This window comes from Rhodococcus sp. SGAir0479 (genome assembly GCF_005484805.1).
GTDB lineage: Bacteria > Actinomycetota > Actinomycetes > Mycobacteriales > Mycobacteriaceae > Prescottella.
Genome location: NZ_CP039432.1, coordinates 4,066,565 through 4,297,250, shown reverse-complemented (window position 1 = coordinate 4,297,250; position 230,686 = coordinate 4,066,565). Strand labels below are relative to the sequence as shown.

Annotated in this window: 202 protein-coding genes, 3 tRNA genes, 3 rRNA genes and 2 pseudogenes (2 of these 210 cut by a window edge); 96 read left to right on the top strand and 114 right to left on the bottom strand. The window is 69.6% G+C overall.

All coding sequences use genetic code 11. The annotated features are described in order from the left end of the window. Nucleotides 1-1,098, bottom strand: the 5' portion of a protein-coding gene (locus tag E7742_RS19805) for an alpha-hydroxy-acid oxidizing protein (protein WP_137801318.1). Its footprint begins 66 nt before the window's first position; 1,098 of the gene's 1,164 nt are visible here — the first part of the coding sequence; it begins with the start codon at nucleotides 1,096-1,098; the stop codon falls past the left edge of the window. A gap of 55 nt (nucleotides 1,099-1,153) precedes the next feature. On the opposite strand from E7742_RS19805, the gene E7742_RS19800 reads away from it, so the two are divergent. Next, nucleotides 1,154-2,149 (top strand): NAD(P)H-quinone oxidoreductase, encoded by a 996-nt coding sequence (locus E7742_RS19800; protein ID WP_137800503.1) that lies wholly within the window; start codon nucleotides 1,154-1,156, stop codon nucleotides 2,147-2,149. A gap of 12 nt (nucleotides 2,150-2,161) precedes the next feature. On the opposite strand, the gene E7742_RS19795 is transcribed toward E7742_RS19800, so the two are convergent. After that, complete coding sequence (locus E7742_RS19795; protein ID WP_137800502.1) at nucleotides 2,162-3,364, bottom strand: cysteine desulfurase-like protein; 1,203 nt, start codon at nucleotides 3,362-3,364, stop codon at nucleotides 2,162-2,164. A 136-nt stretch (nucleotides 3,365-3,500) separates the two neighbouring features. On the opposite strand from E7742_RS19795, the gene E7742_RS19790 reads away from it, so the two are divergent. The 4 genes from E7742_RS19790 to glfT1 are packed head-to-tail and all read left to right on the top strand — an operon-like array spanning nucleotide 3,501 to nucleotide 6,751. After that, nucleotides 3,501-4,073 carry a bacterial proteasome activator family protein gene (locus tag E7742_RS19790; protein ID WP_137800501.1) on the top strand — a complete coding sequence of 191 codons (573 nt, stop codon included), beginning with the start codon at nucleotides 3,501-3,503 and terminating at the stop codon, nucleotides 4,071-4,073. Nucleotides 4,074-4,127: 54 nt separating this feature from the next. Then, entirely contained in the window at nucleotides 4,128-5,009 is an 882-nt protein-coding gene (wzm, locus tag E7742_RS19785; protein WP_137800500.1) for a galactan export ABC transporter permease subunit Wzm/RfbD, read from the top strand. Nucleotides 5,010-5,027: 18 nt separating this feature from the next. After that, nucleotides 5,028-5,867 carry a galactan export ABC transporter ATP-binding subunit Wzt/RfbE gene (gene wzt, locus E7742_RS19780; RefSeq protein ID WP_137800499.1) on the top strand — a complete coding sequence of 280 codons (840 nt, stop codon included), beginning with the start codon at nucleotides 5,028-5,030 and terminating at the stop codon, nucleotides 5,865-5,867. Continuing rightward, a complete protein-coding gene (gene glfT1 / locus E7742_RS19775) occupies nucleotides 5,864-6,751 on the top strand; it encodes a galactofuranosyltransferase GlfT1 (RefSeq protein WP_137800498.1) in 888 nt (295 codons plus the stop codon). The genes wzt and glfT1 overlap by 4 nt, the downstream gene beginning before the upstream one ends. Here glfT1 and E7742_RS19770 read toward each other — a convergent pair whose 3' ends face one another. Further along, nucleotides 6,752-7,279, bottom strand: coding sequence for a hypothetical protein (locus E7742_RS19770; RefSeq protein WP_137800497.1), 528 nt, complete (start codon nucleotides 7,277-7,279; stop codon nucleotides 6,752-6,754). A 228-nt stretch (nucleotides 7,280-7,507) separates the two neighbouring features. Here E7742_RS19770 and E7742_RS19765 point away from each other — a divergent pair, with 228 nt between their 5' ends. Further along, entirely contained in the window at nucleotides 7,508-8,368 is an 861-nt protein-coding gene (locus E7742_RS19765) for a class I SAM-dependent methyltransferase (protein ID WP_137800496.1), read from the top strand. A gap of 12 nt (nucleotides 8,369-8,380) precedes the next feature. On the opposite strand, the gene E7742_RS19760 is transcribed toward E7742_RS19765, so the two are convergent. Next, nucleotides 8,381-10,231: a glycosyltransferase gene (locus E7742_RS19760; RefSeq protein WP_137800495.1), complete on the bottom strand. Its 1,851-nt coding sequence runs from the start codon at nucleotides 10,229-10,231 to the stop codon at nucleotides 8,381-8,383. A 103-nt stretch (nucleotides 10,232-10,334) separates the two neighbouring features. Further along, a complete protein-coding gene (locus tag E7742_RS19755; RefSeq protein WP_137800494.1) occupies nucleotides 10,335-11,087 on the bottom strand; it encodes a glycosyltransferase in 753 nt (250 codons plus the stop codon). A gap of 112 nt (nucleotides 11,088-11,199) precedes the next feature. Here E7742_RS19755 and E7742_RS19750 point away from each other — a divergent pair, with 112 nt between their 5' ends. Together E7742_RS19750 and E7742_RS19745 are read left to right on the top strand one after the other, a co-directional pair. Beyond that, nucleotides 11,200-13,428: a hypothetical protein gene (locus E7742_RS19750; RefSeq protein WP_254699078.1), complete on the top strand. Its 2,229-nt coding sequence runs from the start codon at nucleotides 11,200-11,202 to the stop codon at nucleotides 13,426-13,428. Between the two features lie 84 nt (nucleotides 13,429-13,512). Further along, nucleotides 13,513-14,553, top strand: a complete 1,041-nt coding sequence (locus E7742_RS19745; protein ID WP_137800493.1) for an MBL fold metallo-hydrolase — start codon at nucleotides 13,513-13,515, stop codon at nucleotides 14,551-14,553. Nucleotides 14,554-14,580: 27 nt separating this feature from the next. Here E7742_RS19745 and E7742_RS19740 read toward each other — a convergent pair whose 3' ends face one another. Then, nucleotides 14,581-15,549, bottom strand: coding sequence for a Gfo/Idh/MocA family protein (locus E7742_RS19740; protein ID WP_137800492.1), 969 nt, complete (start codon nucleotides 15,547-15,549; stop codon nucleotides 14,581-14,583). Further along, nucleotides 15,546-16,652, bottom strand: coding sequence for a DegT/DnrJ/EryC1/StrS family aminotransferase (locus E7742_RS19735; RefSeq protein WP_137800491.1), 1,107 nt, complete (start codon nucleotides 16,650-16,652; stop codon nucleotides 15,546-15,548). Before E7742_RS19735 ends, E7742_RS19740 begins: the two co-directional genes overlap by 4 nt. Nucleotides 16,653-16,781: 129 nt before the next feature. Between E7742_RS19735 and E7742_RS19730 the strand changes: the two genes are divergently transcribed. Further along, nucleotides 16,782-17,504, top strand: a complete 723-nt coding sequence (locus E7742_RS19730; protein ID WP_137800490.1) for a DapH/DapD/GlmU-related protein — start codon at nucleotides 16,782-16,784, stop codon at nucleotides 17,502-17,504. Nucleotides 17,505-17,641: 137 nt separating this feature from the next. Beyond that, complete coding sequence (locus tag E7742_RS19725) at nucleotides 17,642-18,559, top strand: lysylphosphatidylglycerol synthase transmembrane domain-containing protein (protein WP_254699077.1); 918 nt, start codon at nucleotides 17,642-17,644, stop codon at nucleotides 18,557-18,559. A gap of 25 nt (nucleotides 18,560-18,584) precedes the next feature. On the opposite strand, the gene E7742_RS19720 is transcribed toward E7742_RS19725, so the two are convergent. The 3 genes from E7742_RS19720 to E7742_RS19710 all read right to left on the bottom strand — a co-directional run bounded on the left by E7742_RS19720 (nucleotide 18,585) and on the right by E7742_RS19710 (nucleotide 21,719). Beyond that, nucleotides 18,585-19,124 carry a pentapeptide repeat-containing protein gene (locus tag E7742_RS19720; RefSeq protein ID WP_254699076.1) on the bottom strand — a complete coding sequence of 180 codons (540 nt, stop codon included), beginning with the start codon at nucleotides 19,122-19,124 and terminating at the stop codon, nucleotides 18,585-18,587. A gap of 168 nt (nucleotides 19,125-19,292) precedes the next feature. Next, the gene (gene rfbB / locus E7742_RS19715; protein WP_137800487.1) at nucleotides 19,293-20,288 is read right to left on the bottom strand and encodes a dTDP-glucose 4,6-dehydratase; all 996 of its coding nucleotides are present in this window, start codon (nucleotides 20,286-20,288) and stop codon (nucleotides 19,293-19,295) included. Between the two features lie 51 nt (nucleotides 20,289-20,339). Further along, nucleotides 20,340-21,719, bottom strand: coding sequence for an MFS transporter (locus tag E7742_RS19710; RefSeq protein WP_137800486.1), 1,380 nt, complete (start codon nucleotides 21,717-21,719; stop codon nucleotides 20,340-20,342). 174 nt (nucleotides 21,720-21,893) lie between these two features. On the opposite strand from E7742_RS19710, the gene rfbA reads away from it, so the two are divergent. From rfbA to E7742_RS19695, 3 genes are read left to right on the top strand one after another with little or no spacing between them, the layout of a single operon-like run. After that, on the top strand, nucleotides 21,894-22,769 hold the full coding sequence (gene rfbA, locus E7742_RS19705; RefSeq protein ID WP_137800485.1) for a glucose-1-phosphate thymidylyltransferase RfbA: 876 nt from the start codon (nucleotides 21,894-21,896) through the stop codon (nucleotides 22,767-22,769). Nucleotides 22,770-22,771: 2 nt separating this feature from the next. Next, nucleotides 22,772-23,377: a dTDP-4-dehydrorhamnose 3,5-epimerase family protein gene (locus tag E7742_RS19700; RefSeq protein WP_137800484.1), complete on the top strand. Its 606-nt coding sequence runs from the start codon at nucleotides 22,772-22,774 to the stop codon at nucleotides 23,375-23,377. A gap of 4 nt (nucleotides 23,378-23,381) precedes the next feature. Beyond that, a complete protein-coding gene (locus tag E7742_RS19695) occupies nucleotides 23,382-24,530 on the top strand; it encodes a S1C family serine protease (RefSeq protein WP_137800483.1) in 1,149 nt (382 codons plus the stop codon). Between the two features lie 6 nt (nucleotides 24,531-24,536). Here the strand turns inward: E7742_RS19695 and E7742_RS19690 are convergent, their stop codons facing one another. Together E7742_RS19690 and E7742_RS19685 are read right to left on the bottom strand one after the other, a co-directional pair. Then, entirely contained in the window at nucleotides 24,537-25,388 is an 852-nt protein-coding gene (locus tag E7742_RS19690) for an LLM class F420-dependent oxidoreductase (protein ID WP_137800482.1), read from the bottom strand. Between the two features lie 87 nt (nucleotides 25,389-25,475). After that, nucleotides 25,476-25,943 carry a GtrA family protein gene (locus E7742_RS19685; protein WP_137800481.1) on the bottom strand — a complete coding sequence of 156 codons (468 nt, stop codon included), beginning with the start codon at nucleotides 25,941-25,943 and terminating at the stop codon, nucleotides 25,476-25,478. Between the two features lie 219 nt (nucleotides 25,944-26,162). On the opposite strand from E7742_RS19685, the gene E7742_RS19680 reads away from it, so the two are divergent. Beyond that, nucleotides 26,163-27,587 carry an FAD-binding oxidoreductase gene (locus tag E7742_RS19680; RefSeq protein ID WP_137800480.1) on the top strand — a complete coding sequence of 475 codons (1,425 nt, stop codon included), beginning with the start codon at nucleotides 26,163-26,165 and terminating at the stop codon, nucleotides 27,585-27,587. After that, entirely contained in the window at nucleotides 27,584-28,345 is a 762-nt protein-coding gene (locus tag E7742_RS19675; RefSeq protein ID WP_137800479.1) for a decaprenylphospho-beta-D-erythro-pentofuranosid-2-ulose 2-reductase, read from the top strand. The genes E7742_RS19680 and E7742_RS19675 overlap by 4 nt, the downstream gene beginning before the upstream one ends. 62 nt (nucleotides 28,346-28,407) lie before the next feature. Here the strand turns inward: E7742_RS19675 and E7742_RS19670 are convergent, their stop codons facing one another. From E7742_RS19670 to E7742_RS19635, 8 genes are all read right to left on the bottom strand, one after another. Next, nucleotides 28,408-30,015, bottom strand: a complete 1,608-nt coding sequence (locus tag E7742_RS19670; RefSeq protein WP_137800478.1) for an ABC transporter substrate-binding protein — start codon at nucleotides 30,013-30,015, stop codon at nucleotides 28,408-28,410. An 89-nt stretch (nucleotides 30,016-30,104) separates the two neighbouring features. After that, nucleotides 30,105-31,169 (bottom strand): DUF1214 domain-containing protein, encoded by a 1,065-nt coding sequence (locus tag E7742_RS19665; protein WP_137800477.1) that lies wholly within the window; start codon nucleotides 31,167-31,169, stop codon nucleotides 30,105-30,107. 26 nt (nucleotides 31,170-31,195) lie between these two features. Then, nucleotides 31,196-32,338, bottom strand: a complete 1,143-nt coding sequence (locus E7742_RS19660) for a sulfotransferase family protein (RefSeq protein WP_137800476.1) — start codon at nucleotides 32,336-32,338, stop codon at nucleotides 31,196-31,198. Nucleotides 32,339-32,362: 24 nt separating this feature from the next. Further along, nucleotides 32,363-33,175, bottom strand: coding sequence for an SDR family oxidoreductase (locus tag E7742_RS19655; RefSeq protein ID WP_137800475.1), 813 nt, complete (start codon nucleotides 33,173-33,175; stop codon nucleotides 32,363-32,365). Further along, the gene (locus E7742_RS19650) at nucleotides 33,172-33,531 is read right to left on the bottom strand and encodes a nuclear transport factor 2 family protein (protein WP_137800474.1); all 360 of its coding nucleotides are present in this window, start codon (nucleotides 33,529-33,531) and stop codon (nucleotides 33,172-33,174) included. The genes E7742_RS19655 and E7742_RS19650 overlap by 4 nt, the downstream gene beginning before the upstream one ends. Nucleotides 33,532-33,582: 51 nt before the next feature. Further along, entirely contained in the window at nucleotides 33,583-35,484 is a 1,902-nt protein-coding gene (gene cysN, locus E7742_RS19645) for a sulfate adenylyltransferase subunit CysN (RefSeq protein ID WP_137800473.1), read from the bottom strand. Further along, nucleotides 35,484-36,389: a sulfate adenylyltransferase subunit CysD gene (cysD, locus tag E7742_RS19640; protein WP_137800472.1), complete on the bottom strand. Its 906-nt coding sequence runs from the start codon at nucleotides 36,387-36,389 to the stop codon at nucleotides 35,484-35,486. The genes cysN and cysD overlap by 1 nt, the downstream gene beginning before the upstream one ends. Then, nucleotides 36,386-37,177, bottom strand: a complete 792-nt coding sequence (locus E7742_RS19635) for a 3'(2'),5'-bisphosphate nucleotidase CysQ (protein ID WP_137800471.1) — start codon at nucleotides 37,175-37,177, stop codon at nucleotides 36,386-36,388. The genes cysD and E7742_RS19635 overlap by 4 nt, the downstream gene beginning before the upstream one ends. Before the next feature lie 96 nt (nucleotides 37,178-37,273). Between E7742_RS19635 and E7742_RS19630 the strand changes: the two genes are divergently transcribed. Further along, on the top strand, nucleotides 37,274-37,954 hold the full coding sequence (locus tag E7742_RS19630; RefSeq protein ID WP_137800470.1) for a TetR/AcrR family transcriptional regulator: 681 nt from the start codon (nucleotides 37,274-37,276) through the stop codon (nucleotides 37,952-37,954). A gap of 56 nt (nucleotides 37,955-38,010) precedes the next feature. Here E7742_RS19630 and E7742_RS19625 read toward each other — a convergent pair whose 3' ends face one another. Continuing rightward, nucleotides 38,011-38,886, bottom strand: a complete 876-nt coding sequence (locus E7742_RS19625) for an alpha/beta fold hydrolase (protein ID WP_137800469.1) — start codon at nucleotides 38,884-38,886, stop codon at nucleotides 38,011-38,013. Nucleotides 38,887-39,018: 132 nt separating this feature from the next. Here E7742_RS19625 and E7742_RS19620 point away from each other — a divergent pair, with 132 nt between their 5' ends. Beyond that, nucleotides 39,019-40,866 carry a galactan 5-O-arabinofuranosyltransferase gene (locus tag E7742_RS19620; protein WP_137800468.1) on the top strand — a complete coding sequence of 616 codons (1,848 nt, stop codon included), beginning with the start codon at nucleotides 39,019-39,021 and terminating at the stop codon, nucleotides 40,864-40,866. 1 nt (nucleotide 40,867) lies between these two features. Here the strand turns inward: E7742_RS19620 and E7742_RS19615 are convergent, their stop codons facing one another. After that, nucleotides 40,868-42,286 carry an FUSC family protein gene (locus E7742_RS19615; RefSeq protein WP_137800467.1) on the bottom strand — a complete coding sequence of 473 codons (1,419 nt, stop codon included), beginning with the start codon at nucleotides 42,284-42,286 and terminating at the stop codon, nucleotides 40,868-40,870. A gap of 76 nt (nucleotides 42,287-42,362) precedes the next feature. On the opposite strand from E7742_RS19615, the gene E7742_RS19610 reads away from it, so the two are divergent. Then, nucleotides 42,363-42,878, top strand: coding sequence for a MarR family winged helix-turn-helix transcriptional regulator (locus E7742_RS19610; protein ID WP_137800466.1), 516 nt, complete (start codon nucleotides 42,363-42,365; stop codon nucleotides 42,876-42,878). Nucleotides 42,879-43,025: 147 nt separating this feature from the next. Here the strand turns inward: E7742_RS19610 and rrf are convergent. The 7 genes from rrf to map all read right to left on the bottom strand — a co-directional run bounded on the left by rrf (nucleotide 43,026) and on the right by map (nucleotide 53,098). After that, a 5S ribosomal RNA gene (gene rrf, locus E7742_RS19605) occupies nucleotides 43,026-43,142 on the bottom strand. A gap of 126 nt (nucleotides 43,143-43,268) precedes the next feature. Then, nucleotides 43,269-46,400 (bottom strand): 23S ribosomal RNA (locus E7742_RS19600). A gap of 329 nt (nucleotides 46,401-46,729) precedes the next feature. Further along, a 16S ribosomal RNA gene (locus tag E7742_RS19595) occupies nucleotides 46,730-48,248 on the bottom strand. The 16S, 23S and 5S rRNA genes sit together here, the layout of an rRNA operon. A gap of 565 nt (nucleotides 48,249-48,813) precedes the next feature. Then, on the bottom strand, nucleotides 48,814-49,308 hold the full coding sequence (locus E7742_RS19590) for a hypothetical protein (RefSeq protein WP_137800465.1): 495 nt from the start codon (nucleotides 49,306-49,308) through the stop codon (nucleotides 48,814-48,816). Nucleotides 49,309-49,313: 5 nt separating this feature from the next. Then, on the bottom strand, nucleotides 49,314-49,496 hold the full coding sequence (locus tag E7742_RS19585; RefSeq protein WP_137800464.1) for a hypothetical protein: 183 nt from the start codon (nucleotides 49,494-49,496) through the stop codon (nucleotides 49,314-49,316). 14 nt (nucleotides 49,497-49,510) lie between these two features. Beyond that, entirely contained in the window at nucleotides 49,511-52,318 is a 2,808-nt protein-coding gene (locus tag E7742_RS19580) for an FAD-binding and (Fe-S)-binding domain-containing protein (protein WP_137800463.1), read from the bottom strand. Nucleotides 52,319-52,327: 9 nt separating this feature from the next. After that, the gene (gene map, locus E7742_RS19575) at nucleotides 52,328-53,098 is read right to left on the bottom strand and encodes a type I methionyl aminopeptidase (RefSeq protein WP_137800462.1); all 771 of its coding nucleotides are present in this window, start codon (nucleotides 53,096-53,098) and stop codon (nucleotides 52,328-52,330) included. A gap of 50 nt (nucleotides 53,099-53,148) precedes the next feature. Here map and E7742_RS19570 point away from each other — a divergent pair, with 50 nt between their 5' ends. Next, the gene (locus E7742_RS19570; RefSeq protein WP_137800461.1) at nucleotides 53,149-53,430 is read left to right on the top strand and encodes a helix-turn-helix domain-containing protein; all 282 of its coding nucleotides are present in this window, start codon (nucleotides 53,149-53,151) and stop codon (nucleotides 53,428-53,430) included. Here E7742_RS19570 and E7742_RS19565 read toward each other — a convergent pair. Both E7742_RS19565 and E7742_RS19560 read right to left on the bottom strand, forming a co-directional pair. After that, a complete protein-coding gene (locus E7742_RS19565) occupies nucleotides 53,396-53,731 on the bottom strand; it encodes an ArsR/SmtB family transcription factor (protein ID WP_137800460.1) in 336 nt (111 codons plus the stop codon). The two genes, E7742_RS19570 and E7742_RS19565, sit on opposite strands and share 35 nt — an antisense overlap. Further along, a complete protein-coding gene (locus tag E7742_RS19560; RefSeq protein WP_137800459.1) occupies nucleotides 53,718-54,170 on the bottom strand; it encodes an SRPBCC domain-containing protein in 453 nt (150 codons plus the stop codon). The genes E7742_RS19565 and E7742_RS19560 overlap by 14 nt, the downstream gene beginning before the upstream one ends. Nucleotides 54,171-54,439: 269 nt before the next feature. Between E7742_RS19560 and E7742_RS19555 the strand changes: the two genes are divergently transcribed. The 4 genes and pseudogenes from E7742_RS19555 to E7742_RS19540 all read left to right on the top strand — a co-directional run bounded on the left by E7742_RS19555 (nucleotide 54,440) and on the right by E7742_RS19540 (nucleotide 63,952). Continuing rightward, nucleotides 54,440-56,239 carry a DUF6541 family protein gene (locus E7742_RS19555; protein ID WP_137800458.1) on the top strand — a complete coding sequence of 600 codons (1,800 nt, stop codon included), beginning with the start codon at nucleotides 54,440-54,442 and terminating at the stop codon, nucleotides 56,237-56,239. A gap of 28 nt (nucleotides 56,240-56,267) precedes the next feature. Continuing rightward, complete coding sequence (locus E7742_RS19550) at nucleotides 56,268-59,582, top strand: arabinosyltransferase domain-containing protein (RefSeq protein WP_441346866.1); 3,315 nt, start codon at nucleotides 56,268-56,270, stop codon at nucleotides 59,580-59,582. 74 nt (nucleotides 59,583-59,656) lie between these two features. Then, a complete protein-coding gene (locus E7742_RS19545; RefSeq protein WP_137800457.1) occupies nucleotides 59,657-62,977 on the top strand; it encodes an arabinosyltransferase domain-containing protein in 3,321 nt (1,106 codons plus the stop codon). 155 nt (nucleotides 62,978-63,132) lie between these two features. Continuing rightward, nucleotides 63,133-63,952, top strand: a pseudogene (locus tag E7742_RS19540) (hypothetical protein). 39 nt (nucleotides 63,953-63,991) lie between these two features. Here E7742_RS19540 and E7742_RS19535 read toward each other — a convergent pair. From E7742_RS19535 to E7742_RS19465, 15 genes are all read right to left on the bottom strand, one after another. Continuing rightward, nucleotides 63,992-65,536, bottom strand: coding sequence for an acyl-CoA carboxylase subunit beta (locus E7742_RS19535; RefSeq protein ID WP_137800456.1), 1,545 nt, complete (start codon nucleotides 65,534-65,536; stop codon nucleotides 63,992-63,994). Next, entirely contained in the window at nucleotides 65,537-70,453 is a 4,917-nt protein-coding gene (gene pks13, locus E7742_RS19530; RefSeq protein WP_137800455.1) for a polyketide synthase Pks13, read from the bottom strand. A gap of 31 nt (nucleotides 70,454-70,484) precedes the next feature. Then, nucleotides 70,485-72,380, bottom strand: coding sequence for a long-chain-fatty-acid--AMP ligase FadD32 (gene fadD32, locus E7742_RS19525; protein ID WP_137800454.1), 1,896 nt, complete (start codon nucleotides 72,378-72,380; stop codon nucleotides 70,485-70,487). A 239-nt stretch (nucleotides 72,381-72,619) separates the two neighbouring features. Beyond that, nucleotides 72,620-73,627, bottom strand: a complete 1,008-nt coding sequence (locus tag E7742_RS19520) for an LLM class F420-dependent oxidoreductase (protein ID WP_137800453.1) — start codon at nucleotides 73,625-73,627, stop codon at nucleotides 72,620-72,622. Between the two features lie 178 nt (nucleotides 73,628-73,805). Beyond that, nucleotides 73,806-74,789, bottom strand: a complete 984-nt coding sequence (locus tag E7742_RS19515) for a cutinase family protein (protein ID WP_137800452.1) — start codon at nucleotides 74,787-74,789, stop codon at nucleotides 73,806-73,808. Nucleotides 74,790-74,795: 6 nt separating this feature from the next. After that, a complete protein-coding gene (locus E7742_RS19510; protein WP_137800451.1) occupies nucleotides 74,796-75,350 on the bottom strand; it encodes a DUF732 domain-containing protein in 555 nt (184 codons plus the stop codon). Nucleotides 75,351-75,490: 140 nt separating this feature from the next. After that, nucleotides 75,491-77,377 (bottom strand): alpha/beta hydrolase-fold protein, encoded by a 1,887-nt coding sequence (locus tag E7742_RS19505; protein ID WP_137800450.1) that lies wholly within the window; start codon nucleotides 77,375-77,377, stop codon nucleotides 75,491-75,493. A 215-nt stretch (nucleotides 77,378-77,592) separates the two neighbouring features. Next, complete coding sequence (locus E7742_RS19500) at nucleotides 77,593-78,594, bottom strand: alpha/beta hydrolase (protein ID WP_137800449.1); 1,002 nt, start codon at nucleotides 78,592-78,594, stop codon at nucleotides 77,593-77,595. A gap of 376 nt (nucleotides 78,595-78,970) precedes the next feature. Then, nucleotides 78,971-80,845, bottom strand: coding sequence for a flagellar motor control protein ZomB (zomB, locus tag E7742_RS19495; RefSeq protein WP_302660123.1), 1,875 nt, complete (start codon nucleotides 80,843-80,845; stop codon nucleotides 78,971-78,973). Between the two features lie 28 nt (nucleotides 80,846-80,873). Beyond that, on the bottom strand, nucleotides 80,874-81,779 hold the full coding sequence (locus E7742_RS19490) for a decaprenyl-phosphate phosphoribosyltransferase (RefSeq protein WP_137800447.1): 906 nt from the start codon (nucleotides 81,777-81,779) through the stop codon (nucleotides 80,874-80,876). Beyond that, a complete protein-coding gene (locus E7742_RS19485; RefSeq protein ID WP_137800446.1) occupies nucleotides 81,776-82,291 on the bottom strand; it encodes a phosphatase PAP2 family protein in 516 nt (171 codons plus the stop codon). Before E7742_RS19485 ends, E7742_RS19490 begins: the two co-directional genes overlap by 4 nt. Beyond that, a complete protein-coding gene (locus E7742_RS19480; RefSeq protein WP_137800445.1) occupies nucleotides 82,275-84,122 on the bottom strand; it encodes a glycosyltransferase in 1,848 nt (615 codons plus the stop codon). The genes E7742_RS19485 and E7742_RS19480 overlap by 17 nt, the downstream gene beginning before the upstream one ends. Continuing rightward, a complete protein-coding gene (glf, locus tag E7742_RS19475; protein WP_137800444.1) occupies nucleotides 84,119-85,351 on the bottom strand; it encodes a UDP-galactopyranose mutase in 1,233 nt (410 codons plus the stop codon). The genes E7742_RS19480 and glf overlap by 4 nt, the downstream gene beginning before the upstream one ends. An 87-nt stretch (nucleotides 85,352-85,438) precedes the next feature. Further along, entirely contained in the window at nucleotides 85,439-86,200 is a 762-nt protein-coding gene (locus E7742_RS19470) for a MerR family transcriptional regulator (RefSeq protein WP_137800443.1), read from the bottom strand. A gap of 128 nt (nucleotides 86,201-86,328) precedes the next feature. Next, nucleotides 86,329-88,056, bottom strand: coding sequence for a SpoIID/LytB domain-containing protein (locus E7742_RS19465; protein ID WP_137800442.1), 1,728 nt, complete (start codon nucleotides 88,054-88,056; stop codon nucleotides 86,329-86,331). Nucleotides 88,057-88,444: 388 nt separating this feature from the next. Here E7742_RS19465 and E7742_RS19460 point away from each other — a divergent pair, with 388 nt between their 5' ends. Beyond that, on the top strand, nucleotides 88,445-90,460 hold the full coding sequence (locus E7742_RS19460; protein ID WP_137800441.1) for an N-acetylmuramoyl-L-alanine amidase: 2,016 nt from the start codon (nucleotides 88,445-88,447) through the stop codon (nucleotides 90,458-90,460). 81 nt (nucleotides 90,461-90,541) lie between these two features. Here E7742_RS19460 and E7742_RS19455 read toward each other — a convergent pair whose 3' ends face one another. The 4 genes from E7742_RS19455 to E7742_RS19440 form a co-directional block, all read right to left on the bottom strand. Beyond that, complete coding sequence (locus E7742_RS19455; protein WP_137800440.1) at nucleotides 90,542-91,369, bottom strand: HAD family hydrolase; 828 nt, start codon at nucleotides 91,367-91,369, stop codon at nucleotides 90,542-90,544. 85 nt (nucleotides 91,370-91,454) lie between these two features. Further along, nucleotides 91,455-92,210 (bottom strand): lysophospholipid acyltransferase family protein, encoded by a 756-nt coding sequence (locus E7742_RS19450; RefSeq protein WP_137800439.1) that lies wholly within the window; start codon nucleotides 92,208-92,210, stop codon nucleotides 91,455-91,457. Between the two features lie 73 nt (nucleotides 92,211-92,283). Further along, nucleotides 92,284-94,095 carry an Ig-like domain-containing protein gene (locus E7742_RS19445; RefSeq protein WP_137800438.1) on the bottom strand — a complete coding sequence of 604 codons (1,812 nt, stop codon included), beginning with the start codon at nucleotides 94,093-94,095 and terminating at the stop codon, nucleotides 92,284-92,286. Nucleotides 94,096-94,130: 35 nt separating this feature from the next. Next, on the bottom strand, nucleotides 94,131-95,387 hold the full coding sequence (locus tag E7742_RS19440; protein ID WP_137800437.1) for an Ig-like domain-containing protein: 1,257 nt from the start codon (nucleotides 95,385-95,387) through the stop codon (nucleotides 94,131-94,133). 263 nt (nucleotides 95,388-95,650) lie between these two features. Between E7742_RS19440 and E7742_RS19435 the strand changes: the two genes are divergently transcribed. Further along, entirely contained in the window at nucleotides 95,651-96,139 is a 489-nt protein-coding gene (locus tag E7742_RS19435; protein WP_137800436.1) for a PaaI family thioesterase, read from the top strand. Nucleotides 96,140-96,219: 80 nt separating this feature from the next. On the opposite strand, the gene serS is transcribed toward E7742_RS19435, so the two are convergent. Further along, the gene (gene serS, locus E7742_RS19430) at nucleotides 96,220-97,479 is read right to left on the bottom strand and encodes a serine--tRNA ligase (RefSeq protein WP_137800435.1); all 1,260 of its coding nucleotides are present in this window, start codon (nucleotides 97,477-97,479) and stop codon (nucleotides 96,220-96,222) included. A 30-nt stretch (nucleotides 97,480-97,509) separates the two neighbouring features. Then, on the bottom strand, nucleotides 97,510-97,920 hold the full coding sequence (locus tag E7742_RS19425) for an ankyrin repeat domain-containing protein (protein ID WP_137800434.1): 411 nt from the start codon (nucleotides 97,918-97,920) through the stop codon (nucleotides 97,510-97,512). A gap of 51 nt (nucleotides 97,921-97,971) precedes the next feature. Here E7742_RS19425 and E7742_RS19420 point away from each other — a divergent pair, with 51 nt between their 5' ends. The 5 genes from E7742_RS19420 (at nucleotide 97,972) to E7742_RS19400 (ending at nucleotide 101,898) form a co-directional block, all read left to right on the top strand. Next, nucleotides 97,972-99,072, top strand: a complete 1,101-nt coding sequence (locus tag E7742_RS19420; protein WP_175420538.1) for a septum formation family protein — start codon at nucleotides 97,972-97,974, stop codon at nucleotides 99,070-99,072. A gap of 1 nt (nucleotide 99,073) precedes the next feature. Continuing rightward, nucleotides 99,074-99,424 (top strand): metallopeptidase family protein, encoded by a 351-nt coding sequence (locus E7742_RS19415; RefSeq protein WP_175420537.1) that lies wholly within the window; start codon nucleotides 99,074-99,076, stop codon nucleotides 99,422-99,424. 113 nt (nucleotides 99,425-99,537) lie between these two features. Beyond that, the gene (locus E7742_RS19410) at nucleotides 99,538-99,846 is read left to right on the top strand and encodes a PE domain-containing protein (RefSeq protein WP_137800432.1); all 309 of its coding nucleotides are present in this window, start codon (nucleotides 99,538-99,540) and stop codon (nucleotides 99,844-99,846) included. A gap of 46 nt (nucleotides 99,847-99,892) precedes the next feature. Next, nucleotides 99,893-101,107: a PPE domain-containing protein gene (locus E7742_RS19405; protein WP_137800431.1), complete on the top strand. Its 1,215-nt coding sequence runs from the start codon at nucleotides 99,893-99,895 to the stop codon at nucleotides 101,105-101,107. Further along, nucleotides 101,104-101,898, top strand: coding sequence for an ESX secretion-associated protein EspG (locus E7742_RS19400; RefSeq protein WP_137800430.1), 795 nt, complete (start codon nucleotides 101,104-101,106; stop codon nucleotides 101,896-101,898). The genes E7742_RS19405 and E7742_RS19400 overlap by 4 nt, the downstream gene beginning before the upstream one ends. Nucleotides 101,899-101,902: 4 nt before the next feature. Here E7742_RS19400 and E7742_RS19395 read toward each other — a convergent pair whose 3' ends face one another. The 3 genes from E7742_RS19395 to E7742_RS19385 are packed head-to-tail and all read right to left on the bottom strand — an operon-like array spanning nucleotide 101,903 to nucleotide 104,277. After that, complete coding sequence (locus E7742_RS19395; RefSeq protein ID WP_137800429.1) at nucleotides 101,903-102,592, bottom strand: histidine phosphatase family protein; 690 nt, start codon at nucleotides 102,590-102,592, stop codon at nucleotides 101,903-101,905. Beyond that, entirely contained in the window at nucleotides 102,589-103,503 is a 915-nt protein-coding gene (gene pheA, locus E7742_RS19390; protein WP_137800428.1) for a prephenate dehydratase, read from the bottom strand. Before pheA ends, E7742_RS19395 begins: the two co-directional genes overlap by 4 nt. A 54-nt stretch (nucleotides 103,504-103,557) precedes the next feature. Beyond that, entirely contained in the window at nucleotides 103,558-104,277 is a 720-nt protein-coding gene (locus E7742_RS19385; RefSeq protein WP_175420536.1) for a hypothetical protein, read from the bottom strand. Between the two features lie 151 nt (nucleotides 104,278-104,428). Here E7742_RS19385 and E7742_RS19380 point away from each other — a divergent pair, with 151 nt between their 5' ends. From E7742_RS19380 to E7742_RS19355, 6 genes are all read left to right on the top strand, one after another. Continuing rightward, on the top strand, nucleotides 104,429-105,193 hold the full coding sequence (locus E7742_RS19380; RefSeq protein WP_137800427.1) for a DUF2470 domain-containing protein: 765 nt from the start codon (nucleotides 104,429-104,431) through the stop codon (nucleotides 105,191-105,193). Nucleotides 105,194-105,350: 157 nt separating this feature from the next. Beyond that, nucleotides 105,351-106,529 carry a serine hydrolase domain-containing protein gene (locus E7742_RS19375; RefSeq protein ID WP_254699075.1) on the top strand — a complete coding sequence of 393 codons (1,179 nt, stop codon included), beginning with the start codon at nucleotides 105,351-105,353 and terminating at the stop codon, nucleotides 106,527-106,529. 25 nt (nucleotides 106,530-106,554) lie between these two features. Further along, nucleotides 106,555-107,373, top strand: coding sequence for a CPBP family intramembrane glutamic endopeptidase (locus tag E7742_RS19370; RefSeq protein WP_137800425.1), 819 nt, complete (start codon nucleotides 106,555-106,557; stop codon nucleotides 107,371-107,373). Nucleotides 107,374-107,605: 232 nt separating this feature from the next. After that, nucleotides 107,606-108,859, top strand: coding sequence for an LCP family protein (locus E7742_RS19365; RefSeq protein ID WP_137801314.1), 1,254 nt, complete (start codon nucleotides 107,606-107,608; stop codon nucleotides 108,857-108,859). Between the two features lie 63 nt (nucleotides 108,860-108,922). Continuing rightward, nucleotides 108,923-109,462 carry a ferritin gene (locus E7742_RS19360; RefSeq protein WP_137800424.1) on the top strand — a complete coding sequence of 180 codons (540 nt, stop codon included), beginning with the start codon at nucleotides 108,923-108,925 and terminating at the stop codon, nucleotides 109,460-109,462. A 148-nt stretch (nucleotides 109,463-109,610) separates the two neighbouring features. Next, a complete protein-coding gene (locus E7742_RS19355; protein WP_137800423.1) occupies nucleotides 109,611-110,159 on the top strand; it encodes a ferritin in 549 nt (182 codons plus the stop codon). Between the two features lie 91 nt (nucleotides 110,160-110,250). Here E7742_RS19355 and E7742_RS19350 read toward each other — a convergent pair whose 3' ends face one another. The 4 genes from E7742_RS19350 to E7742_RS19335 are packed head-to-tail and all read right to left on the bottom strand — an operon-like array spanning nucleotide 110,251 to nucleotide 113,246. After that, entirely contained in the window at nucleotides 110,251-111,165 is a 915-nt protein-coding gene (locus E7742_RS19350; RefSeq protein WP_137800422.1) for a DUF5926 family protein, read from the bottom strand. Nucleotides 111,166-111,198: 33 nt separating this feature from the next. Beyond that, entirely contained in the window at nucleotides 111,199-111,963 is a 765-nt protein-coding gene (locus tag E7742_RS19345) for a glycerophosphodiester phosphodiesterase (protein WP_137800421.1), read from the bottom strand. Continuing rightward, entirely contained in the window at nucleotides 111,960-112,898 is a 939-nt protein-coding gene (locus E7742_RS19340) for a DUF4328 domain-containing protein (RefSeq protein WP_137800420.1), read from the bottom strand. The genes E7742_RS19345 and E7742_RS19340 overlap by 4 nt, the downstream gene beginning before the upstream one ends. Beyond that, on the bottom strand, nucleotides 112,899-113,246 hold the full coding sequence (locus E7742_RS19335) for a rhodanese-like domain-containing protein (RefSeq protein ID WP_441346865.1): 348 nt from the start codon (nucleotides 113,244-113,246) through the stop codon (nucleotides 112,899-112,901). Between the two features lie 368 nt (nucleotides 113,247-113,614). On the opposite strand from E7742_RS19335, the gene E7742_RS19330 reads away from it, so the two are divergent. Then, the gene (locus E7742_RS19330; protein ID WP_137800419.1) at nucleotides 113,615-114,544 is read left to right on the top strand and encodes an LLM class F420-dependent oxidoreductase; all 930 of its coding nucleotides are present in this window, start codon (nucleotides 113,615-113,617) and stop codon (nucleotides 114,542-114,544) included. A 1,478-nt stretch (nucleotides 114,545-116,022) separates the two neighbouring features. Then, entirely contained in the window at nucleotides 116,023-117,528 is a 1,506-nt protein-coding gene (locus tag E7742_RS19320) for an MFS transporter (RefSeq protein ID WP_137800418.1), read from the top strand. A 71-nt stretch (nucleotides 117,529-117,599) separates the two neighbouring features. Here E7742_RS19320 and msrA read toward each other — a convergent pair whose 3' ends face one another. Next, nucleotides 117,600-118,274 carry a peptide-methionine (S)-S-oxide reductase MsrA gene (msrA, locus tag E7742_RS19315; protein ID WP_137800417.1) on the bottom strand — a complete coding sequence of 225 codons (675 nt, stop codon included), beginning with the start codon at nucleotides 118,272-118,274 and terminating at the stop codon, nucleotides 117,600-117,602. Between the two features lie 9 nt (nucleotides 118,275-118,283). After that, the gene (locus E7742_RS19310) at nucleotides 118,284-119,468 is read right to left on the bottom strand and encodes an acyltransferase family protein (RefSeq protein ID WP_137801312.1); all 1,185 of its coding nucleotides are present in this window, start codon (nucleotides 119,466-119,468) and stop codon (nucleotides 118,284-118,286) included. A 279-nt stretch (nucleotides 119,469-119,747) separates the two neighbouring features. On the opposite strand from E7742_RS19310, the gene E7742_RS19305 reads away from it, so the two are divergent. The 7 genes from E7742_RS19305 to E7742_RS19275 all read left to right on the top strand — a co-directional run bounded on the left by E7742_RS19305 (nucleotide 119,748) and on the right by E7742_RS19275 (nucleotide 125,884). Further along, the gene (locus E7742_RS19305; protein ID WP_137800416.1) at nucleotides 119,748-120,377 is read left to right on the top strand and encodes a superoxide dismutase; all 630 of its coding nucleotides are present in this window, start codon (nucleotides 119,748-119,750) and stop codon (nucleotides 120,375-120,377) included. A 127-nt stretch (nucleotides 120,378-120,504) separates the two neighbouring features. Further along, the gene (locus E7742_RS19300) at nucleotides 120,505-121,365 is read left to right on the top strand and encodes an SMP-30/gluconolactonase/LRE family protein (RefSeq protein ID WP_137800415.1); all 861 of its coding nucleotides are present in this window, start codon (nucleotides 120,505-120,507) and stop codon (nucleotides 121,363-121,365) included. A 175-nt stretch (nucleotides 121,366-121,540) separates the two neighbouring features. Further along, complete coding sequence (locus E7742_RS19295; RefSeq protein ID WP_137800414.1) at nucleotides 121,541-122,065, top strand: peptidase; 525 nt, start codon at nucleotides 121,541-121,543, stop codon at nucleotides 122,063-122,065. A 273-nt stretch (nucleotides 122,066-122,338) separates the two neighbouring features. After that, a complete protein-coding gene (locus tag E7742_RS19290) occupies nucleotides 122,339-123,043 on the top strand; it encodes a TMEM165/GDT1 family protein (protein WP_137800413.1) in 705 nt (234 codons plus the stop codon). Between the two features lie 10 nt (nucleotides 123,044-123,053). Further along, complete coding sequence (locus tag E7742_RS19285; protein WP_137800412.1) at nucleotides 123,054-123,539, top strand: FABP family protein; 486 nt, start codon at nucleotides 123,054-123,056, stop codon at nucleotides 123,537-123,539. Nucleotides 123,540-123,644: 105 nt separating this feature from the next. Next, nucleotides 123,645-124,415 (top strand): TetR/AcrR family transcriptional regulator, encoded by a 771-nt coding sequence (locus E7742_RS19280; protein ID WP_137800411.1) that lies wholly within the window; start codon nucleotides 123,645-123,647, stop codon nucleotides 124,413-124,415. Nucleotides 124,416-124,465: 50 nt separating this feature from the next. Next, complete coding sequence (locus tag E7742_RS19275; RefSeq protein WP_137800410.1) at nucleotides 124,466-125,884, top strand: amidase; 1,419 nt, start codon at nucleotides 124,466-124,468, stop codon at nucleotides 125,882-125,884. A gap of 10 nt (nucleotides 125,885-125,894) precedes the next feature. Here E7742_RS19275 and E7742_RS19270 read toward each other — a convergent pair whose 3' ends face one another. Both E7742_RS19270 and E7742_RS19265 read right to left on the bottom strand, forming a co-directional pair. Then, nucleotides 125,895-126,623 carry an ankyrin repeat domain-containing protein gene (locus E7742_RS19270; protein ID WP_137800409.1) on the bottom strand — a complete coding sequence of 243 codons (729 nt, stop codon included), beginning with the start codon at nucleotides 126,621-126,623 and terminating at the stop codon, nucleotides 125,895-125,897. Continuing rightward, nucleotides 126,620-127,210 (bottom strand): GlcG/HbpS family heme-binding protein, encoded by a 591-nt coding sequence (locus tag E7742_RS19265; RefSeq protein WP_137800408.1) that lies wholly within the window; start codon nucleotides 127,208-127,210, stop codon nucleotides 126,620-126,622. Before E7742_RS19265 ends, E7742_RS19270 begins: the two co-directional genes overlap by 4 nt. 140 nt (nucleotides 127,211-127,350) lie before the next feature. Here E7742_RS19265 and E7742_RS19260 point away from each other — a divergent pair, with 140 nt between their 5' ends. Genes E7742_RS19260 through E7742_RS19250 form a run of 3 tightly spaced genes read left to right on the top strand, consistent with a single transcriptional unit; the run spans nucleotide 127,351 to nucleotide 129,362 of the window. Continuing rightward, nucleotides 127,351-128,499, top strand: a complete 1,149-nt coding sequence (locus E7742_RS19260; protein WP_137800407.1) for a sensor histidine kinase — start codon at nucleotides 127,351-127,353, stop codon at nucleotides 128,497-128,499. Beyond that, complete coding sequence (locus E7742_RS19255) at nucleotides 128,496-129,116, top strand: response regulator (RefSeq protein ID WP_137800406.1); 621 nt, start codon at nucleotides 128,496-128,498, stop codon at nucleotides 129,114-129,116. The genes E7742_RS19260 and E7742_RS19255 overlap by 4 nt, the downstream gene beginning before the upstream one ends. Continuing rightward, nucleotides 129,117-129,362, top strand: coding sequence for a hypothetical protein (locus E7742_RS19250; protein WP_137800405.1), 246 nt, complete (start codon nucleotides 129,117-129,119; stop codon nucleotides 129,360-129,362). 23 nt (nucleotides 129,363-129,385) lie between these two features. Here the strand turns inward: E7742_RS19250 and E7742_RS19245 are convergent, their stop codons facing one another. Continuing rightward, entirely contained in the window at nucleotides 129,386-130,033 is a 648-nt protein-coding gene (locus E7742_RS19245) for a PadR family transcriptional regulator (RefSeq protein ID WP_137800404.1), read from the bottom strand. 210 nt (nucleotides 130,034-130,243) lie between these two features. Here E7742_RS19245 and E7742_RS19240 point away from each other — a divergent pair, with 210 nt between their 5' ends. Both E7742_RS19240 and E7742_RS19235 read left to right on the top strand, forming a co-directional pair. Next, nucleotides 130,244-130,738 carry a DUF3558 domain-containing protein gene (locus E7742_RS19240; RefSeq protein WP_254699073.1) on the top strand — a complete coding sequence of 165 codons (495 nt, stop codon included), beginning with the start codon at nucleotides 130,244-130,246 and terminating at the stop codon, nucleotides 130,736-130,738. A gap of 37 nt (nucleotides 130,739-130,775) precedes the next feature. Further along, nucleotides 130,776-131,120, top strand: coding sequence for a hypothetical protein (locus tag E7742_RS19235; RefSeq protein WP_254699072.1), 345 nt, complete (start codon nucleotides 130,776-130,778; stop codon nucleotides 131,118-131,120). On the opposite strand, the gene E7742_RS19230 is transcribed toward E7742_RS19235, so the two are convergent. From E7742_RS19230 to E7742_RS19190, 9 genes are all read right to left on the bottom strand, one after another. Further along, complete coding sequence (locus E7742_RS19230; RefSeq protein ID WP_137800401.1) at nucleotides 131,095-131,700, bottom strand: TIGR03086 family metal-binding protein; 606 nt, start codon at nucleotides 131,698-131,700, stop codon at nucleotides 131,095-131,097. The genes E7742_RS19235 and E7742_RS19230 overlap by 26 nt on opposite strands. Nucleotides 131,701-131,773: 73 nt before the next feature. Then, entirely contained in the window at nucleotides 131,774-132,406 is a 633-nt protein-coding gene (locus E7742_RS19225) for a DUF6308 family protein (protein WP_175420535.1), read from the bottom strand. A 1-nt stretch (nucleotide 132,407) separates the two neighbouring features. Then, the gene (locus tag E7742_RS19220) at nucleotides 132,408-132,992 is read right to left on the bottom strand and encodes a hypothetical protein (protein ID WP_137800399.1); all 585 of its coding nucleotides are present in this window, start codon (nucleotides 132,990-132,992) and stop codon (nucleotides 132,408-132,410) included. 81 nt (nucleotides 132,993-133,073) lie between these two features. Beyond that, on the bottom strand, nucleotides 133,074-134,519 hold the full coding sequence (locus E7742_RS19215) for a flavin-containing monooxygenase (protein WP_254699352.1): 1,446 nt from the start codon (nucleotides 134,517-134,519) through the stop codon (nucleotides 133,074-133,076). Nucleotides 134,520-134,681: 162 nt separating this feature from the next. Beyond that, complete coding sequence (locus E7742_RS19210) at nucleotides 134,682-135,059, bottom strand: RidA family protein (RefSeq protein ID WP_137800397.1); 378 nt, start codon at nucleotides 135,057-135,059, stop codon at nucleotides 134,682-134,684. A gap of 72 nt (nucleotides 135,060-135,131) precedes the next feature. After that, nucleotides 135,132-135,830 carry a hypothetical protein gene (locus E7742_RS19205; protein ID WP_137800396.1) on the bottom strand — a complete coding sequence of 233 codons (699 nt, stop codon included), beginning with the start codon at nucleotides 135,828-135,830 and terminating at the stop codon, nucleotides 135,132-135,134. A gap of 21 nt (nucleotides 135,831-135,851) precedes the next feature. After that, nucleotides 135,852-136,874, bottom strand: a complete 1,023-nt coding sequence (locus tag E7742_RS19200; RefSeq protein WP_175420534.1) for a hypothetical protein — start codon at nucleotides 136,872-136,874, stop codon at nucleotides 135,852-135,854. A 98-nt stretch (nucleotides 136,875-136,972) separates the two neighbouring features. Beyond that, nucleotides 136,973-137,578, bottom strand: coding sequence for a hypothetical protein (locus E7742_RS19195; protein WP_137800395.1), 606 nt, complete (start codon nucleotides 137,576-137,578; stop codon nucleotides 136,973-136,975). Between the two features lie 149 nt (nucleotides 137,579-137,727). Continuing rightward, nucleotides 137,728-138,564, bottom strand: coding sequence for a hypothetical protein (locus E7742_RS19190; protein ID WP_137800394.1), 837 nt, complete (start codon nucleotides 138,562-138,564; stop codon nucleotides 137,728-137,730). Between the two features lie 422 nt (nucleotides 138,565-138,986). Between E7742_RS19190 and E7742_RS19185 the strand changes: the two genes are divergently transcribed. Next, on the top strand, nucleotides 138,987-139,754 hold the full coding sequence (locus tag E7742_RS19185; protein ID WP_137800393.1) for an SDR family NAD(P)-dependent oxidoreductase: 768 nt from the start codon (nucleotides 138,987-138,989) through the stop codon (nucleotides 139,752-139,754). Between the two features lie 58 nt (nucleotides 139,755-139,812). Here E7742_RS19185 and E7742_RS19180 read toward each other — a convergent pair whose 3' ends face one another. Then, nucleotides 139,813-140,322: a pyridoxamine 5'-phosphate oxidase family protein gene (locus E7742_RS19180; protein WP_137800392.1), complete on the bottom strand. Its 510-nt coding sequence runs from the start codon at nucleotides 140,320-140,322 to the stop codon at nucleotides 139,813-139,815. 122 nt (nucleotides 140,323-140,444) lie between these two features. Beyond that, on the bottom strand, nucleotides 140,445-142,040 hold the full coding sequence (locus E7742_RS19175) for a TM0106 family RecB-like putative nuclease (protein ID WP_137800391.1): 1,596 nt from the start codon (nucleotides 142,038-142,040) through the stop codon (nucleotides 140,445-140,447). A gap of 120 nt (nucleotides 142,041-142,160) precedes the next feature. On the opposite strand from E7742_RS19175, the gene E7742_RS19170 reads away from it, so the two are divergent. The 7 genes from E7742_RS19170 (at nucleotide 142,161) to E7742_RS23295 (ending at nucleotide 146,334) form a co-directional block, all read left to right on the top strand. Beyond that, nucleotides 142,161-142,790 carry a DUF6474 family protein gene (locus tag E7742_RS19170; RefSeq protein ID WP_137800390.1) on the top strand — a complete coding sequence of 210 codons (630 nt, stop codon included), beginning with the start codon at nucleotides 142,161-142,163 and terminating at the stop codon, nucleotides 142,788-142,790. A gap of 13 nt (nucleotides 142,791-142,803) precedes the next feature. Further along, complete coding sequence (locus E7742_RS19165; RefSeq protein WP_137800389.1) at nucleotides 142,804-143,331, top strand: hypothetical protein; 528 nt, start codon at nucleotides 142,804-142,806, stop codon at nucleotides 143,329-143,331. Between the two features lie 44 nt (nucleotides 143,332-143,375). Further along, a complete protein-coding gene (locus tag E7742_RS19160) occupies nucleotides 143,376-144,032 on the top strand; it encodes a YcnI family copper-binding membrane protein (protein ID WP_137800388.1) in 657 nt (218 codons plus the stop codon). After that, nucleotides 144,029-144,580 (top strand): copper resistance CopC family protein, encoded by a 552-nt coding sequence (locus E7742_RS19155; protein WP_137800387.1) that lies wholly within the window; start codon nucleotides 144,029-144,031, stop codon nucleotides 144,578-144,580. The genes E7742_RS19160 and E7742_RS19155 overlap by 4 nt, the downstream gene beginning before the upstream one ends. Nucleotides 144,581-144,584: 4 nt before the next feature. Continuing rightward, on the top strand, nucleotides 144,585-145,541 hold the full coding sequence (locus tag E7742_RS19150) for a CopD family protein (protein WP_137800386.1): 957 nt from the start codon (nucleotides 144,585-144,587) through the stop codon (nucleotides 145,539-145,541). A 104-nt stretch (nucleotides 145,542-145,645) separates the two neighbouring features. After that, nucleotides 145,646-146,110: an SPW repeat protein gene (locus tag E7742_RS19145; protein WP_137800385.1), complete on the top strand. Its 465-nt coding sequence runs from the start codon at nucleotides 145,646-145,648 to the stop codon at nucleotides 146,108-146,110. A gap of 65 nt (nucleotides 146,111-146,175) precedes the next feature. Continuing rightward, a complete protein-coding gene (locus E7742_RS23295; RefSeq protein ID WP_175420533.1) occupies nucleotides 146,176-146,334 on the top strand; it encodes a hypothetical protein in 159 nt (52 codons plus the stop codon). Here the strand turns inward: E7742_RS23295 and E7742_RS19140 are convergent. From E7742_RS19140 to E7742_RS19115, 6 genes are all read right to left on the bottom strand, one after another. Beyond that, entirely contained in the window at nucleotides 146,331-147,974 is a 1,644-nt protein-coding gene (locus E7742_RS19140; RefSeq protein ID WP_137800384.1) for a DHA2 family efflux MFS transporter permease subunit, read from the bottom strand. The genes E7742_RS23295 and E7742_RS19140 overlap by 4 nt on opposite strands. 143 nt (nucleotides 147,975-148,117) lie before the next feature. After that, nucleotides 148,118-149,680, bottom strand: coding sequence for a carboxylesterase/lipase family protein (locus E7742_RS19135; RefSeq protein WP_137800383.1), 1,563 nt, complete (start codon nucleotides 149,678-149,680; stop codon nucleotides 148,118-148,120). Between the two features lie 51 nt (nucleotides 149,681-149,731). Beyond that, nucleotides 149,732-150,406 carry a GAP family protein gene (locus E7742_RS19130; RefSeq protein WP_137800382.1) on the bottom strand — a complete coding sequence of 225 codons (675 nt, stop codon included), beginning with the start codon at nucleotides 150,404-150,406 and terminating at the stop codon, nucleotides 149,732-149,734. A 156-nt stretch (nucleotides 150,407-150,562) separates the two neighbouring features. Beyond that, complete coding sequence (locus E7742_RS19125; protein ID WP_137800381.1) at nucleotides 150,563-152,275, bottom strand: hypothetical protein; 1,713 nt, start codon at nucleotides 152,273-152,275, stop codon at nucleotides 150,563-150,565. Next, complete coding sequence (locus E7742_RS19120) at nucleotides 152,272-152,931, bottom strand: response regulator (protein WP_254699071.1); 660 nt, start codon at nucleotides 152,929-152,931, stop codon at nucleotides 152,272-152,274. Before E7742_RS19120 ends, E7742_RS19125 begins: the two co-directional genes overlap by 4 nt. Before the next feature lie 78 nt (nucleotides 152,932-153,009). Next, complete coding sequence (locus E7742_RS19115; RefSeq protein ID WP_302660122.1) at nucleotides 153,010-154,605, bottom strand: succinic semialdehyde dehydrogenase; 1,596 nt, start codon at nucleotides 154,603-154,605, stop codon at nucleotides 153,010-153,012. A 164-nt stretch (nucleotides 154,606-154,769) separates the two neighbouring features. On the opposite strand from E7742_RS19115, the gene E7742_RS19110 reads away from it, so the two are divergent. The 7 genes from E7742_RS19110 to rraA all read left to right on the top strand — a co-directional run bounded on the left by E7742_RS19110 (nucleotide 154,770) and on the right by rraA (nucleotide 161,846). Continuing rightward, nucleotides 154,770-155,642 (top strand): aldo/keto reductase, encoded by an 873-nt coding sequence (locus tag E7742_RS19110; protein ID WP_137800379.1) that lies wholly within the window; start codon nucleotides 154,770-154,772, stop codon nucleotides 155,640-155,642. A gap of 89 nt (nucleotides 155,643-155,731) precedes the next feature. After that, on the top strand, nucleotides 155,732-156,394 hold the full coding sequence (locus E7742_RS19105) for a TetR/AcrR family transcriptional regulator (protein WP_137800378.1): 663 nt from the start codon (nucleotides 155,732-155,734) through the stop codon (nucleotides 156,392-156,394). Continuing rightward, nucleotides 156,391-157,290, top strand: a complete 900-nt coding sequence (locus E7742_RS19100; protein ID WP_137800377.1) for an ABC transporter ATP-binding protein — start codon at nucleotides 156,391-156,393, stop codon at nucleotides 157,288-157,290. The genes E7742_RS19105 and E7742_RS19100 overlap by 4 nt, the downstream gene beginning before the upstream one ends. Next, nucleotides 157,287-158,912, top strand: a complete 1,626-nt coding sequence (locus E7742_RS19095) for an ABC transporter permease (RefSeq protein WP_137800376.1) — start codon at nucleotides 157,287-157,289, stop codon at nucleotides 158,910-158,912. Before E7742_RS19100 ends, E7742_RS19095 begins: the two co-directional genes overlap by 4 nt. A 99-nt stretch (nucleotides 158,913-159,011) precedes the next feature. Continuing rightward, the gene (locus E7742_RS19090) at nucleotides 159,012-160,853 is read left to right on the top strand and encodes an AMP-dependent synthetase/ligase (protein WP_137800375.1); all 1,842 of its coding nucleotides are present in this window, start codon (nucleotides 159,012-159,014) and stop codon (nucleotides 160,851-160,853) included. Nucleotides 160,854-160,932: 79 nt separating this feature from the next. Beyond that, the gene (locus E7742_RS19085) at nucleotides 160,933-161,313 is read left to right on the top strand and encodes a DUF5313 family protein (RefSeq protein WP_137800374.1); all 381 of its coding nucleotides are present in this window, start codon (nucleotides 160,933-160,935) and stop codon (nucleotides 161,311-161,313) included. Nucleotides 161,314-161,375: 62 nt separating this feature from the next. After that, complete coding sequence (gene rraA / locus E7742_RS19080) at nucleotides 161,376-161,846, top strand: ribonuclease E activity regulator RraA (protein WP_137800373.1); 471 nt, start codon at nucleotides 161,376-161,378, stop codon at nucleotides 161,844-161,846. Between the two features lie 61 nt (nucleotides 161,847-161,907). On the opposite strand, the gene E7742_RS19075 is transcribed toward rraA, so the two are convergent. Next, nucleotides 161,908-163,206 (bottom strand): alpha/beta hydrolase family protein, encoded by a 1,299-nt coding sequence (locus E7742_RS19075; RefSeq protein ID WP_137800372.1) that lies wholly within the window; start codon nucleotides 163,204-163,206, stop codon nucleotides 161,908-161,910. A gap of 89 nt (nucleotides 163,207-163,295) precedes the next feature. Further along, on the bottom strand, nucleotides 163,296-164,033 hold the full coding sequence (locus E7742_RS19070) for an IclR family transcriptional regulator (RefSeq protein ID WP_137800371.1): 738 nt from the start codon (nucleotides 164,031-164,033) through the stop codon (nucleotides 163,296-163,298). 128 nt (nucleotides 164,034-164,161) lie between these two features. Here E7742_RS19070 and E7742_RS19065 point away from each other — a divergent pair, with 128 nt between their 5' ends. Continuing rightward, entirely contained in the window at nucleotides 164,162-165,595 is a 1,434-nt protein-coding gene (locus tag E7742_RS19065; RefSeq protein WP_175420532.1) for an acyl-CoA synthetase, read from the top strand. 27 nt (nucleotides 165,596-165,622) lie between these two features. Here the strand turns inward: E7742_RS19065 and E7742_RS19060 are convergent, their stop codons facing one another. Next, nucleotides 165,623-165,847: an RNA-binding S4 domain-containing protein gene (locus tag E7742_RS19060; protein ID WP_137800369.1), complete on the bottom strand. Its 225-nt coding sequence runs from the start codon at nucleotides 165,845-165,847 to the stop codon at nucleotides 165,623-165,625. An 87-nt stretch (nucleotides 165,848-165,934) separates the two neighbouring features. Here E7742_RS19060 and lysX point away from each other — a divergent pair, with 87 nt between their 5' ends. Then, nucleotides 165,935-169,285 carry a bifunctional lysylphosphatidylglycerol synthetase/lysine--tRNA ligase LysX gene (gene lysX / locus E7742_RS19055; RefSeq protein WP_137800368.1) on the top strand — a complete coding sequence of 1,117 codons (3,351 nt, stop codon included), beginning with the start codon at nucleotides 165,935-165,937 and terminating at the stop codon, nucleotides 169,283-169,285. Between the two features lie 7 nt (nucleotides 169,286-169,292). Beyond that, nucleotides 169,293-169,985 carry a DUF998 domain-containing protein gene (locus E7742_RS19050; RefSeq protein WP_137800367.1) on the top strand — a complete coding sequence of 231 codons (693 nt, stop codon included), beginning with the start codon at nucleotides 169,293-169,295 and terminating at the stop codon, nucleotides 169,983-169,985. A gap of 9 nt (nucleotides 169,986-169,994) precedes the next feature. On the opposite strand, the gene sigJ is transcribed toward E7742_RS19050, so the two are convergent. From sigJ to E7742_RS19030, 4 genes are all read right to left on the bottom strand, one after another. Further along, a complete protein-coding gene (gene sigJ, locus E7742_RS19045) occupies nucleotides 169,995-170,888 on the bottom strand; it encodes an RNA polymerase sigma factor SigJ (RefSeq protein ID WP_254699070.1) in 894 nt (297 codons plus the stop codon). Then, nucleotides 170,885-172,129, bottom strand: coding sequence for an NAD(P)/FAD-dependent oxidoreductase (locus E7742_RS19040; RefSeq protein ID WP_254699069.1), 1,245 nt, complete (start codon nucleotides 172,127-172,129; stop codon nucleotides 170,885-170,887). Before E7742_RS19040 ends, sigJ begins: the two co-directional genes overlap by 4 nt. A 105-nt stretch (nucleotides 172,130-172,234) precedes the next feature. Further along, nucleotides 172,235-172,528, bottom strand: coding sequence for a putative quinol monooxygenase (locus E7742_RS19035; protein WP_137800366.1), 294 nt, complete (start codon nucleotides 172,526-172,528; stop codon nucleotides 172,235-172,237). 56 nt (nucleotides 172,529-172,584) lie between these two features. After that, nucleotides 172,585-173,097, bottom strand: coding sequence for a hypothetical protein (locus tag E7742_RS19030; RefSeq protein WP_254699068.1), 513 nt, complete (start codon nucleotides 173,095-173,097; stop codon nucleotides 172,585-172,587). A gap of 66 nt (nucleotides 173,098-173,163) precedes the next feature. Here E7742_RS19030 and E7742_RS19025 point away from each other — a divergent pair, with 66 nt between their 5' ends. Genes E7742_RS19025 through E7742_RS19015 form a run of 3 tightly spaced genes read left to right on the top strand, consistent with a single transcriptional unit; the run spans nucleotide 173,164 to nucleotide 176,273 of the window. Continuing rightward, nucleotides 173,164-173,811 carry a TetR/AcrR family transcriptional regulator gene (locus tag E7742_RS19025; RefSeq protein WP_175420531.1) on the top strand — a complete coding sequence of 216 codons (648 nt, stop codon included), beginning with the start codon at nucleotides 173,164-173,166 and terminating at the stop codon, nucleotides 173,809-173,811. 3 nt (nucleotides 173,812-173,814) lie between these two features. Continuing rightward, complete coding sequence (locus tag E7742_RS19020) at nucleotides 173,815-175,476, top strand: FAD-binding dehydrogenase (RefSeq protein ID WP_137800365.1); 1,662 nt, start codon at nucleotides 173,815-173,817, stop codon at nucleotides 175,474-175,476. Then, the gene (locus E7742_RS19015; RefSeq protein ID WP_137800364.1) at nucleotides 175,473-176,273 is read left to right on the top strand and encodes an SDR family oxidoreductase; all 801 of its coding nucleotides are present in this window, start codon (nucleotides 175,473-175,475) and stop codon (nucleotides 176,271-176,273) included. The genes E7742_RS19020 and E7742_RS19015 overlap by 4 nt, the downstream gene beginning before the upstream one ends. A 58-nt stretch (nucleotides 176,274-176,331) precedes the next feature. Here E7742_RS19015 and E7742_RS19010 read toward each other — a convergent pair whose 3' ends face one another. After that, nucleotides 176,332-177,225, bottom strand: coding sequence for a hypothetical protein (locus E7742_RS19010; protein ID WP_137800363.1), 894 nt, complete (start codon nucleotides 177,223-177,225; stop codon nucleotides 176,332-176,334). Nucleotides 177,226-177,563: 338 nt separating this feature from the next. Between E7742_RS19010 and E7742_RS19005 the strand changes: the two genes are divergently transcribed. Further along, nucleotides 177,564-178,145, top strand: coding sequence for a DUF732 domain-containing protein (locus tag E7742_RS19005; RefSeq protein WP_137800362.1), 582 nt, complete (start codon nucleotides 177,564-177,566; stop codon nucleotides 178,143-178,145). Between the two features lie 95 nt (nucleotides 178,146-178,240). Then, on the top strand, nucleotides 178,241-178,750 hold the full coding sequence (locus E7742_RS19000) for a DoxX family protein (RefSeq protein WP_302660121.1): 510 nt from the start codon (nucleotides 178,241-178,243) through the stop codon (nucleotides 178,748-178,750). Nucleotides 178,751-178,777: 27 nt separating this feature from the next. Here E7742_RS19000 and E7742_RS18995 read toward each other — a convergent pair whose 3' ends face one another. The 3 genes from E7742_RS18995 to gltB all read right to left on the bottom strand — a co-directional run bounded on the left by E7742_RS18995 (nucleotide 178,778) and on the right by gltB (nucleotide 186,091). Beyond that, nucleotides 178,778-179,692 carry a cutinase family protein gene (locus tag E7742_RS18995; protein ID WP_137800361.1) on the bottom strand — a complete coding sequence of 305 codons (915 nt, stop codon included), beginning with the start codon at nucleotides 179,690-179,692 and terminating at the stop codon, nucleotides 178,778-178,780. Nucleotides 179,693-180,060: 368 nt separating this feature from the next. Beyond that, nucleotides 180,061-181,512: a glutamate synthase subunit beta gene (locus E7742_RS18990; protein WP_137800360.1), complete on the bottom strand. Its 1,452-nt coding sequence runs from the start codon at nucleotides 181,510-181,512 to the stop codon at nucleotides 180,061-180,063. Beyond that, complete coding sequence (gltB, locus tag E7742_RS18985; protein ID WP_137800359.1) at nucleotides 181,505-186,091, bottom strand: glutamate synthase large subunit; 4,587 nt, start codon at nucleotides 186,089-186,091, stop codon at nucleotides 181,505-181,507. Before gltB ends, E7742_RS18990 begins: the two co-directional genes overlap by 8 nt. 437 nt (nucleotides 186,092-186,528) lie before the next feature. Here gltB and E7742_RS18980 point away from each other — a divergent pair, with 437 nt between their 5' ends. After that, complete coding sequence (locus tag E7742_RS18980) at nucleotides 186,529-187,548, top strand: FAD-dependent monooxygenase (protein WP_137800358.1); 1,020 nt, start codon at nucleotides 186,529-186,531, stop codon at nucleotides 187,546-187,548. Between the two features lie 158 nt (nucleotides 187,549-187,706). On the opposite strand, the gene E7742_RS18975 is transcribed toward E7742_RS18980, so the two are convergent. Continuing rightward, nucleotides 187,707-189,146, bottom strand: a complete 1,440-nt coding sequence (locus tag E7742_RS18975; protein ID WP_137800357.1) for an MFS transporter — start codon at nucleotides 189,144-189,146, stop codon at nucleotides 187,707-187,709. 180 nt (nucleotides 189,147-189,326) lie between these two features. On the opposite strand from E7742_RS18975, the gene E7742_RS18970 reads away from it, so the two are divergent. Next, on the top strand, nucleotides 189,327-189,782 hold the full coding sequence (locus tag E7742_RS18970) for a MarR family winged helix-turn-helix transcriptional regulator (RefSeq protein ID WP_175420530.1): 456 nt from the start codon (nucleotides 189,327-189,329) through the stop codon (nucleotides 189,780-189,782). 38 nt (nucleotides 189,783-189,820) lie between these two features. Here the strand turns inward: E7742_RS18970 and E7742_RS18965 are convergent, their stop codons facing one another. After that, nucleotides 189,821-190,234 (bottom strand): winged helix-turn-helix transcriptional regulator, encoded by a 414-nt coding sequence (locus tag E7742_RS18965; RefSeq protein WP_137800355.1) that lies wholly within the window; start codon nucleotides 190,232-190,234, stop codon nucleotides 189,821-189,823. Nucleotides 190,235-190,283: 49 nt separating this feature from the next. On the opposite strand from E7742_RS18965, the gene E7742_RS18960 reads away from it, so the two are divergent. Next, nucleotides 190,284-190,694, top strand: coding sequence for a RidA family protein (locus E7742_RS18960; protein ID WP_137800354.1), 411 nt, complete (start codon nucleotides 190,284-190,286; stop codon nucleotides 190,692-190,694). Nucleotides 190,695-190,785: 91 nt separating this feature from the next. Here the strand turns inward: E7742_RS18960 and E7742_RS18955 are convergent. Continuing rightward, a tRNA-Leu gene (locus tag E7742_RS18955) sits at nucleotides 190,786-190,868 on the bottom strand. A gap of 196 nt (nucleotides 190,869-191,064) precedes the next feature. Between E7742_RS18955 and E7742_RS18950 the strand changes: the two genes are divergently transcribed. The 7 genes from E7742_RS18950 to pknB all read left to right on the top strand — a co-directional run bounded on the left by E7742_RS18950 (nucleotide 191,065) and on the right by pknB (nucleotide 200,674). Then, a complete protein-coding gene (locus E7742_RS18950) occupies nucleotides 191,065-192,396 on the top strand; it encodes a DUF3662 and FHA domain-containing protein (protein ID WP_137800353.1) in 1,332 nt (443 codons plus the stop codon). A 161-nt stretch (nucleotides 192,397-192,557) separates the two neighbouring features. Further along, on the top strand, nucleotides 192,558-193,025 hold the full coding sequence (locus E7742_RS18945; RefSeq protein ID WP_137800352.1) for an FHA domain-containing protein FhaB/FipA: 468 nt from the start codon (nucleotides 192,558-192,560) through the stop codon (nucleotides 193,023-193,025). Next, nucleotides 193,022-194,455 carry a PP2C family protein-serine/threonine phosphatase gene (locus tag E7742_RS18940; RefSeq protein WP_137800351.1) on the top strand — a complete coding sequence of 478 codons (1,434 nt, stop codon included), beginning with the start codon at nucleotides 193,022-193,024 and terminating at the stop codon, nucleotides 194,453-194,455. The genes E7742_RS18945 and E7742_RS18940 overlap by 4 nt, the downstream gene beginning before the upstream one ends. Next, the gene (locus E7742_RS18935; RefSeq protein ID WP_137800350.1) at nucleotides 194,455-195,897 is read left to right on the top strand and encodes an FtsW/RodA/SpoVE family cell cycle protein; all 1,443 of its coding nucleotides are present in this window, start codon (nucleotides 194,455-194,457) and stop codon (nucleotides 195,895-195,897) included. The genes E7742_RS18940 and E7742_RS18935 overlap by 1 nt, the downstream gene beginning before the upstream one ends. Further along, nucleotides 195,894-197,381: a peptidoglycan D,D-transpeptidase FtsI family protein gene (locus tag E7742_RS18930; protein WP_137800349.1), complete on the top strand. Its 1,488-nt coding sequence runs from the start codon at nucleotides 195,894-195,896 to the stop codon at nucleotides 197,379-197,381. Before E7742_RS18935 ends, E7742_RS18930 begins: the two co-directional genes overlap by 4 nt. 3 nt (nucleotides 197,382-197,384) lie before the next feature. Then, a complete protein-coding gene (locus tag E7742_RS18925; RefSeq protein ID WP_137800348.1) occupies nucleotides 197,385-198,743 on the top strand; it encodes a serine/threonine-protein kinase in 1,359 nt (452 codons plus the stop codon). Next, the gene (gene pknB, locus E7742_RS18920; RefSeq protein WP_137800347.1) at nucleotides 198,740-200,674 is read left to right on the top strand and encodes a Stk1 family PASTA domain-containing Ser/Thr kinase; all 1,935 of its coding nucleotides are present in this window, start codon (nucleotides 198,740-198,742) and stop codon (nucleotides 200,672-200,674) included. Before E7742_RS18925 ends, pknB begins: the two co-directional genes overlap by 4 nt. Nucleotides 200,675-200,763: 89 nt before the next feature. On the opposite strand, the gene E7742_RS18915 is transcribed toward pknB, so the two are convergent. Next, on the bottom strand, nucleotides 200,764-201,429 hold the full coding sequence (locus E7742_RS18915; RefSeq protein WP_137800346.1) for an aminodeoxychorismate/anthranilate synthase component II: 666 nt from the start codon (nucleotides 201,427-201,429) through the stop codon (nucleotides 200,764-200,766). Nucleotides 201,430-201,473: 44 nt separating this feature from the next. Next, a complete protein-coding gene (locus tag E7742_RS18910; protein WP_137800345.1) occupies nucleotides 201,474-202,238 on the bottom strand; it encodes a DUF881 domain-containing protein in 765 nt (254 codons plus the stop codon). 163 nt (nucleotides 202,239-202,401) lie between these two features. Here E7742_RS18910 and crgA point away from each other — a divergent pair, with 163 nt between their 5' ends. Both crgA and E7742_RS18900 read left to right on the top strand, forming a co-directional pair. Next, on the top strand, nucleotides 202,402-202,665 hold the full coding sequence (gene crgA / locus E7742_RS18905; protein ID WP_137800344.1) for a cell division protein CrgA: 264 nt from the start codon (nucleotides 202,402-202,404) through the stop codon (nucleotides 202,663-202,665). 107 nt (nucleotides 202,666-202,772) lie between these two features. Beyond that, nucleotides 202,773-203,243, top strand: a complete 471-nt coding sequence (locus E7742_RS18900) for a PH domain-containing protein (protein ID WP_137800343.1) — start codon at nucleotides 202,773-202,775, stop codon at nucleotides 203,241-203,243. 10 nt (nucleotides 203,244-203,253) lie between these two features. On the opposite strand, the gene E7742_RS18895 is transcribed toward E7742_RS18900, so the two are convergent. After that, nucleotides 203,254-204,219, bottom strand: coding sequence for a rhomboid family intramembrane serine protease (locus E7742_RS18895; RefSeq protein WP_137800342.1), 966 nt, complete (start codon nucleotides 204,217-204,219; stop codon nucleotides 203,254-203,256). A 10-nt stretch (nucleotides 204,220-204,229) separates the two neighbouring features. After that, nucleotides 204,230-204,751, bottom strand: coding sequence for a peptidylprolyl isomerase (locus tag E7742_RS18890; protein WP_137800341.1), 522 nt, complete (start codon nucleotides 204,749-204,751; stop codon nucleotides 204,230-204,232). 58 nt (nucleotides 204,752-204,809) lie between these two features. Here E7742_RS18890 and E7742_RS18885 point away from each other — a divergent pair, with 58 nt between their 5' ends. Beyond that, nucleotides 204,810-204,992 (top strand): hypothetical protein, encoded by a 183-nt coding sequence (locus E7742_RS18885; protein ID WP_137800340.1) that lies wholly within the window; start codon nucleotides 204,810-204,812, stop codon nucleotides 204,990-204,992. A gap of 66 nt (nucleotides 204,993-205,058) precedes the next feature. Here the strand turns inward: E7742_RS18885 and E7742_RS18880 are convergent, their stop codons facing one another. Next, nucleotides 205,059-206,321 (bottom strand): TetR/AcrR family transcriptional regulator, encoded by a 1,263-nt coding sequence (locus E7742_RS18880; RefSeq protein WP_254699067.1) that lies wholly within the window; start codon nucleotides 206,319-206,321, stop codon nucleotides 205,059-205,061. A 771-nt stretch (nucleotides 206,322-207,092) separates the two neighbouring features. Here E7742_RS18880 and E7742_RS18875 point away from each other — a divergent pair. Continuing rightward, entirely contained in the window at nucleotides 207,093-207,467 is a 375-nt protein-coding gene (locus E7742_RS18875; protein ID WP_137800339.1) for a nuclear transport factor 2 family protein, read from the top strand. 107 nt (nucleotides 207,468-207,574) lie between these two features. Here E7742_RS18875 and E7742_RS18870 read toward each other — a convergent pair. The 13 genes from E7742_RS18870 to dnaA form a co-directional block, all read right to left on the bottom strand. Beyond that, nucleotides 207,575-207,647, bottom strand: a tRNA-Ala gene (locus E7742_RS18870). Nucleotides 207,648-207,811: 164 nt separating this feature from the next. Further along, a tRNA-Ile gene (locus tag E7742_RS18865) sits at nucleotides 207,812-207,885 on the bottom strand. 75 nt (nucleotides 207,886-207,960) lie between these two features. Further along, nucleotides 207,961-209,007: a DUF3566 domain-containing protein gene (locus E7742_RS23550; RefSeq protein WP_254699066.1), complete on the bottom strand. Its 1,047-nt coding sequence runs from the start codon at nucleotides 209,005-209,007 to the stop codon at nucleotides 207,961-207,963. Beyond that, the gene (gyrA, locus tag E7742_RS18855) at nucleotides 209,008-211,518 is read right to left on the bottom strand and encodes a DNA gyrase subunit A (RefSeq protein ID WP_137800338.1); all 2,511 of its coding nucleotides are present in this window, start codon (nucleotides 211,516-211,518) and stop codon (nucleotides 209,008-209,010) included. A gap of 99 nt (nucleotides 211,519-211,617) precedes the next feature. Then, the gene (gene gyrB, locus E7742_RS18850) at nucleotides 211,618-213,651 is read right to left on the bottom strand and encodes a DNA topoisomerase (ATP-hydrolyzing) subunit B (RefSeq protein ID WP_137800337.1); all 2,034 of its coding nucleotides are present in this window, start codon (nucleotides 213,649-213,651) and stop codon (nucleotides 211,618-211,620) included. Between the two features lie 232 nt (nucleotides 213,652-213,883). Next, on the bottom strand, nucleotides 213,884-214,807 hold the full coding sequence (locus E7742_RS18845; RefSeq protein ID WP_137800336.1) for an alpha/beta fold hydrolase: 924 nt from the start codon (nucleotides 214,805-214,807) through the stop codon (nucleotides 213,884-213,886). Between the two features lie 40 nt (nucleotides 214,808-214,847). Further along, complete coding sequence (locus E7742_RS18840) at nucleotides 214,848-215,969, bottom strand: PDR/VanB family oxidoreductase (protein WP_137800335.1); 1,122 nt, start codon at nucleotides 215,967-215,969, stop codon at nucleotides 214,848-214,850. Beyond that, nucleotides 215,966-216,883: a metal-dependent hydrolase gene (locus E7742_RS18835; protein ID WP_137800334.1), complete on the bottom strand. Its 918-nt coding sequence runs from the start codon at nucleotides 216,881-216,883 to the stop codon at nucleotides 215,966-215,968. The genes E7742_RS18840 and E7742_RS18835 overlap by 4 nt, the downstream gene beginning before the upstream one ends. A 113-nt stretch (nucleotides 216,884-216,996) precedes the next feature. Beyond that, nucleotides 216,997-217,563 (bottom strand): DUF721 family protein, encoded by a 567-nt coding sequence (locus E7742_RS18830; protein WP_137800333.1) that lies wholly within the window; start codon nucleotides 217,561-217,563, stop codon nucleotides 216,997-216,999. Continuing rightward, nucleotides 217,560-218,786 carry a DNA replication/repair protein RecF gene (recF, locus tag E7742_RS18825; protein ID WP_137800332.1) on the bottom strand — a complete coding sequence of 409 codons (1,227 nt, stop codon included), beginning with the start codon at nucleotides 218,784-218,786 and terminating at the stop codon, nucleotides 217,560-217,562. The genes E7742_RS18830 and recF overlap by 4 nt, the downstream gene beginning before the upstream one ends. After that, entirely contained in the window at nucleotides 218,786-219,736 is a 951-nt protein-coding gene (gnd, locus tag E7742_RS18820) for a phosphogluconate dehydrogenase (NAD(+)-dependent, decarboxylating) (protein WP_137800331.1), read from the bottom strand. Before gnd ends, recF begins: the two co-directional genes overlap by 1 nt. A gap of 60 nt (nucleotides 219,737-219,796) precedes the next feature. Continuing rightward, entirely contained in the window at nucleotides 219,797-220,981 is a 1,185-nt protein-coding gene (dnaN, locus tag E7742_RS18815; protein ID WP_137800330.1) for a DNA polymerase III subunit beta, read from the bottom strand. Nucleotides 220,982-221,531: 550 nt separating this feature from the next. After that, the gene (dnaA, locus tag E7742_RS18810) at nucleotides 221,532-223,139 is read right to left on the bottom strand and encodes a chromosomal replication initiator protein DnaA (protein WP_137800329.1); all 1,608 of its coding nucleotides are present in this window, start codon (nucleotides 223,137-223,139) and stop codon (nucleotides 221,532-221,534) included. 638 nt (nucleotides 223,140-223,777) lie between these two features. On the opposite strand from dnaA, the gene rpmH reads away from it, so the two are divergent. The 6 genes from rpmH to rsmG (E7742_RS18780) all read left to right on the top strand — a co-directional run bounded on the left by rpmH (nucleotide 223,778) and on the right by rsmG (E7742_RS18780) (nucleotide 227,202). Beyond that, nucleotides 223,778-223,921, top strand: coding sequence for a 50S ribosomal protein L34 (gene rpmH, locus E7742_RS18805; RefSeq protein WP_006550910.1), 144 nt, complete (start codon nucleotides 223,778-223,780; stop codon nucleotides 223,919-223,921). A gap of 26 nt (nucleotides 223,922-223,947) precedes the next feature. After that, nucleotides 223,948-224,325 (top strand): ribonuclease P protein component, encoded by a 378-nt coding sequence (rnpA, locus tag E7742_RS18800; protein ID WP_137800328.1) that lies wholly within the window; start codon nucleotides 223,948-223,950, stop codon nucleotides 224,323-224,325. Continuing rightward, complete coding sequence (gene yidD / locus E7742_RS18795) at nucleotides 224,322-224,660, top strand: membrane protein insertion efficiency factor YidD (RefSeq protein ID WP_137800327.1); 339 nt, start codon at nucleotides 224,322-224,324, stop codon at nucleotides 224,658-224,660. The genes rnpA and yidD overlap by 4 nt, the downstream gene beginning before the upstream one ends. A 75-nt stretch (nucleotides 224,661-224,735) precedes the next feature. Further along, nucleotides 224,736-225,824 (top strand): membrane protein insertase YidC, encoded by a 1,089-nt coding sequence (gene yidC, locus E7742_RS18790; protein ID WP_137800326.1) that lies wholly within the window; start codon nucleotides 224,736-224,738, stop codon nucleotides 225,822-225,824. Nucleotides 225,825-225,845: 21 nt separating this feature from the next. Further along, nucleotides 225,846-226,415, top strand: a complete 570-nt coding sequence (locus E7742_RS18785) for a Jag family protein (protein WP_137800325.1) — start codon at nucleotides 225,846-225,848, stop codon at nucleotides 226,413-226,415. A 100-nt stretch (nucleotides 226,416-226,515) separates the two neighbouring features. Continuing rightward, nucleotides 226,516-227,202: a 16S rRNA (guanine(527)-N(7))-methyltransferase RsmG gene (gene rsmG / locus E7742_RS18780; protein WP_137800324.1), complete on the top strand. Its 687-nt coding sequence runs from the start codon at nucleotides 226,516-226,518 to the stop codon at nucleotides 227,200-227,202. A gap of 45 nt (nucleotides 227,203-227,247) precedes the next feature. Here the strand turns inward: rsmG (E7742_RS18780) and E7742_RS23895 are convergent. Continuing rightward, a pseudogene (locus tag E7742_RS23895) lies at nucleotides 227,248-228,210 on the bottom strand (esterase/lipase family protein). 520 nt (nucleotides 228,211-228,730) lie between these two features. Here E7742_RS23895 and rsmG (E7742_RS18770) point away from each other — a divergent pair. The 3 genes from rsmG (E7742_RS18770) to E7742_RS18760 form a co-directional block, all read left to right on the top strand. Beyond that, nucleotides 228,731-229,411 (top strand): 16S rRNA (guanine(527)-N(7))-methyltransferase RsmG, encoded by a 681-nt coding sequence (rsmG, locus tag E7742_RS18770; protein ID WP_137800323.1) that lies wholly within the window; start codon nucleotides 228,731-228,733, stop codon nucleotides 229,409-229,411. 70 nt (nucleotides 229,412-229,481) lie between these two features. After that, nucleotides 229,482-230,489, top strand: coding sequence for a ParA family protein (locus E7742_RS18765; RefSeq protein ID WP_137800322.1), 1,008 nt, complete (start codon nucleotides 229,482-229,484; stop codon nucleotides 230,487-230,489). Nucleotide 230,490: 1 nt separating this feature from the next. Beyond that, nucleotides 230,491-230,686 carry the 5' end (the start) of a ParB/RepB/Spo0J family partition protein gene (locus tag E7742_RS18760; protein ID WP_137800321.1) on the top strand. It continues 914 nt past the right edge of the window, so only the first 196 of its 1,110 coding nucleotides appear in the window; it begins with the start codon at nucleotides 230,491-230,493; its stop codon lies off the right edge, out of view.

The window sequence follows — 230,686 nt, the reverse complement described above, 5'->3', positions numbered from 1 at the left end:
CATGGTCACGTCGAGATCCGCCAACAGGATTCGCAGCGCGTGCCGGACACCCTCGGCGCCCGCCAGCCCCAGTCCGTACACCCACGGCCGCCCGTACAGCACCGCGTCGGCGCCCAGCGCGAGGGCGATCAGAACGTCTGCCCCACAACGGATTCCCGAATCCAGCAGCACCGTGGCCCGGTCCCCCACCGCGGCCGCGACCGGACCGAGCGCATCGAGCGCCGCGATCGCGCCGTCCACCTGCCGGCCGCCGTGGTTGCTGACGATCACCCCGGCGGCGCCGCCGTCGACCACAGCCTGGGCATCGTCCTCGTGGACAATGCCTTTCACCAGAACGGGGAGACCGGTCCACTCGTTTATCCGGGCGATGTCCGACGCCCGCAACACGTGGTTGCCGAACATCGACACCCAGGTGAGCACCGCGATCTGCATGGCCTCGGCACTCTCCTCCGGCGGCGCCGCCAACCGCGAGCGGAACACCGGATCGGACAGGTAGTTCGCGATGCCCTGCGCCTTGAGGAACGGCAGGTGCCCCAGTTCGAGATCCTTTGGCCGCCAGCCCATCCCCGGAGTGTCCACGGTGACGACGATGGCCTTGGCGCCGGCCTTCGCGGCCCGCTGCACCAGCGACTGCGCCAGTTCGTCGTCCGCCGGCCAGTACAGCTGGTACCACCAGTTCTCGCCCGACACCGCGCCCACGTCCTCGATGGTCGACGACGCCGCCGTCGACAGCACCGACCCGACGCCCAGCTCGGCGGCCACCTCCCCGACGATCGCCTCGCCGTGCTCGCGTACCAGACCGAGCACCCCGATCGGCGCGGTCAGCACCGGGGCCGCGAGCCGGGTCCCGAGGATGTCGACGCTCAGGTCCCGCGCGTCCGGGGCGCTGGTGCCGCGCAGCATCCGCGGTACCAGCGCGTGCCGGGTGAACGCGGCCAGGTTGGCGGCCGCGGTCCGCTCGGTGGACGCGCTGCCCGCGATGTAGGCGTACGCCTCCGCGCTCAGCTCCGCCCGGGCGCGCTGCTCGAGGCCGGCCGCGGTCATCGGCAGCTCGGGACGCGCCCCCGAGAGCCCGGTCAGGTAGATCTCGTTCTGCATGTTGCCGAAGAAGGTCACGCGGTGACGCTAGCGCGATCGGACTAGCGTCGGGGACATGTACGCGATCACGATTCCTGAGCCCGGTGGACCCGACGTGCTGTCCTGGACCGAGGTTCCCGATCCCACGCCCGGCCGCGGCGAGGTGATCGTCGAGGTGGCCGCCAGTGCCGTCAACCGCGCCGACCTGATGCAGCGGCAGGGCTTCTACCCGCCGCCGCCCGGCGCCAGCGACATCCCGGGCCTCGAATGTTCGGGGGTGATCACCGAGGTGGGCCCGGACGTCCACGGCTGGAAGGTCGGCGACCGGGTGGCGGCGCTGCTGGCCGGCGGCGGCTACGCCGAGAAGGTCGCCGTCCCGGCAGGGCAGCTGCTGCCGGTGCCGGAGGGACTGGACCTGCGGGCGGCCGCCTCGCTGCCGGAGGTGGCGTGCACGGTGTGGTCCAACCTGGTGATGGAGTGCGGTCTGCACGCCGGCCAGGTGTTGCTGGTGCACGGGGGCGGCAGCGGCATCGGCACCCACGCCATCCAGGTCGGCAAGGCTCTCGGGGCGCGGGTCGCGGTCACCGCCGGCTCCGCGGACAAGCTCGCGCGGTGCGCCGAGCTGGGCGCCGAGATCCTGATCAACTACCGCGAGGAGGACTTCGTCGAGTCCCTGCGCGAGGCCACCCGCGGGCACGGCGCCGACATCGTCCTCGACAACATGGGCGCCGCCTACCTCGACCGCAACCTCGACGCGCTGGCCGCCGACGGCCAGCTGGTGATCATCGGCATGCAGGGCGGACGCAAGGGCGAACTCGACATCGGCAAGCTGCTCGGCAAGCGCGGCCGGGTGCTCGCGACCGGGCTGCGGGGCCGCCCGCTGACCGGGCCGTCGAGCAAGGCCGAGGTGGTGGCCGCGGTGCGGGACAAGCTGTGGCCGCTGGTCGCCGACGGCATCGTCCAGCCGATCGTCCACGCGGAGCTGCCGATCACCGAGGCGCCCCGCGCCCACGAGATGCTCGACTCCCACGACACCGTCGGAAAGGTGGTGCTGAGCGTCCGCGAGGACTGAGCGCCGACCGGGTCAGCCCAGTGTCGACAGGTGCTTGACCAGCTGGGAGATCTCGTAGCGGGTGGTGTACGGCGCGAGTCCGATGGTGATCGCGCCGCCCTCGTCGTCGACGCCCAGCGCGTCGAGCAGGCGGCCCCCCACGCGGGGGCCGCTGACCGTCGCGATCCGGTTGTCCGCCAGGTGCGCGGCCACCTTGTCGGCGGGCACACCGGAGACCGTGAAGCTCAGCGTGGGCACCCGGATCGGTGACCGGCCGATGACCGTCACCTGCGGCAGCGCGTCCAGCGACCGCAGCAGGTAGTCGAACAGCTGGTCGTGGTAGCCCTGCAGCGAGCTGATGGACGTCTCGAGTCGCTGCCGGCGGGTACCGGTCGCGGTCTCCTCCAGCCCGGCCAGGTAGTCGATGGAGCTGGTGAGGCCGGCGAGCAGCGCGAATTGGTGGCCCCCGACCTCGAGCCGCTGGGGTCCGCGGGCGTGCCGGTCCAGCGACACCGCCGGGATCCGGTCCAACAGCGACGGGTCCCGGAAGACCAGCGCGCCGACCTGCGGACCGCCCCACGACGGCGCGCTGACCGCGATGACGTCGGCACCGAGGTCCTCGATGTCGATGTGCGCGTACGGGGCCGCCCCCAGCGCGTCGACCACCAGCAGCCCGCCCACCTCGTGGACGCGGTCCGCGGCGACCCGCACCGCGGGCGCCGCCCCGACGATCGGGGACGCGGCGGTGAGCGCCATCAGCCGCGTGGTGGGCTGCACCAGTTCGGCGAACTGCCAGCTGGGCAGCTCACACGTCTCGATGTCCACCTCGGCCCAGCGCACGTGGGCGCCGTACCGGCTCGCGACCCGCAGCCACGGCGCGACGTTCGCTTCGTCCTCGAGCCGGGACAGCACCAGCCCCGTGCCGAGGCCCAGCCGCGAGCTGAGCGACTCGGCGAGCCACGCGAGCAGCACCGCCCGGTCGGCACCCAGCACCACGCCCGCCGGGTCGCCGCCCACCAGATCGGCGACCGCCTCGCGGGCGGCGTCGACGATCGCGGCGCTGCGCCGGGACGACACGTGCCGGCCCGTCGACGAGGACGCCGACGCGCGGAAGGCGGTGGAGACGGCGCGCGAGACGGCGTCGGGGATCTGCATACCGGCTTGTGGATCGAGGTGGACCCAACCATCGCCCAGCGACGGGATCAGTCCCCGTACCCGGGCAACGTCGTAAGCCATGACGGACACTCTAGGTCCCTCTGTCAACACCCCGTGATTCAGATCCGACTTTACGGAACGTGCATTAGCACACGACATTTTCGCTTCCCCCGGCCCGCCCTCGCCAATCCGGTCGCCGAGCGTACAAGATGGAACCATGACGCAACCGGACAGCGAACGCGTGCTCGTGATCGGACCCGACGGCCACCCGGTCCCGCTCTCCCAGGGCGACCGGTCCGACGGGGCGCAGGCCGCCGGAGAGGGCGAGCCCAAGGACTCGCTCACCGACATGGTGGAACAGCCGGCGAAGGTCATGCGCATCGGCACGATGATCAAGCAGTTGCTCGAGGAGGTGCGGGCCGCGCCGCTCGACGACGCCAGCCGCACGCGGCTCAAGGAGATCCACAAGTCGTCGGTTCACGAGCTCGAGCAGGGCCTGGCGCCCGAACTGCGGGAGGAACTCGAGCGCCTGACGCTGCCGTTCACGGACGACTCGGTGCCCACCGACGCCGAGCTGCGGATCGCGCAGGCCCAGCTGGTCGGCTGGCTCGAGGGCCTGTTCCACGGCATCCAGACGGCACTGTTCGCCCAGCAGATGGCCGCCCGCGCGCAGCTCGAGCAGATGCGCCAGGGCGCCCTCCCGCCGGGCATGAGCATGGGTCCGCAGCACCGCCCCGGAGGTGCCGGCGACGACGGTCCGCCCTCACCGGGAACCGGTCAGTATCTGTAGCGCCGCGCCCCGGTCCGGCGGACGCGTCCGCCGCGACCGGTAGGCTCGGACCCCGTGTCAGCAGCAGCCTTGGATCACGAGCCGGCGTCCGACGCCGACACCGACACCGTTGTGTCCGATTCGCAGACGTTCCGTCGCGCGGTCAAGGACCTGCGGGACGGCTTCGCGCAGCGGGAGCTGTGGCTGAACCTGGGCTGGCAGGACATCAAGCAGCGGTACCGCCGGTCGGTGATCGGTCCGTTCTGGATCACGATCGCCACCGGTGTGCAGGCCACCGCGATGGGCATCCTGTACTCGGCGCTGCTGGGGATGTCGATCAAGGAGTTCCTGCCGTACGTCACCGTCGGCCTCATCGTGTGGGCGATGATCAGCGCGTCGATCCTCGAGGGCTCCGAGGTGTTCATCGCCAACGAGGGCCTGATCAAGCAGTTGCCGTCGGCGCTGAGCGTGCACGTCTACCGCCTGGTGTGGCGGCAGATGCTGTTCTTCGCCCACAACCTCCTGATCTACGTGATCATGCTGGTCGCGTTCGGGGTGTGGCGAAACCTGACCTGGCCCGATCTCGCCGCGATCCCGGCCCTCGCCCTGCTGGTGCTCAACGCGCTGTGGGTGTCGATCGTGTTCGGCATCTTCGCCACCCGCTACCGGGACATCGCGCCGATCCTGGGCAGCCTGACGCTCCTGCTGTTCGTGCTCACCCCGATCTTCTGGTCCACCGACGCGCTCAAGGCGCAGGGTGGGCAGGTCGCCGAGCGTGCCCGGATCGCCGAGCTCAACCCGCTCTTCCACTTTCTCGAAATCGTCCGCGCGCCGATGCTCGGCAAGGACCAGCAGGCGTACCACTGGTACATCGTGCTGGGCTTCACCGTCGTCGGTTGGGCCGTCGCGCTGTACGCGCTGCGCAAGTACCGGGCCCGCGTGGCCTACTGGGTGTAGGCCCGAGGAGCAACTGACATGACCAGCAACGTGAGCATCGAGACGCGCGGAGCGTGCGTCGACTTCCCGATCTTCGACGCCAAGTCGCGCTCGCTCAAGAAGGCGTTCCTCGGCAAGGCCGGTGGCTCCATCGGCCGCAACGACTCCGACGTCGTGGTGGTCGAGGCGCTCAAGGACATCACGCTCTCCCTCAAGGAGGGCGACCGCGTCGGACTGGTCGGCCACAACGGCGCCGGTAAGTCGACGCTGCTGCGGCTGCTGTCGGGCATCTACGAACCCACCCGCGGCAGCGCCCGCGTCCGCGGCCGCGTGGCGCCGGTCTTCGACCTCGGCGTCGGCATGGACCCGGAGATCTCGGGCTACGAGAACATCATCATCCGCGGGCTGTTCCTCGGGCAGACACGCAAGCAGATGCTCGCCAAGATGGACGAGATCGCCGAGTTCACCGAGCTGGGCGAGTACCTCGCCATGCCGCTGCGCACCTACTCCACCGGTATGCGGGTCCGCGTCGCGATGGGCGTGGTGACCAGCATCGACCCCGAGATCCTGCTGCTCGACGAGGGCATCGGCGCCGTCGACGCCGAGTTCATGAAGAAGGCGCGCACCCGCCTGCAGAAGCTGGTCGAACGCTCCGGCATCCTGGTGTTCGCCAGCCACTCCAACGAGTTCCTCGCGCAGCTGTGCGACAGCGCGATGTGGATCGACCACGGCCAGGTGCGCATGCACGGCGAGATCGAGGACGTCGTCCGCGCATACGAGGGCGACGACGCGGCCGACCACGTCCGCCAGGTGATCGCCGACATGGACAAAGAGGCGCAGGGCAGTACGAAGGCGCCGCAGTCGGAGAAGGCTTCGTGACCGAACGCATCATCGGCGTCGTCGTCACGCACAAGCGCCGCGAACTGCTCGCCCGGTCGCTGAAGGTCCTCGCCGGGCAGAGCCGGCCGCTCGACCACCTCGTCGTGGTCGACAACGCCGACGAGCCCGAGGTCCGCGAACTGGTCGAGAGCGCCGACGTCCCCACCACGTACCTGGGGTCCAAGCACAACCTCGGTGGCGCCGGCGGCTTCGCGCTGGGCATCCTGTACGCGCTGTCGCTGGGCGCGGACTGGGTGTGGTTGGCCGACGACGACGGCCGCCCCGAGGGTCCGGAGGTGCTCGCGACGCTGCTCGCGTGCGCGCAGCGGCACGGTCTGGCGGAGGTCTCCCCCGTCGTGTGCGACATCGATCAGCCGGACCGGCTCGCGTTCCCGCTGCGCCGCGGCGTCGAATGGCGCCGGTGGCGGTCCGAACTGGGCGACGACGATTTGCTGCCCGGCATCGCGTCGCTGTTCAACGGCGCGCTGTTCTCGGCCGCCGCGATCGACGCCGTCGGCGTCCCGGATCTGCGTCTGTTCGTCCGCGGCGACGAGGTGGAGGTGCACCGCCGGCTGGTCCGGTCGGGGTTGCCGTTCGGCACCTGCCTGCAGACCGCGTACGTGCACCCGGACGGCGCCGACGAGTTCAAGCCCATCCTCGGCGGGCGGATGCACACGCAGTACCCGGACAACGAGACCAAGCGCTTCTTCACCTACCGCAACCGCGGCTACCTGATGGCGCAGCCGGGCATGCGGAAACTGCTGCCGCAGGAGTACGCCCGCTTCGGCTGGTACTTCCTCGTCGACCGGCGCGACCCGAAGGGCTTCGCCGAGTGGCTGCGGCTGCAGCGGCTGGGCCGGCGGGAGCGGTTCATCCGGCCCTGATCAGGGGTGGCTGCGGTCGTATCCCCAGCCGCGGCACACCTGATCGGCAACTTCCCGCGACGGGCGTGGGGGTGCCGCGTTCGGGTCGATCGGCACCATGTCGACGATCGTGGTGGACGTGTAGCGGCCGTCCGGCAGGTAGCAGGCCACCATGCTGTCGGTGGCCTCCGCCTGGGCCTGGATCTCGTCGACGGCGGCGCCGCACGGTCGCGGCACCTTCGGCCCCCGCGCGGCGGCCGCCGCAGCCGCGGCCTCGGCCGCCCGGATCTGCTCCCACGCCTCCGGCGGCAGCGGCTTCTCCAGCTGATCCTTCGGGATCCCGGTGGTGGGATCGAGGGGTGCGACGGCCGGCCGCGGCTCCTTCACCCGGTCGTAGACCGGCGGCCACAGTTCGGCGCCGGGGACCTCCAGCCCCGCGGCGACCCGCTCCTCGGTCTCCCGGTCGAGCTGCTCGACCACGTCACACGGGACAGCGGTCGCGGCGCCCCGTGCATCGGCCACGAGGTGCACGGCGTCGACACCGGCCACGGGAACGGACTCACGCGGCCCGCTTCCACTTCCCGAAAGGACCACGGCGGCAGCGGCAATGCCTGTGGTGACGGCGACGACGCGAAGGCGGCGTCCGGCGGGGGTCGGCGTTCGGGCCATGGTTGATCAAACCACGGCCGGCGCCACGGTACGAGCATCCTGCGCCCCGCCGGTAACCCTGGCAGCATGGGGGCGGACTCGACGTTCGCACGCGAGAGGGGTTGCCGCATGTTCGATCGGTTCCGGAATTCTGCCCGGCTCAAGATGCAGCGGGCGGTGGCGGAGGTGGTCCGCGAGTCGGATCGCCAGGCGCGGATCGAGCACGAGAACAGACACGACCAGCTGCTCGCGGAGATGTCGGCCAACACCGGTGAGATGAAGCGGCTCCTCGACGAGCTCGCCCACGCCCGCGGACAGGTGGCCGCCGTGAGCGAACGCATCGACCAGCTCGAGCAGCGCACCCGCCGCGACATCACCCACGCGCTCGACATCCGCGCCACCGACGAGAGCGCGGGCTTCGTGCTCGAGCACATGCCCACGGCCCCGGTGTTCCGCCACCCCCACGACACCCTCCGGTACGGGCTGGAACTGGTGAAGGTCGACGGGCTGGCGCTCGAGTTCGGCGTCGCGAGCGGCACCACCCTGCGCATCGTCACCGAGGCATTGCAGTCCACCGGGCACGACGTGTGGGGCTTCGACGTGTGGACCGGGCTGCCCGAGGCTTGGCGCTCCGGCTTCCCGGCCGGCGAGTTCGCGCAGGACGACGTGCCGACGGTGCCCGGAGCGCAACTGGTCTCGGGGCTGTTCGAGGACACCCTCCCCGGCTTCCTCGACGAGCACCCCGGCCCGGTCGCGTTCGCGCACCTCGACGCCGACCTGTACTCGTCCACGCGCACGGTTCTCGACCTCATCGGGGACCGTCTGGTGCCGGGTTCGGTGCTGGTGTTCGACGAGTACTTCAACTACCCCGGCTGGCAGCAGCACGAGCACCGGGCGTGGACGGAGTTCGTCGACCGCACCGGCGTCCGCTTCGACTACGTCGCATACACCGCCGACCACGAGCAGGTCGTGGTCCGGCTGTGTGAATGATCCTGCGTCGGATCACTTCTCGTACAACCGCGCCCAGTTCTCCCGACTGGTCAGCTGCGGGAACTCGCGGCGGAACGCCTCGGCGACGGCCGGGGCCTCGGCGCGGAACCGCTTCATGACCCCGAGCAGACGGCCGGTCATCTCCGCGGCCAGGTCGCGGTCGAACTTGCGCTCCCGGACACCGGACTGCGACGCGTCGGTGACGAACACGTGCGCGAAGCGGCCCACGTGCCACCACTGGGCGTCCTCGAACGACACCGACACCGGGCCCGGCTCGAGCCGTTCCCGCGCCTGCGTCACCACCCGCTTGGCGAGGACCGCGTCCTCGAATGCGGGCTTCGGCGGCGGATCCGCACGTCGGATCGGGACGACGGGCAGCGCCGACGCCCGCTGAGTGACGGTCTCCGGGAAGCGCTTTCGTTCGGAGTTGACCGTCGCCAGCGCCTCCTGTCCGCCGTCCGCCAGACCGGCCGGACCGTCGAGGAAGCCCTCGATCGCCCGGAGCTGGGTGTGCGCCAGCCCGTACTGCAGACTCACGATGGAACGGGTGATGTCGCGCGAGAGGTTCTTCACCAGCGCCGACGGCGCGAATCCGGGATCGAGCGCCGCCGTCACGAGGCCGTTGCGGGTACTGAAGTAGTGGGCGAACCCGTCCACGTCCTTCCAGTAGAAGTCCGCGTGCCACACCGCCGCACCCGGCAGCGTGACGGTGGGGATGCCGGCACGGCCGCACCGCAGGCCGTACTCGACGTCGTCCCACTGGAAGAACACCGGCAGCGGCAGCGCCACCCGGCGCACCGCCTCGGCCGGGATCAGGCACGACCACCAGCCGTTGTACTGCGTGTCGACCCGGCGCTCGGGCACCGACTTCAGCACGTTGTGGCTGTGGGCGCTGAACTTGTCGGTCGCCAGGCCGCGCCGCAGGTTGGTCAGATCCACCCGCTCGGCGTTGGCCAGCAGGTAGTTGGGGCTGTACAGGAACAGCATCTCGGCACCGACCAGCGCGGGCGCACTGGTGCAGTTCGCGAACGCGCCGAGCCGGAGCACGGCCTCCGGCTCGCACAGGATGTCGTCGTCCATGAGGATCACGTCGGTGTCGTCCCCCGACGCCGACGCCTCGAACAGTCCACGCGTGAAGCCGCCCGCCCCACCGAGATTCGGCTGGCGCACATAGTGCAGCCGGTCGCCGAACGCCGGCACGACGCTGCGGAACAACGCGCGCTCCTCCACCGGATCGGTGCCCTGGTCCACGACGTACACCGCGGAGAGCCGCTCCACCACGCGGGTGTCCGACGCGAGCGCGGCCACGGTGTTCGCGCAGTCGTCGGCGCGGTTGAACGTGCAGATCGCGATCGCCAGCGGGCGCGGCGCGGCGGTCGCCTCCACGCTCCACTCGATCCGGTCGAACGTCACCTCCGCGTCGAGCGCCTCGAACTCGAGCCACAGCGCCCCGCCGTCGAGGAACTGGTCGAGGGTGCTGCCGAGGGTGATCGTGCCCTCGCCCTCCGCGGTGGTCGCGGCGACGATGCGCCGGTGGCCTCCGATGTCGGAGGCGACCAGCAGCACCCGGCACGACGTGGTCGCCAGCACGCGCACGCTGACGGTCACCTCGGTGACCGCGGTCCAGCGCTGCCAGTAGCTGGCCGGGAACCGGCCGAAGAAGGTGTTGGTGTGCGCCTTGGCACCCGCATGCAGGCTGAGCGCGAACCGGTCGCGGGTGGAGCCGCCCTTCTCGACGACCGCGTAGAGCTCCTCGTTGGCTACGGGCGACGTCCCCGCGAACAGGGTGCGCTGCGCGACGAGCCGACCGGGCGCTTCCTCGAGGGAGACGGGTCGGGCACCGGACGACTTCTCTGGATCCACACCCGCAGGCTATCGCGAAGCGGCCCGCCGTCTCGCCCCGGCGGCGGATCCGACCGACCGGAACCGTCCCGTTCGCGTGCCTCCTCCGGCTTTCCACTCGCCGTCACCGCGCGGCGAGGGCCGCGGTCCGCAGGGCGGTGCGGCGGCGCCGCAGTGCCAACAGTCCCCGCGCCATCTGCACCACGTCCGCGGGCGCGATGCGGCTGGCGTGTCCGCGGTGCTCGGCGGCGAGGCGGACCGGCACCTCCACCGGACGGATCCCTGCCGACTCGACGGCGTAGTCCAACTCGGTGGTGAACAGGAAGCCCGGTTCGGTGAGATGGGGGGCGAGCGCCCGCAACAGCGCGCCGTCGACCAGGAACGTGCCCTGCGGGTCGCCCGTCCGGGTGCCCAGGATCAGCCGCCGCAGCGTCGCGAAGCCCCGGGTCAGCACCGTGCGGGCCGGGCCCCGGTCGGCCACCGAGTCCGGGTGCGCCTTGGACCCGATCACGACCGGCAGCCGGTGCCCGGCCTCCCGGTCGGCGCGCTCGGCGCCGTCGAGGTCGTCGAAGCCGAACGGCAGATCGTCCGCGGTCAGCAGGACGCGGGACCCGCGCGAGGCGAGAGCCCCGACACGGAGCGCGTTACCCATGCCCTTCGCGCTGCGCAGCGCGGCGAACGCGACCGTGGTGTCCGGGTCCCAGCCGGCGGCGAGGGCGTCGCAGACGGCTGCGGTGTCGTCGGTGGATCCGTTCTCGACGACGATGATCTCGACGGGCCGGCCGGTGAACCGCGCGGCGACCCGGCGCACCGTCGTCTCGAGGACCGCGCCGGAATTGTGGGCCGGGATCACGACGGACAGGTCGAACACTCGCATTCGCCGACCTCCGCGGTTCTCGCGTACCAGCCACGTGCACTGGCCGGAATACTACGCTCCGGAGACAGGAAAACGACCGCCGCGCAATCCCGTACGACGAGGACCGCCCGCCGTGACTTCTGAACCGACGCTGCGCCACCGCGTAACGCCGCCGCTCCTGCTGGCGGCGGTCGTCGCGGTGCTCACGGCGGTTCCGTTGCTGTCGAATCGCTGGTTCTACTACTGGGACGACAGCGCGGCGGCGTTCGCGCCGACCTGGCACACCATCGGGGAGCGGATCCTGTCCGGCTCGTGGCCGACGCTGCTGCCGGAGATGTGGGCCGGCGGCAACGTCACCGCCGAGGCGTTGTACGGCACCTACAACCCGGTACTGCTCGCCGAATCGGTTCTGGTCGCGCTCGTTCCGAGTCTCGCGATCGGCATGACGCTCGTCAAGATGCAGTTCCTCGCGCTGCTCGCGGTGGGAGTGTACGTGCTGGCCCGCCAGTACGGCGCGAACCGGGCGATGGCGTTCGTCGCCGGGCTGGCAATGCCGTTCGCGGGCTACACCCTCTACTTCGACGCGTCCACGTGGGCGTCCGGATTGATCGCGTTCGCGTGGATCCCGCACGTGTGGTGGTCGGCGCGGGCCAGCGCGGCGGGCCGGACCAATCCGCTGGTACCGATCGTGTTCGGCGTCCTGGCGATGACGTCCGGCAACCCGTACGGCGCGGTCGGGGTGGGGGTCGTGTTCGTGGCAGTGATCGCCGAGTGCGTTGCGGCACGCCGATATCCGGCTGTCCGCTCGCTCCTGGTGAGCGGGGTGGCGATCGCACTGCTCTCGCTCATCGTCTACCTGCCGCTCGTGTTCACCACCGACGTCTCGGTCCGCACCCAGACCGGCGTCAGCAACGACGGCACCCTCCGGCCGGGGCTCGGGAATCTGATCAATCTGTCCGCGTTGTCCAATCAGCCGTTCGGGCCGCTGTTCGGGTCGGCCGTCGCGACGGTGCCGTTGACGTACCTGGTGTGGTTCCTGGTGCCGCTCGCGCCGTGGATCCGGTGGGGGGCGCTGCGCCGGCTGGGCCGCAGCGCGGTCTCGCCGGCTGTGTTCGGCGGGATCTATCTGGTGCTGCTGCTGGGGCCGTCGAATCTGTGGTTGTTCCGGTGGCCCGCGCGGCTGCTCGAGTACGGCCAGCTGCCGGTGCTGGTGGTCACGGCGGTCGCGCTGTCGGCGGGGCCGGCGCGCGACCGCCGGAGGCTGCGGCTGGGCCTGACCGCGGGCCTGGTGCTGCTGCAGTTCTATCTCTCGTGGGCCGAGGTTCCCGAGGACGTCGGCATCCATCTCGCCGCGCTCGCGCTCACGGTGGTCCTCACCGGGGCCGCATTGCTCGTCGCGTTCCGGCGTCCCCGCCTGTTCGCCGGGACCCTCGCCGCGGGCATCGTGGTGGCCCAGGCCGCCCAGACTCACCTGTGGTTCACCGGCAACGACAACGTCACGCCGTGGCGGTTCCCGCGCCAGGTCGCGTTCCTCGAGGAGCACTTCGACGGCCGCTATCCGGGCACCACGTTCGTCGTCGCCCACCCCGAGAACATCGACCCGGACGACCCCACCGGACAGTGGGGCGACATCCTGTTCGGCAGCCTCTACCAGCCGGCGGGGGTGCGGGCGGTGAACAACTACGCGGGCATCAGCTTCGGCACCTTCGTCGCGGCGCTGTGCCTCAACTACTACGGCGGCGTCGAATGCCCCGACGGGGTGGATCTGCTGCGCGCCGAGGCGCCGGGCACCGGGGTGTCGTGGCTGGACGCGATGCGCATCGACACCGTCGTCGTGCAGAACAGCGGACCCTATGGCGGCACCCGCGCGCTGGACGCCCTGCCGGCCGACACCTGGGACGTCCGCGTCGAGCGCGGGGTCACCGTGGGCACCCGCACCGCCCCGCAGCCGTGGCCGGACGGCCGGCTGTCCGCGACCACGCCGGGGCTCGAGGTCACCGGCGACGTCGCCTCCACCGACACCCGCGAGACGGTCACGTACACCGGTTCCGGCACGGCGACCTTCGCGCTGCTGGCGTGGCCGGGCTGGGCGGCGTCCGTGGACGGGCGAGCGGTGGACGTCACCGAGACTCCGGGCGGGCTGCTGCAGGTGGAGCTGCCCGACAGCGGCGACTCGTCCGCCACCCTGACTCTCGAATTCGCGCCGCCGGGAAGCACACTCGGCTGGACGCTCGCGGGCGTCGGGATGCTCGTCGCCCTCGGGCAAGGGGCGGCGGTGGTGGTGCGCCGACGACGGGAACGGCACGTCGTCGGCGAGCCCGAGCCGCACCGTCCCGGCGACGCGGTGGAAGAAACCGCCTGAGCCCGTCCCACTGACCGGGTGCCGGCCGACGAGGACGATCGCGGCGTGCGATGGTCGCGGCACCGACCACGAAGGACCGCCCGAATGACCCGACCCTCGGCCGCACCGCAGACCGCCCCGGCGCACTGGACCGACACCGGCGCCCACGAGGTCGCGTCCGGCGTCTTCCGGATCCCCCTGCCGCTGCCGGAGGGGCCACCCGCGATCAACGTGTACGCGGTGGCCGACGGGCCGGACGTCGTGCTGATCGACTCCGGTTGGGCCACCGACGAATCCGTACGCCTGCTCGAGCGCAGCCTCGAACGGATCGGGTACTCGGCGGACCGGATCAGCCAGTTCCTCATCACGCACTGGCACACCGACCACTACTCGTTGGCCGCGACGGTCCGCCGCCGGCACGGCACCCCGATCAGCCTCGGCGCCGGCGAGCGCGAGACCGTCGAACGGCACTTCGGCACAGCGGAAGACGCCGACTCCCCGTTCGGCGCGAGCGCCCTGCTGCATCGCGCGGGCGCGAGCGAGCTGATCCGCGACGCGCAGGCGGCGCTGCAGGGCGTCTCGGCCGTCGGTGTCGAATTACCGGATCGCTGGCTCGAGGGAACTCGGCGCATCGAGCTGCGCAGCCGCACGCTCGTCGCCGTCCCCACCCCGGGCCACACCAATGGGCACTACTCGTTCTGGGATCCGGAGGCGGCGCTGCTCTTCGCGGGAGACCATGTGCTGCCGCGGATCACCCCGTGGATCGGCCTCGAGGCCGGAGCGAGCCGGTTTCCGTTGGCGGACTACCTGTCGTCACTCCTGCTGGTCCAGACGATGCCGGAGGCGCAGCTGCTTCCCGCGCACGGCCCCACGACGCCGAGCGCCGCCGCACGTGCCCGCGAACTGATCGAGCATCACCGCACCCGGCTCGAACTCACCCTCGACGCGGTTGCGGCGCAACGGGTCACGGCTCTCGAGGTGGCACACCGGTTGCACTGGACGCGCCACCGGCGGCGCCTCGCCGACCTTCCCGGACCGCTGCAGTCGTTGGCGGTGATCGAGACCGCGGCGCACCTCGACGTGCTGGTCCAACGGGGCGCGGTGGACGTCACCGACATCGACGGTGTGGCGCACTACCTCCGCTGACCGGACGTCGGCCGGCGTCCACCCACCTCAACCGACGGCCGACAGCGCCGACACCGTGGCCTCGTGCACCGCCCGGTGCGGCGGCAGGATCGAACGCCGCTCGGCCGCAACGTCTCCGGTACCGCCGAGCAGGTCGACGAAGTGCGCGAGCTGCGCGGCCAGCGGCTCCTCGCCGAACCGGACGGTGGGGATCTCGATGATCGTCTGCTGGTGGTAGCCGGCCCCGTCCGCGGTGATCTCCTCGTCGACATGCCGGTAGATGGTGATGTCGCGGCGCAGCAGGTCGATCTCGATCAGCCGTTCGGGCTCGAGCAGCGACAGCTGCCGGATCTTGCGTTGACTGAGCCGGCTCGCGGACATGCTGGCGACGGCGCCGGTCTCGAACCGCAGGACCGCGTCGGCGCAGTCCTCGGCACGGTTCTCGATCGACGCGGGATGGAAGTACCCGAACTCGGCACGGGTCTGGACCGGCTCGCAACCGGCGAACCCGATCGCGAGGTCCAGGTCGTGGATGAGCAGATCGGTGGCCACACCGGTCGGGATGCGGGACACGAATGGCGAGTGCCGCATTCCCGTCACCTGACACACCGGTCCGGCGAACTCCCGCACCGACCGCACCGCGGGGTTGAACCGTTCGAGCAGCCCACACATCAGCGGCACGTCGGCGGCCTCCGCGCGCTGGACCAGGTCCAGTGTCTCCTTGTACGTCGCCGCGAGCGGCTTCTCGACGAGCAGCGGCTTCCCGAGGTCGAGGACCCGGACCGCGAGGTCGTAGTGGGCGGGGGTGGCCGCGGCGATCACGACGGCGTCCGCGTCGGCGAGGTCGGTGAAGTCCGGCGCCCAGGGCACCCCGCAGCGGTCCGCGATCGTCCGCCCCTGCGCCGCATCGGGTTCCACGATTCCGACGAGCTCCACCGCGCGCGACTCGGTGAGCACCCGCGCGTGCAACGAGCCCATTCGGCCGGCGCCCACCAGGGTGATGCGCGGGACGCTCACCGCCGCGCCTCCATCGCGCCGCGGACCGCGTCGACGACCGTGTCCACGTCCGCCTCGGAGAGACGCGCGTGGACGGGGATGCTCAGGCAGCGCGCCGCCACCGACGACGCAACGGGAGTGTCCTCGACCACCACCCGCGGATGCTCGCGATAGCACGGATAGTCGTAGACGGGCCGGGGGTAGTAGATGCCGGTGCCGACGCCGCGTTCGACCAGCCGGGCGGCCAGGGTCTCGCGGTCGATCGGTGCCGCCTCGTCCAGCAGCAACGTGAACTGGTGCCACACGTGCTCGCGGCCGGGTTGCTCGCTGGGCACCGTCACCCCGGCGACGTCCTCGAGGCCGGCACGCAGCGCCTTCGCGTTCCGGCGCCGCGCCGCCACCTGTTCCGGGTACGACGCCATCTGCGGCAGCGCGAGGCTGGCCTGCAGGTCGGTCATCCGATAGTTCTGTCCCGCCATCTCGTACACGTACCGCTCGCGCATGCCCTGATTGCGCAGGATGCGAAGCCGGTCGGCGACCTCGTCGTCGTCGGTGGTGATCATCCCGCCCTCGGCGGTGGTGAGGTTCTTGGTGGCGTAGAACGAGAAGCAGCCGATCCCGAAGCTGCCGGCGCCGCGGCCGTCGAACGTCGCGCCGTGTGCCTGCGCGGCGTCCTCGACCACCGCGAGTCCGTGCCGGGCGGCCAGCGGCACGAGCGCCCCCATGTCGGCCGTCTCGCCGTACAGGTGCACCGGCAGCAGCACCCGGGTCCGGTCGGTGACGCGAGCGGAGGCGACGACCGGATCGAGGTTGAAGTCGGTCTCGCAGATGTCGGCGAAACGGGCGGTCGCACCGGCGTCGAGGATCGCGTTGAGCGTGGCGACGAACGTGAACGGGCTGGTCAGGACCTCGGCGCCGGGCTCGAGTCCCTGCACCTGCAACGCGGCCACCAGCGCCGTCGTGCCGCTGTTGACCGCCACCGCGTGCCGGACCCCCACCAGCGCCGCGAACTCCTCCTCGAGGCGCTCGACCTTGGGCCCCTGCGCGACCTTGCCGGAGCGCAGGGTGTCGAGGACCTCGCGTTCGACGTCCGGGCCGAACTCGACGCTCGATATCGCAATCACCGATCGCACCTCCGATAGATTCGGTCGCGACGCAGATTCAGTTCGCGACACTCCGCGAACGGCCGGTGGTCATCGTCCGAGCGTAGCGAAGTGCCAGCCTCCGCCACCCCCGAAAGGACCCACCGCACGATGTTCGGGAAGAAGTGCCACATCCATCGGACCGCCGTGCTCGGCGACGGTGTCGTCCTCGGTGACCACGTGATCGTCGGCCCCCACGCGGTACTGACCGGTCCGCTCACCGTCGGCGACCGCTGCTGGATCGGTGCGGGCGTCGTGCTGGGCGCACCCCCGGAGATCCTCGGTGCCGAGCACCCCACGCGGTGGTCGGACCCGGCGCCGCACCGCGGCATCGTCATCGGTCCCGGCACCACGATTCGGGAACTTTCGACGGTGCACCACGGCAGCCAGCGCGAGACGACCGTGGGCGCCGGGTGTTTCGTCATGAACCGCGTCGCGATCGAGCACGACGTCCGGGTGGGCGACCGGTGCGTGGTCTCCGCGGGTTCGACGTTCGCCGGCCACGTGACCGTGGGCGACGACGTCACCGTGGGCATGCACACGGTCGTGCACCAGCACCTCGTCATCGGGTCGGGCGCGGTGACCGGGATGGGCACCGTCGTCGTCAAGGACGTCCCGCCGTACGCGAAGGTGTTCGGCAACCCGGTCGCGCTGCGCGGCGTCAACCGGATCGGGATGGGCCGCTCGGGAATCGCGGACGCCGACATCGACGCCGTCGACCGGCTGTTCGCACCGGGAGCGCCCGAGACGACCGTTCCGTCGGCGCTGGCACCGGCCTTCGAGCGATGGCGCGCGCTCGCCCGGAAGCCTCTCGACTTCCCGGGCCCGGCCTGACCCGTTGCTATGGTCGAGGAGTCCCACGAATCCTCGAGAAGTGGACTCGGATGGCGTCCGACACCGATCCCTCCGCCGACCGTCCCGCATCGCCGGGTCCGGCACGGACCTTGCTGTTCAACGGTTTTCGCCTTTTCGTGACGATTGCGATCCTCGTCGGGATCGGATTCGCGGTGCGCTCGCAGTGGTCCGAGGTGCGCGGCACCGTCCATCACCTGCCGTGGTGGTCGCTGATCGCGTCGACGATCTTCATCCTCCTCGGGATGGGCGCCGCGGTCCGGGCGTGGCAGCACACCCTCGGGGCGCTGGGACGTCCCGTCCCCGCGTTCGACGCCGCCCGCTGCTACCTGGTCGGTCAGCTCGGCAAGTACCTGCCGGGCAGCGTGTGGGCGTTCGTGCTGCAGGCCGAGCTGGCGCGGCGGGCCGGGGTCTCACGCGCGGTGGCGTTCGTCGCGGTGCTGGTGACGGTCGGGCTCAGCACCGCGGCCGCGCTGGTGGTGGGGCTGGCCGGGCTGCCGGCACTGTTCCGGATCGGGACGACCGCGGCCGTCGCGGTGCTCGTGCTGGCACCGATCGCGCTGGTGTGCGCCTACCCGCCGGTGCTGACCCGCCTGGTGAACGTCGCGCTCGGGCTGCTGCGGCGCGAACGCCTGCACCGGCCGCTCACGTTGCACAAGATCGGCCTCGCGTTCGGGTGGTCCGCGGCCAGCTGGACGGCCTACGGCGTACACCTGTGGCTGCTCGCCTCCAGCCTGGGCGGATTCGGCACCGACCGGCTGGTCGCGTCCGTCGGCGCGATCGCACTGGCGATGTGCGCGGGCGTCCTGGTGTTCGTGGTGCCGTCGGGTCTCGGGGTGCGGGAGGCGGTGATCGTCGCGGCGCTCACGCCGGTGACCGATGCGGGCACCGCGCTCGCGCTCGCGCTCACCTCCCGCCTGCTGTTCACCCTCTGCGAGGTGCTCGCGGGCGGCGCCGCGGCCCTCGCCGGCTCCCCGGCGCTGCGCAATGCCCTGGTGCACGAGCAGTCCCGGGTCCCGCTCCCCAGCGAGGCGTGACGCCCCCGGACCGGACGCGTCCAGGTCAGCTCAGCGTGCCGATCCCCAACGAGCCCGCCGCGAGCGACCCGATGCCGGTCTTGAGCGACCCCCAGGTGAAGGATCCGGTGTTCGCGGACCCGAGGTTGCCGGAGCCGGTGTTGGCCGAGCCGACGTTGCCCGAGCCGGTGTTCGCGGAGCCGACGTTGCCGGAGCCGGTATTGGCAGAGCCGACGTTGTTCGAGCCCGTGTTGGCCCACCCCAGGTTGAACGAACCGGTGTTGTCGGGACCGATGTTGTTCCAGTCGATGCTGCTCGCGGCGAGCAGACCGAGACTGCCGAGCCCGGCCGCGGCGGCCGAGCCGAGCGCGCCGGCCTGCAGTTCCGCCGGTCCGACGTAGCCCACGCCCACCGCGTCCTGGCACGGGAGCGGCAACTCGAGGTTCGGGGCCACCGACGCGGTTGCCCCGGCCAACATTCCCTCCAGCCGGACCGGCGAGCACGGGGGCGCCCCCGCGACGGGATCGGCGGCGGCCTGGCCGGCGATCCCCACGGCCAGCGCGCCCAGTGCGGATGCGACGGCCAATGTGCGGCAGGCAATCCGACGGCGATGCGAGTTGTGCAGTGCTCCGGCCCCCATACGAGCGCCCCCTCCGGTTCGACGACCGAGTGACAGACCCCGACACGAATGCTGGTCACGCTACCGCCGTCGGCCGGATCGCGTGGCCGATCGCGCGGTTCACCCGGGCTGCCGTTACTGCCCGGTGCGCGCGTATCCCGCCTCCGTCGCGGCCTTCGCCGGTCGCCACCACTCGGGGTGGTCGCGGTACCACTGCACGGTCGCCTCGAGCCCGCTGCGGAAGTCCCGGTACTGCGGCTGCCAGCCCAGTTCGGTGCGCAACCGCGTCGAATCGATCGCGTACCGCAGATCGTGGCCGGGACGGTCGGGGACGAAATCGAAGTCGTCGGCGTCGCGTCCGAAGATCTCGAGCAGCATCGCGATCACCGTCCGGTTGTCGACCTCGCCGTCCGCGCCGATGAGGTACGTCTCCCCCGGCCGCCCCTTCTCCAGGACCGTCCACACGGCGCGGTTGTGGTCGTCGACGTGGATCCAGTCCCGCACGTTGCGGCCCTGCCCGTACAGCTTGGGGCGGACGCCGCCCAGCAGGTTGGTGATCTGCCGGGGAATGAACTTCTCGACGTGCTGGTAGGGGCCGTAGTTGTTGGAGCAGTTCGACAGCGTCGCCCGGATCCCGAACGAGCGCGTCCACGCCCGCACCAGCATGTCGCTCGACGCCTTGGTCGACGAGTACGGGCTGGACGGGTTGTAGGCGGTGGACTCGGTGAACCGCGCGGGGTCGCCCAGTTCGAGGTCGCCGTACACCTCGTCGGTGGAGATGTGGTGATAGCGGACGTCGTGCTCGCGCACCGCCTGCAGCAGGGTGTACGTGCCCACCACGTTGGTGCGCACGAACGGCCACGGGTCGGCCAGCGAGTTGTCGTTGTGCGACTCGGCCGCGAAGTGCACCACCGCGTCGGCGTCGGCGACCAGGCGGTCCACCACCGCGGCGTCGGCGACGTCGCCGTGCACGAAGTCGATCCGGTCGGCGACCGCGTCCAGCGAGGCCTTGTTGCCGGCGTACGTCAACGCGTCTAGGACCGTGACCCGCACGTCCGGGCGTTCCGCGACGGTCTGATGGACGAAGTTGGCGCCGATGAACCCGGCGCCGCCGGTGACGAGCAGCCTCATACCGGGGAGACTACCGACGGGCGCGGCCTCGCCCGCCGGTAGCGCCGTCGATCACGCGCGGGCCGGCTCCGGATCGGCTTCCTCGCCGGGGATCGACGTGCCGCGCAGCGACACACCCGCGGTCTCGCGGAGGAACGCCACCGAGACCAGCCCGATGATGCAGGCGCCCATCATGTAGATCGCGGGGAACAGGCTCCACCCCGTCGAGCGGATGACCGCGTCGTTGACCAGCGGGGCGGTGCCACCGAAGACGGCGGTGGACACGTTGTAGCCGATCGCGAATCCGGCGTAGCGGACTTGCGTGGGGAACATCGCCGGGAACGTCGCGGAGATGGTCGCCAGCTGCGGCAGGTACAGCAGGCCCAGGACGGCGAACGCGAGCAGCGCCCACACGAAACCCTGCGCCATCAGCCAGTACATGGGGATGGCCAGCACCAGCAGGCCGATCAGCGACGCCCACCACATGGGCTTGCGTCCGAGGGTGTCGGACCAGCGGCCGAAGAACGGGATGCACGCCATCATGACCAGCTCGCCGATCAGGATGATGATCGTGGTCGACTGCGTGCTCAGGCCGAGCGTCGATTCGAGGTACGTCGGCTGGTACGTGAGCAGCGTGTAGTTGACCACGTTGAGGGCGACGACCATGCCGGTGAGGATCAGGATGGGGCGCCAGTAGTTCTTGAGCAGGTCGACCAGTCCGCCGAGGATCGAATCCTGGCTGTCGCCCTGCGCGTCCACCTCGTCGAAGACCGGCGACTCGTCGAGCTTGCTGCGCAGGTACCAGCCCACGAGGCCGAGCGGCAACGCGATGAGGAACGGGATCCGCCAGCCCCAGGACGCCATGTTCTCGTCGGAGATGAGCAGCTCGCACAGCATCACCACGGCGGTGCCGGCCGCGAACCCGCCGAGGGTGCCGAACTCGAGGAAGCTGCCGTAGCGGCCACGCTTGTCGTCGGGGGCGTACTCGGCCATGAAGGTGGCCGCGCCCCCGTACTCGCCGCCTGTGGAGAAGCCCTGCACCACGCGCAGCGCGATGAGCAGGATCGGGGCCGCGATGCCGATCGAGGCGTACGACGGGATCGCCGCGATGAGCGCCGTCGCACCCGACATCAACAGGATCGTCGTCGCGAGGACGGCCTTGCGGCCGAGGCGGTCGCCGAGCGGCCCCCAGATCATTCCGCCCAGCGGGCGCAGCACGAACGAGATCGCGAATCCCAGCATCGTGCCGAGCGAACCCAGGTGCCCCGGGAAGAAGTTCTGCGTCAGGTAGGTGGCCGTGGTGGCGTAGACGCCGTAGTCGAACCACTCGGTGGCGTTGCCCATCGCCGAACCGGTGATGGCCTTGCGCAACGTTCCACGGTCCACGTCGTCACCCTCGGCGGCAGGACTGCCCACCGTCAAGCGATCGGGACCGTACGTCGATTCCTGCATTCGTATGGTCCCTTCGGACGGGGAGCTGCTGCAGTGGTCAGGTCTTTGGTCGTCGGACCATTCGACGCTAACGGGACATGCGGGGCTTTGCACGGGACGAAGCCGACGCGGCGAGTCCGATCGCGTCGCGTACTCCCACCGAAAGCCGTGGTGCCACGTGAAACACTGCAGTACATGCGCGGAATCATTCTGGCTGGTGGCACGGGCAGCCGACTGCACCCGATCACGCTCGGTGTGAGCAAGCAGTTGGTGCCCGTCTACGACAAGCCGATGATCTACTACCCGCTGTCGACGCTGATGCTCGCCGGGATCCGCGACATCCTCATCATCACCACGCCGGGCGACGCCGGACAGTTCCGGAACCTGCTGGGCGACGGGTCCCGCTTCGGGATCTCGCTCAGCTACCAGGTGCAGGATCGACCGAACGGGCTCGCGCAGGCGTTCGTGCTGGGAGCCGACCACATCCGCGACGACTCGGTGGCTCTCGTCCTGGGCGACAACATCTTCTACGGTCCCGGCCTGGGCACCACCCTCACCCGCTTCCACGACGTCAAGGGCGGCGCGGTGTTCGGCTACTGGGTCTCCGAACCCGGGGCGTACGGCGTCATCGAGTTCGACGACTGCGGGACCGCGATCTCGCTCGAGGAGAAGCCCGCCGTGCCGCGCTCGAACTACGCCGTCCCGGGGCTGTACTTCTACGACAACGACGTCGTCTCGATCGCCCGGGACCTGACGCCGTCGGCGCGGGGCGAGTACGAGATCACCGACGTCAACCGCACGTATCTCGAGGCCGGACGGCTGCAGGTGGAGGTGCTGCCGCGCGGCACGGCCTGGCTCGACACCGGCACCTTCGACTCGCTGCTCGACGCGTCCAACTACGTGCGCACCATCGAGCAGCGGCAGGGACTCAAGATCGGCGTCCCGGAGGAGGTGGCGTGGCGGCGCGGCTTCATCTCCGACGACGAACTGCGGGCGCGGGCCGAGCCGCTGGTCAAGTCCGGCTACGGGACGTACCTGCTGGGGTTGCTCGAGCGCGGCAGAGAATGGTGACCATGGAGTACCGGGAGTTGAAGGTTCCGGGGGCGTGGGAGATCACGCCCCGACAGTTCGGCGATCACCGTGGGGTGTTCCTCGAATGGTTCAAGGAACCGGGCCCCACCGGCTTCTCCTCGGCGACGGGCCGCACCCTCGACCTGCAGCAGGCCAACTGCTCGGTGTCGGCGGCCGGCGTGCTGCGCGGCATCCACTTCGCCGACGTCCCGCCGGGCCAGGCCAAGTACGTCACCTGCGTCAAGGGCGCGGTGCTCGACGTCGTGGTCGACGTCCGCGCCGGCTCCCCCACGTTCGGGCAGTGGGATGCGGTGCTGCTCGACGACGCCGACCGGCGTGCGGTGTTCGTCTCGGAGGGCCTCGGCCACGGCTTCCTCGCCCTCGAGGACGACTCGACGGTGATCTATCTCTGCTCGTCGGGGTACGCCCCCGAACGGGAACACGAGGTGAGCCCGCTCGACCCGGGCATCGGCATCGACTGGCCGGTCGTCGGCCGAGACGGGCGGCCGCTGCAGTGGACGCTGTCCGACAAGGACCTGGCGGCCCCCGCGCTCCGGCAGGCGCTCGACGCGGGACTGCTACCGCGATACCGGGAGGGAACCGACTGATCCGATGACCGAGAGGGGGATCCGCCGCCTGGGCGCTGCACTGGCAGTGTCGGTCGCGGCGGCCCTCGCCCTCGTCGGCATTCCGCTCGAGCACGGCACCCTGCTCCAATCGGGCGCCCTCACGGAACCCGGGACCGTCGCGACCGCGCCGCCGTCGACCTCGGTCGTCGCACCGGCGCCGCGGCCCGCGCTGTCCCCGGAGGAACTGGCGGGCCGGGTCGTCCCCACGATCGTGACCCTCACCGCGCGGTCCGGACTCGGGACCACCGCGGGCACCGGGATCGTGCTGGGCGCGCGGGGGCCCGACCGGTCGTCGACGCTGGTGCTCACCAACCACCACGTGATCGACGGCGGCACCGACATCGCCGCGACCAGCATGCGCGACGGTTCGGCGTACGCCGTCGACGTGGTCGGCTACGACAGCTCCCGCGACCTCGCGGTACTCCGCCTGCCCGGGGCGGCGACGCTGCCGGCCGCCGTTCTCGCGGACGTCGGGACGGTGCGGGTCGGGGACCCCGTGACCGCGATCGGCAACGCCGACGGCGGGGGCGTGCCGGTGTCGGCGCCGGGCGCGGTCACCCGACTCGGCGTGACGGTGATGACCCGCAGCACCACCGACGGGTCCCGCAACGAACTGTCGAATCTCGTCGAGGTGGACGCGAACGTCCGGCCGGGCGATTCCGGCGGGCCACTCGTGAACGCCTTCGGCGAGGTCGTGGGCGTCAACAGCGCCGGCAACGCGGTCGACGCCGGCGCGGAGTCACCGCCGGCCCCCACGTCGTACGCCATCCCGATCCACGCCGCCGTGGAGTTCGTCGAGCAGGTCCTGGCGGGCCGCTCGTCCGACACGGTCCACATCGGCCCGACGCCGCTACTGGGGCTCGCGGTGCGCGACCTCCGCGACGAACAGACCGCCCGCCCGGCCGGCGCGCAGGTCACGCTGGTGAGCCTGCGCAGCCCCGCGGAGGGCGCGGGGCTGGCGCGCGGCGACGTCATCACCCAGTTCGACGGCACCCCGGTCCGCTCGGCCGCGGACCTGGAGACCCGGATGGTCGCGCTGCACCCCGGGGACCGGGTGACCCTGCGCTGGACCGACGCGGCCGGGCTGCCGCGCACCGGGTCGGTGGTGCTGCAGGCGGGACCACCCCGCTGACCGCGGTCAGCCGCCGATGTCGAGCTTGCCGGCGAGCCGCTGCAGATAGGCGACCACCTGGGCCTCGTCGGCGTCGGGCATCCCGAACAGCGCCTCGCTCACCCCGAGGTCCCGCCACCGGGCGAGCTTGTCGGCGTCCGGCTTGCCGGCGAGCACGACGACCTCGGGCCGGCCGGCGCGTCCGGCGTCCGCCCAGGTCTTGCGCAGCAGCGTGACGTTGTCCTCGATGTCCTGCTCGATGGGAGTGGTGATCCAGCCGTCCGCCGAGCGGGCAATCCACGCGAACGTCTTCTCCGACGCACCGGCCCCGACGAGGACCGGTGGCCGCGGCTGCTGCACGGGCTTCGGCCACGCCCAGCTCGGTCCGAACGTCACGAACTGCCCGTCGTACGACGCCTCCTCCTGCGTCCACAGCGCCTGCATCGCCTCGAGGTATTCGCGCAGCGCGGTCCGGCGCCGCTTGGGGTCGATGCCGTGATCGGCGAGCTCCTCCGCGTTCCAGCCGTAGCCGACGCCGAACGTCACGCGCCCGCCGGACAGGTGGTCGAGCGAGGCGATGGTCTTGGCGAGGGTGATGGGGTCGTGTTCGAGCGGCAACGCGACGGAGGTGCCGAGCCGGATCCGCGAGGTGACCGACGCGGCGGTGCCCAGCGCGACCCACGGGTCGAGGGTGCGCATGTATCGGTCGTCGGGCAACTCCGCCGTGCCGGTGCCGGGATGGTCGGACGCCCGGTTGACCGGGATGTGGGTGTGTTCGGGCACGTAGAACGCGTCGAACCCGCACTGCTCGACGGCCTGGGCGGCCGCCGCCGGAGTGATGCCGCGATCACTGGTGAACAGGCTGATGCCGTAGCGCACGATCTGACTCCTCCGCATTGGTGGGTGCCAGAAATGTAACCGGTTCCACCGCCATGTGGAAGGGTTTGCGGACAGCTGTCCAGACAGCTATCGGATCTTGAAGATGACCGCGCGCTGGACCACGAAATTGATGACGGTCGCCGTGCCCTGCGCGACGACGAAGGCCAGCGGCACGCGCCACCACTCGTCGGGGAAGACGTGGTACATCACCTGGTTGAGGCCGACCTGCACCGCGAACGTGAGCGCGTACAACACCACCACCGCGACGAACCGGGACCGGCTCGGCTCGGCCTTGAACGTCCAGCGCCGGTTGATGAGGTACGCGGTGGTGGTGCCGGCGACGAAGCTGATCGACTTCGCGACCGGCACCGGCAGACCCGCCGCGAGCAGCAGCACGTACAGCCCGAAATCCACGACGGCCGACAGCCCGCCCGTGAGCACGAAGCGCACGATCTGCGTCTTCAGATCCAGCGCCTGGTCGGCGGTGGAGTCGGTGACGGGGATCTCGACCGGCAGCGGGGCGTGCGGATCGTGGGCGTGAGGGCTTCCGGACACGCAACGAGAGTAGGCGACGGCCCGCCCCGCGACCGTCGTGACGTCCCGCACCCGGACGCGTCGCCCTGTTCTGCGTCCCCGCACTCCCGCGTTCTGCGCACGTGTCGCGCTTCCGGATCGGAAAACATGCAAAAAGTTAGCAAAACGCGAGTAAAGAAGTTGTGGGTCGGCGCACTCTTTCCGAGGGTCGTCCACTACCGCCAGGTAACCTCGTACCCGATGTCCGAGACAGCAGAAGAGACGGTTCACGAGCCGCTCCCCACGCAGACCCGCACCCTCACCGGATGGGGACGCACCGCGCCCACCACCGCGCAGGTGTTGTCCACGCCCGACGTCGAGCTGATCGCCAAGGCGGTCGCGCAGGTGGCGGAGCAGAACGAGTCCAAGCCGTCGCACCTGCGACGCGGTGTCATCGCGCGCGGCATGGGCCGCTCGTACGGTGACCCGGCGCAGAACGCGGGCGGACTCGTCGTCGACATGAACGCGCTGAAGCGGATCCACAACATTGACGCCAACACCCGTCTGGTGACGGTGGACGCCGGCGTCAACCTGGATCAGCTGATGCGTGCCGCGCTGCCGTTCGGCCTGTGGGTCCCGGTGTTGCCGGGCACCCGGCAGGTCACGGTCGGCGGCGCGATCGCGTCCGACATCCACGGCAAGAACCACCACAGCGCCGGCAGCTTCGGCAACCACGTGCGCTCGATGGACCTGCTCACCGCGGACGGTCAGATCCGCACCCTCACCCCGGGCGGCCGGAACGCGAAGCTGTTCTGGGCCACGGTCGGCGGCATGGGCCTGACCGGCATCATCCTCAAGGCCACGATCGAGATGACGCCGACGGAGACCGCGTACTTCATCGCGGACGGCGACGTCACCCACACGCTCGACGAGACCATCGCGCTGCACAGCGACGGCAGCGAGAACAATTACGACTACTCGAGCGCGTGGTTCGACGCCATCTCGCCCGAGCCCAAGCTCGGCCGGGCCGCGGTGTCCCGCGGCAGTCTCGCCAAGCTCGATCAGCTGCCTGCGAAGCTGCAGAAGAACCCGCTCAAGTTCGACGCGCCGACGCTGCTGACGTTCCCGGACATCTTCCCCAACGGGCTGGCGAACAAGTTCAACTTCTCGGCGATCGGCGAGGTCTGGTTCCGCAAGGCCGGCAACTACCGCGGCAAGGTGCAGAATCTGACGCAGTTCTACCACCCGCTCGACATGTTCGGTGAATGGAACCGCGCGTACGGCTCCAACGGATTCCTGCAGTACCAGTTCGTGGTGCCGCCGGAGGCCGTGGGCGAGTTCAAGCAGATCATCCGCGACATCCAGTCGTCGGGCCACTACTCGTTCCTCAACGTGTTCAAGCTGTTCGGCGAGGGCAACAAGGCGCCGCTGAGCTTCCCGATGGCCGGCTGGAACATCTGCGTCGACTTCCGGATCAAGCCGGGACTCAACGAGTTCGTCACCGAGCTCGACAAGCGGGTGCTCGAGTTCGGTGGCCGGCTGTACACCGCGAAGGACTCGCGGACCTCGGCCGAGACGTTCCACGCCATGTACCCCCGGATCGCCGAGTGGATCAAGGTCCGCCGATCCGTCGACCCCACAGGCGTTTTCGCCTCCGACATGTCCAGAAGGTTGGAACTGCAGTGATCAATGCCGTCGGCAACCCCCAGACCCTGCTCCTGCTCGGTGGCACGTCCGAGATCGGCCTGGCGATCTGCGAGGAGTACCTGAAGAAGGCCCCGCTGCGCGTGATTCTCGCTGCGCTGCCGAACGATCCGGGCCGCGACGCCGCGGTCGCCCAGATGAAGGCCGCGGGCGCCACCGAGGTCGACGTCATCGACTTCGACGCGCTCGACACCGAGAGCCACCCCAAGGTCGTCGACGAGGCGTGGTCCAAGGGCGACGTGGACGTCGCGATCGTGGCGTTCGCGCTCGACGGGGACGCCGAGGAGCTGTGGCAGAACCAGCGCAAGGCCGTGCTGGTCGCGAACGTCAACTACACCGCGTCGGTCTCGGTCGGCGTGCTGGTCGGCGAGAAGATGAAGGCACAGGGCTTCGGCCGCATCGTCGCGATGTCGTCGGTGGCCGGTGAGCGCGTCAAGCGGGCCAACTTCGTCTACGGCTCCACCAAGGCCGGCCTCGACGGCTTCTACCTGGGTCTGGGCGAGGCGCTGGCCCCGTTCGGCCCCAAGGTCACCGTCGTCCGTCCCGGCATGGTGCGCACCAAGTTCAGCGCGCACGTGAAGGAGGCGCCGCTGACGGTGAACAAGGAGGACGTGGCCGCGCTCGCGGTGTCGGCGTCCGACAAGGGCAAGGAAATCGTCTGGGCGCCGGGACCGTTCCGGTTCGTGATGATCGTGCTGCGGCACATCCCCCGCGCGATCTTCCGCAAGCTGCCCGTCTAGGAGCTTCCGACGCGAAGCGGCCCACCACGACGTGTCGTGGTGGGCCGCTTCGCGTTCCGGGGTCAGGCCGCGGATTTCCAGGCGGTACCCAACAGCATGATGTCGGTGACCGTGCGTTCGACGCCGTGCACCGTGGGCTCCCACGCGGTCAGGACCGCCGCCGGCCCCCAGAGAACGTAGGGCACGGTCCGGTTCGCGTACCGCTGGACGTCCCCGATCGCGTTTCGCTTGTCGTCGTCGGTGGGTGCCGTCTGCACCGCGCGCAGCAGACGATCCATCTCGGGGTCGGCGAATCCGGTCGCGTTGTTGCGCGAATCGCTGCCCATGCTGCCGTAGAGATTGACGAACGGCGCCTCCTCGCCGATCGGCGCACCGCCGCGGGTGAGGTCGAAGTCGTGGTCCCGGTACACCTTCCGAACCAGGTCGGTGGTGTCGGTCGCATAGTCGACGGTGACGTCGAAGCCGACGGACTGGAGCGCCGCCTGCACCGTCAGCGCGGTCGCCTGCTGGCCGGGGTCGTGGGTCGACAGGTACGAGATGTGCCCGTCGAATCCGTCCGCCTTCGCCTCGTCGAGCAGCTGCCGCGCCCGGTCCGGGTCGAACCGGATTCCCTCGGTCCCGCTGTACCACCGCGAGCCCTCGGGTACGAGTTCCGAACTGGCCGTTCCCAGCCCGGCGTTGGCGCGCTGGTCGATCGCCTCCGGGTCGACGCCGTACGCGATGGCCTGCCGCACCCGGACGTCGGCGCCCGGCCGCCCGGGCCGGCTGTTGATCACACCGATCCCGTTCTGGCCCGTGGGGCTCAGGAAGCCCGCGTATCCGTCCCCCAGCACCCGGCCGATGACCTGCTCGTCGCGCAGGATGTAGGTCATCTCGAACTGGCCGCTGCGCATGGACTCGTACTGCGCCTGGGCTCCGGCCGTGGGCAGGAAGCGCAGCGTGTCCAACGGGGGCCGCCCACCGATGTAGTCGTCCCGCGCGGTGAGCAGCAACTCCTCGCGGGGCGCGAACTTCGTCACCGTGAACGGTCCGGCGCCCACCGGAGAGAACGCCCCGTCCTTCTCCGAACCCACACCCACGATCATGCCCGCGCCCGTGCTCAGCAGCACCGGGAAGTCGCCCCAGGGGCGCTTCAACCCGAAGACGACGGTCCGATCGTCGGGTGTGTCGATCGCGTCCACGATGTTCGTCCACGTTTGGGACGCATCGGCTTTCGCGGCCACGAATCGCTCGATGCTCCACTTCACCGCGCGGGCGTCGAGCACACTGCCGTCGCTGAACCGGGTGCCGGGCCGCAGCGTGACGGTGTAGGTGTCGAGGTCGTCGCTGCTGTCGAGCGATTCCGCCAGCTGCGGCACGAAGGTGCGGCTGTCGAAGTCGTGGCGGACGAGGGTGTCGTAGATCGCCGCCATCTCGGTGCCGCCCGTCGACCCGGTCGCCTGCGTCCGCGCGGGATCGAGCACCGTCGGGAGCGAATAGGATCCGAACGTGAGCGAGCCGCCCGCAACGGGTTCGGCGGTGGCGCTCGGGGCGCCGACGTAGCCGGCCTGCCGCTGCGCGCCGTCCGCGGTGGCGTCCGCGTCGCCGCCCGCGCATCCCGCGAGCAGGACGGTGACCGCGGTGAGTGCACCCCACAACAGTCGAGAGGGCCGGAAGGTCGGGTTGCGCACGGTGTCCTCCGTTGTCGGATCGGTCGACTCATGAGTACGGTCCGCCCGCGACGAGCGGCGCGGACGGACCGTACGGAAAGCGTTGCGACTCAGATCTTCACGACCTTGGCGGTCGGGATGGGGTGCGAGTCCGCCTTGATCCAGCGCATCGCCCACGTGCCCTCGGTGTGGCCGTCGGTGCTGATCCAGTTCCCGTACCCGGGATCCTTGGCCGCGACCACGATCGTGAGCGTTCCGTCGTCGTTGAGTTTCGCGGTGTGGTTGTTGATGTAGATGTTCGCCCGGTGGTAGTCGAGCGACTCCACCCAGAAGTTCTGCAGCACGAAGTTGTAGTACTCGCAGTTGGGAATCTCGGTCTCGATCACCCACGCCTCGTCCTCGGCGAGCTTCCAATAGCCGTGGAAGTAGAAGATCGTCGGGTCGCCCCCGGCCTTCTGGAACTGCTCCTGGCCGCGGTCGAAAATCTCGTTGGCTTGCGGCATGAATTCCCGCGACCATTCGAGGAACGTCGCCGCCGAACCCTTCAGCATGCCGATCGCACGGTCGAAACGTTGCCCGAGTTCTTCCTCGGTCAGCGGAACGAACTCGCCGTCGGGATTCAAGCACTCGATCGACAGTTCGCCGGGCACTTCGTTGCGACGGTCCGCGTAGGTCTGCCGCACAGAAATCAGGTTGCTATCCGGAGCCATCGGCAGCCAAGCGGTGCCGTCGGCCGGCTTCTCCGTGCTCGCGATGAACTCGAAGCGGCCGTGCTGGTCGATCTCGAGGTCATGGATGTGGAGGTCCCCGGTCTGCAGCATGGTGCCGTCGATGTGGTACCGGTTGACGCGAGAGCCGAATGTGATCAGCGGGATGGTCCCGCGTGTGCCGCTGATCCGGTAGGTGTACTTACCGGAGATGTTGGCCCGCATGTAGATGTTGTCCGGGTTGTCCGCCCCGATCTTCGTCATCATGTTCGGGTTGGGCGCCGAGGTGAACTGAGGCCAGCGCGGATCGGTGTACTCGACGCAGTTGATGGTCGAGTAGCGCAGCAGACGTGAGAGGTAGCGCACCCCCTCGGCCTGCGTCAGCGGATCCTGCGGAACGATGGGGTCCGACAGGATCTGCCCGACGTCGAGCAGGTCGTTGCAGAACTTCTCCCAAGTGGCGTTCATCGTGAATTCCTATCCGTGGCAATGGTTCAGGGAAGGGCGAACTCGGCGTCGACCTCGGCGGCGGTGACGCCGAAATCCTCGAGCGAATACTTGTGCGACGGCCGCCGGTGGTCGGCGAGGCTCGCCTCGTGGGCGGCGGTGACGGCCCGGCGCGCCTCGTCGGAGAACGGCATGGCGAACTGCGCGTAGATCTTCTCGACCGTGCCGATCGGATCGGCCACGAAGTCGCGGTAATCGACGTCTATGAACTGCTCCGGGTTGTAGCGCTCCCGAGCCGCGTGGAAGTTCGCGTTGCCCCGCGCCCACAACTCCAGCTGGGTCCGTCCGATGGCCTCGCGGTCGAAGGCCCGCGACATGTCGTGCCCACCCTGCTCGACGAGACTGAATGTGGACGCCATGGACGTCCTCGGGTCGCGGAAGGTGCGAACGATCAACGCATCCGGGTAGACCTTCATGATCTCGTCGATCGCGAAGACGTGGCTGGGACTCTTGAGCACCCAGCGGCGGTCACGATCGTTCATGCCGATCAGCTGCAGATTCTTCTTGTGCCGCGCGTAGGTGCCGGTCCAGTCCTGCTGTGCCAGCCACTTCGTGTACGACGGCACGTACGCCACGGTCTCGAACGAGGTGGACAGGAGCGTCTGCTGGAGCAGCCGCCAGCACTCCTCCACCTCCTCGGCGCCCATGAAGTGGACCTTCATGAAGTCTGCCTCGTTCGCCTGCCGGGCGCGGTACAGAGCATCGGAGCGCTGGAAATCCGCGTTTGCCGGCCAGGTCTCGCGGGCCGGCCGCGGCTGCGGGGCCTCGGCCAGCCACATCTCGACGCCCTGATGCATCGGGTCGGCGCTGAGCAGCCGGTGCAGCGCGGTGGTGCCGGTGCGGGTCAACCCGCACATGAAGATCGGGCGCTCGATCGGAACGTCGACGTGCTCGGGGTACCTGGCGAAGCCGGTCTCACTGGCCAGCCGGCCGGCGAGGGCGCCGACGATCATCTTGCGCGCGATGACCTTCCCGCGCGGCGTCAGATCGGCTTCGCGTTCGAACGAATCCAGCAGGACCCGCAGACCCTCGAGGTACTCGTCGCTGCCGAAATCGTCGTGCCCGGCAACCTGCCGAGCTTCTGCGTGCAGGTCCTCGATGGAGCCGATTCCGTCGTAATCCTGGGTCATTCTTGCATCCTTGGGAAGAGTCGGTCAGTGATGGGCGTGGCCGCAGTTGACATCAAGGCACTGCCCGGTGATCGCGCGGGCCAGGTCCGAGGCGAGGAACACCACCGCGTTCGCGATGTCGTCGGGTTCGGGCAGCCGACGCAGGTCCGTGCCCGCGGCGATCTCCGCGTACACCACGGAGGGTTCGACGCCACGCTGCTGAGCTTGCTTCTCGACCATCCGCTTCACCCGGTCAGCCCAGATGTAACCCGGGGCGACGGAGTTCACTCGCACGCCCATCGGTCCCAACTCGACCGAGAGACTGCGGGCCAGGGCGAGCAACCCGGACTTCTGTACCCGGTATGCACCGAAGTTCGGCAACTGGTTCCGAAGTACCATCGAGTTGATCATCACGACCGAACCTTGGGCTCGCTCCAGTGCGGGTGACAGCTTGCGGGTCAGGTTCAGCGCCGACAGCAGGTTGATGTCCAAACCCTGCCGCACAGTATCGAATTCGGCGTCGAGCAGTCGCTCGTGTGGCGGCTGGACGAACGCGTTGTGCACCACGGTATCGACGGTGCCGAATTCGGCGAGGGCGGACTCGACGAGGTTTGTCACCGATGCGTCGTCGGTGAGGTCGGTCGGAACCGAGATGGCCGTGCCCCCCAAGTCCCGGATCTCGCCGGCGACTTCGGTCAGCCGGGCCTCGGTCCGTGCCGCCAGGACGACCTTGGCGCCGGCGAGTGCCCCGCGAACAGCGACGGATCTACCCAGACCCGTGCCGACACCCGATACAACGACGACCTTGCCGTCGAGGAGTGCCGGCATCGCGGTCGTACTTCCACCGGTGATCGTCATACCCGTGCCTCCGGGTCGATCACGACACTGAGCGCGACAATCTTTCCGCTGTCGTCGAACTCGAACAGGTCGCTGGCAAGGAACGCGGACATGCCTTCTCGCTGAACCCGAACCTGCATCGCGGCGTACCGGCCGGAAACGACAATCGGCGAGTACCTGCTCACCGTGAAGTCCACCGCCGCATTCTTCTCGTCGAACGCGCGGATCTCGTCGAGTCCCCGGAAGGTCTGTACGCCGAGCGGTTCGTGCTGGACCGCGCCCTCCGCGAACAGGCCGACGAGCTTGTCGACGTCGTGGTTGCTCAGGTGCTCGACGTACGACTCGAGCACTGCGCATATCTCACTTCGGCTGGGCACAAACTTCTCCTTCGACTTTGTTGGCTGCGATTCGGTGCGGCACGATCGGTGTCAGTCGATGACGCCGCGCCGACGGAGCAGCTCGACGATCCGGTCGGCAGCCTCCTCGGGCGAGACGTCCGTGGTGTCGATACGGATCTCCGGAGACGCGGGTTCCTCGTACGGGGAGTCGACGCCGGTGAAGTTGGCGAGCTCGCCGCGTCGGGCCTTCTTGTAGAGACCCTTGGGATCGCGCTCCTCGGTGACCTCGAGCGGAGCGTCGACGAACACCTCGCAGAACAGGTCCGGCCCGAGCAGCTCACGGGCCGCGTCGCGCTCGGCCCGGAACGGCGAGATGAACGACGCGAGCACGATCAGCCCCGCATCGGCCATCAACCGGGCGACCTCGGTGACCCGGCGGATGTTCTCGACCCGGTCGACCTCGGTGAAGCCGAGGTCGCGGCCCAGTCCGTGCCGGACGTTGTCGCCGTCGAGCAGGTAGGTGTGGCAGCCGAGTCCGTACAGTCGCCGTTCGAGTTCGTTCGCGATGGTCGACTTGCCGGCGCCCGAGAGTCCGGTGAACCAGAGGACCTGCGGTCGATGACCCTTGAGCGACGAGCGCGCCTCCGCGTTCACGTCGACGGCCTGCCAGTGGATATTGTCCGATCGCCGCAGCGAGTGCCGGATCATTCCGGCGCCGACGGTGGTGTTGGTCAGCCGGTCGATCAGGATGAAGCCGCCGGTGTCGCGGTTGTCCACATAGGGGTCGAACGGCACGGGCCGGTCGAAGCTGATGTTGCACACGCCGATCTCGTTGAGCGCCAGCGTGTTGGTGGCGGTCTGCTCGAGCGTGTTGACGTTGACCTTGTACTTGGGCCGGGTGATCCGGGCCTGCACGGTGACGGTGCCGATCTGGCACACGTACGGGCGCTCGGGGAGCATGTCGTGCTCGCCCATCCACACCAGTTGCGCCTCGAACTGGTCGGCCACGCACGGGAGCGCGTCGGCGCCGGCGAGGACGTCGCCGCGGCTGACGTCGATCTCGTCGGCCAGGGTGACGGTGACCGACCGTCCGGCCACCGCCTCGTCGAGGTCGCCGTCCATCGTCACGATCCGCTCGACGGTCGATTCGCGGCCGCTGGGCAGTGCCCGGACGCGGTCACCCGGACGCAGGACGCCACTGACGATCCGGCCCGAGAACCCACGGAAGTCGAGGTCCGGCCGGTTCACCCACTGCACGGGCATCCGGAAGGGCGCGGCCTGGTCGGCGTCGTCGATCTCGACGGTCTCGAGGTGATCGATCAGCGTCGGACCGGAGTACCACGGGGTGTTGGGGCTGGGCGCAGTGAGGTTGTCGCCCATGTACGCCGACATCGGGATCGGCACGACGTGCGTGAGGCCGATCTCGGCCGCGAACGTCGCGTACTCGGCAGCGATGCGCTCGAAGACCTCCTGCGAGTAGTCGACGAGGTCGAGCTTGTTCACCGCCAGCACCACGTGCCGGATGCCCAGCAGCGACACCAGGTACGAGTGCCGGCGGGTCTGCGTGAGAACCCCCTTGCGGGCGTCGATCAGGATCACGGCCAGGTCGGCCGTCGAGGCGCCGGTGACCATGTTGCGCGTGTACTGCTCGTGACCGGGGGTGTCGGCGACGACGAACTTGCGGCGCTCGGTGGTGAAGTATCGGTAGGCGACGTCGATGGTGATGCCCTGCTCGCGCTCGGCGGCGAGTCCGTCGACCAGCAGCGCGAAGTCCAGGCCCTCGCCCTGGGTGCCGACCTTCTTCGAGTCGCTCTCGAGCGCGCTGAGCTGGTCCTCGAACACCAGCTTCGACTCGTACAGCAGCCGCCCGATGAGGGTGGACTTGCCGTCGTCGACGCTGCCGCACGTGATGAAACGCAGCATGGACTTGGTCGCGTGCCGGGCGAGGTACTGCTCGATGTCGTCGGCGATCAGGTTGGACGCGTGGGTCATCAGAAGTAGCCCTCCTGCTTCTTCTTCTCCATCGAGGCGCTGCTGTCGTGGTCGATCACGCGGCCCTGGCGTTCGGACGTCGTGGTGAGCAGCATTTCCTGGATGACCTCGGTGAGGGTCGAGGCGGTCGATTCGACGGCGCCGGTAAGGGGATAGCAGCCGAGCGTCCGGAAGCGCACACTGCGCATCTCGGGAATCTCACCGGGACGCAACGGCATTCGGTCGTCATCGACCATGATGAGGGTGCCGTCCCGCTCGACGACGGGCCGCTTCGCGGCGAAGTAAAGCGGCACGATCGGGATGTCCTCCTGTCGGATGTACTCCCAGACGTCGAGCTCGGTCCAGTTCGACAGCGGGAACACCCGCAGCGTCTCGCCGGGCGACTTGCGGACGTTGTACATGTGCCACAGCTCGGGGCGCTGCCGCTTGGGATCCCACCGGTGCTCGGCCGAGCGCACCGAGAAGACGCGCTCCTTCGCGCGGGACTTCTCCTCGTCGCGGCGGGCACCGCCGAACGCGGCGTCGAACTTGTGGAGGTCGAGAGCCTGCTTGAGCCCCTCGGTCTTCCACATGTCGGTGTGCGTCGACGAACCGTGCGTGAACGGGTTGATCCCCTTCTCGACGCACTCCGGGTTCTGGTGCACCAGAAGATCGAAATCACCTGCGGCAGCGGACTCGTCGCGCAGCTTGTACATTTCCTTGAACTTCCACGTCGTGTCGACGTGCAGAAGCGGGAACGGCAGTCGGGACGGGTAGAACGCCTTGCGGGCCAGGTGCAGCATCACCGCGCTGTCCTTGCCAACCGAATACAGCATCACGGGGTTCTCACTTCCCGCGACGGCCTCCCGCATGATGTGGATGCTCTCGGCCTCGAGTCTCTCGAGGTGAGTCAGCGCACGTGTCATCGTGCAAGTACCTCCAGTGCTTTGCCCGCCAGCTCGGGGCGGCAGATCAACAGATCGGGCAACCAGGGATTGGCCTGGTTGTAGACGAGTTCGGACCCGTCGATACGTGAAACATGAAGTCCGGCAGCGCGAGCCACGGCGACGGGCGCCGCCGAGTCCCACTCGTACTGACCGCCGGAATGGGCGTAGACGTCGACGTCACCGCGCACCACGGCCATCGCCTTCGCGCCGGCCGAGCCCATCTCGACCAACTCGGCGTCGAGCGCCGCCGCCAGCGCCATGACCGGTTCCGGACGCCGGGTGCGGCTGACGACGACGCGCGGCACGGTGGGCAGCGGCGGCAGGTCGACCGGACCGTCGAGCGTCGAGTACGTGGTCTCCGCCGCCGGAACGGCGACGGCACCGACGGTGAGCACGCCGCGTTCGACGAGAGCGACGTGGACCGCCCAGTCACTGCGGTCCGGTTCCCCGAACTCCCGGGTCCCGTCGAGCGGATCGACGATCCACACCCGGTCGGCATCGAGCCGCGCGTGGTCGTCGGCGCCCTCCTCGGAGAGCACCGCGTCGTGGGGGAACCGCTCGCGCAGGGCCGCGGTGATGAACTCGTGACTCCGCCGGTCCCCCGCCGCCCGGATCTCCGCCGCGTCGACGCCGGGACGGGACAGGTCCTCCCGGAGCCCGAGCAGCAGTCGTCCTGCCGCCGTGGCGATCTCGGCGGCCGCGAAGTGATCCGAGTCGGATCGCGGGCCGGCGCCCAGGGTGGTGTGGGTCACGGCACGATTGTTCATGCGAGTGACTGTAACCACAGAATGAACAATGTTCAATCCCAAAACGAACATTGTTCATTCTTGGTGGGAGGGGACGCGCCCGGCTACGGTGTTGCGGTGGGTGCATCGAGCGGAGGGTCGATCTACGGCGACGCGGAGGCCCGGCGGCGCCGGACGCTCGACGCTGCCGCGGCGTTGTTGGACGAGGGCGGCTACTCCGCGCTGACCATCCGTTCCGTCGCGAAGCGGGCCGGCACGAGCACCGGCCTCATCTACCAGTACTTCTCCGACAAGCAGGACATCTTCATGGCCCTCCTCGACGAGAACATCGTCGAGTCGACCCGCGCCGTCGCGGCACTTCCCCGGGACCGGGGACTCATCGCCCTGATCGCCGCGATCATCGACGAGTCCGCGCGCCGCTGGGGACGTGTGGGCCGCATGTCCCAGATATGGCGCGACGCCGAAGGGGCCGCCGACACGGAGCGACAGTCGCTGCGCGAGGTGCACCACTCCGGGGCGCAGTACGACGCGGCCGTCCTGGCGGCCGTCACCGAGGCCGCCGCGCACGAGGGACGGGTGCTGCGGGACGACGCCGCCGTACTCCCGTTCCTGCTGTCCGGAATGCAGGGTGTGGCCGCCAGCATCGTGCAGGACTGGGCGTCGCATCTCGACCGTGACGAGTTCGCGCAGTTCTCGGCGGCCGCACTGGCGCGCGCCATCACCGCACCCGAATCCAGCGAACCAGGCTCCGCCGCAATCGATTCCGCGGCAACCCGTGCCGCGGCGTCGCGGGACTGACGAAACTTACTGCAGCGCCCGCAGACTCGCCGACCGGCCCGCGATCGGGAACGGGTTCAGCGCGCCGCCTCCCACGCCGCCGACACGGTGCGGATCCCCGTGACGAGCGCGAGCGGCTGGTCGATCATCGTGTGATGGCCGGCGTCGGGGATCTCGGTGACGACGGCCGCCGGCCCGAATCGTTCCCGCATCTGCTCCATCAGTGTGTCCGGGACGATCCCGTGCTGCGCCCGGAAGTACGCGAGGGGACAACGCGGTCGCGCCACCGCCAACGTGTCACCGCCGGATCGGGCGAAGACCGCCGGATCGAACTTCCACGACCACCCGCCGTCGACCGCGGTCAGGGACGTCTCGGCGACGTGTTCGCGTACGCCCGGCACGGCCGTCTCCTGGGGCGGCACGAATCGGAACCGGGCCAGCGCCTCCTCCCGCGTCGGGTACACCTTCTTGGGTCCGAACGCGGCCTGGCGCCGGGCCGCCTCCTCCTCGGGTGTGCGCTGACGGATCGGCGAGTCGATGATCTGCACGCCCGCCAGCCGGTCGCCGTACAGGTGCGCCGCGACGAACGAGACGATGCCGCCCATGCTGTGTCCGACGACCACCGGCGCACCCGCGATGCCCGACGCCGCCGCCACCTCGACGATCTCGAGTGCCCACCGGTCGAGCGTGTAGTGCTCCCGGGTCCCGCTGTCGCCGTGGCCGCTGAGGTCGAGCGCGACGACGCGGCGATCCGTCGCCAACTGCGGACCGATGTGGTCCCACCACCGCGAGTGGGCTGCGCCGCCGTGGACGAGCACGAGTCCCGGCCGGCGGGACGGACCCCATGCCCGGAACCGGATGGTGGCGCCGTCCACCTCGACCTCACCCGTGTCCGCGGGCACCGCCAGCGCGTCCCGGAACCACTGCGGCGTCTGTCCGTGCTCGTCACTCATTCCTCGAACCTACTGAAGCCCGGTCCGGGGTCGGCGCCCAAGTAAGCTCGGGCCGTGTCGCAATCAGGTGCAGCTCCTCTCGCAGCGTCGCGAGTCGCTCCTGCCCGACTGGCCGGCGGTACCGCTGTCGAGATGATCCTCGGGGCCGTCGTGGCCGCGATCGTCGCGGCGGTGGGGCTGTTCGCCTTCGGCCGGGTGTCGTGGCCGGCGTTCCCGTCGTCGAACGTCACGCAGGCCGTCACCACGGTGGGCCAGGTCGTCACGATCGCAGTACTTGCGTTGTGTGTCGTACTCTTCCGCGCCCGACGGTGGATGCGGGCGGCGACCGTGCTGTCGTGGGCGGGAATCTCGGGATTCGTGACGGTGACGCTCGGGATGCCGCTGAGCGCGACCAAGCTGTATCTGCACGGCATCTCGGTCGACCAGGAGTTCCGTACCGAATACCTCACGCGGCTCACCGATTCCGCGGCCCTGCACGACATGACGTATGCCGATCTGCCGCCCTACTACCCGGCGGGCTGGTTCTGGATCGGCGGACGGATCGCCAACCTCCTCGGCATGGACGGGTGGGAGGCCTTCAAGCCGTACGCCATCGCGTCGGTGGCGGTCGCGGCCGTTCTCGCTCTGGTGTTGTGGACCAGGCTGATTCGCACGGACCGAGCCGTCGTCGTGGCGCTCGTGACCGCCGCGCTGGTCGTCGCGTACGGCTCCGCCGAACCGTACGGCGCCGTCATCGCGGTCCTCGTCCCCCCGGTGCTGGTGCTGGCCTGGGGTGGTCTGCACCGGCCGGAACGGACCGGACGCGGCGGCTGGGGCGCCGTCGCCGGTACCGGCGTGTTCCTGGGTGTGGCCGCCGCCTTCTACACGCTGTACCTGGGTCTGACGGCGTTCGCCGTCACGCTCATGGCCGTCGTGGCGGCAGGCCTCGCGGTCCGTGCGCGGGGAACGTGGCGGGCCGCGGTCGATCCGCTCCTGCGGCTGGTGGTCGTCGCCGCGATCGCCGGCGCCGTCGCGCTCACCGTGTGGCTGCCCTATCTGCTCGAGGCGCTGCGCGGATCGCCCGCCGTGAGCGGGACCGCCACCCACTACCTTCCGGACGCCGGTGCGCACCTGCCGCTGCCGATGTTCCAGTTCTCCATCGCCGGGGCGCTGTGCCTGCTGGGCACCGTCTGGTTGGTCAGCCGGGCGACGTCGTCGCGGCGCGCGCAGGCGCTCGGGATCGGTGTGGTCGCGATCTACCTGTGGTCGCTGATGTCGATGGCGTTCACCGTCCTCGGCGGGACCCTGCTCTCGTTCCGCCTGGAACCGGTGCTCATCCTGCTGCTCGGTACCGCGGGCGTGTTCGGGTTCTTCGACTTCGCCCGCTGGATCGTGCTCGCGACCAGCGAGAATCCGCGGGTCAAGGCCTCGATCGTCGTGGTCGGGCTGGCCGGGCTGATCGGGTTCGCCCAGAACATCCCGCAGGTCCTCTCGAACGACATCACCGTCGCCTACACCGATACCGACGGGGACGGCAATCGCGCGGACAAGCGCGCGCCGGGCGCTGCCGCGTACTACGGCGACGTCGACCGGATCATTTTCGAGCGGCGCCCGGGCGAACGCCACGACACGGTCGTGCTCACCTCGGACACGAGCTTCCTCAGTTACTACCCGTACTACGGATTCCAGGCGCTGACGTCGCACTACGCGAACCCGCTGGCGCAGTTCCGAGAGCGCTCCGCCGCGATCGAGAGCTGGACCGAGTTCGAGTCCCCGGACCAGCTGGTGGCCGCGCTCGACGCCCTGCCCTGGCGCGCCCCCGACGTGTTCGTCTTCCGCAAGAGCGCCGACGGCTACACGCTCCGCCTCGCCGAGGACGTCTACCCGAACGACCCGAACGTCCGCCGCTACAGCATCACGTTCCCGGCCGAACTGTTCGACGACCCCCGATTCACTCTCGACGAGGTGGGACCGTTCGTGGTCGTCACGCGCAACGGTTGAGTCAGACGAGGTGGTGGCGGTCGGCCCGACTGACCGTCACCGCCGCCACTGCCACGCCGACGACGACGCCGATCAGGGTGTCGAGGATGCGGGTCATGCCGGCCTCGGGGGAGATCGGCGCGGTGAAGCCCGTCAACAGCAGCGCCATGGGGGTGACCGCGAGCGTCGTGATCCCGTAGTTCACCAGGACCATGAGCTCGGCGGCGATCTGGAGCAGCACGACGGCGATCACCGCCTGCCAGTATCCCAGGGACGCCGCGACCAGCACCGCGGCGAGGGCCGCACCGCCGACGTTGCCGAGCAGTCGCTGGATGCCCCGCTGGACGGTGTGGGTGAAGTTGAGACCCTGCAGCGCCGCCATTGCGCCCATCGACGCCCACAGCGGGTGCTCGAGTCCGCACGCCACCGCCACCCAGCCCGCACCGGCGGACGCGAGCGCGACGCGAACCGCGGTGTGACGCAGCGCCGACGACGACAGATTGGCGCGCGCCGTCCGTACCAGCCGCGTCGGCGCCGGCAGTTCGGTGCGTCGCGTGGGACGGTCCCCGACCCCGCCGAGCACGCTGGCCCGCTTGAGCTTTCGCAGTTCCTTCTCGTGGCCGGCGATGTCGCGCAACGGAACGGGATCACCGTCGACGGTCCACACGTCGATCGCCTCGTCCGCCGCGTCCAACAGCTCCGCCAGGTCCTTGCCGTGCCCGTGACGTGCACGCGACCGTCCGCTGGCCGCAAGCACTTCCCGCGCACGAGCGAGAGCCGCGCGTGCCGCCGGGACACCCTCGGTGCCCGCGCGTTCGAGTCCCCCCACGGCGACGAGTGCACGCGCCGCCGCCAGGCGCGCCGGCCCCAACGGAAGCACGAGGGCGGGCAGCATCGCGGCGACCCAGCCGACGACGACGCCCGCCGCAGCCGCCACTGTCACCGAGACGACATCACCCGACGCCGACGAGTAACCGGCCGCACCGGTCGCCGCGAAGATCAGAATCACGGGGCCGGGGCCGGTCAGTTGGAAGGCGTTCATGTAGGCCGCCGCCACACCGGCCGCGAGAGACAACACGCCGATGAGGGCCGCCGTGGGCAGCGCCGCCGCGCCCAGCACGCCGCCGAACGCGACGAAGACGAGGAGGGCGGCCCCGACGAGTGTCAGCTTGCCCGCGAGCCGCGGATAGGGCTCGTATCGACCGAAGGCCGACGCCAGCGCACCCAGCGCCGCGAAGCCGGCCAGCTCCCGGTAGCCGAGCAGCCCGCCGGCGACCAGGACCACTGCCGTCGCCAGCCCCACCCGAAGCGCCGGCGCGATGGTGGCATCCGCCCGCCCCAGATCGAACGCCCGACGCCACGTCCGCGGCGCCACGGTGTGCGCGAGCGCGGTGCGCGCGTGCTCGAGGCGGGTGGGATCGGACGTGTCGAGTGCAGTCACTCGCCCCAGTGTACGCCTAGTAGTTCACCGGTAAAATACCTATGAACAGAAATCTGCCGACGGCTAGGATGGGCAGGTGGATTCGACCGGCAGCCGTGATCGCGACTTCATCGACAAGGTTCGTGGGGAATGGGCGCAGTCGTATCCGGAGGTGGACACCGCGCCGATCGAGATCATCGGCCGGATCACTCGTATCAGTTCGCAGGCGCTGCACCAGCTCGAGCGTGCTCTCGCTCCGAGCGGTGTGTCCCGCGCCGAGTTCGAAGTGCTGTGCGCGCTCGCGCGAAGCGACCGTCCCCTGCGGGCCAGCGAGGTCACCGCCGTGACGATGGTCAGCGGCGCCGCGACGACCAAGCACGCGGATCGCCTGGTGAAGCTCGGCCTTGTCGAACGTCAGCGGTTCGAACGGGACGGCCGCGTGGTGCTTCTGCAGGTCACGGACGCCGGCCGCGAGCTGGTCGATCGCGAGCTCCCGCAACGGGTCGAGCGCGACAGCCGGCTGCTGGACGGCCTGGACCAGGACGAACGCGCAGAACTCGCCCGGCTGCTCCGGCGGATCACTCGCAACAGCGACGACGCGGACCGCAGCTGATCGCCGGCCGGGTCCAACCCGGCGGAACGAACCCTGCGCGGCCCGAAGCGGGCGGCGTGGGCCCCGGCAGCCCCGGCACGGGCGACAAAAAACATGCGGAAACGCCGAAGGCCCCCACCAGAATGGTGGGGGCCTTCGGGAAAGGATGTTCGGCGGTGTCCTACTCTCCCACACCCTGTCGAGTGCAGTACCATCGGCGCTGGAGGGCTTAGCTTCCGGGTTCGGAATGGGACCGGGCGTTTCCCCTCCGCTATGGCCGCCGTAACTCTATGAAACTGTCACACATTCAACTCCCCGCCCGAACCATCCACCGGCTGCTGCCGGGCATGGTGGGGGTGAATGGTATCTGTGTGTTGTTTCAGATACCGCACAGTGGACGCGTAGCTTCTTTGTGGTAAGTCCTCGGCCTATTAGTACCAGTCACCTCCACACATTACTGTGCTTCCAGTTCTGGCCTATCAACCCGGTGGTCTGCCGGGGGCCTTACCCCCTCGAGGGGGTGAGAAACCTCATCTTGGAACAGGCTTCCCGCTTAGATGCTTTCAGCGGTTATCCCTTCCGAACGTAGCTAACCAGCAGTGCTCCTGGTGGAACAACTGGCACACCAGAGGTTCGTCCGTCCCGGTCCTCTCGTACTAGGGACAGCCTTCCTCAAGTTTCTGACGCGCGCGGCGGATAGAGACCGAACTGTCTCACGACGTTCTAAACCCAGCTCGCGTGCCGCTTTAATGGGCGAACAGCCCAACCCTTGGGACCTACTCCAGCCCCAGGATGCGACGAGCCGACATCGAGGTGCCAAACCATCCCGTCGATATGGACTCTTGGGGAAGATCAGCCTGTTATCCCCGGGGTACCTTTTATCCGTTGAGCGACACCGCTTCCACTTGCCGGTGCCGGATCACTAGTCCCGACTTTCGTCCCTGCTCGACCTGTCAGTCTCACAGTCAAGCTCCCTTGTGCACTTGCACTCGACACCTGATTGCCAACCAGGCTGAGGGAACCTTTGGGCGCCTCCGTTACATTTTGGGAGGCAACCGCCCCAGTTAAACTACCCACCAGGCACTGTCCCTGAACCAGATCATGGTCCGAGGTTAGATGTCCAATACGATCAGAGTGGTATTTCAACAACGACTCCACACACACTGGCGTGCATGCTTCACAGTCTCCCACCTATCCTACACAAACCGAACCGAACACCAATACCAAGCTATAGTGAAGGTCCCGGGGTCTTTTCGTCCTGCCGCGCGTAACGAGCATCTTTACTCGTAATGCAATTTCGCCGAGTCTGTGGTTGAGACAGCAGAGAAGTCGTTACGCCATTCGTGCAGGTCGGAACTTACCCGACAAGGAATTTCGCTACCTTAGGATGGTTATAGTTACCACCGCCGTTTACTGGGGCTTAAATTCTCAGCTTCGCCATTACTGGCTAACCGGTCCTCTTAACCTTCCAGCACCGGGCAGGCGTCAGTCCGTATACATCGTCTTACGACTTCGCACGGACCTGTGTTTTTAGTAAACAGTCGCTTCTCTCTGGTCTCTGCGGCCCCACCCAGCTCACACTGCAAGAGTGATCACCAGACGAGGCCCCCCTTCTCCCGAAGTTACGGGGGCATTTTGCCGAGTTCCTTAACCACAGTTCTCTCGATCGCCTTAGTATTCTCTACCTGACCACCTGTGTCGGTTTGGGGTACGGGCCGTGTGAAAGCTCGCTAGAGGCTTTTCTCGGCAGCATAGGATCACTGAATTCGCCTCAATCGGCTACGCATCACGTCTCAGGCGTCATGAGTGGCGGATTTGCCTACCACTCGCCCTACACGCTTACACCAGTATTACCACTGACTGGCTCAGCTACCTTCCTGCGTCACCCCATCGCTTGGCTACTACCAGATCAGGTCCCGTGCATCCACATCCAGGTTCCCCGAAGGGAAGTAAGGACGCTTCAGGACGGTTAGTATCACTGATTCACCAGGGGCGCGTTCACACGGGTACGGGAATATCAACCCGTTGTCCATCGACTACGCCTGTCGGCCTCGCCTTAGGTCCCGACTCACCCTGGGCGGATTAACCTGGCCCAGGAACCCTTGGTCATTCGGCGGACGAGTTTCTCACTCGTCTTTCGCTACTCATGCCTGCATTCTCACTCGTGCAGCCTCCACACCTGGATCACTCCGGCGCTTCCATGGCTGCACGACGCTCCCCTACCCATCCACACCACTGCACACAGGCCCGTAGACCCGCATGGGTGTTATGTGAATGCCGCGGCTTCGGCGGTGTACTTGAGCCCCGCTACATTGTCGGCGCAGGATCACTTGACCAGTGAGCTATTACGCACTCTTTCAAGGGTGGCTGCTTCTAAGCCAACCTCCTGGTTGTCTTCGCGACCCCACATCCTTTTCCACTTAGTACACGCTTAGGGGCCTTAGCCGGCGATCTGGGCTGTTTCCCTCTCGACTACGAAGCTTATCCCCCGCAGTCTCACTGCCGTGCTCTCACACTCTGGCATTCGGAGTTTGGCTGACGTCAGTAACCTTGTGGGGCCCATCGGCCATCCAGTAGCTCTACCTCCAGAGTGAAACACACGACGCTGCACCTAAATGCATTTCGGGGAGAACCAGCTATCACGGAGTTTGATTGGCCTTTCACCCCTACCCACAGCTCATCCCCTCAGTTTTCAACCTAAGTGGGTTCGGGCCTCCACGACGTCTTACCGTCGCTTCACCCTGGCCATGGGTAGATCACTCCGCTTCGGGTCTAGAACATGCCACTCAAACGCCCTATTCGGACTCGCTTTCGCTACGGCTACCCCACACGGGTTAACCTCGCGACATGCCGCTAACTCGCAGGCTCATTCTTCAAAAGGCACGCCATCACCCCCAACACCGAAGTGTTCGAAGGCTCTGACGGATTGTAAGCGCACGGTTTCAGGTACTATTTCACTCCCCTCCCGGGGTACTTTTCATCTTTCCCTCACGGTACTAGTCCGCTATCGGTCACCAGGGAGTATTCAGGCTTATCGGGTGGTCCCGACAGATTCACAGCAGATTTCACGGGCCCGCTGCTACTCGGGTGTCCGTCACGACAGTCACCATGTTTTCGTCTACGGGACTCTCACCCTCTACGACAGGCCGTTCCAGACCACTTCGACTAACACGATGATTTCTTACTGTCGGCCAATCCGGCAGAATTGACAAGACGGATCCCACAACCCCACGAATGCAACGCCCGCCGGCTATCACACACCCATGGTTTAGCCTCTTCCGCTTTCGCTCGCCACTACTCACGGAATCACATGTTGTTTTCTCTTCCTGTGGGTACTGAGATGTTTCACTTCCCCACGTTCCCTCCACACGCCCTATATATTCAGGCGCGGGTAACCACACATCACTGTGGCTGGGTTTCCCCATTCGGACATCCTCGGATCTCAGCTCGGTTGACAGCTCCCCGAGGCTTATCGCAGCCTCCTACGTCCTTCATCGGCTCCTGGTGCCAAGACATCCACCGTACGCTCTTAAACACTTACAACAAAGATGCTCGCGTCCACTGTGCAGTTCTCAAACAACACACCCCACTCGAATTTCACGTCAGCACCATGCCCACCACCGAAGCGATGCGGTCTGCCTGACATCCGAACAGGATCGTTTCTTGCCTGGAGAAAATCACTTGCGTGTTCTCTCAGGACCCAACAGTATGCCGATATATCACCCACCAGCCGGCACTCGGGCCGACCACAACGCGGATGAGGTAGTCAGTGTTCCACCCATGAGCACCACCGGATTACATGTGAATCCGAAGTGGCTCTGCCCTCACACCGGCCCCGACTGTTCGAGGCGGTATGGGGAGATGCTCCTTAGAAAGGAGGTGATCCAGCCGCACCTTCCGGTACGGCTACCTTGTTACGACTTCGTCCCAATCGCCGATCCCACCTTCGACGGCTCCCTCCACAAGGGTTAGGCCACCGGCTTCGGGTGTTACCGACTTTCATGACGTGACGGGCGGTGTGTACAAGGCCCGGGAACGTATTCACCGCAGCGTTGCTGATCTGCGATTACTAGCGACTCCGACTTCACGGGGTCGAGTTGCAGACCCCGATCCGAACTGAGACCGGCTTTAAGGGATTCGCTCCACCTCACGGTATCGCAGCCCTCTGTACCGGCCATTGTAGCATGTGTGAAGCCCTGGACATAAGGGGCATGATGACTTGACGTCGTCCCCACCTTCCTCCGAGTTGACCCCGGCAGTCTCCTGCGAGTCCCCGCCATTACGCGCTGGCAACACAGGACAAGGGTTGCGCTCGTTGCGGGACTTAACCCAACATCTCACGACACGAGCTGACGACAGCCATGCACCACCTGTATACCGACCACAAGGGGGCACCTATCTCTAGGTGTTTCCGGTATATGTCAAACCCAGGTAAGGTTCTTCGCGTTGCATCGAATTAATCCACATGCTCCGCCGCTTGTGCGGGCCCCCGTCAATTCCTTTGAGTTTTAGCCTTGCGGCCGTACTCCCCAGGCGGGGCGCTTAATGCGTTAGCTACGGCACGGATCCCGTGGAAGGAAACCCACACCTAGCGCCCACCGTTTACGGCGTGGACTACCAGGGTATCTAATCCTGTTCGCTACCCACGCTTTCGCTCCTCAGCGTCAGTTACTGCCCAGAGACCCGCCTTCGCCACCGGTATTCCTCCTGATATCTGCGCATTTCACCGCTACACCAGGAATTCCAGTCTCCCCTGCAGTACTCAAGTCTGCCCGTATCGCCCGCAAGCTTGGGGTTGAGCCCCAAGTTTTCACGGACGACGCGACAAACCGCCTACGAGCTCTTTACGCCCAGTAATTCCGGACAACGCTCGCACCCTACGTATTACCGCGGCTGCTGGCACGTAGTTGGCCGGTGCTTCTTCTGCAGGTACCGTCACTTTCGCTTCGTCCCTGCTGAAAGAGGTTTACAACCCGAAGGCCGTCATCCCTCACGCGGCGTCGCTGCATCAGGCTTTCGCCCATTGTGCAATATTCCCCACTGCTGCCTCCCGTAGGAGTCTGGGCCGTGTCTCAGTCCCAGTGTGGCCGGTCGCCCTCTCAGGCCGGCTACCCGTCGTCGCCTTGGTAGGCCATTACCCCACCAACAAGCTGATAGGCCGCGGGCCCATCCTGCACCAGTAAACCTTTCCAACCCCCGCCATGCGACAGGAGCTCATATCCGGTATTAGACCCAGTTTCCCAGGCTTATCCCAGAGTGCAGGGCAGATCACCCACGTGTTACTCACCCGTTCGCCGCTCGTGTACCCCCGAAGGGGCCTTACCGCTCGACTTGCATGTGTTAAGCACGCCGCCAGCGTTCGTCCTGAGCCAGGATCAAACTCTCCGTTGAAGACTCTAGATTTCGCAGCCGAAGCCACTAATCAGTCATAGACATCGAGTCAAATCACTAGCAAAAAAACTCAAACTAGCTTTGCACTGACCATCTCAGACGGAAGAATGAGACGATCAGCAAATACCCACACCACGCTGCGCAAAAGCACTACACGATGGTGTGGAGTACCAAATAAATAATTGGCACTGACATTCATCGACACACTGTTGAGTTCTCAAAGAACACGCGCACACCATCACTCGAAACTTTGCAGTTCCTCGTTCCGGGGCAACCGTTCCAGCTTATCCCACCCGGGATCCGAGTGCAAACTCGGCTCCCATCCGGGCCACCCGGACGCGGCTCCACCACCCTACACCGGGCAGGGAAGCAACTTCCAGGAGTATCAGGCGCTCCCCGTACAACCTCGTTTTCCCTCGCTGACCTGTGAAGATCGCGTCCGGGTCGGTGTCCGTGTCGCTCTGACCTGGAATAAGTTACGCGAAGCATTCACCGAACACCAAATCGCCTGGTCAAACCCACTGAATCGGCCATTTCCCGGAGGATTGCGGTCCGCGGAAGCCCGTCAGGGCATCTCGATGGTTTCCGCACGTGCAATTTCGCCGAGTGCGGCGCGGATGTACCGGTCCGGGGCGACGTCTGCGGTGGTGAGGAGATCGGCCATCACCAGCACGGCACTGCGGAGGTAAGCGGACGGCCCGATCCGTAGCGCGTCGTCCACCATCTCCGTCAGGCCGAGAGATCCGGTGAGGACGGCGGCGAGCGCGGCGACGTCGAGGTCGGGCAGCCACGCGATCGTCGATCCGACGACCCGCGTCAGCGCGCTCTGAATGTCCTCGCCGGAGAAGCCGTCGGGATGGAGGTCCTCCAGCAGGGCGCGCACCACGCCGGCGTGGACGATCGTCACCTGCTCGAAGGGCAGCGCGACGAGCTCCTCCACGGCTTCTGCCAACGCAGCGCGCGTGGCGGCGCGGGCTGCGGTGATCGCGTCGTCGGTGGCGACGGCGATCTGCCGCGCCGTGGTGGGCCACTCCCCCGGCCACTTGCTTCCCGTGCGCATATCCGTCACACCGCCGCGCTCAGCGCGACGGACAACGGCAGGGCCGTCAGACACAGGACCGCCGCGACCAGCAGGCCGATCACGAGGCGCTTGTCCCACTTCCCGCGCGCCCCGCTCGCTGCCAGGACGAACAGGACGAATCCGATGCACACGGAAACGATCGTGACGAGGACCGGCGTGGAGAGCATGCCTGGATTGTGCCTCAGCCGCGTTCGGCCTGATCGGCCAGGAGTTGGGCCAGATGAACGCCCTCTCTCCGGGTGAGATCGGCGAGCTGTGTCCGGCACGAATACCCGTCCGCCAGCACCACCGTCTCGCTGTCGGCGGCAGTAACCGCCGGCAGCAGACGGTGCTCGGCGACCGCGACGGACACGTCGTAGTGCCCCTTCTCCACACCGAAGTTCCCGGCCAACCCGCAGCACCCGCCGAGTCGCTGCACCCGGGCGCCCGCACGCCGCAGCAACGCGTCGTCGACGCCCCACCCCATCACCGCGTGGTGATGACAATGCGGTTGGGCCACGACCTCGGTGCCGGTGAGGTCCGGCGGCTCCCACCCGTCCCGCTCCGCCAGCAGTTCCGCGAGCGTGCGGGTGGACTCGGCCACCGCCCGGGCCGCGTCGCCGCCCACCAGCTCGAGCCCGTCCGCGCGCAGCACGGCCGTGCACGACGGTTCCATTCCGACGATCGGCGTCCCCTCCCGGGCGAGTGCCGTCACCGTGCGACCGAGGATGCGGCGTGCGGCGTCGAGCTGACCGGTGGTGATCCACGTCAGCCCGCAACACTGCCGCCGACGGGTGAGGCGGGGACGGAAGCCGGCGTCCTCGAGCACCCGGACCGTCGCGATCCCCACCTCCGGAGTGAAGTGGTCGGTGAAGGTGTCGACGAACAGCACGACCGGGTCGCCGGTGGTGCGGCGCTCGGCGGCCGTCGAGGCGAACCAACGCCGGAACGACACGGGCGCGAACTGCGGGACGTGCCGTCGGCGGTCGGTGCCGCCGAGGGTCAGCGCCGCCGACGCGACGCCCGGGAGCCGGGTCACGGCGTTCACCAGGCGCGGTGCCCGTCCGGCGGCCGCAGCCCAGCGCGGCAGCCACCCCAACGAATAGTGCGAGACCGGGCGCAGCCGCCTGCGGTAACTCTGGTGCAGAACCTCCGACTTGTAGGAGGCCATGTCGATGCCCGTCGGGCAGTCCGATGCGCAGCCCTTGCACGACAGGCACAGCTCGAGCGCGTCGTGCACCTCCCGTGACCGCCAGCCCTCACGCACGAGTCCGCCGTTCACCATCTCCTGCAGGACGCGCGCGCGGCCACGGGTCGAGTCCTTCTCCTCCCGCGTCGCCAGATAAGAGGGACACATGACGCCGCCGGCCCCCGTGGTGTCGGCTCGGCACTTGCCGACACCCGTGCAGCGGTGCACCGCCTGCGCGAAGTCGCCGTCGTCGGCGCGGTAGGCCAACGCGAGGTCGCGGCGCAGCGGCGCGGCGTGCGGGACGCGCAGGTCCGCGTCCAGCGGTCGGGGATCGACCAGGACGCCGGGGTTGAGGACGTGGTCGGGGTCGAAGACGTGCTTGACGGCCCCGAACAGCCGCAACGCGTCGGGCGAGTACATCAGCGGCAGCAGCTCCCCTCGGGCGCGGCCGTCACCGTGCTCCCCGGACAGCGATCCGCCGTAGCGCGCCACCAGCTCCGCCGCCGCCGTGAGGAAGCGCCGGAAGACTGCACGACCGCCGGGACGATCGAGCGGGACGTCGAGCCGGATGTGGAGGCAGCCGTCGGCGAAGTGCCCGTACGGCAGGCCGGTGATGCCGAATTCGGTGAGCAGCGCGTCGAAGTCGCGCAGGTAGGGGCCCATCCGGTCGGGCGGCACGGCCGCGTCCTCCCACCCGGCGTAGGCGGGCCTGCCGGTGGGGCTGCGTCCGGCCAGACCGGCGCCGTCCTCCCGGATCCGCCACAGCGCCGCGGCGCGCGCCGGATCCTCGACGACGAGCGCGTCGATCGCCCCCGCACCGGCGGCCAGCGCTTCGGCCCGCGTGAGCACGTCGTCGCGCGTCTCGCCCGCGATCTCGACGAAGAGCCACGCGGCGCCGCGCGGTAGCGGCGGCACCACCTGCGGGCCCCGCCGTGCACGGACGACGTCGACCAGTCGGGAGTCGATGCCCTCGCACGCGGTGGGACGGAAGCCGAGGACGGTCTTCGCGTCGTCCCCGGCGGCGGCGATGTCGTCGTAGCCCAACGCGACCAGCACCCGGTGGGCCGGATCCCGGACGAGGTTCACCGTGGCGCGGGTGACGATGCCGAGCGTGCCCTCGCTGCCGACGAGCAACTTCCGCACGTCGAAGCCGTTCTCGGGCAACAGGTGTTCGAGGGCGTACCCGGACGCCTGCCGACCGAAGCGGCCGAATTCGGTTCGGATGGTTGCCAATCCGGATCCGGTGACGGCGCGGAGCCGGTCGAGGAGCGGGGCGCCGGTGACGTCGGGCAGCGACAGCGCCTCCCCCGTCCCGGTGAGCAGTTCGAGTCCGGCGACGTTGTCGGACGTGCGCCCGTACCCCAGGGTCCGGGCCCCGCACGCGTTGTTGCCGATCATTCCGCCGACGGTGCAGCGGTTGTGCGTGGACGGGTCGGGACCGAAGCGCAGACCGTGCGGGGCCACCGCGTTCTGCAGGGTCGCCTGCACCGTCCCCGGCTCCACGACCGCCGTCCGCGCGTCGGGATCGACCGCGAGCACCCGGCCCAGACGGCGACTGAAGTCGAGGACCACACCCGAGCCGACCGCGTTGCCGGCCACCGACGTCCCCGCACCCCGGGCCGTGATCGGCACACCCTCGGCCCGGCAGACGTCGAGCACGGTCGCGACCTCGTCGACCGCGCGCGGAAACACCACGGTCGTGGGCGGCACCCGGTACAGCGACGCGTCCGACGAGTACAGCGCCCGGGTGGTGCCGTCGTCCCGGACGTCGCGCACTCCCGCGCGCCGCAGCGCGTCGGCGATCGGCGTCCGGTCCGGCATACGAGCAGCCTAGTGTCGGGCGGTCAGCACCACCGGGCCGTCGTCGGTGACCGCCACCGTGTGCTCGCTGTGCGCGGCGCGGGCACCGGTGAGCGTCCGCAGCGTCCAGCCGTCGGCGTCCTGGCGGTAGTCGTCGGTGCCGTCGGCGATGAGCATCGGTTCGATCGCGAGGACCAGGCCGGCGCGCAACCGCATGCCCCTGCCGGCGCGGGCCTCGTTGGGCACATCCGGGCTCTCGTGCATCACCCGGCCGATGCCGTGACCGCCGTGGTCGGCGAGCAGCCCGTAGCCGCGGCTGCGGACGTACCCGCCGATGGCCGCGCCGATGTCGCCGAGCCGGTTCCCGACCCGGGCGGCGTCGATGCCGCGGCGCAGGGCCTCGTCGGCGGCCGCGACCAGCGCCTCGTCCGCCGGGTCCGCGGCGCCGACGACGAAGCTGATCGCCGAGTCGCCGCACCAGCCGTTCAGGCGCGCACCGCCGTCGATGCTCACCAGGTCGCCGTCCCGCAGCCGGTAGTCCGTCGGGATGCCGTGCACGACGGCGTCGTTCACGGACGCGCAGACGACTCCCGGGAACGGGGTCGGCGCCCAGTTCGGCCGGTAGTTCAGGAACAGCGGCTCGGCGCCGGCGGCGGCGACGGTGCGGGCGGCGACGGCGTCGAGCTCGCGCAGGCTCACCCCCACCCGGGCGTGATCCCGCGCGGCCGCGAGGGCGGCGGCGACCACCCGTCCCGCCGCCCGCATCCCCCGGATCTCCGCTTCGGACTTGAGTTCCACCACTGCACCGCACCTCCGGCTCGAATAACTATACCGGTATTACTATAAGCAGCATGGTGCGTGTGCCGTTGACAGCGGAGGAACTCGAACGTGGCCGACGGCTCGGTGAGCTGCTGCGATCGGCGCGAGGCGAGACGAGCATGGTGCAGGTAGCGCACGCCGCGGACATCTCCGTCGAGACGCTGCGCAAGATCGAGACGGGGCGCATCGCGACGCCGGCGTTCTTCACCATCACCGCCGTCGCGCGCGTCCTCGACATCTCCCTCGACGAGATCGCCGCCGCCCTCGACCCCGAGCCGGTCAGTCCGGATCGGGAGACTCGGCGCGCCTCTTGATCCGGTCGAGGCGCCGGTCCCACCCGGCGGCGATCCGCTCGAGCTGACCCGCCGTCTCGCTCAGCCGTGCGCCGACGGCGACGAAGCGCACCTCTCGCCCGTCCCGTTCGGCGTTCACCAGTCCCACCTCCTGCAACACCGCGAGGTGCCGGGCGATCGCCTGCCGCGACACCGGCAGCTCCCGTGCCAGCGCGGACGCCGAGGCGGGCCCCCGTCCCAGCCGGAGCAGGACGGCCCAGCGGGTGTCGTCGGCGAGGGCCGCGAAGACCGCGGGCGGGTCGAGGGCTTCACCCGACCGCATCGACCGCCTCCTCCGCGTGCCGCTTGGCGAGCGCCATCTCCACCCGCCAGCCCCCGACATGGTCGTCGTAGCGACTGCGGCGCGCCTGCGCGCTCTCGGACAACGACGCGAACCCGCTCTCGACGACCGTCAGCACGACGCTCGTCGGCGAGGTCTCCGCGATGCGGAACTCCACCAGGGTCGAGGACCCGTCCGGCGAATCCACGTCGGTGAACCACCGGAACGCCGCGTAGCGCGGCTCGTGCAGCTCGACGGTCGCGAAGGCGAACTCCCCGTGCACCGGGTCGCGCACGACGTCCAGTTCGCCGCGGCGTTCGACGCGGTGCGGCACGATCTCCTCGTCGTTGATGTACCACCCCGGCTCGCTCACGAGCTTCCACACCCGCGCTGCCGGGGCGTCGATCGCGATCTCCCGCTCGATTCGATCCAACTCGTCCATCGGTCCCATCCCTTCGTACGACTGCCGATCAGGTGCAACTCAACGCTTGCAGATGTCCCGCCGACATGCAATGCCTCGGTTGCATGTCGGCGGGATGGCCGAGATGCCGGACTGCGCCCGTTTCGGCCGTCCGGAATGCCCGCTCCAGGTACCGGTCCGGCCTCTTCTCACAGGTAGCCCCCAGCTAGCTGCGGTATTCTCGCGTCCGGCCAACCGACGGCTGCGCGGCGCCACGCCCCACCGTCCTGCGACACGGAAGGGGGCGATACGTGAGCGAAACGCTGAACCTGGTCGACGAGCGCGCCGCTGCCACAGCGACCACGGACACCACCACGGCGCCGGCCAGGACCCGCCGATTCCACGTCACCCCGGCCGACGTCGCCGCGACCTCATCGTTCGTCGTGCTGGCGCTGTTCGTCCTCGCCCGGCAGTGGAAGCACCTGGGCGACGGGTACCTGGTCAGCAGCGGCCAGGACCAGACCATGTGGGAGTGGTTCTTCGCCGTCACCGCGCACTCGCTCGCGAACCTCGAGAACCCGCTGTCGAGCACGCTGCAGAACTATCCGCTCGGTGTGAACCTCATGGCCAACACCGCGATGTTCGGCGTGAGCATCCCGCTCGCACCCGTCACGCTGCTGTTCGGCCCCACCGTCACGTTCACCCTCGCGCTCACGCTGGGGCTGTCGGGCACCGCGACCGCCTGGTACTGGGTGCTGTCGCGACACGTCGTCACGTCCAAGTTCGCGGCCGCGGTCGGCGGCGTCTTCTGCGGTTTCGCGCCGGCGATGATCTCGCACACCAACGGCCACCCCAACTTCGTGGCGCTGTTCCTGCTGCCCTTCATCGCGCTGCTGGTGATCCGGCTCGGCAGCGGGGAGCGGCCGGTGCGCAACGGCATCCTCCTCGGACTGGTCGTCGCCTACCAGGTCTTCCTCGGCGAAGAGCCGCTGCTGATCTACGCGATCGCGTTCGCCGTCTTCGGTGTCGCCTACGGCATCTCGCGGCCCGGTGCCGCGCTCGCCGCGATCCGGCGCAGCCTCAAGGGGCTGTGCGTCGCCGGCGGCGTCACGCTCGTGATCGTCGCGTTCCCGCTGTGGTGGCAGTTCCTGGGCCCGCAGAGCTACCACTCGATCGAGCACGGCCCGGTCGGCAACGATGCCAACGCCTTCACCCGCTTCCCCACCCAGTCGCTGGCCGGTTACCCGGGGTCCGCCGAGGGGCTGGCGATGAACGCCACCGAGGAGAACGCGTTCTTCGGGTGGCCCCTGCTGCTGCTGGTCGTGATGACCGCGGCCTGGCTGTGGCGGGTGCGCATCGCGCGGGCCGCGGCCGCGACATGTGCAGTGCTGGCTGTTCTTTCCATGGGCGTCGAACTGTCCGTCGCGCACACCGACACCGGCATCACGCTGCCGTGGGCGTGGTTCGCGAAGCTGCCGCTGCTCGAATCCGTCCTCGAGTCGCGGTTCGCGATGGGCTGCATCCCGGCGATCGCGATCCTGGTGGCACTCGGCACCGACCGGGCGCTCGCGTCCGGACGCACCGGGCAACGGTCGACGACCCTGCTGTGGCTGGGCTGGCTGGCGGTCGCGCTGCTGCCGCTCGCGCCGGCTCCCGCGGCCGTCGCGCACCGCGCGCCCGAGCCGGCGTTCTTCGCCGACGGCACCTGGCGCTCGTACGTCTCCGACGGCTCGGTCGTCACCGTCCCGTTGCCGCGCCCCGAGGACGCCAAGGCACTGCAGTGGCAGGTCCGGCAGAAGTTCGGCTATCCCGTCGCGGGTGGGTACTTCGTCGGCCCGGCCGGCCCCGAGGACGAGGGCAAGTACGGCGCCGACGACCGCCCCACCGCGATGCTGCTCGGCAAGGCACAGAACACCGGCGAACTCCCCACCATCGACGACGCCACCCGGTCGACCGCGCTCGACGACCTCCGGTTCTGGAACGCCGACGTCGTGGTGCTGCCGCCGGGCAAGAACGACCAGGTGCTGCGGACCACCGTCAACCAACTCCTGGGCGTCGACGGCGTCCGCGTGGACGGGGTCTGGGTCTGGGACGTGCGGAATCTGACCTGACCGCGGCGCTCACCTAGAGTCGATCACCGTGCCCGACGTCCTGACTGTCCCAGCCCCGGCCGCCGAGAGCGCCTCCACCCGAGACGTGCGGATCGCCCGCCTCGTCGCCGTCGTCAGCGGACTGCTCGGCATGGTGCTCGCGCTCGCGACGCCGTTCCTGCCGGTGAAGCAGGACGCCGCATCGGTCAGCTGGCCGCAGAACGGCAGCCTCACGAGCGTCGAGGCGCCGCTGGTGTCGTACACGCCGCTGCAGTTGCACGTGAACATCCCGTGCAGCGCCGTCGGACAGCTGACGGCCACGGGCGGCGCGCTGGTCGCGACCGCTCCCCCGCAGGCCGGCCGCGCGGAGGCCGACGGACTGGTCGTCAAGGTGGAGGCCGCGTCGGGCACCGAACCGGCACGACTGCGCGCCGTCCTGCGCGACACCGCGCTGCTGTCGATCCCGGTGGACGACCTGCAGGGCTGCACCGAGATCGTCGTCACGTCGGATCCGCAGGGCACCACCGCGGCGGTCGCCGGGCTGCCCGAGCAGCAGGCCACGACCGTGACCAGCGACGTCCGCCCGCAGATGGTCGGCGTCTTCACCGACCTGCAGGGCACCCCGCCGCCCGGCCTCGAGGTCCGCGCCGACGTCGACTCCCGGTTCTCGTCGACCCCCACTCTGATCAAGCTCGTCGCGATGATCGTCGCCGTCCTGGCCACGCTCGTCTCGCTCGCCGCGCTGCACCGCCTCGACGGCGTCGACCGGCGCCGCGCCCGCCGGTTCCTGCCGGCACGCTGGTGGCGGTTCACCGGCATCGACGGCGTCGTGATCGGCGGCCTGCTGGTGTGGCACGTCATCGGCGCCAACACGTCCGACGACGGCTACCTGCTGAACATGGCCCGCGTGTCGGAGAACGCCGGGTACATGGCCAACTACTTCCGCTGGTTCGGTGTCCCCGAGGCGCCGTTCGGCTGGTACTACGACGTGCTGGTGCTGTTCGCCAAGGTGAGCTCCGCGAGCGTGTGGATGCGCCTGCCCACGCTCATCGCCGGCGTCCTCTGCTGGATGATCATCAGCCGCGAGGTGATCCCGCGGCTGGGCACGATGGTCCGCCGCAACACCGTCGCGATGTGGACCGCCGGACTGGTGTTCCTGGCGTTCTGGCTGCCGTTCGACAACGGCCTGCGGCCCGAGCCGATCATCGCGCTCGGCGCGCTGCTCACGTGGTGCTCGATCGAACGAGCCATCGCCACCGGGCGGGTGCTGCCCGCGGCGATCGCCGTGCTGATCGCCGCCTTCTCGCTGGCCGCCGGCCCGTCGGGCATGATCGCGATCGCGGCACTGATCGCCGGCGCCCGCTCGATCGTGCAGGCGATCGTCCGCCGCGCCCGCGCCGTCGGCGTCGCCGGTCAGCTCGCGCCCATCCTCGCGTCCGGCACCGTCGTCCTGGTGGCGGTGTTCGCCGACCAGACCCTCGCCTCGGTGCTCGAGGCCACCCGCGTGCGCACCGCCGTCGGCCCCAACGTGCCGTGGTTCGACGAGCGGGTGCGCTGGGACGCCCTGCTCAACATCTCCCCCGACGGCTCGCTGGCGCGGCGCTTCGGCGTCTTCGTCATGCTGCTGTGCCTGGTGGTGTGCGTGATGATGGTGCTGCGCCGCGGTGGCCGCATCCCGGGCACCTCGCTGGGCCCGTCCCGCCGCATCCTCGGCATCGTGTTCGCGTCGCTGCTGCTGATGAGCTTCACGCCGACCAAGTGGACGCACCACTTCGGGGTGTACGCCGGTCTGGCCGGCTCGGTGGCCGCGCTCGCCGCCGTCGCGGTGGCCGGGGCGAGTCTGCGCTCGAAACGCAACCGGACCCTGTTCGCCGCCGGAGTGCTGTTCATCCTGGCGTTGTCGTTCACCGGCTCCAACGGCTGGTGGTACGTGTCGAGCTACGGCGTCCCGTGGTGGGACAAGCCGCCGTCGATCGCCGGCAAGGGCTTCTCGACCGTGCTGCTCGGGCTCACCGTGCTCGCGCTCCTGCTGGCCGCGTGGTTCCACATCCGCGCGCCGTACGAGAAGGAGCGACCGGCGGGCAACGGCGGCCGGCTGGCCCGGATCCGCCGCTGGTCGCCCGCGCCGCTGACGCTCGCGGCGGCCGCCGTCGTGCTGTTCGAGATGCTGTCGCTGCTCAAGGGCGCGGTGGCACAGTACCCGGCCTACTCGATCGCGCAGTCCAACCTGCGCTCGCTCACCGGGAACACGTGCGCGCTCGCGGACTTCGTCCTCGTCGAGGACGATCCGAACGCGGCGCTGCTGAAGCTCGTGAACCCGCCCGCCGATACGGCCGGGGCCGCCGCGTTCGGTGCCACCACCGCCACCGGTTTCACCCCCGACGGAGTGGCCGGCGACCTCACCGCCGACAAGGAGAACGTGACCACCGGCGGCGCCAACAGCGTCGACAACGGCACCGACTCGGACTCCCAGTCCCAGTCGCAGACGCAGAGCGGCACCCGCGCCGGAACCAGCGGCGGCACCGAGGCCACCGCCGGCGTCAACGGCAGCAGCGTGTCGCTGCCGTTCGGACTGGACGCGGCGACCACCCCGGTCCTGGGCAGCTACCGGAGCGGCGCGCAGCAGGCGGCCGAACTCACCACCGGCTGGTACGGGCTGCCCGAGCGCAGCGACGACGCCCCGATCCTGACGATCGCCGCTGCCGGCCGCATCCACTCGGTGGACGCCGACGGCATCGTCACCGACGGCCAGCTGCTCGAGGTCGAGTACGGCACCCGCACCGCCGACGGCAACGTCGACGTCCGGGGCCGCATCGCCCCGATCGACATCGGGCCGGCCCCGTCGTGGCGGAACCTGCGGGTGCCGCTCGACCAGCTGCCCGCCGACGCGAACGCCGTGCGCCTGGTCGCGTCCGACACCGGCCTCGCGCCCGACCAGTGGCTCGCGGTGACTCCGCCGCGCGTGCCGCACATGCAGACGCTGCAGACCGTCGTCGGCAGCAGCGCACCCGTGCTGCTGGACTGGTCGGTGGGTCTGGCCTTCCCGTGCCAGCGCCCGTTCGACCACCACGACGGCGTCGCCGAGGTGCCCGAGTACCGGGTGCTCCCCGACCGCGTGGGTGCGGTCGCGACCAACGCGTGGCAGGACGCCATCGGCGGCGGACCGCTCGGCTGGACCTCGCTGTTGCTGAACGCTCAGACGATCCCGACCTATCTGGCCGACGACTGGCGCCGGGACTGGGGCTCGCTCGAGCGGTTCACCCCGATCGTGCCGTCGGCGCAGCCGGCGACGGTGGACGTCGAGCAGACCAACCGCTCCGGTCTGTGGTCGCCGGGTCCCATCCGGGAGACGCCGCCCGCCTGACCGGTCTGTGAACAAGCTGAGAGCCACCGGACCATTTACGGATAACGGAACGGTCTCGCCTACGATCGACAACCGTGCCCGACGTAGTGACAGCCCCCGCGCCCGGTCCCGAAGCCAGCGCTCAGCCCCCGGCTTCGACCGCCCGTGACGCGGAATTCCGCACCGCGCGGCTGATCGCCGTCGTGACCGGTCTCCTCGGTCTGCTGCTGGCGGTCGCGACCCCGTTCCTGCCGGTCAAGCAGACCGCGGCGACGGTGTCGTGGCCCGAGAACGGGGTGGCCGCCAACGTCGAGGCGCCGCTGATGTCGCAGGTGCCGGTGTCGTTGTCGGCCACCATCCCGTGCCGGGCGGTCGCGGAGCTGCCGGCCGCCGGCGGCATGCTGCTGGCCACCGCGCCGCCGCAGGGCGAGGGCGCCGCGCTCAACGCGATGTTCGTGCGGGTCTCGCAGGAGTCCGTCGACGTCCTCGACCGCAACGTCATCGTCGCGTCGGCGCCGCGCGGCGACGTCGAATCCGGGCAGTGCTCGGAGATCGTCATCCGCTCCGACGTCGAACGGACCACCGCCGAGTTCGTCGGCCTGAAGAACGACGACGGCAAGCCGGTCACGGGTGAGCTGGTGAACGACTACCGGCCGCAGGTGGTCGGGGTGTTCTCCGACCTCGACGGCAAGTCCGTGCCGGGCCTGAACTTCACGATGGACGTCGACTCGCGGTTCTCGTCGAGCCCGACCCTCGTCAAGCTCGTCGCCATGATCGCGGCCGTACTCGCCACGATCGTGTCGCTGGTGGCGCTGCACCGACTCGACGGCGTCGACGGCCGCCGCGCCCGCCGCTTCCTGCCGGCGCGCTGGTGGAAGATCACCGGCGTCGACGCCGTCGTGGTCGGCACCCTCGTCGGTTGGCACTTCTTCGGCGCCAACACCTCCGACGACGGCTACCTGCTCACCATGGCCCGCGCGTCCGAGCACTCGGGGTACATGGCCAACTACTTCCGCTGGTTCGGCGTCCCCGAGGCACCGTTCGGCTGGTACTACGACGTGCTGGCCGCGTTCGCCAAGATCTCCACCGCGAGCCCGTGGATGCGCCTGCCCGCGCTGATCGCCGCGATCGTGTGCTGGATGGTGATCAGCCGCGAGGTGGTGCCGCGGCTGGGCCGCGCGGTGCGCCACAACTCGGTGGCGCTGTGGACCGGCGGACTGGTGTTCCTGGCATTCTGGCTGCCCTACAACAACGGACTGCGCCCCGAACCCATCGTCGCCGTCGGCGCGCTGCTGACCTGGTGCTCCATCGAGCGGGCCATCGCCACCGGACGCCTGCTGCCCGCCGCGATCGCCGCCCTCGTCGGCGCGTTCACGCTCGCCGCCGCGCCGACCGGCCTGATGTGCATCGCCGCGCTCCTCGCCGGACTGCGCCCGATCACCCGGCTGATCGTCCGACGCCGCAAGCAGATCGGCACGCTGTCGCAGCTACTGCCGCTCGCCGCGGCCGGCACCCTCGTGCTGGCGGTCGTGTTCGCCGACCAGACGTTCGCCGCCGTCATGGAAGCCACCCGCGTCCGCACCATCATCGGCCCCAACCTCGAGTGGTACCAGGACTTCCTGCGCTACTACTACCTGTTCGTCCCGACCACCGACGGCTCGCTGGCCCGCCGCTTCGCGTTCCTGACGATGCTGCTGTGCCTGTTCACGGTGCTGTTCGTGTTCCTCAAGCGCAAGCGGATCCCCGGCGTCGCCGCCGGGCCGTCGTGGCGCCTGATGGGCATCGTCTTCGGAACGATCTTCTTCATGATGTTCAACCCCACGAAGTGGACACACCACTTCGGGGCGTACGCGGGTATCGCCGGCTCGCTGGCCGCGCTGACGGCCGTCGTCGTGTCGGCCAGCGCGCTGCGCTCGCGCCGCAACCGGACGATCTTCCTGGCCGGGCTGCTGTTCGTGTTGGCGCTGTCGTTCTCCGGCATCAACGGCTACTGGTACGTGTCGAGCTACGGTGTGCCGTGGTTCGACAAGACCGTCTCGCTCGGCGGCCGCGAATCGAACACCCTGTTCCTGGTGCTGTTCGGGTTGTCGCTCGCCCTGGTCGCGTGGCAGTACCTGCGGGAGGGCTACGCACCGCCGCCCGCGAAGCCCGGCACCGCCAAAGGCCGCCGGATCCGCAAGTTCGCCGCCGCCCCGCTGACCGTCGTCGCCGGACTCATGGTGCTGTTCGAGGTGCTGTCACTGCTCAAGGGCGCGGTGTCGCAGTATCCGGCGTACTCGATCGGCCGCTCCAACATCGACGCGCTCGCCGGCAAGACGTGCGGCCTCGCCGAGGACGTCCTCGTCGAGCAGGACCCCAACGCCGGGGCGCTCACCCCGGTGCCGGACCCGAAGAACCCGCTCGCCGACCCCGCCGACCCGCTCGCGGGCAGCAAGGCCGTCGGCTTCACCCCCAACGGCGTCCCCGGCGACCTGACCGCCGACTACGTCGAGGTCAAGGCCGGCATGGGCAACACCGACAACCAGAGCGTCGGGCCCACGTTCCAGACCGGTTCCGGCTCCGGCACCAGCGGCGGCCAGGGCGACCGCGGGATCAACGGCAGCACCGTCAAACTGCCGTTCGGTCTCGACCCCGCCCGCACCCCCGTGCTCGGCAGCTACCAGGACGGCGTCCAGGAGCAGGCGTCCGTCGTCTCCAGCTGGTACGCGCTGCCCGAACGGAGCGACGACGCGCCGCTCGTCGTGCTCTCCGCGGCCGGCCGCATCTGGTCCGTCGACAACACCGGCAAGCCCACCTACGGGCAGCCGCTCGAACTCGAATACGGCAAGCGTCAGCCCGACGGCACCGTCGCGCTGCAGGGCAGCTACGTGCCCCGCGACGTCGGCCCCGCCCCGTCGTGGCGGAACCTGCGCGTCCCGCTCGCCGACCTGCCCGCCGACACCGACGTGGTCCGGGTCAAGGCGTCCGACCCCAACCTCACCGGCGACCAGTGGCTCGCGTTCACCCCGCCGCGGGTGCCGAAACTGGCGTCGCTCGACAGCGTCGTCGGCCGCGACCAACCCGTCCTGCTGGACTGGGCCGTGGGCCTGCAGTTCCCGTGCCAGCGCCCGTTCGACCACCTCGACGGTGTCGCCGAGATGCCGAACTACCGCATCCTCCCCGACCGACCGCTCGCCGTCAGCTCCACCGACACGTGGCAGTCGCTCGAGAACGGCGGCCCCCTCGGCTGGACCGAGATGCTCGCCGGCGCCACCACCGTCCCGACGTACCTGAAGGACGACTGGGCCCGCGACTGGGGCTCCCTCGAGCGCTACGACCGGTACTACCCCGACGCCCGGCCCGCCGACATCAGCACCGAGCAGATCAACCGCCTCGGCTTCTGGTCCCCCGGCACCATGCGCGTCTACGCGCCGTAGCTGGTTCCCCCTCTTCGGCCGAATGTCACATGCGTCCAGTTGGACTGAACGCATGTGACATTCGGCCACGGAGAGGGCTGTGGATAACCCCCATGTCTGTCCACAGGACCGGCTGAGCAGCCCGGATCGGTCAACGCAGGCACGATCATGACCGAATGAGACGGGGAGCGTGGGCCGACGACGAGGCCGCACTGTACGGACTGAGTACCAACGGGATCGTCCGCACCGCGACGCTGCTGAACGCGGGCGTCACCCGAGGAGCGATCTCCGGACGCTGCCGGGGTGGCGGGCCGTGGCAACGCGTACCGCGGCGACATCCTCGTCCTCATCTCCTCGTCCCACCACCGCAGGGACTTTTCCTTCGTCACGGTCGAACGGACGTGGCGTCTGCCCGGACCGGTCACGAAGGGCAGCCTGCGGGTCGCGCCCATCGCGCGCAGTCTGCTCGACGCCGCCCGCCGCACCTCCGCGCTCGACGCGTGTCGTGCGCTGCTGGTCGGCGCCGTCCAACGCGGCGACGTGGGCGTGGATCAGCTGGTCGACGAAGTCGAGAGCGGCAGTTGTCGGGGCAGCGCTCTTCCGCGTCGGGTCATCCGCGAGCTCACCGATGACGCGCACTCGGTCGCAGAAATCGACGCGCAGAAGCTGTACGCGACGACGCAGCTACCGGCGATGCGCCACAACAAGGACATCGTCGGCGCGGACGGCAGCTGGATCGCTCGGCCCGACGGATGGATCGACGACGTCGCGGTGGCCTGGGAGATCGACTCGCTCGCGCACCATCTCACCGCACAGGCGCACGAAGCCACGCTCTTGCGGCGAGCGCGCATGCAGCGGCACGGAATCATCGTCGTCACGCACCTGCCGAAGCAGATCCGGCACGACCCGCGGACCGTGCTCACCGACCTGCACTCGGCATACGCACAGGGGCTCGAACGCGAGCGGCCGAATGTCACATGCGTTCAGTTGGACTGAACCCATGTGACATTCGGCCACACCGGGAAGGACGGCAGATCAGAACGGCAGCAAGTGATGCTTGCGCGGGTTCTTGAACACCTTCTTGCCGCGCAGCAGCGTCAGTGCCTTGCGGATCTCGAGGCGGGTGGTCGACGGCTCGATGACGGCGTCGATGTAGCCGCGCTCGGCGGCAATGTACGGCGTCGCGATGTGCTCGTTGTAGTAGTTGATGAGCTGCGCGCGCAGGGCGGGCGCGCCCTCACCGGCGGCCTCGAGCTGACGGCGACCGATGATGTTGACGGCACCCTCGGCGCCCATCACGGCGATGCGGGCGGTGGGCCACGCGAAGTTGACGTCGGCGCCCAGCTGCTTGGAGCCCATCACGGCGTAGCCGCCGCCGTACGACTTGCGCACCACGACGGTGACCTTGGGGACGTCGGCCTCGACGTACGAGAACAGGAAGCGGCCGCCGCGCTTGATGACGCCCACCTTCTCCTGATCGACACCGACCAGGAAGCCGGGGGTGTCGACGACGAACACCAGCGGAATGTCGTAGGCGTTGCAGACCCGCACGAAGTGCGCGGCCTTGTCCGACGCGTCGGCGTCCAGCGCGCCCGACAGGTGCATCGGCTGGTTCGCGACGACACCGACCGGATGGCCGTCGACGCGCGCGTACCCGGTGATGACGTTCTGGGCCGACTCGCCGCGGACCTCGAGGAACTCGCCGTCGTCGAAGATCTTGATGAGGATGTCGTGCATGTCGTAGCCGGCGTTGTCGGCGTCGGGCATGAACGTATCGAGCGAGCGGTCGTCGTCGGTGATCTCCGGCTCGAGGCCCGGGTTGATGATCGGGGGCTTCTCGGTGCAGCTCGACGGCATGTAGCTCAGGTACTGGCGCGCGTACTCGAAAGCCGCCTTCTCGTCGGCCGCGACGTGGTGCACGTTGCCGTACCGCGCCTGGTTGCGGGCGCCGCCCAGCTCGTCGAGGCTGACGTCCTCGCCGGTGACGGACTTGATGACGTCCGGGCCGGTGACGAACATGTACGACTCTTCGGTCGCGATCACGACGTCGGTGTTGATCGGGGCGTACACGGCGCCGCCGGCGCACTTGCCGAGGATGATCGAGATCTGCGGGCACATGCCCGACAGCGGCTCCTGGCGACGGCCCATCTCGGCGTACCACGCCAGGGAGGTCACCGCGTCCTGGATGCGCGCGCCCGCGGACTCGTTGATGCCCACCACGGGGCAGCCGATCTTGATCGCGAAGTCCATGACGGCCGCGACCTTGCGGCCGAAGATCTCACCGGCGGCACCGCCGAAGACGGTCTGGTCGTGCGCGAACACCGCGACCGGACGGCCGTCGACGAGGCCGTGGCCCGTGACGACGCCGTCGCCGTACGGGTTGGACGCGTCACCGGGCTGCCGGGCCAGCTGACCCATCTCGACGAACGTGCCCGGGTCGAGGAGCATGTCGATGCGCTCGCGCGGCGTCGGCAGGCCCTTGTCCTTGCGCTTCTGGATCGCTTTGGGGTTACCCGGGGCCTTCGACAGCTCGAGCTTTTCGTGCAGTTCCGCAAGCTTTTCTGCGGTGGTGGTGCTCACTCAGTTGCTCCGCTTCTCGATCTCGGCCAGCTTGTTCGACAGATCCGCGCCGACCTTGGCGATGTAGGGCTCGTCGACGATCTGGATGTGGTCGCCACCGATGTAGACGACCTCCAGGTTCTTGGCGACATCACCCCAGCCGCCGTCGGGCTGACGCGTCCCGAACGAGGGCTCGAGGTTGATCGCGTCCTCGTGGTAGCTGTCCGCCATGTACAGCACGACGTCCCCGTCGTACGGCTGCGGGTCCGCCGTCTGGATGGCCCGGTTGTCGAGCCACGACGTGCGCTGGTGCTCGATGATGCCGCCGGGGATCTTCGCGCCGCTCAGCTTGAGCAGGTCCATGAGGATCCCGATCTGCTCCTCGTCGCTGCCCGCCTCGGCGAGCCGGTCGAACGGCAGGGGTGCGTCCACACCGTACGTCTTCTTCGCGAAGCTCGCGTAGCGCTGCCAGCGCGCCCGGATCTCCTCCGGGGTGTCCTCGACCTTCTCACCGGCCATGACGGTGTCGATGAGACCGACGACACGGACGTCGGCGCCCTGCTCGCGCAGCTGCCGAGCCACCGCGTAGGCGAGCACACCGCCGAGCGACCAGCCGGCCAGCACGTACGGGCCGTCGCCCTGGATCTCCCGCAGCAGCGGCACGTAGGCCGCGGCACGCTCGTCGATGGGCCCCTCGACGCGTTCGAGACCGAACATCGGGGTGTGCGCGGGCAGGCGCTTGAGCAGCGGCTCGTAGGCCACCGTCGAACCACCCGCCGGATGGAACACGAACACCGGGACGGCGTCCGAGCCCTCGGCCCGCGGCCGCAGCGTGCGGACCAGGCCGTCGATCTTCAAACCGTCCTCGAGATGCTGACGCACCGTCTCCGCGAGCTGCTCGATGGTCTCCGCGTCCAGCACGTCGTCGACCGTGATCTCGCCGCCGGACCGCTCGGTGAGCCGTGCTGCCAACTTCTCGGCGTCCTCGTCGCCGAGGATCGGCAGCGTGGCGAAGATGCTCTTGGCCGACTTGCCGGTCACCACCGCCCACGACGCGAACGTCAGACGCTCGGCCGCATCACGCGGCGGCACGTCGATCTCGCCGGACTCGGACGGGGCTTGCTCGGCGGGCTCGACGACCGGTGCCGCGGCCTCGGACACCGTCTCCCCGGCGTCCTTCTCGGCCTGCTGCTGCGCGGCCAGCGCCGCGACCTCCTCGCGGTTGTCGACCGCGTAGCGCAGGTACTTCGCGACGTCGTGCAGGCTCGCGTCCTTCACGGCCGCGAGCTGCAGCTGCGGGATGTCGAACTCGTACTCGACGCGGTTCTTGATCCGGACCGCCATCAGCGAGTCCAGGCCCAGCTCGATCAGCGGGATCTCGCCCGGCAGATCCTCGGGCGCGTAGCCCATGGACTCGGCGACGATGATCGTGAGCCGGTCCTCGAGCGTCTGCGAGCTCTCCGGATCCCAGCGCTCCCCGAAGCTCTCGGCCGGCTCGGCGGCCACCTCGTCGGACACGGTCGGCTGCGCGGCGACCACGGCGGCCGGTTCGGGCAGCGCCTCACCGGACGACACGACCGCGTCGTACACGAGCGCGAACCCGGTCTCGGACTTGGCGTGCACCTGCACCGACGCACCACCGAGATGCGGCACCAGCGTAGTGGTGAGCGTCCCGGCCGAGGGCACGTCGCCGTGCGCGACCGCACCGGTCAGCGCGACGTCCGCGAACAGCTGCGACGCGGCCGCGGTGACGAGCGCACCGAGATCGGTGACGGCGGACGCCTGCACCTCCCATGCGTGCCGGCCGTCGGGCAGCGCGACGTGCGCACCCGGGATGCGGGTGTTGCCCGACGTGGAGACCCGCGCCTCGATCCAGTGCCGCTTGCGCAGGAACGCGGTGCGCGGCAGATCGGCGAAGTCGCCGGCCGGCAGCAGCGACGGCAGGTCGACCGCGTGCCCGTGGACGTACAGGTGCGCGAGCGCGGTGAGCACGCCGAGCGGCTCGTCCTCCTTACGCTTGAGCGTCTGGATCAGCTGGGTGTCGGCCACCCCGGCGGCCCACGCGGTCGCGGCGACCGACATCAGCGTCACCGGGTTGGGCGCGAGCTCGACGAACGTGGTGTGTCCGGCGTCGACCGCGGCCTTGACGGCATTGGTGAAGTACACGCTGTGCCGCAGACCCTTGGTCCAGTACTCCACCGGGTGGATCGGGGCGTGGCCCGCCGGGTAGAAGGCGTCCTGGTCGACGGACGAGTACTGCCCCACCTTCAGCGTGTGCGGCTCGATGCCGGCCAGTTCGGCCGCGAGCTCGCCGAGCAGCGGGTCGACCTGCGAGGTGTGGCTGGCGCCCTTGGTCTGCAGGACGCGGGCCAGCTTCTCCTCGGCCTCGGCGCGCGCGACGATCGCGTTCACCTCGGGCTCGGGGCCACCGATGACGGTGTGGGTGGGCGCCGCGTACACGCACACCTCGAGGTGCGGGAAGTCCGGCAGCACGTTCTCGATCTCGGCGGCGCTGTACTCGACGAGCGCCATGAGGCGGATGTCGTCGCCCTCGAGCAGCCCCTCGGCCTCGCCCATGAGGCGCGAGCGCGAGCAGATGACCCGGACGGCGTCCTCGAGCGACAGCCCGCCCGAGACGTACGCGGCGGCGGCCTCGCCCATCGAGTGTCCGACGAGGGCGGACGGCTCGGCGCCGTGGTGGCGCAGCGTCTTCGCGAGCGCCACCTGGATGGTGAAGATGCCGACCTGCGACGTCTCGACGTCGTAGTCGACCGAGTCGTCGAGGAACTTCTCCTTCATGGAGTAGCCGGCCTCGTCCTCGATCAGCGCGTCGACCTCGTCGACGGCGGCGCGGAACACCGAGTTCTCGATGTACAGCTGCTTGGCCATCTTGCGGTGCTGCGAGCCGTAGCCCGAGAACACCCACACCGGGCCCTTGGTGGCGGGCGCGTCGGCGGTGAGCACACCGGGGGCGGGCTTGCCGGCGGCCACGGCACGCAGCCCGGTGACGGCCTCGGCGCGGTTCTTCGCGATCACCACGGCGCGGGAGCGGCCGTGGTTGCGCTTGGCGAGCGTGCGCGCGACGTCGGTGAGCGGCGTGCGGCTGCCCTCCTCGGTCTCGAGCCAGTTGGCCAGGTCCTCGGCGGCGCGGCGGCGGCGGGACGGCATCGACGCCGACACCGCCAGCAGCACCGCGGTCTCGGCGATCTCGACGGCGTCCGACGCCTCGTCGAGCCCGACCGACTCGGCGGCCTCGGCGAGCATCCGCTCGGCCTCGGCCTCGACCGTGGTGTTCTCGTGGTCGAGGCTGATCTGCTCGGTCTCGGTCTCCACCGCGTCGGCGGGACCGGTGTACTCACGGACCACGACGTGCGCGTTGGTGCCACCGAAACCGAAGCCCGACACGCCCGCGACGGCCCGCCCGGTGTACCGCGGCCACGCCGTCGCCTCGGGCACCACCTGCAGGTGCGCCTTGTCGAACTGGATGTACGGGTTGGGGCCGGCGTAGTTGAGCGACGCCGGGATGACGTCCTCCTGCATCGCCAGCACGACCTTGATCAGGCCCGCGGCGCCGGCGGCGGCCTCGAGGTGCCCGAAGTTGGTCTTGGCCGAGCCCAGCAGGGCCGGCTTGTCGGCGTCGCGGCCGCGGCCGACGACGCGGCCGAGGGCGTCCGCCTCGATGGGGTCGCCGAGGATGGTGCCGGTGCCGTGGGCCTCGACGTAGTCGACACCGGACGGGGCGATGCCCGCGTCGCGGTAGGCGTGCCGGAGGCAGTCGGCCTGCGCGTCCGGGTTGGGCGCGAGCAGACCGTTGGAGCGGCCGTCCTGATTGACGGCGGAACCGGCGATGACCGCCAGGATCGGGTCGCCGTCCCGCTCGGCGTCCTCGAGACGCTTGAGGACGACGACGCCGCCGCCCTCGGCGCGGACGATGCCGTTCGCGTCGGACGAGAACGCCTTGATCTTGCCGTCCTCGGTGAGGACACCGCCCTCGTCGAAGCCCAGGGTCGCGGGCGGGGCCAGCAGCATGTTGACGCCGCCGGCCAGGGCCACCTCGGACTCGCCCGAGCGCAGGCTGCGCACCGCCTGGTGCACCGCGACGAGCGACGACGAGCACGCCGTGTCGAGCGCGATCGACGGCCCGCGGAAGTCGTAGAAATACGACACCCGGTTGGCGACGATCGCCGTCGAGGTGCCGGTCAGCGCATACGGGTGCGCCGACGCCGGATCGCTCACCGCCAGCAGCTGGTAGTCGTTGGCCGACGTGCCCAGGAAGACCCCGACCTCGCGGCCCTTGAGCTGGTTCGCCGGGATGTGCGCGTGCTCGAGCGCCTCCCACGTGAGTTCGAGCGCGAGCCGCTGCTGCGGATCGACGTTCTGGACCTCGAGCGGCGACATCGCGAAGAACTCGGCGTCGAAGCCGTGCACGTCGTCGAGGTAGCCGCCCTTGGTGGCGGCCTTCTCGACGGCCGCCGCGACGTACGGGTCGGCGAGGAACTCGGTCCAGCGGCCCTCGGGCAGGTCGCGCACCGCGTCCTTGCCCTCGATCAGCAGCTTCCACATCTCCTGCGGCGTCTGTCCGCTGCCCGGGAAGCGGGTGGCCATGCCCACGATGGCGATGTCGTGCGACTGACCGAGCGGGGTGCCGCCGCGGTAGTAGGCGTCGTCGTCGCCGTACTCGGGTTCGGGCTCGCCCTCGATGATGCGAGTCGCCAACGAGGCGATGGTCGGATGCTGGTACGCGACCGTGGCCGAGAGCGTGACACCCACGAGATCCTCGATCTCGCCCGACAGCGCGACCGCGTCCCTCGACGACAGGCCGAACTCCTCCATCGGTCGATCGTCGGAGATCGCGGCGACCGGTTGCCCGGTGGCCTCCGCGATCCAGTTGCGCAGCCATTCGCGCAGCTGCGCGACCGTCATCTCGTGTTCAGCCATCAACTCACCAAGCTATCCGTCAGGAAGGGAACTAGTCGGAAACGCTGTCCGGGAATGCGGTCTGGGCGTGACCGCCGCGCAGCGTCCCCTCGACGTAGGCCGCCTTGCATGCTCGGCGGGCCAGCTTGCCGCTGGACGTGCGCGGAATGGACCCGGCGGGCACCAGCAGGACGTCGCGAGCGGTCACACCGTGCCGCGACGAGATGGCGGCGCGGACGGTGTCGGCGATGGGCTGCGGGTCGGCCTTGCCGGCACCCGGTGCGCGTTCGGCGACGATGACCAGCTGCTCCGACGCGTCGTCCCGGTCGAAGACCAGACCGGAGTGCGAGTTCTCGAAGACCTGCGCGGGCAGCTGGTTGGCGGGCACCGCGAACGCCGCGACGAACCCGGGGCGCAGCGCCGAGCTGGCCTCCTGCGCGGAGTACTCGAGGTCCTGCGGGTAGTGGTTGCGGCCGTCGACGATCACGAGGTCCTTGACACGGCCGGTGATGTACAGCTCACCGTCGACGAAGACGCCGTAGTCGCCGGTGCGCAGCCAGTTGGCGTCCTCGGGGGCGCCGACGGCATGCGAGTTCTCGGGCAGCCGCTGAAGCAGCTTGTTGTGGAACGTCTCGGCCGTCTCCTGCTCGCGACCCCAGTAGCCCTGACCGATGTTGTCGCCGTGCAGCCAGATCTCGCCGACGTGGCCGTCGGCCCGCTCGGCGCCGGTCTCCGGATCCACGATGGTGGCCCACTGGCTCCGCGAGATGGCGCCGCACGCCACCTGCGCGACGGCGCCGGGCGCATCCTGGTCCACCTGGACCATGCGGCCGGCGTTGAGCTCGTCACGGTCGACGTAGAGGACCTTCGCCTCGTCGTCGGGATGCGTGGTGGAGACGAACAGCGTGGCCTCGGCCATGCCGTACGACGGCTTGATCGCGGTCTTGGGCAGCCCGTACGGCGCGAACGCGTCGTTGAACTTGCGCATCGACGAGACCGTGACCGGCTCGCTGCCGTTGATCAGGCCGATGACGTTGCTGAGGTCGAGGTGCTCGCCGTCCTTGGGCAGTCCGCGGACCGCGGCGTGCTCGAACGCGAAGTTGGGGGCGGCGGCGTACGTGCCGGCGCCGTCCGAGACGGCGGCCAGCTCCTTGATCCACCGGTACGGCCGCTGCACGAACGCCCGCGGGCTCATGATGGTGATGTACTGGCCGCCGAGCGCGGGCAGGATCACCGTCAGCAGACCCATGTCGTGGTACAGCGGCAGCCAGGTGACGCCGCGCGAGTGCTCGCTGAGGCCGAGCGAGTCGACCATCTGCAGGACGTTGGTGGCGACGCCGCGGTGCGTGATCTCCACGCCCGCCGGGGTCCGGGTGGAGCCCGACGTGTACTGCAGGTACGCGATGTCGTCGAGCTCGATCGCCGGGCGCACCCAGGTGTCGCCGACGCTGTCCGGGATGGCGTCGACGGCGATGATCCGGGGCCGCTTGGCGGCGGGCAGCGAGCGGAAGAACTGGCGCACGCCGGCGGCCGACGACGTGGCGGTCAGGATCGCGGCCGGCTCGCAGTCGCCGAGGACGGCGTGCAGACGGTCGGTGTGGCCGGGCTCGTCCGGGTCGAACAGCGGCACCGCGATGCGGCCGGCGTGGATGGCGGCGAAGAAGGACGTGACGTAGTCCAGGCCCTGCGGAGCCAGGATCGCGACCCGGTCGCCGTATTCGGTGACCTGCTGCAGTCGCGCCGCGACCGCGCGGAGACGCAGACCGAACTGACCCCAGGTCAGCTCGTGGGCCTCCCCGTCACGCTCACGCGAGTAGTCGATGTAGCGGTACACCAGCTCACTTGCGTTGTTGCGTGTGTGGTCGTCGACATAGTCGATCAACGTGTGACCCGGCGTGAGCCGAATCTGGCCCTGTTCGTCGAGGTAGTCGTCGAACATTGCGTTCATTCCTTCTCCTGTCGAAGCGATCACACAACCATCAACGGACATGGCTGAGCCCCAGACTTCCTTCGCCGCGCGGATACATTTGCATTGTCACTACCTCGTCGGATCTGCCTGCTGTGTTCCGCCGTTCGCCACTACCCATTCCTAGTTGTAGCGACTCATGGCCACTTGGACGCAGACGACACACCTACGAGTCAGTCCATCGGCTCGAAACCAGCAACATGTTACAGATGTGCATCGGCTCACTCGCCCCGGAGCAACGGGATCACTGGCGCGAACGCTTCCAGCTGAGTCGGGAATACGCCCACATATGACATCGACGTCTTCTCGCGTACGTTACGGATCTGATCCGCGATCTGCTCGTACGTGCCGATCGCCAGGTAGGGCGAGTTCAGCAACTCCTCGACGGACAGCGAGGTGTCGACCTCGATGTTCGGCGGGAACCCCTGGTCGAGCGCGGCCAGCGCCATTTCGGCGGCCTGCTCGCGATCGTCGGTCACCATGATGGTGGTGATGGTCCAGTTGAGTTCGATGTCGTCGAAGCGCTCACCGGCCGCGTCGCGAATCCGCTCGACGCGCTCGATCGTCTTCTCCATCGTGATGCCCGACAGCAGCAGCCGGCCATCGACGCTGGTGGGGGTCGCGACCGAGATGATGTCGGCGTACCGGGCCGCCAGCGCCAGCATCTTCGGTCCGCCGCCACCGACGGCGATCGGCGGGCGCGGGCCCTGCCGCGGCCGCGGGCTGCCCTTGAGGCCCGCGATCCGGTAGTACTTGCCCTCGAAGTTGCACTCCTGCCCCCGCAACAGCGTGTCCAGAATCTGCAGGGACTCCTCGAGTTTCGCAATTCGGACACCGGGGCGTTCGTACTCGATGCCGCCCTTGTCGAACTCTTCCTTCATCCAACCGGCGCCGATGCCCAGCTCCAGGCGACCGCCCGAGAGCACGTCGATGGTCGCGGCATCCTTCGCCAGGATCGCCGGGTGCCGGAAGCCGTTCGCGAGGACCGCGGTCCCCAGCCGGATCCGCTCCGTCGCGACGGCGAGGGCCCCCAGCGCAGCGATCGGACCGACCTGATTGCCCAGGTGGTCGGGAATCATGAAGCTGTCGTAGCCGAGTTCCTCGGCCTTCTGCGCGAGCTTGACGAACCGACGGGCGCCGCCCTCCTCGGCGTTCCCCTCACCACCGGCCGCGAACCGGAACCTGCGCGGCGCCGGGACGCGCACGTCCGAGCCGTCGGTGGAACTCATCGAAGCCTTCTTCCTCATTTCACGCGTTGTCATCGGTCCGGCACGCAACGTGCGCCAACCCACCAGCATAGGGACCCGCCCCCACGGCCCGTGGTCGGGCCGCGAGGACGGACACTACCGCCCACGGGTCGGTCGAGTACCCGCTTCGAGCAGAGTAGGACCGACCCCGAGGGGTCCGCTATTCGTGCGCGGGAGTGGGGGCCTCGTCGATCTTCTCGCCCGCCCAGTCGGCGATCCACTGCGTCGCGGTGGTGCCGTTGCCGTCGACGACGAACGAGTTGTACTGCGCGTGAACAGGATTGTTGTAGTACTCGCCGAGGCGTACCGCGCTGCCGAGCAGGTTGCCGAACTTGAGAGCTTCGGCCGGAGCGTCACAGATCGCGTCGCTGGGAGCACAGATCTGCACGGCCCGGTCGCCCAGCGCACCGAAACCGCCCGGCCGCGCCCCCGTCATCGTGATCCCGGGCAGCTTGAGACCCGAGAGCGACAGTTCGGCGCCGACGCCCGCGACCGGCGGGCCGATGGTCGGTGCTGCCGCCGGATCCCGGCGGCCGTCGGCGATGAGACCGACGCCCAGCACCTGGTCCGGCGAGACCGGACCGTCGCCGGCACCGATCCGCGCCGCGACGTCGCCGGCGATCACCGCACCCTGCGAGAATCCGGTCAGCAGGTACGTCGTCAGCGGGCACTCCGCGTGGCGGCGCTCGATGACGCCGATCGTCGCTTCGGTGCCGGCGGCGCGGGAGTTGTTGTACGACTCCTGGCCGTCCGGCGGCAGTGCGACCGGGTTCGAGAACTGCGCGACGTACGGCACCGTGTAGACGTCGGCGCGCTGCGGCGAAAACCTCTCCTGGAGGGGTCGTGTGACATTGAGCATGAGGGACGCGGGGTTGGCCGTCGGGTTGTGCGGGTCGTCGGCCGCACTCGACTCCCAAGTGCCGGGCACCGAGATCACCTGCACGTCCGGGCAGTCCGCCGGCTGCGCGTTGGGTGGCGTGGGGGCCGGCGGCGTCGGCGGGGTGGGGCCCGGGACCCGGCCCGCCAGCAGGTACCAGACGGCCAGGATCACCAGCAGGAGGATCAGGACGGCGAGGAACACCAGCCCCGATCGCTTACGCCCCGCCTGCCGCGTTGCCCGGCCTCCGCGACCGCTCGCACTCATCGGCCGCTACTTGTTGCAGTACGTCGACTGCGCGACGCGGATGTAGACCTGGGCGTTCTTGCCGGCCTGCTCGGCGGTCATCTCCTGGCCCGCCGCGCTCGCCTCGCTGCCGACGGCCGCCGTGACGAACGTGGCCACCTCCTCGGGCGAGCTGCCCTGCTCCTGGGCGGCACAGATGTAGTCGGCCGTGGAAACGGCGATGACGCCGTCGGCGGCCGGGGTGATGCCTTCCTTCTTCAACGCATCCAGGTAGGCCTGGCCGCGCGGGGAGATCGGGACCTCGGTGGGACCGGGGAAGTCGCTCGGCACGGCCTGCGGCTGCTCGGCCGGGCCGCTGTCGGACTCGGTAGTGGTCGCGGGCGCCTCCGACGGCTGCTCCGTCCCGCTCTTCGCCGGCGCCTTCGACGGGCTGGGCGCGGCCGACGTGGTGGTCGTCGGGCTGCCGGTGGCCGAGGAGTCGTCGTCGCCACACGCGACGAGCAGACCGCCGGCGACCAGGCTCAGCGCGCCCACGGCCACGGTGCGGGCCAGGGCGGAACGGGTGCGGGAGAAGTGCGACATATCAGTCCTCGAGGTTGCTGTGTCGGGTCGGCCGTGCTCGACACTCCGGGTACCGACCCCTGGAACAGGCTACAGATGACGTGCGGGCGGTGACCGGACCCGTGGATCCGGTCACCGCCCGCACATCGGTCAGCTCATGATCAACCGATCGACGGCTTGCCGCCCTTGATGGTGATCACGCCGTGCTGGAAGTTCTGCTGAACCCCGCCGGCGATGTCGAACTGGTCGGAGATCGGGTAGCCGAGGCGTCCGTTCTCGTAGCCCACCGAGGCCCACGCGTCGAAGATGGGGCCGTTCTTGACGGTCCACGCGCCGGTGCCCTGGCTCCAGTAGATGTTGCCGTTCTGGAAGCGGTTGAAGCGACCGTTGTCCTTGATGACGTTCTCGCTGGTCACGGGGAAGCCGAGCCAACCGTTCTCGTAGCCGGTGGAGGCGTACTTCTCCATGATCAGACCCTGGACCGCGTTGGTGCCGGTCTGCGGGCTCCAGTACATGGCGCCGATCTCGAAGCCCTGGACCAGACCCTCCTTGCCGGGGGTCTTGATCTGGTCGGCGGTCGGGTAACCCAGCGGGCCACGCTCCCAGCCCTGCTTGGACCACTCGTCACGGATCGGTCCGCTCACCGCGTGGGCACCGGTCTGCGGGGTCCAGTAGATCGAACCCTTCTGGAAGTGGTTCAGGCGACCACGGCCGTCGGCGAGGGCGACCTCGTCGGTGGTGGGCAGGCCCAGCACGCCGTCCGGTCCGCCCGCACCCTGGTACGCGCCACCGATCCGGCCCGCGACCGGGTGCGCACCCGTGCCGCCGGAGAAGAAGATCCGACCGAAGCGGTAGTCCTGCGCGACACCGCCGGCGACCGAGTACTCGCCGGTGAGGCAGTCACCGATCCAGTTGTTGCCATTGGCGACCGGCGCGATGGCGCCCTTCGGGCTGCACGCCGGCTTGTCGGCCTCGACATCGAGCGCCTTCGCGAGCTGCGGCCACAGCTGGTGCAGTTCGAACTCCCAGTACGGCCACGAATGCGTGCCCGACGGACGGTAATTCACGGTCGCGGGGATGTTCAGCTTGCGCAGCTTGGTGGTGAACGTCTGCGACGTCAGGCGGGAGAGGATCTCGAGACCCATGCCCGCGTAGTTGGTGCTGATGCCCGGGATGCCCGACGGCTGGTCGTACGGGCCGGTGGTGCCGCTGCCGCTCGACACGTAGAGGCTGACGCCCTTGAGCTTGTCGGCCAGCAGGTACGGATCGTGCGCGGCCCACGCGTCGTTGGTGGGGTTGCCCCACATCGCGTCGGCGTCGTAGCCGCCCGCGTCGGCCATGGCGAAGGCGATCGCCTGCGGCATGCCGAGCGTGGTGGTCGTGAGGATGCCCGACAGCGAACCGGCGAACTTGAAGAAGCCCTGGTTGCGCGCCGCCAGCATCATCGCGGAGGTGCCGCCCATCGAGAGGCCGACGACGCCGCGGGTCTGCGTGCTGCGCCAGTCGTTCTCGAGGATCGACGGAAGTTCCTTGGTGAGGAACGTCTCCCACTTGTAGTTCTGGCCGTTGTTCTGGTCCTGCCAGTCCGCGTAGAAGCTGGACTGTCCGCCGATGGGCAGCACGACGTTGACGTTCTTGTCCGCGTAGAACTGCTCGGCGTCGGACTCGAGGGTCCAGCCGTTCTCGTCGTCCCGCGCCCGCATGCCGTCGAGCATGTAGACGACGGGGAACTTGGCGTCGGGCTTGGCATTCCAGTCCCGGGCCAGCAGCAGCTGGACCTGAATCGGGACACCCATCGACGGGGAGTTGACCCAGACCGCGACACGGCGGTCGGTGAGCCAGTCGACCCGGTCGACGGTGCCGACGGCCGACTGGGTGGTCGACGGAGAGCCGGGCGTGCCGAGCGACTGCGCGGTGGCGGTGCCCCCCGAGGTCAGTCCGGCGGCAATCGGCAGCACCAGCGTGGCCGCGGCGAAGCCGAGCGCGCGTTTGCGCCAACCACTCCCGGCCCTATCGCGGCGCTGCGGCCGCTCGAGACCTACTCGCATCGGGACAACTCTCCTTCGTGATGGCGGACTCCCCGCTCGGCCAGAGCATCGCTTCCTTATTACACGGAACGAGCGTCCGAGTGCGTTTGCCGCGCTGGTTGGATAGTGAATTCGTCGAATCTGTGCGAGCCGAACGGGTCTGCTCGAACCGCGAGATGCCGTCCCCCGCACTTCGGTGCGGGGGACGGCATCTCGAACGTCAGGTCATGCCGGTGTCACCAGGCGTTCAGCGTGTCCAGGATCTGGCCACGGGCCTTCCACAGCTCGGCCGACCAGTAGGCCCACGAGTGGGTGCCGGTGGCGGGGAAGCTGTAGTTCGCGGGGATCTTGAGCGTCGCGAGGCGGACCTGGAAGGCCCGGGTGTTGATGAGCGACAGCGCCTCGAGCCCCATGGCGTTCGCGGTGTTGTAGTAGTCGATGAACTTCTTCGGCTGGTCGTACGCGCCGGGCAGGCCGCTCGACGCCGAGATGTACATCGACAGACCCTCGAGCTTGGGTGCGAACACGAACGGGTCGTTGCGCAGCCACGCGGAGCTCCACGGCGGGCCCCACATCGAGTCGACGTTGTAGCGGCCGGCGTCGAGCATCGCGACGCGGATGGCCTCGCGCATGCCGGGAGCCGAGATGTTCAGGTAGCCCGAGAGCGATCCGGCGAACTTGAACTGGTCACGGTGGTAGGCGGCCAGGGTGAGGGCGGCGGAGCCACCCATCGACAGGCCCAGCACACCGTTGTTGGAGCGGGAGACGCCGCGGGTCTCGAGGTACGCGGGCAGCTCCTCCGTCAGGAAGGTCTCCCACTTGTAGGTGATCTTCTGCCCGTTCATGTTGCTGGGCGCGTACCAGTCGGTGTAGAAGCTCGACTGGCCGCCGACCGGCATCACGAGCGTGACGTTGTCGTTGCGGTACTGGTCGAGCGCGTTGGTCTCGAAGCTCCAGGCGTTGCGGTCCTCCCGCGCGCGCAGTCCGTCGAGCAGGTAGAGAGCGGCGTTGCCGCCGCGGGCGGCCCACTGGATCTGGACCTTGATCGGACCCATGCTGGAGTCGACGAAGGCCTCTTCGTAGCCACCTGCGGGCGCGCGATGGGCGATCGGTGCCGCGGAGGCCACTGCGGCCGTACCGGCGATCCCCCCCACCACCGGCAGGATCAGCGCAGCGGCGCCGACGCCGAGTAAGCGCTCTTTCAGACGCTGCGACAGCCTAGGTCGAGCTAAACGCATGAACACTGCTCTCTTTCTTCATCTCCGGCGTCCCGCGGGGGCGGGCCCGGTGGACTCCGTCGGTGGGCAGTCCACCGGATCGCCGACCGTTCGGGCGGCTCCGGGACTGCGCCAGGTCACACTGCGCGTCGTGGACTGTATGCGACAGACCGGACTGTGACAAACATTCCGGTTGGGTTCAGCGACGTGCAGGAAGACCCTTGTGGACATCGTTTCGCCGACAACGGGAGTTACAGATCCGAGATGAACGACACATGAACCGTGACCGGAACGAAATCAGCCGCGCCCGCGCCGAGAAGACACTCCCGCCGTCGTCCGAAATGCCCGTCACCGACGGCCCGCGCGCGCCTTCCGGCAAATTTCGGGCGTACCCCGGTCAGCCGCCGCGCGGCGCCGGCATCTCGAGATCGCAGCGCTGGATCTCGTACTTGGGGACGCGGTCGAATCGGTAGGCCGCGTAATCGAAGGCGTTGCGCAGATTCCGCTTGAACAGCGGCCACGACAGTTCCGAACTGTACGACTGCTTCAGTTCGACGGTCTCCGGGCACGTCAGGGCCACCTTCGCCTGCGCCACCCAGTCCTCGTCGAGGTACCACGGCAGCCACGGATGCACCGGGACCATGCCGGTGTCCGCCACGACCCAGTCCGGGTACAGGACCTTGTCGTGCCCGATGCGGCCGCCCTCGAGACGCTCGGTGTGCGCGGCCACCGGATACGCCAGACCCATCTGGTCCAGCACCTTCACGTCCAGACCGACGTTCATACTCGTCATTCCGAGGTTGAGGAAGAAGACCGTGTGGCCGGCTCCGCCCTCGGGGATCGGGACCGGCGGAGGCACCACGTCCCAGTTGGTGAACGACGGCGTGGGCAGCAGCAGACCACCGTCGGGGGTGTCGGCGATGGCCTGCACCATCGCCCGCATCCGCGGGTAGTCGAGGTAGTCCTCGGCGAGGATCGGGTGTCGGTGACCGGTGTTGAGCGAGTAGAAGGCGCGCTCGTCGACGATGCCGGACTTTCCGACGACCGCCCCGGCCGGCATTCCGACGGTGTTCGCGGCAAACACCGCCCACACCATCGCGGTCAGCCACGCCACCGCGGTGGCGGCGAATACGCCCGTCGCATTGTTTCGTCCCCATTCCGACCGCGGCGGAATTCGAATGGGAATGACCGAGATAGGAACGAGAAAGCAAAAGAGGGCGGGCAGGAGAACGCGCCCGTGCATGAAGTCCCCACCGACGCGAATCGAATAGACCGCGAGAATGAAACCGCACGCGAGAATGAACAGCACCACCGCGGCCGGGGAATGCAGGCGCCGCGAGAAGCGGTCCCACCGTCCCTGCGAATCGTGATCCAGATCACGGGCGGTCGCGGCTCGGGCCGGGCGCCGCCACCCCAGCACCGCGACCGTGATCGCGAGGGCGACGAGCGGCAGCCACAGCGCATACGGCCCCATGAGGTTCCACAGGTACGCGAAGCCCTGCGACCACTTGGCACCGCCCGCATCCTTCGACACGGCCGTGTTCGGATAGGGCAGGCCGTAGTAGCCCATGCGCCAGACCTGGTACGCGACCGGCGCCACACCGGCCGTGACCACGATCCACACCCGCAGCTTCCAGCCGATGGGCGCCGAGAAGATCAACAGCAGCGCCAGTCCGCCGACGATCGCCATCTCGGGTCGGACCAGCGGGCCCAGTCCGGCGACGAACGCCAGCACCAGCACCGCCCGCCACGACGGCGCCGAGGTCTGCGCCCAGCGGACCAGCAGCAGCCACAGCAGCGCGATCCAGAAGATGACGAGGCAGCTCTCGAGACCCGACGTCGCGAAGTCGCGGGCGGGCGGAACCGCGATGTAGACGATCGCACCCGCCGGCACGAGCAGGACGAGACCCCCACCGCTCGCCCGGCCCCGGTGGAGCCGGCCGCTGCCGATCATCGCGAGCACGATCGCCGCGACCGACAGCACGAGCGCGAGACCGAGCACGACGTACTCGAGCCGCGCCTGGGTGATCCACCCGAACGCGTAGACGAGGTAGGTCCACAGCGTGCTGGTGTTCGCCTCCACCCGCTCGCCCGCGTTGAACACGGGACCGTTGCCGGCCAGCAGGTTCCGCACCGTGCGGAGCACGATCAGGCCGTCGTCGGCGATCCACCGCCGCTGCCACGCACCCCACGCGAAGAGCAACGCCGTGAGCACGACGCCGCCGACGAACACCGCGCGCGGCAGCCGCTCGCCCTGCGGGCGCGGCACCACGGCGGGTTCGTCGGCTGTGCGTGTCGGCTCAGACGAGGTAGACAGCGACACCTACTACTCCGATCCAGGCAATCGCGAGGAACTGGAGCACCCGGTCGCCCAGTGCAATCTCTTCGGGCTCCCCTGCCTCGCCACCGTCGACGTCGACGGCGTAACGCAGGATAGCGATCGTGAAGGGCACCATCGAGATCGCGAACCAGTTGGTGTCGTTGGCGCGGTCCTGCTCGAAGGCCCACAGTCCGTAGCAGAGCACGACGGCCGTGGCCGACAGCGTCCACACGAACCGCAGGTAGGTGCCGGTGTAGTACTGCAGCGACTTGCGGATCTTCGCGCCGGTGCGCTCGGCCAGCTGCAGCTCGGCGTACCGCTTGCCGGCGGCCATGAACAGCGACCCGAAGGCCATGATCAGCAGGAACCACTGCGACAGCGGGATCTCGGCCGCGACGCCACCGGCGATGGCGCGGATGAGGAAGCCCGACGAGACGATGCAGATGTCGAGCACGGCCTGGTGCTTGAGCCCGAAGCAGTACGCCAGCTGGATGCCGATGTAGACGGCCATGACGACTGCCAGCTGCCAGTTCGCGGCGAACGACAGCAGGATCGATCCGGCCAGCAGGACGACCGACATGGCGTAGGCCAGGTTGACCGGCAGGACCCCGGCCGCGATGGGCCGGAACCGCTTGGTCGGGTGCGCACGGTCCGCCTCGACGTCCATCGCGTCGTTGACCAGGTAGATGCCCGACGCGGCCATGCAGAACACGACGAACGCGAGCGCGACGGGCAGCAGGACGTCGGCGTCGGTGACCGACCCCGCGGCCAGCGGTGCCGCGAGCACCAGCACGTTCTTGACCCACTGGCGCGGGCGGACGGCCTTGACGATGCCGCCGGCCAGGGTCTTCGGGGGTCCGGTGACGACCGCCGGCTCCTCGCTCATTTCACTCCAAACTTCTGCTCGGCCCGGACCACGGCGGCCGCGGACACGGCGCCGAGCGCCGTTCCAGCGAGCACGTCGGTCGGGTAGTGCACTCCGAGAACGAGGCGCGAGAGCAGCATCGGCGGGACCAATACCGCAGGCAAGGGTAGCCCGGTGAGCCGGCCGAGGAGCACCGCCGCCGCGGTCGTGGACGTCGCGTGCGACGACGGGAAGCTCAGCTTGCTCGGCGTCGACACGTTGACCTGGACGGACGGGTCCGTGGGACGGGGGCGTCGCACGACACGCTTGATGACGATCGACGCGGCGTGCGCGCCGACGGCACCGATCGCGACGCCGGCCCAGCGGCGACGCCGGGGCCTGTCGAGCACCGCACCGACACCGGCGACGGCGACCCACCCGAGGGCGTGCTCACCGAAGTGCGACATGCCGCGGGCGGCGCGGACGACGGCCGGCGTGGCCCCGATGCTGCCCTGCACGGCCTGCAGGACCCGGACCTCAGATGCCGAAGACACGTTCCCACCTCTCCTTGCTGGTCAGCTCCGGCACGGCGGCCTTGTACTCGCGCTTGAGTTCGGTGTAGCGCTCGGCGAGTTCACGGCGCAGGCGCAGCGACTCCTTGAACAGCCGCGCCGCGACCCGGGGGTCACGCTTGCGGTACACGACGCCGCGGCCGTCCGCGGTGGTGACGGTGACACCGTCGACCTGCGACAGCAGGAACCAGCGCGCGTCCAGCGTCGGCACGTTCAGCTGCGGGGTCTCGAGGTGCTCGCGCTTGGCCTTCCGGGCGTTGTGCGCCAACCCCTTGACCAGACGCGTGGCGATGGCGACCTTGTTGGTCGGCAGGCTCACGTTGCCGACGTCCTCGCGGGACGGCAACGGCAGGCTGGTCGACGAAGGCAGCACGACGGCGTCCGGGTACTCCTTGCGCAGCGCGTGGACGGTGCCGAGCGCGGTCGGCAGCAGGTCGGCGACGTGCTCGGGTCCGGCCAGGAAGTCCTGGATCGCGAGGTTCTGGATCGCGACGGTCGAGTACTCGAGGCACAGCAGGTGCTTGACGGTGGCCTTGACCGTGTCGGCGATCAGCCCGGTGACGCCGTACTTGTCGGGCTGGTGCAAGGCCGCGACGACGAGACGGTTGCGCAGGTGGAAGTACGCCTGCCAGTCGATGGCGTCGTCCTTGTCGCTCCACGCCATGTGCCAGATCGCGGCACCGGGCATCGTCACCGTCGGGTAGCCGGCGGCCTTGGCCCGCAGGCCGTACTCGGCGTCGTCCCACTTGATGAACAGCGGCAGCGGTTGGCCGATCTCCTCGGCGACCTGCCGCGGGATCATGCACATCCACCAGCCGTTGTAGTCGACGTCGATGCGGCGGTGCAGCAGCCGGGACTTGCGCAGCGGCTTCTTGGAGAAGTCGTGGTCGTACTCGACGTTGGGCGCCGCGGTCCACATGAAGTTCTCACGCTTGATGACCTCGCCCATCACGTGCAGATGGCTGCGGTCCTGCAGGTTGAGCATGTGGCCGCCGACCAGGATCGGGCTCTTGGCGAACCGCGACATCGCGAGGGCGCGCAGGACCGAGTCGGGCTCGATCTCGATGTCGTCGTCCATGAACAGGATCTGCTCACAGTCCGTGTTCTTCAGCGCCTCGTACATGATGCGGCTGTAACCGCCGGAACCACCGAGGTTGCCCTGGTCGTGCATCGCGAGCTTGTCGCCGAGCGCGGCGGCGGCCTCGTCGAAGCCGGGCTCGTCGCGCACCTTGCGGGTGCCCTGGTCCGGGATGATGACGTGCTTGACGACGTCCATCACCAGCGGATCCGACGCGAGCGCCTGCAGCGCCTTGACGCAGTCGGTGGGCCGGTTGAACGTGGGGATGCCCACCGCGACGTTGGCCTCGCCGGGGGCGTCGATCGGCGCGTACCAGCCGGCGCTGAGCAGTTCGACGTCCGTGTCGGTGGTGATGTCGAACCAGATCCAGCCGCCGTCCTCGAACGGGCCGAGATCGATCTCGAACTCGAGGAGTCCCTCGCGGAATTCCTTGCCCTCCACGTGGATTCGTGAGCCGTCGGCCTTGGATCGGTAGACGTCGACGCGGCAGTGACCGGTCAGTTCCAGCCGCAGCAGCACCGAGCCGAGGATGCTCCACCGACGCCAGTAGCTGGCCGGGAAAGCGTTGAAGTAGCTACAGAACGAGACCTCGGACTCGGCGCCGATCGACACCGACGTCCGCGACGTGGCGTGCGAGCGACGCGAGTTGGTCTCGGATTCCTCGGTGTAGAGGCTGCGGACGTCGAGGGGCTCTCCGGCGCGGGGCAGCAGAACCCGCTGCAGCAGCGCGCTCACGCGAGGTCACCGGCGAGCGCCTCGCCCGACTCGAGATGCGGACGCAGCGTGTTGTCGAACATCGACAGCGCGCTCGCGATCGCCATGTGCATGTCGAGGTACTGGTAGGTGCCCAGCCGGCCACCGAACAGCACCTTCGCCTCCGCCGCCTCGGCCTTGGCGCGCACCCGGTAGGCCTCGAGCTTCGCCCGGTCCTCGGGGGTGTTGATCGGGTAGTACGGCTCGTCGCCGCTCTCCGCGAACCGCGAGAACTCGCGCATGATCACCGTCTTGTCCTTGGGGTAGTCCCGCTCCGGGTGGAAGTGACGGAACTCGTGGATGCGCGTGAACGGGACGTCGGCGTCGTTGTAGTTCATGACCGGGGTGCCCTGATAGTCGCCGCACTCGCTCAGGACCTCGGTCTCGAAGTCCAGGGTGCGCCAACCCAACTCGCCGTCGGCGTAGTCGAAGTAGCGGTCCAGCGGACCCGTGTAGACGACGGGGGCGTCGGGGCTCGCCGCACGGATGTCGTCGCGGACGTCGAACCAGTCCGTGTCCAGCCGGACCTCGATCTTCTCGTCCTTCGCCATGTTCTCGAGCCACGCGGTGTAGCCCTCGACCGGCAGACCCTCGTAGGTGTCGTTGAAGTAGCGGTTGTCGAACGTGTACCGCACCGGGAGGCGGGTGATGTTGCCGGCGGGCAGGTTCTTCGGATCGGTCTGCCACTGCTTGGCGGTGTAGTCGCGGACGAACGCCTCGTAGAGGGGGCGTCCGATCAGCGAGATCGCCTTCTCCTCGAGGTTGGACGCGTCCTTGGTGTCGATCTCGGCGGACTGCTCCGCGATGAGCGCGCGCGCCTCGGCCGGCGAGAAGTAGCGGCCGAAGAACTGGGAGACCAGACCGAGTCCCATGGGGAACTGGTACGCCTGGCCCTTGTGCATCGCGTACACGCGGTGCTGGTAGCCGGTGAAGTCGGTGAACTGGTTGACGTACTCCCAGACCCGCTTGTTCGACGTGTGGAACAGGTGGGCGCCGTACTTGTGGATCTCGATACCCGTCTCGGGCTCGGCCTCGGAGTAGGCGTTTCCGCCGAGGTGATGCCGGCGCTCGACGACGAGTACGCGCTTGCCGAGCTGCGTGGCGGCGCGCTCTGCGATCGTCAGACCGAAGAATCCGGATCCGACGACGATCAGATCGTACTGACCTGCGGACGGCTGGGCTGCATTCGAGGAGGTGCTGGGGGCAGTCACGGGAAACAGGGTAGGCGACAGTGCCGGGAGTGTGCCTGTCCGGTGGCGCGAACCGCCGGACAGGACGGTACCGACTCATCGGTATCGCTACAGCTCCTCCGCGGCGAACGCCGACATCGCATCGCGCACGAACGCCGCGGTGCCGGCGCCGTGCCGGTCGTAGTTCTCCGCGAACCGCGGATCCGCCACGTACATCTCGCCCAGCCCGGCGAACGCCTCCGCGGTGGGGCGTCGTCCCTGCCAGCCGGCCGCGACCCACTCGTAGTGCCGACGGGTGATCGCACGCACCTCGGGCGCCGAAGGGTCCAGACCGGCGGCGTGCGCGCGACCGTAGTCGGCGGCGATGTCGAGCTGGCGCTGCCGGAACCCGGACCGGTCGTCGACGCTCAGTGACCGCCACCACGTGTCGCTGTCGGTGTAGGCCTTCTCTCCCCACTTGTCGATCACCTCGTCCCGGTACCGGGTGTGATCGAACCCGTCGAACATCTCCTCGGCCATCAGCGGCTCACCTCTCCTCGTCTTCTGCAGGGTCGTGCGCACCGACGCGATCTGGCGGCTCAGCCGGTTCCGCTCCCGCTCGAGCAGCTCCAGGTGGGTCCCCAGCGCGGTCGCCGTGTCGGTCTGCCCGCCCAGGACGTCCGCGATCGCGGGCAGCCCCAACCCCAGTTCCCGCAGCAGCAGGATCCGTTGCAGCCGCACGAGCGCGGTCTCGTCGTAGTAGCGGTAGCCGTTGGCGCCGATGCGGCTGGGCGCGAGCAGCCCGAGGCTGCCGTAGTGGCGCAGCGTCCGGCTGGTCGTGCCGGCGAGCCGCGCGAGCTGCTGGATCGACCATTCCCCGGACCGGGCCATCGCCCCCACCTCCCTCGTCGATGTACCCAGCGTGCAGGTTGACGCAACGTCAAGGTCAAGGTCGGGCCGAAAAACGACGATCGGGCAGATCCCGGTGGGGATCTGCCCGATCGCAGGTGCGCGGCGGTCTACGCGGGCACGCCGTTCTCCGACGGCACCTCCTGCAGCACGACGCTCGTGTCGACGACCCGGGCGCCCAGTGTCGGCGTCCACACGATCGTGCCGCCGGCGTAGGTGCGGAACTTGCCGGACTCGTCGACCAGCATCAGTTCCGGTCCGGTCGGCTCACCCAGCGTCCCGGCCGCGCCCCCGAGTTCGCGGTACTTCGCGTCGATGGGCGACTCCGGAGCGGCGGCGTTCGGCTCACCGACGTTCTCGGCGGCGGTGTCCGCGGCAGGAGCAGCGGTGTCGACCGCCTCGACGGGTTGCGCGATCGGCAGCGGTCCCGCCGAGCCCGGCGGCAGCGGGGGCAGGGGCGGCAACGGCGGAATGGGCAGGGACTCGATCGAGCCCGGCGTGATCTCCGGCAGCGGCGGCAGCGGGAGCTGCTCGAGCGAGCCCAGCGGCAGGCCCGGAATGTCCGGTAGCCCCGGGATCGGCCCCGGCGCGCCACCGACGGTGAACCAGTCGGACTTCAGCCCGAGCTTCCAGCGCGCCTCGTCACCGGATCCCTCGACCGTGCGCGTCGTGCCCACCACCCGGACGCGGGTGACCCGGCCGCCGTCGGCGCCGAGATTGTTGCGGCCGATCACCTCGAAGGAGATCAGCTCGCCCACGCCGTACTCCCGCGCGATGGCGCCGGCCGTGACGGTCTGGGTCCAGTTGTGGTTGGGCGACACGACGTCGCCGTCGTCCACGACGGCCGGGAACACGCCGCCCGCGGTGAATCCGCCGGTGGACGAGGAGAATTCGGCGGCCATGGTCTGATTGCCACGCTTGATGACGGTGCCGGCCGTGGTGTTCACGGCATCGGTGGTGCGACGGTCCTCCCGGGAGGAGCCGGTGTACACCTGGCAGGACTGGGTGTCACATGTCTGGGCGTAGCCGTAGCGGCGCTCGGCCGCGGCATACGAGCGTGCCGCGATGGCCTGCGCGCGCAGCGCCTGCATGCCGCCGGAGTCGGCCCACGACGGGATCGACTCGGCCGGCACGACGCCGTAGAGGTAGTCCTCCATCAGCACCCGGTTGACGGTGCGCCACGCGCCGTTGCCGTCGCGCAGGGCGCCCATCGCGCCGCGGTACGGGACGTTGCCGTCGCACAGTCGCAGGTGCTCGTTGGCCGGACGGTTGCCGCCGAGGTTCACGGGGTCCACCCACGGCGCGTTGGTCGAGCCGCGCCAGATCTCCCGGCCGCCGCAACCGTCGGTCACGATCACGTCGGCCCCGCCGGGCTTGGGGGTGAGGTGGGCGGAGGAGTTGGGGCCGAAGTACCGGCCGGCCACGTTCAGCCCAGCCTGCGCGTAGACGTCCAGACGCTTGTCGTCGCGGCCGAGCAGTCGCACCCCCACCCACGGGTCGTCGACGCGGCCCAGGTTGGTGTTGCCGTAGTAGTGGCCGACGATCCTCTCCGCCGACCAGCCCTGATTCCTGGCGTAGCCGTAGGCGCCGTACTGCCCCATGCCGCGGCCGTGCCCGTACCCGTGACCGCTGAGCACGATCGGGGTCTCGGCTGCCACCGCCGGCAGGATCGCGGGCTCGTCCCCACGCTGGGTCACGAACAGGCCGACGGCGGCACCCGCGACGAGCGCCGGGGCGAGTCCGACGGCGACCGCGCGCCGTAGCGACAGGGAGGGGCCGCCCAGACGGCGGCGGCGGACACCACGATTCATGATCGCGCGGAGACGGGGGGTCGCCATCCGGCACTCCTCACTGAAGACCGGACGTCGGTCCGGCTCCGGGTCCATGGGTGGTCGGTAGAGGCCGGTCTGCGGCCGCGAGAGATGAGAAGGGCGCGGGCGAGACCGGAACTTCCATAAGGCTCAAGTTAAGGTTGAGCGTTAGAGATGTTGCGACTAGTGTGGCAACAGTGACTGGTGTTGGCAACATCTGCACCACTGACAACTTCAGTCACAGCCGTAACATAAGCATCACAAGTTGCAGACATCCTCGGGTGACTGCTGGACGCGAATCACCCCCGGCGCCCAGGATTCAGTCCGAGTCCCGACCCCTCCGGGATCGGTTCGGCCGAAAGGTCGCTCGCAGCGCACGAAGACACCCCGCGCACTAACACGAGGAGAATTCGCCTTGCCGCACCGTCGACCTAAGAACTCGATCGTTCTGGCCGCAGTCGCCGCAGTGGCGGTTGCCGCGCCGTTCGCTGTCCAGGCACTGGGAAGCGATTCGTCGGACGTCCGTTCCGCGAGTGATTCCACTCCCACGATCCCCACCGAGATCTCGGAGATCCTGCTGGCGTCGGTGCCCGACATCGTCATTCCGATCAAGGAACTGACCGGCCTCGACCTCCCGGACATCCACCTGCGCGACATGCCGCTCCCGACCGAGGTCCCGATCCCCGGTGCGGGTTCGCTCGAGCTGCCGTCCGCCCAGCCGTCGGCGCCGGGTGACGTCGCCGAGCCCGAGCCGACGCCGGCCCCCGAGGCCGTCCCCTCGGATCCGGCCGACCAGGTCGGTGCCACCGTCAAGGAGGTCACGCGCGACGAACCGTTCTCGATGGTGGCGCTCACCGCGGCGGATCTCGAGTCGAGCGTCACCAAGCTGCGCGCGAAGCTCGCCGACGGCTCGTGGGGCCAGTGGTTCTCGCCCGACGTCATCGACAGCGGCAGCGACATGGCCACCTCCACCGGCAAGCAGGGCACCGACCCGGTCTTCGTGGGCGACACCAACGCCGTGCAGATCCTGGTCGCGCCCAAGGATTCCGGCGCCTCCGCTCCGGCCGGTGACGCACCCGCGACGACCGACACCCCGGCCCCGGCTCCCGCCGAGGCCCCCGTGGAGTCGGCGCCGGAACCGCAGCCGCTGGGGTACGTGCCCGCCGCGTTGTCCGAGCCGCTGGCCCCCGTCACCGCCGACGACGTCTCCGCGGTGCTGATCAATCCGGGCACCGGCCCCCAGGACTCGAACCTGTCGGACATCGCGACGCCGACGTCGGTGAACGGCGTCAAGGTCATCTCGCGTGCCGGGTGGGGCGCCGACGAGCGCATCCGCTGCCAGAACCCCACCTACGACGACTCCACCGGCGGTGCCACCGTGCACCACACGGCGGAGAGCAACAACTACTCCCGTGAGCAGTCCGCGAGCATCGTGCGCGGCATCTACGCCTACCACGCACAGACGCTGGGCTGGTGCGACATCGGCTACAACGTGCTCGTCGACCGCTACGGACAGATCTTCGAGGGCCGCTTCGGTGGCCTCGACCGTCCCGTCCAGGGTGCGCACGCCGGTGGCTTCAACGAGAACACCGTCGGCATCGCGATGATGGGTAACTTCGTGAACGAGCCGGCCCCGGCCGCCGCGATCGAGTCGGTCGGCAAGTACCTCGGCTGGCGCCTCAAGCTCGCGAACCTGAACCCCAAGGGCCAGGTGACCATGTACTCCGAGGGCACCCAGTACTCGAAGTACGCGCAGGGCCAGCGAGTGGTGCTGCCGACCATCTTCGCGCACCGCGACGTCGGTTACACCGAGTGCCCGGGCAGCGCCGCCTACGCGCAGATGGGTCAGATTCGCGACATCGCGGCGGCGAACTACGGCGGCAACAGCGGTGGCGGCAGCACTCCCCCGACCAATCCGAGCAACGGCGGTGGCAACACCCCCGCCCCCAGCCCGGCCGGTTCGCTGGACCTGAACGCACAGATCCCCAACGTCGTGAACGGCATCCTCTCGATCGCCGACTCCAACCCGATCGCGCGGCAGTGGCTCGCCATGGGCGGTAACCGCGGCATGCTCGGTGACGCGCTCACCGGCCTGCTCACGACGGCGAGCGGACAGCTGTACGCGATCTTCCAGAACGGCGCGGTGTTCTCGTCACCGCTCGGCAACGTGGTCTCGGTGGTCGGCGAGATCTTCAAGGCGTGGCAGTCCGCGGGCGGCGTGCTGGGCAACATCGGTCTGCCGGTCACCGACGAGTACAAGGTGTCGAACGGCTTCCGCACCGACTTCGAGCACGGCTCGATGATCTTCGACGAGGTCACCCAGCAGGTCACGACGATTCTGACCCCCGCGGAGCCGGCCGACGCCGCGGCTCCGGCTCCGGCTCCCGCTCAGGCGGACGCCGTCTCCGAGGTCCCGGTCCAGATCAACTGAGCCGTCGGCCGCACGACGCACTGACGCCGCTGCCCCTCCACGAACGGTGGAGGGGCAGCGGCGTTCTCGTGTCCGTCTCGGCTACCGGTCCGACCAGAGTCGCTCGAGGACGCGCGCGACGCCGTCGTCGGAGTTGGTGGCGGTGACCTCGTCGGCGGCCGCCTTCGCCTCGGGGTGCGCGTTCTCGACGGCGACGCCGTGGCCGGCCATCGCGAGCATGGGGATGTCGTTGGGCATGTCCCCGAACGCCACGATCCCGGTCTCGGCGACCTCGAGGCGGCGCGCCATCTGTCGCAGCCCCGACGCCTTCGTCACGCCCGGAGCCGACACCTCGATCAGACCGTTGTCGGTCGAGTACGTCAGGTCCGCCCGCTCCCCCACCAACGGGCGCAGTTTCGCGGCCATGTCGGCGCTGCGCGCGCCGGGGATGCGGATCAGCATCTTGACCGCCGGCGCCGACAGGATGTCCTCGGGAGCCATCTCGGTGTGGTCGGGGTTGAGCCATGCGTGCTCGTAGCCGGGCGCGCTGACGAACTGTGCGGTGGCGGTGTCGTGCGCGGTGGCGCCGACGCGCTCGGCCGCCAACCCGGCCCCGGGAAGCTCGTACTCGACCAGATCGGCCAGCCAGGCGAGGGTCTCGAGGGACAGCGTCGAGGCGTCCAGCACCCGGTCCGCCGCCGCGTCGTAGAGGACCGCGCCGTTCGCGCACACCGCGAGCGGCGCGAAACCGAGCCCGTCCACGACCGGCGCGAGCCACCGCGGCGGCCGGCCGGTGGCGAGGACGAACGGGGTGCCGGACTCGACGACCGTACGCACCGCGTCGCGGGTGCGGGTGGTGACGCGTTCGGCGTCGTCGATCAGGGTGCCGTCGACATCGCTGGCGACGAGGCTGGGCAGTTCGGTGAGCACCGGGCCATTCTGCCCCTTCCCGGCGACATCCGGCCCCCGGCCGACGGCGATGAGCGCCAACTCACCGCTCGGACCGGCTTCACGGTCAGTTGCCGCCGGACCCCTCGGCGCGTCGGGCGGCCTTCGCCTCCGCCTCTTCCGCGTCCATCCGGTTGGCCTCCTCGAGCGTCGGGGCTCCGCCGCCGAGCCGGGCCGGCACCCAGTACTCGCCCGCGGGGTGGTCGTAGTTCGCCTGGAGGCCGTGCAACAGCTCTTCCATCCGCGTGTGCAGCAGCGCCGTCATCTCCGCCGCCGGTTCGAACGGCGCGATGGGCTCGCCGACCGCGATCGAGATGGGGGTGTTGGTCCGACCCAGGCGCTTCGGGAAACCCTTGGTCCACACGCGCTGCGAACCCCAGATCACCATCGGCACCACCGGGGTGCCCGACTCGATGGCCATGCGCGCGGCACCGGACTTGAACTCCTTGAGCTCGAAGCTGCGACTGATCGTCGCCTCGGGGAACACGCCCACCAGTTCGCCGTCCCGCAACGCCTGCACGGCAGCCCGGTACGAGTCGCCACCGGCGGACCGGTCGACGGGAATGTGCTTCATCGCCCGCATCATCGGGCCGGAGATCTTGTGGACGAACACGTCCTTCTTCGCCATGAACCGGATGTACCGCTTGACCGCGCGGGCCGGCAGGCCCGCGTAGGTGAAGTCCATGTAGCCGGTGTGGTTGATCGCGACCACCGCACCACCGTGAGAGGGGATGTGTTCCTCGCCGGTGACGGTGAACTTCAGTCCCTGGCCTGCGAACACTGTGCGGGCGACGCCGATGATCGTTCGGTAGAAGGGTTCCACAGAAGGCAGCGTAGTCGGCGGACCGTGACGGGGCGCACTTCGCGCCCCGCCACGGCGACCGGTCGGTGTGGGATCAGGAGCCGGCCGGCGGGATCCCCACGAGGAGCGATCCGGTGCCGCCCGGCCCGCCGGTGTCCGTTTCGGTCACCTGGATGGGTTGCGGATCCGACGAGGATCCGACGACTCCCGGCCCGCCGGAGTAGACGGCCGTCAGTTCACGCGCTCCCGGGGTGGGGAAGGTGTACGTCAGTACCGCGGTGCCGCCGGACACCGCCTGCGGCGTCCCGATCGGGGTGGCGCCGTCGTAGAACTGCACGGAACCCGGCAGCGTCTCGGCCCCCGAGATCTGAGCGGTCAACTGGATCGACTGCCCCACCGACGCGGTCGCCGGCACCGTCAGCGTGGTCGTGGATGCCACGTCCCCCGGTGCCGGGTCGGTGACGACGACCGTCCTGCCCGCCGACGTCGAGCCGAGGAACCCGGCGCCGGCCGTGAACACCGCGACGACGTCGTGTGCGCCGGACGTCGCGAAGATGTGCTGCAGACTCGCGACACCGCCGGACACCGGAACCGGATCGCCGATGTCGGCGCCGTTGTCGCGGAACCGCACCGTGCCGACCGCGGCCGCCGGGTCCAAGTGCGCAGTGAGCGTCACCGGCTGACCGGTCTGCGCCGTCGGCGGAACGGTGAGCGAGGTGGCGGTGGCGACGTCGGGCGTGACCGGTGCACTCACGAAGATCGCGCGGGACGTGGAGGTCGAGTTCGCGAATCCCTTACCGCCGGTGAACTCCGCTGTGATGCTGCGACTTCCGAGCTGGGTGAACGCATGCGACAGTTGCGCGGCGGCGCCGCTGACCGGGACCGGCGCGCCGATCGGAGCGCCGTTCTCCTTGAACTGCACGCTGCCGACGGCGTGCGCCGGATCCAGCCACGCCGTCATCGTCACCGGGGTGCCCTGCACCGCCGACGACGGGGCCTGCAGCGTCGTGGTGGTGGCGAGGGTGGGGCGTTCGGTCACCTGCAGTTTCGTCGTACCCGACGTGGAGCCGGCGTACTGTCCGGTGCCGGTGAAGACGGCGGAGATGTCGTGGTCGCCCACTGCCTCGAACGTATGGGGTAGCTGCGCCTGCCCGTTCGAGACCGGCACGGGCACACCGATGTTCACGCCGCCGTCTCGGAACTGGACGGTGCCGGTCGCCGCGGCCGGCGCCACGCCGGCCTTCAGGGTGGCCGTCTCCCCCTCGGTGACCGGCGACAGCGACGGGACGGTGGTCGTCGTCGCGAAGGGGGCCACCGAGAGGGAGAGTTTGTTCAACGGCCTCCAGGACTGTTCGGTGTTGAACGAGTAGACGTGGAACGACATGCCGGCCTCGCGCGGGCCGATCGACGCGTCGTCGCGGACCTTGTAGACGAACGTGAGGTCGGCACCCTTGTCCAGCAACACCAGTCGGCATCCGCCGCCGGCGCAGTTGCCACCACCGCGCCAGTTCACCGCGACCGCACCCGACGCGTCCAGGGTCGGGGTGCCGTCGTACTGGCCGCCCTTGTTCCAGTCACCGAGGCCCGGCCCGCTCCGCCACACGCGTGCGGTGACCGATTGCAGCACGTAGTCGGCGGGTGCGTAGTCGGTGAAGTCCTGCATGTACCGATCCGTGCCGCTGGCCTCGAGACGAACCTTGACCTCGACGGTCTGCCCCGGCAGCGCCGCCGCGGGCGTGACCGTCTTGGTGGCCGTGATGTTGCTGGTGGACACCGTCTGTGAGCTCGACTCGGCGGCCGACGCGGTCGCCGGTGCGAGCGCCGCCTGGCCGAGCCCCAGCGTCGCCACCGCGACGGCACCGACCAGTACCCGCGAGACGGCCGATCGTAGTGACGATCGCGTCATGTCATTTTCCCTTCGGGAGGGTGCCGGGTGGTCGATCAGATGCCGAGGTCGAGACTGCCGAGCGATCCGGTGACTTCCGGCCACGGACCGGTACCCGGGTCGCCCTGCGTGACGTTGACGGTCTGCGGGTCGGCCACCGAACCGAGCACGCCCGCGCCACCCGAGTACACCGCGACGATGTCGTGCGCACCCACCGTCGTGAACGTGTGACTCAGCGCCGCGACGCCGGACGTGTCGACGCTCACCGGTCCGCCGATCGGGGCGTTGTTGTCGTAGAACTGGACCGTTCCGGGGTACTGGGATGCCCCGGAGACCTGCGCCGACAAAGTAATTGCAGTGCCCGTCACGGCAGTCGACGGCGAGGTCATGATGGTGGTGGTCGCCTTGTCGTCCGGGCTGGGCACCGTCACCACGATGTTCCTCGCTGCGCCGTTCGAGTTCACGTAGGCACCGGTGCCCGTGAAGGTGGCACTGATCGGACGGGTGCCCGCGGCCGCGAAGACGTGGTCGAGGCGGGCGCTGCCGCCCGAGACGGTCACCGGGCCACCGATGTCGACGCCGTTTTCCTTGAACTGGACGCTGCCGGTCGCGTCGGACGGGCTGACCGCCGCGATGAGCGGCACCGTCGCCCCGACCGTGGCCGCCGGTGGGACCGACACCGTCGTGGTGGTCGCGACCGTCGGCTGGGCCACCGACAGGTTCAGGCGCGTCATCGGGTTCCAGATCTGGGTTCCGATGAAGGCGTAGACGTTCATCGACATGCCGGTCTGGCGCGGCCCGTAGGCGGCGTCACCGCGCACCTTGTACGTGAACGTCAGATCGGCACCCTTGTTCACCAGCACCAGCTTGCACGCTGCGCCGGCGCAGTCACCGTCACCGAGCCAGTTCACTCTGACGGCGCCGTTGGCGTCCTGGGTCGGGGTGCCGTCGTACTGGCCGCCCTTGTTCCAATTACCCAAGAGCGGTCCGCTGCGCCACACTGTGGCCGAGACCGACCGCAGCTCGTAGCCGGCAGGCGCGTAATCGGTGAACTCCCGGAGGTAGCGGTCGACGATACCGTCGGCCTCGAGGCGGATCCGGACCGTGACGTCCTCGCCGCGATACGCGGTCGCCGGGGACACCGTCTTGGTGGCCGTGATGTTGTCGTTCACCACCGTCTGCGTGGCACTGTCACGCGGGGCGGCGGCGGCCACGGTCTGGCCTGCGACGGTGTGGCCGAGGCCGACGGCGGCGACGAGTAACGCGCCTGCCGTGACCCTCGTGACGAGGCCACGAATCGATGATCGAACCATCTCCGGTTCCTTCCGATGCACTGTGGGCGATCAGCGAAATCGCTGTGTTGTCAATGGTTTACAGATCCATGAACCGTCCCCCGCGACACTCGTCCGGCCCTGACGCCGCAGCGGTCGGGGCGAGCGCCCAAAGGTTATCGGACAACCGTCCAACTATGTGGCGGAATCCGCCGAATTCGCTTTTGCCGAACGATCGCGACCATCGGGGAGGCCTCCGCCCGGCCGATCCCGGAGACCGCGGCCCACGCGGTACCGTCCGAGGCGTGTCCACCGAACGTCAACGCACTTACACCTGGAACGACCCCGCCCCGATCGCCGAGGCCAACCGGAACCTCAGCGGACTCGAGTTCGTCCGCGGACTGGTCGACGGCACCGTGCCGCACCACCCCACCGCGTCCACGCTCGGCTTCCGCGTGACGGACGCGCGCAAGGGCTTCGTCGAGATCACCGCCGAACCCGCCGAATGGCACTACAACGCCGTGGGCAGTGTCCACGGCGGCGTGATCGCCACGATGATCGACACCGCGATGGGATTCGCCGTGTCGAGCACCCTGCCCGCCGGCGTCGGTTACACCACCCTCGACATCACCGTGCGCTACATCCGAGGCGTCAAGGGCGACTCCGGACCGATTCGCGTGCACGGGTTCTCGGAGCACACCGGCCGCACCACCGCGACCGCGCGCGCCGAGGTCCGCGACGACCGGGACCGGTTGCTGGCCACCGCGTCGACCACGTGCCTGATCCTGCGCTGACTACCCGCCCCCCGAAAAGCTGAAGGGTCCCTTCATGCGCTCGCAGCGCATGAAGGGACCCTTCAGCTGTAGACGGAAAACTACGGCGCGGTGAGCACCTCACGCCCGACGAAGGGCACCAAGGCGGCGGGCACGCGGACGGAACCGTCGGCCTGCTGGTGGTTTTCGAGGATCGCGACGAGCCAGCGCGTGGTCGCGAGGGTGCCGTTGAGCGTCGCGGCGGTCTGCGGCTTGCCGTTCTCGTCGCGATACCGCACGCCCAGACGGCGGGCCTGGTACGTGGTGCAGTTCGACGTCGACGTCAGTTCCCGGTACGTCTGCTGCGTGGGCACCCACGCCTCGCAGTCGAACTTGCGGGCCGCGGACGAGCCGAGGTCACCGCCCGCGACGTCGATGACGCGGTACGAGAGCTCCATCGCATCCAGCATGTCCCGCTCCCACGCGAGCAGACGCTGGTGCTCGGCGTCGGCGTCCTCGGGCTTGCAGTACGTGAACATCTCCACCTTGTCGAACTGGTGGACACGGATGATGCCGCGGGTGTCCTTGCCGTAGCTGCCGGCCTCGCGGCGGAAGCACGACGACCAGCCCGCGTACCGCTTGGGGCCGCCGGACAGGTCGAGGATCTCGCCCGAGTGGTAGCCGGCGAGTGGAACCTCGGAGGTACCGACGAGGTACAGATCGTCGTCGGCCAGGTGGTACACCTCGTCCGAGTGCTGGCCGAGGAAGCCCGTGCCCTGCATGACCTCGGGGCGCACCAGCACCGGCGGGATCATCATGGTGAAGCCGTTGGCCATCGCCTTCTGCGCGGCCAACTGCAGCATGCCCAGCTGGAGCATCGCGCCGAAGCCGGTGAGGAAGTAGAACCGCGAACCCGACACCTTGGCGCCGCGCTCCATGTCGATCAGCCCCAGCGACTCACCCAGTTCGAGGTGGTCCTTGGGCTCGAAGTCGAAGGTCGGGATCTCGCCGACGGTCTCGAGCGTGACGAAGTCGTCCTCGCCGCCCGCTGGGGCACCCTCCTGCACGATGTTGGAGATCGCGCGGTGCGCCTCGTCCAGCGTGGCCTGCGCAGCGGACTCGGCGGCGGCAGCGTCCTTCACCTTCTGCGCCAGTTCCTTCGAACCCGCGAGCAGCGCCGGACGCTCCTCGGGCGACGCCTGTCCCACCTTCTTGCCGAACGCCTTCTGCTCGGCGCGCAGCGTGTCACCGGCCAGCACAGCGGCGCGGCGGGACGCGTCGGCCTCGAGCAGCGTGTCGACCAGACCGGGGTCTTCACCGCGCGTGCGCTGCGAGGCGCGGACGGCGTCGGGATTCTCGCGAAGGAACTTGAGGTCAATCACGACCACAAACCCTACTTGGTGACGTCGCGCTCACTCCGGGTGCTTCCCCAGAATCTGCAGATAGTCCTCCCGCCCGAACATGCGGGCGGCGTCGAGCGCCGTCGGATGACCGGCCGTGGCATCGGCTCCGGCGTCCACCAGCGCGGCCACCACGGCGTCCTCGCCCTTGAACACGGCGCCGGCCAGCGGCGTCTGTCCCCGATCGTTGGGCCGGTTCACATCGGCGCCCCGCTCGATCAACGCGCGGACAGCGTCCGCGTGCCCGTGGTAGGCCGCCAGCATCAGCAGCGTGTCGCCGCTGTCGTTCGTCAGGTTGACCGGCACCCCGGCATCGACATACTGCGCCAGCGCGGGCGCGTCGCCACCACGCGCCATGTCGAACAGCCGACCGGCCAGCTCCTGCACGTCGGCGTCGGGCCCCGCAGGATGTTCCTCACTCATGCCCCACGAACCTACGCGGAAACTTCGGTATCCGGGTGGGTTGAAGGCATTATGGACGGGATGTCCGTGGAAGAGTCCGAGTCGAACCCGCAGTCGACCGAGCCGGCGACCGAGGAGCCGGGGCGGCGTCGACACCTGTCTGCGCCGGTCACACGGCGTGCGCTCGCGCTGGTCGCGATCGGTGCGGTGCTGGCCGCGATCGCCACGATCTTCCTCTCCGGCGGCTTCGACCGCGGCGAGAACCTGCCCGTGCACACGGGCGGGGTCGGGCCGCAGCCCACCGGCGCGGTCGCGGGCGAGGCGTTCGGGTCCGCCACCACCGGCGACTGCCTGTCCTGGACCAGCGCGGACGCGAGCGATCTCGAGAAGGTCGACTGCGCCCAGCCGCACCAGTTCGAGGTGGCCACCGACGTCGACCTCAGCCTCTACCCGAGCGTCGAGTTCGGTCCCGGATCGAAGTTCCCGAGCGTGCTGCGGTTCTCCGAGCTGCGCGACGAGCAGTGTGCGCCGGCCGTCGGCGCCTACCTGGGCGGCCGGTTCGACCCCAAGGGCAAGTTCAGCGTCGGTCTGATCAACCCGGGCGAGGCCGGCTGGGCCGCCGGCGAGCGGACCATCCGCTGCGGCCTGCAGTTCTCCGGCGTCACCGGCACCCTGCTCCCCATCGAGGGGCGCGTCGCCGAGCAGGACCAGTCGAAGGTGTGGAACGTCGGCACCTGCATCGGCATCAACCAGAACGTGCCGTCCGATCCCGTGGACTGCGCGCAGCCCCACGCGTTCGAGGTCGTCGGCGTGATCGACCTGGCCAGCCAGTTCCCGGGCGGGATGCCCTCGGTCGAGGACCAGGACAAGTACCTCGAGAAGGCGTGCACCGACGCCAGCAACGGCTACCTCGGCTCCCCCGACACGCTGCGGGACAAGACGCTGACCCTGTTCTGGGACAACCTCGACCTCGACAGCTGGCTCGTCGGCAGCCGCAAGATCAACTGCTCGATCGGCAAGGAGGTCGACGGCAACGGCTTCGCGACCGTCGTCGGCAGCGCCAAGGGCGACATCATGATCAACGGCCGGGCGCCCGTCCCGCCGCCACCCGCGCCCGAGGGCCGGTCGGCGCCGACACCGCTGCCCGGTGCTGCACCGCTTCCGGGAGCCTGACGTGCCGGTGACCATGACGGCCGCCCGTTTCGAGGAGCTGGTCTCGGAGGCGCTCGACCTCATCCCGCCCCGGCTGGCCGCGGCGATCGACAACGTCGTGGTGCTGGTCGAGCCCCGCAACGACGAGGAGCCGTCCCTGCTGGGGCTGTACCAGGGCATCGCGCTCACCGAACGCGACAGTCACTACGGCGGCGCCCTGCCCGACACCATCACGATCTACCGCGACGCGATCCTCGACGTGTGCCACACCGAGGAGGACGTGGTGCACGAGGTGATGGTCACCGTGATCCACGAGGTGGCGCACTACTTCGGGATCGACGAGGACCGCCTGCACGAACTCGGCTGGGGCTGACCCGCCGAATTTCGTCGGCCCCGGGTGGAACCGACCCGCCCGCCGCGGCGTCCAAGCAATCGAGGAACAAACCTCCGCCGCCCGGTTGCCGTCGACCCGAGGAGTCCACCGCCATGTCGGATCACGTGTTCGTCGACCCCGACGTCCTCTCGACCGCCGCCGCCGAACTCGACGCCCTCGCGGCCCGGCTGCGGACCACCATCGCCGTCGCGGCGCCCGCGCTGAACGTCGCGCCCGCGGGCGCCGAGGAGGTCTCGGTGCTGGCGGCGGGCTATTTCAACCGGTTGGCGGGCGGCCTGGGCACCGCCGCGGACCGCTGCATCGAGGAACTGATCGCCGCGGCGGCGACGCTGCGCGCCCAGGCGGCCGCCTACCGCGACGAGGACCACACCCTGGGTGCCTCGCTCGTCGCGGGCATGTGACGCGGCCGCACCGATACCGCTCGATCGAACCGGAGGGGAACACATCATGACCATCGGTGTCACCGGCGTCGTCTGGATGCCGCGCGGGGCGACCGTCAACTCGACCACCCTCACCGCCGGCGCCGGACCGGTGCCGCTCAGCGCGGCGAGTCCCGCATGGACCGCGGTCGCCGAGGCGTTCACGGACGCGCACGCCACCCTGGTCCGGGTCATGGACGAACTGCGTGCGAGCTGGGAAGGCGCCGCGGCCGACGCCGCCCTCGCCCGGCTCGCCCCGTTCACTGCGTGGGCGCAACAGACGGCGGCGCTCGCCGCCGAGACCGCGGGCAAGGCGTCCACCGAGGCCGGCGCGTACACCACCGCGGCCCTGACCATGCCGAGCCTGCCGGAGATCACGACGGTGAAGACCGCCAAGACCGCGGCGTACACCACCGGCGGGGTCCTCAACGGTTCGGCCGCCGCCGCGGAGGCCGCGGATCGGGCGATGGACATCCGCGCCGGACTGGTGATGGAGGCGTACGAGGCGGCGTCGAGCATCGTCACCACCCCGGACGCGTTCCCGCCGCCGCCACCGCTCACCAGCGGGGCGACGTCGGGGCCCGCGGGCGACCCCGGCGACGTCACCCGTCGCACACTCGAGAACGACTTCCGCGCCGATCCGGTCGGGACCGTTGCCGCCGCAGCCACCGCGTTTGCACAGAACCCGGCCGTCGCGGCCGCTGCCTCGCAGGCCGGCACGGTCGCAAGCACCGTTTCCGGCGCGGCCTCGGCGGCCGCCAACCTGGGCGGTGCGGTGCTCGGCGGGGTGGGCGCCGGGGCCCCGGCGGCGATCTCCGCACATCCGGATTCGCGCGGATCGGGTGCCGGCTCTCGGGCCGCCGCGGGACTTTCCGGGGCCGCCGGGACGGGCACGTCCGGCACCGTCGCGGCGCGGGCCGCGGGCGTCACCGGCGGCGGCGCCGTCCCCGACGGTTGGGCGCAGGCCGGCCGGCTCGACGCGGCGGCACGGCACGGCAGCGGCGTCGGCGCACCGCCGCAGGCTCCGGTGACTGCGGACCCGGCCGGCCCCGACGCGGCGGCCGTGAACCGCGGCGCCACCCCCGCGGCCGGGGCCCCGGTGGGCGCCCACCGCGCGACCCTCGACTCGAAGGAGGCGGTGCGATCCGGCCCCGGCTACCTGCGCAGCTTCGAGCACTTCGCGGACGGCCGCACGGTGATCCCGTCGGTGATCGGCGCCGACCTGCCCGAGGACGGACGGTGATCGACTTGGGGATCGAACCGGTCGCCGGGACGCTGCCGCCGACGACACTGCACCTCGACGAGATCGACCTGCTGGTCCACCTGCTCGACATCGACGTGCTGCCGGTGGTGCTGGACGCCCGGCCGCGGTTCGATTCGCTGCCCGCCCGGGACGCAGTGTTCCGCGGCGCCCACGGGACGCTCACCGCCGCGGGCCGGGTCGACGGTGTCGCGGTGGACGCCGAGCTCGCGCGGGCCCTGCGTGTGCTCGCCCGCCCGGACGTCGAGCTCGCCGCGCGACGCTACGTCGACGGCGCCGTGCACCGCGCCTGCCTGGCCGGCGCCGACGGTAGGGCGGTGCTGGCGCTGCGCAGCGGCGACACGGTCACGATCCGTGCCCTCGGACCCGACCGCGTGGGCCCGCTGGCGCAGGCGCTCGGCGACGGCCATCCGTTGCCGTTCGGTGTCGTGAACTGCCCCACCACCGCCCTGGGCGCCGCGCTCCACCGGCTGAGCGATCCCGCCGCCGCGGCCGCGGGCCTGACCGCGCTCGGGGTCCCGGACGCCGAGGCCGCGGTCGTCGGACCAGCGGTCGCGGGATGTACCCGGCTCACCGAGGTCGTGGGGTTCGCGCACGCGGGCGGCCCGGCACCGCACCCGCACGGGCCGGTGACGGTGTTCGACACCCCGGACGGACGCGTCGTGGGCACCACCAGCATCGCCACCGACGGCGTCCGGTGGACGTCGCTCAGCCCGGGCACGCCGGGACGGCTGCACCGGGCGCTCGACGATCTGCTGGCGCAGCTGACCTGAGCGCTCAGCCCATCGGGTCGTCGGTGGCCTCGGTCGCCTCGGCCTCGAACCACGGCCGCTGCGGTGTGGCCTCGAACGGCGGCGCGAACGTGCCCCAGCGGACACACCGCCAGCCGGTGTCGGTCGGCACCAGTTCGACGGCGGAAGTGTTCTCCAGATGACGATCGGCCGCGAACGCACCCGGCACCCCGGCCAGGTACGCACCCACCAGGCGGATGGCCGCACCGTGGCTCACCACCACGACGTCGCCCCCGGCACCGCCGTCGAGGTATTCGGCGCGCAGCGAATCCACCACCGGCACATAGCGTTCGATGATGTCGAGACCGGACTCGCCGCCCGGCATACGTGCCGACAGGTCGCCCGCGTGCCACGTGTGGAACACCTTCGCGAACATCTTGTGCGATTCGACGTCCGAGCGGTCCTCGAGTTCACCGGCCTGCGCCTCGTGCAGACCCTCACGCACCTGCAGCGTGAGCCCCGACGCCGTCTCGACGAAACCCGCCGTCTCCCGGGCGCGCAACGCCTGCGACGACACCAGCGCCGCCGGGGGTTGCGGCGCGAGCCGTTCCCCCAAGGTCCGCGCCTGCGTCCTGCCCAGTTCGGTGAGCCGGGCACCGGGCAGCCGGGTGTCGAGCCGCCGTTCGACGTTGGCCTCGGTCTGTCCGTGTCGAACCAGGATGAGCCTGCCGCTCACGCGTTCTCCTCTCCGCGACGCAGGCGGTCGAGCCATGCGGTGTCCTCGGCGTCGGGCATCGGCGCGCCCCCGCCCGGGACCGCCGACGGCCACGATCCGAGGAAGCGGACGTCGCTGAACCGGTGCAGCGCCTTGAGCGCCTCCGCGACCAAGCCGTCGTCGATGTGCCCGACACAGTCGAGATGGAACAGATAGGTGCCGAATTCCTTACGCGTGGGCCGGGATTCGATGCGAGTGAGATCGATGCCGCGGGTCGCGAACTCCGTCATCGCGCGAACCAGCGAGCCGGGCACGTTGTCGAGGTGCAGCACGACGCTGGTGCGGTCGTTGCCGGTCCGGGCGGGTGCCGGCCCCGGCGGGGTGACCAGTACGAAGCGGGTGCGGGCGCCGTCGTAGTCGGCGACACCGGACGCGAGCGCCACGAGTCCGAGCCGCTCCCCCGCCAGCGCGGTGGACACCCCGGCGTCGGCGAGGCCGGCGGCGACGTCCTCCGCCGCCCCGGCGTTCGACGACGCGGGTTCGACACGGGCGTCGGGGAGGTACCGGCCGAGCCAGCCCTGCACCTGCGCGGTCGCGACCGGGTAGGCCCGCACGGTCCGGACGTCCTCGAGACGCACGCCGGGGCGTCCGACGATCGAGAACGCGACCTCGAGCTCGGTCTCGGCCATGATCTGCAGCCGGTCGCCGAGCGCGAGCGCGTCCATGGTGGGGCGGATGGATCCCTCGACCGAACTTTCGATCGGCACCACGGCACCGTCGACGTCGCCGCTGCGGATCAGTTCCAGCGCGGCCGCCTGACTGGGCGCGGCCACCCGCTCGACGACGCCGTCGAACGTGCCGGCCGCCTCGAGCTGGGCGAGGGCCATCTCCGTGAAGGTCCCGGTGGGACCGAAGTACGCGATACGAGGCACGCCTACGAGATTACGCAATCGGCGACCGTGCCCCCGCCGATCGGGCCCGGCCCGCTACAGCAGTCCGGCGTCGGCCAGGACCTGCTCCACCTGCTCGGGGGACTCGACCTCGATGCCCAGCAGCACCCCGCGCACCGCCTCCGCGGCATCCGGGTTGAGCGCCGCGAGCGCGGCGGTGTCCGGATGCGCCAGCGCCGCCCGGACGTCGTCGCCGCGCAGCGCCGCGACGGTGCCGGCGAGCAGCGCGAGCACCTCGGCCCCGTCCCGCGCCTGGGCGACGAAGCCGACCGACGTGTGGGCGAGGACCGCGAGGAAGTCGGCGACCGCGTCGGCCGGGACGCCCGCGACCAGGCCGGGACAGTGCCCGGCGACGGACAGGGTCTGCGCGGCCTCGGCGAGACCGGCGGGGTGGTCGGCCGCGGGCGTGACGAACACCGCGACCGGCGCCGGCAACCGCAGGCTCACCGCGTCGTCGACCTGCTCGGCGGTGACGTGCACGTGGAACCGGACCGGGCGGTGCTCGATCGCGCCCGCGAGGTCATCGGGATCGATGTCGAGGTCGACGACGACGGCACCGGCGTCGACGTCGGTGCCGGCCGCGCCGATCAGCCGCGACGCCGCGACGATCTGGGGGCCGGCGGCGGCGGTGTCGCGTCCGGCGAGGGGGGCGGCGGATTCGCGCCGCTGCAACAGCAGCCCCTCGACCAGCGGCTGGGCTGCCCCACCGCGGGTCACGGGAAGAGTCGGCATCGACAACGAAACAGGGAGCGACACGCCACCACGTTAGCCCGGAACCGGACGACGGCGCTCCTCGCGCTCGGAGGGGCGCTCGGAGGGGTTGCCCACGACGACGTCAGGAATTAGCTTAGGTTTACCTCAGTTCGACGCAGGTTCGGTATCGCGTCCCGTCCCGAAGGAACCCGCCATGACCCGCACCACTCTCGGACCGTCCACCGCCGAACGCATGCGGAGCGCGAGTGCCCGCGCCGCCGACGCCGTGCTCGCGGTCGCCGGCAGCGATCCCGCGGTCACGTCGATGCACCACCTGTGCGCCGACGGCACCGCGGTCGTCGCCGCCCCGACGGACTGCGTCGCCGCCGCACTCGCCTGGCAGGCCGGACCGGGCGGGTTGCCCGCCGTCCTCGAACTCACCGACTTCGCACCCCTCGACCTGCGCGAGCCGGTCCGGTCGCTGGTGTGGCTGCGCGGCACGCTCACCGCGGTCTCCGGACTCGGCGAGCGGCGTCTCGCCGACCTTGTCGCGGCCGAGAACCCGCATCCCGCACTCCTCGACGTCGGACACGGGGCGACGCTGCTGCGCTTGCGGCTCGAGTCCGCCGTCGTCGCCGACAGCAGCGGTGCCGAAGCGGTCGCGGTCGCGGACCTGCTCGCCGCCGAGCCGGACCCCTTCCGGGACGTCGAGACGGACTGGCTGCAGCACCTCGAAGAGGACCACTCCGATCTGGTGGAGATGCTCGCCCGTCGCCTGCCGTCGTCGCTGCGGACCGGGCGCATCCGCCCGCTCGGCATCGACCGGTACGGTGTCCGCCTGCGGATCGAGGCCGAGGACGGCGACCGGGACGTGCGGATGGACTTCGCCGAGCCCGTCGCCGACGCCCTCGGCCTCAGCCGGGCGCTGCGCATCCTGGTCGGTTGCCCGTTCGTCAACGGCATGCGCGCCCGCCGCTGACCGCCGCCTGCCCGTCGCCTCCGGAATGAGCGCCGTCGCCGCGGTGTTCCACAGATGAGACCGGGATCGCACACGGTGATCTCGAACGAACATCGGAAGTGCGCTCGCCATGACTGCCGCAACGCCGCGGCGTGCCCCGAGCGGGACCTCACGTCGCATGTCGGAGTACCGACCACCCGCGACGATGCTCGTCGACCCGCGGTTCGAGACGCTCGCCACCCAGTTCTTCCACCTCTTCCGCAGTACCCGCGACGGCGGCGGCGCTCTCGCCGTCTACCTGTACGGGAAGCCGGTACTCGACGTCTGGGCGGGCTGGGCATCGCCCACCCGCAAGTGGGCCTCCGACACCATGACGTTGTCGTTCTCCACCGGCAAGGGCGTCGCCAGCACGGTGCTGCACCGGCTCGCGCAGCGCGGGCTGCTCGACTACGACACCCCGGTCGCCACGTACTGGCCGGAGTTCGAGGCGGCCGGTAAAGGTTCGATCACCGTCCGTGAGCTGTTGAGCCATCGCGCCGGTCTGCACCGGATCCGCGGGTTGGTTCCGGGTCGCCTGGCGCTGCTCGATCACGAGCGGGTGGCCGCCGCCCTCGCCGCGGCGCCACCGGATCCGCGACGCACCCGGATGCCCGGCTATCACGCGGTCACGTACGGCACGCTCGTCGCCGAGCTGGCAGAGAAGGTGAGCGGCAAGTCGTTCACCGAGCTGGTCCGCACCGAGATCGCCGAGCCGCTGCGGCTGCCTGCATTCTGGTTCCAGGTCCCGGAGTCCGAGAAGCAGCGGATCGCGAAGGTGTTCCCGCACATCAACCCGTTCGGGATCCCGTGGGGGCTGACGTCGGCGGCCATGGGTCTGGTCCCGCGGATCAAGAACATCGCCGACGCGGGCATGCCGGAGGGGTTCGACATGCTCGTGCGTGATCCGTCGATCCACGACTACGTGATGCCCGGATGGAACGGGGTGTTCAGCGCCCGCGCGCTCGCCCGCATGTACGCGGCGTTCGCCAACGGTGGCGTCGTCGACGGCATCCGCTTCCTCGAACCCGACACGGTCGCCCAGGTCGGCGAGGTACAGACCGGTGCCCGCGATTACGTGCTGGGCCTGCGGATGAACTGGCGCCTGGGCTACCACGCGGCCCTCGTCGCCACCCGCACCCAGTACTCCGGGGCCTTCGGGCACTACGGCGTCGGCGGCTCCGGGGCTTTCGCGGACCCGGACTCCGGGCTCTCGGTAGCGTTCGTGACCAACCGGCTGGGCAACGCCTTCACCCCGTTCGCCGACCTGCGGCTGCCCAATCTCGGCGCCAAGGCCGAGTCCCTCGCGCACCACCTGTGAGCCGTTTGCGTCTAGCGTCGGCGGGGTGATCACCCGCACCACCGTCGACTCGTGGCTCCGGCCGGGCACGCCGCCGCAACCTGACCCGCCGCCCGACGCGCGGGAGCGGCGCGCCCTGTGGTTCGAGATCACCATCGTCCTGCTGGTCACCTTCGGTCTCAACGGCGTGTACAGCGCGTTGTCGCTCCTCGAGTCGGTGCTCCAGCCCGGCGGGCTGTCCGAGCAGGCCGTCGCGCTCAATCCGTCCCGCTCGACGCAGTCGTTCATCGACCTGGCCCGGCAGCTGCTCGGTGTCGTCAAACTCGCGGCATGGGCGGCTCTGGGGCTGTACCTGCTGTGGCGCAGCGGCCTCGGTCCGCGGCGGATCGGCCTCGGAGCCCGCCAGGTGCGCGACGGCACGCTCGCCGGCGTGGGGCTCGCCGCCCTCATCGGCCTGCCCGGGCTGGTGTTCTACCTCGCCGCCGTCGCGCTCGACATGAACCTCACGGTGATGCCCAGCACCATCGACGACCACTGGTGGCGGCTGCCGGTGCTGGTGCTGTGGGCGATCGCCAACTCGGCCGCCGAGGAGATCCTGGTGGTCGCGTACCTGATCTCGCGGCTGCGCCGGCTGGGCTGGAGCGAGAACTCGTCGCTGCTGGCATCGGCGCTGCTGCGCGGCAGCTACCACCTCTACCAGGGGCTCGGCGGCGGACTCGGGAACATCCTCATGGGGCTGATCTTCGGCCGGTACTGGCAGCGGACCGGCAAGCTGTGGCCGCTCGTGATCGCGCACGCCCTCATCGACGCGGTCGCATTCGTCGGATATGCGCTGCTGCGCGGGCACCTGTCGTGGCTGCCGTGACCCGTATCCGCCGGGATCGTGCGTATTCTCGAAAATCGTGAACGGCGAGACCCCCGACAGACGTCAGCCGGGCCCGCCGCACCGCGGCCGGCCCCAGCAGCCGCGCAACGTCCAGCCGCCGCGCAACGTCCAGCCGCCGCGCAACGTCCAGCCGCCGCGCAACGTCCCGCCGCCGCGACGCGGCGGGCCGCCTCCGCAGCGGCCCCCACACAATCCCGAGGGCACGCAGGTCATCCGCCGCGACGGCCGTCCGGGCCCCGGAGCCGATCACGCCCCGCCGCCGGCGCGCGCCTGGTCGCAGGCACCCGAACCGCAGGCCTGGTCGCAGGCACCGGCCCGTGAGCAGACGCCGTCACGCGAGCAGGCGCCGGCCGGCGGGTACGCGCCCACCCAGCAGCCGCGTCCGTACGCCGAGCCGCGCCGGATCCCCCCGGCGCCGCCGCGGGACCTCCGGCCGTCGCCGCGCAACCCGCAGCCGCCACGCCCACCCGCGACCCCGGGTGGGCCGCCGAAGCAACGCCGGCCCCGACGAGGGCGCGGCGGGTGGCTGCGGCGCATCGCGCTCACCCTGGTCGTGCTGCTGGTGGCGTCGATCGGCGGCCTGGTCCTTCTCGACACCAGACTGAACCGCATCGACGCGCTCGCGGACTACCCCGGACGCCTCGCCGACACCCCGGGCACCAATTGGCTGCTGGTCGGCTCGGACAGCCGGGCCGGGCTCTCCGCCGACCAGGACCGCGCTCTCGCGGCGGGCGGCGACATCGAGGGCAAGCGCACCGACACCATCATCCTGATCCACGTTCCCAAGAGCGGCGCCACGACGATGGTGTCGATTCCCCGCGACTCGTACGTGAACATCCCCGGGATGGGGCGCGGGAAGATCAACGCGGCCTTCGCGCAGGAAGACGGCGAACAGCTGCTGGTACAGACGGTGGAGGAGGCGACCGGCCTGCGCATCGATCACTACGCGGAGATCGGCTTCGGCGGTTTCGCCGGCATCGTCGACGCGCTCGGGGGCGTGAACATGTGCGTCCCCTACCCGATCGACGATCCCCTCGCGGGGATCGACCTGCAGGAGGGCTGCCAGAACCTCGACGGCCCGCAGGCGCTCGGTTTCGTCCGCAGTCGCGCCACCGCGCTGGCCGATCTGGATCGGATGAACAACCAGCGCGCGTTCATGAGTGCCCTGCTGAAGAAGGCCACGTCGCCGACGACCCTGATCAATCCGCTGCGCCTGTGGCCGACGCTGTCGAAGACGGCCGGCTCACTGCAGGTGGACGACGGCGACCACCTGTGGAATCTCGCGGGCCTGGCCTGGGCGCTGCGCGGCAAGATGATCACCACCACGGTTCCGGTCGGTGGATTCGACGTCGTCGACGGGTGGGGTGACGTTCTGTTGTGGGATCGGGAAAAGGCGTCCGAATTCTTCGGTGCACTCGCAAATGATCGTCCGGTGCCGCAGAGCCTGGTGACCGGCGCACCGTGACGCTCGTCGCTGTGCGGACTTTGCCGACACGGTCGCGGCAATACGGGCGGTAGGGTTTCGTTCATGACTGAAGCGGCACACACGAGCGAGTTCCACCAACTTCTGCAGGCCCAGATCCGTAACGAATTCACGGCATCGCAGCAGTACGTCGCCGTCGCCGTCTACTTCGATTCGCAGGATCTTCCGCAGCTCGCCGGCCGCTTCTACCGGCAGGCCGCCGAGGAACGCGACCACGCGATGATGATGATTCAGTACCTGCTCGACAACGACCTGCCGATCGCGGTGCCGGGAATCGACGAGGTGGTGACCGATTTCGCGTCGGTCCGCGAGCCGGTCGCGCTGGCCGTCGCCCAGGAGAAGAACGTCACCGACCAGATCACCCGACTCGCCCGTACGGCCCGCGACACCGGCGACTACCTGGGCGAACAGTTCATGCAGTGGTTCCTCAAGGAGCAAATCGAAGAGGTGGCCAGCATGACCACGCTGCTGACCATCGTCGATCGCGCGGGCGACAATCTGTTCAACGTCGAGGACTTCGTGGCGCGCGAGATGAGTTCCGCCGTGACCGCCGATTCCACCGCGCCGCGAATCGCCGGCGCCTGAGCGAACCCATCGTCTCGGGAATAACGGGACGAATGGCACCATTCGGAAAGCCACACCTAAATGAGTCCGACCTAAATGAGGCGATACTACCCTCATTTAGGTTGCACTTGGATGACAGTTCGTCCTGATCAGCGATATCTTTGGTCGCATGAGTGCACCAGACGATTCGCATCGGACGAAATTCCACGCACTTCTCCACGACCAGATTCGAAACGAATTCACCTCGTCGCATCAGTACCTCGCGACCGCGGTGCATTTCGACAATGCGGATCTCCCGCAACTGGCCAAGTACTTCTACAAGCAGGCCAACGACGAGCGCAATCACGCGATGATGATCATCCAGTACTTCCTGGATCGCGACATCGCCGTCGAACTCACCGGCGTCGACCCGGCGAAGAGCCACTTCGAGGGGGCCCGGGAGCCGATCGCGCTGGCGCTCGCCCAGGAGAAGGCCGTCACCGAGCAGATCGTCCAGCTCGCCCGCACCGCCCGTGACGACGGCGACTACCTGGGTGAGCAGTTCATGCAGTGGTTCCTCAAGGAACAGGTCGAGGAGGTGGCCCGCATGACGACGCTGCTCACCATCGCCGACCGCGCCGGCTCCAATCTCTTCGACCTCGAGGACTTCGTGGCCCGCGAGATGACGAGTGTCGACGACGCTTCCGGAGCACCGCCGGTCGCCGGCGGGAAGATCTAGGCGCACCCCCGACACAGCTGAAGGGTCCCTTCGTGCGCTGCGCGCGTATGAAGGGACCCTTCAGCTCGTACGGGAGTCGGCCGTCAGCCGCTCAGCGCAGCGTGACCTGGCGTCCACGCAGGCCGTCGCGGGCCCGGACCTCGGCGCCGGTGAGCGGCGCATCCACGGCGAGTGCATCCGCGAGGCGCTTGCCCAGCTCCGCGGTGGGGCCGGCCCACTCGTCGGGATGCTTCTCGCGGTCCAGATCGAAGACCGGCACGAGCAGCCCGTGGGTGCGGAAGGATCCGGCGAACCGGGAGCCTTCGCCCAGGTGCAGGCCACCGGCGGCGTGCACGCGCGCGAGCGCGAGCATCAGCGTGTCCTCGTCCTCCGGACGGACCCACCGCAGGTGGGCGCGCTCACCGGCGTCGACCCACCATGCGGCGACGACACCGTCCGCCTCCACTCGGGCGGACGGCATGATCGCCATGTTGGCCTGCTGCACCGTCGCGGCCACGTCCGCGGTCGGCTCGACGCCCTCGGGGATCCACCAGTCGAAATTCTGGTGCACGGTGATCTTGGGCAGCGCGTCGGCGACGAGGACGTCGGCCAGGCGCGGGCCCTCGGAGCCAGGATCGGCGAACGCGAGCGAGCTGCCGGGTTCGGCGGCCTGTGCCCAGCTCACCGCGGCGCCGAGGTCGGCACCGGGGTCGGCGGTGTGGGCCTGCACCTGCAGTCCCACGTAGCGGCCGGCGGCACCGGACTCGTCGCGGACTAGCGCCGCGACCGCGCCCGGCAGGACGGTGGCTGCGGTCACCGGCTTGTCGGCGTCGCGGACCGGCAGTTCGACGAGCGCGGACGGCACGAACTCCCGCAGGGCGACCAGATCGCACTCGGCGGCCAGTCCCTCGAACGGGCGGGTCGGCGCGGCGACCTCCGCCTCGCGCTCGAGACGGCGCTGCTCGAGCTTCGCGGCGCGGTTGCTGTCCGGCTTGGGGCCACTGTTTCTCTTGCTCTTCTTACCCACGAGGGCAAAACCTACACGGACGGACGCGGTATCTCAGCCGCCCAGCAATTTCTTGGTGCGTCCCGGATGGTTGGTGGCGACCCAGTCGACGCCGAGTTCCCTGCACAGCGCGACGTCCGCGCGGTCGTCGACGGTCCAGCAGTACGTCGCCCGGCCCGCGGCCGCCGCCTTGTCGACGATCTCCGGGTGCTCGCGCAGTGTCCTGATCGACGGCCCGACGGCCGTGGCGCCGACGGTGGTCGCCGCGCCGCCGCCGAGGTAGCGCGACGCGTCCCCGAGCAGCACCGTGGGCAGCAACGGTGCCGACCGGCGGATCCGCCACACCGCCGACGCCGCGAACGACATCACCACCGCGCGAGAGTGATCCGCGGACGGGGGCGCGGCGAGCCCGTACCGGGACAGCTCGGCCAGCACTTTGCTCTCGACGAGTCCGCCGTAGCGCACGGGGTGCTTGGTCTCGATGAAGAGCTTGGTCGGGCGGGACGTCCAGCTCAGGGTGAGCTCGATGAGCTGGGACAGGGTCAGCAGTCCGGCCGGCTCGTGGCCGTCGCCGTAGTCGAGTTCCCCCAGCGACTCGAGCGTCATCTCGCTGACGACACCGGTGCCGGAGGATGTGCGGTCCACGCGACGATCGTGGACGCACACCAGGTGTCCGTCCCGGGTGAGCCGGACGTCGCATTCGAGACCGTCGGCGCCCTCCTCGAGCGCCAACTCGTAGGCGGCGAGGGTGTGCTCGGCCCGGATCCCCGACGCACCGCGGTGCGCCACCACGAGCGGACCACGCCTGTCCGGACTCATCCCACCGCCGCCTTCTCCGCGGTTTCGGGCGGGGGCACGTTGATCCAGCGCGCGCCGCGACGGCGACGTCCCCACAGATCCCGTCCCTCGAACCGACGCACCACGAGCAGAGTGAGCAGCGCAGTCGCGGCGGCGACGGCGGAGGTGACCGCGGCCGACAGCACGCCGTCCGCCTGGGCCTGGAGGCCGTCGCGGTTGCGCGAGAGCACACCGACGACCACGAGCGCACCGTTGCCGATCCAGGTCGCCCACCAGATACGGATCGTCACGAGGGTGCGGTGATCGTCCCCGGCGATCTCGGTGAGGTAGACACCGGGCATCGCGAGGTTGACGACCGGCACGAGCACCCCCACCGCGATCGAGCGCGGCGAGCGCGGGTCGGACAACCCGCGTGCCGCGAACACGGTGCGGCGCAGCACCACCAGGCGGCACGCGGACGCGACGGCGGCGGCCACCGCCACCAGCGGCGCCGACAGCTGCGTCGCCCACACCAGCGAATCGGATACAGCGACCACCAGCGGGTCGACGAGGTGGCTCCGGTTGAACACCAGCAGTCCGTAGCGGAACGCCTCGGACACCGCGGCGAGGGCGAATACGAGTGCCGCGCACGCCAGCAGGGTGGGCGCCAGATCGGCCGCCGTCTCGGTGCGAGTTAGTCGCTCGTCGCGCTCGGGCGGAGGCGGATCGAGCAGTCCCCACCGCGATACCTGGGTGTAGCGCGGAGTGGGGCCGGCCCCGCCGGAGCTGCGCCGGCGAACGGGCAGCGGGTACGCACTGCGGGCGACCCAGCGGAAGTTGCGCCCCGCGGGTGCCGCCGGCCGCGCGGTGTCGAACGGAGCGAGTAGTACGCCCTGGCAGCGCGGGCACCACTGCGCGGGTGCGGCGGCCACCGGCCACCGGGACCCGCAGCGGGCGCAGACCTGGACGACGCTCATCTAGTAGATCTTCGCCGACCCGGGGTCGCCGTCGGCGGTCAACGGCAAGCCGGCCTGCTGCCACGCGACCATCCCGCCGGCGACGTGGTAGGCGTCGAAGCCGATGCTGTTGAGGTACTCCACCACGATGACCGACCGGCCTCCCTGGCGGCACACGACGTACACCTCGGCATCGATGTCGATCTCGTCGGTGCGGGCCGGAACGTCGACGACGGGGATGTGCTGTGCGTGCGGTGCGTGTCCGAGCTCCCACTCATCGTCCTCGCGCACGTCCAGCAACACGGTCGCCCCGGTGGGCTCCGTCGGAAGCTCCGCCACGGAGACGGTGGGAACGTGCGGCATCGTCACGCCTCCGATTCTGGCACGAGCATGGTTCCGGGGCAGACGATCTGGTGTTACCCCACGACGGTGTTCGTGACCGTACCGAGACGTCTCGATGGCAATGGTGTCCGAATGACAGCTCAAATGTGATCCGAACCACTTGATTTCCCGAGTTATCCACAGTTTCCACAGGCTCATCCACAGTTCTGAACAACCAGCAAGCGATTCATCCACAGGTCAGACGGCTGCTGCGGATGATTCGTTGACACCTGTGCACCACGGGTTCTCCCGTCATCCACAGGTTGTGTGGATTTGCGCGGTACGCACCTCGTGTGGTGCGGCCCGGGCGATCACCCGCTGCACGTCACACTCGTGGGTGCGGCACAGTGGACTGCATGGACCTGAGAATCTTCACCGAACCGCAGCAGGGTGCCACGTACGACGATCTCCTCACGGTGGCGCGGGCCGCCGAACAGTTCGGGTACGACGCCTTCTTCCGGTCCGACCACTACCTGGCCATGAACGTGGAAGGACTCCCGGGACCCACCGACGCGTGGATCACGCTCGCCGGCCTCGCCCGGGACACCTCCACGATCCGGCTCGGCACCCTGGTGACGTCGGCGACGTTCCGCTACCCCGGACCGCTCGCGATCTCGGTGGCGCAGGTGGACGCGATGAGCGGCGGACGCGTCGAACTCGGTCTGGGTGCCGGCTGGTACGAGGAGGAGCACCGCGCCTACGGCATCCCGTTCCCGTCCCTCGGGGAACGGTTCGATCGCCTCGAGGAGTCCCTCGCCGTCATCACCGGGCTGTGGGAGACGCCGGTGGGTGAGACCTTCAGCCACGCGGGCACGCATTTCCCCGTCAGCGACTCGCCCGCGCTGCCGAAGCCGGTGCAGTCGCCGCGGCCCCCCATCGTGATGGGCGGGATGGGGAAGAAGCGGACCCCGGCGATGACCGCGCGGTACGCCGACGAGTTCAACCTGCCGTTCGTGTCGATCGAGGACACCGTCGCGCAGTTCGGGCGCGTCCGGGAGGCGTGCCGGGCGGTCGACCGCGATCCGGACTCACTCGTCTACTCCAGCGCGCTGGTCCTGTGCTGCGGCCGCACCGAGGAGGAGATCGCGCGGCGAGCCGAGCGGATCGGGCGCGAGGTGGACGAGCTTCGCGAGAACGGCCTGGCCGGCACCCCCGCGGAACTGGTCGACAAGATCGGCCGCTACCGCGAAGCCGGAACGCAGCGGATCTACCTGCAGACCCTCGATCTGGCCGACCTGGATCACCTCGAGCTGGTCGCGTCGGAGGTCATGCCCCAGCTCGGGTGAGTACCGGCCCGCCGGCCGGGCGAAAGGCGTTCGGCCCCAGCGCGAAAGCCCGTCGGGCCGTTACCGTACTGCCCCGGTAACGGCCCGACGGGCTGTGTCGATCCGCCGGCGAAATCTACGACGGACGGCGATGCCTGCTCACTGCAGTCGCTCCCGCCGCGGCCGCGAGCAACAAGGCGCCGCCCACCAGGAATCCGTTGGGCGCATCTTCCGAGACGCCCGTACCGCCGGCCTCGACGCCACCCATCGGCACCACGCCTACCTGGCCCCCACCGCTGGGCGGAGCGGGCTGCATTCCGCCGCCGGGACCGGGAGCACCGGGGCCGGGGGCACCGGGGCCGGGCGCTCCGGGACCGGGAGCACCGGGGCCGGGCGCTCCGGGGCCAGGGGCGCCGGGGCCCGGAACGCCGGGGGCACCGGGGATTCCGGAACCACCGGAGCCACTGGACCCCAGAGAGCCGAGCGAACCGAGCGAACCGAGTGAACCCACTCCGGCGCTGCCGAGGAGGGCACTGCCGCTCGAACCGGAACTTCCCAGGCTGCCCAGTGCCGCACTCCCCAGGCTTCCGCACCCGGCGCTTCCGAGACTGCCCTCGGCACTGCCCAGGCTGCCTTCCGCGCTTCCGAGACTGCCCTCGGCGCTACCCAGGCTGCCTTCCGCGCTCCCGAGACTGCCCTCGGCGCTACCCAAGCTGCCTTCCTCGCTGCCCAGACTGCCTTCACCGCACCCGGTACTTCCCAGGCTGCCCTCGTCACTACCGGCACTACCCAAGCTGCCCCCGAGACTGTCCGTCGCACTACCCAAACTGCCCCCGAGACTGTCCGTCGCACTACCCAAACTGCCGCCGAGACTGTCCGTCGCACTTCCTGGCGCTGCCAGGCCGAGTGCCGGTGAGCCGAGAGCGAGGGAGGCGACCGCCGTCGCCGCAACCATGATGCGGGTCTTCATCTTCAGCGTGCGTGTATCCGATTTCCTGTGGGCTGGCATGTATATGACCTCCTCGATTGGCGTGCGCAGCATTTCATCGAGATTCGCCCAGCCGCAGGGAGACAAAGGAGCCGCGGCGCCACCCTTTCTTCACCCCAGCCAGAGCCCAACCAAAAGATGGCGTCCCCCAATGCATATGGGCGGAAGCAATCTAACATCTGGATCCGCAAACCCGAGGTGGAATTGATTTCGCGAAAACTTGGGTGCGCGAAATACGGTCAATTCCGGGAAGGCGGTCACGGAATTATCCGCCATTCGGGACCAATCCGACCAATTCGTTTGCCGGACAGTTTTTCTCGGTGCGCGATCCGGGTCCGTGGGGCACGGAGGCCGTCCTCGAGTCCGCGTCGACGCCCACCCGCCGCGCGCCGACGCCCTCACCTCCGAAAGATGTGTTCCGTTCAACGGAAGCGCTATCCGCCAATCGACACGCGCCCTCTGTAATGGGGGTCACATCGTGACCTGAAACACAACTGCAGAAAGGCGTTACATGTCAGGAACTCTCGGCACCGCGGCCACTCCGCCGCGCGCCGTCCCCGAAAGCGGCTGGACTCCGCGTCTCGTGCTGTCGCTGGTCTCCATCGCGGTGGTCCTCGAAATCGTCTCGATCAGTTCGACGATGGCCTCCGTCGCGATGATGCCCATCGGCGAGCACTTCAGGACCGATCAAATTGCTTGGGTGACAACCGCTTATCTCCTCGCGGCAGCGGTGGCGTGCCCGCTGGCCGGCAAGCTCGCCGACATCCACGGCAAGCGCAAGGTTTTCCTGATCTGCATGGGTATCGCCGCCGTGGGCGCCCTGGTGTCGGCGGTGGCGCCGAGCTTCCTGATCCTCGTCGTCGGCCGCGCGCTGTTCGGTGTCCTCATCGCCTGCATGTTCCTGGGTTTCTCCCTCATGCGAGACGTCTTCCCGCCCGGGACCCTGGCGTTGGCAGTGAGCCTCGCCGCCGGCGGAATGGGCCTGATGACGATTCCGTCGCCGTTCATCACCGGCGTGCTGGTGGACGCATGGGGATTCCGCTCGATCTTCTGGTTCCTGTTCGTCGCACTGATCGTCATGGCACCGTTGGTGGTGCTCACAACGGACGAGACGCCGGTCCGCAACCCGGCGCGCCTCGACTTGGTCGGTGCGGCCATGCTCGGCGGCGGACTGGCGGCGATCCTCGCCGGCATCAGCTTCGGACCGTCGTGGGGCTGGACCGACGCCGGCACTCTGGGACTGATCGTGGGCGGGCTCGTCGTGATCGCGGTGTGGGTGCCGTCGGCGCTGCGCACCACCGATCCGATCGTCGATCTCCGGTTCTTCCGTCGCGGCCCGATGCTGCGCATCTGCCTCTCGGCCGGTCTCGCGTACGGCGCGATCTCGCTGTACGCCACGCTGATTCCGATCATGAGCATGACGCCGTCGGTCCTCGGCCTCGGCTACGGATTCGGTGTGGACGCGAGGGGCGTAGGCCTCATCCAGATCCCGATGGGAGTCGGCAGCGTCGTCGGCGGCATCGTGGTGGGCCGGATGCTGCGCACCAAGTTCCCGACCCTGACGCTCGCCGGCGGTGCGGCGTTCATGCTGGCCGCATCGATCGTGACCGGGTTCTGGCACACCGGCAAGCCCGAAGTCCTCTTCGGCATCCTGCTGTTCGGACTCGGCATGGGCGCCACCACCGCGTCGATCCCGAACCTCACCATCGCCTCCGTGCCGCCGTCGGTGCAGGCGTCGATGTCGAGCATGGTGCAGGCGTCGCAGACGCTGATCTCCTCGGTGCTACCGGTGATCGCGTTCGCCGTCCTCAACTCGAACGTCGCGACGGTGGTGGAGGGATACGGCTTCTACGCCGACAGCGGCATGACGATCGCGTACCTGATCGGTGGAGTATCCGCGCTGGCAGCGATTCTCGTGGCGATGACGCTGCACCGGAATCGGAGCGCAACAGTCGCCCGCGCGGTGGCCGATTCGGCCCCGAGCGACGAAGTTCCGGATCCGCTACCGAAGGTCTGAACCTACGAAGCGGGGGCCCGGCATCGTGTCGATGTCGGGCCCCCGCGCCGTGATGTCCGGGATCCGGAGGGTCAGGCGCCCAACCCCACCGGGCAGCTCACGCCCGTCGCATGGACAGGGCAGTAGCCGCCGGGGTTCTTGGCGAGGTACTGCTGGTGGTAGTCCTCGGCGTAGTAGAACGTCTTCAGTGGCTCGATCTCGGTGGTGACGGCCCCGTAGCCCGCGGCGGCGAGCCGCTGGCCGTAGGCCTGCGCGGTCGCCTGCGCGATCGACTGCTGCTCGTCCGATCCGGTGTAGATCACCGAGCGGTACTGGGTGCCGTGGTCGTTGCCCTGCCGCATCCCCTGGGTGGGGTCGTGGTTCTCCCAGAACTGCTTGAGAACGCCCTCGTACGAGATGACGTCGGGGTCGAAGACGACCAGCACCACCTCGGTGTGACCGGTACGGCCCGAGCAGACCTCCTCGTACGTCGGATTGGGGGTGTAACCACCCGCGTACCCGGCGGCGGTCGAGTAGACGCCGTCGAGCTGCCAGAACTCCTTCTCCGCGCCCCAGAAACAGCCCATGCCCAGCACGACCGTCTGCATGCCGTCGGGGAAGGGCGGCTGCAACGGGTGCCCGTTGACGTAGTGCGTTGCAGGCACCGGCACGGGCGTCTCCCGGCCCGGCAGGGCCTGATCCGGCGTCACCATCACCGACTTCGTGCGTGAGAGACTGCCTTCGAAGATGTCATCGAACCAAGACATGATTCGATGCTACGCGCGGTCCGGCCCGTCCACCGTCCGCGAGCTCGGCGACTCCACGGCCTCGGGTACGGCGGGGACGTCCGGAGTGTCCGAGGTTCCAGGAGCCCCGCGGGCCGCGGGCGCGTCGTGGGACGACCCTGACCGGCCGATGCTCCGAGTGCGTCCGGCGATCCAGCGGGCGGCGGGCACCTCGACACCCCGGTAGAGCAGCTCCGACACGGCGGCGGTGACCGCGAGGAAGACCAGCACCGCGCCGGTCCGGCCCAGCGATCCCACGGTGTTCTCGTAGACCCGGTAGAGGATCAGCGTGTGCACCAGGTAGATCGCGTAGCTGCGCGTCGCGGTCCACCGGACCACGGACCACCGGGTGGGCCGGCCGCGGTAGCGGCCCAGCACGAGGACCAGCGCCGTGACGACCGCGATGGTCCACAGGTAGCGGTCACCCGCCCAGTAGACGTGGATCTCCGTGGCCAGCCGGACCAGTTCGAGCTGCGCGAGGACGCCGACGGTCAGCCAGCGCCAGTTCACCAGCCGCGCCGCCCCGAGGTAGATGAGCTGCCCCAGGAAGACGGTCGGGAGCGTCGCCGCGACCTTCGAGAGCATCGGCACGGTGTACGGCTGCGGGACGTACAGGTTGTAGAGGAGCACGAGTGCGCACAGCGCGGCGCCCACGAGCGGGACGGCGATGGGCCGGGTGCGCAGGACCGGGCGCAGCGCGACGCAGTACAGATAGAAGAGGACCTGGACGACGAGTGTCCACGTCACTCCGAGGACCGCGACCTCGGGTTTGAGGAAGAAGCCCCCGAGCACGAAGCTGAGCGCCGCCTCGGAGTCGGAAATGCCGGGCTGCCCGCTGAACATGCCGTTGATGCCGAGACGGACCAGCAGGATGGCCGCCGCGATCGCGACCCAGAACGCCGGCAACAGCCGCCCCACCCGGTCGAGCAGGAACCGGCCCGGGTGGTGCCGGATCGCCGACCGGGTGATGAGCGCGCCCGTGAGCGTCATGAAGATGGCGACACCGACGAACGAGAGGTGCTGATTGAGACCGAGGCCTTCGACGAACACCGCGTAGACGCCGTCGATCATCCACCAGCCGGAACCGAGGTCGTCGATCAGATAAAACGAGATGTGCGAGTAGACGACGGCGAGAACCGCGACGGTGCGCAGCAGATCGGCGCCGGTCAACTCCACCCGCGGTGCCAGGTCGGCCCGCGAATTTGGAGCGGGCGTCTCGGAAGGCACCCCGCGATATTAGTGTTCCGTTCACCTCCGCGCCCAATTCCGGGCGCTGTCCGGGTCGCGCCGAAGGCCCGATCGGGGCATCGGTTAAGGGCAGCCGAACATTTTTGTGAGGCGCTTCCCCCCTCGGCGAGATAGTTGCGGACGGTGTACCAATGAGATTGGGTTGTCCCCAGTACGACTCATAAAACGCACACGTCAGGGCGCCATGCCCCTGAGGAAGGGAATCTCGTGTCTGTTTACACGCTGCCCGATCTCCCCTACGACTACGCCGCCCTCGAGCCCCACATCTCCGCGAAGATCATGGAGCTCCACCACGACAAGCACCACGCCACCTACGTCGCCGGCGCCAACACCGCCCTCGAGAAGATGGCCGAGGCCCGCGAGAACGGCACCATGGCTGCCCAGGCCACCAAGCTCGAGAAGGACCTCGCCTTCCACCTCGGCGGCCACACCAACCACTCGGTGTTCTGGAACAACCTCTCCCCCGAGGGGGGCGACAAGCCCGACGGTGAGCTCGCCGCAGCGATCGACGACGCGTTCGGCTCCTTCGACGCCTTCCGCGATCACTTCTCGGCCAACGCCAACTCCATCCAGGGCTCCGGCTGGTCCATTCTCGCCTGGGACTCCATCGGACAGCGCCTGCAGATCGTCCAGCTCTACGATCAGCAGGGCAACATCCCCATCGGCCTGACCCCGCTGCTCATGCTCGACATGTGGGAGCACGCCTTCTACCTCGACTACCAGAACGTCAAGGCCGACTACGTCAAGGCCTTCTGGAACATCGTCAACTGGGCCGACGTCACCGAGCGGTTCACGAAGTCCCGCACCCAGACCGCCGGACTCATCGTCCCCGCCTGATTGCCGCGGTAGCTCCGACGACGGAGCACCGGTTTTCGACGCCGCGCCCGGTTCACCGAGCGCGGCGTCGCGCATTTCTCCTCCCGACCGCCCCACCGACCAAGCGCTCACTAGGTAGGGTGGCGCCATGTCGGACATCGCGATCGAGACCGTCGCATCGGACCTGGCGTTCCCGGAGTGCCCGCGCTGGCACGAGGGCCGACTGTGGTTCTCCGACATCTACCGCGGGGTGGTCCTGCGGCTCGATCCGGCGACCGGAGTCCTCGACCGGGTCGTCGAGGTGCCCGGCCGGCCGGCCGGTCTAGGCTTTCTGCCCGACGGCCGCCTGCTCGTCGCGTCCGTGCACGAGCGCAAGCTCTACCGCCTCGAGCCGGACGGCGCCCTGGTCGAGCACGCGAGCCTCCACGGCATCGCCACGTGGCACCTCAACGACATGGCGGTCGACGCGACGGGCCGCGCCTACGTCGGCAACTACGGTGACGACAGCGCGCCCCCGGCACCGCCGTTCCCCGCCGACCTGGCCATGGTCGAACCCGACGGCAGCCCGCACGTCGTGGCCGAGCAGATGCTGTTCGCCAACGGGATGGCCGTCACGCCGGACGGTTCGACGTTGATCGTGGCCGAGACCCGGGCCACGCCGGGGCGACTGTCGGCGTTCACGATCGAGGCGGACGGCAGCCTGGTGGACCGACGGACGCTCGTCGAGTTCGACGACCGCAACGTGCTGCCGGACGGCATCGCACTCGACGCCGAGGGTGGCGTGTGGGTGGCGTCCCCGTTCGACGGGCAGGTGCTCCGCGTGAGCGCGGACGGCGCGATCACCGACCGGATCCCGGTTCCGCACCCGTACGCCGTGGCCCTCGGCGGCGCCGACGGCCGGGACCTGTTCGTGTGCACCGCCGACACGTGGATCCCGGAGGACGCGGTTCGTCTGGGGTCCGGCGCCGTCCGACGCCTGCGGGTCGCCGTCCCCGGTCCCGGATTCTGATCGCCGCACCCGGGTTGGCACTCGGGACCTCTTGTGTGCCAGTGGCACCCGCGCGCATGCTCGACATACCCAACGAGGTGTGAACGACGCGTCGACCGGGCGGGCTCCGACCATCGGAACCCGCCCGGTCGCTCCCGTCGGACCCGGTCCGGGAGGCCGGAGAAACGAGGCCGGGATGAACGAGCGCTACGTCGGCATGGCACCCTTCCACGCCCACGGCGACCTCTCCGGGTTCGTGATCTCCGGACGGTGGCCCGAGACCACCCGCGAGTGGGCCCAACTCCTCACTCTCGCGGTCCGGATTGCGTCGGTGCCCGGTCTGCTGGCGACGTCGACGGTCTTCGGGGCACGCGAGGAACTGCCGGACGACCCGCAGCCGGGAACCGTCGGACTCATCATCGCGGAGGGCCCCGTCCTGGGCGAGCGGGCGCTCACCCCCGGACGGTTCGCCGGGCACCAGCCTCCGGCGCTGCTGATGCTGCATCCTCCGGCCGAGACGGTGCCCTCGCTGCCCGAGTGCGCCGGGGCGGCGTCGGGGTGCGTGCTGCTGCCGGGCCTGCCGCATCTCGGGCTCGACCATCGCGCCGCCTGGGTGGAGGCGGAAGCGGACGGCACTGTGACGTCGATGGTGTCGCGGGTGGGGATCGACCCGATCAGCGATCCCGACACCGCGGTTCTGGCAATGCTGCTGGCCGCGTGACAGCCACCGGAATTCGAAAGTTCGGCGTTCCAAACATATTGTGGCCTTTGCACTTTCGCTGACGGCGGGTATGGTGGCCGGAGCGAAGGGGAGTAGCCCCCAATCGCTGGGTCGACATACTGGCCGGCACGACGTGGTGCCCGCCCGGCCCAGTGAACCGGATGTCCTCCGGTGGGCGAGACCTTCGGCCACGAGCACGACAGGTGTGTTCGCGGCCGGAGGAAGGTTTCCCGACATCCTCCGTGACTATCGACCGGAGGAGGTTCGAACGACGTGCTGGCCGCGATCCTGCTGAGTTTCGGCGTCATCTTCGTCGCCGAGCTGGGTGACAAATCCCAGCTCATGGCGATGACCTTTGCGTTGCGTTACCGCTGGTGGGTGGTGATCGCCGGCATCACGGTCGCGACCGCCGTCGTGCACCTCGTCTCGGTCGGCGTGGGCCACTTCCTCGGCGCCGCGCTGCCCACCACCGCGATCTCGATCGTCGGCGGCATCGCGTTCGTGATCTTCGGGTTGTGGACGCTGCGCGGCGACGCCCTTTCCGACGACGAGGAGCAGAAGGCCGGCAAGGTGACCGGTTCGGCGTTCCTGGCCGTGGCGTCCGCGTTCTTCCTCGCCGAACTCGGCGACAAGACGATGCTGGCCACCGTGACGCTGGCGGCCGACAACGACTGGGTCGGCGTGTGGATCGGCTCGACCATCGGCATGGTCGCGGCGGACGCTCTCGCGATCGTCGTCGGCGCGCTGCTCGGCAAGCACCTGCCGGAGGCGTTCGTGCGCATCGGTGCGGCCGTGCTGTTCTTCGCGTTCGGCGCGTGGCTCGTGCTCGAGGGTCTGTTCCCGGAGAGCCCCGCGGGACCGATCACCGCGGCCGCCGTGGTCGCCGTGTCGGCCGTGGGCGCCGGTGTCCGCTGGTTCACGACGCGCTCCCGGGGCGAGTCCGCGGTGGATCCGCTCGACGCGCCACGCGCTTCCTAGACTGGGCGCCATGGCACAGACGCAGACCGACCTCCTGGCACCTCTCGGCGAGCTGGCGGCATTCGCCGGACGGTGGGTCGGCGGCGGGTGCGGTCACTACCCGACGATCGACGACTTCGCGTACGACGAGGAGATCGAGCTCGCCCCGAGCGGAAAACCGTTCCTGTTCTACCGGTCCCGCACCCGCAAGCCCGGTGGTGGACAGCCGATGCACACCGAGACCGGTTATCTGCGCCTGACGGACGGGACGGTCGAACTCCTGGTGACGCAACCGACCGGGTTCGTCGAGATCCACCGCGGCGAGCTGGCCGACGGTGTCCTCGACTTCACCGAGCACGTGCTGGCGGCGTCGCCGGCGGCCAAACCGGTGCACCGGATCCGGCGCCGTCTCGAGCTCACCGAGGGCAGCTCGGTGCTCGCCTACGACATGTGGATGGCGTTCGACGAGGTGCCGCTGACGCACCACCTGCGCGCGGCGCTTCGGCGCGCGGACTGACGGCCCGCCGTACCGAACAAGCGCTTCGTCGGCCGAGCGCCTGTTTGCCCGCTGATAGCCTCGTCCGGTAGCGATCGGATCGAGCACAGGACAGAGGGGTGAACCGTGGCGGCAGCGGGTCGGCGGGAGGCCATCCTGGCCGAATCGGCCCGGTTGTTCGCCGAGCGCGGCATCGCCGCGACGACGATTCGCGAGATCGCCGACGCGGTGGGGCTCAATTCGGGAACGCTCTATCACTACTTCGACTCCAAGGACGCGATCGTCTCCGACGTCCTGACGAGCTTCCTGGCGGATCTGGTCGAGCGCTACGACGCGGTCGTCGCCACGGACGCGTCGGCCCGAGAACGTCTCGGGCTCATGGTGCGTGCGTCGTTCGAGGCCGCCGAACTGCACCCGTTCGCCACCGAGATCTACCAGAACGAATCGGCGGATCTGACTGCTCTGCCACGGATCCGCGAGATCGAGGCCGCCGTCGAGTCGTCGCACGCGGCCTGGCTCGGCATCGTCGAGGACGGCGTCCGCGACGGCGAGTTCCACTCCGGGGTAGACAGTTTCGAGTTCCAGCGCATGATGCGCGAGTGCGTGTTCATGGCCGTCCGGTGGCACCGCACGACGTTGCGCAAGGACATCGACTCGCTCACCGACACCATCACCACCGTGTTCCTCGACGGATTCGCCGCCGCGCCGACCGCGGAGTCCCCGTCCCGCGCCCCCCGGCCGGCCGCGAACAGGCGTGCCCGTGCCGGTCGGAAGCCCGCCGCGCAGTCGACCGCCGGGCCCGGCGCCCCCGATGACCTGCGTGCCGAACTCGACGCGCTGCGGGTGGAGCTGCGTGCGATCCGGGAGGCCCTCGCGGTCCGCCCGTCCGCCGGCTGATCCGCTCGCGACCCCTCCACAACGCCGCGTTCGGCCCCTACACTCCGGGGATGGCCGAGAACCAGCGCATCCACGCCTTCCGTGACGACGCCCTCGGCGACCTGGACGCCACCGGGGTCGCCGCCCGTATCGCCTCCGGGGAGGTGTCGGCCCGGGAGGTGGTCCAGGCGTCGATCGATCGGGCGGAGTCGGTCCAGGCCACCGTGAACGGAATCCAGGTGCGGGACTTCGAGCGCGCACTGCGGCGATCCGATGCGCCCGGCGATGGCGTGTTCGCCGGTGTGCCGACGATCGTCAAGGACAACATCGACGTGGCCGGACTGCCGAGCGGCCACGGCAGCGCGGCGTTCACCCCGGCCCGGGCGGTCCGCAACAGTGCCGCCGCCGACCAGTTCCTGTCGACCGGCGCGGTGTCCATCGGCAAGAGCCGCTTGCCGGAGTTCGGGTTCAGTGCCAGCACCGAGTACGCCGACGCCGACCCGGTTCGCAACCCGTGGAACCCGGACTACTCGTCCGGCGCGTCGTCCGGCGGCTCGGCCGCGCTGGTCGCGGCCGGCGTGCTGCCGCTCGCGCACGCGAACGACGGTGGCGGCTCCATCCGGATCCCTGCTGCAGCTTGCGGTCTCGTCGGTCTCAAGCCCACCCGCGGCCGAACGGTGCCCGACGCGACCGACAGGACGATGCCGATCCGCATCGTCACGCAGGGCGTCGTCACCCGGTCGGTGCGCGACAGCGCGCGGTACTACGCCGCGGCCGAAGCGCACCACCGGAACCCGAAACTGCCGCCGATCCGTCTGGTCGAGGGCCCCGGATCGGCGCGGCTGCGCATCGGCGTGATCGTCGACTCGGTGACCGGGGTCCCCACCGACGACGAGACCCGCAAGGCGGTCGCGGCCACCGCGGACCTGCTCGACCAACTCGGTCACCACGTCGAGGAGGCGGCGTTGCCGGTCGGCGAGGCGTTCATGCGCGACTTCAAGATGTACTGGGGTTTCCTGTCGTTCGCGATCCTGGCCGGCGGCAAGCGCATGTTCGGTCCCACGTTCGACGCCGCGAAGACCGACAACCTCAGCCGCGGACTCGACGCGGTGTACCGCCGGCACATGGTCGAGACCCCACGCATGCTCTACCGGCTGCGGCGTTCGGCGCGGGTGTACTCGCGGATGTTCCAGCAATACGACGTCGTACTGTCCCCGGTGCTCGGGCACACCACCCCGAAACTCGGATTCCTCTCCCCCGCTCAGGATTTCGACACGCTCTTCGAACGGCTGGTGACCTACGCGTCCTTCACTCCGCTGAACAACGCGGCGGGCGGCCCGGCGATTTCCCTCCCCCTGCACCAGACATCGACCGGACTTCCTCTCGCGTCGCACTTCTCGGCGAACCACGGCGACGAGCGCACGCTTCTGGAGTTGGCGTTCGAACTCGAGGCCGCCAATCCCTGGGCGCGAATCCAGGATCCCGCCTGAGGGCGCCGCGTCAGTCCCCGCCCGCCGCCGCCAGCAGCGCGACGATGTCGTGCTGGCCCCGGTTGCGCGCGTTCTGCAGCGCCGTGAGGCCGCGCGCATCGTGAATCGTCGGGTCGGCGCCGGCGTCGAGCAGCTGCGTGACGGTGTCGACGTAGCGAGTGGAACCGTCACCGTAGACGACCGCCTCGAGCAGCGCCGTCCAGCCGGGGTGGTTGACGTGATCGACCGGCACCCCGGCGCGCAACAGGATCCGCACCGTCGAGGTGTGGCCGTGCTCGGACGCCGGGATCAGCGCGGTGCCGCCGAACCTGTTGGTGGAGCGCACGTCCGCGCCGTGCGACAGCGTGGCGAGCAGGATCTCGTCGAGCCCCTCCGCGCCGGCGTACAGGAACGCCGAATCCTGCATGTCGTCCTGCGCGTTCACGTCGGCGCCGGCATCGATCAGCGCTGCGGCGGCCGCCCCGGCCTTCGCCTTGACCGCCGCGACGAGCGGGGTGCGGCCGTCCCCGTCGCGGGCCTCGAGAGCGGCCCCGCGCTCCACAGCGGCCCGTACCCCGGCGGCGTCGTTCGCCCGGGCCGCATCGAACAGCGCCCGCTCGAGTTCCGGCGTCGACACCGGCGCCGGAGCGCTCGCGACGACGTCGGAAGAAATCGGTACGCGCGGTTTCTCCGTCGCCGTGCCGGTGCCGCAGCCCGCCGCCGTCAGCGCGGCGGCGGTCAGCAGCAGGGCAGCCCTCACTGCAGGCTCCCGGCGATGTCCGCCAGACCGGCGGCGGCGCAGGCCTGGTCGGCGTTGCCGTCCGGCGCACCGCCGACGCCGATCCCGGCGACGGACGCATTGCCGACCTTGACGCTCACGCCGCCGGGGAGGAACAGCGTGCCGGGCAGGTCGGCGATCGTCGGGCCCTCGCCCTTCACGCGGCCGGCGAGGTCGCTGGTGTTCGCGCCGAACGCGGCGGCGGTGTACCCCTTGGCCCGGGCGGCCTCGACGGTGTGCTGGGCCGCGTTGTCGCCGCGCAGCATGGCCTGCACGTTGCCGGCCCGGTCCACCACCGCGACGGTGACGAAGCCGAGCCCGTCGGCCTGGCACCTGGCGAGCGCGGCCTGCGCGGCGCGGCCCGCAGTGGCCACCGACAACCGGTCGGCCGACACGGTGCCCTTCTCGGCGTCGCCCGGCCGCTGCGACGACATCGCGGCCGGCGTCACCTCAGCGGCGGTCGACGAGGCGCCGGAGTCGTCGGTGGATCCGCACGCAGTCGCGGCGAGCAGCGCGACGGCGGGGACGGTGATCGCGAGGGCGCGGGGCAGGCGGCGGGAGAGGGTCATGTCGAGCCTTTCGAACGAGGGGGAATCGAGTGATTCCACCCTCGCGCCGGTGCCGGGGGCGCGGCATCGACCGCGCGGCCACCGGCGGATCATCCGAATGGCCGATCCCCGGCCCCTCCGACGTCCGTAGGATCGGCCCGATGCAGGACCACGGGGACGACGCCGCCTTCCGCGGACCGCTCGGTGTCGCGATCCACCTCTCGTTCAACGTGCTGCTCGCGGCGTCCACGGCCCGCTACCTGACCTATCACGGGGTGAGTGGCCGGTGGCTGGTCGTGGCCGGCCTGATCGGCGTGCTCGCCGTCCTGTACGCAGCGATCGTCGTGCTGTCCCGGCGGGGCGGCGCGTGGCAGCCGTGGGTGTGGCCGGTGCTCACGTCCTGGGTGGCGCTGGTGTGGCTGGCGCCGAGTTTCGCGTGGACGGCGTTCCCGATCTTCTTCCTGTGTACCCGCGCGTTCCCCCGTTGGGCGGCGTATGTGACCGTGGCCGCGCTGGCGGTGTTCGCGGGCATCGAGTTCGCGTCGTTCAGTGGCCGTACCGAGTGGGCGGTGCTGCTGGCGCCGCTGTGCACCGGCGCGCTCATCGTGCTGGCCTACGGGCAGGTGGAGCGCGACAGCGCCGAACGCGAACGCCTGCTCGGCGAGCTCGTCGAGGCCAAGTCGCGGCTCGCGGAGACCGAGCGCGAGGCCGGCGTGCTGTCCGAGCGCGAGCGCCTGGCGCGGGAGATCCACGACACCGTCACACAGGGACTCACCAGTGCGCTGCTGCATGTGGAGGCGGCCGACGAGATGTGGGAACAGGATGGCACGCGGGCCCGCGACGAGGTGCGGGTGGCCACCCGCTCGCTGCGCGAGAACCTCGCCGAGACCCGCACTCTGGTCCACTACCTGAGCTCGCCCGACCTCGCGACACAGTCGCTCGACGCGGCCCTGCTCGCGGCCGTCCGCGGGTACGTGCCGTCGGCGCAGTTGCGGGTGATCGGCGAGCCGGTGGGGCTGCCGCCGGACGTCGAGCACGCGCTGCTGCGGATCGTGCAGAGCGCGGCGTCGAACATCCGCCGGCACGCGAACGCGCACACTGTGGGGGTGACCCTGACGTATCTGCCCGAGGCGGTCGCGCTGGACGTGTTCGACGACGGCACCGGATTCGTGGTGGGTGAGACGAGCGGGTTCGGCCTACCGGCGATGCGCCAGCGCGTCGAAGCACTCGGTGGCACGTTCTCGGTGGAGAGTGCGCCCGGCGAGGGCACCGTCGTCGCCGCACAGATCCCGCGGCGGGACGCGTCGTGATCTCGGTGTTGCTGGTCGACGACCATCTCGTCGTGCGCGCGGGCCTGCGGGCACTGCTGGATTCGCAGCCCGACATCGACGTGGTCGGCGAGGCCGACACCGGCGAGGACGCCGTCGCGATCGCCGTCGAACGCGCTCCCGATGTGGTGATGATGGACCTGGCGCTGGGAGCGGGAATCGACGGCGTGGAAGCGATCCGACGGATTCGCTCGGCCCGCCACGATCAACCGGTGCTGGTGTTCACCACCTACGACACCGACGCCGACGTGGTCCGCGCGCTCGACGCCGGCGCGATCGGTTACCTACTCAAGGACTCGGCGCCGCAGGACATCTTCGGCGCACTCCGTGATGCCGTCGCGGGCCGCAGCGCGCTGTCGCCGCCGGTGGCGTCCCGCGTCCTGGATCGCATGCGCCGGCCCGACCAGGCACTGACGGCGCGGGAGGCCGAGTTGTTGACTCTGTTGGCCGAGGGTCTGACGAACAAGGAACTCGGCAAGCGCCTGTTCATCAGCGAGGCCACGGTGAAGACCCACCTGGCGCACATCTACGCCAAGCTCGGCGTCGACTCGCGGGCCGCGGCGGTCTCGATCGCGCTACGGCGAGAAGGGATTCGTTGAATGCCCGGCTACTCGCTGCTCCGCGTGCACGGCACGCCCACGCTGGCGCATCTGGATCTCGCGCTGTTGGAGACGTTCACCTTCGCCGACGGCGGCGGGTTCCCGCCGTCGTATCGCGACTTCGTGCGGGACCTCGGCTGGGGACGACTGTTCGGATTGTGGCTGGTGCTGCGCGCCGAGGCGGTGGAGCTGTTCGGTGAGAACGAGTTCGACCTCGAACCGCTCGGCGCGCAGCGGCTTTCGTGACCGATGACCGGTCACGCCAATGTTCACGACTCCGTGGGGGTGTCGCCTGAGCCCGCGTCCTGGTCGTCGCCGGCCAGGATCAGGTACAGCGCTCGCCGGGCGTCGGTGAGCACCTTCTCGGCCGCCGCGAGTTGTGCCGCGTTGCCGGACATCTGGACTTGGCGCGCAGCGCCGTGCAGGTCGTGCAGGGGGCCGCGCAAGTCGGGGCCCGATCCCACGAAAGCGAAGGGGTCGCCCCAGGATTCGGCGTTCGCCTCGATGTACTCACGACCGGCATCGGTGAGCGTGACGAGTTTGCGTCCGCCCTCGGCTGTCGTGTGCACCAGGCCCTCGTCCTCCAGCTGTTGCAGCGTCGGGTAGATCGCGCCGGCACTGGGGCGCCACGCGCCGTTGGTGCGGTCGGTGACGGTCTGCATCAGCTGGTAGCCGTACATCGAGTCCTCCTTCAGCAGGAGCAGGACGGCGGCGCGAACGTCGCCGCGGCCTGCGCGGCGCGGCCCACCGCGTCCGCGAGGTCCGCCGTGCCCACGTCCGCGGCCGCGGCCACCGCGCATGCGGGGATCCTCGCCGTCGAACGGGCGATGATGGCGGCGCGGACGGCCCATCTCGCCACCCCACGCGGGGTGTCCGTGCATCTCTTCCGGCCCTCGCCGGTGATTCATGTTCCTCATCGGTTTCTCCTTCCATCGTTAACCGACACACTCACGATATATCGTGATCGTATCTTTGAAAAGGGTGGCGTGAGTCACCGCTCGCCCCCGGCGGCGCTGCGATGGAACCGGGTGCGGCTGCGCCGCGTCTGATCCAATGAGCGGGACGTTGGGGCGAATCGAGGGGGGAACGTGAGGTCAGTGGGTCGGTGGGGAGTTGCCGCTCTCGTAGTGGCCGGTGTCGTGGGACTGGCCGGCTGCGGGTCGACGAGCGTCGAGGGCCAGGCCGAGACCACCAAGGTCGAGGCCGGAGAACCGACCTTCGATCCGTGCAGCATTCCGGACGAGGTGCTGCGCACGGTCGGTGTGGATCCGGCGTCGGTCACTCGCGACATCGTCGGGGTAAAACAACCCGGTTGGAGCGTGTGCCGGTGGCGTGCACCTGACTACTTCGTGACAGTTTTCGCAACTGGCCGCTCTATCGCCACCATCCGCGCCGACGACCAGTTCAGTGACGTCACCCCGGTGGAACTCGACGGCCGGGAGGCCTTCACTTTTCGCGATGCCGCCGACAAGCGCAACGAGTTTTGTGACGTGCTGTTTACGTCAGGCTCCGACAGCGTGATGATCAAGTCCAGCTACCTCACGGGAAGGACACCCCCGGAGGGCCCGTGTCCTCTGGCGCTCGAAAACGCACGCGCCCTAGTGAAGTCGATGCCTCGGTGACGGCGGGCGACTGATGAACGGTTCCATTTGGGGAGCAGTGGGCGAACTGGTCGAGACAGGCGACCTCTCTCTCGAGCGTGGCATTGCCGAGCAGTGCGCCCAGAGGTGCGCCACATTCCTCGACAGTCTGGAGTTGTTGCGAACCCAAGCGCTGGATCTCGTCCGCATCGACGGCCTCGGCCACCTGCCGTCGGGCGTCGCGCTGGCCCGCAAGTTCGAACAGAAGGCGTCGGGCGGTGAGTATCCGCTCGATCAGGCGCTCGCCGATCACATCGCCGTCGTCGAGCAGATGCGGGCGGTGTTCGAGAAGATCGCGGCCAACTACGAAACCACCGAGCAGTCGAACACCCACGCCATCAGCGCGATCGATCCAGGCCGCTGACCGCAGCAGACGCCCACTGCGGGTCGCGCCCGGTGTAACCGAGGAGTCGATCCAGCTCGGAGGCGGTGTCCGGGACCGGAACCACCCGGCCGTAGAGCCCGTCACGGCCCGCTTCCTCGACCGGTACGGACATCGCGAACCCGAGGCTCGCGGCGATGCTGGCCGCATCGGCCTCGAAGCTCTGGCCGGTGGCGCGGGCAAGGTCCCATCCGTGCAGGACCAGCTCGTCCACCGCCACCGCCGCCATCACCGGCGCCGGGAGGGTCACCCCACCGGCGGCCGCCTCCCCCTCCCACGCGTCGGGCGAACGCCACGCCGCGGCCATCTCGTCGAGCTGCCGAGGAAGCCGGCTGCGCCAGTCCGCGGGGAGTTCCTCCGGTCGGCCGGACCCGTCACTGGGGAACGGCTCCTTCCGTGCCGAAGCGACGAAAGCGTTCGTCAGCTCCACGAAGTGCCGGAGCAGATCGGAAACCGACCACTCCGCGCATGGGGTGGGTAAGTCCAGGTGCTCGTCGCGCACACCCGAGGCCACCCGGGCCACCTCGTCCGCGGCCGGCCCCAGGTCGAATTGGATCGTCATACGTGCCTCCCTGGTCGAAAGTCGTCTCACAGATATCGACCGAGCGGAGGTGTGAAACTCATCGACGAACTCGTCAGCGCGGCGCCTTGAGCTGCATCCAGGCGAGGACCGTGAGGATCCGCAGCGCCGGAACCGCCTCGTCCAACCCGGCCTGTTCGCGCAGCGAGACGAGTCGACGGTGCAATTCGCGGTCATTCGCACGCAGCGCCTGCCGCACGGGATCGAGGTGCGCCTGCTTGGTGTCGAGGACCTCGCCGATCACGCGGTCGTAGACCGGGAACAGACGCGGACGCTTCCGGGCGATCAGTTTCGAGGCCACGGTGCGGCCGATGCTCGGAACCGTCCACAGCGCCGTCTCGAGGCGGCACACCGGAGACTCCGCGGTCAGCTCGTCCACCTCGTCGACGAGGTCGCGGTCGGGGCCGACGGCGGCCAGCAGCTCGGCGAACTCCTCGCCGCGCTCCCGCAACAGGATCTGCGCGCCGTCCGGGGACACCTCGACCGACAGCATCGTCACCGCCACGAGGTCGTCCGCCGTGAAGACGTCGGCGTCCCGCTCACGGGTCCCGGTCGAATCCCACGTGTCCCACCGGGCCCCGCTGCGCAGGTACCCGGTCTTCACGAGCGGTTCGGCGAAGTACCGACGCAACACGTCGACGGCGGCGTCGTCACCGGACGCGAGCACCTTCGGAAGGCGGATCGCCATGTCACTCATCGTCGTTCATCGCGTCGAGCACGTGCTGGGCGAACGCGCGGTTGTGGTACTGCGCGTACGGGCCGCGCCCCTTGCTCACCAGCCGCTCGGCGAGCGGACGGATCGTCGCCTCGTCGAGCGGCAGCTCGAAGAATTGTTCGTCGGCGCCCTCGTCGGACAGGAACCAGTCGATCAGCACACCGTCACCGTCCGCGGAGGCCAGCTCCGTCTTGCGGAAACGCAGCAGCGGGTTGGCCAACGTGAGGCCGTCGAGGCTGTACCCGGTGGCGCGCTGCAGCGCCGACAGCGACGTGTACAGCACGGTGCGGAAGTCGACGGTCTCACCGTTCTCGGTGTAGCGCTCCACGTAGAGCACCTCCATCGGCCCGATGTTCAGGGTGAACAACCGCTGGCGTTCGGGGGTCTTGTTCGTGGTCGGCAGGCAGCTCAGCGTCCATCCGTCCACCTCCGCCCCGGCCGGGTCGTCGAACGCCGACGCGAGGTAACCGGCGATCAGGTCGACCACCACGTCGAAGAACGGGTCGGTCTGCAGCAGCTCGAAGTTCGCGTCGGTCGCGGCGGGATGGATGTCAGGCATGGGCGATCCTCGGGTTGTGGGGCGGCCTTCGAGGATACTGGGCCGAGTCCCGTCGACTCGGCGCCGGACGCGCCCCTCCCCTCACGCGCCGGGCGACTCCATCCGGTAGTCGCCCAGCGGGAAGCTCCGCGCCTCCGCGAACGCGTTGGCCGTCGACGTGGGACGCAGCAGTGCGGCCTCCCCGTGCTGGTTGAAGTAGTAGGACCGCGCCGAACCGCAGCTGCCGCCGTAGAAGACGGAGTCGTCGAGGTTCGCGGTCATCCGGTCGAGGAACCGGGTGTTGGCGTCCTCGGTCACCTCGAAGACGTCGGCGTCACGTCTCCGCATCTCCGTGAACAGGCGGGTCATGTGCGCCATCTGCGATTCGATGGTGGTGAAGTACGACAGCCCGCTGTACGAGTACGGACTCGCCAGGGTGAGGAAGTTCGGGAACTTCGGCACCGCGACTCCCTCGTACGCCTGGAACCGGTTGTCCCGCCACCACTTTCCGAGGTCGAGTCCGCCTCGCCCGATGACCTCGATGGCGGGGAAGTTCACATCCCACAGGTTGAAGCCGGTCGCCAGGATCAGGGTGTCGATCTCGGTGCGGCGGCCGTCGGTGGTGACGACGGCGTCCGGTTCGATCCGCGCGATGGAAGCGGTCTCGAGCGCCACGTTCCGCTTCGTGAACGTGCGGTAGTAGTGATTCGAGAACGTGGGACGCTTGCAGCCGAAGTCGTAGTCGGGCGTCAGTTTTCGGCGGAGGTCGGCGTCGCGTACCTGCGTGCGCAGGAACAGTCTGGACGCCGCCGCCGCACCCTTGTTGAGGAGTTTCGCCTGCCGGTAGTGCAGCACCGCACTGACCATGATGCCCTCGAGAATGGCGTCGCTGACGGCGCGGGCCACGCGCTGCGTCACCGGCACCCGCGCGAAGAGTCGTTGCACCCCAGCAGGAATGGGCATGTCGACCTTCGGCACCACCCAGATCGGGGTGCGCTGGTAGACGGTGAGTTCCCGCGCCGTCCCGGCGACCTCGGGGATCAGCTGGACGGCGGTGGCGCCGGTGCCGATGATCGCCGCACGCGATCCCGCCAGGTCGATGCCGTCCTCCCACGCGGTGGTGTGCAGGACCCGGCCGGCGAACGAGTCGATGCCGGCGATGTCCGGCAGTTGCGGCTGCGACAGGAACCCGGTCGCGGTGAGCAGGTAGCGCCCGGTGAGCTGCTCGCCGCCGGCGGTCGAGACCACCCAGTGCCGCGCGTCCTCGTCCCAGCGCGCGCCGGTGACGACGGTGCCGAATCGCATGTAGCGGCGCAGGTCGTACTTGTCGGCGACGTGCTCGGCGTACCGCTTGAGCTCGGCGCCGGGGGCGAACAACCGCGACCAGTGCGGATTCGGCTCGAACGAGTACGAGTAGGTGACCGACGCGATGTCGACGGCCAGGCCCGGATAGCGGTTGACGTGCCACGTGCCACCGAGGTCGTCCTCGCGTTCGAGGATCGCCAGATTGGTCAGCCCGAGTCGATTGAGGGCGATCGCCGCACCCATCCCGCCGAAGCCGGCGCCGACGATCACGGCGTCGTACTGCGTGTTCCGCTCCACGGCTCCACCCTCCCAGCTATGTGTCACTCACAGTGTCACTCATCTGCGCGGGTGTGGCCAGGGTTTCGGTGCGATCGCTCGGCGACACCCCGGCCCGGTCGCCCCGACTCAGCCGCCCGCGCCGCCCGCCCCGGCCGTGGCGACCGCGTCGATCTCGACCGTCGCACCGTAGGGCAGCCCGCTCACCTCGACGAAGGTACGCGCGGGCCGGGGCGCCTCGAAGAGGCGCTCGAACTGCCGGTTGGCCTCCTCGCGCAGCGACAGATCGGTGACGAAGTAGGTGAGCTTTACGACGTCGCTCAGTTCACCGCCGACGGTCGCGAGACGCTCGACCATCCGGTCGACGGCGGCATCGAGCGCTTCCGTCCGGCCCGGCACCGGATCGCCGCTCTCGTCGATGGACAATGCGCCCGACACGAAAATGAGCCCGCCGGCGACGAACGCCGGACTGTACGGATGGTCAGCGGACACCTCGGTCATCGACATCGAGTGCCTCCTCTGCGATCGACAGCAACGAATGAGCCCGACCATAGCCCGCGGGCGAATCGCCGCGGCTCCTCAGTACACCGAGTGGGTGATCGTGAGGGAGTACGTGTCGGCGGCCACGTCGACAGGGACGGCGATGCCGACGTCGGCAGACCACGTCGCGGCAGAGCATTCCGCAGGCGCGACAACAACAATCACCGCATCCTCGCTCAGCGGAACCTGCCCAGCCGACTCGCTGCACTGTGTGTTCTGCGCGCGATAGAAGGAGTCGGGGCCCGGCGAGAACGCGTTGCCGCGGGCGCCATGCATGGCCGTGGCCCTGACGGCCGCGGTCCATCCTGCGCCATCTCGGCGGTTGTCCGTGACGGTGACGTCCATTGTTCCGGGGACGACGGCGCCCGCCCGCACCGGACCGGTCACGACGAACGGCCCGGTGTCGACCCGCAACTCACCTGAACCGGCAACGGTGGTGGGGACCGTCGGTTCGGTCTCGGACGGCGTCGGGAGCGCAGTTGTACTCGCCGGTGCCGCCGTTGTCCGCACGGGTCTGGTGCTCGTCGACGTCGTCGGGCGGGGAGAGGTCGTGAGGCATGGAGAAGTCGTGGACGCGCCGCTCTCATCCCCGCAGCCCGAAGGCATCTCGGCAATCGGAGGCTCACTCGCTGATGCGGTCGGTGCCGGGGTCGTCGTTTCACCGGTGGTCGAGAGGGCCGGTTCGGCGGCCGCCATCGGAGCGCCTGCGATGACAAGCGCAACCACGCTGATCGTCACCCGACGTGTGTACGTCATTCGCTACCGATCCAACTGGGACGATGATCCCGTCGACAGATTACCGGCATGACCGCGGCGCTTGCGCACGACGTATGCCGCGAACGCGAGCACCACCACAAGCACACCGATGGCGAGACCGACCCACGCACCGATCGACCATCCGGAGCCCGATGCCCCGACAGCATCGCCGACACCCCTGTCGGGGAAGGTGACGGACGCGGACAGGTCGTGCTTGTTGAACCCGCTCTCCAACTTGACTTGGGCTTGCCACGGGCCGGCCGGGAGGGAAGCACTGTTCGGAACAACGAACTCCACCTTGCCTTCCGCTCCCGGGGCAATGGTTGCGTAGTCCGCGTTGACCGGTTCCGCCGTCAGCCCGCCGGGACCACCGGAAAGGTTCATCGTTCCGGAGATGTCGACGGCACGACCGCCGGTGTTCTGGACATGTGCGACAAGCAATGCGCTGCCGTCGGTACCTCGCGTCGGCGCGAGACTGTCGATCCTGAAATCGGCAGGCGGTCCGTTGCCCTCACCGACGGAGAGGTAGACGCGGACACCCACCCGGGATACCTGTGTGACGCCGCCTTCCGCAGTTTGCGCGAGCGAAGCCCAGACCGCCCCGTACTGTTCCACCTCGGGCGCATCGCTCGGCACGTCGATGACCACCGGAACATCAACCGCACTTCCCGGATCGAGGTGCACGTTTGCCTGCCCAACGGTGATCCAGGACGTGAGGGCGTTTGTTTCTCCACGTTCCGCGACAGCGAATGTGCCGTCGGTCAGCGTCGCAGGCCCCGCGTAGACGTCGATCGTCTGCGGAGAGTCGGTGTTGTTGCTGACGGTGACGTGATGGGTCACCTTCCCCCCGGGTGGGACATTGTCCGTGATGTAGATGTTTGCCCGCGGGTCGTCTTTGAGGTCTTCCGCGACATCTGCCAGCCGGATACCGATCGATCCCGCGGACGTTGCAGGATCGGCCGAGCTCGGCGCCGCGATCGCACGGGCTGGATTGAACGCAAGGAAAAGCACTGCGAATACAAGCATTCGAGGCATCTTGTTTCCCCGGAAGAATGTCATCGGTTCCCTCTTGTGGCGGCTGGGCCAGGGAGGCCGACCCTGGCCCAGCTCGTTAGTTTTTGCGGTCAGATCACGGAAGTGGTCAACGTTCCCGTGTAGGTTCCAGCCGGCACTGCGGGGAGCTGCGTTCCGTTCTGGTCAACGGTGGGAAGCTCGACCTTGATGTTCGGCGTCCAGGAGGTGTACTGGCCGACGACGTACGTCTGCCCACCGCGCTTGTAGACCGGAACCGACTGGCTACCGATGGCAACCCAGTCGCTCGCGAGGTTCTCTCGTGTTCCGTTGGAATCCCAGGTGGGGCCGGTCACCTTGTAGTAGACCCTGTCCGCAGAGATCGTCGCCGGGCTGGCGCCACCGGTTGTCAGGTCGGTCATCGCCACGCTCGCCACCCAGTTACGCGGAGAGACGTTCGTCCGGCCGTCGTTGATCCCGGTCACCGTGCCGAACTGACCCTGAACATTGCTGTTCCCCAGGTTCGGGGTCAGGGTGATCGACCCGGCAGAAGCCGTGATGCGCAGGTCACCTCCTTGGCCTGCAACGGTCATCGTCACCGTGGTGTTCTTCGAGTCTGCCGGGGTGGCCGGGGTGTCGGCGGCGTTGGCGATCGCCGCGGGGGCCAGTAGGCCGGCGGTTGCGGCCAGGCCCGCCGCCGCGATGAGCTTCTTACGCATGGGTTCGTCCTTCTGTCGGGGATCGGGCCGGAGTAACTGTCATTGCGCTCCCCGCGCGGACTGACCCGAGTGATCCCGCGTGGGTTAACTAGCTGCCAAAATCGTCAGAACTCAATCTCGATGCCCATGTCGATGCAGAGCAGTTCTCGCTAATTTCCGCCGAACGAGCCCGTCGAACCGAGCGAACCCAGCGACGACGTGGGATTGTCACCGCCTCCGGACGGCTTGTCCGGAAACGTGATTGCTTCTCGGAACTCGTGTGTGAAGTAGCCATTCTTGAGCCGAACCTTGGCCGTCCACGGGCCGTCCGGCAGTAATGCACTGTCCGGCACGACGAACAACACAGTTCCAGTGGTGCCCGCCGCGAGCCTGGTCGGCTGTGCGGGAACGGCGTTGACGAACATTGCCCCTGGGCCGTCGCTCAGCCGCAGAGTGCCGGCGATGTCGATCGGGCGTCCGCCGGTGTTGGCCACGGTCGCGAGCACGGCCACCGACTCCTCGGACCTACGCTCCGGCACGATGCCGGTGATCACGAAGTCCGCTGCCGGACCGTTGTCGCCACCCACCGTAACGTCCATACGCACGCCGGATCGACTACCGCCGATCGCCGCCCAGATCGCACCGTACAACGTCGCGGACGGCGCATCCGGAGGCACGGTGATCACCACGGCCACATCCTCGAACTGCCAGTTGTCGAGTCGCACGGTCGGCTTGTCGATGGTGGTCCATGAGGTGAGCGCATTGGTCTCGCCGGCCGGCTCGACCGAGAACGTCTCGTTAACGATGCTCGCGGGTCCGGCGTAGACGGAAACCGACTGTGCGGCACCTGTTTTGTTGTGAACCCGCACGTGCCGAGTGATCGATGTTCCCGGCGCAGGATTTTCGACGATGTCGGCCTGGCCCGGCGCATCCGTGAGCTCGATACCGATTCCGCTGTTCGCGATTCCGGCCGTGGCCGTCGGAGCTGCGGGCGCGGTGGACGCCACCGCGGCCCCGCTGACGGACAGCAGCGCGGCAGTGGCGAGTACGGCCAGGCATCGCATTGTCGGTTCACCCCCTCCTACGGGCACCACCCCGGGAGACGTCCGGGACGTACCTGCGTATTGGTCGGACCCGCGGGAGCGTCGTAAACCAACTGGACGGTTGACCAACAGGCAGTTGGAAGTATCCACGCGCTTGGGTCGGGTGTCCAGAGTTCCGGCACACTTTCTTGGACAAATGTGCAACTGGCGTGGATTCAATCACGAAAAGGCGCTGCCAACTGGGGAAACGCGGTCACAAGATTTTTCGGCGAGCACCTTGGTGAACCCACCCGCTCCGCCGCCCCCTCGAACCGGCCGACAAGCGTTATGGTGCAGGTCACACGGCCGACCGCGAGGGGTCGGCCCGACGCGAAGGGGAAAACGCAGTGGAAATCCAGGGAACCGCCGCACTGATCACCGGCGCCGCCTCCGGGCTCGGGGCTGCCACGGCCAAGCGTTTCGCCGATGCGGGCGCCACCGTGTTCGGCCTCGACCTGGCGCAGTCGATCGAGCGGGCTGGGGACAACGTGCCCGCGGGGGTCACGTTCCTTCCCGCCGACGTCACCAGCGAGGCCGACGTCCAGGGCGTCGTCGACAAGATCGGCGAGTCGGGGGTTCCGCTGCGCACCGTCGTCAACTGCGCGGGTGTCGGCTGGGCGGGTCGCATCCTGTCGAAGAACGGTCCGCACGATCTGGAACTGTTCCGCACCGTGATCACCGTCAACCTGCTGGGCACGTTCAACGTGATGCGTCTGGCGGCCAACGCGATGCAGCATCTGCCGACCGTCGACGACTCGGGTCAGCGCGGCGTCATCATCAACACCGCGTCGGTCGCGGCGTTCGAGGGGCAGATCGGGCAGATCGCGTACACCGCGTCGAAGGGCGGCGTGCACGCCATGACGATCACCGCCGCGCGTGATCTGGCGCAGGTCGGCATTCGCGTCAACACCATCGCCCCGGGCACCATCGACACCCCGATGCTCGCGGGCGTCACCGACGAGTACCGGAAGAACCTCGAGGCCGGCATCCCGTTCCCGTCGCGGCTCGGCAAGCCCGACGAGTACGCGCAGCTGGCGCAGTTCCTCGTCGAACACGACTACCTCAACGGCGAGACGGTCCGCATGGACGGCGCGCTGCGCATGGCGCCGCGGTAGAGGATCCGACGTCCCGGGGCGGGCGCCTCGGGACGTCGACCTTCCGCGGACTCGAACGTCAGAACCGCCAACGCGTCTGCGCGTAGACGCCTTTCGCGAAAGCGAAGACAGTGGACGGCTCGACGCGGAACACCGTGGCCGGTCCGCCGGCGGTGTTGACGAACTGTCCGTCCGTGACGTCGAAGCTCCAGTCCGACCCGTACTTCGCACGGTATGCGTCAGCGATACCGGTCAGCGACTCCGGATCCGAGATCCGTACCGCCCGCCCCTCGATCACGACGTCCAATCCGGATCCGAGCACATTCGACCCGGTGGTCAGCACACACGCGTCAGTCCCGGCGAGGTTGCGGGCCTTCTGTTCGTCGGGCCCGGTGCAGAAGTGCATGCGGTCGTCGACCCGGACCGCGATCAGCGGCGTCACGTGCGGTCGACCGTCGACGCGGACCGTGGACAGCCAGAACACCTCGGCGGCGTCGAGTGTGGCCGTCACCTGCGTCCACGTCGACGGCGGCGCGTTCTCCTCGCTGTACCGGCGGTCGAGTTCGGCGGCAGGCAGTTGCGCGGTCATCGGGACCTCCGTCTCGTGGAGTGCTGTCACAGGTACCGACCCGGCCCCCACCGAGAACTCATCGCGAGGTTCACCCGGACATCCCGGATCGACCCCGCGACAAGTGCGCGAAACGAGGGGGGCTACAGCTCCGACTCGTGCGGGATCTCGGCGACGGCGCGGTCGCTCATCCACTCGCGCAGCACCTTGGTGGCGACGACGTCGTCCTCGTTGTACTCGAGCAGCCGCTGCCGCTGGGTGAGGTCGGGCTCTCCGTCGTAGCCGACGGCCTCGCGGTACCAGCTCATCGACGCCTCGCCGCTGGCCTCGGCGTCCCGCCAGTGGAAGCCGGCGACCGGCGCGATCTTCTTGAGGCCCTTGCCCTTCGGGCAGACGAAGTTCTCGCCGACGGCCTGGTAGATGTCCACCCACTGTGGGCTGTCGATGAACTCGCGGATCTCCGCGGTGGTGGGGATGCCCTCGCGGCCGGCGAAGCGGCGGGCCGAGTCGAGCAGCCACTTGTCCTCGGCCGATCGCGAATAGCAATAGGCGGCAAACGTTTTCCCGGCGGCGGCCGCGCCGGCCCGCTCGGCCATGAGCCACGTCCAGAACTCGGCGAACGACCGGGCCTCGTCGACGGTCGGCACCGGATCCCAGCTCACGAACGGCCGGTACGCCGACGTGCCCGCGACGTTGAGCAACGTGCCCCACAGGTAGGCGCCGTGCTCCTGGTAGCTCTCCATGTCGACGTCCACCTCGACGTCGGCGCGGGTGACGGTGACCGTCTCGTGGCGGCGCACCAGCGGCGCGTCCGCCAGCCACGCCTTCGCGGTGACGACGGTGTCGTGGAACGAGTTGTGCGGCCACTCCTCCGGCGGGTCACCCTCCCACGCCGCGAGCTGCTCGATGGTGCGGACGCCGCGCTCGCGGAGCACGTCGGCGCGCGACCCGGACGCCACCAGCGACACGTCGTGGGTCGCCTCGAGCTCGGCCCGGCAGTCCGGCCACCACGGGCACGAGCGGCACTCACCGATCTGCGACGGCACCGTCTCGACCTCGCCGCGGGCGACGGCGATGCGGTCGGCGAAACGGGTGTCGTACTCGTCGAGGACGGCGGACAGGTCGTGCACCAGCACGCAGTCGGCGCCGTATCCGATCGCGCCGCCCTGCAGCGACGGGCTCGCGAGCTCGTGCCGCTCGAGCATCCGGTACACGTGCGCCAGCCGCATCTGGTCCCGCAGCTGCGCGCGGACCTTGCGGGTCTCGTCGAGCTTCGGCTCCCATGCGAACAGTCCGGACGTGGTGGCGCCGCTGCCCGGATCGGTCACCTTGTGGTTGACGACGATGACGGGGATGTAGCCGCCGCGGTCGGTGTCGCGCAGCAGGACCTCGACGCGGCCGCGCCGCCCGGTGTCCCGCTCCGACGGCAGCACCGCGCCCCAGATCCGGGCGGCGCCGTCGCGGCACGCCGCGAGCGTCGCGCGGGCCCGCTGACCGGCCGGGCCGTCGGGCGCGATGCGCACCCACGCGTCGGGCTCGGCCTCGGCGAGCCGCAGGCGGACGGCCTCTCGCTGCGCGGCGGCGGCCTCCTGCCGTTGCTTGACGCCCGTGTTCTCGGGCACGCCGACGAGCCGGTCGGGGTAGGTGGCATCGAGGTGGATCCGGTGCCGGCATCGCGTGAGCGCACCCGGCTCGAGTAGCACGGGCGCGCTTTCGGACGGACCGATCGGGGAACACACGATGTGCAAGATTATGTGCTCGCCTAGGGTAAAGCCGAAAGCGGCGATCGAAAACGAACGCGGATACGCTGTGACGCAGTCTTCGCCTGCACCGAAACACCAGATGGAGGGGCCTTTCCAGTGGGGTTGTTCAAGAAACGTAAGCGGCGTGCCACGCGCAAGGCCGAGGCGAAGGCCCTCAAGCACAAGGCCAAGCTCGAGGCCAAGCTGGGCGCGAAGAACGACCGCCGGAAGCACCGGTCGGCCGCGAAGGCGCAGAAGAAGGTCGACAAGGCCCAGATCTCCGCCCTCAAGGCCCAGGAGAAGGCCGCCGCCAAGGCCGCGGAGAAGGGGCTGACGGTCGCGCAGCTGCGCCGCTACATGGGCGTCGCACGCCTGATCGCGCCCGTGGTTGTGCCGATCGCGTACCGCGGGGCGACCGCCCTGCGGAGCCAGCTCGACGCGCAACGCGCGCAGCGCATGGGGATCGCCGTCGACCAGCTGGGCGAGTACACCGGTCACGGCGCCAAGCTCAGCGCCCGCATCGCCGGGGCCGAGAAGTCGGTCGGCGAGATCCTCGCGCGCCATCCCGACGACGCCGAGACCCAGCAGTTCGCGGCCGCGATCCGCACGCGTCTGGGCGACCTGAACACCGCCGTCCACGCCGCCGAGCAGATGCCGCCGGCGCGCCGCAAGCAGGCCCACCACGCCGTGTCGTCGGAGCTCGACGGCGTCGAGGCCGACATCCTGGCGCGCCTCGGCGTGCGCTGACCCCCACGCCGCCGTGCCCGCCCGTCGCCCCGCCCCCACCGCCGCCCTCCGTGGCGGCGCGGTCGGGGCGACGGCCGCGTCCCTGGCGGTCGCCGCGCACGGGCTCGGCGGCGGCGGACTGCCCGACACCGCGGCCCTGACGCTGCTGCTGGCCGTGGCGGTGAGCGCGGGCGCCGTGGTCGCCGGTGTGCCCGTCCTGACCCGCAGCCGCTGGGCGCTGCTCGGCGCCCTCGCCGCCGGTCAGGGCGCCACCCACGTCGCGCTCACCGTCGCGTCCGACCTGCACGTCCACCGCAACGTCCCCGCGGCCGGCATGCTGGCCGCGCACGCCGCCGCCACTGTCGTGTGCGCGGCGCTGATCCTCGCCGCGGAGCGGCTGTACGGCCCCCTCACGCGGGTGCTGCGGGCCGTGCTGGCCACCCCGACCGTGGGGGTGGAACCGCACCGCGTGCTCCTCCCGGCCCCGACGCACCCCCGGGCACCGCGCATCGCCGTGCTCGCCACCGGGCTGTCCCGGCGCGGACCTCCGAAATGGGCCTGACCACCCCTTTCGGAAACTCCGCACAGAAAAGACACCCCATACAGATGAAGAAGACCATCACGCGCGCCCTCGTCACGGCGGGCGCGACCGGCGGTGCGCTGCTGCTCGCCACCGGCGTGGCCGCCGCGCACGTCTCGGTCGCCGCTCCCGGCGCCGAGCAGGGCGGCTACACCGTCCTCACCTTCCGCGTCCCCACCGAGTCGGACACCGCCGGGACCACGGCGCTGACGGTGCAGCTGCCGAACCTGAAGTCGGCACGCACCGAGCCGCTGCCCGGGTGGACGGCCACGGTCCGGAAGGACCCGGCGTCGGCGACCGCGACGTCGGTGACGTGGACGGCCGATCCCGGTGTGAACGTGGGGCCGGGCCAGTTCCAGCAGTTCGTGCTCTCGGCGGGTCCGCTGCCCGAGCAGGACCAGGTGGAGTTCCCCGCCACCCAGACCTACTCGGACGGCACCGTCGTCGAGTGGAATCAGCAGCCGAACTCGGACGGCAGCGAGCCCGACAAGCCGGCTCCCTCGCTCACCCTGGCCGCGGGCAGCGCGGACGGTGACGCGCACGGCGCCGCCACCGCGTCCGCCGACGAGTCCACCGACGGCACCGACACCACCGCCCGCTGGCTCGGTGGCGTCGGCCTGGTGCTGGGCGCCCTCGGCGCGGCGCTCGGCCTGGGCGCAACGATTCGGAGCCGGCGCTCATGACCGTCCGGAGAAGCACCCGCGTGCGGGTCGTCGTGGTCGGTTTCGTGACGATGCTGGCAACGATGCTCGGTGTGGGCACGGCGTCGGCGCACTCGGCGGTCATCGGCAGCACCCCCGAGAACGGCGCGCAGATCGCGGCCGCGCCCGAGCAGGTCAGCCTGCGGTTCAACGAGGCGCTGCAGCCGAAGTTCGCCTCGCTCACCGTCGTCGGACCCGACGGCAACCTGTGGGCCAAGGGCGACCCGACGATCCAGGGCGACACGATCAGCGTCCCGCTCGACGGGCTCGGCCCGGTCGGTGACTACACGATCGCGTTTCGCGTGACCTCCGCGGACGGGCACCCGGTCAGCGGCACCCAGACGTTCGCGCTCACGCAGGAGGGCACCGGCACGCCGGGTCCCAAGGCGGGCGGACAATCCTCCGACAGCGGCACCTCCGACGAGTCGTCGGACGGCAACGTGCTGATCTGGGTGATCGTCGGCGTCGCGGTCCTGCTGTTCGTGGGCGGACTGTGGTTCGCGCTGCGTAAGCCGCGCGGACAGAACTGACGCGATGACACGGACGGTGGGCACGGTCGGCTCCGGTCGGACCCGATTGTTGTCCACCGTCCCGGCCGCGCTGGCCGGGGTGGCCCTCGCGTGGCTGCTCGCGACGCCGGACGGCCCCTCCCCGACCAGCGTGCTGCGCGTGCTCGCGGTGGGCCTCGGTGCCACCGCCTTCGGGACCGCCGGCTGGCTGTGGGTGCAGCGCGGCGAACGGCGGCCCGCGCTCGAGCCGAGCGTGCTCTGGCGGACCACCGCCGCGATCGCCGGGGCGTGGACGGTGACCGAGGCGGTGCTGCTCGTGCTCGAGGCCGCCGAGGCGGCGGGCCGGTCCCGTTTCGCGGTGGCGCCGGGCACCGTCGTCGACTTCGTCCGCGTCGTCGGCGCCGGCCGGCTCGGCGCGGTCACCGTGGTGTGCACCGCGCTCGTGGCCGCGACCGCCGCCGTCGCGTACCGGCGGGAGCTGCCGTGGCCCGCGGCGCCGGTGCTGGCGCTGTCGGGTCTGGCGCTCATCGCCCGGCCGATCAGCGGTCACATGTCGCAGCAGACGCTCGGGTCGCTGCTCGACGCCGCCCACGTCCTCGCCGCCGCGACGTGGTTCGGGATGCTCGTGGCCCTCGCGCTGACCGCCCGGTCCCGGGGCGCGTGGTCGACGCTGTTGCCGCGCTATTCGACCGTCGCCTGGCGGTCGGTGTGGATACTGGCGGCCACCGGCATCGTGAACGCCGCGATCCGGCTGGGCGGCGTCGCCCCGCTCGTCACCACCGGCTACGGCCGGGTGGTGCTCGCCAAGGTGGTCGCGCTGACGGTGTTGCTCGCGGCGGGCTGGTGGCTGCGGCGCACGTGGGTGGCACCGGCCGCCGCGCACCGGATGGCCGCGGAGGCGTCGCTGCGCCGCGCCGTCGGCGAAACGGCCGCGATGGCCGTCGCCTTCGGCCTCGCGGCCGCGCTCGCCACCACCGCCTGAGCCGGGAAACAGTTCACAATCCGTGGCCGTCCGTGCATCGCGCGGGCCTGCGCAGCCGGGCTACGCTCGACAGTGGGACAGAACGTCGAGGGAGATGATCCGTCATGTCGACAACACCGTCCATGTCGATGGAAACCCACCCTGACATCGCCGAACTACGTGCCCGCTACGACGAGTTCGGGGAGGGCCCCGTTCCCCAACTCGCCGAGGGACTGCTGGTTCTCGCGGGTCTCTACGCCGCCGCCTCTCCGTGGATCATCGGATTCAGCGGCCAGACGGCGCTGATGATGTGCAACGTCTTCGCGGGGCTCGCCGTGACACTTCTCGCGGTCGGCCACGCCACGACGTTCGGGCGCACCCACGGAATCGGCTTCGTCGCACCGCTGCTGGGGATCTGGTTGATCGTGTCCCCGTGGCTGGTCAACGGCGTCTCCACCACGACCGGGATGATCTGGTCGAACGTGGTCGTCGGGGCGGTCGTCTTCGCGCTCGGCGCCGGCATCCTCGGCCTGGCGATGAGCCGCGGGGACACCCGCCGTCGGTCCTCCGCGACGCGACCCATGCCTTGAGGCCGCCGGGCGACGACACGGACGGGCCCGAGCGCCGGCCCGTCCGGCACCTGATGGTGCTCGCCGTGACCGTGCTCGGGGTCGTGGTGGTGGCGGTCGGTGTCAGCCTCGTGGGCTCGACGGCGATGGCGGCCACCCTGGGCCTGCTGTGCATCCTCGCGGTGATCGCCGTCGTCGCGCTGTGGCAGTTCCTCCCGCCGACCGACGACGAGGACGGGCCCTAGGCCGTCGCCCCCACCTCCTCGCGCCGACGCGGTTGCAGCTGCGTGGCACTGAGCAGGCCCGCCGCGAGGAACCCGGCGGCCACGAGCAGCGACCAGCGGGTGGCGTCGGCGAAGCCGTCGGACAGTGCATCGGCGGTCGCGGGACCCGCCGGCCCGAGGCGCCCGTGGTCGCCCTGCGCACGCAGGGCCGGGATGGTGCCCCCGGCGGAGTCGCGCGTGCTGTCGACGAGTGCCGATTCGGCCTGCGGCGGTAGCGCGACCGGCTCGAGCTCGGCGGTGAGACTGTGGGCCAGCCCGAGTGAGAGCACCGTCCCGAGGATCGCCGTACCGAGGGCGGCCCCGAGCTGCCGGACCGTGCTCTGCGTGGCCGATCCCTGCCCGGACTCGGCGGTGGGGATGTCGACCAGCACGGTGCCGGTGAGCTGCGCCGAGGCCAGCCCGAGCCCGAGCCCGTAGATCGCGAGCAGCAGCGCCAGCAGCCATCCCGCCGAGGTCGGTCGCAGGTACAGCGCGAACGCGAGCACACCGATCACTTCGAGCGCCAGACCGAGCATGACCGTGCGCGGGGCCCCGAACCGGGCGGTGACGTGCCGGGCCGCGGCGCCGGACGCGAACGCGCCCAGCGCCATGACCGCCAGCACGTATCCGGCGCCGAGGGTGCTGAGCCCGAAGGCGTTGACCAGGAACAGCGGCAGCACGAGCAACAGTCCGAACTCGCCGATGGCGACGGCCATCGCGGTGAAGTTGCCCCAGCTGAACGTCCGGAAGCGGAACAGCCCCAGGTCGAGGATGGCCGAGCGGCGGATGTTCGCCCGGCGGCGCTCCCACACCACGAACGCGGCCAGCGCGAGGACGCCCACCGCCGCGATCACCGGCGTCGCCGCGACCGGGGCGGTCGCGGGCCACGTCACCCCGAACACCTCCAGGTCGGCGATCGGTGCCCACCAACCGATGGTCTGCCCCTCGATGAGCGCAAAGATCAACGCTCCGAAGCCGACCGCGCTCAGGACCAGGCCCACGACGTCGAGTCCCGGCACGGTGATCTGCGCCCGGGTCTCGGGAACGAAGAGCACCGCGCCGATGATGACGAGAATGCCGATGGGCACGTTGACGAGGAAGATCCACGGCCACGTGAAGGACGTGGTGAGCCAGCCGCCCAGGAGCGGTCCCACCGCCGCCATGCCCGAGATCACCGCACCCCACACGCCGAACGCGACGGCCCGGTCGCGGCCCCGGAAGGTCGCGTTCACGGTCGAGAGGGTGCACGGCAGCACGAGGGCGCCGCCGATCCCCTGCACCACCCGGGCCACGATCAGCGCGGTGGAGCTGTCCGACGCCGCCGCCAGCAGGCTGCCGCCGACGAACACCACCACACCGGCGACGAACAGCAGGCGGCGGCCGAGCCGGTCACCGAGGCGGCCGGCGGTGAGCAGCAACGCGGCGAACACCACGGAATAGATGCTGTTGATCCACTGCGCGTCGGTGAGATCGAGACCGAGTTCGTCGATGATGACCGGGAGCGAGACGTTGACGATCGTCCCGTCGACGACGATCAGCGACAAGCCGGCCGCGAGCACCCCGAGGCCGATCCACTCCCGCCGACCCACCTCGGGTTCGGTGCCGGGCGATTCCACACTCATCATCGCGTCCTCCCGTACGGGCGCCGCTCCTTGCCGACGCTACCGCGATTCCACCAGAGGACGAGGCGATCGACCACGAAACCACCGCTGGTTCCGGGCAATTCAATCTTTCGGACGATTTTCGGCACCGGCACCGGCCGCGGTCAGCCGAACGCGAGAACCTGCTCGCCCCACGCCGCGCGCAGCGGTCCGTCCAGATCCGGGACGACGGTGTCGCGCTTGCCGATCACCAGCGTGGCGCGGCCGAACCGGTCGTACGCGTCCCAGTCCGGCTCGCCGTCCAGGCCCGCCGGCGCACCGGTCCGGGCGAACTCGAGCCACCGGTGCTGCATCCGGCGCGACACCTTGCGGCCGGTCGACAGTCCGCCGAGCAGGAACGTCACGTCGCGGGGTCCGCGGGTGAGGTTGCCGAACACGTACGGCAGTTCGGTGGCGTGGGCGGCGCCGATGTCGAGCGCCTGGAGCATCGGCGTCGCGTAGTCGAAGCGGTACAGCCACGTCGGCGCGTAGCGACTGTGCGCCTCCACGATCCACAGCGTCGGCAGTCGGAAACCGAAGTCGCAGTTCAGGACCACGTCGTCGCTGCGGTCGGCCGCCCACGGATCGGGGGTCTCGGTGTGGTCCCGGTCGACGAACTCCGCCTCCGGGTGCTCGGCGGCGATCTCGGCGAACATGCCGCAGATACTGTCCGGGTCGAGCGGCATCAGCGGTGACTTCCTCAGCTTGAACAGCGAGGCCTCGTCCTTGTTGGTGCCGATGAGCAGCGGGACCCGGTGGGCGGTGCCGTTCCAGTACGAGTTCACCGGGTAGTCGGGCAGCAGATCCTCGTCCACCACCGGCCCGAAGGCCAGCCGGCCCGGGGTGTCGGCCGGAATGCGCGCGAACAGCGCGTCCGACGCGGCCAGCAGCTCGTCGGTGCCCGCGGTGAGCAGCCGCTCGACGGGATCGTCTGCGCCGCCGAGCATTTCGAGGAACAGCTGCGCGACGTGCGCGGCCCGCTCCTGGCTGTAGACCGAGGTGGCCGGGGCGCTCTCGGCGATGGCGCGGTGGAACAGTCCGCGCGCCGAGGGCATCGTCATCAACGTGGTCACCGCGCTGCCGCCGGCCGATTCGCCGAACACCGTCACACAGTCTGGGTCGCCGCCGAACGCCGCGATGTTCGCCTGCACCCACCGCAGCGCCGCGATCATGTCCTGCAGCCCGACATTGGTGTCGAAGCGGTGCCGGTCGGTGCTCAGCGACGAGAAGTCGACGAACCCGAACACCCCGAGCCGGTAGTTGACGGTGACGACGACGACGTCGCCGCTCTCGGCGAGCCCCCGGCCGTCGTACACCGGCTGGCTGGAGGCACCGCGGAAGTACGAACCGCCGTGGATCCACACCATCACGGGCTTGCGGGGCCCGCGGGTCCCCGGGGACCACACGTTGAGCGACAGGCAGTCCTCGTCCATGCGGCCGTCGTTGCCGAGTGGCAACCCGGGCATCGTGCTCTGCGGTCCCACGGGGCCGAACCGGTCGGCGTCGAGCACCTCGGTCCACGGCGCCGGGGCGACCGGGGCCGCGAAACGACGATTGCCGGTGGGTGCGCCCGCGTACGGGATGCCCTTCCACACTGCGACGGGTCCGTCGGCGGTTCCGCGCACGGGACCGTAGGTCGTGTGGACCACGGCGGTGGTGGCGGCAGCGACGGGAGCGACGGTGGTCATGGTGGTTACTCCTTCGACTCGCTCGGTACGAATGGTTGTTGTCGGAAGTCGTCAGCCGAGAGCGGTGGCCGCGCTGACGACGTGCGCCAGCTGCACGCCGGCCAGCAGCGCGAAGACGGCGGTCACGATGGTGGCGTTGTGCTGGATCAACTCGGTGCGCACGACCCCGAGCGCGGCGGCGACGGGTCGGCAGGTCACGGCCGCGAGCACCGACAGCGCGATCAGCCCGACACCGCCCAGCACCGCGACGCCGGCACTCGAGAGCACCGCCTGCGCGGGCGACACCCGGGCCTGCGCGATGAGCCCGCCGGCGCGCAGCTCGAGCGGCAGGTTCCTGGCGTTGACGACTGCCAGCGCCAGACCCGACGCCGCCGCCTCCCGGCGGCCCATGCGGTCGAGGCGGGCCATCCACGACGGCATGACCGCGGCCTCCCCCCGTGGCGGCCGGCTCGTCCAGCCGAGCACCGCGAGGGCCGCGAACACCAGTCCGACCAGCAGCGCGAAGACCAGCTGGAGCCGGTGGGCACCGGGCGAGACGTTCGCGTCGGCGGTGAACGCGGTGACCCCGATCAGGACCGCGGACGCGGCGATCCCGGTCGTGGTGAAGAGCGTGGCGTTGGTCCGCGCCCGGGCCGAGAGCAGGATCGCGACCAGGACCGCGAAGGGCGCGGGGTTGACGATCATCCCGATGCCGACCGGAACCAGCTGTGCCACCGGGTTTCCCATACCGACATCACGTCCTTCTCGTTCACCGGACGCCGAGGCTGCTGCTCGACCGGACGGGCTCGCCGGTGGCATCCGGGACGAACGATATGGACGGGCGTCCATCGGGCGCGGGCGATGTTCGGGTATTGCGACATCGCGGTCCCGCGCGGGGGCGGTTCAGTCCAGGCGCACCGACAGCAGCACCGACTCGGGTTCCTCCACGAGTTCGGTCGTCCCCACGCGGCTCGACAGCGACGCCAGCCCCAGGCCCGCGCCGCGGTCGGGGGCGACCCGGCCGGGAGAGCGGATTCCGATGCAGATCACCGAGGTTCGGGGGTCGACGGTCATCCGCAGCTGCAGCGCGCCGCCGGTGCCGTGGCGGATCGCGTTGGTGAAGCCCTCGGACACGACGTCGACGGCGTGGTCGAGACGGACCGGGTTGCCGGACAGCAGCGACCACACCCGCGGGTCGATCTCGGTCGTCACCGGAACGGCGGCGGACCACATCCCGATCAACTCGGTGATCTGCTGTTCGGCGTCGGCGCCCGAGCCGGCCTCGTGCGGCCGGTCCTCCCCCACCTCGCGGAGCACGCGGCCGATGAGGTCGCCGACCGCGACGACCCCGACACCGGGTCCACCGCGCATCGCCAGCGCGGTGGCGACCAGCTCACCCTGCACGGACGAGTGCAGCACGTGCGCGAGCCGCCGCCGGGCCGCGATCACCCGCGCGTGCACCTCGGCGGCGTCGCGGCTCTGCTCCCCGAGCGCGTCGGCCAACTGCTTCTCCTCCGAGGCGCGCTGCTCGTTGGCCGCCACGATCAGGCACGTCGCCATCGCCGCGAACGGGTAGAAGGCGATGCCGGGGACCACGAACGCGGGCGGGAAGCCGTTGCCGCCGAGGATCAGCCAGAACACCGCCGCGGTGGCGACCGCGACGACGCTGTAGCCCGCCGCCATCGACGCGACGCGGCGGACCGGGACGGCGATGGGGGTGGTGACGCGCGCGACGACCGCATTGCCCACCACGCACGTCACCAGGACGCCGATCACCTGCAGCACGGTCTCGCGGGCGCCGTAGCCGGTCACCAGGAACGAGAGGATGACGGCGGTGTACAGCAGCACGGGCACGGTCAGCGACACCGGGCGCACCGCCTGCAGCACGCCGCGCCGGCGATCACGCCACGTGAGCGTGGGCACCTCGACGACGGGTTCGGGCGCGGGGGTGACGTCGTCGAACAGCGCGTGGCTCATCGGCCGGACGATGTCCTCGGAGATGCCCCGCAGCAGGCGCGCGCCGCCCTCCCGATCCATCGTGGTCGGGTCGATGCTCGTCAGCGCGGCGTCGATGCGCGCGGACAGGTCGTCGGCACAGCGGCGCGCGAGCCCGGCGAGATACTCCTCGTCGGAGCGCCGCCGTTCGACGAGCGCGGCGCGGGCGGTCCGCAGCCGCCGCATCACCGCGTCGTGCCGGTGCACCGAGTCCACGGTGATCGCGATCAGCGACAGCGCGATGACGACCGCGGTGACGTTGATCAGCAAGCGGGTCCCGAGGGGCCGCGAATCGGTCGGCAGGCCCTGGGCCGCCAGCAGGGCGTCGAACAGGAGCGGCCGCGAGCCGCCCAGCGCACCGAAGAAGGCCAGCGCGACGGCCGGACGGGAGCGGCGGCGGCCCGGGCGCAGGAACGTCAGCCACGCGATCAGCAGGGCGATCCCCATGACCAGGTGCACCACCACCGCGACGCTGAAGCACGTGGGCCAGTCCCGCGGCCCCCGCGCCGAGATGTAGCTGCCCATGACGGTGACCGCGAAGGGTGCGGTCAGCAGCCACGACCACCGTGTGACGGCCGCGTCGCCGCCGATCCGGGCCAGCCAGGACAGCCGCCGGCTCAACCGATCTCCGTCGGCATGCCGAAGCGGCGGACGTACAGCTGCGACGCGGCCACCCGCGGATTGAGTTCGGGACTGTGGTTCACGCCCAGGGCGTCGAAGGTGCGCGTGACCATCTTCTCGACGCTGCGCACACTCGATTCCCGCCGCCGGGCGATCTCGGCGTTGGACCAGCCGAGCGCGATGCACCGCAACACGTCGAGCTGTGTGCGGGTCAGCCGGTCCAGGACGGCGTCCGGACTGTCGGCGCGCGGCGGCCCCTGCGCAACCGGCTTGTCCGCCAGCGCGGACTCGACGGCCGCCACCAGATCCGCGACGGTCTCGAGCGCGGTCTTGTCGAGGAAGACCGACCCGGCGGGGGCGCCCTCGCCGGGCGCGATCCCCGCCCGCGGATAGTTCGTGAGGAACACGACCGCGCAGTGCGGGGCGCGGGCGTGGACGATCGTCGCCATTTCCAGGCCGTTGGGCCGGCGGCCCAGATCGATGTCGGTGACCAGGACGTCGGGATCGATCTCGTCGAAGTCCGCGAGCGCCACCGCCGCCGAGGACCGGTCGTGCACCTCGAAACCCGCGTGGCGGAGGGCGTCGGCAACGAGCGCGCGCATCAGCGGCTGGTCCTCGACAACCAGTGCCCGGCGCACCCAGGCTGCTTCTTTCACACGAAAGAGACTAACCGGTCACTCCGGAGCGGATGAGTTGATTAGCCGAGGTAACCACCCGCCAGCAACGGGCCCGCGTCAGCGTCCCGGCACGTACTTCAGCGCCTTGATGAACGGCGGCATGAGCTTGGCCCACACCTTGGCCGGCAGCCAACGCGGACCGCCCAGGTTGACGACGCGGGTGGTCGCGACGGTCTGCACCTCGGTGTACTTGAGCAGTCCCTCGGCGCCGTGCCGGCGCCCCACCCCGGACACGCCCATGCCGCCCATCGGCGCCGCGGTGCTGCCCCAGGTGGGGCCGTAGCCCTCGTCGACGTTGACGGTGCCGGCCATGACGCGGGCCGCGATGGCCTCGCCCTCGGCGTGGCTGCCGGCCCAGACGCTCGCGTTCAGCCCGTACTCGGTGTCGTTCGCCCGCGCGACGGCCTCCTCGACGTCGGCCACCGGGTAGATCGAGACCAGCGGTCCGAAGGTCTCGTTCGCGTAGCACTCCATCTCGTCGGTGACGTCGGTCAACACCGTCGGCTCGTAGAACAGCGGGCCCAGGTCCGGCCGCGCCTTGCCGCCCGCGACCACCGTGGCGCCCTTGGCGACCGCGTCCTCGACGTGCCCGGACACGGTCTTGACCTGCCCCTCGGAGACGAGGCTGCCCATCTCGATGCCGAACTCGTAGCCGGGGGCCACCGTCATGTTCCGGACGCGCTCGCCGAACAGGCGGGTGAACTCGGGAGCGACCGCGTCCTCGACGTAGATGCGTTCGACGGAGATGCACAGCTGGCCGGAGTTCGAGAAGCACGCCCGGACCGCGGCGTCGCACACCTCGCGCAGGTTCGCGCCCGCGGTGACGATCATCGGGTTCTTGCCGCCCAGTTCGGCCGAGAAGCCGATCAGCCGGCGCCCGGCCTGCTCGGCGAGCAGGCGTCCGGTCGCGGTCGAGCCGGTGAACATCAGGTAGTCGGTGTTCTCCACCAGCGCGGTGCCGACGACGGACCCGGGGCCGGGCACCACCGCGAACAGTTCCCGGGGCAGACCTGCCTGGTACAGCAGTTCGGCGCACGCGAGCGCGCAGTACGGCGTCTGGCTGTCGGGCTTGATCACCACGGCGTTGCCGGCCAGCAGCGCGGCGATCGCATCCGACACCGCGAGCGTCATCGGGTAGTTCCACGGCGAGATGACGCCGACGACGCCCTTGGCGTGGTGCCGGACGACGGTCTTCGTCAGCCCCGGCAGCATGCCCTGGACTCGCTTGGGACGCAGCAGTTTCGGAGCCAGGCGCGCGTAATACCGGGAGGTCATCGCGATGTCGAGGACCTCCTCCTGCGCGGAGGCCCGGGACTTGCCCGTCTCGGCTTGGGCCATGTCCATGAGCGCTTCCTTGTGCTCGAGGACCAGGTCGCGGTAGCGGAGGAACACCTCGGCGCGCTCGGCCGGAGACCGCTTCTCCCACGCCTTCTGCGCGGCCCGCGCCCGCTCGACGGCGGCGACCGCGTCGGCCGCGGTGCCGACCGGGACGGTCGCGAGTTCGCGGCCGGTGAACGCCTCGACAACCGGCCGCGTCGGGCGATCGGCGGCATCCGGAATGGCGATGAGGTCGGCGAGGCGGGCGAACGTCGCCGCGGACGGAGCAGGCATCTTCGTACTCCTACTGGTGAGTAGATTTCGAGTTACACACAACTTACCCCGTCCGTGGCCGCGGTCACAGAGATCGGCCCGTGCCTCCTCCGGAGCCGGGTCCCGGACCCGCGCTCCCGGTGATCGAGACGGAGCCGGACGACGCCTCGCGAGTCGATAGTTTTTCCGGGAACCGCGCAGCGGCCCGTACGAAAGGACATCGCCCGATGACGTCTTCCCCTGCTCTCACCCCCGCGGCCGCGGCCGGCACGTTCGCGATCGGCGGTGACCTCGAGGTCAATCGCCTCGGCTACGGGAGCATGCACCTGGCCGGCCCGGGCGCGTGGGGCCCGGGCCGCGACCGCGCCGAGGCGCTGCGAGTCCTGCGGCGTGCCGTCGAACTCGGGGTCACCTTCATCGACACCGCCGACGTCTACGGCCCGTTCGTCACCGACGAGCTGATCCGGGCCGCCCTGCACCCGTACCCGGAGAACCTGGTGATCGGGTCCAAGGTGGGCTCGTCCAACCAGGGGCCGGGCAAGTGGGCGCCGATCGGCCGCCCCGAGTACCTGCGCCAGCAGACACTGCTCAATCTGCGGCACCTCGGACTCGACCGCATCGACCTGCTCCAGCTGCACCGCATCGATCCACAGGTGCCGCTCGCCGAGCAGATCGGCGAACTGAAGGCGATGCAGGACGAGGGCCTCGTGCGTCACATCGGACTGTCCGAGGTCACGGTCGCCGAGATCGAGGCCGTCTCCGCCATCACCCCCGTGGTGTCCGTGCAGAACCGCTTCAACCTCGCCGACCGGGCGTCCGAGGACGTGCTCGACTACTGCACCGCGCACGGGATCGCCTTCATCCCGTGGTTCCCGTTGGCGTACGGCCGGCTCGCCGGAGCGGGCAGCCCGCTGTCCGCCCTCGCCGACAAGCACGGCCGCACCCCCGGTCAGCTCGCGTTGGCGTGGCTGCTGCGCCGCTCCCCCGCGATCCTCCCGATTCCGGGCACGTCGTCGGTCGGCCACCTCGAGCAGAACGTCGCGGCCGCTGCGATCGAGCTCGGTGACGACGAGTGGGAGCAGCTCGACGCCCTCGGTTGACCCGGGCCCGGCGAGCGCGCCGTCAAGATTTCGTCAGGACGCGACCGGCACTCTTGCGGGAGCTTGAACACCCGAGCAACGCTTTGAACATGTGTTCAGCCACGGCGGTTCCTCCCGACCAGGACCTGACCACCCGCGCCCGGATCCGCGACGCGGCGATCCGGGTGTTCGGCGAACAGGGGTTCGACGCCGGCGTGCGCGCGGTCGCGGCCACGGCCGGAGTCTCGCCCGGTCTGGTCAACCATCACTTCGGCTCCAAACAGGGGCTGCGGGCGGTGTGCGACGATCACGTCCTCGCGGTCATCGTCACCGAGAAGCGGGAGGTACTCACCGCCGCGGGACCGGCGCGAATGCTCTTCTCACTCAGCCGGATCGAGCGGTACGCACCGCTGGTGGCATACCTCGTGCGGTCCTTCCAGGCGGGTGGCGAGCTCGCGGTCTCCCTCTTCGAGCACATGGTCGCCGGAGTCGAGAGCTATCTCGAGGACGCCGTGGCCCAGGGCCGCGTCCGGCCCAGCCGCGACCCCCGGGCCCGGGCTCGGTACCTCGCGATGCAGAGCCTCGGGTCCACACTGCTGTTTCTGCAGATGCGCGTCGACGCGGACGGTTCCGTCGACTACGGCCGCGCGATCACCGACCTGACCGACGAGGTCATGCTGCCCGCCCTCGAGCTCTACACCGAGGGTCTGTTCACCGACCCGACGATGCTCGACGCCTACATCCAACACTCACCGTCCGAGGAGACGGCATGACCACCATCATCGAAGTCGAGAAGCTCACCAAGTCGTTCGGCACCACGCGTGCACTGGACCGGTTGGACCTGAGCGTCGGCGAGGGCGAGGTGCACGGATTCCTCGGCCCCAACGGTGCCGGGAAGTCCACCACCATCCGGGTTCTGCTCGGGCTGTTGCACGCCGACAGCGGGCGCGCGACGCTGCTCGGCCGGGACGCGTGGCGCGACGCCGTCGAACTGCACCGCGACATCGCCTACGTACCAGGGGATGTGACACTGTGGCCGTCGCTCACCGGCGGCGAGATCATCGATCTGCTCGCACGAATGCGCGGCGGGCTCGACGCCACCCGGCGCGCCGACCTGATCGAGCGGTTCGACCTCGATCCGCACAAGAAGGCCCGGTCGTACTCGAAGGGCAACCGGCAGAAGGTGGCGGTGATCTCGGCCTTCTCGTCGAATGCCCGCCTACTCCTGCTGGACGAGCCCACATCGGGGCTCGACCCGTTGATGGAGAAGGTGTTTCGCGACTGCATCACCGAGGCCGGTGCCCGAGGCGTGACCGTACTGCTGTCGAGCCACATCCTGTCGGAGGTGGACGCGCTGTGCGAGAAGGTGACCATCATCCGCGCGGGCCGGGCCGTCGAGAGCGGTTCGATCGCCTCGATGCGTCACCTGAGTCGAACCACCATCACGGCCGAACTGACCGGCGACCCGGGCGATCTGCACCGGATCCCCGGGGTGGACGACGTGCAGTTCGACGGCCGGACCCTGCACTGCCAGGTCGACGCCGACAGCCTCGGGACGCTGATCCGGACGCTGGGCGACACCGGCGTCCGCAGTCTGGTCAGCACACCGCCGACGCTCGAGGAGCTGTTCCTGCGGCACTACGAACTGTCCGAGGAGGTGCGGGTATGACCACCACCGCGCCGCCGCCCGTCGCGACGGCCCCGGCCCGGTCTCCCTTCGCCGGTACCGCGGCGCTGGTGCGCCTGGCCCTGCGGCGCGACCGTGTGGTCCTGCCACTGTGGTCGGTCGTCGTCGGGCTGCTCCCGGTCGTCTACGGCAGGGCGATCCAGGGCCTGTACGGCTCCGCGGCCGAGCGCGCCGCCTTCGCAGCGTCCACCGCGGCCATCAAGTCCGAAATAGCTTTGGTAGGGCCTATTTTCGGATCCGGTGTCGGTGCGTTGACGGCCTGGCGCGCGGGTTACCTGTTCACCTTCCTCGCCGTCGCCGTCATCCTCACCGTCGTCCGGCACACCAGGACCGAGGAGGAGACCGGCCGCACCGAACTGCTCGAGTCGACGGCGGTGGGCCGCTACGCGAGCCTGACCGCGGCGCTGCTCGTCGCGGCGACCGGTGCGGTCGTCAGCGCCGTCGTGGGCACGCTGGGGCTGTCCGCGATCGGGCTCGGCGGCAGTGGCGCAACCGCTTTCGGGGCGGCGGTGCTTGCCGCCGGTGCCGTCTTCATCGGTGTCGCCGCGGTGGCGGCCCAGGTCAGCACGAGTGCCCGCCTCGCCCGGGGCCTGTCCTTCGGCGTACTCGCGGTCGCCTTCCTGCTGCGTGCCGTCGGCGATGCCGGTTCGGGCACACTGTCGTGGTTGTCCCCCATCGGCTGGTCGCAGCAGCTGCGCCCCTACGCCGACGAGCGGTGGTGGGTGCTGATCCTGCCCGTGGCCGCCACGGCGGTCCTGGTCGCGGTCGCCTACCGGCTGCTCGCCGGGCGCGATCTGGGCGCCGGCCTCGTCGCCGAGCGTCCCGGCCCCGGCGCCTCGCCCCCGACGCTCTCCGGTCCCCTCGGACTGGCCTGGCGGACGCAGCGCGGACCGCTCGCCGCGTGGACGGTGGGCCTGACCGTCTTCGCGCTGGTGATCGGCAGCGCCGCTCACGGGGTGAGCGATCAGCTGGGCAACAGCGAGATCGTCCTCGCGGCCCTCGCCCGGCTCGGCGGCGCCCAGGCGATCGAGGACTCCTTCATCGCGCTCGGCTTCACGATCTTCGGGCTCGTCGCCGGGGCCTACTCGATCTCCGCGACCCTGCAACTGCACGACGAGGAGGAATCGGGGCGGGCGGAGTCCGTGCTGGCCGCGGCGGTCGGGCGTCCGCGGTGGGCGATGAGTCACGTCGGGTTCGCGCTCGCCGGCCCGGCGGTCGCGCTCACCGTGGCGGGGCTCGCGGCCGGCGTCGCGTACGGCCTGTCGATCGACGACGTCGGTGGGCAGGTCCCGCGCGTCCTCGCCGCCGCGCTGGTGCAGGTGCCGGGAGTGTGGCTGCTCACCGGTGTCACCGTCGCGCTGTTCGGACTCGCGCCGCGTCTCGCCCCCACCGCGTGGGTGGTGTTCGCGGCCATGATGACGCTCTACGTGTTCGGGATGGTCGCCGACCTCCCGCAGCCGCTGCTCGACCTCGTGCCGTTCCTGCACCTGCCGCGGCTGCCCGGGGGCGCGTTCACCGCGACGCCGATCGCGTGGCTGCTGCTGCTCGCCGCGGGCCTACTGGCCGTCGGGCTGGCCGCGTTGCGACGTCGTGACCTGCGCTGACCGGGGGCACCGAACGGGAACTCACGTCACGCTTTCGAGACCGAACCGTGCCGTGAATTCCCGTTCAGGCGGTGTACCGGGGTTCCTAGACTCTGGAACATGACAGCTTCGCGCGCGTCAGACGAGGTCGTGGACCGGTCCAAGATCGAGGAGCGGGCGCCGTCGGTGGCCCACCTCTTCGTCGATCGGGTGGCCCGGACCCCCAGATCCGAAGCCTTCCGATTCCCCGCCGGCGACGGCTGGGCGAGCGTCACGTGGTCCGACGTCGGCGACCGGGTGCACCGGCTCGCCGCGGGGCTGATCGCGCTCGGCATCGAACCCGAGGAGCGCGTCGCGGTGGCGTCCACCACCCGGTACGAGTGGGTGCTGGCCGATCTCGCGGTGATGTGCGCCGGGGCCGCGACGACCACGGTCTATCCCACCACCACGGCGTCCGACGTCGCGTTCATCGTCGCCAACTCGGGCAGCCGCATCGTCGTCGCGGAGAACGAGGAGCAGCTGACGAAACTCCGCGAGCACCGGGACGAGCTGCCGGACGTGCACCGGGTGGTGCTCATCGACGGGCCGGTCCCCGAGGACGAGTGGGTGATCGGGCTCGACCATCTCGCGCAGATCGGCGACATGCTGCTGGCCGAACGCCCCACCGCGGTGGACGACCGCATCGCCCGCATCTCCCCCGACAGCCTCGCGACGCTGATCTACACGTCGGGGACCACGGGGCGCCCCAAGGGCGTTCGGCTGCCGCACTCGGCGTGGACGTACGAGGCCGCGTCGATCGACGCGGTCGGGATCCTCGACGCCTCGGACCTGCAGTACCTGTGGCTGCCACTGTCGCACGTGTTCGGGAAGATCCTGCTGACGTTGCCGCTGCAGATCGGTTTCGCGACCGCCGTCGACGGTCGCGTCGACAGGATCGTCGACAATCTCGCCGTCGTGAAACCCACCTTCATGGGCGCGGCGCCGCGCATCTTCGAGAAGGCGTACGCCCGCATCGTCGCGACCGTCGACGCCGAGGGTGGGGCGAAGAAGCGGATCTTCGACTGGGCGATCGGGGTGGGGTTGGCGGCGGCGAAGGCACGCCAGGCCGGAACCCCGTTGTCGCGCATGCAGAAGGCGCAGTACGCGGTGGCCGACCGGCTGGTGTTCCGGACCATCCGGAACCGGTTCGGTGGACGGCTGAAATTCTTCATCTCCGGCTCGGCCGCGCTGGATCGCAATGTGGCGCTGTGGTTCGACGCGGTCGGCATCATCGTCCTCGAGGGCTACGGGCTGACGGAGACCAGCGCCGCGTCGCTCGTGAACCGGCCCTCCGCCTACCGGTTCGGGACGGTGGGGTGGCCGCTGCCCGGAACCGACGTCCGGATCGCGTCCGACGGCGAGGTGCTCATCAAGAGTCCCGGCGTGATGAGCGGCTACCACCACAACCCCGAGGCCACCGAGGAATCCCTCACCTCGGACGGCTGGTTCCACACGGGCGACATCGGCACCATCGACGCCGACGGCTACCTGCGGATCACCGACCGCAAGAAGGACATGTTCAAGACGTCGAACGGCAAGTACGTGGCGCCGTCGGCGATCGCGGCGACGTTCAAGGGCCTCTGCCCGTACGTCGGGGAGATCATCGTCCACGGCGAGGGCAAGTCGTACTGCGTCGCGCTGATCAGTCTCGACGGTGAGGCGATCGCGGAATGGGCGGTCGAGAACGGCATGGCCGACAAGCCGTTGAAGGAGATCGCCGCGGCCGATGCGACCGTGTCGATGATGAGCACCTACGTCGACCGGCTCAACGCCGGACTCAACCGGTGGGAGCAGGTCAAGCGGTTCACCATCCTCGAACGCGAGCTCACCGTCGAGAACGGGGAGATCACCCCCAGCATGAAACTCAAGCGCAAGAAGGTGGTCGACAACTTCTCCGACCGGATCAGCGAGCTGTACGGCTGACGGGTCGGGTTCCCGCCCATTCCGCGGGATCCCGGCCACCGGCGGGACGGAGGGCGGACGCGCTGCCTAGGCTTGAGCCATGCCTGCACTTCAGCGCCCCACCTTCGGGCAGTACGTGGGATACCAGTTCGGCCGGACGCTGCCGGACTCGTTGCAGGACTGGGTCCGCAACGATCTGGTGGGCCCCGGGGCGTCGGTGCGCTATCTGATCCGCTTCACGGTGCCGGTGCTGCCGATCCTCGCGCTGTTCCTGCTCATTCCCGGGCCCATCTGGATTCCTCTGGCGATGATGGCGCTGCTGTTCATCCCGCTGGTCTACTTCGCGGTGGCGCTCATGCAGGTGTACCGCCGGCACCGGCTGCAGAGTCACGGCCTCGATCCCGACCTGGTCGCGGAGAAGGCGCAGCGCCGCGCGGACCGGATCCGCGACGACTACGAACGGCGTCACGGCCGCGCCTGACCATCCCAAGTTACCGGCGAGTCAACTATGGTGGACGCGCGAACCGACGAAGGGAACCAACCATGAGCGAACCGGTGGCAACCGCCGATCTGGCCGACGAGATCGGGCCCGACATCCGCAGCTGCGATACGCAATTCATCCAGTTCGGCGCTCGCAGCACGTTCTCCGGGCCGATCACCACCATCAAGTGCTTCCAGGACAACCTGCTCGTCAAGCAGACCCTCAGCGAGCCCGGCAACGGCGGTGTCCTCGTCGTCGACGGCGACGCGAGCGTGCACACGGCCCTCGTCGGCGACATCATCGCCGGCCGCGGCGTCTCCAACGGCTGGGCCGGCGTGATCGTCAACGGCGCGGTCCGTGACTCGGCGATCCTGCGGACCCTCGACATCGGCATCAAGGCCCTGGGCACCAATCCGCGCAAGAGCACCCAGACCGGTTCCGGTGAGAAGAACGTGCCCGTCTCCTTCGGCGGCGTCACCTTCAACCCGGGAGAGACGGTCTACAGCGACGACGACGGCGTCGTCGTCCGGTAGGCGGCTCCGCCGCCCGTGCAACTTTTCGGTACCCCGGCTACCGGAAAGGCGCACGGGCGCGTCAGCGCCTGAGGTGGCCGGCCGTCCAATCGGCTACCAGCGCCAGCACTTCCGCGTCCACCGGTTGGCGCACCAGCTTCCGGTAGACGCCCAGGGACGGCGGCCGGGGGTCGCGCCGCAGCAGGTGCGTCAGATCGGGGACGCGGGCGGTGTCCACCTCGTCCGGTACGAGCGCCGCGATGGTCTCGAGATCACCGGGGTCCACCTGGATATCCTTGGCGCCCGTGATCGCGAGGACCGGCGGAACGATGTCCTGCAGAAACGGTTTCGGGTCGTAATCCAGGAACTCCCGCAGCCACCGCGCGTTCACCCGGCGGCGGCCCAGGCGCCCGACGTCGTCCCGGCTGCGATAGAGCCTGTCGAAGGCCTTCCGTTGTCGGGCAGCCACATCGATGCGCAGGATCCGCATAGCCGTTCGTACCGGCGCCGGCAGGCCCTCGACCGCCCTGCCCGACTGCCACGTCAACACCTCGCGGCCGGTGACCGCCGGAGCGGCGAGCAGCACCACCGCCGCCGGATCCACGACGCGGTCCGCTCCCAGCTGCGTCGCCAGGCACGCCCCCTCGCTGTGCCCGATCACCGCGATCGCATCGCGCGCGAAACCGCCTGTGGTGCGCAGCCATTCGACCGCCGCCGCGGCGTCGGCCCGGTTGTCGGCGTAGCCGGCGGTGAGAAAGTCGCCGCCCGACCGGCCGACGCCCCGCTTGTCGTAGCGCAACGAGGCGACACCGTTGCGGGCCAACGCATGTGCGACGGCGCGGCTGATTCCGATGGCGAGCTTCCGGTGGTCACCGTCCCGGTCGATCTCGCCGGAACCGTTGAGTACCACCGCTGCCGGTCCCCCACGTCCCCCGCTCGGCACCGCGAGCGTCCCGGCCACGACCGTGCCGTCGCCGGACACGAAGGTCGTCTCGTGTTCGGTGAACTCGGGCCGGCCGGCCGCGAGGACGTCGCGGAGCCGCTGCGCGTCGGCGGTCGCGTCCGCGGTCCCGACGAGCAACCGGTCGAAGGCCGACCCGGCTCCGATGCCCGCGGTGCACACCCGCACGGCGGGCGCACCGCGCCGCGCGACGACGAACGTCCGGTCGCCGCGGCCTCGCCAAGTGCCGATGCGAACCCGCCCCGGCACCGCGAGTCCGGGTGCACGCAGGCCGCGCAGGTTGGCGAACGGGTCGGCGACCACATCGACGTCCCGGATGTGCGCGAGCGGGACGGTGATGTCCCCGTGCAGGCCCGCGACCTTCTCGCCGCGCGACAGCACGACGGTCAACGCGTTCGAGGTGAGAACCAGTTCGGCCATGTCGTTCCTCCTCCATGGCGAACAGTACTGCGGATCCCCCAGGGTCATCCGGACTTCCCCGGGACCGGACGACAACCCGAATCGGCAGGTCAGGACAGCAGGCGCTCGATCTCGGTGCGCGCCGCCAGCGCCTTCTCCCCGTAGGCCCCGTACAGGTCCGGGGTCAATCGTGACGCCGGCCCGGAGACGCTGAAGCATCCTCTGACGAGCCCGTTGCGGCCCCGCAGCGCGACTGCCACCGCAGCGATGCCGTCGTGCAGCTCCTGATCGGTGACGGCGTATCCGCGGCGTCGGATCTCGGCGATCTCCTCCCGCAACGCGTGCGGATCGGTCACGGTGCGCCCGGTCGCGGGCACCAGATCGGCGGCGAGGACCCGCTCCACCTCCGCATCGGGAAGCGACGCAAGATATGCCTTGCCGTTGGACGCCGCGTGCAGCGGCAGGCGGGTGCCCAGCGGAAGGAACGCGCGCAGCTGGTGCGCGCTGTCGAGACGCTCGATGAGCACGAGTTCGTCCCCGTCGGGAACGGTCAGGTGGACCGTCTCGCCGGTCTCCGCCTGCAGCGTGCTCAGCACCGGGAGCGCCACGTCGCGCAGGTCGTCGCCCGCCGCCAGCATGCTGCCCAGACTGAAGGCGCGACCGGTGATCACCCATTTCCCGGAATCGTTCACCGCCGGGCGCAGCCAGCCGGCCTCCGCGAGCGTCTTCAGACACCGCTGAACCGTGCTCTTCGGAACATCGAGGCGCTTGCTCAGCTCGGACAGCCCCGCCTCCCGCGTCCGAGCAACTTCCTCGAAGACGCGTAGAGCTGTGAGAACGCTGTTCATACAAAACCTTTCACCCGCGACGATTGACGCCGACAGCACCAGGCTATACGTTGGCCGGACCACATCGTAGCACGCTGGTCCGCATGGTGGACCGGACGCTGCGGCACTGCGAGAAGGGACCCACGCCGATGAGTGCTCCGACATTCGCCCCCCTGCTGTCATCGCTCGCCGATACGCGCGGCGACCTCGCGGACCGGCCGGCGGTCCGGATCGGGCCCGATGCCCTGACCCGGGGAGAGCTGCTCGGCGGCGCCGCCGCCGTCGCCGACGAGATAGCCGGTGCCACAACGGTTGCCGTCGATGCGACCGCCAGCATGGAGACGGTGATCGCCGTGACCGGTTGCCTGATGGCCGGCGTGTCGGCCGTCCCGGTGCCGCCGGACTCGGGGCCCACCGAACGCGGCCACATCCTGAAGGATTCCGGGGCCCAGCTCTGGCTCGGTGCGGCGCGCGACGACGTCGCGCTACCGACCCTCGCGGTCGATCCCGCGGCCCGGTCCGCGTCCACCCGGCCCGAGCCGGATTCGGCGGCCGGCGCCCTCGTCATGTACACCTCGGGCACCACCGGCGCCCCCAAGGGCGTCGTGCTGTCTCGGTCGGCGGTGGCGGCGGGACTCGACGGGCTCGCCGACGCGTGGGACTGGAACGCGGACGACACCCTCGTCCACGGGCTCCCGCTGTTCCACGTGCACGGCCTGGTGCTGGGCGTCCTGGGAGCGTTGCGTCACGGGTCCCCGCTCGTGCACACCGTCCGACCGACCCCCGAAGCCTATGCGGCGGCGAACGGTTCGCTGTACTTCGGCGTACCGACCGTGTGGTCGCGCGTGTGCGGGGACGAGTCGTCCGCCCGGGCACTGGCCTCGGCCCGGCTACTGGTGTCGGGCAGCGCCCCGCTGCCGGTCCCGGTGTTCGAGCGGATGCAGTCCCTCACCGGCGCGGCCCCCATCGAGCGGTACGGAATGAGCGAAACCATCATCACGCTCAGCACCCGGTTCGACGGCGAGCGGCGGCCGGGGTGGGTGGGTCTGCCCATCCGCGGCGTGCAGGCGCGACTGCGCGACAAGGCCGGGAACCCGGTCCCGCACGACGGAGAAACTCTGGGCCAGTTGCAGATCGCGGGATCCACCCTGTTCGACGGATACCTCGGCAATCCGGAGAAGACCGCGGAGTCGACGACCGACGACGGCTGGTTCGAGACGGGGGACATCGCCATCGTGGACCCGGACGGGTTCCACCGCATCGTCGGACGCGAGTCGATCGACATGATCAAGTCCGGCGGGTACCGGATCGGCGCCGGTGAGGTGGAGCAGGCACTGCTCGCCCACCCCGGCATCCAGGAGGCCGCCGTCATCGGCGTCCCCGACACCGACCTGGGGCAGCGCATCGTCGCATACGTGGTCGGCGACTGCCCGGACCACGGTGTGTTGTCCGACTTCGTCGCGCGCAGCCTGTCGATCCACAAGCGCCCGCGCGAGATCCGCGTCGTCGACACGTTGCCGCGCAATGCGATGGGCAAGGTGCAGAAGAAGGTCTTGATCGCCGATTTCGCCGCGGCGCGGTGAGGGGCGGGGCGGGGGTGGTGACGGTCCCTACGGGCCGGCCACCCGCGCCGCCGCGCCACCGATCTCGACGACGTCCCCGTCGTGCAGCTGCCGCCCGCGCCGGATCTCGACCTCCCCGTTGACGCTCACCAGCCCGTCGGCGACGACGACCTTGGCCTCCGCGCCCGACTCGATGAGATTGGCGAGCTTGAGGAACTGACCCAGGCGGATCGTCTCGTCACGGATCGGGACCTCGTCCACTGCGTCAGACATGACTCCATCATCCTCCTTGACCCCGAACGGCTGTCCGACACCTCACACTGGAGGCAGAGACGGCGCGGTGACGGAGAAAGGAAGCCGATGGCGACGAGCACCGGGACCCCGGTAGACGCGGTGGACACGCGCGAGCAGCGGCACCGAACGTCCGCCCCGCCGAAACGTGGGCGCCTCACCGAGGTGCCGCACATCGCCGGTCTGATCCTGGGCGTGTTCTCCGTCCTGGTGTTCCTGTGGAGCCTGTCGCCGGCCCTCCGGTATCTCGTGCACACCCCGCGCGTCCTCGTCGACAACTACTACTTCGACGCCCCCGACACCAGCCTGTCGTGGGCGGTCGTGGTGGGTCTGGTGGCGGCGGCGCTGGCGAGCCGCAAACGTATCGCCTGGTGGCTGCTGACCATCTACCTGGCGTTGTTCGCGATCGTGAACGCGCTGGAGGCGGTCATCGACCGGAATTTCGCCGCCGCAGTGGCGTGCGCGGTCCATCTGGCGGTGATCGGGGTGCTCGTCGCGGCGCGCAAGGAGTTCTACACCCGGGTCCGTCGCGGCGCCGCCTGGAAGGCGCTCGGGGTCCTGGTCTCCGGACTCGCAATCGGCACCGTCCTGGGCTGGGGTCTGGTGGAACTGTTCCCCGGCACGCTGCCGCGGAGCGAACGCTTCCTGTGGGCCCTCAACCGGGTGACGGCGCTGTCCGTCGTCGACAACGAACAGTTCGACGGGCACCCGCACGTCTTCGTCAACACCCTGCTCGGTCTCTTCGGCGCGCTGGCGCTGCTGGCCGCGGTGATCACCCTGTTCCGCTCGCAGCGCGCGTCCAACGCCCTCACCGGAAACGACGAGTCCGCCCTGCGCGGTCTGCTGGACACGTTCGGGGCCGACGATTCGCTCGGCTACTTCGCCACCCGCCGCGACAAGGCGGTGGTGTTCGCACCCAGCGGCAAGGCCGCCGTGACGTACCGCGTCGAGATCGGGGTGTGCCTGGCCAGCGGTGACCCCATCGGCAACCCGGAAGCATGGCCGCACGCGATCGACGCGTGGCTCGACCTCTGCACGCGTTACGGGTGGGCGCCGGCGGTGATGGGTGCGAGCGAGGCCGGCGCCACCGCCTACAAGCGGGCCGGGCTGTCGGTGCTGCAACTCGGCGACGAGGCGATCCTCGAGACCCGCGACTTCTCGCTGAACGGGCGCGAGATGCGCCAGGTGCGCCAGGCCGTCCACCGCGTCCGCAAACAGGGGCTGACGGTGCGGATCCGCCGCCACCGCGACATTCGGCCCGCGGAGATGGCCGAGGTCATCGCCCGCGCCGACGCCTGGCGCGACACCGAGACCGAGCGCGGATTCTCGATGGCGCTCGGCCGGCTCGGCGACCCGCTCGACGGCGACTGCCTGCTGGTCGAGGCGCTCGGCCCGGACGACGACGTACTGGGCATGTTGTCGCTCGTGCCGTGGGGACCCAACGGCGTCTCGCTCGATCTGATGCGCCGGAACCCGCACGCCCCCAACGGGGTCGTCGAACTCATGGTCACCGACCTCGCCACCCGCGCCGACGAGTTCGGGGTGATCCGGGTGTCGCTCAACTTCGCGGTGTTCCGGTCCACGTTCGAGGAGGGCGCCCGCATCGGGGCCGGCCCGATCCTGCGGATGTGGCGGTCGCTGCTGCTGTTCTTCTCCCGCTGGTGGCAGCTCGAGGCCCTGTACCGGTCCAACGTGAAGTACCAGCCGGAGTGGGCCCCGCGCTACCTGTGCTTCGACGACAACCGGCACCTGCCGCGGGTGGGCATCGCGTCCGCGGTCGCGGAGGGGTTCCTGACGCTGCCCACGTTCGGCCACCGCGCCAAGGCCGTCAGCCACACCGGCACCCGGACCGCCGTTCCGGACGGGCTCGCGGCTGCCGGGGGTCTGCACGCCGACGGCAGCGCGCCCGACGTCGTGGCGGCGCCCGCCGGTCCCACCCCGGCCGCCGAGGCACCGGACGTCCGCCGACCGGAACAGGTGCGGGTGCGGATGGACAAGCTCGCGCGCCTGGCCGCCGAGGGCATCGACGCGTACCCGGTTGCCTATCCCCCGACCCACACGGTCGCCGCCGCGGCGTCCTCCCCCGAGGGCACGCGGGTGCGAATCGCGGGACGGCTGTTGCGGATCCGTGCGTACGGCGGGGTCGCGTTCGCGGTGCTGCGGGACTGGTCCGGCGACATCCAGGTGCTCATCGACCGCACCACCGTCGGCGACCGGCTCGACGAGTTCGCGGCCGACTTCGACCTGGGCGATCTCATGGAGGTCAGCGGCACCATCGGCCGCAGCCGCAAGGGCGAGCTGTCGTTGCTGGCGACCGAGTGGCGGATGAACGGCAAGTGCCTGCACCCGCTGCCCGACAAGTGGAAGGGCCTCACCGACGCCGAGACCCGCGTCCGGCAACGCTACGTGGATCTGGCGATCAACCCGGAGTCGCGCCGACTGCTGGCCGCCCGTACCGCGATCGTGAAATCGCTGCGCGACTCGCTGTCCGGCCGCGGATACCTCGAGGTGGAGACGCCCATCCTGCAGCGCATCCACGGAGGCGCCAACGCCGCCCCGTTCGTCACGCACATCAACGCGTACGACCTGGACCTGTACCTGCGCATCGCCCCCGAACTGTTCCTCAAGCGATTGTGCGTGGCCGGGATGGAGAAGGTGTTCGAGATCGGACGCGTGTTCCGCAACGAGGGCGTGGACTTCAAGCACAACCCCGAGTTCACGATCCTCGAGGCGTACGAGGCGCACAGCGACTACGAGCGCATGATGGTGGTGTGCCGCGAGCTGATCCAGAACGCGGCCGTCGCCGCACACGGCAGCCCGACCGTCATGCGGCCCGGCCCGGACGGCGAACCGGTGGCCGTCGACATCTCCGGGGAGTGGCCGGTCAAGACGATGCACGGCGCGATCGCCGAGAAGCTGGGCGTCGACGTCACCCCGGAGACGTCCCTCGAGGACCTGCGCAAGCTCTGCGAGGCCAACGACGTCGAGTACCAGAAGAGCTGGGACGCGGGCGCGGTGGCGCAGGAGCTGTACGAGCAGCTGGTGGAGGGGCAGACCGAGTTCCCGACGTTCTACACGAATTTCCCGACGTCGATGTCGCCGCTGACCCGGCCGCACCCGACGATCCCGGGCGTCGCCGCGAAGTGGGACCTGGTCGCGTGGGGCATGGAGCTGGGCACCGCCTACAGCGAGCTGACCGACCCGGTGGACCAGCGCCGGCGCCTCACCGAGCAGTCGCTGCTGGCCGCCGGCGGCGACCCGGAGGCGATGGAACTCGACGAGGACTTCCTGCAGGCCCTCGAGCACGCGATGCCGCCCACCGGTGGCCTCGGCATGGGCGTCGACCGGGTCGTCATGCTCATCACCGGCGGCAGTATCCGCGAGTCCCTCGCGTTCCCGTTCGCGAAGCCCCGCGCGTGAGGCCGCGATGACGGTGACGGTGGCGCCGGCGGTGCGGCGGTACACCCTGGCCGCACTGCTCGTCGCCGGTGCGGTGCTGTACTCGTCGTGGGTGCTGGCGTTCTTCGTGAGCCCCGGCGCGAACCCGTTCGAGGGCTTCGCGAGTCAGCTGGCCGCGACGGATCGGCAGTACGGGATCCTCTATCGCAGCGGCGACCTGCTGACGGGCATCGTGTTGACGGTGGCGGCGGTCATCGGCCTCACGCTGACGCCACGGCGGTTCCTCACCACCGTCGGGTGGGCGGCGTTGGGCGTGTTCGCGCTCGGCACCGTCGCCGACTCGCGGGTGCCGCTGCGCTGCTCGCGGCCCGAGTGCGAGGCGACGCAGGTGCCGCTCACCCATCAGTGGCACGCGCTCACGAGCACGGTGTCGGTGACGGCCGCGGTGGTCTCGGCGGTCGCGTTCATCATCGCGCTCTTCGTCCACCGGGCGCCGCGGGCGATGTGGTGGGCCGGGCTCACGGTCGTCGTGCTGTTCCTGGTCGGCACCCTGTGGATGCTCGTCGGGGTGGACGACCCGTCGGGCAGCCACAGTTGGCTCGGGTTCGCGCAGCGCGTCGAACTGTTGTCGATGAGCGGGTGGATGGTCCTGGTCGCCGCGACCGTGCTCGACGACCGGACCTGGCGGGGCCTGCACGGGGCGGCGTCCGGTTCCACGTGAAACGCGGTGTCAGGCCCAGGCCGCGAGCTTGTCCGGATTCACGACGAGCGCGATCTCGTGGACCCGGCCGTCCACGACGGCGAGGTCGATGACCGCGGCCACCCGCCCGTCGGTCGAGATCACCAGTCCCGTCGCGTTGTTGACGGTGGCGAAGCGGAAGTCGATGGTCAGACCACTGGTCTCGCCGCGCCGGATGATGCCCAACAGGTATCGCGCCACCCGGTCGGCGCCCACGACCGGCATCCGCGCGACGCCGGCCAGGCCGCCGCCGTCGGCGCGGGAGACGACATCGGGAGCGAGGACCGCCGACAACGCCTCGAGATCACCGGTGGCGCACGCCGCCGCGAAGGCCTGGACCACCCGCTCGCGCTGCGCGTCGTCGGTCTCGAACCGTGGCTCCGACCGCAGGTGACGACGCGCCGTGGACGCCAGCTGCCGGCACGCCTCGGGCGTCCGGCCGACGATGTCACCGATCTCGGCGAACGGCATCCCGAACACGTCGTGCAGGATCAGCGCGACGCGTTCGCCCGGCGTCAACGACTCCATCGCCCGCAGCAATGCCATCGAGACCGACTCGTCGAGGGTGACGGCGTCGGCCGGGTCCGACGGCCGCGCCGAGGCGGCCGGCCCGACGGTGCCCGGCACGGGTTCCGGCAGCCAGATACCGGCGTACGACTCGCGGCGCGCCCGCGCCGACCCGAGCTGATCGAGACAGATGCGCCCCACGACGCGGGTCATCCAGGCGAGCGGCTCCCGGATCTGCGCCCGCTCGGCGTCGCTCAGGGACTGCCAGCGGACGACGGCGTCCTGCACGGTGTCCTCCGCGTCGTACGCGGATCCGAGCATCCGGTACGCCACGCCGAAGAGTTGTTCGTAGTCCCGCGATCCACGAGCGAAATTCACCGCGACGTCTCCTCGATCCGGGGGCGCGCGGCCGGAGCGGGCCCCTTCGGGGCGTGGAAGGCACCGGGCCGTGCCCGTTCGGCACGCAACTTGTCGACGGTCATTCTGCAGATCGCCTCCTTCGCGGTCGCACCCAGCCGGCCGCCCGCCGCCAGCGGCCGCGGTGAGTCGTCGGCCCGCACCAGCTGTACGTAGCCGGCCTTGCGGCCCAGGCTCAGGCACTGCGCGGCGAAGCCGATCGACAGCACCGGCAGCGCCCGGCCCCGGATCCGCGCGAGCACCGTGGTCGCGGCGTGGCCGCCGAGCGGCATCGCGGTCGCGCACGCCATCCGCAGGTGGCCGCCCACCTCGGGCGCCACCGCGACGGCGTCCCCGGCGCCGACGATGTCGGGGTGGTCGACACTCGTCAGCGTCGCGTCCACCCGCAGCCGACCGGCCGCGTCGGTCGCCAGACCGCTGCGCCGCGCGAGGTCCGGGACCCCGAACGCCGCCGCCCACACGCAGACGTCGAACGGCAGGACCGCGCCCTCGGCCGTGTGCAGCTCGTGGGCACCCACGCGCGCGACGCGGGTGTCCTCGCGGCACGTGACCCCCAGCCCGGTGAGCGTACGCATGATCCGGGCGCGGGCCCGCGGTCGCATGAAGCCCAGCACCCGGTCCGCCGACACGATCTCCACCGCCAGGTCCGGGCGGGCGGCGGCCACCTCGGCCGCGATCTCCACCGACGTGGCGCCGCCCCCGACCACCCGCACCACCGCTTCGGGCGCCAGGGCGGCCAGCGCCGCGCGCAGGGCGGACGTCGCGGCGTCGTCACCGGCGTGATGCGCGTGCTCCCCCGACCCCGGCACCGAGTGGGCCGTGCCGCTACCGACCGCGTAGACGAGGGTGTCGTACCCGAGCGGGACGACCCCGTCCGCGGTGGTCACCTCGACGCATCGCCGGTCGGCGTCGATCGACCGGACCTCCCCGACGATCACCTGCGCATCGGCGTGCAGGACGTCGGGCAGGGGCAGGGTGGCCGACGCGCGGGTTCCGGCCGCCACCTGGTGCAACCGGATGCGCTCGACGAACTGGGCGCGCGGGTTGACGACGGTGACGCGGCAGTTCCGGGCCGGGTCGTCCCCGCGGGCCCGATCCCGCGCGGCCAGGATGCGGTTGGCCGCGAGCACACCGGCGTATCCGGCGCCGACGACGACCACGCTGTGCTCCGACGACCGAGGGTGTTCCGACGACTTCGTCATGTCTGTCTCCTGTGCCCCGCGCCCGCGGGTCGCGGGCTCTCGTCATCTATGACGAGACAGGCCCCGGAAACGTGAGAGCCCACCCGAGAAGACGCGGTAGGAGTGTCAGACGATGGGGCGCAGCGGGTGGATGCCCGGCGCCGCGGCCAGGTGCGCGCCGAACGCCGAGGCCGCCTCCCGCATGTGCGGGGACTTCATGTGGGTGTCGAGCGCGTGCTGGTCGGCCCACACCTCGACGACGACGAACGTCCCGGGCGCCGACGTGGACTCGTACAGGTCGTAGGACACGCAGCCGTCCTCCTTGCGGCTCGCCTCCACCAGGGTGGTGAGCGCGGCGCGGACGGTGTTCTCGGATCCGGACTTGGCCGGAATGGTCGCTACGACATGCAGGTTGGACATCCGATTCCTCTTCTGTGAGAGCCGCCACAGCGTGCGGCCTTCCGACCGTACCCCGGTCACGGACGCAATCGCCGCAGATACGCCTGGGCCCGTTCGGCATTCCAGCCGAACGCCTCGCGCAGACCGGTCGCCATCGTCGCCAGATAGGCATCCGACGGCGGCGCCGGGACGACGTCGTCGCGGCCGAGCCCGCTCGTGAACGTGCGCAGTGGGACGCCGTCGCGCACACCGAGGTCGAGGACGCGGTCGTAACAGGGCGGCTCCTGCCCGAGGATGTCGTCGAACTGTTCGCCGGTCACGAGGTAGGCGCACGCCGCGGTGTCGCCGGCGACCTCCGGGTCGTAGAACGCCCGCCCCCCACCCCACACGAGCGATCGGCCCGCGAAGTACACGGTGCCGGGCAGCCGTACCGGAATCCGCGCCGCGGGCGCACGGGAATCGCGGGCGCCGACGTACGTGCGGACGCCGCCGACCGGACATCCGCCGCGCAGGTAGCACTCCAGTCGCGTCCGCGACATGTTCGATCCGTAACTGACGTACCAGACCTGCACCGTTTCGACCCTACGCACGACTCGATCGGATACAGTTTCGTATCGAGCGGACGCGGGCTTCGAAATGAGGGGTGACCTGCACGGATGACCGAGTTGACGACCGCGCCGTCCCGCCCCGAGCGGGTCACCAGGCGCCGCGCCGAGACGCGGCAGCGCCTGCTCGACGCCGCCGCGGACGTCTTCGCCGAGGAGGGCTTCGGCCGCTCCACGGTGGAGCAGGTGTGCGAGCGGGCCGGCTTCACCCGCGGGGCGTTCTACTCCAACTTCACCTCGCTCGACGAACTCTTCCTGGCGATGTGGGAGCAGCGGTCGGCCCGGATGCTCGACGGCATCCGCGCCGCCCTGGCCGACCGGACGGCGGCGCCCACACCGACGCTCGAGGCGACCGTCGAGCGGGTCCTGGACGCGATCCCCGTCGACGACGCGTGGTACCGGATCACGGCCGAGTTCACCGCCCACGCGCTGCGCAATCCCGCGCTCACCCGGGTCGTCGCGGCGCGGGAGGAGGCGATCCTCCACACGATCCTGCCGATCGTGGAGGACGCCCTCACCGCCGCCGGACGGCGCGTCGACGACCGCGAGGCGCTCGGCCGCGCACTGGTCGCGATCCACGACGGCACCGCCGTGCAGGTCCTCGTCGAACCCGGCAACGACACGGTCCGGCGGGCGCGGGCGCGTCTGTTCGTCACCGTCGTGAACAGCTACAGCAGCACCGATACGGACAGGAGATAAGTCGTGGCGGAACAAGCCGACGTCATCGTCGTCGGAGCGGGACTGGCCGGACTGGTCGCGACCCACGAACTGGTGCGGGCGGGCCGCAGGGTCCTCGTCGTCGACCAGGAGAACGTGGAGAACCTCGGCGGCCAGGCGTTCTGGTCGCTCGGCGGACTTTTCCTGGTGGACAGTCCCGAGCAGCGCCGCATGGGCATCAAGGACTCTCGCGAGCTGGCCATGCAGGACTGGCTGGGCACCGCCGGTTTCGACCGCGACCGCGACGACCGCTGGCCCCGGCAGTGGGCCGAGGCGTACGTCGACTTCGCGGCCGGCGAGAAGCGCGCGTATCTCCACGACCTCGGACTGCGGGTCATGCCCAACGTGGGGTGGGCCGAACGCGGCGGCGGACTGGCCTCCGGGCACGGAAACTCCGTGCCGCGCTTCCACATCACGTGGGGCACGGGCCCCGAGGTGGTCCGCGTGTTCCGGGAACCGGTGCTGGACTCCGCGAGCCGCGGGCAGGTCACCTTCCGCTACCGGCACCAGGTGGACGATCTCGTGGTCGAGAACGGCGCGGTCGTCGGCGTCCGGGGCACGGTGCTCCAACCGTCCACCGAGCCGCGTGGGGTGAAGTCGTCCCGGACGGCGGTGGGCGACTTCGAGTTCCGCGCGCAGGCGGTGGTCGTGACGTCGGGCGGCATCGGTGGCAACTTCGAGCTGGTGCGCAAGAACTGGCCGGTGGACCGTCTGGGGCCGGCCCCCGAGCGGATGATCACCGGCGTACCGGCGCACGTCGACGGACGGATGCTCGAGATCACCGAGAACGCCGGCGGACACATCGTCAACCGCGACCGCATGTGGCACTACACCGAAGGCATCGTCAACTGGGATCCGATCTGGCCGAACCATGCCATCCGGATCATCCCGGGCCCGTCGTCGCTGTGGCTCGACGCCACCGGCAAGCGATTTCCGGTGCCGCTGTTCCCCGGTTTCGACACGCTCGCGACCCTGAAGCACATCGTGGGGACCGGTCACGATCACACGTGGTTCGTCCTCACCCAGGCGATCATCGAGAAGGAGTTCGCGCTCTCGGGATCCGAGCAGAATCCCGACCTCACCGGGAAGGACATGAAGCTGCTCCTGAGCCGGGTGAAGAAGGGAGCGGCCGGTCCGGTGGAGGCGTTCAAACGCCACGGTGTCGACTTCGTGGTCCGCGACAACCTGCGGGACCTGGTCGACGGGATGAACGCGCTCACCCCCGACGCCAAGCTCGACTATGCGCAGGTGGAGGGCGAGGTGCTGGCCCGGGACCGGCAGATGGACAACACCTTCACCAAGGACATGCAGGTGATGGCCATCCGCAATGCTCGAACTTATCTGCCCGACAAAGTCATTCGTGTGGCCAAACCCCACCGCCTGCTGGACCCGGCACACGGGCCGCTCATCGCGGTGCGCCTGAACCTGCTCACCCGCAAGACTCTCGGTGGGCTCGAGACCAACCTCGACTCGCAGGTGCTCCGCGCCGACGGTAGCGTCTTCGACGGTCTGTACGCGGCCGGCGAGGTCGCCGGGTTCGGCGGCGGCGGGGTCCACGGATACAGCGCACTCGAGGGCACCTTCCTCGGCGGGTGCATCTTCTCCGGCCGCGCCGCCGGCCGCGCACTGGGACGGAGCCTCGGATGATCCGCACTGCACTGGTGACCGGGGCGTCGTCGGGGATCGGGCGGGAGGTGGCGCGGGCGCTGGTCGATCGCGGCTACCGGGTGCTCGGCACCACACGCAATCCCGCTGCGCTGTCCGATGATTCGCGCGTCGCGGGGGTGGAGTACCTCACCCTCGACCTCGAGGACCGGACGAGCATCGAGGCGTGTGCCCGCGCGGCCGGCGACGTGGACGTGCTCGTCAACAACGCGGGCGAGAGCCAGATGGGACCGCTCGAGGAACTCCCGCTCGACGCGATCGACCGCCTGTTCCAGGTGAACGTGCTGGGCGCGATCCAACTGACGCAACTGCTGCTGCCCGGCATGCGTGCGCGCGGCTACGGCCGGGTGGTGATGGTGGGCTCGATGCTCGCGAGCTTCCCGTTGGCGTTCCGATCGTCGTACGTGGCCACCAAGTGCGCGCTGAAGGGTTTCGCGTCCGCGGCCCGGCGCGAGCTCAGCCCGTTCGGCGTCTGGCTCACCACGGTCGAGCCGGGAACCATCGCGACCGGAATCGGCGACCGGCGCTCGCGGTACATCGGTGCCGGCTCGCCGTACACCCCCGACTACACCACGGTGTCGAAAGCCATGCAGCGCAACGAGGACCGCGGCATCCAGGCGTCGGCGGTGGCCGAACTGGTGGTGGCGGCCATCGAGGCCGACAGACCGAAGCCGCTCTACGCCCGGGGCAACATGGCACCTCTGGTCTTCACCGTTCGCCGGCTCGCGCCGCGGGCGTTCACCGAGAAGATGACGTCCCGGTTCCACGGGCTGAAATGACGACGCGGGCGCCCTGTCGATCCCCGACGAACCGACAGGACGCCCGTCACCTCCCGGATCAGCTACCGGTGGATCCGCTCGAGCCGCTCGAGCCCAGAGAACCGCTCGAACCGCTGGAGCCGGAAGAGCCCGTTTCGCCGCCCAGGTCGTCGAGCGGATCGGTGCCACCGACCGCGGAGGGCGAGAGGAACCCGGTCGACTTGGTCGTCAGCTCCGTTCCGGTGGAGTTGGGAACCTTGGCCCGCCAGTTGACGATGGGATTGAGGATGCCGAACGGCCCACACCCCGTGGCCCCCGGGAGAGCAAAGTTCTCCGCGGTGTTCTGGACGTTCGTCGCCACCATGGCTCCGGCGGGCCACTCCCCCGTGCCGTCATGGAGCTGAATGTTCGACGGGTCGGTGTCCGGATTCGACCCGTTGAGCTCCAGGACGACCGGGTTCGCCGCGGTGCCGATGTAGCAGTTGTCACCGAGGAACGGGTTGTCGATCTTCATCCGCACCGGCAGGGACACCGCGAACTCGAACAGGTTGGCGCCGAACACCGGGACGTCGACACCCTCGACCGTCGCCGTCACGTTCGCCAGACCGAACAGGTTGCCGAACGGTAGATCCACGCCCAGGACCCCGCCGGGAACGGTGATCGGCTTGCTGTAGACACCGAAGTGACCGTCATCGCGCGGGAGGAAGTCCACGCCCTCGGTGTTGCCGGCGATGATCATGTCACCGTCCGAGATCGGCAGGTTGAATCCGTTGTTGGAGAAGGTACCGCTGTGGACCTGCACGGTGAGGCAGCCCTCGGACACAGCCGGATCGCAGACACCACCGCCGGGAACCGGGGCCGGTTCCGCCGACGCCAGCGGGGTCAGCAGGGCCATCGAGGCACCCACGACGCCGCTCACCACCGCGACGCGCTTCCCGACGCGCCGCCGTGCTTCGTTCGTTTCGTTCTTCACTTGTTCTCCTCAGTTACCGAGTGTTCGATGTAGACAGCCGCTTTTGCGGCTACCCAGAGGGACGAGCAGCGGCGAACGGGAGCTCGCCGCGAACCACACTGAACCGATTTGTGCGGCAGCCCCGAATCACCGGCTGCAGCACCCCGAGTCCGACAGAAGAACGGCCTTACCTGCACGTCCACGCAGACTCGACAACAAAAGCGACTGTTACGACCGGTAACAGCTGTGGTGGTTTATATCACAGTCGATGACGACGAAGGGGATTTTTTCCCGACTCTCGTAGTCGCACGTCCGAAAGGTCTACCAGTCGGTAGTTCTGCATGTCACACTGTTTCACCATGACCAGCACACGTGCAGTTATCGCCATGGTCGCCGCGGCGGGCACTCTCCTGCTCGCCGCGTGCGGGGGGAACGACGCAGATGCCGACAACACCGTGGCAGGCACGACGTCGGAGTCCCCGGCCGGCACCATCACCCCCACCGAGCCGTCGGCCGTCCCGACCTCGGCGCTCGCCCCCACGACCGCCGTCCCTGCCGCACCGGAATCGACCGCACCTCCGGCGAATTCGACGACGACCGTCGCCACCCCGGCCCCGGCGGCTACCGTGCCGGCGACGCCGCGGGCCGCAGGCGGAGCGATCGACAGCCGTTCTCCCGAGCAGATCGTCGCCGAGTCCGGCGACCGCGGTCAGCGATACCTCGCGGCGCTGCGGGCCGCCGGTATTCCGCCCACGGGCATGGATGCCGCCGAGGTGCTGTACGCGGAGGGCACGTGCGCCGCGCTGGCCCGGGGTGACTCGCGGCCGAGTGTGCTCGCCGAATTCGATTCGGTCGGAAAGGCTTACGCACAGTTCCTGCCGATGCCGGCGGATCGGGTCGCCGAGATCTACGTCGGGGCCGCGGAGACCACGTACTGCTGACCCGCCGTTCCCACCCCGCGAGATCGTCGGCCCGTGACCGGCCGGGTGCGTTGTACGTTGACCCGAACCGACACGGATCCGACAGGGAGCGAAGTGTGAACAGCAAGGCACGAGGGCTCGACCTCGCACGACTGATCCTGCGCACGACGGTGGGCGGGACGATGGTCGCCCACGGCATGCGGCACGGCCGCACCCTGGACGGCACGGCGGGATGGTTCGGCTCCATCGGGTTCCGTCGCCCCCGCCTCCAGGCCCAGGCCAGTGCCGTCGTCGAGGTGGGCGCCGGAGCCCTGCTCGTCGCGGGTGCCGCCACCCCGGCGGCCGCCGCCGCGGTCATCGGCACGATGGCCGTCGCGGCCCGCTCGGTGCACATGCGCAAGGGGTTCTTCATCACCGCCGAGGGCTACGAATTCGTGCTGAATCTCGGTGCCGCCACGGCCGCACTCGCGGCGCTCGGTCCCGGCCGATACAGCGTGGACCGGGCACTGGGACTGGATCGACGCCTCAGCGGCGTGCCCGCGGCCGCCGCCGCAGTCGCCGTCGGACTCGGTTCCGCGGCAGCGCAACTCGCCGCCTTCTACAGCGAACCGCAGCCCGCGTCCTGATCGGCCCGGGCCGGCGACGGCACCCGGTCAGGCCATGGAACGCAGCCAGTTCGCCAACCAGGACGTCGCCGTCGCACCGGACGGATCGACGACGTAGCTGACGTAGTCCTGGTGTACCTGCGAACGGTAGAACCGGTTCAGCTTCTCGGCGCGGTCCCCCTTGGCACCGTCGGACGACTCCGCCTGCAGGGTGGGCATGCCACCGGCCGCCATCAGGTCGGTGGCGATCGCCGTCGCCTCCTGCAGGTAGCGCCCGCTGAGCGGCGCCAACGGTGACGAGTTCTGCGCGAGGAAACCTGCCAGGCGCGTGACGAAATCGTCCTTCGGGGTGGAGCAGTAGAGGTCACCGGCCGCGCAGAACGTGCGGGTCTGCGGGGTGACCAGGCCGAAGCCGCCGATGCGGGGCCCACCCGCACCGTTACCGACGACGGGCGGTCCGACCAGGGAGTCCCCCTCCGACCGGCGCGGATCGGACAGCAGACCCACCGCGGCGATCCGGGCCGGCGGCACCACACCGAGCCCGGTGCCGATCTCCGCGGCGAGGTCACCCGCGGCGTCCGCGCCCTGGCTGTAACCGATGAGCGCGAATCGGGTGTTGCCGCACCGCCCGGCCATGTCGGCGATGATGCCTCGCGCGTTGTCGACCGCCTGCCGCTTGGAGGCGCCGTAGATCTCGCCCTCCCACGGGAACGCGGTGGCCGCGTATGTCACGTAGTCGACACCGACCGAAGCGGGCAACCGTCCCGTGACGGCGCCCAGCATCCCGGGACCGCGATTCGCTCCCGGATCGCTCGTGGTCTCCCACGTTCCGGGGATCGCCACGACCTCCAGGTTCGGGCATCCCGGCGCGGCTTGCGCCGGCCCAGCACCCACCGCCATCACGGACCCGAAAGCCGTTGCGATGCAGGCACCGATCACGACCAGAGACTTCTTCACACGCATCGACACCCCACTCGTTCGATCCCAGTGGTCACTTCCCCATGACCACGTATGACCACATCCCGTGACACCCCCTGCCGTGACACCCCTGCCTCGACCACGCCCTGCGGGTGACGCGACACGTCGATCCTGACAGGTCGATGTGGCCGGGCGGTGCACGATCGGTAAACGCACGTTACCGGAGCGGCGGCGCCGCGTGGGCCGCTTCGCGCGGACGACGAAACCTCCGCGCGGAGAGGCCCGTCGAGCACCGCGGGGCGGGGGCCGAACAGGACGAAGGCCCCGTCCCACGCGAGGCGAAGCGTGGTACGGGGCCTTCGGGTCTGGAAGGTGCGATCGGCGAGGAACGTCGTTGGTCCCCGCCGATGCGCTCAGCGCTGCGGCGCGCTGGTGGTCCGGATCGGCGACGGCAGCGACGTCGATCCCTCGAGGAACTGGTCGACCGCGGACGCGCAGGAGCGGCCCTCGGCGATGGCCCACACGATCAGCGACTGACCGCGGCCCATGTCGCCGGCGACGAAGACGCCGTCGACGTTGGTGGCCCACTCCGACGAGCGGGCGACGTTGCCGCGCTCGTTGAGGTCGACACCCAGGTCGGTGAGCAGGCCGGGCTTCTCCGGTCCGACGAAACCCATCGCCAGGAACACGATGTCGGCCTCGAGTTCGAACTCGGATCCCTCGACCTTCTCGAAGCGACCGTTCACCATCGTGACCTCGTGCGCCTTGAGCGCGGTCACCTTGCCGTCGACACCGACGAACTCCTCGGTGTTGACCGAGAACACGCGCTCGCCGCCCTCCTCGTGGGCGGACGAGACGCGGTACATCAGCGGGTACGTCGGCCACGGGGTCGAGTCGGCGCGCTCGGCCGGCGGCCGCGGCATGATCTCGAACTGGTGGACGCTCTCGGCGCCCTGGCGGTGGCTGGTGCCGAGGCAGTCGGCACCGGTGTCGCCGCCGCCGATGATGACGACCTTCTTGCCCTTCGCGGTGATGGTCGGCTCCGCGAGGTCACCCAGCTGGACGCGGTTGGCGATCGGCAGGAACTCCATCGCCTGGTGGATGCCGTCGAGCTCGCGACCGGGGATCGGCAGATCCCGTGCCTCGGTGGCGCCGCCCGCGAGGACCACCGCGTCGAACTGCGCACGCAGCTCGTCGGCGGTGATGTCGACGCCGACGTTGACCCCGGTGCGGAACACCGTGCCCTCGGCCTCCATCTGCGCCAGGCGCCGGTCGATGTGGCGCTTCTCCATCTTGAACTCGGGGATGCCGTAGCGCAGCAGACCACCGATGCGGTCCTCGCGCTCGAACACCGTCACCGAGTGGCCGGCCCGCGTGAGCTGCTGCGCCGCAGCCAGTCCCGCCGGGCCGGAGCCGACGACGGCCACCTTCTTGCCGGTGATGTGCGAGGCGCGCACCGGCTGGACCCATCCCTCGTCGAAGGCACGGTCGATGATCTCGACCTCCACCTGCTTGATGGTGACCGGGTCCTGGTTGATGCCGAGCACGCACGACGCCTCACACGGCGCCGGGCACAGCCGGCCGGTGAACTCCGGGAAGTTGTTGGTCGCGTGCAGCCGGTCGATGCTCTCGCGCCACCGATCCTTGTAGACCAGGTCGTTCCACTCGGGAATCAGGTTACCGAGCGGGCAACCGTTGTGGCAGAACGGGATACCGCAGTCCATGCACCGGCTGGCCTGGGTCCGGAGGGTCTCGGGCTTGAAATCCTCGTAGACCTCCTTCCAGTCCATCAGGCGCAGCGGCACCGGTCGGCGGATGGGCAGCTCGCGCGACGTGTGCTTCAGGAAGCCGTTCGGATCACCCACGAGCTGCCTCCATGATTGCGTCGTCCACGTTCGTTCCGTTCTTCTTCGCGGTCTCGATAGCGACGAGGACCTTCTTGTAGTCGCGCGGCATGACCTTCGCGAAATGTGCCTTCTGGTGCGACCAGTCGGCGAGGATCCGAGCCGCAACCTCGGATCCGGTCTCGTCACGGTGGCGCTCGATGGCGCCGTGCAGCCACTCGAAGTCCTCGGCGCTGAGGTCCTCGAGATCGACCAACTCGGTGTTGAGGTTGGCCCCGAAATCACGGTCCGGGTTGAAGATGAACGCGACGCCGCCGGACATGCCGGCACCGAAGTTGCGTCCGGTCTTGCCGAGGATGACCACCTTGCCGCCGGTCATGTACTCGCAACCGTGATCGCCCACACCCTCGACGACAGCGGTGGCGCCGGAGTTGCGGACTGCGAAACGCTCACCGACGATGCCGCGGATGAGAGCCTCACCCGTGGTGGCACCGAACAGGATCACGTTGCCGCCGATGATGTTCTCCTCGGGCACGAAGCCCTCGGCCGTCTGCAGCGGCGGGCGGACGACCAGGCGTCCACCGGACAGCCCCTTGCCCACGAAGTCGTTGGCGTCGCCGTGCAGTCGCAGCGTCATGCCCTTGGGCACGAACGCACCGAAGCTGTTGCCGGCCGACCCCGTGAAGGTGATGTCGATGGTGTTGTCCGGCAGGCCGTCCGCGCCGAAGGTCTTCGTCACCTCGTGGCCGAGCATGGTGCCGACCGTGCGGTTGACGTTGGTGATCTCCGACTCGAACGCGACGGCCTCGCCGGAGTCGAGCGCCGGTCGTGCCTGCTGGATCAGCTGCTGGTCGAGTGCCTTCTCCAGGCCGTGCTCCTGGGTGCCCGAGCAGTACAGGTCCTGGTCCGCGAACGTGGACTCGACCCGGTGCAGGATCGGCGACAGGTCCAGCTTGGACGCCTTCCAGTGCTCGAGCGCCGCGGTGGTGTCGAGGACGTCGACCTGGCCGACTGCCTCCTGCAGCGTGCGGAAGCCCAGCTCGGCGAGCAGCTCCCGCACCTCCTCGGCGATGAACATGAAGAAGTTCTCGACGAACTCGGGCTTGCCCGCGAAACGCTTGCGCAGCACCGGGTTCTGCGTCGCGACACCCACCGGGCAGGTGTCGAGGTGGCACACGCGCATCATGATGCAGCCCGAGACCACCAGCGGGGCAGTCGCGAAACCGAACTCCTCGCCACCGAGCAGCGTCGCGATCACGACGTCGCGGCCGGTCTTCATCTGACCGTCCACCTGCACGACGATGCGGTCGCGCAGACCGTTGAGCAGCAGCGTCTGCTGGGTCTCGGCGAGGCCGAGCTCCCACGGAGCGCCCGCGTGCTTGAGCGACGTCAGCGGCGACGCGCCCGTGCCGCCGTCGTGGCCCGAGATCAGCACGACGTCGGCGTGCGCCTTCGAGACACCCGCGGCGACGGTACCGACACCGATCTCCGAGACCAGCTTTACGTGGATCCGCGCCTGCGGGTTCGCGTTCTTCAGGTCGTGGATCAGCTGGGCCAGATCCTCGATCGAGTAGATGTCGTGGTGCGGCGGCGGCGAGATGAGGCCGACGCCCGGGGTGGAGCCACGCACCTCGGCGACCCACGGGTACACCTTGTGCGGCGGCAGCTGGCCACCCTCACCGGGCTTGGCGCCCTGCGCCATCTTGATCTGGATGTCGGTGCAGTTGCTCAGGTAGTGCGACGTGACACCGAAGCGGCCCGACGCGACCTGCTTGATCGCCGACCGACGCCAGTCACCGTTCTCGTCCGGCGTGAACCGCGACGGATGCTCTCCGCCCTCACCGGAATTGGAGCGGCCACCGAGACGGTTCATCGCGATCGCGAGCGTCTCGTGGGCCTCCGCCGAGATCGAGCCGTAGCTCATCGCGCCGGTCGAGAAGCGCTTGACGATCTCGCTCGCCGGCTCCACCTCGTCGATCGAGATGGGCTCGCGCACACCGGTCTTGAACTTGAACAGGCCACGCAGCGACGCGAGGCGCTCCGACTGGTCGTCGACCAGCTTGGTGTACTCCTTGAAGACCTCGTACTGACCGGTCTTGGTGGCGTGCTGGAGCTTGAACACCGTGTCCGGGTTGAACAGGTGGTACTCGCCCTCGCGACGCCACTGGTACTCGCCGCCCACCTCGAGCTCGCGGTGCGCCCGCAGCTCCGGCCGGTCCAGGTACGCATTGGCATGGCGCGCAGCGACATCCGCGGCGATCTCGTCGAGGCCGATGCCGTCCAGGTTGGAGATCAGGCCGCTGAAGTACTCGTCCACGAGCTGCTGCGACAGGCCGATCACCTGGAACAGCTGGGCACCGGTGTACGACGCGAGCGTCGAGATACCCATCTTCGACATCACCTTCAGCACGCCCTTGCCGGCGCCCTTGATGTAGTTCGCGACGGCCTTCTCCAGCGTCAGACCGGCCAGCTGACCGGACTGCAGCAGCTCGTCGATCGTCTCGAACGCCATGTACGGGTTGACCGCCGACGCACCGAAGCCGAGCAGTGCCGCCATGTGGTGCACCTCGCGGGCGTCACCGGACTCGACGACCAGGCCCACCTTGGTACGGGTCTTCTCGCGCACCAGGTGGTGGTGCACCGCAGAGGTGAGCAGAAGCGACGGGATGGGCGCGTACTTCTCGTTGGACTCGCGGTCCGAGAGCACGATGATGCGGGCGCCACCGGCGATGGCCTCGGACACCTTGTCGCGCACCGTGTCCAGGGCCTTGCGCAGACCCTCGCCGCCCTGCGCGACCGGGTACACGCCACGCACGACGACGCTGCGGAAGTGCGGGTACTTCGCGTTGTCGTTGAGGTGGATCAGCTTCGACAGGTCGTCGTTGTGCAGGATCGGCTGCGGCAGCACGATCTGGCGGCACGACGCGGCCGACGGGGTCAGCAGGTCGGCCTCGGGGCCGATGGTGCCGCCCAGGCTGGTGACGATCTCCTCGCGGATGGCGTCCAGCGGCGGGTTGGTGACCTGCGCGAACAGCTGCTGGAAGTAGTCGAACAGCATCCGCGGACGGGCCGAGAGCACCGCGATGGGGGTGTCGGTGCCCATCGAGCCGAGCGCCTCACCGCCGGTGAGTGCCATCGGCTTGACGAGCAGGTTCACCTCCTCGTTGGTGTACCCGAAGATCTGCTGGCGCAGCACGACCCGGTCGTGGGTCATGTACGTGTACTTGCTCTCCGGCAGGTCGTCGATCTGGACGAGGCCCTCGTCGATCCACTGCTGGTACGGGTGCTCGGCGGCGAGCTCGGACTTGATCTCGTCGTCCGAGATGATGCGGCCCTGCGCGGTGTCGACCAGGAACATCCGGCCCGGCTGCATGCGCATGCGGCGCACGATCTTCTCCGGGGCGATGTCGAGGACGCCGACCTCCGACGCCATGACGACCAGGCCGTCGTCGGTGACCCACACGCGCGACGGGCGCAGACCGTTGCGGTCGAGCACGGCGCCGACGACGGTGCCGTCGGTGAAGCACACCGACGCCGGGCCGTCCCACGGCTCCATGAGCGCCGAGTGGTACTCGTAGAACGCCTTGCGGGCCGGATCCATGCTCTCGTGACGCTCCCAGGCCTCCGGGATCATCATCAGCACGGCGTGCGGCAGGCTGCGGCCGCCGAGGTGCAGCAGCTCGAGCACCTCGTCGAAGCGGGCGGTGTCGGAGGCGCCGGGCGTGCAGATCGGGAAGATCTTCTCGAGCGCACCCTCGCCGAACACGTCGGACTTGATGAGCGCCTCGCGGGCCCGCATCCAGTTCTCGTTGCCGCTGACGGTGTTGATCTCACCGTTGTGGGCGACGCGGCGGAACGGGTGCGCGAGCGGCCACGACGGGAACGTGTTGGTGGAGAAGCGCGAGTGCACCAGGCCCAGCGCGCTTTCGACGCGGTCGTCCTGCAGGTCGAGGTAGAAGCCCTTGAGCTGCGGGGTGGTGAGCATGCCCTTGTAGACGAACGTCTGCCCGGACAGGCTCGGGAAGTACACCGACTCGCGGCCGGGGCCGTCCTCGCCGGCACCGGCGTCGCCGAGCTCGTGCTCGACGCGCTTACGGACGACGTACGCTCGGCGCTCGAGGTCCATGCCGGTGATCGCGTCACCGGCCGAACCGATGAACACCTGCCGGAACGTCGGCATCGCGGCCTGCGCCAGCGAACCCAGCGACGAGTCGTCGGTGGGCACCGCGCGCCAGCCGAGAACCGTCAGGCCCTCCTCGGCGACGATCTTCTCGACGCCCGCGGCGGCCTCGTCGGCGGCGGCGTCACCCTTGGGCAGGAACGCCATGCCGGTGGCGTACGCACCCTCGGCGGGCAGCTCGAAGTCGACGACTGCGCGCAGGAAACGGTCCGGGACCTGGAGCAGGATGCCGGCGCCGTCGCCGGTGTTGGGCTCGGAGCCCGCGGCACCGCGGTGCTCGAGGTTCACGAGTGCGGTGATCGCCTTCTCGACGATGTCCCGACTGCGGCGACCGTGCATGTCGACGACGAACGCGACGCCACACGCGTCGTGCTCGTTCGCCGGGTGGTAGAGCCCCTGGGGCCCGGGAAGATGCTTCATACCTACTGCCTTCGTATGCGTAGTGCACCGACGACCAGCAGCGCTGATGGTCATACAACTGCAGAGCATGTACCTGCACGACACTGTGCGGCACCGACCGAGAATGGCTCCTCGTTGAGCCTCGGCACGGGACTGAACGTCCGCCCCGGCGTCGTTGCTCTGGGGCGTTTCAGACGGTTGTGAGTCCACCGTGTTGAGAAAAGGTTAATTCACACCCCTGGGAGAAGCGCAAGCAAGGCTCCCCTCTCCACGCCGTGACCTGTGGTTTTACACTCGCCAGCTGGGAAAATGCAGTGTACGTCACAGCGTAGAGCGATTGTTTCCCGCCTGACGGCGCCGTGGGTTGCAGCATCGACACGATCGCCGCGCGGTGGATCGCCGTGATGTCACGGCCCGATCGCGGTCTCGCGCGTGCCTCTCTCCGGTACGGTCCCCCCATGGCTGGCAAGGCAGCGATCCTCGGTGGGGGCCTCGGCGGACTGACGGCCGCCAACCTCCTCACCCGGCGCGGGTGGGACGTGTCGGTGTTCGAACGCTCGCCCGCACCGCCCACCACCGGGACCGCACTGGGCATGTGGCCGGCGGCGATGGCCGCCCTCGACGCGGTGGGACTGGGCGCGCGGGTACGTCAGCTCGGCGCGCCCCAGCACCGGGTGGCGTTCCTGCGCCCGGACGGCTCGGTGATCGGGCGTGTGGACAGCGCGCGGCGCACCGCCTATCTGGTGTCGCGGCCGGCGTTGCTGAATCTGCTCGTCGACGGTCTCCCGGACGGCGTCGTCCGATTCGGTGTGCCCGCCCCCGACCTCGGCACCCTCGCTGGTTTCGACGTCGTCGTCGCGGCCGACGGCACCCGCAGCGCCACCCGCGACGTGCTCTTCGGGACGCGCTATCGCCCGGTGTACACGGGCCTGACGGCGTGGCGCGGGTGGATTCCCGGCGAGACGCGGGCGGTGACGGAGACCTGGGGGCGCGGGGCGCTGTTCGGCATCACGCCCCGCGAGGGCGGCCTGGTCAACTGGTTCGCGGCCGTCCGCGCGCCGGCCGGCGCCCCGGGCGGGCCGACGACGCTGCGCGACCGGTTCGGCGACTGGCACCAGGACGTCCGCAAGATCCTCGAGCAGATCGGCGCCGAGGAGGTGCTGCACCACGACCTGTACGAGTCCCCGGCGCTGCCGTCGTACGTGCGCGGGAACGTCGCCCTGATCGGCGACGCCGCCCACTCGATGGCGCCGAACCTCGGGCGCGGCGCGTGCGAGGCCATGGTCGACGCGGTCACGCTGGGGCGCCTGCTCGCCGCCCATCCGGTGCCCGACGCGCTGCGGCGCTACGACCGCGCCCGGCGGCGGCCCACCCGGCGACTCGTCCGGGCCTCTCACGTCGTCGGCCGCGTAGCCACCGCCGAGCGCTGGATCGGGCTGCGCGACACCGTCGTCGGACTGGGTGCACGTTTCGCGTGAAACATCACCGCGGACACCGGCCCCGAAAATAGCGACTGGCCGCAGCGAGTGGACAGCTGCGGCCAGTGCAGGACGAACACTAGCACCTGTTGAACGTTCGTCTCACATGGATCGGAACTTCTTGTCCGAGCGCCGTTCCCGAGAGTCGAACGCGCAGGTCACACCTTCGCGGCGTCGGTGTCGGCGACCTCGACGACCGTGGGCGCCGGCTTGCGACCGGGGATCGCCGAGGCGATGGCGGCCGCGACGAGCGCCACGCCGCACCCGATCAGCAGGCCGGTGCGGAATCCGCCCTCGGTCGGGATCGTGTGACCGCCGCCGATGTCGACACTCATCTGCGCCAGCACGACGCCGACCACCGCGGCCGCGACCGACGTGCCGACCGAGCGCATGAGGGTGTTGAAGCTGTTGGCGGAGCCCGTGTCCGACGGCGGGACCGCACCCATGATGAGCGCGGGCATGGAACCGTAGGCCAGCCCCACGCCGCCGTTGGAGATACAGACCACGACGAGCAGGCCCCACGTCGACCCGAGCAGCAGCATCGACGACCCGTAGCCGAGCGCGATCACCAAGGCGCCGAGGATCAGCGTGACCTTGGGACCACGCGCGGCCGAGAGCTTCGCACCGAGCGGCGAGACGGCCATCATCACGAAGCCGCCGGGCAGCATCCACAGACCCATCGCGAGCATCGACTGTCCCAGGCCGTATCCCGTGGACTCCGGGAGCTGCAGCAGCTGCGGGATGATGAGCGACTGCGCGTACATCGAGAAGCCGACGACGACCGAGGCGGCGTTGGTCAGCAGCACCTGGCGTCCGGCGGCCAGCCGGAGATTCACCAGCGGGTCCCGGGTCCGCAGTTCCCACCAACCCCAGGCGAGGAGCGCGATCACCGCGAGCGCGAACAGGCCGAGGATCTCGGCACTGCCCCAGCCCCAGACCGCGCCCTTCGACACCGCGAGCAGCAGGCTCACCAGTCCGACACCGAGCCCGACGGCGCCGACGACGTCGAAGCCGCCGCTGGCCATCGCCGGCGTGGCCGGGACCAGCCGCCAGATCAGCACGCCGATGAGCACGCTCAGCACCGCGCAGCCCCAGAACAGCACGCGCCAACTGGTGTTCTGCGTGACGGCCGCGGAGATCGGCAGGCCGAGCGCACCGCCGATGCCGAGAGTGGCGCTGATGAGCGCGATCGACGAACCCAGCTTCTGCGGCGGCACCAGCTCGCGCAGCGCACTGATACCCAGCGGCACCATGCCCATGCCGAGACCCTGCAGGCCGCGGCCGATGACCATGGGGGCGAGCGACGTCGCGAGCGCACACGTCACCGAGCCGATGACCAACGGCACCGCGCAGAACAGCAGCATCCGCCGCTTGCCCAGCAGGTCACCCAGCCGTCCGGTGACGGGCGTGGCGACCGCGCCCACCAGGAGCGTGATGGTGACGACCCACGACGCGTTGGACGCCGAGGTGTCGAGGATTCGCGGTAGGTCGCCGATGAGCGGCACCACCAGCGTTTGCATGAGTGCGGCCACGATGCCGGCGATCGCCAGCACGGTGACGATTCCCCCCGAACGGGTGGCGGGCGCGGAGCTGTCCACGCGGGTCTCCCAACTTTTCGATCTGTCGATTTCGTTACGCAAAGTAGTTGCACCTTACAACCGAGTTGTATCATGCAATCAGGTTGCATCATGCAAAGTCCCAGCTCGCGGGTGTTATGTCCGGTTCCAGGCACAATGGGAGGGCATCGGGCACCGATGCGTGGTTGGGAGAGGACCGGTATGCAGAAGCCGACGCACATGATCGAGTTCGAGACGATGGTCCTGGGCCGGCACCTCCGCCTCCACAGCCCCCGGCCCCGGCGCAGCACCGGTCACCTCGACACCAGCGCGTACATCCTGCTCAGCCGCCTGTCGATGGAGGGCCCGATGTCGATCGGGCAGCTCAGCGAGGCGCTCGGGCTCGACACCTCGACCCTGCACCGACAGACGACGGCAATCCTGGCCGCCGGACTGGTGGAGCGCATCGCCGACCCGGACGGCGGCATGGCCCGCAAGTACCGGATCACCGACGAGGGCCGTGACCGCCTCGACGCCGAGCGCGCCGGCAGCATCGACGGCCTCGAGCGGGTGCTCGCCGACTGGTCCGCCGAGGACGTCGCCGCCTTCGCCGGTTACCTCGAACGCTTCAACACCGACATCGAGCGACTCGACGGGCGGCCCTGGCCCCGCCCGTGAGGCCGGTCCGCGGCGGGGCGGGGCGGCCCGAGCGCCGCTCAGGAGTTGTCCGGCTCCGCATCGAACCGGGCGCGGGCACGTTCGATCTGGGGCAGATGCGCGTCCGCCCACGCGAGGAGGACCTCGACCGGGTCACGGAGGGTCTTGCCCAGCGGCGTCATCCGATACTCGACGGCGACGGGACGCGAGCTGAGCACCCTGCGCTCGACGATGCCGTTGCGCTCGAGCCGGCGCAGCGTGGCGCTCAGCGATTTCTGGGTCACGGCGGGGACGGCGCGCCGGAGTTCGTTGAACCGGCTCGGCCGCTCGCACAGCTCGTTGCACACCGCCAGTGACCACTTGTCCAGCACTTGGTCGAGCAGTTCCCGATGCGGCGGGGTGACGACGAATTCGCCGAGGTCGTGGTCGGTGGTATCGCTCGAGCTACCTGGTCTCGTTGAAGTGCCCTCCATGCACCAAGTATCACAGTGATACCTACTTTCCCGCACCCGAGGAGCACCTGTGGCCGTCCGATATCTCAGCCCCCAGGGCATGACCCAGCCCACGCCGTACCACCACGTCGCCGTCGGCACCGGCGCTCGGCATGTCCACGTCGCCGGTCAGATCGCCCGGCTCCCGGACGGGACCCCGGTGGCGCCGGGCGATCTCGCGGGGCAGGTCGCCCAGGCACTGCGCAACACCGCCGCCGGACTGGCCGGAGCGGGCGCGACCTTCGCCGACGTCCTCCGGCTGACCTTCTACGTCACCGGATGGACGCCGGAGAAGATCACGGAGTTCATGGCCGGCGTCGAACAGGTCGCCGACGAGGTGGGGTTGGCACTGCCGACACCACCGGCGTCGCTGATCGGCGTGGACTACCTGTTCGAGCCGGACGTCCTCGTCGAGGTCGAGGCCATCGCGCTCGTCGACTGACGGCCCCGCCGCCCACTTGGTGGCAGACGAAACGAGGCCACGGACTCGAAAGTCCGTGGCCTCGTAGATCGCAGTCATGATACTGCCATTGTGGGCGAAGGGGGACTTGAACCCCCACGTCCCGAAGGACACTGGCACCTGAAGCCAGCGCGTCTGCCATTCCGCCACTCGCCCGAGCGACGTGGAAAACACTAGCACGGCACTTCCGGAAATGACGATTCGTGCAGGTAGGAAGCCAAAAAGAGGCAATCTTCGCGCGGACGGAGCCCCGCTGAAGAGGTGTCCAGATATCATGCAGGGGCAGCGGCGGGTTCCATTGCAGCCGCGACACGCAGACTGACCGCGAACAGACAACAGCAAGGTTCATGCCGTGGGGATCGTTCAACGTTTCGAGCGCAAGCTTCAGGGGGCCGTCGGTGACGCCTTCGCGCGCGTCTTCGGCGGGGGCGTCGTACCTCAGGAAGTCGAGGCCGCGCTGCAGCGGGAGGCCGCCGACCGAGTCCAGCAACTGGACGGGGGCCACTACCTGGCACCCAACAGCTACGTGATCACGATCAACGAATCCGATCACGAGAAGCTGTCGTCGGATCACGACCTGACCGTGCAATCCTTCGCCCGACATCTCGAGGGATACATCCGCGAACAGGGGTGGCAGACGTACGGTGACATCGACGTCCGGCTCGAGCCGTCGCCGACGCTCCACACCGGGCAGTTCCGCACGGCAGGATCGGTCGATCCGGACGCGCGCCGCGGCCCCGCCGGCGCGGCCGGTCCCGAGCCCCGGGCGGGACGCGCCGCCGCACCCGTTTCACCGACCCCAGGAGCAGGCCCCATGACGCAGAACTCCGGACACGAGCCCGGCCGCGACCCCAAGGACCGTGGGGCGGAGCCCGAGAAGTTTCGGAACGGCAGCGCGCACCCGGGCCCGGACCGGGGCCCGGACCAGGGGCAGGGCTACCAGCAGGACTACCCGCAGGGGTACGCCCCGCAGGGCTACGACCAGGCGTACGGCGCTCCGCAGGGCGGTTACCCGCAGGACGCCGGGTATCCGCAGCAGGGTGGTTATCCGTCGGAGACCCCGCAGCAGGGCTACGGGCAGTACGACGCACAGCAGCCGTACCCCGGCCAGTACCCGGGCTACCACCAGGACTACAACCAGCCCGGTTACGACCAGAACTACCAGGGCCAGGGTTACGACCAGGGCTACCAGGCGCCGCAGGGCTACGACCCGCAGCAGGGCTACGCCGACTACGACTACCAGCAGGGCGACTACCAGCAGGGGTACGACCAGGCCGGGTACAACCAGGCGTACGGCCAGCAGGGTTACGAGAACCAGGCCTACGAGAACCAGGGCTACGACCAGCAGGGGTACGACCAGGGCTACCAGGCCGGCTACGCGCCGGAGGCCGGCCGCACCTTCACCGCCACCCTGCAGCTCGAGGACGGCAGCGGCCGCTACTACCAGCTGCGTGAGGGCAACAACATCGTCGGCCGCGGTCAGGACGCGCAGTTCCGGCTGCCCGACACCGGCGTCTCGCGTCGTCACCTCGACATTCGCTGGGACGGCCAGGTGGCGATGCTCTCCGATCTCGGCTCCACGAACGGCACCAGCGTCAACGGCGCCCCGGTCCAGGACTGGCAGCTGGCCGACGGTGACGTGATTCGCGCCGGCCACTCCGAGATCCTGGTGCGCATCCTCTGACCACTACAGACGCCGAAGCCACCACCGCCACCGCGGCCCGGGACACCGGGCGCGGCACAAGATCATGATCGTTGCCGTCGGCTACCACATATGATGCAGCCAGCTGAGAAAGCCTCGGCTGCGTATCCGCGTGGCCGTGCCCCCGAAGGAGGTGTCGAGCAGTGCAGGGACTGATTCTCCAACTGACGCGAGCTGGCTTCCTGCTGCTGCTCTGGCTCTTCGTCTGGGCGGTCATCCGGACGCTCCGCAGCGACATCTACGCGGGCGCCGGTGTCCGCGTCCCGCCGTCGCGGTACTCCCGCAGCTCGTCGGTGCTCTCGTCGCTCGGTAAGCAGAAGATCGCGAAGCACCTGGTGGTCACGCAGGGCGCGCTCGCCGGTACCCGGATCACGCTGGGCACCCAGCCGGTCCTGATCGGCCGGGCCGACGACTCCACGCTGGTCCTCACCGACGACTACGCCTCCACCCGGCACGCCCGGCTGTCGCAGCGCGGCACCGACTGGTACGTCGAGGACCTCGGGTCCACCAACGGCACCTACCTCGACCGCGCGAAGGTGACGACGGCCGTCCGCGTGCCGCTCGGCACCCCGGTGCGCGTCGGCAAGACCGTGATAGAGCTCCGCCCGTGACCCTGGTTCTGCGCTACGCGGCCCGCAGCGACCGCGGTCTGGTTCGCGCCAACAACGAGGACTCGGTCTACGCCGGCGCCCGCCTGCTGGCGCTCGCGGACGGCATGGGCGGTCACGCGGCCGGGGAGGTCGCGTCGCAGCTGATGATCGCCGCGCTGGCGCATCTCGACGACGACGAACCGGGCGACGACCTGCTCGGCAAGCTCGACGCCGCCACCCACGAGGGCAACGCGACCATCGCGGATCAGGTCGAGGAGGACCCCGAGCTCGAGGGCATGGGCACCACGCTCACCGCGATCCTGTTCGCGGGCAGCCGGCTGGGCCTGGTCCACATCGGCGACTCCCGCGCCTACCTGCTGCGCGACGAGCAGCTCACCCAGATCACCCGCGACGACACGTTCGTGCAGTCCCTCGTCGACGAGGGCCGGATCACCGCCGAGCAGGCGCACACCCATCCGCAGCGTTCGCTGATCATGCGCGCGCTCACCGGCAACGAGATCGAGCCGACGCTGACGATGCGCGAGGCCCGGGCCGGTGACCGCTACCTGCTGTGCTCGGACGGCCTGTCCGACGTGGTGAGCGACGAGACCATCGCGAACACCATGCGGGAGGGCACCAACGACGAGTGCGCCGACCGGCTCATCGAACTGGCGTTGCGCAGCGGCGGCCCCGACAACGTCACCGTCATCGTCGCCGACGTCATCGACCTCGACTACGGCCAGAGTCATCCCATCGTCGGCGGTGCCGCGTCGGACGACGACGACGAGGACACTCCCCCGCCCAACACGGCCGCCGGCCGGGCCGCCGCGATGCGTCCGCCGCGGGCGACGCCCAAGCGGGTGACGCCGGTGCCGGAGGAGAAGCCGCAGAAGTCGCACAAGCTGCGGTGGACGCTGCTGGCCGTCGGGCTGATCGTGCTGGTCGTCGCCGGTCTGGTGGTGGGCCGGTCGATGATCCGCAGCTACTACTACGTCGGCGCGTCCGACGACCGGGTCACGGTGTTGCGCGGCATCCCCGGCTCGGTGCTGGGCATCTCGCTGCAGGAGAGCGCGCTGGTCGGCTGCGTCAGTGACACCGGCGCGCTCACCGTCGTCGCCCCCGACCAGCTGCCCGACGGGTGCCGTCTGCTGAAGGTCGACGACCTGCAGCCGTCGGCGCGCGAGCAGGTGCGGGCGGGGTTGCCGTCGGGCACCCAGGACGACGCCGTCGACCAGATGCGCCGGCTCGCCGCCAACGACGTGCTGCCCGTGTGCACGCCGGAGTCCCCGACCCCCACGCCGACGCCGACGCCGACTCCCACGCCCACCCCGGCCCCGGCTCCCACCCCGCCCGGGGAGCCCGCGCCGCCCGGACCGACCACCGAGGCGCCGGCGCCGACGCCCACCCCGGTCGAACAGATCCCCGGGCAGAACTGCAGGACCGGTAGCTGATGTCGACGTCCGATGCACCGTTCCCCAGCCCCGCCGGTGGATTCGCAGCCGCGCCCGCGCAGTCGAACCGGCGGAACACCGAGCTGATCCTGCTGTGCTGCTCGATCGCGATCACGACGTTGTCGCTGATACTCGTCGAGGCCAGCCAGGAACAGACGATCACGTGGGACCTGGCCAAGTACGGGCTGGCGTACGCCGCGATGTTCCTGATCACCCATCTGGCGGTGCGCCGGTTCGCGCCGTACTCCGATCCGCTGCTGCTCCCGATCGTGGCCCTGCTCAACGGGCTGGGTCTGGTCATCATCCACCGTCTCGACCTCGCCGACGCCGACAAGGCCATCGCGCAGGGGCTGCCGATCCCGTCACCGGACGCCAATCAGCAGGTGCTGTGGACGGCGCTGGCGCTGGGCGGGTTCATCGCGGTGCTCGTGGCGCTGCGCGACTATCGACTGCTCGCCCGCTACGGCTACACCGTCGGCCTGGCGGGGCTGGTGCTGCTGGCCATCCCGGCGCTGCTGCCGTCCCGCTTCTCCGAGGTCAACGGCGCGAAGATCTGGATCAAGCTGCCCGGCTTCAGCATCCAGCCCGGTGAATTCGCGAAGATCCTGTTGATCATCTTCTTCGCGGCCGTGCTGGTCGCCAAGCGCGACCTGTTCACCACCGCGGGCCGCCACTTCCTCGGGATGGACCTGCCGCGCGCCCGCGACCTGGGTCCCATCCTCGTGGCGTGGATCGTCTCGGTCGCCATCATGGTGTTCGAGAAGGATCTCGGCACGTCGCTGCTGATCTTCGGCACCGTGCTGGTGATGCTCTACATCGCGACCGAACGCGCCGGGTGGCTGCTCATCGGCGGCGCCCTGTTGATCGTCGGGTTCTTCTTCGCCTACCAGGTGTTCGGGCACGTCCGGGTGCGGGTGGACACGTGGCTGGACCCACTGGGCGACTACCAGAACACCGGTTACCAGATCTCGCAGTCCCTGTTCGGCCTGGCGACCGGCGGTGTCGCCGGCACGGGCCTCGGCAGCGGACGGCCGTCGCAGGTCCCGTTCGCGAAGACCGACTTCATCATCGCCGCGGTCGGTGAGGAACTGGGGCTGATCGGCCTGGCAGCGATCCTGATGCTGTTCCTCGTGCTGGTCGTGCGCGGGCTGCGGACCGCGCTGGCGGTGCGCGACAGCTTCGGCAAACTGCTCGCGGCCGGACTGTCGTTCACCATCGCGATCCAGCTGTTCGTGGTCGTCGGCGGTGTGACGAAGCTGATCCCCCTCACCGGCCTGACCACCCCGTTCATGTCGTACGGTGGATCGTCGCTGCTCGCGAACTACCTGCTGTTGGCGCTGTTGATGAAGATCTCCGACGCCGCACGCACGCCCGCCGCCCCCAAGAAGAAAGGGCCTGCCCCCATCGCGGACGCCCCGACGGAAATGCTGGATCGCCGATGAACACACCACTTCGCCGCGTCGCGCTGGCCGTCATGGTGATGGTCGTGGCGCTCCTCGCCAACGCCACCTACGTGCAGGTCATCAAGGCGGACGATCTGCGCAACGATCCGCGTAACTCGCGGGTGCTGCTCGACGAGTACTCGCGTCAGCGGGGGCAGATCTCGGCCGGCGGCCAGGTGCTGGCGGCGTCGGTGCCCACCGACGACCGCTACAAGTACCTGCGGGTGTACCCGCCGAACCCGGCGGCGCCGGCGAGCCCGCTCGCGAACGCCCCGATCACCGGCTTCTACTCGATGCAGTACGGCAGCACCGGTCTCGAGAAGGCGGAGGACCCGGTTCTCAACGGCTCCGACAACCGGTTGTTCAGCAAGCGGTTCTTCGACCTGGTGTCGGGACGCGACCCGCGTGGCGGCAACGTGATCAGCACCATCGACCCGGTGATGCAGCAGGTGGCGTACGACGAGCTGACCGCCAAGGGTTACACCGGTTCCGTCGTCGCGATCGAGCCCAGCACCGGCAACATCCTGGCGATGGCCAGCACCCCCAGCTACGACCCCAACCGGTTGTCGGGCCACGACGGCGCCGAGACGTCGGCGGCGTGGGACGAACTCAGCGCCGACCCCGACAAGCCGATGCTCAACCGGGCGGTGTCCGCGACGTACCCGCCCGGCTCGACCTTCAAGGTGGTCGTCACCGCGGCCGCCCTCGAGCACGGCGCCAACCCCGACGAGCAGCTGACCGCGGCACCGAACATCACGCTGCCCGGGACGTCGACGACGCTCGAGAACTACAACGGCAGCACCTGCGGCAGCGGCGCGACGGCGTCGCTGCGGGAGGCGTTCGCGCGCTCGTGCAACACCGCGTTCGTCGAACTGGGCATCAAGACCGGCTCCGACGCCGTCGCGGACCAGGCGAAGGCCTTCGGGATCGGCCCCAACACGCCGGGCATCCCGATCCCGGTCGCCGACAGCACGATCGGTTCCATCCCGGACGACGCGGCGCTGGGCCAGTCCAGCATCGGTCAGCGGGACGTCGCGCTGACGCCGCTGCAGAACGCCGAGATCGCCGCGACCATCGCGAACGGCGGCATGCGCATGGAGTCGCACCTGGTGTCGCAGCTGCAGAGCCCCGACCTGTCCGACCTGGCGACCACGTCCCCGAAGTCGCTGGGCCGGGCGGTCTCCCCCGAGGTGGCGTCGACGCTGACGCAGCTCATGATCGGATCCGAGAACAACACGGCCGGCGGCGGCAAGATCCCCGGTGTGCAGATCGCGTCCAAGACCGGCACCGCCGAGCACGGCACCGATCCGCGCAACACGCCGCCCCATGCCTGGTACATCGCCTTCGCACCGGCCCAGAACCCGACCGTCGCGGTCGCGGTCATCGTCGAGGACGGTGGCGACCGGGCACTGGCCGCCACCGGCGGCTCGGTCGCCGCACCGATCGGACGCGCCGTCATCGCGGCCGGAATGCAGAGGGGATGAGGCATGTCGTTGACCAACGGATCGGTGATCGGCGGCCGCTACCGCCTGCAGCGGCTGATCGCCACCGGCGGTATGGGCCAGGTGTGGGAGGCCCTGGACGGCCGCCTCGACCGCCGCGTCGCCGTGAAGGTCCTCAAGGCCGAGTTCTCGTCGGACCCGGAGTTCGTCGAGCGGTTCCGCATCGAGGCCCGCACCACCGCGCAGCTCAACCATCCGGGGATCGCCGGGGTCTACGACTACGGCGAGACGCGTGACGAGTCCGGCGCCAATCTCGCCTACCTGGTGATGGAGCTGGTGACCGGCGAGCCGCTCAACGCGGTGCTCGCCCGGGTGGGCCGACTCTCGATCCCGCATGCCCTGGACATGCTCGAGCAGACCGGTCGCGCACTGCAGGTCGCGCACTCGGCCGGCGTGGTCCACCGGGACGTCAAGCCCGGCAACATCCTGGTCACCCCGACCGGCCAGGTGAAGATCACCGACTTCGGGATCGCCAAGGCCGTCGACGCGTCGCCGGTCACCCGCACCGGCATGGTGATGGGTACCGCGCAGTACATCGCGCCGGAGCAGGCGCTGGGGCAGGAGGCGACCGCCGCCAGCGACGTGTACTCGCTGGGCGTCGTCGGCTACGAGGCGCTCTCGGGCCGTCGCCCGTTCGGTGGCGGCGGCACGCTCACGGTCGCGATGAAGCACGTGCAGGAGCCGCCCGAGCCCATGCCGGCCGACCTCCCGGCGCCGATCCGCGAGCTCATCGACATCACGCTCACCAAGGATCCGGCCGGGCGCTACGCGAACGGCGGCGAGTTCGCCGACGCCGTGGCCGCGGTGCGCGCCGGCCGACGCCCGCCGCCCCCGGGCCGGGTGCCCACGGGCGCGACGCGGGTCGCACCGCCGGTCGCGGCGGCCGCCCCCACGGCGATGATGTCGACGCAGCAGCGCAACTACGCCGGTGACACCGGCCGGGTCCCGCCGCCGGAGGACGAGGGCCGGTCCGGATGGACGCCCGGTCAGAAGGCGTTGGCGTGGGCGGGCGGCGGCCTGCTGGCGCTGGCCGCGATCGTCACGCTCGGACTGCTGTTCTTCGACGGCGGCGGCTCGGACCGTCCGTCCGTCCCGGCGGCCACGACGACGTCGAGGACTCCCGCGACCACCACCACGACCACGCGGGTGACTACGACGACCACGACACCGCCGCCGACCACCACGACCACCACCCCGCCGCCCACGACGACGACCACGACGCCGCCGCCGACCACCACGACCACCACCCCGCGGCGGACCACGACCACCACGGCGCCGCGGACCACGACCACCACCGCCCCGACGACGGCCGAGACCACCACGGCCACGCAAGGACAGCCATGACGACGCCGCGCAATCTCTCCTCCCGCTACGAGCTGGGCGAGATTCTGGGCTTCGGTGGGATGTCCGAGGTGCACCTCGGACGCGACCTGCGCCTCAGCCGGGACGTCGCGATCAAGGTGCTGCGCGCCGACCTGGCCCGCGACCCCACGTTCTACCTGCGGTTCCGCCGGGAGGCGCAGAACGCGGCCGCGCTGAACCATCCGGCGATCGTGGCGGTGTACGACACCGGCGAGGCGGAGACGGACGGTGGTCCGCTGCCGTACATCGTGATGGAGTACGTCGACGGCGACACGCTGCGCGACGTCATCCGCACCGAGGGGCCGCTGGCCCCGCGCCGTGCCATGGAGATCGTGGCCGACGTGTGTGCCGCGCTGGACTTCAGTCACCGCAACGGCATCGTGCACCGGGACATCAAGCCGGCCAACATCATGATCAACCGTGCCGGCGCGGTGAAGGTGATGGACTTCGGTATCGCCCGCGCCATCTCCGACAGCTCGAGCACCATGACGCAGACGGCGGCCGTGATCGGCACCGCGCAGTACCTGTCGCCGGAGCAGGCCCGCGGCGAGCAGGTGGACGCCCGCTCGGACGTCTACTCGCTGGGCTGTGTGCTGTACGAGGCGCTGACCGGTGAGCCGCCGTTCAAGGGTGATTCGCCCGTCGCGGTCGCGTACCAGCACGTGCGGGAGGACCCCAAGCTGCCGTCGCTGGTCAACCCGTCGGTGCCGCAGGCGCTGGACTCGGTGATCCTCAAGGCGATGAGCAAGAACCCGGCGAACCGGTACCAGAGCGCCGCGGAGATGCGCAGCGACCTGGTGCGCGTGCTGGGCGGGCAGCGTCCGAGCGCGCCGATGGTGCTCACGGACGAGGAGCGCACCACGATGTTCGGTGCGGTCGACGACGCCGCGAGCAGCAGCTCCGGCTACCGTCCCGAACCGACCCGCAGCACCGCGACGGTGACGGCCAGTCCGCAGGTGATCGCGCCGTCGACGCCGGCGAAGAAGCGGAACACCACCCGCAACGTGCTGTTGGCGCTGGCCACCCTGATCGTCGTGGGCATCATCGCGGCCTTCGGCGCCTCGATGCTGATGACACCGACCAAGGTGGACGTGCCCGACGTCCAGAACCTCAGCCTGCAGGAGGCCGAGGCGAAGCTGCGCAGCGCGAAGCTCGACTCCACCATCCAGACCCGCCCCGATCCGGTGGTGGCGTCCGGCAACGTCATCGGCACCAACCCATCGGCCGGGACCTCGGTGGACGAGAACAGCACCGTGACGCTGCAGGTGTCGTCGGGACCGGAGCAGGTGCAGGTGCCCAAGCTGGCGGGCCTGACGCAGGACCAGGCGTCGCAGGCGCTCGCCGCGGCCGGGTTGCGCCTGGCCCCGGATGTCGAGCGGGCACCGTCCGATGCCGCCCAGGTCGACAAGGTGGTGGGGCAGGACCCGTCGTCGGGCGCGAAGATCAACCTGGACTCGACGGTGACGATCACCCTGGGTTCCGGTCCGGAGCAGGTGCGGGTCCCGAACGTGATCGGGCAGACCATCGACGTCGCGCAGCCCAACATCGAGGGTGCCGGGTTCAAGGTGCAGGTGGAGAAGGTCGACTCGGGCAAGCCCGAGGGTGAGGTGATCTCGACGTCGCCGACCGGTGGCTCGACGGCCGCGAAGGGCGACACCATCCGCCTGCAGGTCTCCAGCGGCAAGCTGTTCACGATGCCGAGCCTCACCGAGATGTCGGTGTCGCAGGCGCTGGACGCCTTGCGCCGGGCCGGCTGGACCGGGTCGTCGAACCAGTTGTCGCAGACCAAGGAACCGACGCTCGACGCCGACCTCATCGGCAAGATCGTCGGACAGCAGCAGCCGGCCGGGACGGATGTGCCGAAGAACGCGCAGCTGTCGGTGCAGGTCGGCGAGCTCGGCATTCCGCGCTAGCCACCGGCTACGCCCGAGGCCGGGCGGCCCCTCGTCGGGGTCGCCCGGCCTCGTCGTCGAACGGTCGGCGGGTTCGGTGGGTCAGTGGATCACTGGACGAGCGCGTCGCCCAGCGACCGGGCCACCTCGTCCTCGAGCGTCGCGACCAGCGTCTCGGCGGGCGCCTGCCCGCACACGCCGAGCCAGTTCGCCAGCATGCGATGCCCGCCCTGGGTGAGCACCGACTCGGGATGGAACTGCACCCCGTGGATCGGCAGCTCACGGTGCCGCATCGCCATCACGATGCCGCTGTCGGTGTGGGCGGTGACCTCGAGCTCGTCCGGGATGGTGTTCTCCAGGACCGTCAGCGAGTGGTAGCGGGTGGCGGTGAACGGATCGGGCAGCCCTGCGAGGACGCCCCGGTCGTTGTGGTGCACGATGCTCGTCTTGCCGTGGAGCAGCTCGGGCGCCCGGTCGACGGTCGCCCCGAAGGCGGCCCCGATCGCCTGGTGCCCCAGGCACACCCCGAGCAGCGGGGTCTGCGCGGCGGCGCACGCCCCCACCAACGGCATCGTGGCGCCGGCGCGCTGCGGCGTGCCCGGGCCGGGACTCAACAGGATGCCGTCGAACTCCTGCGCCGCGCGGTCGATCGCATCCGTGCCGGTCAGCCGGGGATCGTCGTTGCGCCAGACCTCGGCCTGCGTTCCGAGCTGGCCCAGGTACTGCACCAGGTTGAACACGAAGCTGTCGTAGTTGTCGACGACGAGGATGCGCATGCGACGAGCGTAATGCCTGCCGGCGCGGGGCCGGTACGCAGGGATTACGCGACCGGCCGCGCGAACTCGGTGTGCAGTTGGCCGGTGTAGGCGGGGACGTCGAGCCGCGCCGACTCCTGCTGGGTGTACCCGAGGCCGTACCGGACCGCGTACTGCTTGAACATCTTGATGCCGGGCTCGTTGGCGAGGGTGGCGGCCAGCCGTGCCGGATCCCCGATCGCGGTGACGACGTACGGGGGGCTGTAGGTGCGTCCGTGCAGCAGCAGCGTGTTGCCGATACAACGTGGGGCGGACGTGTTGACGAGCCGCTGGTCCTGCATCGCGACCGCCTCGGCGCCCCCGGTCCACAGCGCGTTGAGCACGCTCTGCACGTCCTGTTGGTGCACGACCAGGTCGTCGGGCGCGGCCCCCGCGGGATACTTGCCGTCGGCGTCGCGGGGCGCGTCGGTGAGCGTGACGACGATGCCGGCGCCGCTGAGCGCGGTCAGGCCCGCTGCGGCGGCGAGTTCGCGGCTGTGCGTCAGCGTCTCGGCGACCCGCCCGTCGGTGGCGGCGGCATTCTCCTGGAGCTCCTCGAGCTGCGCCGCGAGATCGTCGCGCGCGGTGGCCGCCGTGTCGACGTCGACCTGCGCGCGGCGGACCAGGTCGGACAGCCGGGTCGAGTCGGTGGCGCGCAGCTCGTTGCCGTGCGAGACCTGCCGCGTGGTCGCGAGGAGCAGTCCGGCGACCAGGCAGACCACCAGCACGGCGACGGGCCAGAAGCCGAATCGGGGGCGCGTGTGCTGCCGCTGCGATCCGACGTCCGGCACCCTCGACCACCACTCCCACCACGGACAATCGGTGCGTGACCGGTCCTGGCTCCGCTCGTTTGAGTTAGCGTGTACTGCACAACAGGTAGTGCGAATCTACCCTGTCCGCCCGGTCCGGTCCGGGCACCCGATCGCGTTTCCATCCACACGAAACAAGGACGTCATGCCTAAGTCGAAGGTCCGGAAGAAGACCGACTACACGATCAATCCCGCGAACCGCACGCCGGTGAAGGTGAAGGCCGGTCCGTCGAGCGCGCTGTACGTGTCGGTGATGCTCGGCGTGATGCTCGTGGGGCTGGCGTGGCTCATTGTGTATTACTTGGCCGGCGACAATCTCACATGGATGAACAACTTGGGGGCCTACAACTTCCTGATCGGCTTCGGCTTCATGGTCGTCGGTCTGATCATGACCATGCGGTGGCGTTGACCTGCGGGTTCCGATCGCACAGCCGGTGGACACCACCATTCAATTACACGCGTGTCATTCATCCCCAGTGTTGATAACACCTGTGGACAACTCGGGGGTCTGTACACATGCCTGAGGATGAAGTCGATCATGAACCGTCGCTCGAGTGGTCCACTCCGCTCGCAGCGGTAGTCGCATTGGCGGTCGGCGGCGTGCTGATGATCGCCGCCGCGCTGCTGCTGGGCCTCGACGCGCCCGGCCGATTCCTGGCCGGTGTCGCAGCCGTCGGCATGCTGGTGGTCGCGGGACTGGGCGCGCGCCAGCGCCCGAAACTGGCGATCGTGCGCGCCGACGGGGTGCCCGCGATCGCCGCGACGCGGATGCGGGGCCGGCGGTTGTATCGCCGCGCCGACATCGCCCGCGCCCGGATCGTGCCCTACCCGCGGCTGGGACGCCGGGTCCCGATGCTCGAGATCGATGCGGTGGACCCGGACGGCACCGAGCGCCTGCTGATCTTCGGGCGGTGGGACCTGGGGGCGGACCCCGCGGTGGTGTTCGACGCGCTGTCCGTGCACGGCCTCGTGCCTGCCGAGGACTGAGTCCGACCGGTCAGGCGAGGCCGAGCTGATCGCGCAGACCGACCACGCGCAGCGCGATCACGCCGACGACGAGCACCGTGACGGCGGCCAGCCCGGCCCAGCCCAGCTGGCGGGAGCGGGCCACCGCGGCCGGGGTCCGAGACCCGGTGGGGGCGTACACGAACGCGGCCGTCGCGGCGGCGCCGGCGACCAGACCGCCGATGTGTCCCCACAGCGAGATACCCGGCACGGTGAGACTGATGACGATGTTGAGGCCGATGATGGCGAGCACGGGAACGGGGCTGCGGCGCATCCGCACCAGCAGCACGGCCTGCGCGCCCATGATGCCGAAGATGGCGCCCGAGGCTCCGGCCGTGAAGGCGCCGAGCGATTCGAACGCCAGCGCCGACGCCGAGCCGCCGAGCAGCGAGACGAGATAGACCGCGAGGTAGCGGCTGCGGCCGAGGACGATCTCGGTGTCGCGGCCGAGAATCCACAACGCGAACATGTTCACGGCCAGGTGGACCAGGCCGAAGTGCAGGAAGCCGCTGCCGACCACGCGGAACAACTCGCCCTGGGCGACGGCCAGCGGGTCGAGGACCATCGTGCCGAACAACGACGAGTCGAAGGTTGCGGCCCCGGTGTACCAGTTGACCGCCCCGGCCCCGTTCTCCATGAGCGAGCCCGCCTGGAGCGCGGTGACAGCGAAGACGAGCACGTTGAGCGCGATCAGCGCGTACGTCACGACGGGCGTCGGGAGCGTCGAGCGCACCGGGGCGCCGGCGATGGTGCGGGCCTGCGCCGAGGACCGCTGGGCGGCGGCTACACAGTCGACGCACTGGTGACCGACCGACGCCGGTCGCAGGCAGTCGGGGCAGGCGGGACGGCCACACCGGGTGCAGGAGAGGGCGGTGGGGCGATCCGGGTGGCGGGCGCACCTCGGCTGAGGTGGCGGGGTGCCCTCGCTGGCCGCACCACCCCAGCCGGGGTTCGTCATGGAGTGTCCTCTAGGAGATGGTGATGCTGTTGATCACGACGTCGTCGACCGGGCGGTCGCCGCGGTCGGTGGCGGTGGTGGCGATGGCGTCGACGACCTTCTTCGAATCCTCGTCGAGCACCTCACCGAAGATCGTGTGGCGACGGTTCAGGTGCGGGGTCGGGCCCACGGTGATGAAGAACTGCGAGCCGTTGGTGCCCGGGCCGGCGTTCGCCATGGCCAGCAGGTAGCCGCGGTCGAACTGCAGCTCCGGATGGAACTCGTCACCGAACTTGTAGCCCGGGCCGCCGCGGCCGGTGCCGGTCGGGTCGCCGCCCTGGATCATGAAGCCGTCGATGACGCGGTGGAAGATCGAGCCGTCGTAGAACGGTCCGGACCCCTCGCCCTTCGCGTTCTGCGAGGAGTACTCCTTGGAACCGTCCGCCAGTCCGACGAAGTTCTCGACGGTCTTGGGCGCATGGTTACCGAACAGCGCGATCTTGATGTCGCCACGGTTGGTGTGCAGCGTTGCGGTAGCAGTCTGTGAAGTCACCCCCCTATCGTGCCATTGCCCTCCCAGCGACGCCCACGACCTGTGCGAGAGTGGAGCCATGACGCGTTCGACCAAGAGTGCTTCCGCCCCGACGGCCGCGAGCGGCCGTCGCCGTGTGCTGTTCGGGATCGGTGCCGTGGTGGCCGCGGCCGGTGCGGCCGCCGTCGCCCTCACCCGTCGCCCCGAGATGCCGCCGGTGGCGCCGCGTCCGCCGTCGCTGTCGGACCCGAATCCGCGCTGATCGTCGCTCCCCTGCCGCACCAACAGACCCCCCGGGTCCGTGTTGCGGAGAACTGGTCGTGGAGAGCTACTTGGGCGACGCACCCCACAGGACCGTCTCGAGGTTGTACCTGGTCAGCCGATCGGCCGAGACCCGCGGCAGGCCGTGGGTGGACCACAAGATCTCGCCGAGGCACTGGAACACCAGCCGCGACGAGCCCGGCAACGCGATGCTCTTGTCCTTCACACCCGCCGTGAAGGCACGTTCCCACACCCGCAGCACCTTGCGGCCGTCCGTCATCAGGAAGTCGAAGTTTCCGCTCGCGACCAGCATGGCCCACGACTTGAGGATGGTGACCTCGGGATCGAAACGCTTACCGGCCGCGCTGCGCATCCGGATGAGCGCGTCGAGGGTCTCGAGCGGTGTCCCACCGGCCGCGCCGATCTCCTCGTGGGCCGTCCGCATGCGCGTCGAGAAGTTCTCGAGGATGGCCACCAGGATCGCTTCCCGCGATTCGAAGTGGTGGTACAGGCTGCCCTGCGTCAGGCCGACGGCGTTGGCGATGTCCCGGGTGGTCGTCGCGTCGAATCCCCGCCGCGCGAACACGTGCCGGGCCGCATCGAGGATTCGATCCTGCTTGTCGGAGAGGATCGCCACATCGGCGCGGTCCCACGACGCGATCACCTGGCGGGCCGTGCGGGCGGCCGCGGAATCGGACAGGTCGCTGTCCGCGGGCTTGGTGGCCAGGCCGTTGAACAACATGTCGACCGTGCACTCGACGACCTTGCGGGCCGCGAATCCCGTCGGCGCCAGCGTGGCGCTGTAGTTGGTCGAGACGCGCAGTACCTCTCGCAGGATCCGGGTGTCGACCTCCGGCCGCACCAGACCGGCGTCCTCCGCGTCCCGCACCAGCTTGTGCCACTTCTTCTCCGACCACCGCGATTCGGAGGCGAGCAGCGATTCCAGTTCTTCGTCCCGCGTCTCCGGCACACCCAGGCACACCTGGAGCGCACCGGGATGACGGCCGGACGCGTCGGCGATCCCCAGCGCGAACCGGCGGATCGCCTCGATGGGCGCGTCCCCCGGTTCCGCGGGACGCTGCGCGACGCGGACGATGTCGTCACGCAGGGCGCCGACCATCGCGGCAGCGAGCGCCTCCTTCGAATCGAAGTGGTAGTACAGGCTGCCGGCGAGCATCCCGGTGGCCGCGGCGATGTCGCGCATCGAGGTGCCCGTGTAACCCTTCGCGGCAAAGAGTTTCGACGATGCCGCCAGAATCTCGTAGCGCTTGTCCGACTTGGCTCTCCTGCCGGTACCGGACGCTGCCGCAGCCTTCTCCGTTCGAGTCACCTTTATCCCCCTGCTTCCACGGCCGTTGGGCCGCTCGTCGGACCAGCCGCCTCCACGCTCGGACACGACCGGCCTCGGTTTTCACACGACCCGCCCGACCACCGACCAACGGATCGGCCTCGGCATCCCGTGCCGCCTTCCCCCGATCGAACTCGGCGCCCCCGAACGCCTGCTCGATCGTTCACAGCGTACGGCGAGTGCGCCGACACCCCTGCACGGGCGGCGGCATCCACGCTGTGAGCCGCGACACCACCGGGTGCCGTACCGCTACCCGGACGCAGGGCCGCCACGGGTACCGGATCGCATGGCGCAGCACCGATCCGCGGCCATGCCCTCGTGGGAGCCGCGCCGGAGGTGCTCCGGGTCGTCCGTCGTGCGAGTTCGTCCTCACCCACACGACAATTTGAGCGCCAAACCAACGCTCTTGTAGTCGTTTTACCGGTAATCGACATTCGCCCGATTTGACGGGTCTACCCATGCAGGACTGTGTTTCTGTTCGAAAAAGACTGCCTGTCAATATTTTCCGTCCGCAAAACGAAAATGACAGGGTCGACGACTCACCCCGCACCTCACCCCGCGTCGCACCTCTCGATCACCCTCCGGGCACACCCCCGCGCGGGCGCCGCCAGCGGCATCTCGGTCGAATGTCCGTTTGCCAACGCCGATCGGGTGGCGCGCCGGGCGCCGCGTCGGCCTGAACGGTTTCCGGCCGGCCGACACCGTCGGTGGGATACCCTCCCGACTGGAACATGTTCTAGATATGGAGGAGCCATGCCCGCGTCACCCGAGAGCATCCGCAACACCGTCGAGAGCTACATCAAGGCTGTGGCGACCGGTACCGCCGACGACGTCCTGGCGTTGTACGCCGAGGGAGCCACGGTGGAGGATCCGGTGGGCACCCCGGTCCGCACCACCCGCGAGTCGATCCACGAGTTCTACGCGATCATCGAACCCTTCGACCAGGAGGCCGAGCTGGTGACCCTGCGCATCGCGGCCGACACCGCCGCCTTCCACTTCCGTCTGGTCACCAAGATGGGCGACCAGACCATCGAGATCGCGCCGATCGACATCATGCAGTTCGACGACGACGGCAAGATCGTCAGCATGCGCGCCGTGTGGGGGCAGGAGGACATGATCACCGGTTGAGCGGTCCCCCGGGCGCCCGCGCGCCCGTGCCGCATCCCGCGCGGGCGTAGCGCCCCGTTCCGGAACGCGAAAAACGCCGCCCCGACCGGGACGGCGTCTTTCGAATGTGGAGCCTAGGAGATTCGAACTCCTGACATCTGCCTTGCAAAGGCAGCGCTCTACCAACTGAGCTAAGGCCCCGTGCGCACCGCTTCCGAAGCCGGAATCAGCGACTTGTGACCTCGTGCCAGACATCGGTGCCGCGGCGCTTGTTCAGCAACTTGGCGAGACCGAGAGCGGCCAGCAATCCGGCTCCTGCGAACAGGATGACCTTCATGATGGCAACCCTTCGTCGGCACGTGGAGTGGGCCTAGGAGGACTTGAACCTCCGACCTCTTCGTTATCAGCGAAGCGCTCTAACCGCCTGAGCTATAGGCCCTCGAACCAGGCAGAACAGTACCCCACCGGAGCGCCGGATACCAAAACGGCCCCGGCAGGGCACTGTTTTCCCTGATCAGTCCGGGTCGGCCAGCGTGACCTGCACACCACCGACCAGGTCGGAGCACAGGTTGTAGATGAACGAACCGATGGTGGCCAGCGCTGTGAAGAGCACCACATTCATCACGCCGACGAGTGCCGAGTAGCCGAAGACCTGCCCGGACGTGACGAGTCCACCGCTGCTCGAGTCGGTGACGATCTCGGTGAACGCATTGTTGAGCCGGTCCCACACACCCATGCCGTCGAGCACGACGTACAGCAGGCCGATGGCGACCATCCACACGAAGAACAGGGCGATCGAGATCACGAGCGACACCTTGAGCGTCGACCAGGGATCGATGCGCCGCAGCTGCACGGTCGCGCGCAGTCCCTCCCCCTCGGCCGGCGCCGAGGCGGTGAGAGCGGCCGCGGCCTTGCGGAGCGCACCGGTCGGTGCCGGGGCGGGCGTCGCGGCGCCGCCGGCCGGCGACGGGTGCTTGACCGCCGACAGGTCCGGCATGTCCTTCGCCAGATCGGATCGGTCGATCGTGCGGGTGGGCCCGTCGATGACCGCAGACTTCGACTGGGCCGCGGCCTTGCGATCCGCGGCAGCGGCGCCGGGCTGTGCCTTGCCCTTCCCGGCCCCGCCCGCACCGCCGGCCTGGGTGCCGGTGGAGGCGCCGGTGGAGGCGCCGGTGGGCGGCTTGGGCGCGGCGGTGCCGGTGATGACCGGGCGGGACGGCCGGGACGGCTTGGCGGCAGCACCGTTCTCACCCGGCTTGCCCGGACCGGCCGGGGGCTTGCCGCCCCCGGCCGGTCCCGCGGCCCGGCCTGCGCCGGGCGGCTGCTGCTTCGGCTGCTGCGCTTGCTGCTGCTGTTGTCCCCGCTGCCACGGCGGCGTCTGCGCCGGGGGGCGCTGCGCGTCCGGCGCCGTACCGGCGGCGGGGGCACCGCCGGCCGGCTTGCCACCGGCCGGCCGCTGCGGCTGGGATGCCCCGGACTCCTTGGGCCCCTTCGACTCTCCGGGCTTCTGGCCAGGCTTGCCGCCGTCGCCTCGTTCACCGGGCTTTCGGGGAGTACTCAACTACGACTCCTTCGCTCCATCGGAAGCCGCAGCAGCTTCCTCGGGCTCGTCCGCGTTGCGCGCGATCGCGAGCAGGGTGTCACCCTCCCCGAGGTTCATCAACCGCACGCCCTTCGTCTGACGGCCTGCCTTGCGAACCTGCTTGGCCGCGGTGCGGATGACACCGCCGCCCGACGTGATCGCGTACAGCTCGTCGTCGTCGTCGACGATGACCGCACCGACCAGGGTGCCACGTTTCGGGTCGTACTGGATGGTGAGAACACCCTTTCCACCGCGGCCCTGGGCGACGTAGTCCTCGATCGGGGTGCGCTTGGCGTAACCGCCCGAAGTCGCCACCAGCAGGTACGTGCCGTCACGGACCACGTTGAGCGACAGCAGGGCGTCGTCCTGGTTGAACCGCATGCCCTGCACGCCCGACGTCGCGCGGCCCATCGGGCGCAGCGCCTCGTCGGTCGCGGCGAAACGGATCGACTGCCCCTTGGCCGAGACCAGCAGCAGGTCCTCCTCGGACGAGCACAGCACCGCGCCCACCAGTTCGTCCTCGCCGCGCAGGTTGATCGCGACGATGCCACCCGAGCGGTTGGAGTCGAAGTCGGCCAGCTTGGACTTCTTCACCAGGCCGTTGCGGGTCGCGAGCACCAGGTACGGCGCGTCCTCGTACGACTTGATGTGGATGATGCTCTGGATCTTCTCGTCCGGCTGGAACGCCAGCAGGTTCGCGACGTGCTGGCCGCGGGCCGTGCGGTTCGCCTCGGGCAGCTCGTACGCCTTCGCGCGGTAGACGCGGCCCTTGGTGGTGAAGAACAGCAGCCAGTCGTGGGTGGAGCAGACGAAGAAGTTCTTGACGATGTCTTCCTGCTTGAGCTCCGCGCCCTTGACGCCCTTGCCGCCACGCTTCTGCGAGCGGTAGAGGTCGGTGCGGGTGCGCTTGGCGTACCCGGTCTCGGTGATCGTGACGACCACGTCCTCGCGGGCGATGAGGTCCTCGTCGGTGACGTCGCCGTCGGCCGCGATGATCCGGGTACGACGGTCGTCGCCGTACTTCTCCACGATCTCGGCGAGCTCGTCGCGGACGATGGCGCGCTGGCGTTCCGGCTTCTCGAGGATGTCCTTCAGGTCGGCGATCTCGAGCTCGATCTCGGCCAACTCGTCGATGATCTTCTGGCGTTCGAGGGCGGCCAGGCGACGCAGCTGCATCGCCAGGATCGCGTCGGCCTGGATCTCGTCGACCTCGAGCAGGTCGATCAGTCCGGTGCGGGCGACGTCGACGGTCTGCGACGCACGGATGAGCGCGATGACCTCGTCGAGCGCGTCGAGGGCCTTGACCAGGCCGCGCAGGATGTGGGCCCGTTCCTCGGCCTTGCGCAGCAGGTACCGGGTGCGCCGGACGATGACCTCGAGCTGGTGGGCCACGTAGAGGCGGATCATCTGGTCCAGCCGCAGCGTGCGCGGCACACCGTCGACGATGGACAGCATGTTCGCGCCGAAGCTGGTCTGCAGCTGCGAGTGCTTGTAGAGGTTGTTGAGCACGACCTTGGCGACGGCGTCACGCTTGATGACGACGACGATCCGCATGCCCACGCGGTCGGACGACTGGTCCTCGATCTTGGAGATGCCGGCGATCTTGCCGTCGCGCACCTGCTCGGCGATCGAGGTGATGAGGTTGTCCGGGTTGACCTGGTACGGCAGCTCGGTGATGACGATCTGCGTGGAACCCCGGTCGGACTCCTCGATCTCGACGACACCACGCATGCGGATGGAGCCGCGGCCGGTGCGGTAGGCGTCCTGGATGCCCTGGCCGCCGACGATGAGGCCGGACGTCGGGAAGTCCGGTCCCTTGATCCGCTCCATGACGGCCTCGAGGGTGGCTTCCTCGTCGGCCTCGTGGTTGTCGAGCGCCCAGTAGATGGCCTCTGCGACCTCGCGCAGGTTGTGCGGCGGGATGTTGGTGGCCATACCGACGGCGATGCCACCGGAACCGTTGACGAGCAGGTTCGGGATCCGGCTCGGCAGAACCGTCGGCTCCTGCGTCTTGCCGTCGTAGTTGGGGACGAAATCGACCGTGTCGTGGTCGATCTCGCGCACCATCTCCATCGCGAGCGGCGTCATCCGGCACTCGGTGTACCGCATCGCGGCCGCGCCGTCGTTGCCGCGGGAACCGAAGTTGCCCTGGCCGTCGACGAGCGGGTAGCGCAGCGACCACGGCTGCGCCATGCGCACGAGAGTGTCGTAGATCGAGCTGTCGCCGTGCGGGTGGTAGTTACCCATCGTGTCGGCGACCGGGCGCGCGGACTTCACGTAACCGCGGTCCGGGCGGTAGCCGTTGTCGTACATCGCGTACAGCACGCGGCGGTGCACGGGCTTGAGCCCGTCACGCACGTCGGGCAGTGCGCGGCCCACGATCACGCTCATCGCGTAATCGATGTAGCTGGACTGCATCTCCTGCTGGATGTCGACCGGTTCGATCCGGTCGTGCGACGGTTCCTCGGGGGGCAACGTCGTGTCGGTCATGAGCTCACTTTCTGATCAAAAGTCTTCGGGCCGCTCCGCGGGCCCTGCGCCTTCTCGGTGGTCCCCACCACCGGAACGGCGCACGGGCACCGCAGGCGCCTACACGTCGAGGAAGCGGACATCCTTGGCGTTGCGGGTGATGAAGCTGCGCCGAGCCTCGACGTCCTCACCCATGAGCACGCTGAACAGCTCGTCGGCGGCGGCCGCGTCGTCGAGGGTGACCTGACGCAGGACGCGGACGCTCGGGTCCATCGTGGTCTCCCACAGTTCCTTGGCGTTCATCTCGCCCAGACCCTTGTAACGCTGGATACCGTCGTCCTTGTTGATCTTCTTGCCCGACGACAGACCGGCCTCGAGCAGACCGTCGCGCTCACGGTCGGAGTACGCGAACTCCGGCGCCGCACCCTTCTGCCACTTGAGCTTGTACAGCGGCGGCTGCGCCAGGTACACGTGTCCCTGCTCGACGAGCGGGCGCATGAACCGGAACAGCAGCGTGAGCAGCAGCGTCGCGATGTGCTGACCGTCGACGTCGGCGTCGGCCATCAGCACGATCTTGTGGTAGCGCAGCTTGCTGATGTCGAACTCGTCGTGGATGCCGGTGCCGAACGCGGTGATGATCGACTGGACCTCGGCGTTCTTGAGGACGCGGTCGATGCGCGCCTTCTCGACGTTGATGATCTTGCCGCGCAGCGGCAGGATCGCCTGGTACATCGAGTCGCGACCGGACTTGGCCGAGCCGCCGGCGGAGTCGCCCTCCACGATGTAGATCTCGCACTTGCTGGGGTCGTTGCTGCGGCAGTCGGCGAGCTTGCCGGGCAGGCCGCCGATGTCGGTGGCGCTCTTGCGGCGCACCAGCTCCCGTGCCTTGCGTGCCGCAGTCCGCGCCTGCGCCGACGACACTGCCTTGGTGACGATGGTCTTGGCGTCCGCGGGATTGGACTCGAACCAGTGCGCGATGTTCTCGTTGCACGCCTTCTGCACGAACGACTTGACCTCGGTGTTGCCGAGCTTGGTCTTGGTCTGGCCCTCGAACTGCGGCTCGGCGACCTTCACAGAGATGATCGCGGCCAGGCCCTCGCGGATGTCGTCACCGGTGAGCTCCGGATCCTTGTCCTTGACGAGCTTCTTCTCCTTGGCGTACCGCTTCACGACGTTGGTGAGCGCCGCGCGGAAGCCCTCCTCGTGGGTGCCGCCCTCGTGCGTGTTGATGGTGTTGGCGAAGGTGTGGACGGACTCCGAGTAGCCGGAGTTCCACTGCATCGCGATCTCGAGCTCGTGGCCGGTGCCCTTGGCGGTGAACCCGACGACCGAGTTGTGGATGGCCTGCTTGGTGCGATTGATGAACCGCACGTAGTCCTCGAGGCCGCCCGGGTAGTGGTAGACGCGCGACTTGACCTTGGGCGTCGGTGCGACGGCCTCGGCCTCCTCCTCGAACGCGTTCTTGGGCGCCTCGGCGGTGGTGCTGACGACCTCGTCGGTGACCTCCTCCTCGGCGACGCGCTCGTCGGTGAGGGTGATGGTCAGTCCCTTGTTCAGGAACGCCATCTCCTGCAGACGACGCGCGACCGTCTCGAAGTTGTAGGTCGTCGTCTCGAAGATCTCGGGATCGGCCCAGAACCGGACGGTGGTGCCGGTCTCGGACGTGGGCGCGCCCTGCTCGAGCGGGCCCGGCTTGGCGTGGGTGTACGTCTGGGTCCAGTGGTGACCGTCGACCTTGATCTCGACCTCGACCTTGGTCGACAGCGCGTTCACGACGGAGATGCCGACGCCGTGCAGACCGCCGGACACCGCGTACGCGTCCGAGTCGAACTTGCCGCCGGCGTGCAGCTGGGTCATGACGACCTCGACGGTGGGAGCGCCGGAGGCGTGCATCGCGACCGGGATGCCGCGGCCGTCGTCGACGACCTGGATGCCGCCGTCCTCGAGCATGGTGACGTCGACCCTGCTCGCGTAGCCGGCCATGGCCTCGTCGACGGAGTTGTCGACGACCTCCCAGATCAGGTGGTGCAGGCCGCGTTCACCGGTGGAACCGATGTACATGCCGGGTCGCTTGCGGACGGCCTCCAGTCCCTCGAGGACGGTGATGGAGGAAGCGCCGTAGGTGTTGCTCTTGTCTGACTTCTGGGCAGCCACGGGTGGGTAGCTCTCCTTCTCCGTAGTGTGCCGACACGGCTCTACACTGCGCTTCGAAAGAGGGTGGCCCTGGTTCTCTGGCAACCACGCACAACGAGGCACCGCGAGCGGTGTGTCGAGATTCGCCGCTAGTTACTCGACCATCTTACGTGTCCTTACCGACACACAAGGCACCTAACACGCCTCCAGCTGCCCCACAGACGAATTTTTTCGGCCCTCGGCGGGTCGAACCCTAGGCGGAAGCACCATCAGCGCTGTCGGTCGCAGTCTCCGCGCGAAGATCACCGACGAACTCGGCCGTGAGCCGCGCCACGTCCGCGCTGTGCGAGATCGGCGACCAGTGACCGGCGGGCAGCTCACGCCGGCGCAGGTTCGACACCCACCGTCCGGTGTCCTCGTATCCCACCGGCCGGACCGCGAGATCGCGCCGGTCGACGATCAACTGGACCGGGACGTCGGTGCGCCGCTCGCGCGGATGGCGCAGCCGGGGCCGGATGTTGGCGCGGTATCGCTTGAGGCCGGTGATCATGTCCGCCCGCAGCGTCGGTGCAGGTCGGACCAGTGCCGGGTCCATCCGGTCGAAGAAACGCAGGAATGTCGGCCAGATCCGCGACAGCCCCAACCGGAACGGCAGCGTCCCGACCACGGGGATCTGGAACAGCACGGTGTAGCCCGACGCGATCGCCTGCGCGAGCGGGCCCGCCGGCCGCCGTTCCGCGAGCCGCCGTCGCATCCACGCCCCGAGATGATCGAGGTTGGGCCCCGAGACCGACGTGTACGACGCGATCCGCTCCCCCGCACCGGGCTCGCACACCGCCTCCCACGTCTCCACCGCTCCCCAGTCGTGCGCCAGCACGTGTACGGGCGCGTCGGGGCTCACCGCGTCGATCACCGCGAACAGGTCGCCGGCCAGCAGCGGCAGCGCGTACGCCGACACCGCGGTGGGGCGACTGCTGGCACCCGCCCCGCGGGTGTCGTAGCTGACGATCCGGAACCGGTCCTCGAGATGCGCGATCACGTGCCCCCACAGCTCGTGGGTGTCGGGCCAGCCGTGGACCAGCACCAACGTCTCCCCGTCCGGGTTGCCCTGCTCGTAGACCGCCAGCCGGACGTCGCCGTTGGTGACCACACGTGGTCGTGGGCTGTGCACGCTCATGGAAGTTCCTTCCGGTCGGGCGAGTCGAGTTCGGGGTACGTCAGAGGTCGAGGATCAGGCGGCCGCCGTCGGCGCGCGAGACGCACACGAGCATGTGGTCGACACGTTCCTGCGGGGTCAACCGGGTCTCGCGGTGGTCGGGCGTGCCGGCCAGCACCCGCACCTTGCAGGTACCGCAGAACCCCTGCCGGCACGAGTACCCGACCCCCGGCAGACGTTCCTTGATCACTTCGAGCGCGGATTCGTCGGCGGGCACCTCGAGCACCTCACCGGTGCTCACCAACTGCACCTCGAACGGGCTGCCGCCCAGCACCGGTGGCGGGCCGAACCGTTCGAAGTGCAGCGCGCAGGCGCCCGTGGCGGCGAAGCCGCCCCGGACCGCGTCGAGCATCGGGGTGGGCCCGCAGCAGTACACCGCGCCGCCGACGGGAGCCCGGCCGAGCAGGTCGTCGGCGGAGGGGAGCCCGAACTCGTCGTCCGGGCGCACGAACACCCGCGCCGGATCCCACGTCGCAATCTCGTCGAGGAACGGCATGGACTCCCGCGAACGCCCGGAATAGACGAATTGCCAATCCATTCCGGCCCGCCGCGCCGCGCGCACCATCGCGATGATCGGGGTGATGCCGATACCGCCCGCGACGAACAGCGCACTGCCGGCCGCCACGAACGGGAAGCCGTTGCGGGGACCGCGCACGGTGACGGTGGTACCCGGGGCGAGACCGTGCATCTCGATCGAACCGCCGCCCCCGTCGGGGATGGCACGGACCGCGATCCGGTAGTGCCGGCGGTCGGCGGGGTCACCGCACAGCGAGTACTGCCGGCGCCGGCCCGACGGCAGATGGAAGTCCAAGTGGCAACCGGGCTGCCACGCGGGCAGGTCACCGCCGTCGACCGCCGCGAACGTCAGCGCCGCGACGTTCTCGTTCTCGGCGACGATCGTGCGCTCGGTGGCCACCAGTGTCATCGCCGCGTCGGGATTGTGGCCCGCCACGGTCGGGTCGTAGTCGTACGCGGTGAGCACCCGCAGGTACTTGTCGGTGACGGCCTCGACGATCGTCATCGCGCGGTCGGGCCGGGCACGTCCCTGCAGGTCGGCCGGCGGAGCCGGCCGCGTCAGCGCCTCCGGCCGGCCGAGGAGCTCGCGCACGCGGGGCAGCTTCACCGCGCCGCCGCCCGCGCCGCCGGCGAGGACGCCAGGTAGGCCACTGCCTGTGCGGTCGACCCCTCCTTGCCGGGGTGGTAGTCCCGCCGGAAGTACGCCGACATGCGCTTGCCCAGCTCGGTCGCGGTGGGCAGGGTGCCGCGCCGCCCGGACGCCACGAAGTCGGACAGGTGCGGACGACGCCGGCGCGGTGCCCAGTTCTGCAGTTGCGGATCGTTGCGCATCAGGAAGCGGGTGCCGCGCACCCACAGCCACACGATCATGGGGGTGACGATCAGCTGGGTGCGGATGCGCCGCGACTCACGCTTGTCGAAGTACCGCATGACGTCGTATGCGACGCAACGATGTTCGACCTCCTCGGCGCCGTGCCACCGCAGCAGATCCAGCATCGTGGGGTGCATCCCGGCACGGTCGAGGCCGTCGGCGTTGAGGACCCAGTCGCCCAGGAAGGCCGTGATGTGCTCGACGGCCGCGATGATCGCGAGCCGTTCGATCAGGTGATTCTGCGCGCGCCGACCGGTGAGCGGCTTGGGCCCGAGCACCTTGTGGAACGTCCAGTGCATCTGGTCGGTGTACGGCGTGGGATCCAGGCCGTTGGCCTTCAGGTGCTCGAGCACCCCGGTGTGGGCGCCGGCGTGCATGGCCTCCTGGCCGATGAACCCGACGACGTCCTCGCGCAGCTTCTCGTCCTCGATGAACGGCAGCGCCTCCTTGTAGGTGGCGACGAACCACTCCTCCCCGGCGGGCAGCAGCAGGTGCAGCACGTTGAGCACGTGCGTCGTGAACGGATCACCGGGAATCCAGTGCATCGGCAGGTCCGACCAGTCGAACTCGACGTTCCGGGCCTGCAAGAGGATGTGGTCGGGCTCGAAATGCGCCGGATCCGACGCGTGCGTTGCGGAGGTGACTGCCATGACTGCTCCCGGCTGGTTCGCTCAGGTCGCCCGCCGCCCCACGGCAGGACGTGACCAGGTTCACTCGACGACGAGCCGTAAATGTAACACGCAGTAATAGGTAAATCCAGGGGTCAGCCGTAGGTGTCCCGCGGGCCGCGGCCCGGGATGTGCCGTTCGCCCTTTCGCCAGCTCGGCGCGGTGGGACCGGTGATCCGCAACGACTTCACCACGCCGTGTCCCACCGCCGCCGCGATCTTCGCGAGGATCTGGGCCTGCATCATCCGCAGCTGCGTCGCCCACGCCGTGGACTCCGCCGACACGCTCAACACGCCATCGCGCAGCCCGGTCGGCTCGGCGTGGGACGCGATGTCCTCTCCGACGACGTCCGCCCACCGGCCCAGCACGGTGCCCTCGGACACCTGCGACGACCAGCCGCGTTGCTTGGACACCGCGCCCACGAGCGCACCGAACGGCTGCGGATCACGCTCGTCCGGTCCCGACCCGGACCACGAACGACGCCGCGACCGGAGCGAGCGCACGCCCCCGGCGCGCGGCGACGAGCGCCCCTGACCCACCGCCTTGCCCTTCGCCTTCGCGGCCGCCCGGGCCTCCTCGAGGGCACGGCGGGCGAGGTCGATGCCCTTCAGTTCCGGCTGCGGGCCGTCCGCCCGGGTCTCGTCGGACCGCTCGTCGCTCATTGCTCTCCTCCCGTGGTGACCGGACCGTCCAGCGTGGTGATCTGCGAGATCCGGCCGCGTTCGGTGTCGGCCGCGGCCACTCCGAAGCGGGTCGCGGACAACTCGTCGGGCACGTCCTCCGGCACGGCCGCAGTGATGAGAACCTGCTCGGCCTCGGCCGCGACGCCGGCCAGCGCGGTCCGGCGCTTGCGGTCGAGCTCGGCGAAGACGTCGTCGAGCATGAGCACCGGGTCGCTCCCGTCCGCACGCAGCAGGAAGAATGCACCGAGCCGCATCGACAACGCGAAGGACCATGATTCCCCATGGCTGGCAAAGCCTTTCGCGGGCTGGTCGCCGAGCATCAGCTCGAGGTCGTCGCGGTGCGGGCCCACCAGGCACACGCCGCGCTCGATCTCCCGCTGACGCGCCACCGACAGCTCGTGCAGAAAGCTCGCCTCCAGCAGCTCGAGGTCGTCCGACTCGGGTTCCCTTGTCGGGTCAGCCATTTCGTGTGGCAGCGACGAACCGAGGCTGCTGCGGTAGCGCACCGATGCGGGCCGCGACTCCGGCGCCAGCGACCGGTACGACGCCACCAGGTGCGGGGCGAGGTCGTGCACCAGGCGCAGCCGGGCCTGCAACAATTGGGCACCGTGCGCCGCCAGGTGCCCGTCCCAGACATCCAGTGTTGCCAGGGCACTCGCGCCGTCCGACGACCGGCCGCCGCGACGCAACGCTCCGCCGGCGGTCTTGAGCAGCGCCGACCGCTGCCGGAGCACCTTGTCGTAGTCGGCCCGGACCGCCGCCATCCGGGGCCGGCGGGAGGTGAGCAGCTCGTCGAGGAACCGCCGCCGGTCCCCCGGGTCACCGCGGACGAGCGAGAGGTCCTCGGGCGCGAACAGCACCGTCTGCAGGACGCCGACGATCTCGCGGGCCCGCCGGGAGGGTGACTGGTTGATCCTGGCGCGGTTGGCCTTTCCGTCGTTGATCTCGATGTCGATGCCGAGTTCACGACCGTGGTTGACCACGAGCGCGCCCGCGTACGCCTGGGTGGCGCCCGCCCGGATCAGCGGCGCGTCGGTCGACACGCGGTGCGACGACAGCGTCGACAGGTACCCCAGGGCCTCGAGGAGGTTGGTCTTGCCGTGCCCGTTGCGGCCGACGAACACCGTGCACCCCGGGGCCAGATCGACCGTGACGGCATCCCACGACCGGAAATCCCGGAGCGAGAACTTGCGAACGAACACTACGTTTCCGACTGTCCGGCCTGCCGGACGGCATCGGACTGTCCGGCCTGCCGGACGGCATCGGACTGTCCGGCCTGCCGGACGGCGTGCCCGCCGAACTGATTCCGCAGCGCCGACACGGCCTTCATCGCGGGCGAGTCCGCCTGCCGCGACGCGAACCGGGCGAACAGCGCGGCGGAAATGACCGGTGCCGGTACCGCGTGCTCGATCGCCTCCTGCACGGTCCAGCGTCCTTCACCGGAATCCTCTGTGTACCCGGAGATCTCGGCGAACCCCGGATCCTCGGCGAGCGCCTTCACCAGCAACTCGAGCAGCCACGACCGCACGACGGTGCCGTGTGTCCAGGCCCGCAGTACGCCGTGTACGTCGGTGATCAGGTCCTCCGCCTCGAGCAGTTCGTACCCCTCGGCGTACGCCTGCATCAGCCCGTATTCGACGCCGTTGTGCACCATCTTGGCGTAGTGACCGGCACCGACCGGGCCGGCATGGACGAAGCCGTCGCCGCGGTCGCCGTCGGGACGCAGGGCGTCGAAGATCGGCATCGCCCGGGCCACGTCGGCGTCCGCGCCACCGACCATCAGCCCGTAGCCCTCCTGCAGACCCCAGATCCCTCCGGAGACACCGCAATCGACAAATCCGATGCCGCGGTCGCCGAGCAGTTCGGCGTTCCCGCGGTCGTCGGTGTACCGCGAGTTGCCACCGTCGATCACGAGGTCACCGGGCCCCAGCACGGACGCCAGCTCCGCGATGGTGGCGCGGCAGATCTCCCCGGCAGGCACCATCACCCACACCACCCGCGGCGCGGTCAACGCCGCCGCCAGGTCCGCGAGCGAGCCGACGTCGCTCACCTCCGGGCGCGGGTCGTAACCGACGACCTCGTGGCCGCGCTCCCGCAGCCGGGCGCGCATGTTGTACCCCATCTTGCCGAGTCCGACCAGTCCGAGCTGCATCGTCAGATGTCCCTCCACTAGTGGTGTTTCGTGCTGGGGCCGCGCCCGCCGGCGCCCCGATCAGCCGGGCAGACGGACCGGCATCAGCAGGTAGGTGTACTCGCTCTGCGGGGCCGGGAACGTGCCCGACTCGCTGCGCTCGGGCTCGTCCTCACCGGCCGGACGCAGCACGGCAGGACGGCTGGGCGTGGTGAAACCGAACGAGACCCGCTCCGAGTGCAGCGACGACAGCCCGTCGATCAGGTAACCCGGGTTGAACGCGATGGTCAGCGGCTCGCCCTGGAAGTCGGCCTCGAGCGACTCCTCGGCCCGGCCGGCGTCGTCACCGCCGGCGGACAGCAGCAGCCCGTCCGCGTTGAACTCGAGACGCACCTGCGCGCCCCGCTCGGCGACCAGCGCGACACGCTTGATGGCCTCGACCAGCGGTGCCACCGCAACGGTCGCCATCGCGGTGTGCTCGGCCGGCAGCAGCTGGCGGAACTTGGGGAACTCGGCGTCGAGCAGGCGGGTGGTGGTGCGACGACCGTCGGCGACGATGCCGAGCATGCCCTCGGTGCCCACCGACGCGCCCGCGCCCAGCGCCAGTTCGACCGGCGAAAGTGTGTTGCCGCCCAGCGTTTTCGCGGACTCGGAGAGCGTGCGGGCCGGAACCAGCACGGCCGCGGAGACCTCACCGGCGGTGGGCATCCACTCGAGCTGACGGACCGCGAGGCGGAACCGGTCGGTGGCCGCGAGCACGACGTTGGTGCCCTCGATCTCGACGCGGATGCCGGTGAGCATCGGCAGCGTGTCGTCCTTGCCGGCGGCGACGGCGACCTGGCTGATGGCCTCGGAGAACAGATCCACGGGCAGCGAGCCGGTCTGCTGCGGCAGCGTCGGCAGCTGCGGGTAGTCCTCGACGGGCATCGTCGGCAGCGAGAACTTGGCGCTGCCGCACGCGATGAGCACGCGGGTGCCGTCCACGGTCACGTCGACGGGCTTGTTGGGCAGGGACCGGGTGATGTCGGCGAGGAGCTTGCCGGAGACCAGGACCTGGCCGGTCGTGGTGACCTCCGCCGAGACCCGGACCTGAGCCGAGACCTCGTAGTCGAAGCCGGAGACCGTCAGACCCTGCTCGTCGGCACCCAGCAGCACACCGCCGAGGACGGGGACGGGCGGCCGAGACGGCAGGCTGCGCGCGACCCAGGCGACGGAGTCGGCGAAGTCCTCCCGAGCAACGCGAAACTTCATACTTCCAAGCTCCATCGCTCGGGTGTTCCTCTCGGTAGGCACGGACGTGTCGGCGGCAGCTGCGCACGAGGCGGGACAGGGCTGCGCTAGCAGTCTGACACAGCGGCCACGGGACACCGTATGCGTTGGGACGCCGTGTTGGAAAGCGGGCGCCGGCGCCTCGAGACACCTCGAGGCGGGCTGTGAACAGGCCGATCCCGGCCGGGTGTTCACAGGACCTGTTTTCAAAGAACTTCTCTCGAGAAGACTTCAATCACAGTAATAGGCACTGTGGAATCTGTGGATGGAGGCCCGAAGCTGCTGGTCCCGCCTACTCGAGGCATGGGGACTTCTCGAGGACGTACTCGAGGACGAATCCGCCGCGGTTGTGGACACCTCGAGACACGTCGAAGTTGTTCCACCGTTGTCCACAGTGATTACACCTTATACACATACCTATCCACAGATGTGAATTCTTTGGAGTTCGTGTCTCGAGTCACCCCGGAAACACGACATCCGCACGGCGGAATCCGTGCGGATGTCGGTGACGGGAGTGTCCGCCGCGCGTCTCGAGGGACCGGCGCGCCTAGCTCTTGGACCGCTGCTTGATGCGGGCGGTGAGCTCCTGGACCTGGTCGTACACCTTGCGGCGCTCGGTCATCTCCTTGCGGATCTTCTTGTCCGCGTACATGACCGTGGTGTGGTCCCTGCCGAACGTCTGACCGATCTTGGGCAGGGACAGGTCGGTGAGCTCACGGCACAGGTACATCGCGATCTGGCGGGCCTGCGCGAGCGGACGGGCCTTACCGGGGCCGCACAGGTCGTCGATCGACGTGTTGAAGTACTCCGCGGTCACGGCCATGATCGTGGCCGCGTTGATCTCGAGAGCCGCCGAATCCGGCATGAGGTCGCGCAGGACCACCTCGGCCAGCTTGAGGTCGAGGGCCTGACGGTTGAGCGACGCGAACGCCGTGACGCGGATGAGGGCACCCTCGAGCTCACGAATGTTGCGTTCGATGCGGCTGGCGATCAACTCGAGGACGTCGTGCGGAACGTCCAGTCGGTCCATCCGGGCCTTCTTCGACAGGATCGCGATCCGGGTCTCGAGTTCGGGCGGCTGGACGTCGGTGATCAGGCCCCACTCGAACCGGGTGCGCAGCCGCTCCTCGAGCGTCGCGAGCTGCTTGGGTGGCCGGTCCGACGAGACCACGATCTGCTTGTTGGCGTTGTGGAGGGTGTTGAAGGTGTGGAAGAACTCCTCCTGGATGCCCTCCTTGCCCTCGATGAACTGGATGTCGTCGACGAGCAGGATGTCGGTCTCGCGGTAGCGGCGCTTGAACGCCACCTTGCGGTCGTCACGAAGACTGTTGATGAAGTCGTTCGTGAACTCCTCGGTGGAGACGTACTTGACCCGCATCCCCGGGAACAGACGCTGCGCGTAGTGCCCGGCCGCGTGCAGCAGGTGCGTCTTGCCGAGGCCGGACGCACCCCAGATGAACAGCGGGTTGTAGGCGCGGGCGGGCGCTTCGGCGATGGCGACGGCCGCGGCGTGCGCGAAGCGGTTGGAGGCCCCGATGACGAAGGTGTCGAAGGTGTACTTCGCGTTGAGGCTGTTGCCACCAGTCGATCCGGTGGAGGGGCCGGCCGGCGGCTTGGTGAAGTAGGACGGCCACGATTCGTGGACGCTGGCCAGCGCCTCCCGATCGTCGTCGACCTCCTCGTGGTCGGCCGACTCGGGGGACGCCGGTTCGCCGACGCCCATCGCCAGGTGCCGGCGGCGCATCGGGCCGGTGCCGTCGGTGTAACCGGTGTCGGTGTACGCGGAATCGGCATAGGCACCGACACGTTCGGCGTCCCGCGCCACCCCGTCGGAGCTGTCGACGACGGGCGGCTCGTCCTGGTCGGCGACGTCCTCGGGAGCGGCGATACGCACGCCGAGCCCCTCGACCCTCTGACCGAGGTGCAGGTTGAGAGCGCGCAGGATCGGTTCGCGCAGATCCCGCTCGATCGCTTCCTGCGCGAGCGGGGACGGGACCGAGAGCAACGCGAAGCCCTGGGCGTACGTGAGCGGTTTGACCAGCGCGAGCCAAGCCTTCTGGGCCTTGGTCAGGGAGCTACCGCCGTCGACGTCGGAGGTCAGTTCTGCAACGACGTCGCGCCAGACACTCGCCAAGGCGTTCGGATCGTCGTTCACAGTTCGTGTCCTCCCAGGGCCTGTCCGACCCGTCGCCGTGGTTGTCTGTCGAGCGAGCTCCCCCGGTGAGGCTGGACCCCGTGCCGGGCAACGAATATGCCACCCGATCTGTGTTTCCACACAATTATCCACAGATGTGGACAACGCTCGAGTCGGGGGTTCGCCGGCGAGGAATCGGCACGGCGACGCGTTCTCGAGGCTCTCACCTGGTGGAATGCCGTGGTGGGCGAAGTGATCGATGCTACCTGCGGGAACGCGGTTCGGGGCAGTGGGTGTTAGCTGTCTTACAGGCCCGCGTTCTCGAGCATCGGATCGGACGTCACCGGCGCGCGCCTGGCGTCCGTCGTGGCGCGACGCGCACCTCGAGGGCGTGGAGGGTGCCGTGCGGGGACGTGGGCTGTGCCATGCAGGAAAGGTAACAACCGCACGGTTCGTCCACAGCGATTCGCGAGGATCCGATCACGGCCGGGGCCGGTTTGACCTCTCTCGAGCCTGTCAGTACCCTCGAACAGTCACCCGATGGTGGAGGATGCGTGCTGGCCGGAGGTCTGCGCCCCGGTGCCGTCGTGTGATCACGAATTTCCATCCAAGACAGACCGACGCCGACCGGCGTCACCGAACTTCGAGGAGTGTTGACCGTGGCCAAGGGCAAGCGGACGTTCCAGCCGAACAATCGCCGCCGCGCGCGCGTTCACGGCTTCCGTCTTCGTATGCGTACCCGTGCGGGTCGTGCAATCGTTTCGGCGCGTCGCCGTAAGGGCCGCGCTTCCCTCACCGCCTGATCTCCCACTGATTTCGGGAGCTCGGGGTGTTACCTGAGCCGTATCGCCTGCGTCGCCGCGCGGATTTCTCCGCGACGGTGCGTGGCGGACGACGTATGGGTAGACGGGATCTGGTCGTCCACGCTCTGGAGCGTGGCTCGACCGACACCCTGGTGAGCATCGGCGGTCCGCGTTTCGGGCTCGTCGTCAGCAAGGCAGTCGGGCCGGCAGTGATTCGACATCGAGTCGCTCGCCGGTTTCGTCATATCTGCGCCGGTTTGGTCGACACCGTTCCCGTCGACACCGACGTGGTGATTCGCGCGTTGCCGGGATCGGCGACCGCAAGTTCCCGGGAACTCGACAAACAGCTGCGATCGATCCTGCGACGGATGGGTCTGTTGGCTGACGAAGGTAAGCCGGCATGAGCAGCGAACCCGATGAGGCGCGGACCGACAGTGGTCCGCGCTCTTCGTCGTTCGTGGCACACCTGTGGACGACGCTGCGACGCCTCCCCGCGCGCGTCCTGATCTTCCTCATCGAGCTGTACCGAACCTATGTGTCTCCACTCCGCCTCCCCACGTGCCGGTTCACGCCGACGTGCAGCGAGTACGCGGTCGAGGCACTGCGCACCCACGGTGCGGTCAAGGGGTCGGCGCTCACCGTGGTGCGACTCGTGAAGTGCGCGCCCTGGCACTCTGGAGGATGGGATCCGGTCCCGGAACGTCGGGGCCGGCACATCCACAGCGTGAGCCGGGAATGACGCGCACCGCTCGCCCAGATCTTGCCCAACACCACGGTGTGGTGAACGTGGACGAACAGAGGAGTACTTAGAGCCGTGCTCGACTTCATTTACTATCCGGTGTCCTGGATCCTGTGGGTCTGGCACAAGGTGTTCGGCGCCGTGCTCGGACCGGACAACGGCTTCGCGTGGGCGCTGGCCGTCATGTTCCTCGTCTTCACGCTGCGTGCCATCCTCTACAAGCCGTTCGTGAAGCAGGTGCGTACGACGCGGCAGATGCAGGAACTGCAGCCGCAGATCAAGGCACTGCAGAAGAAGTATTCCAAGGACCGCCAGCGCATGGCGCTGGAGATGCAGAAGCTCCAGAAGGAGCACGGCTTCAACCCGCTCATGGGCTGCCTTCCGGTGCTGCTCCAGGCGCCGGTGTTCATCGGTCTGTTCCACGTCCTGCGGTCGTTCAACCGCACCGGCACGGGCATGGGTCAGCTGGGCCTGACGGCGGAGCAGAACGCCTCGATCGGTAACTACGCCTTCAGCCCGGAAGACGTCCAGTCCTTCCTGAGCGCCCGACTGTTCGGTGCGCCGATCTCCGCCGCGATCACGTCGCCGGAGAGTGTGCTGCAGTCCTTCGAGCCGTTCGGCGGCGTGCCGTCCACGCTGAACATCGCGCTGGTCGCAGTCCCGCTGATGATCGTCGCCTCGGTCGCGACGCACTTCAACTCGCGTGCCTCGGTGGCCCGCCAGAGTGCCGCGGCCGCCGCGAACCCGCAGTCCGCGATCATGAACAAGCTGGCGCTGTGGGTGTTCCCGCTCGGCGTGCTCGTCGGTGGCCCCTTCCTGATGATCGCGATCCTGCTGTACTGGGTCTCGAACAACATCTGGACCTACGCGCAGCAGCACATCGTCTTCCGCCGGATCGATGCCGAGGAAGCGGCCAAGAAGCAGGCCGTCATCGAGCGGCGTGCGGACAACGCCCCCAAGCCCGGTGCCCGGCCCAAGGCCGACAAGAAGAAGACGTCTGCCCAGCCCGCCCCCGTCGTGGACGCGGAAGTCGAGGACGCAGCGTCGACGGACGGTGACGACGGCGGCGGCAGCAAGGACGCAGGCTCGCCCGCCCCGCGGCCCAAGCCGAAACCGCGGCCGGCCGCGAACCGTCCCAAGAGCAACAAGCGCAAGCGACGCTGACCTCGAGAAGAGAGAACGACGATGACCAGTGAGCAGGACATCGCCCGGGAGGGTGAGGACAGAGAGAACACGGACGTGGCACTCGAGACTCGGAATGCGGATACCGATACCGGCACCGACACCGACACCGAGGACGATCTGGTCGAGGAAGGCGAGATCGCCGGTGACTACCTCGAGCAGCTGCTCGACGTCCTGGACTTCGACGGCGACATCGACCTCGACGTCGAGGGTGATCGTGCGGTCGTGAGCATCGACGGCGGCAACGACCTGTCGAAGCTGGTCGGCCGTAAGGGTGAGGTGCTCGACGCGCTGCAGGAGCTGACCCGCCTCGCGGTCCAGCAGTCGACGGGCGTGCGCAGCCGCCTGATGCTCGATGTCGCAGGGTGGCGCGCGGGCCGTCGCAGCGAACTCTCCGCCCTCGGCAACGCGGCAGCCGAGCGCGTCCTGGCCTCGGGCGAACGCGAGGAGTTGACGCCGATGACGCCGTTCGAACGCAAGATCGTTCACGACGCGGTCGCGAAGGTTGCCGGCGTCTCCAGCGAGAGCGAGGGCGCCGAGCCCAACCGCCGCGTCGTCGTGATCAAGGACTGACGCACCGATCCGTCCGGACACCGCGAGGGCCGCGGATTCCAGCTTCCACAGCCGGGATCCGCGGCCCTTTCTCTTGTTACGAGATGCCCGGTTGGGAAGGATGTTTCACGTGGAACCGGTTGATGAGCAGTGGGACGTTGTCGGTGCGGTGGCGCGGGTGTTCGGCGAACGGACGCCCGTGGCGGAGGCGTACCACGCCTCGTTGGCGTCGGACGGCGTGGCGCGGGGGCTGATCGGCCCGCGGGAGGTGCCGCGACTGTGGACGCGGCACGTCCTCAACTGTGCGGTGTTGGGCGAACTGGTCGGCGTCGGTGAGACCGTCGTGGACGTGGGTTCGGGAGCGGGGCTGCCCGGTGTGCCGTTGGCGATCGCGCGGCCGGATGTGCGAGTGACGCTGGTGGAACCACTGTTGCGCCGGTCGGTGTACCTGCAGGAGTTCGTGGAGTCGGTGGGACTGACCAATGTCACCGTCGTGCGGGGGCGGGCGGAGCAGGCGGGAGTCGTCAAGGAAGTCGGCGGCGCCGACGTCGTCACCTCGCGAGCGGTGGCGCCGCTCGAGAAGCTGGCCAGGTGGTCGTTGCCGTTGGTGCGCGTCGGCGGTCGAATGCTGGCGTTGAAGGGTTCGAGCGCGGCCGAGGAGATCGCGCGTGATCGTGCGGCACTGACACGGCTGGGTGCCGGCCGGCTCGAGGTCGTCGAGTGCGGTGCGGCTGTCCTGCCGGTACCCACCGCGGTGGTGTCCGCCGAAAGGGTTGCGCACCACCGGCACCGCGGTCAGCGGCGCTGAGACGCCCCTCCCCTCCCCCGCCACCGGGATCCACCCGGACCGATGTCAGCCGCCGACGAACGGCCGGACCGGGACACCCGGCACCGGCCGGGGATGTGCCGGGTCGAGCGCATCGAGGACGTGGCCGGCCGCGACCTGGGATGCGGCGAGCGCGAGATGGTCCGAGAAGTCCTGCGGACACGCGTCCTGAACCACGATGTCGGTCGCGTTGTGGCCCTCCACGTACCCGCTGGTGTACGGCACGATCCCTTCGTCGTAGCGGGTTATGATGTTGGTGTAGGTGACTTCCTGCGCATACAGGCCGCTGGCGTGCAGTCCGGCGATGAACTGCGATGCGGGCAGGAACTGGGGCACGCCTGGCAGAACGGCAGCACGCCACGGGCGTCGTGGGTGCCGAGACCGAGAAGCGTTGCGCCACCGTCCGGTCCGGTGAGTGCACTGCCGTTCCAGGCCGGACCGAGTGAGACGTACTTGTCGACCTGGGCTGCGCCGCCGAGATACTTGACGAAATAGTTGGGCACGATCGATCCTTGCGAGATTCCCAGAATGTCCACACGCGCCGCGCCGGTCGCCGCGCGCACCTCCTCCACGAAGTCGCCGATCTGGGCCGCGCTGTCCTCCGCGCGCGCCATGCCTCCGCTGGCGCTGATCGGATAGGGCTGATCGGCGTGGTTGCCGTAGGTGAGCGCGAAGACACATACCCTCGTTCGCGAGCAGTGCGGCGAAGGTGGTCCACATGTTCAGTCGATCGGCTCCGGTGCTGTGTACGAGCACCACGGGATTGGGATGCTCCGGAGTCGGCTTGCACGACCAGTCGTTGGAGCCGGCCGCGGACCCGCCGGGGTTGGTGAACTCGTCCTGCACGAAGAGGTCGTACGGCACGGGGTACGGTTCCCGGGCACTCGCCGTGGCCGGCGAGAGGCCGACGGCGCCGACAGATGCGACGAGAACGAGTGCTGCGGTGATCGCGATCCGCCACCGCGACGGTTTCGGAGCGGTTGCCGTCATGTGTGCCCCCGGGATGGTCTCCGGTTGACCGAAACGCTACGGGACGGCCTCGTCCGCGGGGTCGGTTCGGAGGACCCGTCGACGTCGAAACGAAAGTTGTTGCAGGAGAGCATATTACCGATCCGCGGCGCCCACGAAGGTGTGAGGTTGTCGTATGCCCACCCCGTGACACCCGGTCATTTCGTCACTGTGACAGCGCGATTGGCGATCGGCCGTTCCGGACGTCCGTGAGGGTGGGGCGGACACGTCCCCGGAGCCGGCCGGGGCCCGCCGGCGTGCCGATCGGCCCGCGCCGCGCCGATACGCGTCGCTGGTTTCACGTGAATCATTGCCGGCAGGAGTCGCACAGCGCTGCGGGCCCGGTTGCGCGAGCTGCGTGGGAGGGAGGGCGGTTTCACGTGAAACGAGAGACCGGCACCGTCCGGGTGGCGGGCGAGGCTACGGATCCTCCCCTCCCCCACCCGCGCTTCGCGCGGAAACGCCGTGCCCGAGTTTGTCGTGTGGTGGTGGGTTCGGGAGGATGTTTCACGTGGAACTGGTTGATGAGCAATGGGATGTCGCCGGTGCGGTGGCACGGGTGTTCGGTGAACGCAAGGCGTTGGCGGAGGCGTATCACGCATCCTTGGCGTCGGACGGCGTGGTGCGCGGCTTGATCGGCCCGCGCGAGGTGCCGCGGTTGTGGGTGCGGCACGTACTCAACTGTGGAGTCCTCGGAGAGTTGGTGGGGGCGCACGAGTCCGTGGTGGACGTCGGCTCGGGCGCCGGTCTGCCGGGTGTGCCCCTGGCGATCGCGCGGCCGGATGTGCGGGTGACGTTGGTGGAGCCGCTGCTTCGCCGGTCGGTGTATCTGCAAGAGATCGTCGACTCCCTCGGCCTCGACAACGTGACGGTCGTCCGCGGCCGCGCCGAGGACGGCGGCGTCGTCAAGGAGGCGGGCGGCGCCGACGTGGTCACGTCGCGTGCGGTGGCGCCGCTGGAGAAGTTGGCCCGGTGGTCGTTGCCGTTGGTGCGCGTCGGTGGTCGGATGCTGGCACTGAAGGGTTCGAGTGCGGCGGACGAGATTTCCCGGGACCGTGCTGCGTTGGCGCGACTGGGAGCTGGCAAACTCGAGGTGGTCGAGTGCGGCACGGAGACGTTGCCGGTTCCGACGGTTGTGGTGAGTGCCGAGCGAATGGCTCAACACGGCCGCCGGCATCGCTGAGTTACCGGGTTTCGACGGCTCGAGGGTTGAGAATTGCGTCATGAGTGGTCTTCAAGTGAAGGAGCAGTAGATGTCGGCTGGAGCTGAATCCGCCGTTTCACGGGAAACGGTTTCACGTGAAACCGCGACCCCGCCGGACTCGACCGACGGCAGTCGAGATCAAGACTTTGCCCACTCCCCCTACGAAGGAATCACACTCGCGGACACCCCGATCGGCGCGGCGGCGCAGCGCGCGAGTCAGGTGCTGCATCCGGGATCGGTCGCACTGCCGAGGCCGACCCAGCGGCGCGTCTTCACGATCGCCAATCAGAAGGGTGGCGTGGGCAAGACGACGTCGACGGTGAACCTCGCGTCCGCGCTCGCGATTCAGGGGCTCACGGTCCTCGTGGTCGATCTGGATCCTCAGGGCAACGCGAGTACCGCGCTCGGGATCCCGCACACGTCCGGGACACCGTCGAGCTACGAACTCCTCCTCGGCGAGGTCACCGCCAAGGAGTCGATCCAGCAGAGCCCCCACAACGACCGGCTCTACTGCATTCCCGCAACGATCGACCTGGCCGGTGCCGAGATCGAACTGGTGTCGATGGTCGCCCGCGAGAACCGGCTCAAGAACGCGCTGTCGGAGAAGGCGTTGGAGGGCATCGACGTCGACTTCATCCTCATCGACTGCCCCCCGTCGCTGGGGCTGCTGACGGTCAACGCGATGGTGGCGGCCAAGGAGGTGCTGATTCCGATCCAGTGCGAGTACTACGCGCTCGAGGGCGTCGGACAGCTGCTGCGCAACATCGAGCTGGTGCAGGCGCACCTCAACCCGGATCTGCACGTCTCCACGGTTCTGCTCACGATGTACGACGCACGCACCAAGCTCGCCGATCAGGTTGCCGAGGAAGTGCGCAAGCATTTCGGCGATGCCGTCCTGCGTGCCGTCATCCCCCGCTCGGTCAAGGTGTCCGAGGCTCCCGGCTACGGCATGACCGTTCTCGACTACGACCCCGGATCCCGAGGCGCGATGAGCTATCTCGACGCCGGCCGTGAGCTCGCGGCCCGCGGGATGACCACCACGACGCAGGAGCAGTGAGATGGCGCAGACACGCAAGGGCGGGCTCGGACGCGGGCTCGCAGCGCTGATCCCCACGGGGCCCGCCAACGGCGGACCGGGGCTGGGGAACGCGGCCGCGGACGTCGTCATCGGATCGTCCGCGGCGGCGGGCGTCGCCGCCGACACCGCACCGGAGGCCAAGCCGAAGCCCGCCAAGAAGGCGACCAAGGCCGCCG

Coding starts and splice junctions, on each gene's coding strand:
- E7742_RS19410 (WP_137800432.1), top strand. CDS start 99,538: ATGTCGGATCACGTGTTCGTCGACCCCGACGTCCTCTCGACCGCCGCC.
- E7742_RS19660 (WP_137800476.1), bottom strand. CDS start 32,338: ATGACCCAGGATTACGACGGAATCGGCTCCATCGAGGACCTGCACGCA.
- crgA (WP_137800344.1), top strand. CDS start 202,402: ATGCCTAAGTCGAAGGTCCGGAAGAAGACCGACTACACGATCAATCCC.
- E7742_RS19260 (WP_137800407.1), top strand. CDS start 127,351: ATGCAGGACCACGGGGACGACGCCGCCTTCCGCGGACCGCTCGGTGTC.
- E7742_RS19070 (WP_137800371.1), bottom strand. CDS start 164,033: ATGAACAGCGTTCTCACAGCTCTACGCGTCTTCGAGGAAGTTGCTCGG.
- pknB (WP_137800347.1), top strand. CDS start 198,740: ATGACGACGCCGCGCAATCTCTCCTCCCGCTACGAGCTGGGCGAGATT.
- E7742_RS19265 (WP_137800408.1), bottom strand. CDS start 127,210: ATGACCCTCTCCCGCCGCCTGCCCCGCGCCCTCGCGATCACCGTCCCC.
- E7742_RS19380 (WP_137800427.1), top strand. CDS start 104,429: ATGACCCGCACCACTCTCGGACCGTCCACCGCCGAACGCATGCGGAGC.
- E7742_RS19285 (WP_137800412.1), top strand. CDS start 123,054: ATGGCACAGACGCAGACCGACCTCCTGGCACCTCTCGGCGAGCTGGCG.
- E7742_RS19490 (WP_137800447.1), bottom strand. CDS start 81,779: ATGAGCGAGGAGCCGGCGGTCGTCACCGGACCCCCGAAGACCCTGGCC.
- E7742_RS18965 (WP_137800355.1), bottom strand. CDS start 190,234: ATGGAGGGCACTTCAACGAGACCAGGTAGCTCGAGCGATACCACCGAC.
- E7742_RS19330 (WP_137800419.1), top strand. CDS start 113,615: ATGGACCTGAGAATCTTCACCGAACCGCAGCAGGGTGCCACGTACGAC.
- E7742_RS19060 (WP_137800369.1), bottom strand. CDS start 165,847: ATGTCTGACGCAGTGGACGAGGTCCCGATCCGTGACGAGACGATCCGC.
- E7742_RS19225 (WP_175420535.1), bottom strand. CDS start 132,406: ATGGCGATCCGCCTTCCGAAGGTGCTCGCGTCCGGTGACGACGCCGCC.
- pks13 (WP_137800455.1), bottom strand. CDS start 70,453: ATGGCTGAACACGAGATGACGGTCGCGCAGCTGCGCGAATGGCTGCGC.
- E7742_RS18830 (WP_137800333.1), bottom strand. CDS start 217,563: ATGAGCGACGAGCGGTCCGACGAGACCCGGGCGGACGGCCCGCAGCCG.
- E7742_RS19320 (WP_137800418.1), top strand. CDS start 116,023: ATGTCAGGAACTCTCGGCACCGCGGCCACTCCGCCGCGCGCCGTCCCC.
- E7742_RS19100 (WP_137800377.1), top strand. CDS start 156,391: ATGACCACCATCATCGAAGTCGAGAAGCTCACCAAGTCGTTCGGCACC.
- E7742_RS18915 (WP_137800346.1), bottom strand. CDS start 201,429: ATGCGCATCCTCGTCGTCGACAACTACGACAGCTTCGTGTTCAACCTG.
- E7742_RS19445 (WP_137800438.1), bottom strand. CDS start 94,095: ATGACGCGATCGTCACTACGATCGGCCGTCTCGCGGGTACTGGTCGGT.
- E7742_RS18995 (WP_137800361.1), bottom strand. CDS start 179,692: ATGCGTGTGAAGAAGTCTCTGGTCGTGATCGGTGCCTGCATCGCAACG.
- E7742_RS19220 (WP_137800399.1), bottom strand. CDS start 132,992: ATGCCTGACATCCATCCCGCCGCGACCGACGCGAACTTCGAGCTGCTG.
- E7742_RS19050 (WP_137800367.1), top strand. CDS start 169,293: ATGACGGTGACGGTGGCGCCGGCGGTGCGGCGGTACACCCTGGCCGCA.
- E7742_RS18875 (WP_137800339.1), top strand. CDS start 207,093: ATGCCCGCGTCACCCGAGAGCATCCGCAACACCGTCGAGAGCTACATC.
- E7742_RS19745 (WP_137800493.1), top strand. CDS start 13,513: ATGACCCGACCCTCGGCCGCACCGCAGACCGCCCCGGCGCACTGGACC.
- E7742_RS19015 (WP_137800364.1), top strand. CDS start 175,473: ATGATCCGCACTGCACTGGTGACCGGGGCGTCGTCGGGGATCGGGCGG.
- E7742_RS19095 (WP_137800376.1), top strand. CDS start 157,287: ATGACCACCACCGCGCCGCCGCCCGTCGCGACGGCCCCGGCCCGGTCT.
- E7742_RS19025 (WP_175420531.1), top strand. CDS start 173,164: ATGACCGAGTTGACGACCGCGCCGTCCCGCCCCGAGCGGGTCACCAGG.
- lysX (WP_137800368.1), top strand. CDS start 165,935: ATGGCGACGAGCACCGGGACCCCGGTAGACGCGGTGGACACGCGCGAG.
- E7742_RS19230 (WP_137800401.1), bottom strand. CDS start 131,700: ATGACGATCCAATTCGACCTGGGGCCGGCCGCGGACGAGGTGGCCCGG.
- E7742_RS19465 (WP_137800442.1), bottom strand. CDS start 88,056: ATGGCGACCCCCCGTCTCCGCGCGATCATGAATCGTGGTGTCCGCCGC.
- rfbB (WP_137800487.1), bottom strand. CDS start 20,288: ATGAGGCTGCTCGTCACCGGCGGCGCCGGGTTCATCGGCGCCAACTTC.
- yidD (WP_137800327.1), top strand. CDS start 224,322: ATGAGCAGCGAACCCGATGAGGCGCGGACCGACAGTGGTCCGCGCTCT.
- E7742_RS19515 (WP_137800452.1), bottom strand. CDS start 74,789: ATGAGTGCGAGCGGTCGCGGAGGCCGGGCAACGCGGCAGGCGGGGCGT.
- dnaN (WP_137800330.1), bottom strand. CDS start 220,981: ATGGAGCTTGGAAGTATGAAGTTTCGCGTTGCTCGGGAGGACTTCGCC.
- E7742_RS19570 (WP_137800461.1), top strand. CDS start 53,149: ATGGTGCGTGTGCCGTTGACAGCGGAGGAACTCGAACGTGGCCGACGG.
- E7742_RS19250 (WP_137800405.1), top strand. CDS start 129,117: ATGCCCGGCTACTCGCTGCTCCGCGTGCACGGCACGCCCACGCTGGCG.
- E7742_RS19655 (WP_137800475.1), bottom strand. CDS start 33,175: ATGACGATCACCGGTGGAAGTACGACCGCGATGCCGGCACTCCTCGAC.
- E7742_RS19105 (WP_137800378.1), top strand. CDS start 155,732: ATGTGTTCAGCCACGGCGGTTCCTCCCGACCAGGACCTGACCACCCGC.
- E7742_RS19420 (WP_175420538.1), top strand. CDS start 97,972: ATGGACGGGATGTCCGTGGAAGAGTCCGAGTCGAACCCGCAGTCGACC.
- E7742_RS19470 (WP_137800443.1), bottom strand. CDS start 86,200: ATGGCCCGGTCCGGGGAATGGTCGATCCAGCAGCTCGCGCGGCTCGCC.
- rraA (WP_137800373.1), top strand. CDS start 161,376: ATGAGCGAACCGGTGGCAACCGCCGATCTGGCCGACGAGATCGGGCCC.
- E7742_RS19580 (WP_137800463.1), bottom strand. CDS start 52,318: ATGCCGGACCGGACGCCGATCGCCGACGCGCTGCGGCGCGCGGGAGTG.
- E7742_RS19500 (WP_137800449.1), bottom strand. CDS start 78,594: ATGCGTTTAGCTCGACCTAGGCTGTCGCAGCGTCTGAAAGAGCGCTTA.
- E7742_RS19730 (WP_137800490.1), top strand. CDS start 16,782: ATGTTCGGGAAGAAGTGCCACATCCATCGGACCGCCGTGCTCGGCGAC.
- E7742_RS19800 (WP_137800503.1), top strand. CDS start 1,154: ATGTACGCGATCACGATTCCTGAGCCCGGTGGACCCGACGTGCTGTCC.
- E7742_RS19665 (WP_137800477.1), bottom strand. CDS start 31,169: ATGAACGCCACTTGGGAGAAGTTCTGCAACGACCTGCTCGACGTCGGG.
- E7742_RS18785 (WP_137800325.1), top strand. CDS start 225,846: ATGACCAGTGAGCAGGACATCGCCCGGGAGGGTGAGGACAGAGAGAAC.
- E7742_RS19405 (WP_137800431.1), top strand. CDS start 99,893: ATGACCATCGGTGTCACCGGCGTCGTCTGGATGCCGCGCGGGGCGACC.
- E7742_RS18885 (WP_137800340.1), top strand. CDS start 204,810: ATGACGCGTTCGACCAAGAGTGCTTCCGCCCCGACGGCCGCGAGCGGC.
- E7742_RS19695 (WP_137800483.1), top strand. CDS start 23,382: ATGACCGAGAGGGGGATCCGCCGCCTGGGCGCTGCACTGGCAGTGTCG.
- E7742_RS19765 (WP_137800496.1), top strand. CDS start 7,508: ATGTTCGATCGGTTCCGGAATTCTGCCCGGCTCAAGATGCAGCGGGCG.
- E7742_RS19755 (WP_137800494.1), bottom strand. CDS start 11,087: ATGCGAGTGTTCGACCTGTCCGTCGTGATCCCGGCCCACAATTCCGGC.
- E7742_RS19425 (WP_137800434.1), bottom strand. CDS start 97,920: ATGAGTGAGGAACATCCTGCGGGGCCCGACGCCGACGTGCAGGAGCTG.
- E7742_RS19145 (WP_137800385.1), top strand. CDS start 145,646: ATGTCGACAACACCGTCCATGTCGATGGAAACCCACCCTGACATCGCC.
- cysD (WP_137800472.1), bottom strand. CDS start 36,389: ATGACACGTGCGCTGACTCACCTCGAGAGACTCGAGGCCGAGAGCATC.
- E7742_RS19505 (WP_137800450.1), bottom strand. CDS start 77,377: ATGCGAGTAGGTCTCGAGCGGCCGCAGCGCCGCGATAGGGCCGGGAGT.
- E7742_RS19795 (WP_137800502.1), bottom strand. CDS start 3,364: ATGGCTTACGACGTTGCCCGGGTACGGGGACTGATCCCGTCGCTGGGC.
- E7742_RS19110 (WP_137800379.1), top strand. CDS start 154,770: ATGACGTCTTCCCCTGCTCTCACCCCCGCGGCCGCGGCCGGCACGTTC.
- E7742_RS19590 (WP_137800465.1), bottom strand. CDS start 49,308: ATGCGCACGGGAAGCAAGTGGCCGGGGGAGTGGCCCACCACGGCGCGG.
- E7742_RS18970 (WP_175420530.1), top strand. CDS start 189,327: ATGCAGAAGCCGACGCACATGATCGAGTTCGAGACGATGGTCCTGGGC.
- E7742_RS19560 (WP_137800459.1), bottom strand. CDS start 54,170: ATGGACGAGTTGGATCGAATCGAGCGGGAGATCGCGATCGACGCCCCG.
- E7742_RS19160 (WP_137800388.1), top strand. CDS start 143,376: ATGAAGAAGACCATCACGCGCGCCCTCGTCACGGCGGGCGCGACCGGC.
- E7742_RS19680 (WP_137800480.1), top strand. CDS start 26,163: ATGTCCGAGACAGCAGAAGAGACGGTTCACGAGCCGCTCCCCACGCAG.
- E7742_RS19085 (WP_137800374.1), top strand. CDS start 160,933: ATGCCTGCACTTCAGCGCCCCACCTTCGGGCAGTACGTGGGATACCAG.
- E7742_RS19440 (WP_137800437.1), bottom strand. CDS start 95,387: ATGGTTCGATCATCGATTCGTGGCCTCGTCACGAGGGTCACGGCAGGC.
- fadD32 (WP_137800454.1), bottom strand. CDS start 72,380: ATGAACGCAATGTTCGACGACTACCTCGACGAACAGGGCCAGATTCGG.
- E7742_RS19130 (WP_137800382.1), bottom strand. CDS start 150,406: ATGGGAAACCCGGTGGCACAGCTGGTTCCGGTCGGCATCGGGATGATC.
- E7742_RS19210 (WP_137800397.1), bottom strand. CDS start 135,059: ATGTCGATGACCGAGGTGTCCGCTGACCATCCGTACAGTCCGGCGTTC.
- E7742_RS19345 (WP_137800421.1), bottom strand. CDS start 111,963: ATGAGTCCGGACAGGCGTGGTCCGCTCGTGGTGGCGCACCGCGGTGCG.
- E7742_RS19005 (WP_137800362.1), top strand. CDS start 177,564: ATGACCAGCACACGTGCAGTTATCGCCATGGTCGCCGCGGCGGGCACT.
- msrA (WP_137800417.1), bottom strand. CDS start 118,274: ATGTCTTGGTTCGATGACATCTTCGAAGGCAGTCTCTCACGCACGAAG.
- E7742_RS19700 (WP_137800484.1), top strand. CDS start 22,772: ATGGAGTACCGGGAGTTGAAGGTTCCGGGGGCGTGGGAGATCACGCCC.
- E7742_RS19295 (WP_137800414.1), top strand. CDS start 121,541: ATGAACGAGCGCTACGTCGGCATGGCACCCTTCCACGCCCACGGCGAC.
- E7742_RS19790 (WP_137800501.1), top strand. CDS start 3,501: ATGACGCAACCGGACAGCGAACGCGTGCTCGTGATCGGACCCGACGGC.
- gyrA (WP_137800338.1), bottom strand. CDS start 211,518: ATGACCGACACGACGTTGCCCCCCGAGGAACCGTCGCACGACCGGATC.
- E7742_RS19620 (WP_137800468.1), top strand. CDS start 39,019: ATGATCCTCGGGGCCGTCGTGGCCGCGATCGTCGCGGCGGTGGGGCTG.
- E7742_RS19090 (WP_137800375.1), top strand. CDS start 159,012: ATGACAGCTTCGCGCGCGTCAGACGAGGTCGTGGACCGGTCCAAGATC.
- E7742_RS19625 (WP_137800469.1), bottom strand. CDS start 38,886: ATGAGTGACGAGCACGGACAGACGCCGCAGTGGTTCCGGGACGCGCTG.
- E7742_RS18900 (WP_137800343.1), top strand. CDS start 202,773: ATGCCTGAGGATGAAGTCGATCATGAACCGTCGCTCGAGTGGTCCACT.
- E7742_RS18765 (WP_137800322.1), top strand. CDS start 229,482: ATGTCGGCTGGAGCTGAATCCGCCGTTTCACGGGAAACGGTTTCACGT.
- E7742_RS19065 (WP_175420532.1), top strand. CDS start 164,162: ATGAGTGCTCCGACATTCGCCCCCCTGCTGTCATCGCTCGCCGATACG.
- E7742_RS19075 (WP_137800372.1), bottom strand. CDS start 163,206: ATGGCCGAACTGGTTCTCACCTCGAACGCGTTGACCGTCGTGCTGTCG.
- rsmG (WP_137800323.1), top strand. CDS start 228,731: ATGTTTCACGTGGAACTGGTTGATGAGCAATGGGATGTCGCCGGTGCG.
- gnd (WP_137800331.1), bottom strand. CDS start 219,736: ATGCAGCTCGGACTGGTCGGACTCGGCAAGATGGGGTACAACATGCGC.
- E7742_RS19565 (WP_137800460.1), bottom strand. CDS start 53,731: ATGCGGTCGGGTGAAGCCCTCGACCCGCCCGCGGTCTTCGCGGCCCTC.
- E7742_RS18980 (WP_137800358.1), top strand. CDS start 186,529: ATGGCTGGCAAGGCAGCGATCCTCGGTGGGGGCCTCGGCGGACTGACG.
- E7742_RS19195 (WP_137800395.1), bottom strand. CDS start 137,578: ATGCGTAAGAAGCTCATCGCGGCGGCGGGCCTGGCCGCAACCGCCGGC.
- gltB (WP_137800359.1), bottom strand. CDS start 186,091: ATGAAGCATCTTCCCGGGCCCCAGGGGCTCTACCACCCGGCGAACGAG.
- E7742_RS19520 (WP_137800453.1), bottom strand. CDS start 73,627: ATGAGTTCCACCGACGGCTCGGACGTGCGCGTCCCGGCGCCGCGCAGG.
- E7742_RS19155 (WP_137800387.1), top strand. CDS start 144,029: ATGACCGTCCGGAGAAGCACCCGCGTGCGGGTCGTCGTGGTCGGTTTC.
- E7742_RS19710 (WP_137800486.1), bottom strand. CDS start 21,719: ATGCAGGAATCGACGTACGGTCCCGATCGCTTGACGGTGGGCAGTCCT.
- cysN (WP_137800473.1), bottom strand. CDS start 35,484: ATGACCCACGCGTCCAACCTGATCGCCGACGACATCGAGCAGTACCTC.
- E7742_RS19300 (WP_137800415.1), top strand. CDS start 120,505: ATGTCGGACATCGCGATCGAGACCGTCGCATCGGACCTGGCGTTCCCG.
- E7742_RS19215 (WP_254699352.1), bottom strand. CDS start 134,519: ATGGGTGCGGCGATCGCCCTCAATCGACTCGGGCTGACCAATCTGGCG.
- E7742_RS19040 (WP_254699069.1), bottom strand. CDS start 172,129: ATGACGAAGTCGTCGGAACACCCTCGGTCGTCGGAGCACAGCGTGGTC.
- E7742_RS19635 (WP_137800471.1), bottom strand. CDS start 37,177: ATGAACAATCGTGCCGTGACCCACACCACCCTGGGCGCCGGCCCGCGA.
- E7742_RS19585 (WP_137800464.1), bottom strand. CDS start 49,496: ATGCTCTCCACGCCGGTCCTCGTCACGATCGTTTCCGTGTGCATCGGA.
- E7742_RS18835 (WP_137800334.1), bottom strand. CDS start 216,883: ATGGCAGTCACCTCCGCAACGCACGCGTCGGATCCGGCGCATTTCGAG.
- E7742_RS19375 (WP_254699075.1), top strand. CDS start 105,351: ATGTCGGAGTACCGACCACCCGCGACGATGCTCGTCGACCCGCGGTTC.
- E7742_RS19135 (WP_137800383.1), bottom strand. CDS start 149,680: ATGACCACCGTCGCTCCCGTCGCTGCCGCCACCACCGCCGTGGTCCAC.
- E7742_RS18935 (WP_137800350.1), top strand. CDS start 194,455: ATGTCGACGTCCGATGCACCGTTCCCCAGCCCCGCCGGTGGATTCGCA.
- rfbA (WP_137800485.1), top strand. CDS start 21,894: ATGCGCGGAATCATTCTGGCTGGTGGCACGGGCAGCCGACTGCACCCG.
- E7742_RS19355 (WP_137800423.1), top strand. CDS start 109,611: ATGAGTGCACCAGACGATTCGCATCGGACGAAATTCCACGCACTTCTC.
- E7742_RS19150 (WP_137800386.1), top strand. CDS start 144,585: ATGACACGGACGGTGGGCACGGTCGGCTCCGGTCGGACCCGATTGTTG.
- E7742_RS18895 (WP_137800342.1), bottom strand. CDS start 204,219: ATGACGAACCCCGGCTGGGGTGGTGCGGCCAGCGAGGGCACCCCGCCA.
- E7742_RS19245 (WP_137800404.1), bottom strand. CDS start 130,033: ATGAGGAACATGAATCACCGGCGAGGGCCGGAAGAGATGCACGGACAC.
- E7742_RS19275 (WP_137800410.1), top strand. CDS start 124,466: ATGGCCGAGAACCAGCGCATCCACGCCTTCCGTGACGACGCCCTCGGC.
- E7742_RS18845 (WP_137800336.1), bottom strand. CDS start 214,807: ATGAGCGTGCACAGCCCACGACCACGTGTGGTCACCAACGGCGACGTC.
- E7742_RS19360 (WP_137800424.1), top strand. CDS start 108,923: ATGACTGAAGCGGCACACACGAGCGAGTTCCACCAACTTCTGCAGGCC.
- E7742_RS19035 (WP_137800366.1), bottom strand. CDS start 172,528: ATGTCCAACCTGCATGTCGTAGCGACCATTCCGGCCAAGTCCGGATCC.
- E7742_RS18930 (WP_137800349.1), top strand. CDS start 195,894: ATGAACACACCACTTCGCCGCGTCGCGCTGGCCGTCATGGTGATGGTC.
- E7742_RS19340 (WP_137800420.1), bottom strand. CDS start 112,898: ATGAGCGTCGTCCAGGTCTGCGCCCGCTGCGGGTCCCGGTGGCCGGTG.
- E7742_RS19180 (WP_137800392.1), bottom strand. CDS start 140,322: ATGACCGCGCAACTGCCTGCCGCCGAACTCGACCGCCGGTACAGCGAG.
- E7742_RS18925 (WP_137800348.1), top strand. CDS start 197,385: ATGTCGTTGACCAACGGATCGGTGATCGGCGGCCGCTACCGCCTGCAG.
- E7742_RS19510 (WP_137800451.1), bottom strand. CDS start 75,350: ATGTCGCACTTCTCCCGCACCCGTTCCGCCCTGGCCCGCACCGTGGCC.
- rsmG (WP_137800324.1), top strand. CDS start 226,516: ATGTTTCACGTGGAACCGGTTGATGAGCAGTGGGACGTTGTCGGTGCG.
- wzt (WP_137800499.1), top strand. CDS start 5,028: ATGACCAGCAACGTGAGCATCGAGACGCGCGGAGCGTGCGTCGACTTC.
- E7742_RS19140 (WP_137800384.1), bottom strand. CDS start 147,974: ATGAGTGTGGAATCGCCCGGCACCGAACCCGAGGTGGGTCGGCGGGAG.
- E7742_RS19200 (WP_175420534.1), bottom strand. CDS start 136,874: ATGCTTGTATTCGCAGTGCTTTTCCTTGCGTTCAATCCAGCCCGTGCG.